This is a genomic window from Pimelobacter sp. 30-1 (assembly GCF_018831735.1).
Lineage (GTDB): Bacteria > Actinomycetota > Actinomycetes > Propionibacteriales > Nocardioidaceae > Nocardioides.
The window spans coordinates 55853-280585 of the sequence record NZ_NHTS01000001.1 but is presented as its reverse complement, the minus strand read 5'-3'; the positions used below and the strand labels follow the sequence as shown (position 1 = coordinate 280585).

General features: G+C 72.7%; 214 protein-coding genes and 1 pseudogene (2 of these 215 only partly in view). 63 read left to right on the top strand and 152 right to left on the bottom strand.

Translation table 11 applies throughout. The features are described 5' to 3' along the window. Positions 1 to 615: the 5' portion of an alpha/beta hydrolase gene (locus CCO04_RS01345; RefSeq protein ID WP_215812294.1), read on the bottom strand. The gene continues 78 nt to the left of window position 1, outside the view; only the first 615 of its 693 coding nucleotides appear in the window; the start codon lies at positions 613 to 615; its stop codon lies beyond the left edge, outside the window. Positions 616 to 677: 62 nt separating this feature from the next. Between CCO04_RS01345 and CCO04_RS01340 the strand changes: the two genes are divergently transcribed. Then, entirely contained in the window at positions 678 to 1610 is a 933-nt protein-coding gene (locus CCO04_RS01340) for an AraC family transcriptional regulator (RefSeq protein ID WP_215812293.1), read from the top strand. Next, entirely contained in the window at positions 1607 to 2179 is a 573-nt protein-coding gene (locus tag CCO04_RS01335) for a hypothetical protein (RefSeq protein WP_215812292.1), read from the top strand. The genes CCO04_RS01340 and CCO04_RS01335 overlap by 4 nt, the downstream gene beginning before the upstream one ends. A 7-nt stretch (positions 2180 to 2186) precedes the next feature. Here the strand turns inward: CCO04_RS01335 and CCO04_RS01330 are convergent, their stop codons facing one another. Continuing rightward, the gene (locus tag CCO04_RS01330) at positions 2187 to 2948 is read right to left on the bottom strand and encodes an enoyl-CoA hydratase-related protein (RefSeq protein WP_151583154.1); all 762 of its coding nucleotides are present in this window, start codon (positions 2946 to 2948) and stop codon (positions 2187 to 2189) included. Positions 2949 to 2972: 24 nt separating this feature from the next. After that, a complete protein-coding gene (gene kstD, locus CCO04_RS01325) occupies positions 2973 to 4643 on the bottom strand; it encodes a 3-oxosteroid 1-dehydrogenase (protein WP_215812290.1) in 1671 nt (556 codons plus the stop codon). An 85-nt stretch (positions 4644 to 4728) separates the two neighbouring features. Between kstD and CCO04_RS01320 the strand changes: the two genes are divergently transcribed. Beyond that, entirely contained in the window at positions 4729 to 5289 is a 561-nt protein-coding gene (locus CCO04_RS01320; protein ID WP_215812289.1) for a TetR/AcrR family transcriptional regulator, read from the top strand. A 209-nt stretch (positions 5290 to 5498) separates the two neighbouring features. Then, positions 5499 to 6428, top strand: a complete 930-nt coding sequence (locus tag CCO04_RS01315; protein WP_215812288.1) for a hypothetical protein — start codon at positions 5499 to 5501, stop codon at positions 6426 to 6428. On the opposite strand, the gene CCO04_RS30065 is transcribed toward CCO04_RS01315, so the two are convergent. Further along, a complete protein-coding gene (locus CCO04_RS30065; RefSeq protein WP_374196953.1) occupies positions 6425 to 6727 on the bottom strand; it encodes a cation:proton antiporter regulatory subunit in 303 nt (100 codons plus the stop codon). The genes CCO04_RS01315 and CCO04_RS30065 overlap by 4 nt on opposite strands. A gap of 27 nt (positions 6728 to 6754) precedes the next feature. Next, a pseudogene (gene rimK, locus CCO04_RS01310) lies at positions 6755 to 7615 on the bottom strand (30S ribosomal protein S6--L-glutamate ligase); the annotation flags it as partial. 23 nt (positions 7616 to 7638) lie between these two features. On the opposite strand from rimK, the gene CCO04_RS01305 reads away from it, so the two are divergent. The 10 genes from CCO04_RS01305 to CCO04_RS01255 all read left to right on the top strand — a co-directional run bounded on the left by CCO04_RS01305 (position 7639) and on the right by CCO04_RS01255 (position 19258). Next, entirely contained in the window at positions 7639 to 8133 is a 495-nt protein-coding gene (locus tag CCO04_RS01305) for a RimK/LysX family protein (RefSeq protein WP_308281097.1), read from the top strand. Continuing rightward, positions 8120 to 9085 (top strand): succinylglutamate desuccinylase/aspartoacylase family protein, encoded by a 966-nt coding sequence (locus CCO04_RS01300; protein ID WP_215812286.1) that lies wholly within the window; start codon positions 8120 to 8122, stop codon positions 9083 to 9085. The genes CCO04_RS01305 and CCO04_RS01300 overlap by 14 nt, the downstream gene beginning before the upstream one ends. A gap of 361 nt (positions 9086 to 9446) precedes the next feature. After that, on the top strand, positions 9447 to 10997 hold the full coding sequence (locus CCO04_RS01295) for a molybdopterin-dependent oxidoreductase (protein WP_215812285.1): 1551 nt from the start codon (positions 9447 to 9449) through the stop codon (positions 10995 to 10997). Between the two features lie 81 nt (positions 10998 to 11078). Next, complete coding sequence (locus CCO04_RS01290; RefSeq protein WP_215812284.1) at positions 11079 to 11753, top strand: fasciclin domain-containing protein; 675 nt, start codon at positions 11079 to 11081, stop codon at positions 11751 to 11753. A 39-nt stretch (positions 11754 to 11792) separates the two neighbouring features. After that, on the top strand, positions 11793 to 12401 hold the full coding sequence (sigK, locus tag CCO04_RS01285; protein ID WP_215812283.1) for an ECF RNA polymerase sigma factor SigK: 609 nt from the start codon (positions 11793 to 11795) through the stop codon (positions 12399 to 12401). Continuing rightward, positions 12398 to 13120, top strand: coding sequence for an anti-sigma factor domain-containing protein (locus tag CCO04_RS01280; RefSeq protein ID WP_215812282.1), 723 nt, complete (start codon positions 12398 to 12400; stop codon positions 13118 to 13120). Before sigK ends, CCO04_RS01280 begins: the two co-directional genes overlap by 4 nt. Beyond that, positions 13120 to 16404, top strand: a complete 3285-nt coding sequence (locus CCO04_RS28170) for an FAD-dependent oxidoreductase (protein WP_252372589.1) — start codon at positions 13120 to 13122, stop codon at positions 16402 to 16404. Before CCO04_RS01280 ends, CCO04_RS28170 begins: the two co-directional genes overlap by 1 nt. Further along, complete coding sequence (locus CCO04_RS01265) at positions 16401 to 17654, top strand: cyclopropane-fatty-acyl-phospholipid synthase family protein (RefSeq protein WP_215812281.1); 1254 nt, start codon at positions 16401 to 16403, stop codon at positions 17652 to 17654. The genes CCO04_RS28170 and CCO04_RS01265 overlap by 4 nt, the downstream gene beginning before the upstream one ends. Further along, positions 17654 to 18487 carry a DUF1295 domain-containing protein gene (locus CCO04_RS01260; RefSeq protein ID WP_215812280.1) on the top strand — a complete coding sequence of 278 codons (834 nt, stop codon included), beginning with the start codon at positions 17654 to 17656 and terminating at the stop codon, positions 18485 to 18487. Before CCO04_RS01265 ends, CCO04_RS01260 begins: the two co-directional genes overlap by 1 nt. Positions 18488 to 18496: 9 nt before the next feature. After that, on the top strand, positions 18497 to 19258 hold the full coding sequence (locus CCO04_RS01255) for a tyrosine-protein phosphatase (protein WP_215812279.1): 762 nt from the start codon (positions 18497 to 18499) through the stop codon (positions 19256 to 19258). On the opposite strand, the gene CCO04_RS01250 is transcribed toward CCO04_RS01255, so the two are convergent. From CCO04_RS01250 to hutH, 4 genes are read right to left on the bottom strand one after another with little or no spacing between them, the layout of a single operon-like run. Next, a complete protein-coding gene (locus tag CCO04_RS01250; protein ID WP_215812278.1) occupies positions 19248 to 19865 on the bottom strand; it encodes an MBL fold metallo-hydrolase in 618 nt (205 codons plus the stop codon). The genes CCO04_RS01255 and CCO04_RS01250 overlap by 11 nt on opposite strands. After that, on the bottom strand, positions 19865 to 20980 hold the full coding sequence (locus CCO04_RS01245) for an S-(hydroxymethyl)mycothiol dehydrogenase (RefSeq protein ID WP_215812277.1): 1116 nt from the start codon (positions 20978 to 20980) through the stop codon (positions 19865 to 19867). The genes CCO04_RS01250 and CCO04_RS01245 overlap by 1 nt, the downstream gene beginning before the upstream one ends. 18 nt (positions 20981 to 20998) lie before the next feature. Further along, positions 20999 to 21943 (bottom strand): PDR/VanB family oxidoreductase, encoded by a 945-nt coding sequence (locus tag CCO04_RS29585; protein WP_215812276.1) that lies wholly within the window; start codon positions 21941 to 21943, stop codon positions 20999 to 21001. Further along, on the bottom strand, positions 21940 to 23595 hold the full coding sequence (gene hutH / locus CCO04_RS01235) for a histidine ammonia-lyase (protein ID WP_215812275.1): 1656 nt from the start codon (positions 23593 to 23595) through the stop codon (positions 21940 to 21942). The genes CCO04_RS29585 and hutH overlap by 4 nt, the downstream gene beginning before the upstream one ends. 101 nt (positions 23596 to 23696) lie before the next feature. On the opposite strand from hutH, the gene CCO04_RS01230 reads away from it, so the two are divergent. Beyond that, positions 23697 to 24875 carry a cytochrome P450 gene (locus tag CCO04_RS01230; protein ID WP_215812274.1) on the top strand — a complete coding sequence of 393 codons (1179 nt, stop codon included), beginning with the start codon at positions 23697 to 23699 and terminating at the stop codon, positions 24873 to 24875. Then, a complete protein-coding gene (locus CCO04_RS01225; RefSeq protein WP_215812273.1) occupies positions 24872 to 26260 on the top strand; it encodes an FAD-binding oxidoreductase in 1389 nt (462 codons plus the stop codon). Before CCO04_RS01230 ends, CCO04_RS01225 begins: the two co-directional genes overlap by 4 nt. Positions 26261 to 26265: 5 nt before the next feature. On the opposite strand, the gene CCO04_RS01220 is transcribed toward CCO04_RS01225, so the two are convergent. From CCO04_RS01220 to CCO04_RS01105, 24 genes are all read right to left on the bottom strand, one after another. Beyond that, positions 26266 to 27336 carry a histidinol-phosphate transaminase gene (locus tag CCO04_RS01220; RefSeq protein WP_215812272.1) on the bottom strand — a complete coding sequence of 357 codons (1071 nt, stop codon included), beginning with the start codon at positions 27334 to 27336 and terminating at the stop codon, positions 26266 to 26268. Then, complete coding sequence (locus CCO04_RS01215; RefSeq protein ID WP_305799855.1) at positions 27333 to 28121, bottom strand: amino acid ABC transporter ATP-binding protein; 789 nt, start codon at positions 28119 to 28121, stop codon at positions 27333 to 27335. Before CCO04_RS01215 ends, CCO04_RS01220 begins: the two co-directional genes overlap by 4 nt. After that, the gene (locus CCO04_RS01210; RefSeq protein WP_257752913.1) at positions 28118 to 29014 is read right to left on the bottom strand and encodes an amino acid ABC transporter permease; all 897 of its coding nucleotides are present in this window, start codon (positions 29012 to 29014) and stop codon (positions 28118 to 28120) included. Before CCO04_RS01210 ends, CCO04_RS01215 begins: the two co-directional genes overlap by 4 nt. Before the next feature lie 11 nt (positions 29015 to 29025). Continuing rightward, positions 29026 to 29916, bottom strand: a complete 891-nt coding sequence (locus CCO04_RS01205) for an ABC transporter substrate-binding protein (RefSeq protein WP_215812271.1) — start codon at positions 29914 to 29916, stop codon at positions 29026 to 29028. A 119-nt stretch (positions 29917 to 30035) separates the two neighbouring features. After that, entirely contained in the window at positions 30036 to 30767 is a 732-nt protein-coding gene (locus CCO04_RS01200) for an IclR family transcriptional regulator (RefSeq protein ID WP_215812270.1), read from the bottom strand. A gap of 15 nt (positions 30768 to 30782) precedes the next feature. After that, positions 30783 to 31907, bottom strand: a complete 1125-nt coding sequence (locus tag CCO04_RS01195; RefSeq protein ID WP_215812269.1) for a YihY/virulence factor BrkB family protein — start codon at positions 31905 to 31907, stop codon at positions 30783 to 30785. 44 nt (positions 31908 to 31951) lie between these two features. After that, positions 31952 to 32872, bottom strand: coding sequence for an AEC family transporter (locus CCO04_RS29580; protein WP_215812268.1), 921 nt, complete (start codon positions 32870 to 32872; stop codon positions 31952 to 31954). Between the two features lie 56 nt (positions 32873 to 32928). Then, positions 32929 to 33597, bottom strand: coding sequence for a hypothetical protein (locus tag CCO04_RS01185; RefSeq protein ID WP_215812267.1), 669 nt, complete (start codon positions 33595 to 33597; stop codon positions 32929 to 32931). Between the two features lie 15 nt (positions 33598 to 33612). Then, positions 33613 to 34257, bottom strand: coding sequence for a hypothetical protein (locus tag CCO04_RS01180; RefSeq protein WP_215812266.1), 645 nt, complete (start codon positions 34255 to 34257; stop codon positions 33613 to 33615). Between the two features lie 95 nt (positions 34258 to 34352). Next, complete coding sequence (locus CCO04_RS01175; protein ID WP_215812265.1) at positions 34353 to 34730, bottom strand: PLD nuclease N-terminal domain-containing protein; 378 nt, start codon at positions 34728 to 34730, stop codon at positions 34353 to 34355. Positions 34731 to 34773: 43 nt separating this feature from the next. Beyond that, the gene (locus CCO04_RS01170; RefSeq protein WP_252372587.1) at positions 34774 to 36375 is read right to left on the bottom strand and encodes a long-chain-fatty-acid--CoA ligase; all 1602 of its coding nucleotides are present in this window, start codon (positions 36373 to 36375) and stop codon (positions 34774 to 34776) included. Then, on the bottom strand, positions 36372 to 37253 hold the full coding sequence (locus CCO04_RS01165) for an aldo/keto reductase (protein ID WP_215812264.1): 882 nt from the start codon (positions 37251 to 37253) through the stop codon (positions 36372 to 36374). The genes CCO04_RS01170 and CCO04_RS01165 overlap by 4 nt, the downstream gene beginning before the upstream one ends. Positions 37254 to 37266: 13 nt before the next feature. Further along, the gene (locus tag CCO04_RS01160) at positions 37267 to 38130 is read right to left on the bottom strand and encodes a fumarylacetoacetate hydrolase family protein (RefSeq protein WP_215812263.1); all 864 of its coding nucleotides are present in this window, start codon (positions 38128 to 38130) and stop codon (positions 37267 to 37269) included. Positions 38131 to 38172: 42 nt separating this feature from the next. Further along, positions 38173 to 38922, bottom strand: a complete 750-nt coding sequence (locus tag CCO04_RS01155) for an IclR family transcriptional regulator (RefSeq protein WP_215812262.1) — start codon at positions 38920 to 38922, stop codon at positions 38173 to 38175. Beyond that, positions 38919 to 39701: a hypothetical protein gene (locus CCO04_RS01150; protein WP_215812261.1), complete on the bottom strand. Its 783-nt coding sequence runs from the start codon at positions 39699 to 39701 to the stop codon at positions 38919 to 38921. Before CCO04_RS01150 ends, CCO04_RS01155 begins: the two co-directional genes overlap by 4 nt. A gap of 29 nt (positions 39702 to 39730) precedes the next feature. Beyond that, positions 39731 to 40663, bottom strand: coding sequence for a zinc-binding dehydrogenase (locus tag CCO04_RS01145; RefSeq protein WP_215812260.1), 933 nt, complete (start codon positions 40661 to 40663; stop codon positions 39731 to 39733). Further along, positions 40660 to 41589, bottom strand: coding sequence for an NAD(P)-dependent oxidoreductase (locus CCO04_RS01140; protein ID WP_215812259.1), 930 nt, complete (start codon positions 41587 to 41589; stop codon positions 40660 to 40662). Before CCO04_RS01140 ends, CCO04_RS01145 begins: the two co-directional genes overlap by 4 nt. Positions 41590 to 41624: 35 nt before the next feature. After that, on the bottom strand, positions 41625 to 42410 hold the full coding sequence (locus CCO04_RS01135; protein ID WP_215812258.1) for an SDR family NAD(P)-dependent oxidoreductase: 786 nt from the start codon (positions 42408 to 42410) through the stop codon (positions 41625 to 41627). 37 nt (positions 42411 to 42447) lie between these two features. Next, positions 42448 to 44034, bottom strand: coding sequence for an ABC transporter substrate-binding protein (locus CCO04_RS01130; protein ID WP_215812257.1), 1587 nt, complete (start codon positions 44032 to 44034; stop codon positions 42448 to 42450). 62 nt (positions 44035 to 44096) lie between these two features. Then, positions 44097 to 45053 carry an ABC transporter ATP-binding protein gene (locus CCO04_RS01125; protein WP_215812256.1) on the bottom strand — a complete coding sequence of 319 codons (957 nt, stop codon included), beginning with the start codon at positions 45051 to 45053 and terminating at the stop codon, positions 44097 to 44099. Next, complete coding sequence (locus CCO04_RS01120; protein WP_215812255.1) at positions 45050 to 46045, bottom strand: ABC transporter ATP-binding protein; 996 nt, start codon at positions 46043 to 46045, stop codon at positions 45050 to 45052. Before CCO04_RS01120 ends, CCO04_RS01125 begins: the two co-directional genes overlap by 4 nt. Continuing rightward, entirely contained in the window at positions 46042 to 46935 is an 894-nt protein-coding gene (locus CCO04_RS01115) for an ABC transporter permease (RefSeq protein ID WP_215812254.1), read from the bottom strand. The genes CCO04_RS01120 and CCO04_RS01115 overlap by 4 nt, the downstream gene beginning before the upstream one ends. Next, positions 46932 to 47906, bottom strand: a complete 975-nt coding sequence (locus CCO04_RS01110; RefSeq protein ID WP_215812253.1) for an ABC transporter permease — start codon at positions 47904 to 47906, stop codon at positions 46932 to 46934. Before CCO04_RS01110 ends, CCO04_RS01115 begins: the two co-directional genes overlap by 4 nt. Further along, positions 47903 to 50614 carry an alpha-L-rhamnosidase gene (locus tag CCO04_RS01105; protein ID WP_215812252.1) on the bottom strand — a complete coding sequence of 904 codons (2712 nt, stop codon included), beginning with the start codon at positions 50612 to 50614 and terminating at the stop codon, positions 47903 to 47905. The genes CCO04_RS01110 and CCO04_RS01105 overlap by 4 nt, the downstream gene beginning before the upstream one ends. A 223-nt stretch (positions 50615 to 50837) precedes the next feature. Between CCO04_RS01105 and CCO04_RS01100 the strand changes: the two genes are divergently transcribed. Then, positions 50838 to 52064 carry an alpha-hydroxy acid oxidase gene (locus tag CCO04_RS01100; protein ID WP_215812876.1) on the top strand — a complete coding sequence of 409 codons (1227 nt, stop codon included), beginning with the start codon at positions 50838 to 50840 and terminating at the stop codon, positions 52062 to 52064. Continuing rightward, positions 52061 to 53593, top strand: coding sequence for a class I adenylate-forming enzyme family protein (locus tag CCO04_RS01095; RefSeq protein ID WP_215812251.1), 1533 nt, complete (start codon positions 52061 to 52063; stop codon positions 53591 to 53593). Before CCO04_RS01100 ends, CCO04_RS01095 begins: the two co-directional genes overlap by 4 nt. A gap of 143 nt (positions 53594 to 53736) precedes the next feature. On the opposite strand, the gene CCO04_RS01090 is transcribed toward CCO04_RS01095, so the two are convergent. From CCO04_RS01090 to CCO04_RS01055, 8 genes are read right to left on the bottom strand one after another with little or no spacing between them, the layout of a single operon-like run. Next, on the bottom strand, positions 53737 to 54906 hold the full coding sequence (locus CCO04_RS01090; protein ID WP_215812250.1) for an acyl-CoA dehydrogenase family protein: 1170 nt from the start codon (positions 54904 to 54906) through the stop codon (positions 53737 to 53739). Continuing rightward, a complete protein-coding gene (locus CCO04_RS01085; protein WP_215812249.1) occupies positions 54903 to 56885 on the bottom strand; it encodes a biotin carboxylase N-terminal domain-containing protein in 1983 nt (660 codons plus the stop codon). The genes CCO04_RS01090 and CCO04_RS01085 overlap by 4 nt, the downstream gene beginning before the upstream one ends. 10 nt (positions 56886 to 56895) lie before the next feature. After that, positions 56896 to 58506 carry an acyl-CoA carboxylase subunit beta gene (locus tag CCO04_RS01080; RefSeq protein WP_252372585.1) on the bottom strand — a complete coding sequence of 537 codons (1611 nt, stop codon included), beginning with the start codon at positions 58504 to 58506 and terminating at the stop codon, positions 56896 to 56898. Then, complete coding sequence (locus CCO04_RS01075; RefSeq protein WP_215812248.1) at positions 58503 to 58973, bottom strand: SRPBCC family protein; 471 nt, start codon at positions 58971 to 58973, stop codon at positions 58503 to 58505. The genes CCO04_RS01080 and CCO04_RS01075 overlap by 4 nt, the downstream gene beginning before the upstream one ends. Continuing rightward, on the bottom strand, positions 58973 to 60124 hold the full coding sequence (locus tag CCO04_RS01070) for an acyl-CoA dehydrogenase family protein (protein ID WP_215812247.1): 1152 nt from the start codon (positions 60122 to 60124) through the stop codon (positions 58973 to 58975). Before CCO04_RS01070 ends, CCO04_RS01075 begins: the two co-directional genes overlap by 1 nt. Further along, complete coding sequence (locus CCO04_RS01065) at positions 60121 to 61836, bottom strand: acyclic terpene utilization AtuA family protein (RefSeq protein ID WP_215812246.1); 1716 nt, start codon at positions 61834 to 61836, stop codon at positions 60121 to 60123. Before CCO04_RS01065 ends, CCO04_RS01070 begins: the two co-directional genes overlap by 4 nt. Beyond that, a complete protein-coding gene (locus CCO04_RS01060; protein ID WP_215812245.1) occupies positions 61833 to 62633 on the bottom strand; it encodes a TIGR03084 family metal-binding protein in 801 nt (266 codons plus the stop codon). The genes CCO04_RS01065 and CCO04_RS01060 overlap by 4 nt, the downstream gene beginning before the upstream one ends. Further along, on the bottom strand, positions 62630 to 63250 hold the full coding sequence (locus CCO04_RS01055; RefSeq protein WP_308281096.1) for a TetR/AcrR family transcriptional regulator: 621 nt from the start codon (positions 63248 to 63250) through the stop codon (positions 62630 to 62632). The genes CCO04_RS01060 and CCO04_RS01055 overlap by 4 nt, the downstream gene beginning before the upstream one ends. 159 nt (positions 63251 to 63409) lie before the next feature. Between CCO04_RS01055 and CCO04_RS01050 the strand changes: the two genes are divergently transcribed. The 3 genes from CCO04_RS01050 to CCO04_RS01040 are packed head-to-tail and all read left to right on the top strand — an operon-like array spanning position 63410 to position 65222. Next, positions 63410 to 63715 (top strand): hypothetical protein, encoded by a 306-nt coding sequence (locus CCO04_RS01050; RefSeq protein WP_215812244.1) that lies wholly within the window; start codon positions 63410 to 63412, stop codon positions 63713 to 63715. Positions 63716 to 63772: 57 nt separating this feature from the next. After that, entirely contained in the window at positions 63773 to 64582 is an 810-nt protein-coding gene (yidC, locus tag CCO04_RS01045; protein WP_215812243.1) for a membrane protein insertase YidC, read from the top strand. Between the two features lie 4 nt (positions 64583 to 64586). Then, on the top strand, positions 64587 to 65222 hold the full coding sequence (locus CCO04_RS01040; protein WP_215812242.1) for a hypothetical protein: 636 nt from the start codon (positions 64587 to 64589) through the stop codon (positions 65220 to 65222). A 15-nt stretch (positions 65223 to 65237) separates the two neighbouring features. Here the strand turns inward: CCO04_RS01040 and CCO04_RS01035 are convergent, their stop codons facing one another. The 5 genes from CCO04_RS01035 to CCO04_RS01015 all read right to left on the bottom strand — a co-directional run bounded on the left by CCO04_RS01035 (position 65238) and on the right by CCO04_RS01015 (position 70193). After that, positions 65238 to 67883, bottom strand: a complete 2646-nt coding sequence (locus tag CCO04_RS01035) for an FtsX-like permease family protein (protein WP_215812241.1) — start codon at positions 67881 to 67883, stop codon at positions 65238 to 65240. Beyond that, entirely contained in the window at positions 67880 to 68599 is a 720-nt protein-coding gene (locus CCO04_RS01030) for an ABC transporter ATP-binding protein (RefSeq protein WP_215812240.1), read from the bottom strand. The genes CCO04_RS01035 and CCO04_RS01030 overlap by 4 nt, the downstream gene beginning before the upstream one ends. Next, positions 68596 to 68745: a hypothetical protein gene (locus tag CCO04_RS01025; protein WP_215812239.1), complete on the bottom strand. Its 150-nt coding sequence runs from the start codon at positions 68743 to 68745 to the stop codon at positions 68596 to 68598. The genes CCO04_RS01030 and CCO04_RS01025 overlap by 4 nt, the downstream gene beginning before the upstream one ends. Beyond that, complete coding sequence (locus CCO04_RS01020; RefSeq protein WP_215812238.1) at positions 68742 to 69326, bottom strand: PadR family transcriptional regulator; 585 nt, start codon at positions 69324 to 69326, stop codon at positions 68742 to 68744. Before CCO04_RS01020 ends, CCO04_RS01025 begins: the two co-directional genes overlap by 4 nt. 108 nt (positions 69327 to 69434) lie before the next feature. Then, positions 69435 to 70193 (bottom strand): hypothetical protein, encoded by a 759-nt coding sequence (locus CCO04_RS01015; protein WP_215812237.1) that lies wholly within the window; start codon positions 70191 to 70193, stop codon positions 69435 to 69437. Between the two features lie 118 nt (positions 70194 to 70311). On the opposite strand from CCO04_RS01015, the gene CCO04_RS01010 reads away from it, so the two are divergent. Next, on the top strand, positions 70312 to 71073 hold the full coding sequence (locus tag CCO04_RS01010) for an SDR family oxidoreductase (protein ID WP_215812236.1): 762 nt from the start codon (positions 70312 to 70314) through the stop codon (positions 71071 to 71073). A gap of 21 nt (positions 71074 to 71094) precedes the next feature. Here the strand turns inward: CCO04_RS01010 and CCO04_RS01005 are convergent, their stop codons facing one another. Beyond that, positions 71095 to 74076, bottom strand: coding sequence for a S8 family serine peptidase (locus CCO04_RS01005; RefSeq protein ID WP_215812235.1), 2982 nt, complete (start codon positions 74074 to 74076; stop codon positions 71095 to 71097). 123 nt (positions 74077 to 74199) lie between these two features. On the opposite strand from CCO04_RS01005, the gene CCO04_RS01000 reads away from it, so the two are divergent. After that, complete coding sequence (locus tag CCO04_RS01000) at positions 74200 to 75885, top strand: alpha/beta fold hydrolase (RefSeq protein ID WP_215812234.1); 1686 nt, start codon at positions 74200 to 74202, stop codon at positions 75883 to 75885. Here CCO04_RS01000 and CCO04_RS00995 read toward each other — a convergent pair. Genes CCO04_RS00995 through rocD form a run of 6 tightly spaced genes read right to left on the bottom strand, consistent with a single transcriptional unit; the run spans position 75858 to position 82010 of the window. After that, entirely contained in the window at positions 75858 to 76937 is a 1080-nt protein-coding gene (locus tag CCO04_RS00995; protein WP_215812233.1) for a VanZ family protein, read from the bottom strand. The two genes, CCO04_RS01000 and CCO04_RS00995, sit on opposite strands and share 28 nt — an antisense overlap. A gap of 4 nt (positions 76938 to 76941) precedes the next feature. Beyond that, the gene (locus CCO04_RS00990) at positions 76942 to 77619 is read right to left on the bottom strand and encodes a histidine phosphatase family protein (RefSeq protein WP_215812232.1); all 678 of its coding nucleotides are present in this window, start codon (positions 77617 to 77619) and stop codon (positions 76942 to 76944) included. Between the two features lie 8 nt (positions 77620 to 77627). After that, entirely contained in the window at positions 77628 to 78671 is a 1044-nt protein-coding gene (locus CCO04_RS00985) for a phosphotransferase family protein (RefSeq protein WP_215812231.1), read from the bottom strand. Then, positions 78664 to 79437, bottom strand: coding sequence for an SDR family NAD(P)-dependent oxidoreductase (locus CCO04_RS00980; RefSeq protein ID WP_215812230.1), 774 nt, complete (start codon positions 79435 to 79437; stop codon positions 78664 to 78666). Before CCO04_RS00980 ends, CCO04_RS00985 begins: the two co-directional genes overlap by 8 nt. A 30-nt stretch (positions 79438 to 79467) precedes the next feature. Then, entirely contained in the window at positions 79468 to 80742 is a 1275-nt protein-coding gene (locus CCO04_RS00975; protein ID WP_215812229.1) for a Glu/Leu/Phe/Val dehydrogenase, read from the bottom strand. Further along, the gene (gene rocD, locus CCO04_RS00970; RefSeq protein WP_215812228.1) at positions 80739 to 82010 is read right to left on the bottom strand and encodes an ornithine--oxo-acid transaminase; all 1272 of its coding nucleotides are present in this window, start codon (positions 82008 to 82010) and stop codon (positions 80739 to 80741) included. The genes CCO04_RS00975 and rocD overlap by 4 nt, the downstream gene beginning before the upstream one ends. A gap of 75 nt (positions 82011 to 82085) precedes the next feature. Here rocD and pruA point away from each other — a divergent pair, with 75 nt between their 5' ends. Further along, positions 82086 to 83759 carry an L-glutamate gamma-semialdehyde dehydrogenase gene (gene pruA, locus CCO04_RS00965; protein ID WP_215812227.1) on the top strand — a complete coding sequence of 558 codons (1674 nt, stop codon included), beginning with the start codon at positions 82086 to 82088 and terminating at the stop codon, positions 83757 to 83759. 51 nt (positions 83760 to 83810) lie between these two features. Then, a complete protein-coding gene (locus tag CCO04_RS00960) occupies positions 83811 to 84662 on the top strand; it encodes a MurR/RpiR family transcriptional regulator (protein WP_215812226.1) in 852 nt (283 codons plus the stop codon). 42 nt (positions 84663 to 84704) lie between these two features. Here CCO04_RS00960 and CCO04_RS00955 read toward each other — a convergent pair whose 3' ends face one another. The 9 genes from CCO04_RS00955 to mftD form a co-directional block, all read right to left on the bottom strand. Beyond that, complete coding sequence (locus CCO04_RS00955) at positions 84705 to 86768, bottom strand: serine/threonine-protein kinase (RefSeq protein ID WP_215812225.1); 2064 nt, start codon at positions 86766 to 86768, stop codon at positions 84705 to 84707. Between the two features lie 44 nt (positions 86769 to 86812). Then, the gene (locus CCO04_RS00950) at positions 86813 to 87907 is read right to left on the bottom strand and encodes a branched-chain amino acid ABC transporter permease (protein WP_215812224.1); all 1095 of its coding nucleotides are present in this window, start codon (positions 87905 to 87907) and stop codon (positions 86813 to 86815) included. Continuing rightward, positions 87904 to 88779 carry a branched-chain amino acid ABC transporter permease gene (locus CCO04_RS00945; RefSeq protein WP_215812223.1) on the bottom strand — a complete coding sequence of 292 codons (876 nt, stop codon included), beginning with the start codon at positions 88777 to 88779 and terminating at the stop codon, positions 87904 to 87906. The genes CCO04_RS00950 and CCO04_RS00945 overlap by 4 nt, the downstream gene beginning before the upstream one ends. Continuing rightward, positions 88776 to 89510: an ABC transporter ATP-binding protein gene (locus CCO04_RS00940; RefSeq protein ID WP_215812222.1), complete on the bottom strand. Its 735-nt coding sequence runs from the start codon at positions 89508 to 89510 to the stop codon at positions 88776 to 88778. The genes CCO04_RS00945 and CCO04_RS00940 overlap by 4 nt, the downstream gene beginning before the upstream one ends. Before the next feature lies 1 nt (position 89511). Further along, positions 89512 to 90261, bottom strand: a complete 750-nt coding sequence (locus tag CCO04_RS00935; protein WP_215812873.1) for an ABC transporter ATP-binding protein — start codon at positions 90259 to 90261, stop codon at positions 89512 to 89514. Next, entirely contained in the window at positions 90258 to 91466 is a 1209-nt protein-coding gene (locus CCO04_RS00930; RefSeq protein ID WP_215812221.1) for an ABC transporter substrate-binding protein, read from the bottom strand. The genes CCO04_RS00935 and CCO04_RS00930 overlap by 4 nt, the downstream gene beginning before the upstream one ends. 113 nt (positions 91467 to 91579) lie before the next feature. Beyond that, on the bottom strand, positions 91580 to 92905 hold the full coding sequence (locus CCO04_RS00925; protein ID WP_215812220.1) for an aspartate aminotransferase family protein: 1326 nt from the start codon (positions 92903 to 92905) through the stop codon (positions 91580 to 91582). Beyond that, positions 92889 to 94373 (bottom strand): GMC family oxidoreductase, encoded by a 1485-nt coding sequence (locus tag CCO04_RS00920; protein WP_215812219.1) that lies wholly within the window; start codon positions 94371 to 94373, stop codon positions 92889 to 92891. The genes CCO04_RS00925 and CCO04_RS00920 overlap by 17 nt, the downstream gene beginning before the upstream one ends. Before the next feature lie 33 nt (positions 94374 to 94406). Continuing rightward, on the bottom strand, positions 94407 to 95588 hold the full coding sequence (gene mftD / locus CCO04_RS00915; RefSeq protein ID WP_215812218.1) for a pre-mycofactocin synthase MftD: 1182 nt from the start codon (positions 95586 to 95588) through the stop codon (positions 94407 to 94409). A 249-nt stretch (positions 95589 to 95837) separates the two neighbouring features. Between mftD and CCO04_RS00910 the strand changes: the two genes are divergently transcribed. The 3 genes from CCO04_RS00910 to CCO04_RS00900 are packed head-to-tail and all read left to right on the top strand — an operon-like array spanning position 95838 to position 99433. Beyond that, positions 95838 to 97130 (top strand): glutamine synthetase family protein, encoded by a 1293-nt coding sequence (locus tag CCO04_RS00910; RefSeq protein ID WP_215812217.1) that lies wholly within the window; start codon positions 95838 to 95840, stop codon positions 97128 to 97130. Next, positions 97120 to 98277 carry an amidohydrolase family protein gene (locus CCO04_RS00905; RefSeq protein ID WP_215812216.1) on the top strand — a complete coding sequence of 386 codons (1158 nt, stop codon included), beginning with the start codon at positions 97120 to 97122 and terminating at the stop codon, positions 98275 to 98277. Before CCO04_RS00910 ends, CCO04_RS00905 begins: the two co-directional genes overlap by 11 nt. Further along, the gene (locus tag CCO04_RS00900) at positions 98270 to 99433 is read left to right on the top strand and encodes a M20 family metallopeptidase (protein ID WP_215812215.1); all 1164 of its coding nucleotides are present in this window, start codon (positions 98270 to 98272) and stop codon (positions 99431 to 99433) included. The genes CCO04_RS00905 and CCO04_RS00900 overlap by 8 nt, the downstream gene beginning before the upstream one ends. 2 nt (positions 99434 to 99435) lie before the next feature. Here the strand turns inward: CCO04_RS00900 and CCO04_RS00895 are convergent, their stop codons facing one another. The 5 genes from CCO04_RS00895 to CCO04_RS00875 form a co-directional block, all read right to left on the bottom strand. Then, the gene (locus tag CCO04_RS00895) at positions 99436 to 100872 is read right to left on the bottom strand and encodes a hypothetical protein (protein WP_215812214.1); all 1437 of its coding nucleotides are present in this window, start codon (positions 100870 to 100872) and stop codon (positions 99436 to 99438) included. Next, entirely contained in the window at positions 100847 to 101554 is a 708-nt protein-coding gene (locus CCO04_RS00890; RefSeq protein WP_215812213.1) for an ABC transporter ATP-binding protein, read from the bottom strand. The genes CCO04_RS00895 and CCO04_RS00890 overlap by 26 nt, the downstream gene beginning before the upstream one ends. Before the next feature lie 71 nt (positions 101555 to 101625). Next, positions 101626 to 102786 carry an LCP family protein gene (locus CCO04_RS00885; protein WP_215812212.1) on the bottom strand — a complete coding sequence of 387 codons (1161 nt, stop codon included), beginning with the start codon at positions 102784 to 102786 and terminating at the stop codon, positions 101626 to 101628. 81 nt (positions 102787 to 102867) lie between these two features. Continuing rightward, positions 102868 to 105054, bottom strand: coding sequence for a 3-hydroxyacyl-CoA dehydrogenase NAD-binding domain-containing protein (locus tag CCO04_RS00880; RefSeq protein WP_252372583.1), 2187 nt, complete (start codon positions 105052 to 105054; stop codon positions 102868 to 102870). Positions 105055 to 105094: 40 nt separating this feature from the next. Continuing rightward, entirely contained in the window at positions 105095 to 106306 is a 1212-nt protein-coding gene (locus CCO04_RS00875) for an acetyl-CoA C-acetyltransferase (RefSeq protein ID WP_215812211.1), read from the bottom strand. 65 nt (positions 106307 to 106371) lie between these two features. Here CCO04_RS00875 and CCO04_RS00870 point away from each other — a divergent pair, with 65 nt between their 5' ends. Then, the gene (locus tag CCO04_RS00870; RefSeq protein ID WP_215812210.1) at positions 106372 to 107109 is read left to right on the top strand and encodes a MerR family transcriptional regulator; all 738 of its coding nucleotides are present in this window, start codon (positions 106372 to 106374) and stop codon (positions 107107 to 107109) included. Positions 107110 to 107133: 24 nt separating this feature from the next. Here the strand turns inward: CCO04_RS00870 and CCO04_RS00865 are convergent, their stop codons facing one another. Beyond that, on the bottom strand, positions 107134 to 108567 hold the full coding sequence (locus CCO04_RS00865; protein WP_215812209.1) for a DEAD/DEAH box helicase: 1434 nt from the start codon (positions 108565 to 108567) through the stop codon (positions 107134 to 107136). Positions 108568 to 108778: 211 nt separating this feature from the next. Continuing rightward, a complete protein-coding gene (locus CCO04_RS00860) occupies positions 108779 to 109954 on the bottom strand; it encodes a CaiB/BaiF CoA-transferase family protein (protein WP_252372582.1) in 1176 nt (391 codons plus the stop codon). 82 nt (positions 109955 to 110036) lie between these two features. On the opposite strand from CCO04_RS00860, the gene CCO04_RS00855 reads away from it, so the two are divergent. After that, complete coding sequence (locus tag CCO04_RS00855; protein WP_215812208.1) at positions 110037 to 110396, top strand: thiol-disulfide oxidoreductase DCC family protein; 360 nt, start codon at positions 110037 to 110039, stop codon at positions 110394 to 110396. A 9-nt stretch (positions 110397 to 110405) separates the two neighbouring features. Here the strand turns inward: CCO04_RS00855 and CCO04_RS00850 are convergent, their stop codons facing one another. From CCO04_RS00850 to CCO04_RS00795, 12 genes are all read right to left on the bottom strand, one after another. Next, positions 110406 to 110939, bottom strand: coding sequence for a hypothetical protein (locus CCO04_RS00850; RefSeq protein ID WP_215812207.1), 534 nt, complete (start codon positions 110937 to 110939; stop codon positions 110406 to 110408). Further along, complete coding sequence (locus tag CCO04_RS00845; RefSeq protein ID WP_215812206.1) at positions 110939 to 111766, bottom strand: AAA family ATPase; 828 nt, start codon at positions 111764 to 111766, stop codon at positions 110939 to 110941. The genes CCO04_RS00850 and CCO04_RS00845 overlap by 1 nt, the downstream gene beginning before the upstream one ends. Then, positions 111757 to 112320 (bottom strand): hypothetical protein, encoded by a 564-nt coding sequence (locus tag CCO04_RS00840; RefSeq protein WP_215812205.1) that lies wholly within the window; start codon positions 112318 to 112320, stop codon positions 111757 to 111759. The genes CCO04_RS00845 and CCO04_RS00840 overlap by 10 nt, the downstream gene beginning before the upstream one ends. A gap of 74 nt (positions 112321 to 112394) precedes the next feature. Continuing rightward, positions 112395 to 113639 (bottom strand): M15 family metallopeptidase, encoded by a 1245-nt coding sequence (locus CCO04_RS00835; RefSeq protein WP_215812204.1) that lies wholly within the window; start codon positions 113637 to 113639, stop codon positions 112395 to 112397. A gap of 64 nt (positions 113640 to 113703) precedes the next feature. Continuing rightward, entirely contained in the window at positions 113704 to 114267 is a 564-nt protein-coding gene (locus CCO04_RS00830) for a TetR family transcriptional regulator (protein WP_257752973.1), read from the bottom strand. A 74-nt stretch (positions 114268 to 114341) separates the two neighbouring features. After that, positions 114342 to 114536, bottom strand: a complete 195-nt coding sequence (locus CCO04_RS00825) for a ferredoxin (protein WP_257752974.1) — start codon at positions 114534 to 114536, stop codon at positions 114342 to 114344. A gap of 4 nt (positions 114537 to 114540) precedes the next feature. Further along, a complete protein-coding gene (locus CCO04_RS30060) occupies positions 114541 to 116040 on the bottom strand; it encodes a fatty acid desaturase (RefSeq protein WP_215812202.1) in 1500 nt (499 codons plus the stop codon). A gap of 171 nt (positions 116041 to 116211) precedes the next feature. After that, positions 116212 to 117270: an ATP-grasp fold amidoligase family protein gene (locus CCO04_RS00815; protein WP_215812201.1), complete on the bottom strand. Its 1059-nt coding sequence runs from the start codon at positions 117268 to 117270 to the stop codon at positions 116212 to 116214. Positions 117271 to 117337: 67 nt separating this feature from the next. Further along, positions 117338 to 118708 (bottom strand): FAD-binding oxidoreductase, encoded by a 1371-nt coding sequence (locus tag CCO04_RS00810; RefSeq protein ID WP_215812200.1) that lies wholly within the window; start codon positions 118706 to 118708, stop codon positions 117338 to 117340. Continuing rightward, on the bottom strand, positions 118705 to 120294 hold the full coding sequence (locus tag CCO04_RS00805) for a thiamine pyrophosphate-binding protein (RefSeq protein ID WP_215812199.1): 1590 nt from the start codon (positions 120292 to 120294) through the stop codon (positions 118705 to 118707). Before CCO04_RS00805 ends, CCO04_RS00810 begins: the two co-directional genes overlap by 4 nt. Next, positions 120291 to 121982: an amidohydrolase gene (locus CCO04_RS00800; RefSeq protein WP_215812198.1), complete on the bottom strand. Its 1692-nt coding sequence runs from the start codon at positions 121980 to 121982 to the stop codon at positions 120291 to 120293. The genes CCO04_RS00805 and CCO04_RS00800 overlap by 4 nt, the downstream gene beginning before the upstream one ends. 27 nt (positions 121983 to 122009) lie before the next feature. Further along, on the bottom strand, positions 122010 to 123338 hold the full coding sequence (locus tag CCO04_RS00795) for an MFS transporter (RefSeq protein ID WP_215812197.1): 1329 nt from the start codon (positions 123336 to 123338) through the stop codon (positions 122010 to 122012). A 177-nt stretch (positions 123339 to 123515) separates the two neighbouring features. Between CCO04_RS00795 and CCO04_RS00790 the strand changes: the two genes are divergently transcribed. Beyond that, positions 123516 to 124418, top strand: a complete 903-nt coding sequence (locus CCO04_RS00790; RefSeq protein ID WP_215812196.1) for an Lrp/AsnC family transcriptional regulator — start codon at positions 123516 to 123518, stop codon at positions 124416 to 124418. Positions 124419 to 124435: 17 nt separating this feature from the next. On the opposite strand, the gene CCO04_RS00785 is transcribed toward CCO04_RS00790, so the two are convergent. Continuing rightward, a complete protein-coding gene (locus CCO04_RS00785) occupies positions 124436 to 125767 on the bottom strand; it encodes a cytochrome P450 (RefSeq protein ID WP_215812195.1) in 1332 nt (443 codons plus the stop codon). Then, on the bottom strand, positions 125754 to 126062 hold the full coding sequence (locus CCO04_RS00780; protein WP_215812194.1) for a hypothetical protein: 309 nt from the start codon (positions 126060 to 126062) through the stop codon (positions 125754 to 125756). The genes CCO04_RS00785 and CCO04_RS00780 overlap by 14 nt, the downstream gene beginning before the upstream one ends. Before the next feature lie 133 nt (positions 126063 to 126195). Here CCO04_RS00780 and CCO04_RS00775 point away from each other — a divergent pair, with 133 nt between their 5' ends. Then, positions 126196 to 127449: a sensor histidine kinase gene (locus tag CCO04_RS00775; protein WP_215812193.1), complete on the top strand. Its 1254-nt coding sequence runs from the start codon at positions 126196 to 126198 to the stop codon at positions 127447 to 127449. Then, complete coding sequence (locus CCO04_RS00770; RefSeq protein ID WP_215812192.1) at positions 127446 to 128132, top strand: response regulator transcription factor; 687 nt, start codon at positions 127446 to 127448, stop codon at positions 128130 to 128132. The genes CCO04_RS00775 and CCO04_RS00770 overlap by 4 nt, the downstream gene beginning before the upstream one ends. Before the next feature lie 20 nt (positions 128133 to 128152). Here the strand turns inward: CCO04_RS00770 and CCO04_RS00765 are convergent, their stop codons facing one another. From CCO04_RS00765 to CCO04_RS00750, 4 genes are all read right to left on the bottom strand, one after another. Further along, positions 128153 to 128680 (bottom strand): hypothetical protein, encoded by a 528-nt coding sequence (locus tag CCO04_RS00765; protein ID WP_215812191.1) that lies wholly within the window; start codon positions 128678 to 128680, stop codon positions 128153 to 128155. A 2-nt stretch (positions 128681 to 128682) separates the two neighbouring features. Then, positions 128683 to 130215 carry a flotillin family protein gene (locus tag CCO04_RS00760; RefSeq protein ID WP_215812190.1) on the bottom strand — a complete coding sequence of 511 codons (1533 nt, stop codon included), beginning with the start codon at positions 130213 to 130215 and terminating at the stop codon, positions 128683 to 128685. A 52-nt stretch (positions 130216 to 130267) separates the two neighbouring features. Further along, the gene (locus CCO04_RS00755) at positions 130268 to 130765 is read right to left on the bottom strand and encodes an NfeD family protein (RefSeq protein ID WP_215812189.1); all 498 of its coding nucleotides are present in this window, start codon (positions 130763 to 130765) and stop codon (positions 130268 to 130270) included. Positions 130766 to 130841: 76 nt separating this feature from the next. Then, on the bottom strand, positions 130842 to 131492 hold the full coding sequence (locus CCO04_RS00750; protein WP_257752981.1) for a TetR/AcrR family transcriptional regulator: 651 nt from the start codon (positions 131490 to 131492) through the stop codon (positions 130842 to 130844). Positions 131493 to 131536: 44 nt separating this feature from the next. Between CCO04_RS00750 and CCO04_RS00745 the strand changes: the two genes are divergently transcribed. From CCO04_RS00745 to CCO04_RS00735, 3 genes are all read left to right on the top strand, one after another. Beyond that, positions 131537 to 132229, top strand: a complete 693-nt coding sequence (locus CCO04_RS00745; RefSeq protein WP_215812188.1) for an NAD(P)-dependent oxidoreductase — start codon at positions 131537 to 131539, stop codon at positions 132227 to 132229. A gap of 50 nt (positions 132230 to 132279) precedes the next feature. After that, positions 132280 to 132870 (top strand): TetR/AcrR family transcriptional regulator, encoded by a 591-nt coding sequence (locus CCO04_RS00740; protein WP_215812187.1) that lies wholly within the window; start codon positions 132280 to 132282, stop codon positions 132868 to 132870. 114 nt (positions 132871 to 132984) lie between these two features. Next, positions 132985 to 135258 (top strand): MMPL family transporter, encoded by a 2274-nt coding sequence (locus CCO04_RS00735; protein ID WP_215812186.1) that lies wholly within the window; start codon positions 132985 to 132987, stop codon positions 135256 to 135258. An 82-nt stretch (positions 135259 to 135340) separates the two neighbouring features. Here CCO04_RS00735 and CCO04_RS00730 read toward each other — a convergent pair whose 3' ends face one another. The 6 genes from CCO04_RS00730 to CCO04_RS00705 are packed head-to-tail and all read right to left on the bottom strand — an operon-like array spanning position 135341 to position 140305. Then, a complete protein-coding gene (locus tag CCO04_RS00730; protein ID WP_215812185.1) occupies positions 135341 to 135820 on the bottom strand; it encodes a glutathione peroxidase in 480 nt (159 codons plus the stop codon). Further along, positions 135817 to 136296 carry a DUF3592 domain-containing protein gene (locus tag CCO04_RS00725; protein ID WP_215812184.1) on the bottom strand — a complete coding sequence of 160 codons (480 nt, stop codon included), beginning with the start codon at positions 136294 to 136296 and terminating at the stop codon, positions 135817 to 135819. The genes CCO04_RS00730 and CCO04_RS00725 overlap by 4 nt, the downstream gene beginning before the upstream one ends. 1 nt (position 136297) lies before the next feature. Then, positions 136298 to 136906: a nitroreductase family protein gene (locus tag CCO04_RS00720; protein WP_215812183.1), complete on the bottom strand. Its 609-nt coding sequence runs from the start codon at positions 136904 to 136906 to the stop codon at positions 136298 to 136300. An 11-nt stretch (positions 136907 to 136917) separates the two neighbouring features. Beyond that, positions 136918 to 137292: a cupin domain-containing protein gene (locus CCO04_RS00715; RefSeq protein WP_215812182.1), complete on the bottom strand. Its 375-nt coding sequence runs from the start codon at positions 137290 to 137292 to the stop codon at positions 136918 to 136920. Continuing rightward, complete coding sequence (locus CCO04_RS00710) at positions 137289 to 138908, bottom strand: N,N-dimethylformamidase beta subunit family domain-containing protein (protein ID WP_215812181.1); 1620 nt, start codon at positions 138906 to 138908, stop codon at positions 137289 to 137291. Before CCO04_RS00710 ends, CCO04_RS00715 begins: the two co-directional genes overlap by 4 nt. Further along, positions 138905 to 140305 carry an APC family permease gene (locus CCO04_RS00705; protein ID WP_215812180.1) on the bottom strand — a complete coding sequence of 467 codons (1401 nt, stop codon included), beginning with the start codon at positions 140303 to 140305 and terminating at the stop codon, positions 138905 to 138907. Before CCO04_RS00705 ends, CCO04_RS00710 begins: the two co-directional genes overlap by 4 nt. Before the next feature lie 111 nt (positions 140306 to 140416). Here CCO04_RS00705 and CCO04_RS29445 point away from each other — a divergent pair, with 111 nt between their 5' ends. Beyond that, complete coding sequence (locus CCO04_RS29445; protein ID WP_215812179.1) at positions 140417 to 141079, top strand: TetR/AcrR family transcriptional regulator; 663 nt, start codon at positions 140417 to 140419, stop codon at positions 141077 to 141079. Here CCO04_RS29445 and CCO04_RS00695 read toward each other — a convergent pair. Genes CCO04_RS00695 through CCO04_RS00685 form a run of 3 tightly spaced genes read right to left on the bottom strand, consistent with a single transcriptional unit; the run spans position 141064 to position 143793 of the window. Next, a complete protein-coding gene (locus tag CCO04_RS00695; RefSeq protein WP_215812178.1) occupies positions 141064 to 141825 on the bottom strand; it encodes a hypothetical protein in 762 nt (253 codons plus the stop codon). The genes CCO04_RS29445 and CCO04_RS00695 overlap by 16 nt on opposite strands. A 55-nt stretch (positions 141826 to 141880) precedes the next feature. Beyond that, complete coding sequence (locus CCO04_RS00690; RefSeq protein WP_215812177.1) at positions 141881 to 142093, bottom strand: hypothetical protein; 213 nt, start codon at positions 142091 to 142093, stop codon at positions 141881 to 141883. Next, on the bottom strand, positions 142090 to 143793 hold the full coding sequence (locus CCO04_RS00685) for a sigma-70 family RNA polymerase sigma factor (RefSeq protein WP_215812176.1): 1704 nt from the start codon (positions 143791 to 143793) through the stop codon (positions 142090 to 142092). Before CCO04_RS00685 ends, CCO04_RS00690 begins: the two co-directional genes overlap by 4 nt. A 306-nt stretch (positions 143794 to 144099) precedes the next feature. On the opposite strand from CCO04_RS00685, the gene CCO04_RS00680 reads away from it, so the two are divergent. After that, complete coding sequence (locus CCO04_RS00680) at positions 144100 to 144792, top strand: hypothetical protein (protein ID WP_215812175.1); 693 nt, start codon at positions 144100 to 144102, stop codon at positions 144790 to 144792. A 12-nt stretch (positions 144793 to 144804) separates the two neighbouring features. On the opposite strand, the gene CCO04_RS00675 is transcribed toward CCO04_RS00680, so the two are convergent. Beyond that, the gene (locus tag CCO04_RS00675; RefSeq protein WP_215812174.1) at positions 144805 to 145446 is read right to left on the bottom strand and encodes a response regulator transcription factor; all 642 of its coding nucleotides are present in this window, start codon (positions 145444 to 145446) and stop codon (positions 144805 to 144807) included. Next, positions 145410 to 146570: a sensor domain-containing protein gene (locus tag CCO04_RS00670; protein ID WP_308281095.1), complete on the bottom strand. Its 1161-nt coding sequence runs from the start codon at positions 146568 to 146570 to the stop codon at positions 145410 to 145412. Before CCO04_RS00670 ends, CCO04_RS00675 begins: the two co-directional genes overlap by 37 nt. Before the next feature lie 136 nt (positions 146571 to 146706). Here CCO04_RS00670 and CCO04_RS00665 point away from each other — a divergent pair, with 136 nt between their 5' ends. Then, positions 146707 to 148911 carry an MMPL family transporter gene (locus CCO04_RS00665; protein ID WP_215812172.1) on the top strand — a complete coding sequence of 735 codons (2205 nt, stop codon included), beginning with the start codon at positions 146707 to 146709 and terminating at the stop codon, positions 148909 to 148911. On the opposite strand, the gene CCO04_RS00660 is transcribed toward CCO04_RS00665, so the two are convergent. Beyond that, positions 148901 to 149818, bottom strand: coding sequence for a choice-of-anchor P family protein (locus CCO04_RS00660; RefSeq protein ID WP_215812171.1), 918 nt, complete (start codon positions 149816 to 149818; stop codon positions 148901 to 148903). The genes CCO04_RS00665 and CCO04_RS00660 overlap by 11 nt on opposite strands. A 114-nt stretch (positions 149819 to 149932) precedes the next feature. On the opposite strand from CCO04_RS00660, the gene CCO04_RS00655 reads away from it, so the two are divergent. Then, complete coding sequence (locus CCO04_RS00655; protein WP_252372581.1) at positions 149933 to 150454, top strand: hypothetical protein; 522 nt, start codon at positions 149933 to 149935, stop codon at positions 150452 to 150454. Beyond that, positions 150451 to 150618, top strand: coding sequence for a hypothetical protein (locus tag CCO04_RS28135; RefSeq protein ID WP_252372580.1), 168 nt, complete (start codon positions 150451 to 150453; stop codon positions 150616 to 150618). The genes CCO04_RS00655 and CCO04_RS28135 overlap by 4 nt, the downstream gene beginning before the upstream one ends. A 26-nt stretch (positions 150619 to 150644) precedes the next feature. Here the strand turns inward: CCO04_RS28135 and CCO04_RS00650 are convergent, their stop codons facing one another. Both CCO04_RS00650 and CCO04_RS00645 read right to left on the bottom strand, forming a co-directional pair. After that, positions 150645 to 150848 (bottom strand): hypothetical protein, encoded by a 204-nt coding sequence (locus tag CCO04_RS00650; RefSeq protein WP_215812170.1) that lies wholly within the window; start codon positions 150846 to 150848, stop codon positions 150645 to 150647. Between the two features lie 88 nt (positions 150849 to 150936). Beyond that, positions 150937 to 152232: an MFS transporter gene (locus CCO04_RS00645; RefSeq protein ID WP_308281094.1), complete on the bottom strand. Its 1296-nt coding sequence runs from the start codon at positions 152230 to 152232 to the stop codon at positions 150937 to 150939. Positions 152233 to 152251: 19 nt separating this feature from the next. On the opposite strand from CCO04_RS00645, the gene CCO04_RS00640 reads away from it, so the two are divergent. Then, a complete protein-coding gene (locus tag CCO04_RS00640) occupies positions 152252 to 152740 on the top strand; it encodes a helix-turn-helix domain-containing protein (RefSeq protein ID WP_215812168.1) in 489 nt (162 codons plus the stop codon). 3 nt (positions 152741 to 152743) lie between these two features. On the opposite strand, the gene CCO04_RS00635 is transcribed toward CCO04_RS00640, so the two are convergent. The 6 genes from CCO04_RS00635 to CCO04_RS00610 all read right to left on the bottom strand — a co-directional run bounded on the left by CCO04_RS00635 (position 152744) and on the right by CCO04_RS00610 (position 158081). Further along, the gene (locus CCO04_RS00635) at positions 152744 to 153682 is read right to left on the bottom strand and encodes a hypothetical protein (RefSeq protein WP_215812167.1); all 939 of its coding nucleotides are present in this window, start codon (positions 153680 to 153682) and stop codon (positions 152744 to 152746) included. 13 nt (positions 153683 to 153695) lie between these two features. Next, a complete protein-coding gene (locus tag CCO04_RS00630) occupies positions 153696 to 153986 on the bottom strand; it encodes a hypothetical protein (RefSeq protein ID WP_215812166.1) in 291 nt (96 codons plus the stop codon). Between the two features lie 132 nt (positions 153987 to 154118). Beyond that, positions 154119 to 154553, bottom strand: coding sequence for a hypothetical protein (locus CCO04_RS00625; RefSeq protein ID WP_215812165.1), 435 nt, complete (start codon positions 154551 to 154553; stop codon positions 154119 to 154121). Positions 154554 to 154598: 45 nt separating this feature from the next. Continuing rightward, positions 154599 to 155774: an acetyl-CoA C-acyltransferase gene (locus CCO04_RS00620; RefSeq protein ID WP_215812164.1), complete on the bottom strand. Its 1176-nt coding sequence runs from the start codon at positions 155772 to 155774 to the stop codon at positions 154599 to 154601. Further along, positions 155771 to 156526 carry a 3-oxoacyl-ACP reductase FabG gene (fabG, locus tag CCO04_RS00615; protein ID WP_215812163.1) on the bottom strand — a complete coding sequence of 252 codons (756 nt, stop codon included), beginning with the start codon at positions 156524 to 156526 and terminating at the stop codon, positions 155771 to 155773. Before fabG ends, CCO04_RS00620 begins: the two co-directional genes overlap by 4 nt. Then, entirely contained in the window at positions 156519 to 158081 is a 1563-nt protein-coding gene (locus tag CCO04_RS00610; protein WP_215812162.1) for an acyl-CoA synthetase, read from the bottom strand. The genes fabG and CCO04_RS00610 overlap by 8 nt, the downstream gene beginning before the upstream one ends. 123 nt (positions 158082 to 158204) lie before the next feature. Here CCO04_RS00610 and CCO04_RS00605 point away from each other — a divergent pair, with 123 nt between their 5' ends. Continuing rightward, positions 158205 to 159383 (top strand): acyl-CoA dehydrogenase family protein, encoded by a 1179-nt coding sequence (locus tag CCO04_RS00605; RefSeq protein WP_215812161.1) that lies wholly within the window; start codon positions 158205 to 158207, stop codon positions 159381 to 159383. Position 159384: 1 nt separating this feature from the next. Further along, on the top strand, positions 159385 to 160425 hold the full coding sequence (locus tag CCO04_RS00600) for an acyl-CoA dehydrogenase family protein (RefSeq protein WP_215812160.1): 1041 nt from the start codon (positions 159385 to 159387) through the stop codon (positions 160423 to 160425). A gap of 169 nt (positions 160426 to 160594) precedes the next feature. On the opposite strand, the gene CCO04_RS00595 is transcribed toward CCO04_RS00600, so the two are convergent. From CCO04_RS00595 to CCO04_RS00575, 5 genes are read right to left on the bottom strand one after another with little or no spacing between them, the layout of a single operon-like run. Continuing rightward, positions 160595 to 161866: an ABC transporter substrate-binding protein gene (locus CCO04_RS00595; RefSeq protein WP_215812159.1), complete on the bottom strand. Its 1272-nt coding sequence runs from the start codon at positions 161864 to 161866 to the stop codon at positions 160595 to 160597. 26 nt (positions 161867 to 161892) lie between these two features. Further along, a complete protein-coding gene (locus tag CCO04_RS00590; RefSeq protein ID WP_215812158.1) occupies positions 161893 to 162981 on the bottom strand; it encodes a branched-chain amino acid ABC transporter permease in 1089 nt (362 codons plus the stop codon). Further along, on the bottom strand, positions 162978 to 163877 hold the full coding sequence (locus tag CCO04_RS00585; protein ID WP_215812157.1) for a branched-chain amino acid ABC transporter permease: 900 nt from the start codon (positions 163875 to 163877) through the stop codon (positions 162978 to 162980). The genes CCO04_RS00590 and CCO04_RS00585 overlap by 4 nt, the downstream gene beginning before the upstream one ends. A gap of 11 nt (positions 163878 to 163888) precedes the next feature. Further along, on the bottom strand, positions 163889 to 164605 hold the full coding sequence (locus tag CCO04_RS00580; protein WP_215812156.1) for an ABC transporter ATP-binding protein: 717 nt from the start codon (positions 164603 to 164605) through the stop codon (positions 163889 to 163891). Next, a complete protein-coding gene (locus tag CCO04_RS00575; protein WP_215812155.1) occupies positions 164602 to 165360 on the bottom strand; it encodes an ABC transporter ATP-binding protein in 759 nt (252 codons plus the stop codon). Before CCO04_RS00575 ends, CCO04_RS00580 begins: the two co-directional genes overlap by 4 nt. Before the next feature lie 173 nt (positions 165361 to 165533). Here CCO04_RS00575 and CCO04_RS00570 point away from each other — a divergent pair, with 173 nt between their 5' ends. Beyond that, complete coding sequence (locus tag CCO04_RS00570; RefSeq protein WP_308281093.1) at positions 165534 to 166469, top strand: helix-turn-helix domain-containing protein; 936 nt, start codon at positions 165534 to 165536, stop codon at positions 166467 to 166469. Here CCO04_RS00570 and CCO04_RS00565 read toward each other — a convergent pair. The 3 genes from CCO04_RS00565 to CCO04_RS00555 are packed head-to-tail and all read right to left on the bottom strand — an operon-like array spanning position 166456 to position 169630. Beyond that, positions 166456 to 167238 carry an enoyl-CoA hydratase/isomerase family protein gene (locus tag CCO04_RS00565; protein WP_215812153.1) on the bottom strand — a complete coding sequence of 261 codons (783 nt, stop codon included), beginning with the start codon at positions 167236 to 167238 and terminating at the stop codon, positions 166456 to 166458. The genes CCO04_RS00570 and CCO04_RS00565 overlap by 14 nt on opposite strands. Next, positions 167235 to 167954, bottom strand: coding sequence for a VOC family protein (locus tag CCO04_RS00560; RefSeq protein WP_215812152.1), 720 nt, complete (start codon positions 167952 to 167954; stop codon positions 167235 to 167237). The genes CCO04_RS00565 and CCO04_RS00560 overlap by 4 nt, the downstream gene beginning before the upstream one ends. Further along, complete coding sequence (locus CCO04_RS00555) at positions 167954 to 169630, bottom strand: class I adenylate-forming enzyme family protein (protein WP_215812151.1); 1677 nt, start codon at positions 169628 to 169630, stop codon at positions 167954 to 167956. Before CCO04_RS00555 ends, CCO04_RS00560 begins: the two co-directional genes overlap by 1 nt. 129 nt (positions 169631 to 169759) lie before the next feature. Between CCO04_RS00555 and CCO04_RS00550 the strand changes: the two genes are divergently transcribed. Next, positions 169760 to 170554, top strand: coding sequence for an enoyl-CoA hydratase-related protein (locus CCO04_RS00550; protein ID WP_215812150.1), 795 nt, complete (start codon positions 169760 to 169762; stop codon positions 170552 to 170554). A 15-nt stretch (positions 170555 to 170569) separates the two neighbouring features. Further along, the gene (locus tag CCO04_RS00545; protein ID WP_215812149.1) at positions 170570 to 171502 is read left to right on the top strand and encodes a nitronate monooxygenase family protein; all 933 of its coding nucleotides are present in this window, start codon (positions 170570 to 170572) and stop codon (positions 171500 to 171502) included. Positions 171503 to 171756: 254 nt separating this feature from the next. Here the strand turns inward: CCO04_RS00545 and CCO04_RS00540 are convergent, their stop codons facing one another. Beyond that, the gene (locus CCO04_RS00540) at positions 171757 to 173271 is read right to left on the bottom strand and encodes a carotenoid oxygenase family protein (protein ID WP_215812148.1); all 1515 of its coding nucleotides are present in this window, start codon (positions 173269 to 173271) and stop codon (positions 171757 to 171759) included. A gap of 37 nt (positions 173272 to 173308) precedes the next feature. Next, positions 173309 to 174532 (bottom strand): acetyl-CoA acetyltransferase, encoded by a 1224-nt coding sequence (locus CCO04_RS00535; RefSeq protein WP_215812147.1) that lies wholly within the window; start codon positions 174530 to 174532, stop codon positions 173309 to 173311. Between the two features lie 127 nt (positions 174533 to 174659). On the opposite strand from CCO04_RS00535, the gene CCO04_RS00530 reads away from it, so the two are divergent. Genes CCO04_RS00530 through CCO04_RS00520 form a run of 3 tightly spaced genes read left to right on the top strand, consistent with a single transcriptional unit; the run spans position 174660 to position 177280 of the window. After that, positions 174660 to 175568: an SDR family NAD(P)-dependent oxidoreductase gene (locus tag CCO04_RS00530; protein ID WP_215812146.1), complete on the top strand. Its 909-nt coding sequence runs from the start codon at positions 174660 to 174662 to the stop codon at positions 175566 to 175568. A gap of 36 nt (positions 175569 to 175604) precedes the next feature. Then, positions 175605 to 176420, top strand: a complete 816-nt coding sequence (locus tag CCO04_RS00525) for a DUF1295 domain-containing protein (RefSeq protein WP_215812145.1) — start codon at positions 175605 to 175607, stop codon at positions 176418 to 176420. Further along, a complete protein-coding gene (locus CCO04_RS00520; RefSeq protein WP_215812144.1) occupies positions 176420 to 177280 on the top strand; it encodes an acyl-CoA thioesterase II in 861 nt (286 codons plus the stop codon). The genes CCO04_RS00525 and CCO04_RS00520 overlap by 1 nt, the downstream gene beginning before the upstream one ends. Before the next feature lie 3 nt (positions 177281 to 177283). On the opposite strand, the gene CCO04_RS00515 is transcribed toward CCO04_RS00520, so the two are convergent. Genes CCO04_RS00515 through CCO04_RS00505 form a run of 3 tightly spaced genes read right to left on the bottom strand, consistent with a single transcriptional unit; the run spans position 177284 to position 181244 of the window. Next, entirely contained in the window at positions 177284 to 178336 is a 1053-nt protein-coding gene (locus CCO04_RS00515; RefSeq protein WP_215812143.1) for a dihydrodipicolinate reductase, read from the bottom strand. Then, positions 178333 to 179520 carry an acetyl-CoA C-acyltransferase gene (locus tag CCO04_RS00510; RefSeq protein ID WP_215812142.1) on the bottom strand — a complete coding sequence of 396 codons (1188 nt, stop codon included), beginning with the start codon at positions 179518 to 179520 and terminating at the stop codon, positions 178333 to 178335. The genes CCO04_RS00515 and CCO04_RS00510 overlap by 4 nt, the downstream gene beginning before the upstream one ends. Then, the gene (locus CCO04_RS00505; RefSeq protein ID WP_308281092.1) at positions 179517 to 181244 is read right to left on the bottom strand and encodes a class I adenylate-forming enzyme family protein; all 1728 of its coding nucleotides are present in this window, start codon (positions 181242 to 181244) and stop codon (positions 179517 to 179519) included. Before CCO04_RS00505 ends, CCO04_RS00510 begins: the two co-directional genes overlap by 4 nt. A gap of 536 nt (positions 181245 to 181780) precedes the next feature. Between CCO04_RS00505 and CCO04_RS00500 the strand changes: the two genes are divergently transcribed. Beyond that, positions 181781 to 182743: a helix-turn-helix domain-containing protein gene (locus tag CCO04_RS00500; protein WP_215812141.1), complete on the top strand. Its 963-nt coding sequence runs from the start codon at positions 181781 to 181783 to the stop codon at positions 182741 to 182743. Here CCO04_RS00500 and CCO04_RS00495 read toward each other — a convergent pair. From CCO04_RS00495 to CCO04_RS00480, 4 genes are all read right to left on the bottom strand, one after another. Continuing rightward, the gene (locus CCO04_RS00495; RefSeq protein WP_215812140.1) at positions 182728 to 182952 is read right to left on the bottom strand and encodes a hypothetical protein; all 225 of its coding nucleotides are present in this window, start codon (positions 182950 to 182952) and stop codon (positions 182728 to 182730) included. The genes CCO04_RS00500 and CCO04_RS00495 overlap by 16 nt on opposite strands. Before the next feature lie 167 nt (positions 182953 to 183119). Further along, positions 183120 to 183824: a VOC family protein gene (locus tag CCO04_RS00490; protein WP_215812139.1), complete on the bottom strand. Its 705-nt coding sequence runs from the start codon at positions 183822 to 183824 to the stop codon at positions 183120 to 183122. Next, entirely contained in the window at positions 183821 to 185389 is a 1569-nt protein-coding gene (locus CCO04_RS00485) for a long-chain-fatty-acid--CoA ligase (protein ID WP_215812138.1), read from the bottom strand. The genes CCO04_RS00490 and CCO04_RS00485 overlap by 4 nt, the downstream gene beginning before the upstream one ends. A gap of 4 nt (positions 185390 to 185393) precedes the next feature. Next, on the bottom strand, positions 185394 to 186356 hold the full coding sequence (locus tag CCO04_RS00480; protein ID WP_215812137.1) for an SDR family NAD(P)-dependent oxidoreductase: 963 nt from the start codon (positions 186354 to 186356) through the stop codon (positions 185394 to 185396). A 98-nt stretch (positions 186357 to 186454) separates the two neighbouring features. Between CCO04_RS00480 and CCO04_RS00475 the strand changes: the two genes are divergently transcribed. Beyond that, complete coding sequence (locus CCO04_RS00475) at positions 186455 to 187021, top strand: nuclear transport factor 2 family protein (protein ID WP_215812136.1); 567 nt, start codon at positions 186455 to 186457, stop codon at positions 187019 to 187021. Continuing rightward, a complete protein-coding gene (locus CCO04_RS00470; protein WP_252372578.1) occupies positions 187018 to 187788 on the top strand; it encodes an SDR family oxidoreductase in 771 nt (256 codons plus the stop codon). The genes CCO04_RS00475 and CCO04_RS00470 overlap by 4 nt, the downstream gene beginning before the upstream one ends. 35 nt (positions 187789 to 187823) lie before the next feature. On the opposite strand, the gene CCO04_RS00465 is transcribed toward CCO04_RS00470, so the two are convergent. The 7 genes from CCO04_RS00465 to CCO04_RS00435 form a co-directional block, all read right to left on the bottom strand. Continuing rightward, positions 187824 to 189053 carry an alpha-hydroxy acid oxidase gene (locus CCO04_RS00465; RefSeq protein ID WP_215812135.1) on the bottom strand — a complete coding sequence of 410 codons (1230 nt, stop codon included), beginning with the start codon at positions 189051 to 189053 and terminating at the stop codon, positions 187824 to 187826. 133 nt (positions 189054 to 189186) lie between these two features. Then, on the bottom strand, positions 189187 to 190125 hold the full coding sequence (locus CCO04_RS00460; protein ID WP_252372577.1) for an ABC transporter substrate-binding protein: 939 nt from the start codon (positions 190123 to 190125) through the stop codon (positions 189187 to 189189). A 127-nt stretch (positions 190126 to 190252) separates the two neighbouring features. After that, positions 190253 to 191257: an ABC transporter permease gene (locus tag CCO04_RS00455; RefSeq protein ID WP_215812133.1), complete on the bottom strand. Its 1005-nt coding sequence runs from the start codon at positions 191255 to 191257 to the stop codon at positions 190253 to 190255. Positions 191258 to 191262: 5 nt separating this feature from the next. Then, positions 191263 to 192843, bottom strand: coding sequence for a sugar ABC transporter ATP-binding protein (locus CCO04_RS00450; protein WP_215812132.1), 1581 nt, complete (start codon positions 192841 to 192843; stop codon positions 191263 to 191265). Next, on the bottom strand, positions 192836 to 193672 hold the full coding sequence (locus CCO04_RS00445) for an amidohydrolase (RefSeq protein ID WP_215812131.1): 837 nt from the start codon (positions 193670 to 193672) through the stop codon (positions 192836 to 192838). The genes CCO04_RS00450 and CCO04_RS00445 overlap by 8 nt, the downstream gene beginning before the upstream one ends. After that, positions 193669 to 194601: an aldo/keto reductase gene (locus CCO04_RS00440; RefSeq protein WP_215812130.1), complete on the bottom strand. Its 933-nt coding sequence runs from the start codon at positions 194599 to 194601 to the stop codon at positions 193669 to 193671. The genes CCO04_RS00445 and CCO04_RS00440 overlap by 4 nt, the downstream gene beginning before the upstream one ends. Next, positions 194594 to 195877 carry an enolase C-terminal domain-like protein gene (locus CCO04_RS00435; protein WP_215812129.1) on the bottom strand — a complete coding sequence of 428 codons (1284 nt, stop codon included), beginning with the start codon at positions 195875 to 195877 and terminating at the stop codon, positions 194594 to 194596. Before CCO04_RS00435 ends, CCO04_RS00440 begins: the two co-directional genes overlap by 8 nt. A 158-nt stretch (positions 195878 to 196035) precedes the next feature. Between CCO04_RS00435 and CCO04_RS00430 the strand changes: the two genes are divergently transcribed. From CCO04_RS00430 to CCO04_RS00415, 4 genes are read left to right on the top strand one after another with little or no spacing between them, the layout of a single operon-like run. Continuing rightward, on the top strand, positions 196036 to 196908 hold the full coding sequence (locus CCO04_RS00430) for a fumarylacetoacetate hydrolase family protein (RefSeq protein WP_215812128.1): 873 nt from the start codon (positions 196036 to 196038) through the stop codon (positions 196906 to 196908). Further along, entirely contained in the window at positions 196905 to 197660 is a 756-nt protein-coding gene (locus CCO04_RS00425; RefSeq protein ID WP_215812127.1) for an SDR family NAD(P)-dependent oxidoreductase, read from the top strand. Before CCO04_RS00430 ends, CCO04_RS00425 begins: the two co-directional genes overlap by 4 nt. Positions 197661 to 197673: 13 nt before the next feature. Beyond that, the gene (locus CCO04_RS00420; protein ID WP_215812126.1) at positions 197674 to 198015 is read left to right on the top strand and encodes an L-rhamnose mutarotase; all 342 of its coding nucleotides are present in this window, start codon (positions 197674 to 197676) and stop codon (positions 198013 to 198015) included. Positions 198016 to 198030: 15 nt separating this feature from the next. Beyond that, positions 198031 to 198783 (top strand): FadR/GntR family transcriptional regulator, encoded by a 753-nt coding sequence (locus CCO04_RS00415; RefSeq protein ID WP_215812125.1) that lies wholly within the window; start codon positions 198031 to 198033, stop codon positions 198781 to 198783. Here the strand turns inward: CCO04_RS00415 and CCO04_RS00410 are convergent. Genes CCO04_RS00410 through CCO04_RS00400 form a run of 3 tightly spaced genes read right to left on the bottom strand, consistent with a single transcriptional unit; the run spans position 198750 to position 201540 of the window. Further along, the gene (locus tag CCO04_RS00410) at positions 198750 to 199520 is read right to left on the bottom strand and encodes an SDR family NAD(P)-dependent oxidoreductase (RefSeq protein WP_215812124.1); all 771 of its coding nucleotides are present in this window, start codon (positions 199518 to 199520) and stop codon (positions 198750 to 198752) included. The two genes, CCO04_RS00415 and CCO04_RS00410, sit on opposite strands and share 34 nt — an antisense overlap. A 29-nt stretch (positions 199521 to 199549) precedes the next feature. Next, entirely contained in the window at positions 199550 to 200317 is a 768-nt protein-coding gene (locus tag CCO04_RS00405) for an SDR family NAD(P)-dependent oxidoreductase (RefSeq protein WP_215812123.1), read from the bottom strand. Between the two features lie 8 nt (positions 200318 to 200325). Beyond that, complete coding sequence (locus CCO04_RS00400; RefSeq protein ID WP_215812122.1) at positions 200326 to 201540, bottom strand: acetyl-CoA C-acetyltransferase; 1215 nt, start codon at positions 201538 to 201540, stop codon at positions 200326 to 200328. Between the two features lie 102 nt (positions 201541 to 201642). Here CCO04_RS00400 and CCO04_RS00395 point away from each other — a divergent pair, with 102 nt between their 5' ends. Genes CCO04_RS00395 through CCO04_RS00385 form a run of 3 tightly spaced genes read left to right on the top strand, consistent with a single transcriptional unit; the run spans position 201643 to position 204146 of the window. Beyond that, entirely contained in the window at positions 201643 to 202293 is a 651-nt protein-coding gene (locus tag CCO04_RS00395; protein ID WP_308281124.1) for a TetR/AcrR family transcriptional regulator, read from the top strand. Beyond that, complete coding sequence (locus CCO04_RS00390; protein WP_215812121.1) at positions 202290 to 203435, top strand: acyl-CoA dehydrogenase family protein; 1146 nt, start codon at positions 202290 to 202292, stop codon at positions 203433 to 203435. Before CCO04_RS00395 ends, CCO04_RS00390 begins: the two co-directional genes overlap by 4 nt. 42 nt (positions 203436 to 203477) lie before the next feature. Continuing rightward, the gene (locus CCO04_RS00385) at positions 203478 to 204146 is read left to right on the top strand and encodes a 1-acyl-sn-glycerol-3-phosphate acyltransferase (protein ID WP_215812120.1); all 669 of its coding nucleotides are present in this window, start codon (positions 203478 to 203480) and stop codon (positions 204144 to 204146) included. A 12-nt stretch (positions 204147 to 204158) separates the two neighbouring features. Here the strand turns inward: CCO04_RS00385 and CCO04_RS00380 are convergent, their stop codons facing one another. After that, positions 204159 to 204851: a hypothetical protein gene (locus CCO04_RS00380; protein ID WP_215812119.1), complete on the bottom strand. Its 693-nt coding sequence runs from the start codon at positions 204849 to 204851 to the stop codon at positions 204159 to 204161. A gap of 126 nt (positions 204852 to 204977) precedes the next feature. On the opposite strand from CCO04_RS00380, the gene CCO04_RS00375 reads away from it, so the two are divergent. Next, complete coding sequence (locus tag CCO04_RS00375) at positions 204978 to 205409, top strand: DUF2510 domain-containing protein (RefSeq protein ID WP_215812118.1); 432 nt, start codon at positions 204978 to 204980, stop codon at positions 205407 to 205409. Between the two features lie 3 nt (positions 205410 to 205412). On the opposite strand, the gene CCO04_RS29565 is transcribed toward CCO04_RS00375, so the two are convergent. After that, positions 205413 to 205883 carry an Lrp/AsnC family transcriptional regulator gene (locus CCO04_RS29565; RefSeq protein ID WP_215812117.1) on the bottom strand — a complete coding sequence of 157 codons (471 nt, stop codon included), beginning with the start codon at positions 205881 to 205883 and terminating at the stop codon, positions 205413 to 205415. A gap of 110 nt (positions 205884 to 205993) precedes the next feature. Here CCO04_RS29565 and CCO04_RS00365 point away from each other — a divergent pair, with 110 nt between their 5' ends. Next, entirely contained in the window at positions 205994 to 206950 is a 957-nt protein-coding gene (locus CCO04_RS00365) for a DMT family transporter (protein ID WP_215812116.1), read from the top strand. Positions 206951 to 206963: 13 nt separating this feature from the next. Here CCO04_RS00365 and CCO04_RS00360 read toward each other — a convergent pair whose 3' ends face one another. The 8 genes from CCO04_RS00360 to CCO04_RS00325 are packed head-to-tail and all read right to left on the bottom strand — an operon-like array spanning position 206964 to position 215164. Then, positions 206964 to 208094: an FAD-dependent monooxygenase gene (locus tag CCO04_RS00360; protein WP_215812115.1), complete on the bottom strand. Its 1131-nt coding sequence runs from the start codon at positions 208092 to 208094 to the stop codon at positions 206964 to 206966. 30 nt (positions 208095 to 208124) lie between these two features. After that, positions 208125 to 209603 carry an aldehyde dehydrogenase family protein gene (locus CCO04_RS00355; RefSeq protein ID WP_215812114.1) on the bottom strand — a complete coding sequence of 493 codons (1479 nt, stop codon included), beginning with the start codon at positions 209601 to 209603 and terminating at the stop codon, positions 208125 to 208127. Further along, a complete protein-coding gene (locus CCO04_RS00350) occupies positions 209600 to 211261 on the bottom strand; it encodes a thiamine pyrophosphate-binding protein (protein WP_215812113.1) in 1662 nt (553 codons plus the stop codon). Before CCO04_RS00350 ends, CCO04_RS00355 begins: the two co-directional genes overlap by 4 nt. Positions 211262 to 211288: 27 nt before the next feature. Continuing rightward, positions 211289 to 212074, bottom strand: coding sequence for an SDR family oxidoreductase (locus CCO04_RS00345; RefSeq protein WP_215812112.1), 786 nt, complete (start codon positions 212072 to 212074; stop codon positions 211289 to 211291). Between the two features lie 5 nt (positions 212075 to 212079). Further along, on the bottom strand, positions 212080 to 212589 hold the full coding sequence (locus CCO04_RS00340; RefSeq protein WP_215812111.1) for a cupin domain-containing protein: 510 nt from the start codon (positions 212587 to 212589) through the stop codon (positions 212080 to 212082). After that, positions 212586 to 213419: an alpha/beta fold hydrolase gene (locus CCO04_RS00335; protein WP_215812110.1), complete on the bottom strand. Its 834-nt coding sequence runs from the start codon at positions 213417 to 213419 to the stop codon at positions 212586 to 212588. Before CCO04_RS00335 ends, CCO04_RS00340 begins: the two co-directional genes overlap by 4 nt. Beyond that, positions 213420 to 214235 carry an aspartate dehydrogenase domain-containing protein gene (locus tag CCO04_RS29560; protein WP_215812109.1) on the bottom strand — a complete coding sequence of 272 codons (816 nt, stop codon included), beginning with the start codon at positions 214233 to 214235 and terminating at the stop codon, positions 213420 to 213422. Continuing rightward, positions 214232 to 215164, bottom strand: a complete 933-nt coding sequence (locus CCO04_RS00325; RefSeq protein WP_215812108.1) for a VOC family protein — start codon at positions 215162 to 215164, stop codon at positions 214232 to 214234. The genes CCO04_RS29560 and CCO04_RS00325 overlap by 4 nt, the downstream gene beginning before the upstream one ends. A 101-nt stretch (positions 215165 to 215265) precedes the next feature. Here CCO04_RS00325 and CCO04_RS00320 point away from each other — a divergent pair, with 101 nt between their 5' ends. Next, positions 215266 to 215781 (top strand): MarR family winged helix-turn-helix transcriptional regulator, encoded by a 516-nt coding sequence (locus tag CCO04_RS00320; protein ID WP_215812107.1) that lies wholly within the window; start codon positions 215266 to 215268, stop codon positions 215779 to 215781. Positions 215782 to 215795: 14 nt separating this feature from the next. On the opposite strand, the gene CCO04_RS00315 is transcribed toward CCO04_RS00320, so the two are convergent. The 8 genes in view from CCO04_RS00315 to CCO04_RS00280 are tightly spaced (at most 7 nt apart) and all read right to left on the bottom strand, a layout consistent with a single transcriptional unit that may run on beyond the window. Beyond that, positions 215796 to 216857, bottom strand: coding sequence for a sugar phosphate isomerase/epimerase (locus CCO04_RS00315; protein WP_215812106.1), 1062 nt, complete (start codon positions 216855 to 216857; stop codon positions 215796 to 215798). Next, positions 216850 to 218334 (bottom strand): FAD-binding oxidoreductase, encoded by a 1485-nt coding sequence (locus CCO04_RS00310; protein ID WP_215812105.1) that lies wholly within the window; start codon positions 218332 to 218334, stop codon positions 216850 to 216852. Before CCO04_RS00310 ends, CCO04_RS00315 begins: the two co-directional genes overlap by 8 nt. Continuing rightward, positions 218331 to 219419: a sugar phosphate isomerase/epimerase gene (locus tag CCO04_RS00305; RefSeq protein WP_215812104.1), complete on the bottom strand. Its 1089-nt coding sequence runs from the start codon at positions 219417 to 219419 to the stop codon at positions 218331 to 218333. The genes CCO04_RS00310 and CCO04_RS00305 overlap by 4 nt, the downstream gene beginning before the upstream one ends. Further along, positions 219416 to 220258: an ATP-binding cassette domain-containing protein gene (locus CCO04_RS00300; protein ID WP_215812103.1), complete on the bottom strand. Its 843-nt coding sequence runs from the start codon at positions 220256 to 220258 to the stop codon at positions 219416 to 219418. The genes CCO04_RS00305 and CCO04_RS00300 overlap by 4 nt, the downstream gene beginning before the upstream one ends. Further along, on the bottom strand, positions 220255 to 221295 hold the full coding sequence (locus CCO04_RS00295) for an ABC transporter ATP-binding protein (RefSeq protein ID WP_215812102.1): 1041 nt from the start codon (positions 221293 to 221295) through the stop codon (positions 220255 to 220257). The genes CCO04_RS00300 and CCO04_RS00295 overlap by 4 nt, the downstream gene beginning before the upstream one ends. Next, positions 221292 to 222155, bottom strand: a complete 864-nt coding sequence (locus CCO04_RS00290) for an ABC transporter permease (RefSeq protein ID WP_215812101.1) — start codon at positions 222153 to 222155, stop codon at positions 221292 to 221294. Before CCO04_RS00290 ends, CCO04_RS00295 begins: the two co-directional genes overlap by 4 nt. Beyond that, the gene (locus tag CCO04_RS00285; RefSeq protein WP_215812100.1) at positions 222152 to 223192 is read right to left on the bottom strand and encodes an ABC transporter permease; all 1041 of its coding nucleotides are present in this window, start codon (positions 223190 to 223192) and stop codon (positions 222152 to 222154) included. The genes CCO04_RS00290 and CCO04_RS00285 overlap by 4 nt, the downstream gene beginning before the upstream one ends. Positions 223193 to 223199: 7 nt before the next feature. Then, positions 223200 to 224733 carry the 3' portion of an ABC transporter substrate-binding protein gene (locus tag CCO04_RS00280; protein ID WP_215812099.1) on the bottom strand. The gene runs 35 nt beyond the window's last position, so only the last 1534 of its 1569 coding nucleotides appear in the window; the start codon falls outside the window, past its right edge; the stop codon is at positions 223200 to 223202.

The window sequence follows — 224733 nt, the reverse complement described above, 5'->3', positions numbered from 1 at the left end:
GGCGGCGAGCTCGACGGTGCCGCGGGGCTCCATCCGCGCCGCCATCCGGCGCTGGTTGTCGGGGTGGATCATCCGGTCGTCGGCCGAGACCTGGTACCAGGACGGCTTGTGCCGCCAGGCCGGGTCGGTGACGGTGTCGCCGAACGTGCTGCCCAGCGGCGCCTTCTGGGTGACCCCCATGACCAGGGTCTCCTCGGCCGGCAGGTCCTGGGCGAAGCTCTCGCCGAAGAGGTCCGGCTTGATCCACAGCCGCCCGTCGGAGTCGGGCTCGATGTTGGCGAACGCCGCCGGCGGGTGCTCCTCGCTGATCTGGCCGGCGCTCTCGCCGGCGTCCGGCGCGAACGCCGCGACGTAGACCAGGCCGGCCACGTTGGGCAGGTTGCCGGCCTCGGAGATCACCGCGCCGCCGTAGGAGTGCCCGACCAGGACGACGGGTCCGTCGACCTGGCGGACCAGCTCCTGGGTGCGGGTCGCGTCGTCGGCCAGCGAGGTCAGCGGGAGCTCGACGGCGCGCAGGCCGCGGTGGCCCCGGCGGTCGAGCTCGACGATCACCTTGGCCCAGTGCGCGGCGCCGCCCCAGAAGCCGTGGACGAGGACGATGGTGGGAGTGGACATGGTGGCTCCTCGGTCGTGGTGCGCCGGTCGGCGCTGAAGTAGGGTGCTGCCACGCTAACGAGATGACCGAGCAAGGAACCATGCCCGTGGCGCCTGAAAACATTGCCGTTCCGCTTGACGGCGTCGACGCGTTGACCGACACGCCGGGCGACACGCCGGCCGACGCGCTGTCCGCGGTGCTCGAGATGATCCACCTGCGCGGCGCCGACGTGACCTCGGTCCGCGAGGAGGGCCGGCGCGTCGTACGCCACCCGCGCGGCGACCGGGTGCTGCACCTGGTCGTGACCGGCACCGTCGAGCTGCGCACCGGCGACGGCGCCACGAGCGTCGAGGTCGCCGCCGGCGACCTCGCACTGATGGCCCGCGGCGGCGCCCACCGGCTCCACCCGGGGCCAGGCGCGCAGTGGCTCAGCGGCCGGTTCCTGGTCGACGAGGGCCTGGCCGCGCCGGTGCTCGCGGTGCTGCCGCCCGCCGTTCTCATCCGCTCCGCCGAGGGCCCCGACTGGCTCCCGCTGTGCGCCCGCCTGCTCGCCGTCGAGGTCGGCGACCCGCGGCCGGGCTCGCACGTGATGGTGTCGCGGATCCTCGACCTGCTCTTCATCCAGGCCCTGCGCGCCTGGTCGGCCCAGCAGAGTGCGGGCGCCGGCGGCAGCGGTTGGCTGGTCGCCGCCCTGGACCGCCAGCTCGGGCCCGCCCTGACCGCGATCCACCTCCGGCCCGAGCACCCGTGGACCGTCGACCAGCTCGCCGACCTGGCGATGCTCTCCCGGGCGGCGTTCGCGGCCCGCTTCGGCCGGCTCGTGGGCGAGCCGCCGGGCCGCTACCTCCAGCGGATCCGCCTGGCCCGCGCCGCCGAGCTGCTCACCACGACCACCGACCCGGTCGGCGCGATCGGGCGCGCGGTCGGGTACGCCTCCGAGGCGGCGTTCTCCCGCGCGTTCTCCCGCGAGCACGGGACCGGGCCCCGCGCCTGGCGGAGCGGAGCCGGCCGATGAATCTCGACCTCACCCCCGCCCTCCCCGACATCGCGGACGGCGGCCGGCTCGGCGGCGCACCCCCGCGGGCCGTCGAGGACCACCCCTGGCTCAGCACGCACCGCTACGTGCTGACGCTGCCGGCCGGGTGCGCCCCGTGGGCGGCCGGCCGCGAGGTCTCGGTGCTCCTGCGCGCGGGCTTCGACATCGGCGACGACGACCTGACCTACCCGGCGATGGCGATGCGGGCGCTCGTCCACCCGCCCTCGCCCCGCGGCGACCGGACCGGGCTCGGCTGGCCGGGGCTGCGCTCGACGGCCCTCGTCCCGGCGTCCGGCCACGCGCCCGCCCTGGTCCGGATCGCCGACGCGCCCGTGCTCATCCAGGACGAGCCGTCGTACGCCGCGGCGGTCGAGGCCGACGGGCACCGCTTCCTGTTCCAGGTCGACGAGGACGGCTGGCCGGTCGACGGGCCGCTCGAGGACGTCGTCGAGGAGTACCTCTGGGGCTACGGCTCGGTCTACTTCTACGGGACGCCCGGCGACGACGGCCTGGTCGACGAGGTCGTCGCCGGGTTCCTCGACTTCTAGCCCCGGCCTAGCCCTTCTTGCGCGAGAGGAACGCGGTCATCGCCTCGCGCGCCTCGTCGGAGCCGAACAGCCGGGCGCTCAGCTCGACGAGCTCCTCGCCCTTGGCGTCGATACGCTCGAGCAGCTCGGCACCGAGCAGCTTCTTGGTCTCGCGCAGGCCCTGGGCGGCGCCGGTCGCGATCTGGCCGACGACCTCGTCGACCTGGGCCTGGAGCGTCGCGGCCGGGACGGCGTACGTCGCGAGGCCGTAGTCGCGCGCCTCGGCACCGGTGAACACCTCGCCGCCGAGCGCGGTGAGGGCCGCGCCGCGCGGGGTCATCCGCGGGAAGACGGTGAGCGAGATGACCGCCGGGGTCAGGCCGAGCTTGACCTCGGTGAGCGCGAAGGTGGCGTCGTCGGCGACGACCACGATGTCGGAGGCGGCCACGATGCCGATGCCGCCGGCGCGGGCCGCGCCCTCGACCACGGTGACGACGGGCTTCGAGAGCGCGACGATCTGGCGCTGCAGGCCGACGATCGCGCGGGCGCCCTCGTGCATCGGGACGGTCGCGGCCTCGGAGAGGTCCGCGCCCGAGCAGAACACCCGGCCCGAGGAGCGCAGCACGACGACGCGTACGTCGTCCGCCGCGTCGGCGGTACCGAGGTGGGCGATCAGCTCGGTGACGAGCTGGCGGGAGAGCGCGTTGCGGTTGTGGGGCGAGTCCAGGGTGATGGTCGCGACGCCGTCGGCGACCTCGAGGTGGACCAGCTCCGCGGGTGCGTCAGTCATGCGGCTCATCCTGCCCCACGCCGTTCAGGCCCGATCGGGCGTCTCGACGCAGTCGAGCGCGGCCAGGTAGCCGAACACGAGGGCCGGGCCGATGGTCGCGCCGGGGCCGGCGTACGTGTGGCCCATGACGGCGGCGCTGGTGTTGCCGGCGGCGTACAGCCCGGGGACCGGCGTCCCGTCGGCGCGCAGCGCGCGGGCCCGCGGATCGGTCCGGATGCCGCCCTTGGTGCCGAGGTCCGCGGGCACCATCCGGGCGGCGTAGAACGGCGCCTCCACGAGGGCGCCGAGGCTCGGGTTGGGCTTGTTCGTCAGGTCGCCGTAGTAGTGGTCGTACGCCGATTCCCCGCGGTGGTGGTCCGCGTCGACCCCGTCGCGCGCGAAGGCGTTGAACCGCGCGACGGTCGCGGCCAGCCCCGCGGCGGGGACCCCGATCTCGGCGGCGAGCTCGTCCAGGGACGCCGCCTTCGTGATGGCGCCGCCGGCCAGCCACGACTTCGGCAGCGGCCGCCCCGGCTGGACGCCGGCGAACAGGTAGCGGTCGCGGTAGGTCTGGTCGAAGACCAGCCAGCACGGCAGGTTCTCGGCGGCATCGGCCGGCCCGGCGCCGCGGCCGTAGGTCCCGCCGAACATGCGGTGGGTCGCCTCGACGTACGGCAGCGACTCGTTCATGAACCGCTCGCCGTGCCGGTTGACGATGATCCCGCCCGGCAGCGAGCGCTCGGACAGCGCGAACCACGGCCCCTTGGGCAGCGGGATCGACGGCGCCCACCAGGCGTCGTCCATCAGGTCGGTGGCGGCGCCCGCGACCTGGGCCGCCCGGATCCCGTCGCCGGTGTTGGTCGCGACGCCGAGCGAGAGCTCCGGCCCGGCCGGCTCCCGCTGATGGGTACGACGCAGCTCGGCGTCGTGGTCGAAGCCGCCGCACGCGAGGACCACTCCGCGCCGCGCCCGCACCACGGACCCGTCTCCGGTCCGGACGCCGACGACCCGGCCGTCCTCCTCGACGAGCCCGGTCATCGGCGTCCCGAGCCGGACCGGGATACCGCGCTCACGCACGCCCACCATGAGCGAGGCGACGAGCGCGCTGCCCAGGCCGACGAGCCGGCGCCGGCGCAGCCGGGCCCACGCGAAGCGCAGCCCGATCCGGGCCATGTGGAGCGGGCCGCGCCAGTGCCGGCGCCCGGTGCTGAGCCAGCGGTAGTCGGACTGGAGGACGACGACGTTGAGCGGCGTCTTCGTGTAGAACGGCTCCATCGTGGCCAGGTCGTCGCCGATCCGGCGCGCGTCGAAGGGCCGCGGCTCGGCCGAGCGTCCGGCGGCGCGACCGCCCGGCGCCTCGGGGAAGTAGTCGGCGTACCCGCGCACCCAGGCCAGGTCGAGCGCGGAGTGCTCGGCCAGGTAGCCCATCGCCTCGGCACCGCGGTCGACGAAGGTGTCGATGCGGTCCGGGTCGACCTCGTCGACGATCGCGTGCAGGTAGCGCCGGGCCTCGTCGAGGTCACCGGCCGGGACGTGCGCGCGGACCGCCGGGTTGCCCGGCACCCAGACCCCGCCGCCCGAGCGGGCCGTCGTCCCGCCCCAGCGCTCGGACTTCTCCAGCACGACCACACGCAGGCCGTGCCCGGCGGCGGTGATCGCGGCGGCCAGCCCGGCCGCACCGGAGCCCACCACCACGACGTCGAAGGTCTCGTCCACGGCACCTCTCCTTGTTGGGAGTTGATTGCAAGTTGGGAGTTTCTATCAACTTGCGAGCCGCTCCGCAACCTGCGAGCCTGCCCGCATGCCTTCGCTGCGCGCCCGCAACCGCGCCCGGGTGCGCCACGAGATCCAGGACGCGGCCTGGCGGCTGTTCGCCGAGCACGGCTTCGCCGCGGTGACCACGCAGCAGATCGCGACCGCCGCGGGCGTCTCGACGAGCACCTACTTCCGCCACGTCGCCAGCAAGGAGGACCTGCTCCTGCAGCCGCTGCTCGCCAGCAGCGCCGACATCCTCGCGGCGTACGCCGCCCGGCCGGCCGACGAGCCCGTCGCCCGGGGCCTCGCCGCGGCGATCCGCGGCCGGACCGCCGAGGCCGCCGACACCGACCTGCGCCGCTGGCGCGCGGCGATGCTCACCGCCCCCGAGCTCGGCTCCCGGGTGACCCTGATCGCCGACGCCGACCGCGGCGAGCTGGTCCGCCTGGCCGCCGACCGCCACGGCTCGGGCCTGGTCGTGCACCTGGTCCTCGCCGCCGCGGAGTACGCCTACAGCCGCTGGATCGACCCCTCCGCCGGGGAGCAGTCGCTCGTCGCCCTCATCGACGCCGCGCTCGACGAGACGCTCACCGGTGACTGGCGCTAGGGGGCGGCTCGCACGTCGGCGTCGTCGCGAGCGGGGTTTGCGGCCGATCGGGCAAGGCGGAGCAGCGAAGGCGGGCCGGAGGCCCGTCGAGTCTGCGACAACGCCGCCAGATCGAGTCGCAAAGCCCGCGCAGCAGACGCCGACGTGCGAGCCGCGCCCTAGAGATCCGTACTCATGCGCTCGCCGCTCCCGAGGAGCACGGTGAGACGGTGAAGCCGCCCCTCGTGCTGTCCCTGCTGACCTGCGCCCTGCTGCCCCTCGTCGCGGCGTGCGCCAACCCGAGCCACGCGAGCGAGGCCGACAGCCTCCGCGAGCGGCTGGCCGACCTGCCCAGCGTGGCGTCGGCCGACCTCGACTACACCGAGCCGATCACGCTCGACTCCGGCAAGCTCGCGCTCACCGTCGCGCTGGAGCCCGAGGCCGAGGCGTCGGCGGTCGTCGAGGTGGTCGCCACGACGTACGCCGCTTTCGCGGGCACCCACCACGCCGAGGAGGGCGACCTCGACATCACCTGGCGCGACGACGTGGTGCACCTGCGCAGCTTCGAGCCGGAGGCCGACCTGGACGACGTCCGAGCCGCGGCGCAGCGGGCGGTCCCCGTCCTGGAGCGCGAGTCCGCCCGGGTCGACCTCGAGACCCAGGACGTCGACGCCGCGCCCCACGTGCGCACCCTGATGACCGTGACGACCGCGCCCGGGGTCGACGCGCTGCTGGCCGCGCTGCCCGGCCTGGAGAAGCGCTACGGCGACCTGCCGCAGACCGACTGGACCGTCCAGGCCGATCCCGAGGGCTCCTGGACGCTGCACTCCTCCGGCGGCCTGCCCGGCGCCGACCAGCTGACCCTGTTCCACCGGCTGCGCGCGGGTCTCCCGCCGGGCGCCTCGATCTGGCTCGGCGACGACGACTGGGCCAGCGTCGCCCTCCCCGCCGGTACGTCGCCCGACGCCACCGCGGCCGTCGCCGAGCGGCACCTCGGCATCCTCGGCGGGCCGGGCACGGCGTCGTACGACGTGCAGGTGGGGGACGAGCTCGCGCTGTCGATCATCGACGGCGAGTGCTCGTTCGGCACCGGGCCGATCGGCGCCCTGCTCGACGGTGTCTACGCCGACGGGTGCCGTACGGTCGCGCCGTCGGCCTAGGCCTCGGGGATCGGCTGCTTCGGCAGCTTCTTGACCCGCGCCCGACGTCGCGGCCGGGCCGGGATCATCGAGCGCATCTCCTCGAGCTTGCCGAAGCAGAGCAGCCGGTCCTCGGCCTGGAGCACGTGCCGGTCGAACGGGTTCGGGATCACGGTGGTGCCGCGGTGCAGGGTCAGCACCGTCATGTCGCGCTCGCGGATCCCGGACTCACCGAGGGTCTTGCCGACGAGGTCCGCATCGCCGTGCACGACGATCTCGGCGACGCCGTACCCGGTCGAGACGCTGAGCCGCTCGCGCACGTCGATCTGAGGGAAGGCGACCTGGTTGTCGATGTAGTCGATGATCGCGCCCGCCACGTCGAGCTTGGTGGCCGTCTCGATGCCCTCGAGGCCCGGGGAGGAGTTGACCTCCATCACCAGCGGACCGTCGTTGGCCTCGAGCATGTCGACACCGGCGACCTTGAGACCCATGATCTGGGCGGCGCGGACGGCGATCTGCTCGTACTCCGGGTCGAGGTCGACCCGCTCGACGCTGCCGCCGCGGTGGACGTTGGAGCGGAACTCGTCGCCCTGGGCGACCCGCCGCATCGCCGCGACCACGCGGTCGCCCACGACGAGCGCCCGGACGTCGCGGCCCTTGGACTCCTTGACGAAGCGCTGGATGAGCACCTGCTGCTTGGTGCTCTGGAGGGTCTCGATGATCGCCTCGGCGACCTTGATGCTCGGCGCCAGGATGACGCCGATGCCCTGGGTGCCCTCGAGCAGCTTGATCACCACCGGTGCCCCGCCCACCCGCTCGATCGCCGGGATCACGTCGGCGCGGTCGCGCACGAACGTCGTCGCCGGCATGCCGATGCCGTGCCGGGACAGGATCTGCGTCGCGCGCAGCTTGTCGCGCGAGTTCGCGATGCCGTTGGCGGTGTTGGGCGTGTAGACGTCCATCTGCTCGAACTGCCGCACGACCGCCGTACCGAAGTAGGTGATCGAGTTGCCGATGCGCGGCAGCACCGCGTCGTAGTCCGAGAGCTGCTTGCCCCGGAACTGCAGGTCGGGCTCGTCACCGGACAGGTCGATGGAGAACCGGAGCGTGTTGAGCACCTTCACCTGGTGCCCCCGGTCGAGGGCGGCCGTGCGAAGGCGCTGGGTGCTGTAGGACCGCGGAGCGCGGGAGAGGATCGCGAGCTTCATTCCCGACCTGATTGGATTGCGGTGTGGTCAGGCCCCATCTAATCAGTTCCCCGGTCACGGCCGGGTGGCGCGAGTGGGTGCGCCTGCCCGGGCTCGGCGTGGGACCGGTCAAGGCCAAGCTCGACACCGGCGCCCGTACGTCGGCCCTGCACGCCTTCGACCTCGAGGAGCTGACCCGCGACGGCGCCGACTGGGTGCGGTTCTCCGTCCACCCCTGGCAGCGCTCGGCCGAGGACGCCGTCCTCGTCGAGTGCCCGGTCCACGACCGCCGGCTGGTGCGCAGCTCCACCGGGCACACCCAGGAGCGGATCGTCGTCCTGACCGACATCGAGCTGCTCGGCCACACCATCACCACGGAGATGACCCTCACCCGCCGCGACGCGATGGGCTTCCGGATGCTCGTCGGCCGCGAGGCCCTGCGCCAGGGCTTCCTCGTCGACGCCCGCCGCTCGTACCTCGGCGGCCGCCCGCCCCGCAAGGTACGCCGCAAGAACCGAGGCCGTGATGGCACTGCGTGAGTCGTTCGCGATCGGCAACGTCCGCGTCCGCGCCGGCTCGACCAAGGAGGTCGAGCTCCCCATCACCCGCCTGGTCACCGGCGGCGACGTCAGCCTCCCCGTCCGCGTCGTCCACGGCCGCGAGCCCGGCCCGACCGTCTGGGTCAACGCCGCCATCCACGGCGACGAGGTGCTCGGTGTCGAGGTGATCCGCCAGGCGCTCGCCACCCTCGCGGCGCGCACCTTCCGCGGCACGCTGGTCGCCGTACCGGTGGTGAACGTGCTCGGCTTCATGACCGGCGAGCGCAACCTCCCCGACCGCCGCGACCTCAACCGCTCCTTCCCCGGCTCGGCCCGCGGCTCCCTGGCCAGCCGCATCGCCCACCTGTTCATGACCGAGGTCGTCGCCAAGAGCGACGTCGGCATCGACCTCCACACCGCCGCCGACCGCCGCAGCAACCTCCCCCAGATCCGCGCCGACCTCGACGACCCCCGCACCCGCCAGCTCGCCGAGGCCTTCGGCGCCCCCGTCATGCTCCACGCCCGCCTCCGCGACGGCTCCCTGCGCCAGGCCGCTCGCGACCGCGGCGCCACCGTCCTGCTGTACGAGGCCGGCGAGGCCCTGCGCTTCGAGGAGGAGCCGATCGCGGTCGGCGTGGCCGGCGTACGCCGGGTGCTGGCGGCCCTCGACATGATCGACCTCTCCCCCGGCGAGGAGGACGGCCGTACCGCCCCCGTCGAGTCCCGCTCGAGCGCCTGGGTCCGCGCCCGCGGCACCGGCATCCTGCACCTCGAGGTCCACCTCGGCGAACGCGTCGAGGAGGGCCAGCGCCTCGGCGGCCTCTCCGACACCTTCGGCCGCCGGGTCCGGCTCGTGCACGCCGACCGCTCCGGCATCATCATCGGCCTGACCCGGGCACCGATCGTCAACGCGGGCGACGCCCTCGTCCACATCGCCTCCCCGGTCGAGTAGCCCGGCCCGCCCAAGCCCGCCGCGCTGCGGCGGCGAGGCGGCGAGGCGGAGGTGGCGGCCGCACAGCGGCGGCGCGGGCGGAGCCCGTGCCGTTGTCGCGCCCCAAGCCGGCCGTCAGGGCCCCGCAGTCAAGGACGGGCGAAGCCCGCCGCGAAGCGGACCGAGCGAAGCGAGGGTCCTTGACAGCGGGGGACGGCCGGCTAAGCGCGGCCGCCACCGCAACCACGCTCACCCGCCACCCTGCAACCTCGCACCAGGAAACCTGCAACCTCAGGGGGCCAACCCTGCTACTTCGCCCGCCGGAACGTGCGACTTCGGCGGCAGGACCATCCGAACGCACGGTCCGCACCGAACCCCTGCCATGCCCCTCCCCCGTCCCCGCCGCCCGAGGCTCCCGAAGCACCCCCAGTGGCCCGGGTACGGCGTCCTGGCGACCCTCGTCGGCATCGGCCTGGCTCACCTCGTCGCTGCACTCACCCACCCCGCGTCGTCGCCGGTCCTGGCGGTCGGCTCGGCGGTGATCGACCTGACGCCGACGCCGCTCAAGGAGTGGGCGATCCGGCAGTTCGGGACCGCCGACAAGGTGGTGCTGGTCGGGTCGGTGCTGGTGGGGGTGCTGGTGCTGGCGGCCATTGCGGGGGTGCTGGCCCGGCGCCGGCTCGCGGTCGGGGCGGGGGTGCTGGTCGCGCTGGTCGGCGTGGCGGTCGTGGCGGTGCTGTCGCGGCCGGAGGCGGGGGCGATCGACCTGCTGCCCTCCCTGGTGGCGGCGGTGACCGGGCCGGTGGCGCTCGCGCTGCTCGCCCGGGCCGACCGGGCCGCGCGGGAGGGGCGGCGGGCGGGACGGGGTGCGGAGGGACGGCGGGCGCTGCTGCTGACCGCCGGGGTGCTGGGCGTGCTCGCGCTGGCCGGGGGTGTGGCGGGGCGGTTCGTGTCCTCGCTGCGGCTGCGGCCCGAGGACGTGACGCTCCCCCGGCCGGCTGATCCGGCGCCGCCGCTGCCGCGCGGGCTGGACGACCAGGTCCCCGGCATCACCCCGTTCCGTACGCCGACCGGCGACTTCTACCGCGTCGACACCCGGCTGGACGTGCCCGTCGTGGGCACCGACGACTGGACGCTCACCATCGACGGTGATGTCGACCGGAAGGTGACGATGCGCTTCGACGAGCTGCTGGCGATGCCGATGATCGAGCGCGACATCACGCTGACCTGCGTCTCCAACAGCGTCGGCGGCCCGTACGTCGGCGCGGCGCGCTGGCTCGGCGTACCACTGCGCGACGTGCTCGACCGGGCCGGCATCGGCAGCACGAAGGCCGACCAGATCCTGTCCACCGACGTCGACGGGATGACGATCAGCACCCCGCTCGACCTCGCCCTCGACGGCCGGGACGCGATCTTGGCGGTCGGCATGAACGGCAAGGCGCTGCCCCGCGAGCACGGGTTCCCCGTGCGGATGGTGATCCCCGGCCTCTACGGCTTCATCAGCGCCACCAAGTGGATCACCCGGCTGACCCTGACGACGTACGCCGAGCGCGACGCCTACTGGACCGAGCGCGGCTGGGCGACCGACGCCCCCATCAAGATCTCCGCCCGGATCGACACCCCGCGCGCCCTCGCCGCGCTGGACCCCGGCGACGTCGTCATCGGCGGCGTCGCGTGGGCCCAGGAGCGCGGCGGCGTGGCCGGCGTCCAGGTCCGGATCGACGGCGGGGGCTGGGTCGACGCCCAGCTCGGGCCGAGCGGCGGGGACGACTACTGGCGCCAGTGGTTCTACCGCTGGAAGGCGGACTCCGGCTCGCACCGGATCGCCGCCCGCGCCCGCTCCGGCGACGGCGAGCCGCAGACCGCGGTCCGCGCCGAGCCCTTCCCCGACGGTGCGAGCGGGCTCCACGAGCTCATCGTCCAGGTCGGCTGAAAACCACCGAGAAAAACACCCATCCGGTCGCCCCGCGGCACCGAATCACCTGCACACCACGCTCCTACGGAAGGTCCCACCATGAAGCTCCACCGCCTCACCCGCACCGCCGGCGTCACCGCCGCCGCACTCGCTCTCTCCGTCTCGCTGGCTGCGTGCGGTGACGACGGCGGCGACACCAAGAGCACCGACGACAACAGCTCCACCCCGATGACCTCCGACAGCCCGACCGAGCAGGCCGACGCCGGCTCGCAGACGTTCGGCCCCGGCTGCGCGAAGATCCCGACCTCCGGCGCCGGCTCGTTCGACGGCATGGTCAAGGACCCGGTCGCGACCGCTGCCAGCAACAACCCGCTGCTCAGCACCCTGGTCACCGCGGTGACGAGCATCGACGGCCTCGCCGACACGCTCAACGGAGCGCCCGCGCTGACCGTGTTCGCGCCGTACAACGACGCGTTCGCCGCCATCCCGGCCAAGGACCTCAACGGCATGGTCGCCGAGGGCAAGGCCAAGGGCCAGGAGAGCGCGCTCTACAAGGTCCTCGCGCACCACGTGCTCGGCGCGAACGACGACCCGATGGCCGTCGTCGGCAAGCAGAAGACCCTGCTCGGCGACGAGCTGACCGTCTCCGGTGACGCCGAGAGCGGCATGACCGTCTCGGACGGCACGGTGACCGCGAAGGTCCTCTGCGGCAACATCCCGACCGCCAACGCGACCGTCTACGTCATCGACAAGGTGCTGACCGGGATCAAGTGACCCCTCGCCAGCAGACCTGAGAACCGGAAGGATCACGGCATGGACCCGGTCCCCGGCGACCCGGCCGGCGCCCCCCACGCGGGGGCGCCGGCCGGCGGTCGCAGCGCCGACCTCGGCGCCCTGCTCAAACGAGCGGCGCGCGGGGACAAGACGGCCTTCGCCGAGCTGTACGACGCCACCGCCCCCCGCGTGCACGGCCTCGCCGTCCGCGTGGTGCGCGACCCGGCGCAGGCCGAGGAGGTCACCCAGGAGGTGTTCCTCGAGATCTGGCGCCAGGCGAGCCGGTACGACGCCGCGCGCGGCTCGGCCCTCGCCTGGATGATGACGATCACCCACCGCAAGGCCGTGGACCGGGTCCGCAGTGCCGAGGCCGCGACCCGGCGCGACCTGACGTACCACCAGACGAACCAGAGCGTCGAGCACGACGTCACCGCCGACACCGCGCACGCCTCGCTCGAGGCGCACCGGGTGCGGGCGGCCCTGACCCAGCTCACCGACGTCCAGCGCGAGGCGATCGAGCTGGCGTACTTCGGCGGCTACACCCACACCGAGGTGGCCGCCCTTCTCGACCTCCCGGTCGGGACAGCGAAGACGAGGATCCGCGACGGCCTGATCCGGCTGCGCGACACGATCGGAGTAGGCCGATGACAACCGATCACGACCACACCCTGTCCGGCGCCTACGCCGTCGACGCGCTCGACGCGGACGAGCGGGCCCGGTTCGAGGCGCACCTGAGCCACTGCCCGGACTGCCGCGCCGAGGTGGACAGCCTCCGCGAGGCCGCTGCGCTGCTCGGCCTGGGCGACGAGGTCGCCCCGCCGCCGGCGCTGCGCGACGACGTCCTCGCGGGCATCGACCGGATCCGTCCGCTGCCGCCGCTGACCCGCGAGCCGGCCACGGTCACGCCGCTGTTCCGCCGGCTGCCGACGCTGCTCACGGCCGCCGCGGCCATCGTCCTGCTCCTCGGGGTGGGCCTGGCGGTGCTGCGGCCCTGGTCCGACGACCCGGGCACGCAGCCGCCGACCGCGGCCGACCGGATCCTCGCCGCCGCCGACGCGACCCACGTCGAGAAGAGCTTCCCCGACGGCTCGCAGGCCACGATCGTGCTCTCCCGCAGCCAGGGCAAGGCGCTCATCCGGACCAAGGACATGGCGCCCGCCCCGGACGGCAAGGTCTACGAGCTGTGGCTCCAGACGCCCGCCGGCAAGATGGTCCGGGCCGGGCTGATGCCGGACGAGCCGGACACGACGTACATCCTCGACGGCGACGCCGCGGAGGCCACCGGGGTCGGGATCACCGTCGAGCCCGACGGCGGCTCGGAGCAGCCGACCACGCAGCCGATCGCGGTCTTCCCCCTGGAGTCGTGATGTCCACCCCGACCCCGCGGCGCCTCGCCGTGGTGGGCTCCGGCGTCGCCGGACTCACCGCCGCCTACGTCGCCTCCCGTCCCGGCAATGACGTCCACGTCACCGTGCTCGAGGCCGACGACCGGCTCGGCGGGCACGCCGACACCCATGACGTCACCGACGCCGCCGGCCGCGCACTGCGGATCGACAGCGGCTTCATCGTGCACAACCGGCGCACCTACCCGGTGCTCGGCCGGCTGTTCGACGAGCTCGGCGTGCCGACGCAGGACTCCGAGATGTCGATGTCGATCAGCGACGAGCGCACCGGCCTGGAGTGGGCCGGCGCGCTCGGCCGGCGCGGGCTGTTCCCGTCGGGCGCCGGCAACCACCGCAACCCGGCGTACCTGCGGATGCTCGCCGAGGTGCCGCGCTTCCACCGCGCCGCACGCCGGCTGCTGGCGAACGGCCCCGGGGACCTGACGACGCTCGCCGCCTTCCTCGACCACGGCGGGTTCTCGCCGTACTTCCGGCGGCACTTCGCCGAGCCGCTCGTGGCGGCGGTGTGGTCGTGCGACCCGGACACGGCGCTGGACTACCCCGCGGCGTACCTGTTCGCGTTCCTCCAGCACCACGGCATGCTCGCCGTCTTCGGCTCGCCGACGTGGCGCACGGTGACCGGCGGCTCCGGGGCGTACGTCGCCCGGGTCGCCGACGCGATCCGGGCCTCCGGCGGGACGATCCGCACCGGGACCCCCGTGCTCTCGATCGAGGAGACCGGCGACGGCGTCGAGGTCAGCACGGCCGCCGGCCGCGAGACGTACGACGCCGTCGTGGTCGCCACCCATCCCGACCAGGCGCTCGGGATGCTCTCCGCGCCGACCCTCCTGCAGAAGGAGGTGCTCGACGCGATCCCCTACTCGACCAACACCGCGCTGCTCCACACCGACGCCCGGCTGATGCCGCGCGCCCGGGACGCCTGGGCGTCGTGGAACTTCCGGCGCCCGCGGATCACTCAGGAGCAGGTCCAGGTCACCTACGACCTGACCCGCCTGCAGCGGCTGCCCACCGACACCCCGTACCTGGTCACCCTCGGCGGCGAGGACGTGGTCGACCCGGCGACCGTGCTGGTCCGGCGCGACTACGCGCACCCGCGCTACACGCCGGCCTCCGTCGCCGCCCAGGCCCGGCTGCCCGAGATCGACACCGACCGCCTCGTGTTCGCCGGCGCGTACCACGGCTGGGGCTTCCACGAGGACGGCGCGCGCTCGGGCCTGCACGCCGCGGAGCGTCTCGGGCTCGCGTGGGAGGACGCCGGTGCACCGGCGGCGACGTCGTACGCGACGACCCTGGTGCACCGGCGGCGCGAGCCGGTCCGCAATGCGTTCACGCTGCGCTCGCACCTGAGCGTGGTCGACCTCGACCGGGTCGCTCCCGACGGCACCGTGGACGGCGTCCCCGGCCGCTTCGAGGGACGCGACCACTTCGCCGGCGACACCGCGAGCGTGCGCGAGGGCCTCGACCGCTTCCTCGCCGAGCACGGCCTGGACGCCGGCCTGCGGGGCGGCCGGGCGCTGATGGCCGCGCAGCCGCGGGCGCTCGGACACTGCTTCAACCCGATCTCGGTGCACTGGTGCTGGCCGCCCGGATGCCCGGACGGCGATCCCGCGGCGACCGTCGTCGAGGTGCACAACACCTACGGCGACCGGCACGCCTACCTGCTCGACGGTCCCGCCACCGCCGACGGGCGGGTCGTGGTCGACAAGGCGATGTACGTCTCGCCCTTCCACGGCACCGACGGTCACTACGAGGTGCTCGCCCCTCCGCCCGACCCCGAGGACCACCGGCTGCGGATCGCGGTCCGGCTCGTCACCGAGGACGGCGCCCGGTTCGACGCCGCCCTCGACGGGACGCCGGCCGCGCCGCCGCGGCTGCCGCTCGCGGGACTGCGCGGAGCGGCCCTCATCCGCGCCCACGGCATCGCGCTGTGGGCCCGGCGGGTACCCGTCCAGCCGCGCCGCGCGACGGTGCAGACCGCGCAGACGCCGCAGACCGCGCTCGCCCCGATCCGCACCGGCGGCTTCGCGGCGCGGGTCGCCGAACGGCTCTTCCGGGCCGCGATCGGGCGGCTCGACGTCACGGTCCGCCTGGAGCACGCCGACGGCCGTACCGAGGAGCTCGGCCGCGGCGGCCCGGCGATCGTCGTGCACCGCCCGGACGAGATGTTCGCCCGGATCGGACGCGACCAGCTGATCGGCTTCGGCGAGGCCTACCTGACCGGCGCCTGGGCCGAGGACGGCGTCCCCGGCGACGGCGTGCTCGGCGCATTCCTCACGGTCCTCGCCGCCGAGCTGACCACGCTCGTGCCGCGGCCGCTCCAGCGGCTGCGCGGGGTCGTCGTCACCCGCCTGCCGCAGAGCCAGCGCGGCACCCGGGACAACACCCAGGCCAACGTCGCCCACCACTACGACCTGTCGAACGACCTGTTCGCGGCCTTCCTCGACCCCACGCTGTCCTACTCCAGCGCGCTCTTCACCGACCCGGACCCCGCCGTGGCCGCCACGGAGGACCTGGTCGCGGCCCAGCACCGCAAGATCGACCGGCTGCTCGACCAGGCCGGCGTGGGTGCCGGCACCCGGCTCCTGGAGATCGGCACCGGCTGGGGCGAGCTCGCGATCCGGGCCGCGGCCCGCGGCGCCGACGTCCGCTCGATCACGCTGTCGGTCGAGCAGCAGGAGCTCGCCCGGGAGCGGATCGCCGCCGCCGGGCAGGCCGACCGGGTGCGCGTCGACCTGTGCGACTACCGCGCGCTGCTCGACGAGCCCGGCGCGGCGTACGACGCGGTGGTCTCGGTGGAGATGATCGAGGCGGTGGGCCAGGAGTTCTGGCCGGCGTACTTCCGCACGCTCGACCACGTCCTGGCGCCCGGGGGGCGCGTCGCGATCCAGGCGATCACGATGCCGCACGACCGGATGCTCGCGACCCGCTCCACGCACACCTTCATCACCAAGTACGTCTTCCCCGGCGGCGCGCTGCCGTCGGTGCGCGCGATCGACGAGGTGACCCGGGCGCACACCACGCTGCGGATCACCGACGACCTGGCGATCGGCCCGCACTACGCGACGACCCTGCGGCGCTGGGACACGGCCTTCGTGGCCTCCCGGGACCGGGTCCGCGCGCTCGGCTTCGACACGACCTTCGAGCGGATGTGGCACTTCTACCTGGAGTACTGCCGTGCGGGCTTCGCGGCCGGCTACATCGACGACCACCAGCTCACCTTCACCCGACCGGACGAGGAGTCCCGATGACCGCCGCCGTGCTCGCCGACGCGCTCCGCCCGTTCGTCGGCGGAGAGCTGCCCGTCCGCCTCGTCGCCTGGGACGGCACCACCGCCGGTCCCGACGACGCCCCCGTCGTCGAGCTGCGCTCCCCCGACGCGCTCCGCCGGCTGATCCGCCACCCCGGCGAGCTCGGCGCCGCCCAGGCCTACGTCACCGGCGAGCTCGACGTGCCGGGCGACCTCGACGCGGCGCTCACCCACGCGTTCGCGGTGGCCCGTTCGCGCGGGCTGTCGGGACGCCGTCCGTCCGTCCGGGCGATGGCCGGCGCCCTGCGCGCCGCGATCGGCCTCGACCTGATCGGCCGTGCGCCCGCGCCCCCGGCCACCCAGGCCCGCGTGCGCGGCCGGCTGCACAGCAAGGACCGCGACCGGCGCGCGATCAGCCACCACTACGACACGACCGCGGACTTCTACTCGCTGATCCTCGACGAGCGGACGATGGCGTACTCGTGCGGCTACCACGCGTCGCCCGACCAGCCGCTCGCCGACGCCCAGGAGGCCAAGCTCGACCTGGTCTGCCGCAAGCTCGGCCTGGAGCCGGGGATGCGGCTGCTCGACGTCGGCTGCGGCTGGGGCTCGCTGTCGCTGCACGCGGCCGAGCACTACGGCGTGCAGGTCGAGGGCGTGACGATCTCCGCGGAGCAGCAGCGGTTCGCGGTCGCCGCGGCCGAGCGCCGCGGCGTGGCGGACCGGGTCGACATCCGGCTCTGCGACTACCGCGACGCCGTGCCCCTCCGGGGCGCGGAGTACGACGCGGTCGCCTCGCTCGAGATGGGCGAGCACGTCGGCGAGCGCAACTACCCGTCGTACGCGCGGGTGCTGCACGACGCCGTCCGCCCCGGCGGCCGGGTGCTCGTCCAGCAGATGTCGCGGACCGGGCGCTGGCCCGGCGGCGGGCCGTTCATCGAGTCGTTCATCGCCCCGGACATGTACATGCGGCCGGTCGGCGAGACCGCCGCGCTGCTGGAGCGCGGCGGCCTGGAGGTCCGCGACGTGCACGCCCTGCGCGAGCACTACGTGCTCACCGTCGCCGGCTGGCTGCGCCGCTTCGAGGACAATATCGACGCCATCACCGCGCTCGTCGGCGACGAGCTGGTCCGCGTCTGGCGGCTCTACCTCGTCGGCGGCTCGATGGCCTTCCGCGACGGGCGGATGGGCGTCGACCAGATCCTCATGGTCCGCCCCGGCGCACCCCACTCCCTCCCGCCGGTGCGCTGATGTCGACCAGCGCCGCCGTCCTCACCTCGCTCGCGACCGCGGTCGCGACCGCCGCCCTGCTCATGACCGCGACCGCCCTGGTCGCCCGCCGCCAGGGCCGCGTCGTGGTCGTCGACATCGCCTGGGGACTGGGCTTCGTGCTCATCGCCCTCGCCTGTGCCGTCGTCGCCGTGGCCTCCGGGTCCGGCGACGCCCTCCGCTCGGGGATCCTCGTCGTTCTCGTGACCGTGTGGGGGCTGCGGCTGGCGGAGCACGTCCGTCGCCGGAGCACGGGCCACACCGACGAGGATCCCCGTTACGAGAAGGTCCTCGGCGGCCGCCTCCCCGACGTCGGCCTCGCGGTCGCCGTCCGCAAGGTGTTCGCCGTCCAGGGCCTCGCCCTCGCCGTGGTCGCGGCCCCGGTCGCCGTCGGCGTCGTCCTCGACGTCCGCTGGTGGCCGGTCGTGGTCGCCGGTGGCGTCGTGTGGGCGGTCGGCCTGGTCTTCGAGGCGGTCGGCGACGCCCAGCTCGCGGCGTACCGTGCGCAGCCGCGCGACCAGCGCCCCCAGGTGCTCGACACCGGGCTGTGGGCGTGGACCCGGCACCCGAACTACTTCGGGGACGCCTGCGTGTGGTGGGGCCTGTGGCTGGCCGGCGGGCTCGCCTCGGGATGGGTCGTGGGACTGGCGACGCTCCTCGCCCCGGTGGCCATGACCTACTTCCTCAGCGAGGCGACCGGGGCCCGGCTGCTGGAGCGGACGATGATGGAACGGCCCGGCTACCCGGCGTACGCGCGGCGCACGGCGCGGTTCTTCCCCCGGCCGCCGCGTGGGGGGCACCGGGCCAGGTCCTAGGGTTTGCTCGTGAACACGGACGAGGAGTACCTGCGCCTGGCATCGGCCGACAACTTCCGCGACGTCGCGGGCTCCGGCTACGCCACCACCGACGGGAGCCGGCTGCGCACCGGCGTGTTCTACCGCTCCAACGACCTGCGCCTGACCGACGACGACCACGGCCGGCTCGGCGCGATCGGGCTGCGCGCCGTGATCGACCTCCGCTCGCCCACCGAGGTCGACCTCCACCCCGACCCGGACGTCCCCGGCGCCGAGGCCCTGCACTTCGACGCCATCGGCATCCCGATGGAGCGCATGTCGGGCCTCCAGCGCCGCGAGGACGCGGTCGCGCTGATGGACGACGTCTACCGCACCTTCGTCACCGAGGACCGCTCCCGTACGGCGTTCGGCGGCGTCCTGCGCCAGCTCGCCGTCGGCGGCCCCCAGCTCTTCCACTGCTCGGCCGGCAAGGACCGCACCGGCTGGGTCTCGGCCCTGCTGCTCCACATCGCCGGCGTCGACGACCCGACGATCGAGTCCGACTACCTGCTCACCAATGCCCGCAGCGCCGCGAGCCGGGCCCGGGTGGAGGCGGAGATCGCCACCCACCTGGGCCCGGACTCGGTCGCCGTCTACGAGCCGACGCTCGTCGTCGCCACCGAGTACCTCGACGCCGCCTGGACGGCGGTCGACCGGCACTTCGGCGACCGGACGTCGTACCTGCGGGACGGGCTGGGGCTCGACAACGACGTGCTCGGTGAGCTGCGGGCGATGCTGCGGGTCACTCCGTAGCGTCGAGCAGGACCTGCTCCGCGGCGATGGTGGTGTCGTCGCCGTGCCCGGTGTGGACGACCGTCTCGCCGGGCAGCGAGAACAGCTTCACCCGGATCGACGACTCCAGCGTGGGCCGGTCGCTGTAGGAGCGACCGGTCGCGCCGGGGCCACCGTGGAACAGGGTGTCGCCGGTGAACACGCAGCCGAGGTCGGGGGCGTAGAGGCACACCGCGCCCGGAGCGTGGCCGGGCGTGTGGATCACCTGCAACGTCGTCCCGGCCACCTCCAGCGTCTGACCGTCGGACAGGTCGACGTCCCACAGGTGGTCGGTGTGGGTCAGCTCCCACAACGGCTTGTCGTCGGGGTGCAGCAGGATCGGCGCGACCGTGGCCTCCCGCAACGCCGGAGCCACCCGGACGTGGTCGTCGTGGGCGTGGGTGCAGATGATCGCCTTGACCTTGCGGCCGCCGACCACCTTCAAGATGTCCTCGACGTCGTGGGGGGCGTCGATGACCACGCACTCGGCGTCGTCCCCGATCACCCACACGTTGTTGTCGACCTCGAAGGTCTCGCCGTCCAGGCTGAACGTGCCGCTGGTGACAGCGTGGTCCACTCGGGCAGCCATCAGATGATCACGACCGAGCGCAGGACGTCACCGTGGTGCATCTTGGCGAACGCGGCCTCGATGTCGTCGATCCCGATCTCCTCGGTCACGAACGCGTCCAGGTCGAGCCGGCCCTGCTGGTACAGGTCGACCAGCATCGGGAAGTCCCGGCTCGGCAGGCAGTCGCCGTACCAAGAGGACTTGAGCGCGCCACCACGACCGAACACGTCGATCAGCGGGATCTCCGGGATCTTCATGTCGGGGGTCGGTACGCCGACCAGGACCACGGTGCCGGCCAGGTCACGGGCGTAGAACGCCTGCTTCCACGTCTCGGGACGACCGACCGCCTCGACCACCACGTCGGCACCGTCGGCACCCTCGTAGGTCTCCGCGCAGATCCGCTTGATCTCCTCGACCGGGTCGACCTTGCTGGAGTCGACCGTGTGGGTCGCCCCCATCTCCTTGGCCTTCTCCAGCTTCTTGGCGTCGATGTCGACCGCGATGATCGGCGAGGCACCCGCGAGCGCGGCACCGGCGATCGCGGCCACCCCGACACCACCGCACCCGATCACCGCGATGGACTTGCCGCGGGTGATCGCACCGGTGTTGATCGCGGCACCGATACCAGCCATGACGCCACAACCCAGGAGGCCGACGGCGGCGGGGCGGGCGGAGGCGTCGACCTTGGTGCACTGACCGGCCGCGACCAGGGTCTTCTCGGCGAACGCACCGATCCCCAGGGCCGGGGACAGCTCGGTGCCGGCATCGGGTCCATCGGCGAGCGTCATCTTCTGCTTGGCGTTGTGGGTCGCGAAGCAGTACTGCGCCTCACCCCGCTTGCACGCCCGGCACTGACCGCACACCGCACGCCAGTTCAGCACCACGAAGTCACCGACGGCCACGCCGGTGACGTCGGGGCCGACGGCCTCGACCACACCCGAGGCCTCGTGCCCGAGCAGGAACGGGAACTCGTCGTTGATCCCACCCTCGCGGTAGTGCAGGTCGGTGTGGCACACCCCGCAGGACAAGACCTTGACCACCGCCTCACCCGGACCCGGGTCCGGAACGTTGATCGTCACGACCTCGACCGGCGCGCCCTTCGCGCGAGCGATGACGGCCTTCACCTGCTGACTCATCTGTGGTTGCTCCCTCTCTCAGAGATCCAGAACGATCCGTGTCCCGCGGCAGCGCGACACGCACGGCATGACCATCTCACCACTCGCCCGTTCGTCGTCACTGAGGACGTGGTCGCGGTGGTCCGGCTCGCCCTCCAGGACGACGGTCTCACAGGTGCCGCACACGCCTTCCTGGCACGAGCTGAGCACCCGGATGCCGGCGTCGGTGAGCGCCTCCAGCATGGTCTGGTCGGCGGCCACGGGGATCTCGGTGCCGTCGGCGATCTCGACGACGAACGCGTGGTCCCCCTCCCGTACGGCGTCGCCCGCGCCGGTGAACCGCTCCAGGACCAGGCGGGCGCCGGGCCGCGCCTCGGCGTACTCCTCCAGGGCGGTGAGCAGGGGCGTCGGGCCGCAGGCGTAGATGTCCGCGGCCGCGGCGCCGAGGCCGTCGAGGGTGGCGGCGAGGTCGATCGGGCCGCCGTTGGTGTCGACGTGGCGGACCACGCGGTCGCCGTACGACGACAGCTCGTCGACGTACGCCGCCGCGGCCTCGCTGCGCGCGAGGTGCAGCAGCCGCCAGTCGGCGCCCGCTGCCGCGGCTGCCGCGGCCATCGGGAGGATCGGGGTGACGCCGATGCCGCCGGAGACGAGCACGATCGGGCGGGTGCCGACGACGAGCTCGAAGTTGTTGCGCGGCGCCGAGGTCACCAGCTCGTCCCCGACGGCGAGGGCGTGGTGCACGTGGCGCGAGCCGCCGCGGCCGGCCGCCTCCTCCAGCACGGCGATCCGCCAGGTGGCGTCGCCGGGGGCCGAGCACAGCGAGTAGGAGCGGACCAGGTCGGGCGCCAGGACGAGGTCGACGTGGGCGCCCGGCGTCCAGCCCGGCAGCGGCGTGCCGTTGACCGGGGCGAGGACGAGCTCGCGGACGCGCTCGGCGACCTGGCGGGCCGCGGTGACGCGCACCCGGACATCGCCGGTCACGAGAGTCCCCCGACGGTCGCGACGACGGTGCCGGAGCGGACGAGCTCGACCGCGCGGCGCAGCCACGGGTAGAGCACGCGGTCCTGGGTGAGGTGGGTGACCGGCTGGCCCTGCTCGTCGGACGACGACCGCACGAGCGCGCGCACCGCGCGGCTGGACGGCGCCAGGCCGTCCTCGGTGACCTCGTCCTGGAGGATCCGCAGGTCGAGCGCCTGGGCCGCCATGAGCAGCTCGATCGCGACGACGGCCTCGATGTTGGCGACGACCTGGCGGGCGTGCCGACCGGCGTTGTTGGCCATCGAGACGTGGTCCTCCTGGTTGGCACAGGTGGGGATCGAGTCGACGGAGTCGGGGTGCGCGAGCGTCTTGCAGTCGGAGACCAGCGCCGCGGCGAGGTACTGCGGGAGCATGTAGCCGCAGTCCATGCCGACCTGCTCGCTGTTGACGAGCATGTCCGGCAGGCCGCGGTTGAGCGTGCCGTCGTCCATCCGGAACAGCCGCCGCTCGGTGATGTTGCCGATCTCGGTGACGGCGATGCTGAGGAAGTCCGCGGCGAACGCCATGTACTCCGCGTGGAAGTTGCCGCCGGAGACCGCCTTGAGGGGGCGCGGCAGCGCGGGGAAGATCAGCGGGTTGTCGGTGGCGGCGTTCATCTCGTTCTCGACGAGGCCCGAGACGAAGCGCAGCGTGTCGATGATCGGGCCGAGCACCTGGGGGACGCAGCGCAGCGAGTAGGCGTCCTGCGGGGGCTGGCGGACCGGGTCGTGGTCGCGGTCGCCGTCGGTCAGCGTGGCGCCCTCCAGCAGGCCGCGGATCCGGGCGGCGACCTCGATCTGGCCGGCCTGGCCGCGGGCCTCGTGCAGCTCGGCGATGAACGCGTCGCCGAAGCCCTTGAGCGCCTCGATCGACATCGCTGCGGTGATGATGTTGGTGTCGAGCAGGGTCTGCGCGTCGTGCAGGGCGAGCGCCACCTGGGCGCACGAGAACGACGTCCCGTTGAGCAGCGCGAGGCCCTCCTTGGCGGCGAGCGCGATCCGGTCCAGGCCGGCGGCGGCCATCGCCTCCGCCCCTGGTACGACGCGCCCGTCGGCGAGCACCTCACCGGAGTTCCGCACGTCCTCCTCGGCGCTCTCGCGCCCCTCGACGCCGCGCGTCATGACGAGGGCGAGGTGGGCGAGCGGGATCAGGTCGCCGGAGGCGCCGAGCGAGCCGTACTCCGGGATCGCCGGGTGCACGCCCGCGTTGAGCATGTCGACGACGAGCCGCGCCACCTCGGGGCGGACGCCGGAGTGCCCGGAGAGCAGGCTGACCGCGCGGATGAGCATGGTCGCGCGGACGAGCTCGGTGTCGACGTACCGGCCGATGCCGGAGGCGTTGCTCAGCACCAGGCGGCGGGAGAGCTCGGCGGCGTCGGCCGGGTCCGCGAACGCCTGGCGTCCGGCCAGCGAGCCGAAGCCGGTGTTGATCGAGTAGATCGGGCGCTCCAGGCCCGCCGACTCGACCCACTCCTGGCTCGCCCGCAGCCGGTCGGCGACGGCGTCGTCCAGCTCGACGCGCGCGCCGTGGCGGGCGACCGCGACGAGGTCGGTCAGGGAGAGCCGGGCGCTGCCGAGGACGACGACGCGGTCGCCGGCGGTGGAGGTCTGCGTCATGGGCCCATCGTCGGGAAGCGCGCAAGGCCCCGGCAATATTCATTCTCATGGGGCGGGAACCTCCGTTGTTCCAGCCCTCCGGGCGCTCCTAGCGTCCCGCCATGCACCTTGCCGACGACCCGTACGACGACGCGAACCTCACCGACCCGTACCCGCTCTTCCAGCGGATGCGCGAGGCCGGCCCGGCCGTCTGGCTCGACAAGTACGACGTCGCCGCGTTCACCCGGTTCGCCGAGGTCCGCGAGATCCTCGTCGACCACGAGACGTTCATCTCCGGCGCGGGCGTGGGCCCGCGCAACTACCACCACCAGCCGCCGTGGCGGAAGCCCGGCATCCTCGACTCCGACCCGCCGATGCACACGCCGCTGCGGGCCGCCATGGCCGACGTGATCAGCCCCCGCAACATGCGGCCGCTGCGCGCGGGCTTCCAGGAGTTCGCGACGCCGCTGGTGGACCAGCTGCTCGACCTGCGCGAGTTCGACGCGATCACCGACCTCGCCGAGCTGTTCCCGATCCGGGTCTTCGGCGACGCGGTCGGCATCCCGCGCGAGGGCCGCGCCGAGAACCTGCTCGCCCACGGCGCGATGAACTTCGCCCAGTTCGGGCCCGAGGACGCGCGCTACGAGCAGTACATGAAGGCCGGGGAGCACACCATCGAGTGGACGATGCAGAACTGCGCCCGCGAGAACCTCTCCCCCGACGGCCTCGGCGCCAAGATCTGGGCGCACGCCGACGCCGGCGCGATCGAGCCCGAGGAGGCTGCCGTCCTGGTGCGGGCGCTGCTCTCCGCGGGGCTCGACACGACCGTGATCGCCATCGGCAACACCCTCGGCTGCCTGGTCGCGAACCCCGACCAGTGGGACCTCGTGCACGCCACCCCGCGGCTGACCAAGTTCGCCATCGACGAGGCGCTGCGCTTCGACTCGCCCTTCCAGTCGTTCTTCCGGACCACCGCGCGCGACGTCGAGATCGGCGGCGTCACGCTGCCCGAGGACAGCAAGCTCATCGTCTTCCCCGGCGCCGCCAACCGCGACGTCGACCGCTTCGGGCCGGACGCCGACCAGTACCGCATCGAGCGCGAGGCCGGCGGTCACCTGACCTTCGGCATGGGCATCCACCAGTGCGTCGGGCAGCCCGTCTCGCGGCTGGAGATGGAGGTCCTCTTCGGCGAGCTCGCGCGGCGGGTGCGCTCGATCGAGCCGGCCGGCGAGCCCGTCCCGTTCCTGCACAACACGCTGCGCGGGCTCAGCTCGCTGCCCGTGCGTATCGTGCCCGCATGACCACCCTGGTGAGCTCCTCAGCCTTCGTCACCGCCCTGACCGACGAGCTCGGGGGACGCTGCCGGGTCATCACGGACGGCGACCTGCTGACGTCGTACCGGCAGGACATGGCGACGGTCGTCCCGGGCGGGATGCCCGCGGCCGCCGTGCTGCCGCGGACGACCGCCGACGTGTCGGCGGCCCTGCGCCTGGCGTCGGAGCACCGGGTGCCCGTCGTACCGCGGGGCGCCGGGACCAGCCTGGCCGGCGGCGCCAGCGCCGTCGACGGCTGCCTCGTGCTGTCGACCGAGGCGATGACGACCATCCGCGCGCTCGACCCCCTCGACCGCACCGCCGTGGTCGAGGCCGGCGTCGTCAACGCGCACCTCGACCGCGCCGCCGCCGAGCACGGGCTGATGTACGCGCCCGACCCGTCGAGCTTCGAGATCTCCACGATCGGCGGCAATGTCGCCACCAACGCCGGTGGCCTGCGCTGCGTGAAGTACGGCGTCACCCGCCAGTCGGTGCTCGGCCTCGAGGTCGTCCTGCCCGACGGCCGCATCGTCGAGACCGGCGCGGCGACCACCAAGAACGTCGCCGGGTACGACCTCACCGGCCTGCTGGTCGGCTCCGAGGGGACGCTCGCCGTCATCACCGCCGCCACGGTGCGCCTGCACCGGCGGCCCGTCGTACCGCCGACGACGATCGTCGCCGCCTTCGACGCCCTCGACGCCGCTGGAGCGGCCGTCGCCCGGATCGTGGCGACGGGCCCCGAGGTGCTGCTCATGGAGCTCCTCGACGGGACGACGCTGCGCTCGATCGACACCTGGAAGCGGATGGGCCTGTCCGGGATCGAGGCGATGCTCGTCGTGCAGGTCGACGGCCGGATCCCCGCGGACGCCGAGCTCGTCGCCGAGCTCTGCACCGGCGCGGGCGCGGTCGACGAGCCCGCCGTCTCGACCGACCCGGCCGAGGCCGACGAGCTGCTCGCCATCCGCCGCCTCGCCTATCCCGCCGCCGAGCGCCTGGGCCAGTGCCTGGTCGAGGACGTCGGCGTCCCGGTCTCGCGGCTGCCCGAGATGATCCGCCGGGTCGAGGCCGCCGCGGCCCGCCACGGCGTCACGGTGCTCACCGTCGCCCACGCCGGCGACGGCAACCTGCACCCCACGTTCGTCTTCGACCACGGCGAGGCGGGGATCCCCGCGCCCGTGGCCGCGGCGGCCGACGAGGTGTTCGCGGCCGCCCTCGAGCTCGGCGGGACCATCACCGGCGAGCACGGTGTCGGTGTCCTCAAGCGGGACTGGCTGGAGCGCCAGGTCGGCCCCGACGCGATGGCGCTCCAGCGCGCGGTCAAGGCGGCGTTCGACCCGCTGGGGCTGATGAACCCGGGCAAGGTGCTCGCCTGAGGTCCTCAGGACCAGGCGGCGAGCACCTCGGCGAGCACGGCCCGCAGGTCCGGCTCGCCCACGGTGATCCGGACGCCCTCGCCCGCGAACGGCCGCACCAGCAGCCCGTGCTCGCGGCAGAGCTCGGCGAACGGCGCCGCCCGGTCACCCAGCGGCAGCCACACGAAGTTCGCGTACGACGCCGGGACGGTCGTCCCCCGCGCCGCCAGCAGCGCGCGCACCCGCTCCCGCTCGACCCGCGTGTCGAGGATCCGCTCCTCGAGGACCTCGGGGTGGGCGAGCGAGGCCAAGGCGGCCGCGACGGCGACCGTGGAGACCGGGAAGGGCGGCAGGACCGAGCGCACGGCGCTCGCGACGGCGGGCGCGGCGACGAGGTAGCCGGCGCGGAGGCCGGCCAGTCCGTGCGCCTTGGAGAAGGTGCGCAGCACGACGACATTGCCGCGGGCGACCAGCGCGGGCAGGACGGCGGTCTCGGGGCGCGGGCGCTCGTCGTACTCGGTGTAGGCCTCGTCGAGGACGACGAGGACGTCCGGCGGGAGGGCGTCGACGAAGGACACCAGCGCGTCCCACGGCACCACGGTCCCGGTCGGGTTGTTGGGGTTGCAGACGAGCACGATCCGGGTCGCGGGGCCGACGGCGGCCGCCATCGCGGGCAGGTCGTGCGCGCCGTCCGGGGTCAGCGGGACGCACACCGAGCGGCCGCCGGCGACCTGGACGCTGAGGGGGTAGGCCTCGTAGGAGCGCCAGGCCATGACGACCTCGTCGCCCGGCCGTAGGTAGGCCATCAGGAGCCGGTCGAGCAGCGGCAGCGCGCCGTCGCCGACGGCGACCTCCGCCGCCGCGACGCCGAGGGAGCCGGCCAGGGCGGTGGCGAGGTCGGAGCCGCCGATCAGCGGGTAGCGCGACGAGCCGCCGACGGCGGCCAGTGCGGCGGCCCGGACCGGTCCGGCCAGGCCACCGGGCGCCTCGTTGGAGGACGCCCGCACCCGGACCGGGACCGGTCCGGGTGCGACCGACGAGTACGCCGCCAGGCCGGCCAGCTCGGGCCGGGGCACCGGTCCGGTCGTGACCGTCACGCGAGCACCTTCGAGAGGAACGCCTGGGTGCGCGCCTCGCGCGGGCGCTCCAGGACCTCGGACGGCGGTCCGGACTCGACGACCACGCCGCCGTCCATGAAGTAGACGCGGTCGGCGACCTCGCGGGCGAAGCCGAGCTCGTGGGTCACCACGATCATCGTCATCCCGTCCTCGGCGAGCTGGCGCATCACCGCCAGCACGTCGCCGACGAGCTCGGGGTCGAGCGCCGAGGTCGGCTCGTCGAAGAGCATCAGGTCGGGCTGCATCGCCAGCGCGCGGGCGATCGCGACCCGCTGCTGCTGGCCGCCGGAGAGCTGCGAGGGGTAGTTGTCGACGCGGTCGGCCAGGCCGACCCGGCCAAGCAGGTCGCGGGCGCGCTGCTCGGCGACCGAGCGCTTCTCGCGACGGACGACCATCGGGCCCTCCATCACGTTCTCCAGCGCGGTCCGGTGGCCGAAGAGGTTGAACCCCTGGAACACCATGCCGATGCCGGAGCGGCGGGCGGCGACCTCGCGCTCGTTGAGCTCCTTGAGCTTGTCGCCGTGCGGCCGGTAGCCGACCCGCTGGCCGCCCACCCACATCTCGCCCCGGTCGAACTTCTCCAGGTGGTTGATGCACCGCAGGAAGGTGCTCTTGCCCGAGCCTGAGGGCCCGAGCAGGCAGACCACCTCGCCCCGCTCGACCGACATGTCGATGCCCTTGAGCACCTCGACGTGGCCGAACGACTTGTGCACGTCCCACGCCTGGAACATCGGCTCGTCCGCGACCTCTGCCTGGGCGCTCATGCGACCGCCTCCCCCTTGCGTGCCATGCGGCTCCCCTTGCGGCTCACCCGGTGGTGGGAGAAGCCGCGCCCGAAGTGCCGCTCGATGAAGAACTGCCCGACGGAGAGCACCGCCGAGATCGCGAGGTACCAGAGCGCGGCCACGATGAGCAGCGGGATCGTCTGGTAGGTCCGCGAGTAGATGAGCGAGGCCGACGTCATCAGCTCGCTGTAGCCGATGACGAGGACGAGCGCGGTGTGCTTGAGCATGCCGATGGTCTCGTTGCCGGTCGGCGGGATGATCACCCGCATCGCCTGCGGCAGCACGACCCGCCGCATCACCTGCGAGCGCCGCATGCCGACCGCGCTCGCCGCCTCGGCCTGGCCCGGCGGCACCGACAGGATGCCGCCGCGCACGATCTCGCTCATGTACGCCGCCTCGTTGAGCCCGAGGCCCAGGAGCGCCGCGGTGAGCGGCGAGATGAGGTCGTTGGCGCTCCACGAGAAGCTGCCGGCGCCGATGGTCGGGTAGAGGGCGCCGAGGAAGTACCAGAAGAGCAGCTGCACCAGCAGCGGAGTACCGCGGAAGAACCAGGAGTAGGCCCACGCCGCCGACGACAGGATCGGGTTGGGCGACAGGCGCAGCACCGCGACGACGACGCCGAGCACGACACCGATCGTCATCGCGGCCACGGTCAGCATCAGGGTGCGCCCGACACCCTGGAGGATCGGCTCGGCGAACAGGTAGTCGCCCACGACGTCCCACTGGAACCGCTCGTTGCCGACGACCTGGGTGATCGCACCGGCCAGCAGGACCAGGATCACCGCGGCCATCGCCCAGCGCCCCGGGTGCCGCGTGGGGACGACGACCCGCGCGTCCCGCGCGAACGCGGGACGAGCGGGCGTGTCGGTCACGGGGGACGCCGTCACTGGGTGCCGCCGTTGACCGGGAAGGCGTCGACGGCACCGCTCTCCAGGCCGTACTTCTCGAGCGCCTTGAGGTAGTCGCCGTCCTTCAGCAGCGCCTCGAGCGCCTTCTGCACGGCCTGCTGGAGCTCGGTGCTGCCCTTGGCGAACACGATGCCGAACGGCTGCGACTCGTACGGCTTGCTCATCACGAGACCCTCGGTCTGCGACGCGGCGTACGCGCCGGGGGCGCTGTCCATGAGGACGGCGTCGACGCGGTCGTTCTGCAGCGCGAGGATGACCTGGTTCTGGCCCGGGAAGACGATCGACTCGATCTTGTCGTCGCCCGCGGCCTCGCACTTCTTCGACTGCTCCTCGGCCTGGGCGACCTCGGTGGTGCCCTTGACGATGCCGACCGTGGTGCCGCACATGGCCTCGAGGGTCGCGTACTTCTCGGCGTCGTCCTCGTGGGCGAGCACGCCCGCACCGGCGGCGAAGTAGTCGACGAAGTCGACCTCCTTCTGGCGCTCCTTGTTGTCGGTCATCGCCGACATCGCCATCTCGTAGCGACCCGAGACGAGGCCGGGGATGATCGCGTCGAAGGCGATGTTCTCGAACTCGATGTCGATGCCGAGCTGCTTCTCCAGGCCGTCCGCGATCTCCCGGTCGATGCCGAGGACGGTCTTGTTGTCGGTGTCGTAGAACTCGAACGGCGGGTACTCGACGTTGCTCGCGATGGTGATCGACTTCTTGTCCTGCAGGTCCTTCGGGAGCGCGCTGTGGAGCGGGGCGGACTTGTCGAAGGACGGGTCGTCGTTCGCTTCGCTGCTGCCGCCGCAGGCGGAGAGCAGCGCCGGCAGGGCCAGGGCGAGGGCGGCGGCCGAGAGGGTGAGGTGGCGGGGTCGCGTCATGATGCGTGCGCTCCTTGAGGTGTCGTGGATCACAGGAGGATCCGGCCCCGGGGAGGTCGGCAACAATCGCCGTTCCCATGGCGTGGGAAACGGCGGTTTCGGCCCTGTTAAAGCTCGGACTACTTCTCGAGCTCGGCGGACATGTCCGCCGCGGCCGAGCGCAGGAGGCGGGTCGCCCGGCGTACCCAGTCGGGGTTGTCGCAGCGGTCCGAGGGCCCGGCGAGGGTCAGCGACGCGGCCACCTCGCCGTTGCTGAAGACGGGGACCGCGACCGCGATCGCGCCCTCCTTGAACTCGCCGCGGGAGACGGCGAACTGGTCGCGTCGTACCTGGGCGAGGACGGCGGGCAGGTCGGCCGCCCGGACGGTCGCCTCGGAGTAGGCGACGAGGTTGGCGAGCGCGACCTCGACGATCGGCCGGGGCGCGTAGGCGAGGAGCAGGCGCTGGCCGGCGCCGGCGTAGAGCGGGAGCAGCTCGTTGATCCGGAAGGCGTAGTGGTCGGGCGCGGTCGAGACCGACTGGCGCAGGCAGATCGCGTGGGAGCCCGCGCGTACGGCGAGCACGGCGGTCTCACCGGTCTGGTAGGTCAGCGTGCGCAGGTACTCACCGCAGATCTCCGCCAGCCGGGTGTGGGTCAGGTGCTCGCCGGAGATCTCCATCAGCCGCCACCCGGGCACGTAGACCCCCTGGGACTCCTCGATCAGTCCGTAGTCGCGTAACGAGCGGACGTACCGGTACGCCGTGCTCGTCGCCAGCCCCAGCTCCTCGGCGACCTCCGCGACGGTCACCTGACCGTTGCGGGCGATCGCGATGAGGACGTCGAGTCCGCGGGTGAAGGAGTTCTGCGCCATGACCGTGCTGCCGGCTCAGATCGAGGGCGGCGGGGGCAACCGGAACGGCTGGGTGGGCTCCTCGGCAGCCTCCGGGCGCGGGGGCCGGCCGGGGATGTGTTGCTTGTGCACCTTCTCGGTGCGCGGGTCGAGCACGATCTCGTGGGAGTCGCCGTCGCGCCCGTCGAAGCGCACCGCGACCGTCTCGAAGCCCTTGTGCCGCTGCATCTGGGCGTACATCGCGTACGCACGGCGGTCGGCCTCGGTGAGGTCGACGGAGTCGGTGAACGGCGTCAGCAGGGCGCGCGGCCACAGCTTGCGGGCGAGGACGACATTGACCTCGATACCGAGGACACCCATCACCGCGCCGATGTAGAGCAAGCCCATCAGGCCGAGGACGACGCCGAAGATCCCAGCCATGCTGTTGCGGTCGGCGCTGGCGACGACGTTGGTGACGTAGGCCGTACCGATCCACTGCAGGAACTGCCACATCACGGCGACCGTGAACCCGCCCGGTGCGGCTCGGATGCCGCGATCCCGGATGGCCCGGGCCGCCGCCATGCGGAGCAGCACGGTCATCACGGACCCGAGGATCGCCACGGTGAGGAGCCGTACCAGCCAGTGGAACCAGGTGTGCCGGGAGAGCGCACCGACCAGGTTGGTCTCGGTGAGCACCGCTGAGCCGACCGAGATCGCGAAGATGAAGGTGCCCGCGACGACCAGGAGGAAGAGGCTGTTGACCCGGGTCATCACCGGGTGCGGGCGGCTGTTGCGCGGCACCGCCCAGGCGGCCGACTGGACGTTCTGGAGCGCGAGGCCGAGCCCGAGCGCGCCGTACAGCGCGGTCAGGGAGCCGACGATGATGCCGCCGGTCGACCCCTTGATCCCGTTGGGCCGGCCGAGCGCGTCACCGATGATCGGGAACTGGCCGAGCGCCGAGTCGAGGACCTGCTCCTGGAGGCGTGGGTTGCCGTCGAGGAAGAAGCCGAGGATCGACGTAGCGAGCAGCAGCAGCGGGAAGATCGAGAGGAACGCGTAGAACGTCAGGATCGCGGCCAGGTAGTTGCCCTGGTCGTCGAAGAACTTGTAGATGACGGCAAGCGGAAAGCCGACAACGGAATTCTTCCGTTGCCCGCGATCGATGTTGCCGACGACACCCACGGCCAGAACCTACGGCATCGCACCGCTCACGCTCGGGAGGGTCCTCATGCCAGCAGCGCGGCGATCCCGATCGCGACCGGCGCCGAGGCCAGCGTCGAGACGAAGATGGCGTCCCGCGCGAGCAGGATCGCCCGGTCGTAGCGCATCGCCACGACGAACACGTTCTGCGCCGTCGGCAGCGCCGACAGCAGCGTCACCGCGAACAGGTCGTGCCCGTCCAGACCCACCACGAACCGCCCCACGACGTACGCCGCCACGGGCTGGACCACCATCTTGAGCGTCGTCACCGTCGCCAGTACCCGCGGCGTCACCCCGCGCCCCGGCAGGGGGCCGAGGCGGAGCGCGACGCCGTACGCGATGAGCATGGCGGGCACCGCCATCCCACCCACCAGCTCGAGCGGCGCCTGCACCGGGGGCGGCAGCGAGGTGTCCGTGGTCGCCAGCAGGAGCCCGGCGAACGACGCGATCGTCAGCGGGTTGGTGACCGGTCGAGACAGGATCTTGGCGATGCTCGGCCGCTCGGGACTGGTGACCACGTCGAGCACCGTGAGCGCCAGCGGCTGGAGCACCAGCAGCTGCATCAGCAGCGCCGGCACGACCAGCGCGGCGTCCCCCAGCGCGTAGGCCGCGATCGGCAGGCCGAGGTTGCCCGCGTTGACGTACGCCGAGCACAGGCTCGCCACGACCGTCGTACCGGAGTCGAGGCGGCGGGCCCGCGCGACGACCACCATCAACCCCGCGCTGACGATCACGCCCGCCGCCGTCGCGACCAGCGGACCGGACAGCACGCGGGAGGGATCGGAGTCGGCCAGGACGGTGACCAGCAGCGCCGGGCTGGCGAGGTAGAACGAGGCGAGCGACAGGCTGCGCTGGCCGTGGGCATCGACGATGCCGCGGTCGGCGAGGAGGGCGCCGAGGGCGATCACGATCGCGATCGTCGCGAAGCCTTCGAGGACACCTCCCACGGGGTGATCCCATCACCCCGCGAGCCGACGGCCTGCGGCGGGACGGATCCGGACGCTCAGGGCTCGGTGATCGTCAGCGCCACGGAGCCGCTCGGCGGGACGTTCGTCCAGTGGCCCTTGACCGCGATCCGGTCCCCCGCGACCAGGTCGAGCAGGACGCAGCCGAGGCCCGTCGGCGCACCCGCACCGCTCGAGATGACCAGGCCCGACCCCGACGTGCCCACCACCGGCGTGAGCCGCGCCGTCCCCGGCGTGAACGTCGCCTTCAGCGTTCCCTCGGCCGTGAAGGCGCACTGGGCGCAACTGACCGACACCTTCATGCCGCGGACCTTCACCGGCCAGGTCCCCCCGGCCGCATTGCCGTCGAACGCGAGGTACCACGTACCGACCTGGGAGACGACGCACGCGCCGAGGACCGGGTTGGCGCACCCGCTGGACGCCACCGCGCTCAGCGTGACGAAGTCCGCCAGGATGCTGCGCTGCACCCCGGGGTTGATCACCGGACCGGACAGGTCGAAGGTCGAGCAGTCGACGCTCTGGGCCACCTCGATGTCCTCGAAGCCGATGCCGGTACCGACGAACTTCGTGCTCGGACCGCCCCAGGGGGTGTACGTCGGGCCGGCGTGGGCGGACGTTGTGGTGGCGAGAAGGAGCAGGACGCTGACGATGAACGTGGTCAGGGCGGCCGCGGCGGACCGGGACAGGTGGGTCCAGGGGGTGTGCATCACAGGTCTCCGTCGTCAGGGGTTGGTGATCGTGAGCCCCGAGACCTGCCAGTACCCGCCGACCCCGATGTTGTCGTCCGCGACGATGTCCAAGGTCAGGCACATCGATCCTGTCGGAGCGTCCGGCCCGCCCGCGACCTTGAGCCCCGAGGGCCCGGTGTTGGGCGTGAACCCGCCGCTGCTCTGGTTGAACTGGCCGTTGACGACGCCGGTGATCCAGAAGACGCAGGTCGCGGCCTGCATCCGGAGCCGGACGTTCTTGAGCCGGGCCGGCCACGCCCCACCGGTCGCGTCCCCCGTGATCGCGAACGTCCAGGTGCCGCTCGGGTTCAGTGTGCTCGGACCGCTGAGCGGGTTGCTGCAGCCGCCGGACGTCAGTGTTCCGAGAGTGACCGCGTCGGCGCCGTAGGACCGGCTGGTCCCGGAGTTGATCACTGAACCGGACATGTTGAATGTGGGGCAGGTGAAGGTCTGGGCGGCATCGATGTCGGTGAAGCTGATGCTGGTACCGACGAACGTGACCGGCCCGCCCCTCGGAGTGTAGGTCGTGTACGCCTGCGCGGGCGCCGTCCCGGCGACCAGCAGGGCCGCGGCCGCCACGGCGGTGGCGAGGTAGGTACGGACCAGGGCGAGGGCAGCAGGTCGGGCGGATCGGTCCACCATCACAATGTCCGCCGGCTGGCGGGCCGGGTCAACGGCTCGAGGCAGATGGCGACGAGATCGCCGCGAAATCCGTACGCGCGTCCGGGCCGGGGCTAGCCGGCGCCGCCCGGCTCCCCCGACTCCTCCTGCCGCCGCTGCTGCTCGTGCCGCTTGCGCTGCTCCTCGGCCCGCTCGCGCACCTTGCGCAGGAACTCCTCGTCCTTGGCCGGGTCCTCCGACGCGAACCGCCCCCGCCGCTCGTACTCCGGGAACCCCGGCGCCGCGCCCTCCAGGCGGGTCATCGGGCGCTCGGCGACGGGGCGGCCGGCGACGAGCCAGGCGATGGAGCCGGCGAGGGGGAAGAAGAGCACGATGAGGAGCCACCAGGTCTTGGCGAGGTGGCGGATGCCGTCCTCGCGCGAGGTGATCACGTCCACGACGCAGAAGAGCCAGAGGATGAGGACCAGGACCGGGGGCAGCAACCGCAGCATGGCGGCATTGTGCCCGGATCTGCCCACCGGCGTCCCGCGAATCTCAGGGCGTCCGGACGGCGAGCTCGCCGGCGGCGTGGGCGCGGCGGAGGGCGACCTTGTCGAGCTTGCCCACGCTCGTGTGCGGCAGTACGTCGACCACGGCCCAGCGCTCGGGGACCCACCAGCGCGGCACCTGCTCGGCGACGGCGGCGCGCAGGGCCGGCAGGTCGAGGTCCAGGCCGGCGCCGGCGCCGGTGACGACGGCGAGGGGGCGCTCGTCCCAGCGCTCGTCCGGTACGCCGATCACGGCGGCCTCCGCGACGCCGGGGAGGCCGCTGATGAGGTTCTCGAGCTCGACCGACGAGATCCACTCGCCGCCGGACTTGATCACGTCCTTGGCCCGGTCGGTGAGGCGGAGGTAGCCGCGGGGGTCGACGGTGCCGACGTCGCCGGTGCGCAGCCAGCCGTCGTGGAAGCGGTCGGCGCCCGCGCCGTCCAGGTACGACGCGGTGACCCACGGGCCGCGGACCTCGATCTCGCCGACGGTGGTGCCGTCGCAGGGCAGCTCGGTGCCGGTGTCCGGGTCGACGAGGCGGAGGTCGACACCGGCGAGGAGGCGGCCCTGGCTGAGGCGGGCGGAGCGCTCCTCCGCGGGGGTCGTGCCGGGGAGGGGGCGGCCGACGGTGACGAGGGGCGAGGTCTCGGTCATGCCCCAGCCCTGGAGCACGGTGATCCCGTGCCGGTCGAAGGCGTCGAGCAGCGCGGCCGAGACAGCGGCGCCGCCGATGACGACCTGGCGCAGGTGCGGCAGCGGCTCGGGGTCGACGTCGAGTGCACGGGCCACCTCGGACCACACCGCGGGGACGCCGTTGGCGAAGGTCACCCGCTGGCGGCGCAGCAGCGCGACCATCTCCTCGGGCGGCGGCACCCGGCCGGGCAGGACGAGGTCGGCGCCGAACCACCAGGCGGCGTACGGGTAGCACCAGGCCGTCGCGTGGAACATCGGTACGACGACCAGCAGCCGGTCCTCGCTCCCCAGCCGCAGGGCGTTGGTCGAGGCAGCCGACAGGCACTGCAGCAGGATCGAGCGGTGGCTGTAGACGACTCCCTTGGGGTCGCCGGTCGTGCCCGTGGTGAAGCAGATGCTGGCCGCCGTGTCCTCCGCGACCTCGGGCCAGGGGTAGGTCGCGGGGCGGCCGGACACGAGGGCGTCGTACGCGTCGTCGGGACCGCCGACGACCACGACGTGCTCGACCTCCGGCAGGTCGGCCAGCAGCGGCCGGACCTGGTCGACGAGGTCCGCGGCGACCAGCAGCACCCGGTCGTGCGCGGCGGCCAGGGTGTGGCGCAGCTGGGCCGCGGAGAGCCGCGGGTTGGCGGTGTGCAGGACCGCACCCATGGCGGGGACGGCGAGGTACGCCTCCAGGTGGGCGCGGTCGTTCCAGAGCAGCGTGCCGACCGCGGTCCCGGGGGTGACGCCGAGCCCGGCGAGGGCGTGGGCGAGCCGGGCGGCACCGGCGGCGACCTCCGCGAAGGTGAGGGTGATGTCGGGTTCACCCGCGCCGCCGGCGACGACCACCTCGCGGTCGGCGTGCCAGCGGGCGCCGTGCTCCAGCAACCGGGCGATGGTGAGGTCGCCGTGGCCCATCGTGGTGCTGATCATGGGTGCTCCTGGAGGTCGTCGGTGATCGCGCGGTGCTCCGCGCGGGTGAGGGGGAGGTCGGCCGCGAGGACCGAGGCGGCGAGCGTGGCCGGACGCCGGGCGCCCGTGACGACGCCGACGTGGTCGCCGAGGCCGAGCAGCCAGGCGAGCAGCACCGTCGGCACCGGTACGCCGTGCGCCCGCGCCGCCCGCCCGGCCGCCGGGCTGAGCCGCTCCACCGCGCCCGGTGGCCGCACGCCGCCGAGCGGCGAGGCCGCGAGCAGCGCGATCCCGTGGGCCGCGGTGAGCGCGACCAGCTCGGGCGCGGGCGGAGCGGCGGCCGAGAAGGGGTTCTGCACCGCCGCCACGGGGACGACGTCCAGCGCCTCGCGCAGCTGGTCCGCCGTCACGTTGCACAGCCCGACCGCACCGACGAGACCCTCGCGGCGCAGGTCCGCGAGGGCGCCGGCGCTGTCGGTCAGCGGCACCCGCGGGTCGGGGAAGTGCAGGTAGTAGAGGTCGATCCGCTCCCGGCCCAGCAGGCCGAGGCTGCGCCGGCAGTCCGCCCGCAGCGCGGCCGGGGAGGCGTCGACCAGGTAGCGGTCGCCGTCGCGGAAGTGTCCGCCCTTGGTCGCGACGAGCACCTCGTCCCGAGCGCCGGCGCCGGCACCGAGCCGATCGAGCACCCGGCGCACCAGCCGCTCGTTGTGCCCCTCCACCCCGCGGGTGGTGTAGGCCCGGGCGGTGTCGACGTAGGTCACGCCAGCCTCGATCGCCTGGGCGAGCAGACGCTCGGCCGGGCCGTCGTCCGCCGGGTCGGTGATCGACCAGCGGGCGCCGCCGAGGCCGACCCGGAGGACCTCCCGGCCGGCCACGGCGAGCGTGCGCCGCGGCGTCACGACGCGCCCGGTCCTAGGAGGTGGCGGTGGCCTGGCGGACCCGCTGGCGCTGGTGGCCCAGGCCCTCGATCTCCAGGTCCATCACGTCGCCCTCGGCGAGGTAGGGGAAGCGGCCCGACAGCGCGACGCCCTCGGGGGTGCCGGTCAGCACGAGGTCGCCCGGCGCGAGGTACACGTGACGGCTCAGGTGCCGGATGATCTCGGCGACGGTGAAGACCATGTCGGCAGTCGAGGAGTCCTGGCGCGGCTCGTCGTTGACCCACGAGCGCAGGCGCAGCGCCTGGGGGTCGATCTCGTCGGCGGGACGCAGCACCGGGCCGACGGGGCAGAACGTCTCGGCCGACTTGCCCTTGGACCACTGGCCGCCGGAGTGCTCGAGCTGGCTGGCGCGCTCGGAGAGGTCGTTGGCGATGACGTACCCGGCGACGTACGCCAGCGGGTCGGCGTCGTCGGCGAGGTGCCGCGGGGTGTCCTTGATGACGACACCGAGCTCCACCTCCCAGTCGCTGCGGGTCGAGCCAACGGGCAGCAGCACGTCGTCCTCGGGGCCGATGACGGTGCCGGGGTGCTTGTAGAAGAGCACCGGGACGGCGGGCGGCTCGGCGCCGGACTCGGCAGCGTGGGCGGCGTAGTTCATGCCGATGCAGCTGACCGCCTGGGGGCGGGCGATCGGGGCGCCGATGCGCACGTCGTCGGCCAGTGCGAGCGCGGGGAGCTCACCGGCGGCGAGCGCCGCACGGGTCCGGGCGATGCCGTCGGCGGCGAGGAAGGCGCCGTCGATGTCGGCGGTCAGGCCGCGCAGGTCGTACGTCGTCCCGGCGTCGTCGCGGACCGCCGGCTGCTCGGTACCGGGCGCGCCGTACCTGAAGAACTCCATGGGGGAACTGCTCCTTGTCGTGCTGGTGGTGGGTGGGAGGGGTCAGGCGATCCGCGCGGCGATCGCCGCGGCGGCGTCCTGGAGCGAGCGGATCGCCTGGACGATCAGCTCGTCGGTCTTGCGGACGTCCGGGATCGAGACGCTGATCGCCGGCTGGTGCTCGGCGGTGCGCGCCAGGGGGACGGCGACGCAGAAGACACCGGGCGTGTACTCGGCGTGGTCCTCGGCATAGCCCTGCGCACGGATGTCCTGGATCTCGGCGAGGAGCGCCTCGGGCCCGGGCAGCGTGGTGCTCGTGTAGCGGATGAACGGCTCCTCGCCGACGCGGCTCAGCACCTCGTCGTCGTCGAGCGTGCTCAGCAGGGCCTTCCCTATCCCCGTCGCGTACGCCGGCAGCCGGGCGCCGACGTGCGAGGCCAGCCGCAGCTGGTGGTCGGGGTCGACCTTGGCGACGTAGACGTTGTCGGCACCGTCGAGCACCGCGAGCTGCACGGTCTCGTTGAGCTCGTCGCGGACCGCGGCCATGTAGGGCAGGGCGAGGTTCTCGATCGACGCGGCGCTGAGGTAGCTGCGCCCCGCCTGCCAGAGCCGGATACCGATCCGGAACCGCTTGGTCGTCTGGTCGAGGTCGAGGAAGCCGCGCATCACCATCGTGTGCAGCAGCCCGTGGGTGCTGCTCTTGGGCAGCCCCATCTTCTGCTGCACCTCGACGAGGGTGAGCCCGTCGGGGTGCTCGGTGAGCAGCTCGAAGATGAGCAGCACCCGGTCGGCGGACTTGACCGGGGCGCTCATCGCGGCACCGGGGCGACGACGTGGTCGGGGAAGCGGGCGAGCTGCCCGGCGTCGTAGAGGGTCAGCGCGACGTCGGCCGTACGGCGTACCCGGTCGTGGGCGGCGAGCGCCTCGTAGATGTTCTCGCAGATGCCGATGGGGTGGTCCTCGCGGAGGTTGCGCTCGGTGAAGTAGGCGTCGGTCATGGTGACCACGCCGGCGGCGGTGTCGACCTCGACCGCCATGGACGCCCGGTGGTGCGAGCCGGTCCACCAGGTGCGCAGGCCGGGGGCGATCTCGTCCTCGTCCTCGAGCAGCCGCACCCGGTCCCAGGCGGGGCCGGTGAGGTGCGCGACGACGTCGGGCGTGAGGGAGGTGTCCCGGTCGTCGTGCGGGTGCCGGTGGCTGGTGTGGAAGTGCGTCCAGCCGCGGCGGGTGATGCAGATCTGCGCGTTGTCGAACGCCAGCACGTTGGCGGTCGTGTAGAGCTGGAGCGGCGTGAGGAGCACGTGCGTGATGCTGTCGAGCGGTACGCCGAGCGCGTCGAGCTGGGCCGGCAGCCACTGCCCGGGCTCGCGGCGGAAGGCCGCGCGCTCGCCGAGGAAGGACGCCCAGCCCTCGTTCATGGCGGTCAGGTCCTGCGCCGGCCCGGTGCCCACGAGCGCCCGGACGCCGTCCCCCTCGATGAGGAAGGCCTGGAAGGCCAGCTCGTACCACTGGTCCCAGTCGGACATCCAGTAGACCTCCGGTCCGGGGACCTCACCGGTCCCGAGCGGAAGGATCCGCACTCCGAACGTCATCGCTCCTCCTTCTCCCCTGCCCTCGTCGATCACGGCATCAACAGTGCTTTGGTCGTCTCGGTGACGCCCGACATGAGGCTCGTGAACACATCGGCCCCCTCGCTGAGGGGGAACGTGGTGGCCCAGTCCAGCCGAACTCGGGTCGCCAGGTCGAGTGCTTCGTCGAAGTCGCGCGGCGTGTAGCAGTAGGAACCGACCACCCGCTTCTCGGCGCGGACGATCTCCTGGCCGTCGAATCCGGCCGACGCGCTGAGCAGCCCGATCCACACCGCGGTGCCCCCCGGGCGCAGGAAGTCGACCGACGCCTGGTGCGTCGCCTCGGCCCCGACAGCGTCGATGATCGCGTCGTAGCGGCCCTCCAGCGCGGTGCTCGTCCGGGCGGCGCCGAGGCTCGCGGCGAGCTCGAGGCGGCCCGGGGCGAGGTCGGTGACGGTGACGTCGGCGGTGTGCTGGAGCGCGACGAGGAGGCAGGTCAGGCCGATCGTGCCGGCGCCGAGCACGGCGACCCGGCTGTCGGGGACGAGCCCCGCGAGGCGTACGGCGTGCACGGCGTTGGCGAGCGGCTCCACCAGCGCCGCCTCGGCGAAGGACAGCCCCTCGGGCAGCTCGCGGACCGCGCGCTCGGGGACGACGACCCGCTCGGCGAAGGCGCCGGGGGCGTCGATGCCGATGATCGCGCGGGTCTCGCAGAGCTGCTCGTCGCCGCGGGCGCAGGCCGCGCAGGTGCCGCAGCTGAGCAGCGGGTTGACGGTGACCCGGCGGCCGTCGGCCGTCGTGCCGGAGAACTCGTGGCCCATGACCAGCGGCGGCTTGCGGAACTCGGTGTGGGTGATGCCGTGCAGCTCGCTGCCGCAGATGCCGGACGCGACGACCTGGATCTCCACCTCGCCCTCGCCCGCGACGGGCTCGGCGACGTCCTGGAGCTCGACGACGCCCGGACCGGTGAACACGAGGGCCTTCATCGCGCGGCGTCCTCGAGCAGGGCGGCGAGCTTGACCGCGGCGCGGATGCGCAGCTGGGGCAGGGACTCGGTCGACAGGTAGGCGATGTGCGGGTTGACCAGTACCCGCGGGTGCGCGGCGATCCGCTCGGCGATGCCGGTCGGCGGCTCGCTGGAGAGGACGTCGAGCGAGGCGAAGCCGAGCGTGCCGGCGTCGAGCGCCGCGAGGAGGGCGTCCTCGTCGACGAGGGCACCGCGGGCGGTGTTGACGAGGTGCCCGCCCTCGCCGAGCCCGGCGAGCACGGACGCGTCGACGGCGCCGGCGGTCTCGGCGGTGGACGGCATGTGCAGGGTCAGGTGGTTCACCGCGGCGGCGAGCTCACCGAGGGTCTCGTGCCGGGTGACGGACGCCGGGATGTCGGTCGCGAACGGGTCCCACACGTGGACGGGGAAGCCCAGCGCGGAGACGCGGTCGGCGACGGCGCGGCCGATCCGGCCGAAGCCGGCGATGCCGACGGGGTCCTGGGCGGGCGGCAGCGGCGCGGCGATGCCGGCGGTGCTCCAGCCGGCGTCGGCGACGCGGCGGGCGGCGGCGGTGAGGCGGCGGCTGTGGGCGTAGATCGACGCGGCGGCGTGGTCGGCCACCTCGGCGATGCAGTAGTCGTCGACATTGCTGACGGCGACACCGTGGCGGGCCGCGGCGTCGAGGTCGATGTTGTCGAGGCCGATGCCGTAGCGCACGACCGCGCGGACGCCCGGCAGTGCGGCGAAGACCCGCTCGGTCATCGGCGCCCACTGCACGAGGAGCCCCTCGGCGTCCTGGGCGGCCGCGATCACCTCGTCCTCGGTGAGCACGCCGGCGAGCGTCACGTCGTACCCGTCGCCGAGCTCGGCGCGCTCGTGGGACCCGTCGCCCAGATTGGTGTCGGTGATGACGATTCTTCGCATGGGAACTCTCTTGTCGTGTCGATAGACGCCGGGGCTCAGGCCGAGCCGGCGAAGCTGGAGGTGTCGCCGAGCCCCTCCGGGCCCATGGCGAGGTAGCCGCCGTCGACCGGGAGGTCGACGCCGGCGATGAAGCTGGCGTCGGGCGAGCACAGGAAGCCGATGGCGGCGGCGACCTCGGCGGCCTCGCCGAGCCGGCGGAGCAGGTGGAAGCGGCCCCAGACCGGCTCCCAGCGCTCACGCCCGCCGTCGGCGGCCGCGGCGGCGACCTCGGGGGTCCAGATCCAGCCGGGCGAGACCGAGTTGACCCGGATCCCGTCGGCGGCGAGGTCCATCGCCATGCAGCGGGTGAGGCCGACGATGGCGCTCTTGGTGGTGTTGTAGGTCCAGCGCTGCGGCTGCGCGATGTGCGCGGAGATGCTGGCGGTGTTGACGACCGCCGCGCCCTCGGCGCGGGCCAGGTGGGGGTGCGCGGCTTGGACGACATTGCTGATGCCGCCGACGTTGACCCGCAGGACGGCGTCCCACTCGGCCGGCGTGACGTCGAGCCCACGGGCCAGGAAGCTCGCGGCGCAGTTGACGACGACGTCGATGCCTCCGTGGGTGCCGGCCACCTCGTCGACAGCCGCGCCCACCCGGTCCCGGTCGGCAACATCGACCAGGAACGGGTGGATCCGTGCCGACCCGGAGGAAGGAGTCTCGGCGATGTCGAGCGCAGCCACGGTGTAGCCCCGCGCCGCGAACAGCTCGGCGGTGGCGCGGCCGATGCCGGAAGCGGCGCCGGTCACGAGGGCGACCTTCGGCCGCGATGCTGCGTTCTCCATGTGTTTTTCCTTCCTCCGGGTCGATTCCGTCAGGTGCTTACTTCGACAGCCACACGTTGTTGATGGTGGGCACCGAGTAGCGCAGCCGGCTCGGGTCGTCGAGGTCGGCGCTGTGGACCTTCTTCGACGAGACGAAGCCGATCGGCTGGCTCGTCGTCCACGCCCACGGCAGCTCCTCGGTGAGGATGCCGTCGGCCTGGCCCCACAGCTCCTTGCGCTTCGCGGTGTCGGCGGTCAGCCGCGCGTCGTCGACCAGCTGGTCGAACTCCTTGTTCGCGAAGCCGGTGCTGTTGAGGTCACCGGTCGAGTAGAAGAACCGGTACGGCAGCAGGTCGGGGGTCAGGAAGCCGGCCATCGTCCAGCAGGCGGCGTCGTACTTGCCCGCGATGAAGTTGGAGACGGCGGTGGTGCTCTCCTGCACGTCGACCTTGACGTCCATGCCGGCCTTGGCCAGCTGGCGCTCGATCACGTCGGTGGTGTTGACCGTGGGACGGCACATGTACGTGAACGAGACGTCCTTGCCGGTGTCGGCCTTGTACTCGGCGACGAGCTTCTTGGCCTCGTCCAGGTCGAAGCCGGGGACCTCGTGGTCGTCGTTGAACGGGTCGGCCTTGGGGAACAGGTTGACGGCCGGCTCGGCCATGCCCTCCTTGGTCAGGTCGACGATCTCGTCGCGGTCGAGCGCCATCGAGACGGCCTTGCGGACGCGGATGTCGTCGAACGGCGCCTTGGTGGTGTTGAAGACGATCGAGTCCTGGTCGCTGCCGACACCCTGGACGAAGTTGACCGAGGCGTCGTTCTTGGCCTGCAGCATGATCGTCGGGTTGATGGTCGGGGCGTAGTCGATGTCACCGGCCTGGAGGGCCTGGAAGCGGGCCTGCTCGTCCTCGATCAGGCGGATCTGCACCTTGTCGAGGTAGGGCTCGTCCTTGCCCCAGTACTCCGGGTTGCGCACGAGCACGGTGTCCTTGCCCGGGCCCCACGACTCGAGCTTGTACGGGCCGACGCCGGCGGCGTGGCTGGTGTAGTCGTCGCCGAACTCCTTGAGCGCCTTCGGCGAGGCGATGTAGCCGGCGGTGCCGCTGCCGTCGTACGACAGGGCGTAGGGCAGACCCGCGTAGGCCTTCTTGAGGTGGAAGACGACGGTGGTCTCGTCGGGGGCCTCGACGGACTCGACCGACGAGAGCAGCGAGGCCGCGGTCGACGCGGTGGCCGGGTCGAGGTGACGGTCGATGTTGAACTTCACGGCGGCCGCGTCGAACGGCGAGCCGTCACTGAACTTCAGGCCGGTGGGGAGCTTCATCGTCCACTCGGTGAAGTCGGCGTTGGGCTCCATCGACTGCGCGATGTTGGGCTTCGGCTCGTCGCCGAGCTTCTCCACCTTCATCAGGGTGTCGTAGATGGCGTAGCCGGTGAGGGCCATCGCGTTGGCCGAGCCCTTGGCGGGGTCGAGCGTGGTCACCTCCGAGCTCATGCCGACCTTGAGGGTGCCGCCGGACTGCGGGTCACCGGAGTCGGAGCTCGAGCCGCCGCCCGAGCAGCCGGCGAACAGCAGGACGCCCGCTACCGAGGCAGCCATCGCGGTCCGGAGGCGTCCGAGCCCGCCAGATCCGAATGTGGTCATCTCTTCTCCTTGTGATCGACGCACGTCGGCGTGCGTTGGGATGCAGGTGCTGATCGGGGGTGTCAGGCACCCAGCGGGTGCAGGCAGGCGGCGGTGTGGGCACCTGGCTGCAGTTCGGGACGGGCGGCACGGCAGTCGTCCTGCACCAGGGGGCACAGGCCGGCGAACCGGCAGCCGGGTTCGGCACGGCCGTCGACCGTGCCGGTCGCGGGCCGCATCCGCAGGCCCGTCGCCGTGGTGGCGGACGGGGCGAGCGTCGGGACCGAGTCGTGGAGGATCGCGGTGTACGGGTGCCGCGCGTGGTCGGTGACCGCGGAGGTGTCGCCCTGCTCGACCACCGTGCCGGCGTACATCACGGCGGTGCGGTCGCAGAGCGTCGCGACCACCGAGAGGTCGTGGGAGATGAAGAGCATGGCCAGTCCCTGCTCCTCGCGCAGCTCGGCGAGCAGCTCGAGGATCTGGGCCTGGATCGACACGTCCAGCGCCGAGACCGGCTCGTCGCAGATGAGCACCTCGGGCCGCAGCACCGTGGCGCGGGCGATCGCGGCGCGCTGGCACTGACCGCCGGAGACCTCGGAGGGACGCCGCTGCGCCATCTGCGGCGAGATGCCCACCCGGGCGAGCTCCTCGAGCGCGCGCTCGCGGCGCTCGGTGGCGTTGCCCTGCTTCCACACGCGCAGCGGCTCGGCGACGGAGTCGAGCAGCGAGCGGCGCGGGTTGAACGAGCCGGCGGGGTTCTGGAAGATCGCCTGCACCCGGGGCGCGAGCGAACGACGGCGGCCCGGCGTGACCGGCGCTCCGTCGAGCAGCACCTGGCCGGACGTCAGCCGCTGCAGGCCCATCAGGACCCGGGCGGTGGTGGACTTGCCGCAGCCGGACTCGCCCACCAGGCCGAGGATCTCGCCGCGGCGCAGCTGCAGGTCGACGCCGTCGATGGCGCGGAACTCGTTGCGGTCGGCGTCGCGGAAGGTGACGCCGCCACCGCGGACCTCCAGCACGGGAGAGGTGGTCGTGGTCATCGCGCGACCTCCGTCGTGGGGTTCCAGCAGGCGAACGCGTGGTCCGGTACGGCGCCGGACGCCTCCAGCGCGGGCACCTGGTCCGCGCACGCGGCGACCGCATGCACGCAGCGCGGCGCGAACCGGCAGCCGGCCGGCGGGTTCACCAGGTCCGGCGGCAGGCCGCCGATCGGCTTGGGCAGGGCGCGGTGACCGTGGTCGATCCGCGGGATCGCGGCGAGCAGCGCGCTGGTGTAGCGCATCCGCGGCGAGCGGAGGACGTCGTCGACCTTGCCCTGCTCGGAGATCCGGCCGGCGTACATGACCGAGACGGCGTCGGTGTGCCGGGCGACGACACCGAGGTCGTGGCTGACCATCACGAGGCCGATCGAGAGCTCGCGGCACAGGTCGTCGAACAGCTCGAGGATGCGCGCCTGCACCGTCACGTCGAGGGCGGTGGTCGGCTCGTCGGCGAAGAGCAGCGACGGGCTGTTGGCGACGGCGATCGCGATCATCACGCGCTGCCGCATGCCGCCGGAGAGCTCGTGCGCACGGGACTTGAAGCGCCGCTCGGCCTGCGGGATGCCGACCATGTCGAGCAGCTCGATCGCCCGGGCGCGCGCCTTGGCCTTGTCCATCGCCGGGTCGCGACGCAGGGTCTCGACGATCTGCTGGCCCACGGGGGTGATCGGGTGCAGCGAGCTCAGCGGGTCCTGGAAGACCATGGCGATCTCGCGGCCCCACAGCTCGCGGCGCTCCTTGTCGCTCATGGCGAGCAGGTCGCGGCCGCGGAAGGTGATCTCGCCGGAGATACGGGCGTCCTTGCGGCCGAGCAGGCCCATCGCCGTACGGGACAGGACGGACTTGCCCGAGCCGGACTCACCGACGATGCCGACCCGCTCGCCGCGGGCGACGTCCAGGCTGACGCCGTCGACGGCGCGCAGCGGGCCGTTGGCGGTGCGGAACTCGACGACCAGGTCGCGGACCTGGAGCAGCGGCTCGGCGGCGCTCATGCGCGGGCTCCCGTCGCGGGGTCTCCGTCGACCAGGAAGCGGTCGGAGATGAGGTTGAGGCTGAGGATCGTCAGCAGCAGGAAGGCGCCCGGGACGAGGATCAGCAGCGGGTCGGTGGTCATGTAGATCCGGCCCTCGTTGATCATCCCGCCCCAGGTGGGCTGGGTGCGGGGCACGCCGATGCCCAGGAAGCTCAGGCTGCCCTCGATGAGGATCGCGCGGCCGATGCTGACGAAGCCGAACGCGAGGATCGCCTCGGAGATGTTGGGCAGCACGTCGCGGCGCATGATCGACAGGACCGGCGTGCCGATCACGTCGCTCGCCTCGAGGTACTCCGTCTCCAGCAGGGCGAGCGTCTGGGCGCGGGCGAGCCGGACGAACACCGGGAACATCGGCACGGTGATCGCGATCATCACGTTGGTGACGCTCGCGCCGAGGAAGGACGCCAGGCCGAGGGCCAGCACCAGGCCGGGGAAGGCCAGGATGACGTCGACCACGAACGAGATCACCGCGGCGATCGCGCCGCCGTAGTAGGCCGACAGCATGCCCAGCGGTACGCCGATCAGCGCGGCGATGAGCACCGAGCCGACGCCGATGAGCACCGAGACCTGGGCGCCGTCGAGCGCCCGGGCCAGCAGGTCGCGGCCGAGGTTGTCCGCGCCGAGCCAGTGCTCGGGGCTGAACTTGGCGAACCGGCTCTCGGCCCCGATGTCGAGGGGGTCGATGCCGCGCAGGGCCGGCAGGACGAGCATCCCGCCGACGAGCAGGACCAGCCAGCCGGCGGAGAGCCGCTCGGCGATCGTCCAGCGGCCGCCGCGGCGACGACGGCGCTTCGCCGGTGCCGGCTCGGGCGTCGGGACGGGAGCGGGCACGGGTGCGGTGGCGGTCATCGGGCACCTCCTCGGCGCGACGAGGCCAGTCGCGGATCGATCACGGGGTAGAGGACGTCGACCAGCGCGTTGACGAGCACGAAGCAGGTCGCGATGACGAGCACCAGGCCCTGCACCTCGACGTAGTCACGGGCGGTCACGGCGCCGGCGAGCTCGTCGCCGATGCCGGGCAGGCCGAACAGCGACTCCACGACGACGGTCGAGCCGATGAGCATGCCCACCGTGACGCCGATCTGGGTGCTGAGGCCGAGCAGGCTGGGGCGCAGCGCGTGCCGGAAGGTGATCCGGGTCAGCGAGAGGCCCTTGGCGCGGGCGACCTCGATGTAGTCCTGGCGCAGCGTCTCGACGAGGTCGGCGCGCAGCACGCGCTGGTAGAGCGCGAACGACGTACCGGCGAGGGCGATCGCGGGCATGATCAGCGACGACAGGTGCGGCCCGACGCCGTCCGACCACGGCGCGTAGCCGTTGGCCGGGAACCAGCCCAGGTGCACCGAGAGGATCCAGATGAGCACCACGCCGACGACGAAGTCCGGCGTCGAGAGCGCGGTGAACACCCACAGGCTCAGCGCCCGGTCGGTGCCCGTACGGCGGCGGTGCGCGGCGACGATGGCGGCGGGAACCGCCAGGCCCAGCGCGATGATCTGGCTGAGGACGATGAGCTCGACGGTGACCGGGGCCCGCTCGCCGAGGATCTCGGTGACGGACTGGCCGGTCCGGTAGGACTCACCCAGGTCGCCCTGGAGCACGCCGCCGATCCAGTGCCCGAAGCGCTCCAGCGTGGGCAGGTCGAGGCCGAGCTGCGAGCGCAGCGTGGCGACCGCCTCGGGCGTCGCCGAGTCGCCGAGCATCAGCCGGGCGGGGTCACCCGGCAGCAGCGCGAGGCTGAAGAAGCAGAGCGTCGAGACGACCAGCAGCACCGCGAGGAGCCGCAGGACCTTGAGGCCGACGCGGAACAGGCGCGCGCGGTTCACGGACGCCCCCGGACGAGGGAGAGCCGGTGCGTGCCGGGCGCGAGGTCGGCGCTGGTCGCGGCACCGTCGAGCTGCCAGCCGTCGGGCGCGGCGAACGCGACCGTCGCGCCGGCGGGGACGACGATCTCCTGGGCGACGCTCTCGCCCTGGTGCACCCAGCGGCTGCCGACCCGGCCGAGCGCGCTGTCGTGCACGGCGCCGGCCCAGCCGAGGCGCTCGGAGTAGACCGGGCGGACGTCGATCCGGCCCGCGGCGAGGGCGCCGCCGACACCGATGCCGGCGATCTCCTCGAAGAGCGAGGCACCGACCGCGCCGAGCGCGCAGTGGTTGAACGAGTTCATCTGGGCGGTCGAGAGGGTGGCGTCGGGGCGCAGCCCGTCCCACTTCTCCCACACGGTGGTCGCGCCGCGGGCGGCCATGTAGAGCCAGCCGGGCATCTCCTCGCGCAGCAGGACGTCGTACGCCAGGTCGGCGTGGCCGTGCCGCATGAGGGCGGGCATGACGTGCTGGACGCCGTGGATACCGGTGGTGACGTAGCCGCGGCTGCGGACCATCGCGGCGAGCCGCTCGGCGGCCACGGTCGCGTCGTCGCCCTCGAACAGGCCGAAGCCGATCGCCTGGGCGTAGACGGTCTGGGTGGCGCCGGCGATCTCGAGGCCGTCGCCCACGAACGCCGTGCGGTACGCCGCCCGCACCTCCTCGGCCCGCTCGTCGAGGCGGCGGGCCTCGGCGTCGCGGCCGGTCCAGCGCGCGATGTCGGCGAGCTGGCGCAGCGAGCGGTAGGTGTGCGCGGTGCCGACGACGGGGCGCGGCGCGGTCGAGCGCGCGCCGGTCCAGGCGAAGCCGGGGTGCGTCGGCTCGCCGTCCTTCTCCGGCAGCGAGAGCCAGTCGGCGAAGTCCGCGCCGACCGCGTTGACCCGCAGCCCGTCGGGGTTCTCGCGGTCGACGTGGGCGCAGAAGCGCTCCAGCGCGGGGAAGATCCGGTCGACGGTGGTCAGGTCGCCGTACGTGTCGGCGAGGACGTGGGACATCCGCACGAAGCCGTCGGCCCAGCCCGGGGCGCCCGGCCGCTGGTTGCCCGGCGGCACCGGCGGGACGTACGACCAGACCTCGCCGTCGGGGCCCTGGGTGTCGGCGATGTCCTGGACGAACTTGCCCAGGAAGGCCGCCACGTCGAGGAAGTAGCGCGCGGTCGGGGAGATCACGCCCGCGTCGCCGAGCCAGCCGAGGCGCTCGTCGCGCTGCGGGCAGTCGGTCGGCACCTCGATGAAGTTGTCGCGCACCGTCCACTCGACGGCCGACGCGAAGGAGTTGAGCAGCGCGTTGCTGCTCGCGAACCGGCCGACCTCCTCGGGCAGCGCGGTCAGCGCGAGCGCCTCGACCTCGACGTCGGCGGGCAGCTCGTAGTTGCCGTAGGGGTTGTCGCTCGGCAGGCCCCAGATCTCGGCGTAGCGGAAGCCGTGCACGGTGAACCGGGTCTCCAGCACCTGGCGGCCCTCGCCGTCGCCGGCGATGCGGTCCTCCTGGAAGGCACCGCGCAGGTTGTCGCGGTAGACGAGGTCCTCGGGCGTGAGCATCTCGCCGTGCCGGACGACGACCTCGGTGCGCGGCAGCAGGGCGGAGGTGATCCGCGTCCAGCCGACCAGGTTCTGGCCGAAGTCGAAGACGACCGGGCCGCGGCCGTGCTCGCGCACCAGCTCGCCGGTGCGGACCTCGAGGACGCTGACCGTGTCGTGCGGCTGGGGGGTGATCTCGGGGAGCGGGTCGGGCGTGACCTCCTCGGCGGACGCCCAGGCGCTGTCGTCGTAGCCGGGCTCGGTCCAGCCGTGCGGCTCGCGGCGCAGGTCGAGGATCTCGCCGCGCAGCATGTCGGTGGCCCGGACGGCACCGGTGCCGGCCCGCCACTCCCCGGACGTGCCGAGCAGCGGGGTGCGCTCACCGGTGGCGGTGGTCGCCTCGAGCTGGAGGCGCAGCGCGGGGCGCTCGCCGTAGAGGCCGGGGTAGCGCAGCAGGCCGACCCGGCCGGCGTACCAGCCCTTGGCGAGGGCGGCCGCGATGACGTTGCGGCCCGGGCGCAGGAGCGACTCGACGGCGAAGGTCTGGTGGTGCACGCGGACGCCGTACTCGGTCCAGCCGGGGCGGAGCAGGTCGTCGGCGGTGATCTCGGTGCCGTTGACCCAGATCCGGTAGATGCCGAGCGCGGTGACGTAGAGGCGCGCGGCCTCCGGGACCTCGGCGAGATCGACCTCCCGGCGCAGGTACGGCGCGGGGTCGTCGGTCTCGCGCGCGAACGGGTTCGCCGGGGCGGCGATCCAGGGCGCCGGCCAGGCCGCGGCGTCGGCGAGCCCGAACTCGACGGTCGCGGTCTCGCTGGTCCACGCACCGTCGGCGCTGCGCACCTGCCACTCCAGGCGGCGGGCGGTCGCAGCGACCTCGGCCGGGAGGACCGCGACCGGACGGTCGGTCACGGTCCTCCAGACCTGCTCACCGGCGAGCGTCGCCTCGACCACGAAGCCGGTGCCGGGCGCGTGCTCGGCGCCGGGCTCCCAGGTCAGCGTGGTGGCGCGCACGGGCAGCCCGAGTGCGTGCCGGCGGAACCCGGCGCGCAGGCGGTGGTCGTCGCGTGCGGGGAGCCCGGCGGCCACGCTCTCGGCCGGGACGGCCAGCGGGACGAGGGCGGTCGGCTCCTCGACGGGGACCTGCTTCACGACACTCTCACTTCCTCTCGGGCTTGCTCCCGACGGGCACGCGCAGGACACGTGAGGGCAGGCCGCAGTGCCCGCCGGCAGGCGGTGGCACAGGGCCTCGGATCCCTCGCGATGTCCACCGTCGTCCGGCAACGGACGTGCTCGGCGGATGACATCACCCTCGTGTATCGTCCATCACATGTCAAGTATGCGAACCAAAGTTCAAGGATATGAACTCGTGGAGATGCCGCGTACGCCGCGCCGGTTCCCCCGCTGGGGCGACCTCGCGCCGCTCATCCGGTTCCGCCGTCCGGCCTTCGGGCGCCGCCACCGGCTCGCCCAGGCGCACACCATCGAGGAGCTGCGCGCGATGGCCCGGCGGCGTACGCCGCGCGCGGCGTTCGACTACGCCGACGGCGCGGCCGACGCCGAGATCTCGCTCGAGCGCGCCCGCGCGACGTTCCGCGAGCTGACCTTCCACCCCGAGATCCTGCGCGACGTCAGCACCGTCGACACCGCGGTCGACATCCTCGGGGCGAGCAGCCGGCTGCCCTTCGGCATCGCGCCCACCGGCTTCACCCGGCTCATGCACACCGAGGGCGAGATCGCCGGTGCGGTCGCCGCCCAGCGCGCCGGGATCCCCTACACGCTCTCGACGATGGCGACGACCTCGCTCGAGGACGTCGCCGCCGCGGCGCCCGGTGCGCGCCGCTGGTTCCAGCTCTACATGTGGACCGACCGGGAGCGCTCGCTCGGGCTGGTCGACCGGGCCGCGGCGGCCGGCTACGACACGCTCGTCGTCACGGTCGACGTACCGGTGGCGGGGGCGCGGCTGCGCGACGTCCGCAACGGCATGACGATCCCGCCCACCCTGACCCCGCGCACGGTGCTCGACGCGATCCCGCGGCCGCGCTGGTGGGTCGACCTGCTCACCACGCCGCCGCTGACGTTCGCCTCGCTCAACAGCTGGTCGGGCACCATCGCCGAGCTGCTGGACGCGATGTTCGACCCGTCGGTGTCCTTCGACGACCTCGCCTGGCTGCGGGAGCGCTGGCCCGGCAAGCTCGTGGTCAAGGGCATCCAGACCGCCGAGGACGCCCGGCGCGCCGTCGATGCCGGCGCCGACGCCGTCGTGCTGTCCAACCACGGCGGCCGCCAGCTCGACCGGGCGCCCGTCCCCCTGACCCTGCTGCCCGCGACCCGCGCCGCGCTGGGCACCGACGCCGAGATCATCCTCGACACCGGCGTCATGCACGGCCAGGACATCGCCGCCGCGCTCGCCCTCGGCGCCGACTTCGTGCTCATCGGACGGGCCTACCTCTACGGCCTGATGGCCGGCGGGCTGCCCGGCGTCGAGCGCAGCATCGAGATCCTGGAGACCCAGCTCGCCCGCACCATGCGCCTGCTCGGCGCGCGCTCGGTCGCCGAGCTCTCGCCGCGCCACGTGACCCTGCCCGGGACGGTGCGGTGACCACCTCGCCGACCACCTCGCTGACCGCCGCCTGGCGTGCGCGGGTGCTCGCGGAACCGGACCGCGTGGCGCTCAGCCACCGCGGCCGGCGCTGGAGCGCCGCCGAGCTGGACGCCGACGCCACCGCGCTCGCCGCTGACCTCGCCGCGCGCGGGGTCGGCGCCGGCGACCGGGTCGCGCTGCACCTGCAGAACGTCCCGGCCTTCCCCCTCGCGCTGCTCGCGCTGTGGCGACTCGGCGCGGTCGGCGTCCTGGCCAACCCGATGTACCGCGACCGCGAGCTGCACCACCTGCTCGACGACTCCGGCGCGGTCGGCGTGATCACCTCCGCGGCGGACGTCGAGGTGCTGCGTCCCGCCGCCGAGGGCACCGCCGTCGGCTGGTGGCTCGGCGTCGCGGACGACGACCCGACGCTCGCCGATGTCGTCGTGGCGCACGCCGGGGCGGGCGTCGTCGTACCGGAGGCGGAGGTGGGACCCGGCGACATCGCGATGCTGACCTACACCTCGGGCACGACCGGGCCGCCCAAGGGCGCGATGAACACGCACGCCAACGTGCTCGCCACCGTCGAGGCCTTCGGCGCCTGGATCGACCTCACCGAGGACGACGTCGTGTACGCCGCCGCCCCGCTCTTCCACATCACCGGCGCGGTCGCCTCGGGTGCCCTCGCCCTGGTCGGCGGCGCCACCCTCGCCCTGTCCGGCCGGTTCGACCCGGCCGACGCGGTGACCACCATCGAGGCCGAGGGCGCGACGTTCACCATCGCCTCGATCACCGCCTTCCACGCCATCGAGCAGGTGGAGTGGGCCCGCCGCAGCCACTTCGCGTCGCTGCGCGCCGTCTACACCGGAGGCGCGCCCGTCCCCCAGGCCTCGCTCGACCGGTTCCGGGACCGCTTCGGGATCGCCATCCACAACGTCTACGGCATGACCGAGACGACCTCGGCCGTCGTCGCCGTACCGCTCGGCGTCACCGCCCCGGTCGACCCGCTCTCCGGCGCCGTCGCCATCGGCCGCGCCCTGCCCGGCGTCGGCATCGAGGTGGTCACCGACGAGGACGACCCCGCCGCCCCCGGCGAACCCGGCGAGCTCGTCGTCACCGGCCCCCAGGTCGTCCCCGGCTACTGGCAGAACCCCGACGCCACCGCCCGCACCCTCCCCGCGGGCCGGCTGCACACCGGCGACGTCGTCGTGGTCGACATCCACGGCTGGATCTACCTCGTCGACCGGCTCAAGGACCAGATCAACGTCTCCGGCTACAAGGTCTGGCCCCGCGAGGTCGAGGACGTCCTCTACGAGCACCCCGCCGTCCACGAGGCCGCCGTCGTCGGCCGCCCCGACGACTACCGCGGCGAGGCCGTCGTCGCCCACGTGGTCCTCGCCGCCGGGCGCAGCGCCACCCCTCGCGAGCTGATCGCGCACACGCGCAGCCGGCTGGCGGCGTACAAGGCGCCGCGCGAGGTGCACGTGGTCGCCGAGCTCCCGAAGACCGCCACGGGGAAGATCCGCCGCGACGACCTCCGGGGTTGAGCCCCAAGCCCGCGAAGGGGCACGGTCCGGCGGGCGAAGGAGCAAGTTCCGGCGCCCGAAGGTGCACGGCGGCGATCCCTCGACCGCCGGAACGTGTCACTTCGCCCGCCGGAACGCGCCCCTTCGCGCGCCGGAACGCCGGCTCAGTAGGACTTGGGGAGGCCCAGGGAGTGCATGGCGACGAAGTTGAGGATCATCTCCCGGCTCACCGGCGCGATCCGGCCCAGGCGGGCGGCGACGAGCATGTTGCCGAGGCCGTACTCCTGGGTCAGGCCGTTGCCGCCGTGGGTGTGGACGGCGACGTCGGTGGCGTTGCAGGCGACCTCGCCGCCGGCGTACTTGGCCATGTTGGCGTACTCGCCGGCCGTGAAGTCGTCGCCGGCGTCGTAGAGCGCGGCGGCCTTCTGCCAGAGCAGGCGGGCCTGCTCGAGCTCGATCTTGACCTTGGCCAGGGGGTGCGCGATGCCCTGGTGGGCGCCGATGGGCTGGTCCTTCCAGACCGAGCGCTCCTTGGCGTAGGTGACGGCCTTCTCCAGCGCGTAGCGCGCGATGCCGCACGAGAAGGCGCCGCCCATGATGCGCTCGGGGTTGAGGCCGGCGAAGAGCTGCCAGAGGCCGCCGTCCCCGTCGCCGACGAGGGCGTCGGCGGGGACTCGGACGTTGTCGAGGAACAGCGTGAACTGCTTCTCCGGGGCCTGCCAGGACATGGGGATGGGCTGCTTGGTGAACCCCTCCGCGTCCGTCGGTACGACGAACAGCGCGGGCTTGAGCTTGCCCGTCTTGGCGTCCTCGGTGCGGGACACGATGAGCACCGACTGCGCCTCGTCGACGCCGGAGATGAACGTCTTCTGCCCGTTGAGCACCCACTGGTCGCCGTCGCGCGTGGCGGTCGTGGTGATCTGGTGGGAGTTGGAGCCGGCGTCGGCCTCGGTGATGCCGAAGGCCATCAGGTGCGTGCCGTCGGCGATCGCGGGGAGCCAGCGCTGCTTCTGCTCCTCGGTGCCGCAGCGGGTGATGATCGAGCCGCAGATGGCGGGCGAGACGACCATCATCAGCAGGGGGGCGCCGGCCGCGGCCGACTCCTCCAGGACGGCGGCCAGGTCGGCCATGCCGCCGCCACCGCCGCCGTACTCCTCGGGGATGTTGACGCCGAGGAAGCCGTTGCGGCCCATCTCGAGCCACATCTCGGTCATCTTGCCGCCCTCGCGGGCCTGCTTCTCGACGTACTCGCGGCCGTACTTGCTGGCGAGCTTCTTGACCGACTCGCGCAGCGCCACGCGCTCCTCGGGCTCGGTGAACATCGTCTGGGTCATGCGTCCTGTCCTTCGGAGTCGGTCTCGGTGGCTTCGACGACGGCGAGCACGGCGCCCGCCTCGACCTGCTGTCCGGCGGACGCCGACAGCTCGGTGACGGTGCCCGCGTAGGGCGCCGCGATGGTGTGCTGCATCTTCATGGCCTCCATCACGAGGATGGGCTGGCCCTCGGCGACGACGTCCCCGACCGCCGCCCGTACGGCGATCACGCTGCCCGGCATCGGCGCGAGCATCGATCCGGCCGCGACCTGGGTGGACGGGTCGACGAAGCGGGGCTTGCGGCGCAGCGCGACGTGGCCGAGCGAGGACTCGACGTCGACCCGGTCGCCGTTGGTGAACACCCGGAAGGTGCGGGCGACCCCGTCGACCTCGATCTCGACGACGTCCGGCCCCGCCGCCGTGACCGCCACGCACTCGAGGTCGGCGGAGCGGAACGAGCGGCCGCCGTACCAGTGGACGGGGAGCTCGTCCTCGCCGTGCAGGAACGTGGTGACCTGCGGACCGGCGAGGACATTGCGCCACCCGGACGGGATCCGGCTCTGGACGGGCCGGGCGAGGCGGGCGGCCTCGGCCAGCGCGACCGTCGCGGCGAACGCCGAGAGCTGCGCGGTCCCCTCACCGCCCGGGGATGCCGCGAGCGCGGCCAGGTCGGCGGTGTCGAGCCACGTCGTGTGCATCGCGCCGCTGGTGAAGACCGGGTCGCGGAGCAGGTTGACGAGCAGGTCGCGGTTGGTGACCAGGCCGTGCAGCTCCGCCTTGGCCAGGACGCCGGCGAGCTGGCGCAGGGCCTGCTCGCGGGTCGGCGCGTGCACGATCACCTTGGCGATCATCGCGTCGTAGAAGGTGCCGATCTCGTCGCCCGAGCCGACGCCCGAGTCGAGCCGCAGGCCGTGGGCGGCCGGCCCCGCGAAGGTGCTGACCACGCCGGGGATCTCGAACCGCAGGATCCGGCCGCTCTGGGGCTGGTAGTCGTGCGCCGGGTCCTCGGCGTACAGCCGGACCTCGACGGCGTGCCCGTGGGGCTCCCCCACGGTGACAGCGGGCGAGTGCCCCTCGGCGACCGCGATCTGGAGCGCGACCAGGTCGACGCCGTAGATCGCCTCGGTGACGGGGTGCTCCACCTGGAGGCGGGTGTTCATCTCCAGGAAGTAGAAGCGGTCCTTGGCCGGGTCGTAGAGGAACTCGACCGTCCCGGCGCCGCGGTAGTCGATCGCCTCGGCGGCCGCCTGGGCCGCCGCGTGCAGAGCGGTACGGGTCGCGGACGGCAGGCCGGGGGCGGGCGCCTCCTCGATGACCTTCTGGTGGCGGCGCTGCACCGAGCAGTCGCGCTCACCGAAGACGATCGTGCCGTCGGCGGTGCCGAGCACCTGGACCTCGATGTGGCGCCCGTTCTCGACGTACGGCTCGACGAAGACGGTGCCGTCGCCGAACGCCGACTCCGCCTCCGACTGGGCCGTCTCGATCTCGCCGGCGAGGGCGTCGAGCGCGCGGACGATCCGCATGCCACGGCCACCGCCGCCCGCGCTGGCCTTGACCAGGAGCGGCAGGTCGTCGGCCGTCGCGCTATCGGCGGTGAAGTTGCCGAGCACCGGGACGCCGGCCGCCTCCATGAGCTTCTTGGACTCGATCTTCGAGCCCATCCGCTCGATCGACGACGGGTCCGGGCCGACCCAGGTCAGTCCGGCCTCGGCGACCTGACGGGCGAAGGCGGCGTTCTCGGACAGGAAGCCGTAGCCGGGGTGGATCGCGTCGGCGCCGGCCTTGAGCGCGGCGGCGATGACGAGGTCCCCGCGCAGGTAGGTCTCGGCGGGCGTGTTCCCCGGCAGCCGTACGGCGGCGTCCGCGTCACGCACGAACGGCATCCCCGCGTCGGCGTCCGAGTGCACGGCCACGGTCTCGATGCCGAGGTCGCGACAGGTGCGGAAGACCCGGCGGGCGATCTCGCCGCGGTTGGCGACGAGCAGTCTGGTGATGGTCACGGGAAGGCCCTCACATCCGGAAGACGCCGAAGTTCATGGCGCCCTCGATCGGCTGGTTGTCGATGACGGACAGGCAGATGCCCAGCACCGTCCGGGTGTCGCGCGGGTCGATCACGCCGTCGTCGTAGACCATCCCGGAGAGCACGTACGGCAGCGACTGCTCCTCGATCTGCTCCTCGACCATCTGCTTGATGGCGACGAAGCCCTCGGCGTCGAAGGGCTGGCCCTTCTTCTCCGCCGACTCGCGCGCGACGATCTCGAGCACTCCGGCGAGCTGAGCGGGGCCCATCACCGACGACTTGGCCGAGGGCCAGGTGAAGAGGAAGCGCGGGTCGTAGGCGCGCCCGTTCATGCCGTAGTTGCCGGCACCGTAGGACGCACCCATGATCACCGTCAGGTGCGGGACCTTGGAGTTGGAGACCGCGTTGATCATCATCGCGCCGTGCTTGATGATGCCGCCCTGCTCGTACTCCGCGCCGACCATGTAGCCGGTGGTGTTGTGCAGGAAGAGCAGCGGCGTGTCCTTCTGGTTGGCGAGCTGGATGAACTGGGCGGCCTTCTGGGCCTCCTCGCTCATCAGGACGCCGCGCGCGTTGGCGAGGATGCCGATCGGGTGGCCGTGGAGCTTGGCCCAGCCGACGCAGAGCGCCGAGCCGTAGAGCGGCTTGAACTCGTCGAAGGCGACCTCGTTGGCCGGCCCCGTCCCGTCGACGATCCGGAGGATCGCCTCGCGCGGGTCGAACGGCTCCTTGAGATCGGTGGGGATCAGGTCGAGGAGGTCCTCGGGGTCGAGGTCGGGCTCGGCGAACACCTCGGTGGGTACGTCGCCCTGCTTGCGCCAGTTGAGCCGGGCCACGGCCCGCCGCGCGAGCCGGATCGCGTCGTGCTCGTCGACCGCCAGGGCGTCGGACAGGCCGGAGACCCGCGAGTGCATCTCGGCGCCGCCGAGGGTCTCGTCATCGGACTCCTCGCCGGTCGCCATCTTGACCAGCGGCGGGCCGGCCAGGAACACCTTGGCCTGCTCCTTGACCATGATCACGTAGTCGCTCATGCCGGGGACGTAGGCGCCGCCCGCGGTGGAATTGCCGAAGACCACCGAGATGGTGGGCTGCTTGCGGGCGCTGGACCGGGTGAGGTCGCGGAAGCCGCGGCCGCCGGGGATGAAGATCTCCTTCTGGGTGGGGAGATCCGCGCCGCCCGACTCGGTGAGGTTGATCGTGGGGAGGAAGTTCTTCTCGGCGATCTCGGCCGCCCGGAAGGACTTCTTCAGCGACCAGGGGTTGAGCGCGCCGCCCTTGACCGTCGGGTCGTTGGCGACGATCAGGCACTCGACACCCTCGACCACGCCGATGCCGGTCACCAGCGAGGCGCCGACGGCGAAGTCGCTGCCCCAACCGGCCAGGGGCATCAGCTCGAGGAAGGCCGAGCCCTCGTCGACGAGCAGGTCGATCCGCTCGCGGGCGGTGAGCTTGCCGCGGTCCTTGTGGCGGGCGATGTACTTGCCGCCGGCCTCGACCGCCTTGGCCTGCTCGGCGTGCAGGTCGGCGAGCTTGGCCTCCATGGCCGTACGCCGGTCCTGCTCGGGCGCCTGCTCCGGCGCCTCGGTCTCCGTCGTCGTCATGACTCCACCACCGCCTTCATCCTCTCCAAGGTCGTGCGCATCCCGCGCTCGTTGGTCTTGCCGCGCAGCCGCCCCAGGACGAGCCAGTAGCCGCGCATGAACCAGGCCGGCGTGAGCCGGAAGTACTCGGTGACGCTGGTGCCGCCGTTCTCGGCCTGCATCCGGTAGCCCCACGTGTTGAGGGCGTTGCCGTCGAGACCGACGGCGAACTCGAACACCTCGTTCTGGTCGGCCTTGGTGACCGTGCACGGCGTCCAGTACGTCGGCCCGACGCCGTTGCGCTTGACGTGCCCGCGGAAGCGCGCGCCCGCCACGGGCCCGGTGGCGCCGTGGGTCCACTCGGCCTCGAACGTCTCGGGCGAGAACTCGCCGATCCGGGTGACATCGCTGACCAGCGCCCAGACGTCCTCGACGGGCGCCTTCATGTGCACCGTCACCTCGCCGCCGAGCGGCTTGAGGAGGCTCATCAGGCGTAGCCCAGCAGCTTGGCCGCGAGGTCGGTGAGGACCTCGGTCGCACCGCCGCCGATCGGGAGCAGCCGGACGTCGCGGTAGTGCCGCTCGACCTCGGACTCGCGCATGTAGCCCATTCCTCCGTGCAGTTGGACCGCCTGGTCGGCCACCCACACCGCGGTGTCGACGGCGGTCTGCTTGGCCAGGCAGGCCTCGGCGATGACGTTCTCCCCGGCGACGTAGCGCTGGGCGACCTCGAGCGTGTAGCCCCGCGCGATCGCGACCTGGCGGTGCATCTCGACGAGCTTGGCCCGCACCACCTGGTTCTTGACCAGCGGCTTGCCGAAGGTCTCGCGGTCCTTGCAGTACTGGACGCTCAGGTTGAGGCAGCGCAGCGCGTGGCCGTAGCCCATCAGCGCGAGGAAGATCCGCTCGGTGACGAAGTTCTCGGCGATGTAGTAGAAGCCGTGGTTCTCCTGGCCGACCAGGTTGCCGACCGGGACGCGCACGTCGACGTACGACAGCTCGCCGGTGTCGGAGGCGAGCCAGCCCATCTTGTCGAGCTTGCGCGAGACGGTGAAGCCCGGCGTCCCCTTGGGCACGACGATCATCGAGATCCCGTGGGCGCCGGCCTCGCCCGTACGGACCGCCGTGGTGACGAAGTCGCCGCGGACGCTGGAGGTGATGAACGTCTTGGCGCCGTTGATCACCCAGTGGTCGCCGTCGCGGACGGCGCGGGTGGTGATGCCGGCGACGTCGGAGCCGGTGCCCGGCTCGGTGACCGCCATCGAGCCGATCAGGTCGCCGGCGAGCGTCGGGCGGACCCACGCGTCGACCAGCTCGGGGCTGCCGTTCTGGATGATGTGGGGGATCGCGATGCCGTGGGTGAACGCCGAGGCCATCGCACCGCCGGACCATCCGGCCTCCATGAAGCCTTCCTGGGCGGCGCAGATGTCCATCAGGTCGCCGCCGTCGCCGCCGACCTCCTCGCTCACCCCGACGCCGAGCAGGCCCGCGTGGGCGAGCTTCTTCTGCAGCTCGCGGGGCAGCTCGCCGTCCTTCTCCCACTGGTCGAGGTGGGGCGTCACCTCGCGCTGGGTGAACGCGATGGCGGACTGCTTGAGGGCGCGCTGCTCCTCGGTCCAGCCGTGGTCGAAGGTCGTCATACCAAGTCCTCCTGGATGTGGACGATCCGGCTGCGGACCCACTCGCCGAGGCCCTTGGCCTGGGGGTCGAACCGGGTGGACGCGGCGACGCCGTCGCCGAGCAGGCCGTGGATCACGACGTTGACCGCGCCCAGGTTGGGAAGCACGTAGACGTCGATGTCGAGGTCCTTGGCCTCGGGCACGAGCTCGCGAACCTTGCGGTCCTTGACGATCTTGGCGAGCCACTGCACGCGCGCCTCGTAGCGCTCCGAGCCGTCGTTCTTGACCCAGAGGCCGAGGTTGGCGTTGCCGCCCTTGTCGCCCGAGCGCGCGTGCACGAACGTGCCCAGCGGCATCCGGCGGGTGATCGTGTCCGCCGGCGCCGGGTACGGCGACGGGCGCTTGCCGAGCGCCGGGTCGAGCTCGGCCGGGTCGGCGAACGTGGTCGGGTCGGCGATGACCTCGCGGGTCCCGTCGTGGTGGACGACCGTGTGCTCGACGGCGCCGCGGTCGACGTACTCGGGGCGGTAGATGCCGAACGGGCTGGGCTTCTGGGGCGGCGTCGTCATCGTGAAGCCCGGGTAGCTGGCGAGCGCGAGCTCGACCGCGGGGCCGGTGAAGGGCTTGCCGAGCGGGCCCGCCTCGGGGTCCTTGCCGATGCAGCGCAGGATGACCGAGGCGCCCTCCTCGGTGTCGGCATCGCCCGTCCGGGCGGGGGTCTGGGTCCAGGTGACGTCGGCCGCGGTGAGCTGCGGGTCGAGCTGGCTGCGCAGCCACGCGGCCTTCGCGTCGATGTCGAGCCCGGTGAGCACGAACTCGACCTGGTTCCGGTAGCCGCCGAGCGTGTTGACCGCGACCTTGAGCTGCTCGGCCGGCGCGGCGCCGGTGACCCCGGTGACCTCGACCCGGTCGGGTCCCTGCTGGTGGAGCCGGATCGAGTCGAGGTGCGTGGTGACGTCCGGGTTGAGGTAGCGCGTCGTCTGGATCTCGTAGAGCAGCTGCGCGGTGACCGTGTCGACCGTGACCGCGCCGCCGGTGCCGTCGTGCTTGGTGATCACGCTGCTGCCGTCGGCCGCGACCTCGGCGATCGGGAAGCCGAGCGGCGTCGTCATCGGCGCACCCGCGCGGAACAGGTCGGTGAACCCGGAGAAGTTGCCGCCCGTGGCCTGCGTGCCGCACTCGATGACGTGGCCCGCGACGACCGCGCCGGCCAGCGCGTCGTAGTCGGTGGGGGTCCAGCCGTGGTGGGCGATCGCGGGGCCGACCACGACGCTGGCGTCGGTGACGCGGCCGGTGACGACGACGTCGGCGCCGTTGCTCAGCGCGGACGCGATGCCGAAGGCGCCCAGGTAGGCGTTGGCGGTGAGCGCGCCCTCGAAGAGGTTCGCGGAGCGCAGGTCGTCGCCCTCGACGTACGCCACCTTGGCGCCGGTGCCGAGCGCCTGGATCTTGGCGGCGAGCGCGGCGGGGTTGAGCCCGCCGGCGTTGCTGACGATCTTGACGCCCTTGTCGAGCGCGAGGCCGAGGGTGTCCTCGAGCTGCTTGAGGAACGTCCGCGCGTAGCCGAGGTCGGCGTCGCGCAGGGTGTCCATGCCGAGGATGAGCATGGTCAGCTCGGCGAGGTAGTCGCCGGTGATGACGTCGACGTCACCGCCCTCGAGCTGATCGCGCAGGGCGGAGAGCCGGTCGCCGTAGAAGCCGCTGCAGTTGGCGATCCTGATCGGCTGGGTCATCGGGGGTCCCTCCCGCCGCCGGCCGGGCCCGCGAAGGCCTGGGCGATGGTCAGCCACTTCTCGGCGTCGTCGCCGACCGCCTTGAGGCCGGTGTCGTCGCGGTGGATGCGCTGGGTGACGAGCTGGCAGAACTGGTAGGCGTCGCCGGTGACGCGCTGCGCGGCGTCCTCGGGCCCCCAGGTCCAGACCGCGCCGCTGGGGGCGGTGAGCTCGACCCGGAACTCCTCGGCGGGGGCGTCGAGCCCGTTGTTGGCGTAGGCGAAGTTGCGGGTGCGGACGCCGATGTGGGCGACGTGCTTGATCCGGTCGGTCACCTCGGGCCGTACGCCGAGCGCGTCGTACACGTCGAGCGCGTGGGCCCAGGTCTCCATGAACCGCGCGGTCGCCATCGAGGTCGGCGCCATCGGCGGCCCGAACCACGGCATCTTCGCGCCGTCCGGATAGTCGCGCAGGGCCTGGACGAGCGCCGGACGGGCGGCGTCCCAGCGGGCCAGGAGCTCGTCGGGAGCCGCCGCGCCGATGCGCAGCGCCTCGGTGTCGACGAAGCCGGTCGGGTCCTCGATCGCCAGCAGGACGACGGCGTCCCAGGCCTGCTTGCCGGCGTCGTCGGCGAGCGCACCGGCGGCGAGGACGGCGACCTCGTCGGTCCAGAGCAGGTGCGCGACCGTCGTCGCGACGTCCCACCCCTCGGCCGGCGTGGTCGTGCGCCAGGCGTCGGCGTCGAGGGCGGCGACCGTCGTACGGAGCTGGTCGCCCTCGGCACTCAGGTCGGCGATCACGTCGTCGAGGACACTCATGCGTCGTCTCCTTGCGGGTTGCGGAGCGCGGCATCGAGCGTGCGCGCCCACTCGGTGAGGATCCGGCGGCGACGGCGGGCGTCGTCACCGAGCGTGTTGGCCAGCCCCAGACCGCGGACCAGGTCGAGCGTCGCCTGCACCAGCTCCCGCGCCCCGGACCGCGTCTCGTCGATCCCGAGCAGCTCGACCGTGAGCCGGTGGGTCTCGCGCCCGAGGTGCTGCTCCAGCGGCGCGACCGCCTCGTGCAGCGTCACATCGGTCCGGGCCGCGACCCAGAGCTCGAGCGCCGCGGTGAACACGTTGGAGGCGAAGTGGTCGCCCAGCATCTGCACGACCGCCTCGGTCCGCCCCTCCCCCTGAGGCAGCCGGGCGACCGCGGCCTCCAGGTCGGAACCCCGGATCGCGGTCAGGTGGGCGACCGCCGCGACCACGAGGTCGTTCTTGGTCGGGAAGTGGTGCAGCTGGGCGCCGCGGCTCACGCCGGCGCGCTCGGAGACGAGGGTGGTCGTCGTACCGCCGAAGCCCTTCTCCACGAGCAGCTCGACCGTCGCGTCCATCAGCCGCTGCCGCATGACGCGGGTCCGCTCCTCCTGGGGGACGCGGGTGGTGGCGCTCACGGGGTCAGCATGTCTCGGGAGAAACAAACAGTCAAGCCTGACTTTAAGTGGGATCACCCAGGCCGCTGCACGGTCCCGAGCCCGAGATCATCGAGCTGTAGCCGGTCGACGAGCCTGCGCAGGACTGACCGGGATCGCTGGCCCGGCTACGCTCGCCGCATGCGCCGCGACGCCGACCCGCTGACCGCACGGACCTCCGTGCTGGTCGCCGGGCTGCTCGCCGGGCTCCTCGCGCTGCTCGCGACGCCCGTCCTGGTCGCCGACTCGCCGGCGTCCGTGGGTCTGACCGTGCTCGCCCTCGCGCTGGCGCTCGCCGCGCTGATCCACCTGGCCGTCGCCGGCGCGCTCGCCCCGAGCCCGGTCCCGGCCCACCTGCGTGCCCGACGTCCCGCGCCGGCACTGACCTCGCGCATCACCGACCCGGTGCACCACCCGGTCCGTCCGCGCGCTCCTGGGGCTGTCTGACGCTCGCGTCCGCGAGCCACGACCCCACCCTTCCCGCACGTCCCCAGGAGTCCTCGCATGCCCCTTCTCGCCCCGCTGTCCCCTGCCCTCGCGAGCATCGTCGCGGGCACCCACTCCCTCGCCGCCGCCCTCGGCCTCGACCCCGCGGGTGGCGCCGCCTGGCTGCTGAGCATCGCGGGGGTGGTGGTCGTCGTACGGCTGGCGCTGCTGCCGCTCGTGGTGCGTGGTGTCCGCCAGGCGCACGCCGGAGCGCGCGCCCGGCCGCACCTCAAGGAGCTCACCGACCGCTACCGCGGCAAGACCGATCCCGACAGCATGCGCGCCTTCCTCGCCGCCCGGCGCGAGGTCAACGCCGAGCACGGGATCTCCCGGCTGGGGTGCCTGCCCCTGCTCCTGCAGGTCCCGGTCTGGATGGCGCTCTACCACCTGCTCTCCCGGGTCGCGGACGGCGCCGCGGTGGGCGCGCTCACGCCGGCGCTCGTGGCCTCGTTCGGCGCGGCGACGCTGGCCGGCGTACCGCTGACGGCGCACGGGTACCTCGGCGGCGGGGCGGCGCACCTGGCGGTCGTCGCCGCCCTGGCCGGTACGGCGGCCGTGCTGAGCTTCGTGACCCAGCGCTACCTGGTCGCGCCCACCACCCTCGCCGCGGACCTGCCCGACGCGATGGCCCGGGCCCAGCAGCTCGCGCCGGTGCTGTCGGCCGGCGGGATGCTCGTCGCCGGCGGGGTGGTCCCGGTCGCGCTGCTCGCCTACTGGGTCTTCAACGCCATGTGGACGCTGGGTCAGAGCGCCGTCGTGCTGCGGTGGTTCCCGACGCCGGGCTCACCGGCCGCCCTGGCCCGGGCCCGGGCCGCGGCCCAGGGCTGAGGGTTTGGCGGCGGGCCGGACGGGCAAGCGGCGTCCCCTGCACCGCACCCGTCTCGGCGCCGTCGTCGGCGTGATCCTCACCGCCCTGCTCCTCCCCTCGACGCCCACCGCCCAGGCGGCTCCGGTGCGCGCGCCCGACGTCATCACCCGGGACGACGTCGTGCGGGCCTTCCCGGCCTTCAAGAAGGTCCCGATCTCGCGCTTCCCCGGGCGCACCTTCCCGGCCAGGACCGAGGAGTGCACGACGGGACCGGAGGTCACCGGCACCTCCGGCCGCGTGGTCACCGGGTACGGCGACCGGCGCTCGGTCACCGCCCTGCTCGTGAAGTTCGCGACGAAGGCGCAGGCCAAGTCGGTCTTCGCGGGCTTCCAGCGCTTCGTCCGCGGCTGCCGCCAGTACTGGGCCGGGGTCGACACCGCGCTGCGCCCGGTCAAGGTCCCGCGGTTCGGCGACCAGCGGCTCGGCTACCGGCTCACCGCGACCTTCCGGCCCGAGCTCCACGAGCCGACCATCTACAGCCGCGTGGTGCTGGTCCGCGACGGCAAGCGGCTGCTCCTCCTGGGCATCGACCAGCCCACGAAGGTGCGGGCGGCGCCGTTCGCCCGCCTGGCCCGGGTCGCCGTCCGCAAGATGGGCTGACCCGGGCCACCGTCATCAGTCGACGCGGGCGGCGAGCGGCAGCCGGCTCCGGGCCGCGGCCCCCACGATCAGCGCGGTCAGCAGCGGCAGCCCGAGGACCACGGCACCCAGGAGGGGCCACGGGATCTCGAGGAGGGTGCTGCTGGTGGCGTCGTCGTAGGTCAGTGGACGGCTGATCGCGACCCCCGGGATGAAGCCGATCGGGGCGCCCAGGAGCGCACCGACGAGCCCCACCACCAGCGCGTACGACGCCGCCACGCCGCGCCGCGTCCGGGGCCGGGCACCGACGGCCGCCATGGTGGCGAAGTCAGGCCGGGCGTCGGAGAGGGCGAGGAAGGTCGCCGTCAGGGTGCCGCCGAGCATGAGGATCCCGCCGAGCACCGCGAGGACCAGCTTGATGATCTGGGTCGCGGCGTCGGGCTGGTAGCCGCGCTCGACCTGCAGCTCGACGTTGGCGGGGCTGGCGGCCAGCTGCTCGTTGACGTTCTTGAGGGCGGCCCGCTCGATCGTCGGCCGTACGGCGAACGCGGTCGTCGCGGTCGGCAGCCGCAGCTTCTCGGCAGCCGCAGGCGAGAGCACCGCAGCCACGGGTGACGAGCGCTCGGGGACCCGCGCGGCGACGGCCGGGAGGTCGGCCTTGCGCAGGTTCGTGATCTCGCCGCCCCCGAACGGCACCTCGCCGACCTCGACCGTCAGCCGGTCGGCGGGCAGCGCGTTCTCGTTGCGGTTGCGCAGCACGACGATCCCACCGTCGGCGAGCACCCGGTCGGCCGCGGCGCGGTCGCCGCTGCGGGTGCCGAGGTAGTCGGGCAGCCCGTCCGCGACGACGTACGACGTCCCGAGCATCCCCAGGTAGCTGGTGTTCACCCGCTGGTCGCCGTGCGCGAGGCCGATGTCGAGCGAGTGATCCTCGCTGTCCATCACGACACCGGTGACCCGCTCGCGCGGGGCGTCGGGCAGGCCCTTGCGCAGGATCTCCTCGACCTCGTCCACGTTCGCGGGGGTGGCGTCGGTCGGCAGCGGCACGGCGCCGTAGCCGATCGGCAGCATCGGCGCATAGCCCTGCTCGTCGGAGGCCGCCTGGCTGGAGACCGCGATGCCGAGCGCGATCACGCCGGCGACGGTGGCGCCGACGGCGGCGATCGCCGGGACGGTACGCATCCGGTGCCGGGCCGCGTCGCGGGCGGCGAAGCGCAGGGGCAGCGGGAGCCGGGCGGCGAGCCGGGCGAGGCCCGCCACGACGACCGGGACCAGGAAGATCATGCCGACCACGGAGATGATCGCGGAGGCACCGACGAGCAGCGCGGAGCTGCCGCCGCCGGGCCGCGAGCCCACCACGGAGCCAGCCACACCGAGCCCGATCAGGACCAGGCCGACCACCGGCGAGCGGCGCGAGGGCCGGCCCTCGCCACGACGACCGGCGAGCACGGCGACGACGTCCTGGCGCGAGGCCGCGAACGCGGGGACGACGGCCGCGAGCACCGCGGACACGAACCCGAACCCGGCGACCAGCGCGAGCAGTGCCCACGGCACCTCGAAGGGACCGAACCAGGCGGCGTCGAGCCGCTGCGCGACCGGTATCGCGAGCGTCGAGCCGGCGATCCCGAGGACCACGCCGAGCACCCCGCCGATCAGGCCGACGACGACGCCGGAGGCGAGGACGGTACGCCGCGCCTGGGCCGGCGTACCGCCGCTGGCCGCGACGAGGGCGAGCGTGTGGGCCTGGGCGCGCGCCCGGACCGCGAACGCCGGTCCGGCCAGCAGCACGACCTCGAGCAGCACCATCGCGACGACCAGCCCGAGCACGGTGAGCGCGGTGTTGTCGCCCTCGTCGCCGCCGCGCATGTCGGGGACCAGCGCGGACTCCGGCGGCGGGTCGGTGAGGACCTGGCGCGAGGCGACGAGGACACCGAGCTCGTTGAGCCTGAGCACGTCGGACCAGGTCACCGGAGCACCGCCGACGAGCAGGTCGGGCGGACCGTCGTCGGCCGTCGGCTCGCCGACCGCTCCGGGCAGCACGCCCGCCCAGGCACGGGTCCGGCTGTCGGCGTAGTCGCCGACGCCGACGATGCGCAGCTCGCGCGGGACCTTGGTGCCGTCGGGGGCACGCTGCTCGAGAACGAGCTTCTCGCCCAGCCCCGGGCCGCGGTCGGCGAGGGCCGCGTTGACCACGACCTCGTCCTTGGCGCGGGGGAAGCGCCCCTCGGCGAGCCGGAACAGCCCGTCGGCGAGCGGGTGCCGCAGGTCCACCACGAGCAGGTTCGTGCCGGCGATGCCGTGGTCGGTGCGGTAGTCGGAGGACTCGTGGCGCACCGGCAGCAGCGGCCGCTCCCCGAGCACCGTGCGGATCTCGGACTCGGTCGCCGGGGCCTCGTTGTCAGCGCCCCAGGACGTGCCGTCGGCGGGGTCGAACTCCTGCGCCACGTCGCGGGTCTGCTGCGGGGTCAGCAACGCCTCCGCGCCGCCCATCACCCGGGTGACGCTCTCGGCGGAGCTGACGTCCGACGTACGCCACACGACCGTCGCGGCGGACACCGCCATGACCGGCCCGCAGATGAGGACCAGCATGAGCAGGGTCTGTCCCTTGCGCCGCCAGGCCTCGCGGCGGGCCAGGCGCAGCGCGACCCGCCAGCCGCCGAGGCTGCTTCCCGTGGCGCTCATCGGGCCGCGGGCTCGGTCAGGGTCTCGGCCCGGTCGGTACCGGTCTCGTCGACCACCACGCCGTCGCGCAGGAACACCACCCGGTCGGCCCACGCCGCGTGGCGCGCCTCGTGGGTGACCAGAACACCGGCCGCACCGGCGTCGCAGCGCGCCCGGAGCAGGCGCAGGATCTCCTCGCCGGTCTCGGTGTCGAGCGCCCCCGTGGGCTCGTCGGCGAGGATCAGCCGCCGCTCGGCGACGACCGCACGCGCGATCGCGACCCGCTGCTGCTGACCACCGGACATGTCGTCGGGGAAGCGGTCGGCGAGGTGGGGGATGCCGACCTCCTCGAGCGCCTGGAGCGCCTCGGCCCGCGCCTGGCGCGCGGGGACTCCGTCGAGCTCGCGCGGGAGCGCGACGTTCTCGGTGGCGGTCAGCGCGGGGATCAGGTTGAACCCCTGGAAGACGTAGCCGATCGACGTGCGGCGCATCCGCGCCCGGTCCGCCTGGCCGAGCCGGGCCAGGTCGGTGCCCTCGACGGTGACCGCGCCGCTCGTGGGCTGGTCGAGCCCGCCGGCGATGGTGAGCAGGGTGGACTTGCCCGAGCCCGAGGGGCCCATCACGGCGACCAGCTCGCCGGCGTACGCGGCGAAGGAGACGCCGCGCAGCGCCTGGACCTGGTGGGGCGCCTCGCCGTGCACGCGGACGACATCGGTGAGCTGCAGGACGGCGGTCATCGGTCGGCCTCCGGACGGTTCGGGGTGGTGGGTCGGGCGGGGTGGGCGGCGCGGGAGCTCAGCCGGGCGCGGGCATCGGCGAGCCAGCGGCGCTCGGCGCGCTCGAGGCGGCGAGCCGCGTGCTCGTCGTACGTCGCCGGGATCATCGGGTGCTCCGCTCGGCCTCGGGGGCGACCACCGCGGCCGGCGCCGGGTCGACCCGCTCGGCAGCCGCGCGCCGCAGCCGGGCCTCGCAGTGGTCGAGCCAGCGCACCTCGGCCTCGGCCCCGAACACCAGCGAGTCGAGCACCAGGCTCCACGCCAGCTCGGCCGGCGCCGTACCGGTGGCCTGGCGCTTGAGCCGGGTGTAGTCCTGCAGCGCGGTCATCGTGGCGCTGCGCTGCTGCTGGATCACCGTCGCGACGTCCACCCCCGGCACAGTGACGGCGAGCGCGAGCTTGATCGCCAGCTCGTCACGCGGCGGCTGGGTGCGCGCGACGGGCGTGGTGAACCAGCTGGCCACCTCGTCGCGCCCCGCCTCGGTGATCCGGTAGATCACGTGCCCCTCGGCGTCCTCCCCCGCCCCGAGCGCCAGCCCGTCCCGCTCCAGCCGGCTCAGGGTCGTGTAGACCTGCCCGACGTTGAGCGGCCAGGTGGTGCCGGTGCGCTGCTCGAACTCCACGCGCAGCTGGTAGCCGTACATCGGCTCCTGCTCCAGGAGGGCGAGGAGGGCGTGCTTCACGGACATGCGGGGGTCTCCGTCCAGGGGTACATACTGGGTATGGGGATATGTATACCCGGTATGTGGTCGCCGGTCGAACCGGCGCGCTCCCTCCTGTGGCGCAGACCCTCGCCGTCAGGGGTGACCGATCACCAGCGACGACGACCCGGCCGGCGGGATGTTCTTCCACAGCGCCGCCGAACCCGTGGTGGCACCGGTGACCTGGACCGGGTCGTCCTCGTAGAAGTAGTCGAGGGTGGTGCACATGGTCCCGGCGGGGAGCGTGGACACGACCAGACCGGTCGACGACGCCTTCGCCTTGAACACCTGCGTCAGGGGGTCGAACGTGCCACTGAGCCAGCCGGTGCCGGTCGTGGTGGTGGCGGTGTCGGTCGCACCCCCGATGTAGAACGTGCAGCCGGCCACGTCGACGTACGCCCGGATGTCGTAGATCTTGGCGGGATACTCGGCGACCGCCCGACGGCTGGAGGCGCCCGCCGCACTCGGGACGACGACGGGGTCACCGGTGATGGCGAACTTCCAGGTGCCCAGCGGAGTCACCGTGGAGGGCCAGACCGGGTGCGAGCAGCCACTGCTCATCGTTCCCATCGAGGCGGCCGCCGGGCCGGTGCTCCCGGTCGGAGCCGCGTAGGCGCGGCTGGTCCCCGGGCTGGTGACGGTTCCGCTCAGGGTCGCCGAGGTGCAGCTCAGCGAGAACGCTCCCAGCGGGAAGTCGATCTTGATGGTGCCCTGGTTGACGAAGCTGACCGCCGGTCCGCCGCTCGGCTTGTAGGTCGTCCAGGCCTGGGCCGAGGTCCCGGTCAGGGCCAGCAACGCGCTGGTCGCGGCGGTCACGGCCAGCACGGCCCGGGTGACGCGGTGAGTGATGGCCATGGGGTCTCCTCGGGTGCGGCGGATCCACCACTGTCAGAGTCCGGGGGCACCGCGTCAACGCCCACTCACCGATCCCGCACCAAGTCCGGACGCCCGTCCGGTGGGCCACACTGACCCCATGGCGAAGACGATCCTCATCACCGGCGCGTCCAGCGGCCTCGGCGCCGAGATGGCCCGCCAGCTCTCCGACCTCGGGTACGACGTCGCGCTGGCCGCGCGTCGTACCGAGCGGCTGGAGGAGCTGGCCGGCGAGATCACCGCGAAGCACCCGGAGCGCAAGGTCGCCTACCGGGCGCTCGACGTGACCGACCACGCCTCGGTGTTCCGCGTCTTCGGTGAGCTGCGCGACGAGCTGGGCCGGCTCGACCGGGTGGTCGTCAACGCGGGGCTCGGCAAGGGCGCCAGGCTGGGGACCGGGCGCTTCGACGCCAACCTGGAGACGGCGATGACCAACTTCGTCGGCGCGCTCGCGCAGACCGAGGCGGCGATGGAGATCTTCCGGGCCCAGGAGGCCGGGCACCTCGTGATGGTGTCGTCGATGTCGGCGATGCGCGGGATGCCCTCGTCCATGACGACGTACGCCGCCACCAAGGCGGGCGTCGCCCACCTGGCCGAGGGGCTGCGGACCGAGCTGCACGGCACCCGGCTGCAGAAGAAGATCAAGGTGACCGTGCTCTACCCGGGCTACATCCGCTCGGAGATGAACGACCAGGTCGAGCAGTCGACGCCGCTGATGTCGTCGACCGAGAAGGGCGTGCGCGCGATGGTCGCCGCGATCGAGAAGGAGGTCGCCGACGCGTGCGTGCCGCCGCTGCCGTGGGCGGCGATGGCGCCGGTGATGAAGCACGCGCCGCTCGGGGTGCTCAAGAAGCTGATCTGAGCACCCCGGGCGGCGACGTCCTCAGGGCGCGGTCGCCGTGTCCACGTACACGTACGTCGAGCTCGGCGCCCCGTCGTACCCGAGCAGCCCGAAGTAGTGCGCGTCCGCGTCGAGCCCCGTCCACGACAGGTCGAACGAGGTGTCCTTGCCCGTGCTCACCGGCACCGGGTCGGGGTCGACCTTGAGGTTGCCGACCGAGGGCGAGCCGCCGAGGTCGTAGACCCGGAGCGAGTACGGCACGGGGGTGCCCTGGTCGCCGGCGGCGAAGGCGTCGACCTCGACGAGGTAGGTGCCGGCGGGGGCGTTCTCGAGCGAGAAGGTCTCGCCGGAGGACGGCGTGGCGATCTCGCCGGCGACGGCGGTGACCGAGCCGGGGTCGCAGGTGCGCGACTTGTAGACGTACATGTCGAGGTCGCTCTTGGCGTCGGGGGCGACGAGGTCGAACTGGGCGAGGTCGTTGCCGGCGCCGATGGTGACGCACTCGAGGGCGTAGTCGCCGACCTCGATGGCGCCCTCGGCCACCTGACCCTTGACCAGACCGGCGCGGGCGACGGCGAGGTCGCCGGTGAAGCCACCGGTGACGGGGACCGTGACCGAGCCGTCGGTGCCGGTGCCGGCGACCGAGGTGGGTGCCTTGACCGAGACCGGGCGCAGGGCGACGGGGAGGCGCACGGTGGTCGGGCCGGTGAGGGTGATGTGGCCGAAGGCCCATTCGCTCAGGGGTGCGATCGTCCGGTCGAAGCGGAAGTCGATCGACGTCTCCTGGCCGGCCCGGCGGGCCGAGACGGTCGAGCGGCTGGCGCTGCTCCGGAAGCCCGGTACGTCGACCTTGACCCGCCAGGTGCCGCGGCGCGCGGCCGTGAAGGTGCGGTTCAGCGTCGCCGACGTCATCACGTGGCCCTCGGCGAGCGAGGGCAGGTTGACGGCGTTGGGGGCGAGGGCGGGGACGCCGGTGTCGAGGCCGAGGCCGGTGACGTAGCCGCGCCACTGCTCCCAGTCGGACAGGACGAACAGGCCCGGGTCGAGGAACTCCTTCGGGTCGACGTGGCCGGCGCCCTGGGCGAACAGGTCGCGGGAGCGCTTGCCGGAGGCGTCCTTCAGGTCGTAGGCGGTGGTCATCATCGCGGACTTGATCTGCATCGGCGTCCACGCCGGGTGCACGCCCTGGACCAGCGCGGCGAGGCCGGCGACGTGGGGCGCGGCCATCGACGTACCGGAGTAGAGGTCGTAGTCGCGCCCGTGGTTGGACGGCGGCGCGACCGCCGCGAGGACCGACACACCGGGCGCCGCGACGTCCGGCTTGAGCAGGTCGCTGTCGTCGGAGGCGGCGGGGCCGCGCGAGGAGAATCCGGCGATCTGCGGGACCGGGGTCACGGTGCCGGTCTGGTTGCCGAGCACGAAGCTCACCGTCGCGTCGGCTCCGGCGGCGGCGAGGTAGGCGCTGACCTTGGGGGCGTCGACGTGCGACACGTGCACCGTCGGTACGGCGTGGAAGTCGGCGTCGAGGCTGCCCTCGGTGACGTTGACCAGCAGCATGCCCACCCCACCGGCGCGCTCGACCTCCTCGCTCTTCACGACCCGGTCGACCCCACCGCGCTCGCAGACGACGACGGTGCCGGCCACCTTGGCCGGGTCGAGGCTGTCGGGCGCGCAGAGGGCTGTGCCGTCGCCGGCGTCGGCCGCGGAGACGAGGCGGGTCGAGGGCAGCGCGGTCGCGCTGATGGAGGCACCGACGAGCTTGTCGCCGTTGCCGAGGACCGCGGTGTTCTCGAAGCTGTGGTGGGTGCTGGCCGCGACCGTGGTCACCCACGGGCTGTTGTGGGCGACGGTCGAGGCGCCCGGGCCCTCGTTGCCGGCGGAGGCGGCGACGAAGACGCCGGCCTCGGCGGCGCCCTCGAAGGCGATCTCAGCCGCCTCGAGCGTGGTGTCGGTCGGCCCGGAGATCGAGTAGTTGAGCACGTCGACGCCGTCGGTGACCGCCTGCTCGATCGCGGCGACCAGGTCGGACGTCGTACCGGAGGCGCGACCGTCCTCGGTGGCCCAGAGTGCCTTGTAGACGGCGATCTTGGCGCCCGGCGCGACGCCGCTGATGTCGCCGAACCTGATCCCCTCGGTCGCGACACCGCGGACCGGGTTGCCGGCGGCGGTGGACGCCGTGTGCGAGCCGTGGCCGTTGCCGTCGCGCGCGGAGAGGTAGTCCTCCTCGAGCGTGCGGTTCTCGCCGTAGCCCTTGACGAAGGAGCGCGCCGAGATGAGCTTGCTGTTGCAGTCGGTGACGGCGAACTCCTCGCCGACCTCGCACTCGCCGCGGAAGAGGTTGCCGTCGGACTTCTTCATCGACGTGACCCGGCCGTTGACCTTAAGCCCCCAGCGGCCCTGCGGCTTGGTGGTGAGCGGCTTGCCGGAGAACGACTTCGACTCGGGCCAGATGCCGCTGTCGATGACACCCACGACGACGCCGTCGCCGGCGCGGTCCTGGCCGCCGACCTGCTTCCACACACCGCGCTTGCCGGTCAGGCCCAGGAAGTCCGGGGTGTTCCAGGTGTCGGCGTGGACGATCGTGTCCTTCTGGACCATCAGCACGCGGCGGTCGGTGGCCAGCTCGGTCGCCTGCTTGGCGGTGAGGTCGGCGACGAAGCCGTTGGCCGAGATCGTGTAGTGCTCCTCGACGTCGAAGCCGAGGTCGTCGGCGAGCCGGTCGTGGCTGCCCCGCAGCTTCTTCGTGTACGACGCGACGCCGGTCCCCTTGGCGTCGAACTGCTTGCCCGTCGCCGCCCGGGTCTTTCCGTACGTCGACGCCCCCGGCGCCGCGAGCATCACGACGTAGCGCCCCGCCTGGTAGCGGGTCAGGTCGTCGCGCTTCGCGGTGAGTCCGGCGCCGTCGTCCGCGCCGGGACCGGGATCACCCGGTCCGGACGGGTCCGCGAGGGCCGGTGAGCCGAGCGTGAGGGTGAGGCCGAGCACCGATGCCGCGGCCACCACGAGTCTTCCCGAGACGTGCATGAAGTTGTCCTCCGGTCCGAGATGGCGGCAGGCTGGAGGAGCCTGCCGTGGCGAAGATCGTCCGCCACGCGTCACACCCAATCGGCGGTCGGGGCCGCTCGTCAAGGGCCTACGCTGCGGTGCGTGGCGATCCCCCCAGCCGTGCTCACCGTCCTGCGGACCTCGGTCGCCCTCGTGCTCGTGGCGCTCGGCGCGGTGCTCGCGGTGCGGCCGTTCGCCTCGCTCGCGGTGCTGCTCCTCCTCGTCGTGGTGGGCCTCGTGGGGCTCGCGGCCGGTGAGCTGATCGACCTCCCCGACGACCCGGTGCACCGCCGGATCGGCCAGGCCCGTGCCGGACTGGCACTGCTGGCGGCCGTGGTCCTCGTGCTGTGGACCGGCGCCGGGATCGTCGCCGTCGTCCTGGTCGTCGGCATCGGCCTGCTGGCGCACGGCGTCCTGGACCTCTGGACCGCCCGGCGGCTGCGCGGCACCGAGCGCTGGAACACCGCGCTGGGCGGCGTCGCCTCGGCCGCGCTCGGCCTGCTCGCGCTGGCCTGGCCCGACGTGAGCGTCGTGCTGGTCGGGGTGCTGTTCGGCGTCCGGCTGGTGCTGCTGGGGGCGCGGGTGCTGACCGGCCGCCGGCGGAACGGCCGCAGCGTCGCCGGCAGTGCGCTGGTCGCGGCGCTCGCCCTGGTCCTCCTGGCCGCCGGGCTCACCCTCGACCGCGCCGCCCCGCGGCCGGACGCCTTCTACACCGCGCCCGCCACCGTGCCGTCCGAGCCGGGCCGGCTGGTGCGCAGCGCGCCGTTCACCCGCGACATCCCGGACGGCGCGCAGGCGTGGCGGATCCTCTACACCACCACGCGCGACGACGGCGTGCCCGCGGTGGCGAGCGCACTGGTCGTCGTCCCCCGGGAGCGGCGCGGTCCGCTGCCCGTGGTCGCCTGGGCGCACGGCACCACCGGCATCGCGCGCGGCTGCGCACCGACGCTGCTCGACCCGCTCGCGTCCGGCGCCTTCTTCGCCATCGACGAGGTGCTGGCGCAGGGGTGGGCCCTCGTCGCGACCGACTACGTGGGGCTGGGGACCGCAGGCCCGCACCCCTACCTGATCGGGCAGGGCGAGGGACGCTCGGTGCTCGACGCGACCCGGGCCGCGCGCGAGCTGGCCGAAGCCGGGCTCGGCGAGCAGACGGTGGTCTGGGGGCACAGCCAGGGCGGGCACGCGGCGCTGTGGGCGGGCGCCCTGGCGCCGTCGTACGCGCCGGACGTACGGCTCGACGGCGTCGCGGCACTCGCTCCGGCCGCCAACCTGCCGGCGCTGGTCGAGAGCCTCGACGAGGTGACCGGCGGCGAGATCTTCGGGTCGTACGTGATCGACGCCTACGCCCGTGCGTACGACGACGTACGGCTCGCCGACTACGTCCGCCCGATCGCACGCCCGATCGTGCGCGAGATCGCCGCGCGCTGCCTGAGCGAGCCGAGCACGCTGATCTCCGTCGCCACGGTGCTCTCGCTCGACAAGCCCGTCTGGTCGGGCGATCCGAACCGCGGCGCGCTCGCCGCCCGGTTGCGGGAGAACGTGCCCGCCGGCCCGATCACCGCGCCGGTGCTGCTCGCGCAGGGCGCCGACGACACGCTCGTCACGCCGGCCGCGCAGGACGCGTACGTCGCCGAGCGCTGCGCGGACGGGCAGGCGCTCGACCACCGCAGCTATCCGGGGCGCGACCACCTCAGCCTGGTCGCGGCCGACTCGCCGGCCATGGCCGACCTGCTGGCCTGGACCGAGGAGCGGTTCGCCGGTCAGCCCGGCCGCGACACCTGCTCGTAGGCCCGCGGCTGCACGATCTCGAGGTCCATCCCGGCCGCCGTGTGCGACAGCCCGCGGTGCTCGCGTCCGCCGGCGGCCGCCGCGACCGAGATGATCCCGAACAGCAGCAGCGCCAGGCCCGACCACGCCTGCGGCGTCGCCATCAGCGCGATGAGCGGGCCCACCCCGGTGAGCAGCTTGAGCACCCGCCCCAGGAGGGTGGGACCGCGCCGGGCCACCGCCCGGACCGAGACCGCCCACTCGCCGACCGTCCGGCCGCCGAGCAGCACCGCCGCCGCCTCGACCGCGGCCGGAACTCCCCACTGGAGCAGGCGTTGCGGCTGGGCGCGAAGGTCCTCGAACTCGACGCCGACGACATAGAGCTGGAGCGCGCGGTAGGCGACGACGAGCGCCGCGCCGGTGAGCACGACGAACAGGACGTCGCACACCATGCCGATCATCCGGCGGCCGAACGTGATCGACGTCGGCCACACCACCTCGGGCCGGGTCCGCCGGATGAAGATCGCGGCGACCAGTGATCCCGCCGTCGCACCGAGGGTGTTGAGGATCAGGTCGTCGACGTCGAAGAGCCGGTAGGCGCAGTCGTAGAGGTGCCACACGCCGGTGGTCTGGGTGGTCTCGATGAGCAGCGAGACCCCGAAGCCGAGCACCGTCGCGACGACGAAGCCGCGCCGGGCGATGCGGCGTACGAAGTAGCCGAGAGGGACGAACAGCAGCACGTTGAGCGCGACCTGCAGGAACGCCGGGTCGCGCACCAGCGCCGACAGCCCGGCCCGCGAGCCGCCGTCCCCCCAGGCGATCGCGCCGATGGTGTCGAACGGCGTCGTCTGCCGGCCCACGCACGTGAAGTCGCCGTCGACCGGCATCGGGAGCAGCGTGTAGGTCCACAGCGCCAGTCCGTAGACCGCCACCGCCAGCAGGGTGAGCAGGTCGCGCGGACCCAGCCGGCCGTCGCGGCGGTACTCCACCGCCGCGACCGGGAGCAGCAGCACGACGGCCGCCACGCTGCCGAGCGCGGTGGCGATGACGCCGTTCATCACCTGGTCGGACATGGGCTCACCGGTAGGTCAGGAGGTCCGTGCCCACGTGGGGGTGCTCGTTGAAGGTCAGCAGCCGCGCGCCCGTCTTGCCGACGATGACCCGGCTCACCGAGGTGTTGGCGATGACCGTGTTGAACCGCGCCCAGACCGGGCCGAGCAGCGTCTCGGCCCCCGCCTCCGGTACGACGAGCAGCGCGGCCAGCGCGGCGATCACGCCCCCGGACGTGACGACGAGCGTGGGCCCGGGGTGCGCGGCGGCCGCGTCGAGGGCGGCCCGGGCGCGCGCGACGAAGTCGCCGTAGGGCTCGGGGTAGCCGGCGTCGGGACCGGCCGCGGACCAGTGCGCGGTGGCGATCTCGAACTGCTCCTGGAAGGCGCGGCGGTCGATGCCGTGGTCGACGACGCCGCCGGTGAGCGCGGCATGGCGCGCCAGCACGGCGGTGTGGTCGAACTCCGCCCAGTCGGGGTCGACCTTCGCGGTGACCGCCAGCCCGGCGCCCTCGGCGAGGGCCTCCCAGGTCTCGCGGTGCCGGCGCATCCCGCCGTGCACGGCGGACCCGGGCAGCGGCCCCTGCTGGGCGGCGAGCCAGCGGCCGAGCGTGCGGCCCTGCTCCCACCCGGTCTCGGACAGGACGTCGTAGTCGTCGGCGCCGAAGGACGCCTGGCCGTGGCGGACCAGCAGGAGGACTCCCATGACTCCCCCTAGCCGAACAGGATCCGGCGGCAGCGCGCCTCGAGGTAGCCGACGGCCGGACCGAACGCGGCGTACGCCTCGTTGGTGGTCTGGCCGGTGGCGTAGCGGTACCAGATCTGCTGGGCGATCACGGCGAGCCGGAACAGGCCGTAGACCTCGTAGAACCGCAGCTCGTCGTCGGTGAGGGTCAGGCCGCGGCGGGCCAGGTAGGCGTCGACGAGCTGGCGGCGGGTCCACATGCCCGGCGTGGTCGTCGGCTGGCGGCGGAACGCGAGGAAGAAGTCGTCGTCATCGGCCTGGACCCAGTAGGCCAGCGTGCAGCCGAGGTCCATCAGCGGGTCGCCGACGGTGGCCAGCTCCCAGTCGAGGACGCCGACGACGCGCGTCGGGTCGTCCTCGGCGAGGACCAGGTTGTCGAAGCGGAAGTCGTTGTGGATCATCGCCGAGCCGGCGTCGGCCGGCTGGTGCTCGGCGAGCCACGTCGTGATGTCGGACCAGTCACCGGTGTCGTCGGTGCGGGCGTTGGCCAGCCGGGTGGTCCAGCCGCCGATCTGGCGGGCGACGTACCCGTCGCCCTTGCTGAGCGCGGCGAGCCCGGGGACCGTCGCGACGTCGATGTCGTGGAGCGCGACGAGCGTGTCGACCGCCGCGGCGCAGAGCGCGGACGCCTGCTCGGGGGAGACCTCGAACCCGAAGTCGCGCCGCGGGATGCGCCCGTCGAGGCGCTCCATCACGTAGAGCTCGCTGCCGATCGGGCTGTCGTCCTCGGTGGCGTAGGCGACCATCGCCGGCACCTGGGGGAACACGGGCGCGAGCGCGTCCTGGATCCGGAACTCCCGGCCCATGTCGTGCGCACCCTTGGCCTTGGTGCCCACCGGCGGACGGCGCAGGATCAGCGCCGGCCCCTCGGCCATCGTCAGCAGGTAGGTCAGGTTCGAGGCGCCGCCGGGGAACTGCCGCACCTCGGTGATCAGGCCGCGCCCGAGCCACGCCTCGACGGCGGCGACGTCGAAGGCGTCCTCGTCGCGGACCGGACGGGAGTCGTCACTCATCGGCGATCGCCTCCAGCTTGCGGGCCTGCGCGCGCATCACGGCGTCGTACGACGCCCGGTCGGTCACCTTGAGCGCGTAGGCGCCACGAGCCGCCTCGTCGGGAACGATCAGCTCGTCCCCCGCCTCGACGCCCGCCAGCACCGCCGCCGCGATGTCGTCGGCGCTGATCGGGCTGTCCTCGACGAGCCGGGTCATCACCGTCTGGAGCGCCGTGTCGCTGCCCTCGGCGTGGGCCATCAGGTTGGTGCGGAAGTACGACGGGCACACGACGTGCGCCGTCACGCCGTAGGACGCGAGCTCGTGGCCGGTCGTCTCGGTCAGCGCCACGACCGCGGCCTTGGTCGCGTTGTAGCCCGCCATCCCCGCCGGGTGCACGAGCCCCGCGAGCGAGGCGATGTTGACGATCCGGCCGCTCCCCTGGCGCTTGAACAGCGGCGTGAACGTCGCCGTACCGCGCACGGCGCCGAGCAGGTTGATCTCCACCAACCGCTGCCACTCCTCGATCGGCGCCACGTCGAGCCGCCCCCCGCCCGCGATGCCGGCGTTGTTGACGAGCACGTCCAACCCGCCCCACGTCGCCTCGACGTGCTCGCGCGCGGCCGCCCAGTCGGCGTCGCTGGTGATGTCGAGCGCGAGGATGCCCTCCCCCGCGGCCCGATCGGTGCGCAGCACCTGGGCACCGTCTGCCTCCCAGGCGGCCGCGAGGGCCGCGCCGAGCCCGGAGGCGGCGCCGGTGACGAGGACTCTCAGTGGTGCGTCGGTCACCCGGCCGACATTAGTGCGTCCGCCTGCCGGCTACGGGTAGAGCCCCCGCGCCAGGTGCGCGTTCGCGACCGTCTCGACCGCGAGCGTGGTCGCCGCCTGGCGCAGCGAGATGTCCCGCCGCTCGGCGTACGCGACGACGCCCTCCCAGGCGACCTGCATGCGCTCGGCGAGGCGGGCGTTGACGTCGTCCTCGCTCCACCAGTAGGCCTGGTTGGCCTGCACCCACTCGAAGTAGGACACGATCACGCCGCCGGCGTTCGCCAGGATGTCCGGTACGACGAGCGCCCCGGCGTCCGCGAGCACGGCGTCGGCCGCGGGGGTGGTCGGTCCGTTGGCGCCCTCGGCGATCACGCGGGCCCGGACCCGGTGGGCGTTGTCGGCGTTGATGACGGCCTCGACGGCGGCCGGGACGAGCAGGTCGACGTCGAGGTAGAGGAGGTCGTCGCCGGCGTCCATCGGCTCGGAGGCGGCGAAGCCGACGACGCTGCCGGTGCTGTCGACGTGCGCCATGAGGGCCGGTACGTCGAGCCCGGCGGGGTCGTGGACCGCGCCGTACTGGTCGCTCACGGCGAGCACCCGCACGCCGGCGTCGGCGAGCAGGCGGGCCGCGTCGCGGCCGACCTTGCCGAAGCCCTGCACCGCGGCCGTGGCGCCGCGGACGGCGATGCCGCGGTGGCCCAGTGCGGCGAGCGCCACGTGGACGACGCCGCGCGAGGTGGCGCTGGCGCGGCCGAGGGAGCCGCCGAGGGCGACGGGCTTGCCGGTGACGACGCCGAGCACGGTGTGGCCGCGGTTGACCGAGTAGGTGTCCATCATCCAGGACATGACCTGCTCGTCGGTGCCGATGTCGGGCGCGGGGATGTCGGTCGTCGGGCCCAGCAGCGGCATCAGCTCGGAGGTGTAGCGCCGGGTGACCCGCTGCAGCTCGCCGCGCGAGTACTGGCGCGGGTCGAGGGTGACGCCGCCCTTGGCGCCGCCGTAGGGGATGTTGACCAGCGCGCACTTCCAGGTCATCCACATGGCGAGCGCCCGGACCTCGTCCAGGGAGACGTGGGGGCTGAACCGGACGCCGCCCTTGGCGGGGCCGCGGGACAGGTTGTGCTGGACGCGGTGCCCGATGAGCACCTCGACGCTGCCGTCGTCGCGGCGCAGCGGGACCGACACGGTCACCTCGCGGCGCGGGGTGGCGAGCATGTCGAGCATGCCGGGGCCGAGGTCGAGCAGCGCGATCGCGTCGGCGAGCTGGCTGCGCGCGGCGACGAGCGGGTTCCGGTCCTGGACCGGAGCCGCGAGGGTGGCGGTCATCGGCGCGCTTCCTCCAGCACGGTGCGCAGCGTGGTGACGAGCAGGTCGATGTCGGACTCGGTGGCGACCAGCGGCGGCGCGAAGCGCACCGTCGAGCCGTGCGTGTCCTTGGCCAGGATCCCGTGCCTCATCAGACCCTCGCAGACCTGGCGGCCGGTGAGCAGGCTCGGGTCGACGTCCACGCCGGCCCACAGCCCCCGCACCCGTACGGCGACCAGGCCGCTGCCGATCAGCTCGCGCAGTCCGGCCTCGAGGCGGGCGCCGAGCACCTGGGCGCGCTCCTGGAACTCGCCGGTGGCGAGCAGCTGGACGACCTCGTGCCCGATCGCCGCGGCGAGCGGGTTGCCGCCGAAGGTCGAGCCGTGCGTTCCCGGCCGGACGACGTCCAGCACGGCACGGTCCGCGGCGATGGCGGAGACAGGGTAGAGCCCGCCGCCGAGCGCCTTGCCGAGCACGTAGATGTCCGGGACGACGTCGTCGTGGTCGCACGCGAAGGTGCGTCCCGTGCGGGCCAGGCCGGACTGGATCTCGTCGGCGACCATGAGCACGTTGCGCTCGGTGCACAGCGCGCGCAGCGCCGGCAGGAAGCCCTCCGCCGGGACGACGACGCCCCCCTCGCCCTGGATCGGCTCGAAGAGCACGGCGACGGTCGAGTCGTCGATCGCCGCGGCGACGGCGTCGATGTCGCCGTAGGGGACGCTGACGAAGCCGGGCGTGAACGGGCCGTAGTCCGCGGTCGCCTCGTCGTCGTCGGAGAAGCTGACGATCGTCGTGGTCCGGCCGTGGAAGTTGCCGTGCATCGTGATGATCTTCGCCGTGCCCGGCGTCACGCCCTTGACCTGGTAGCCCCACTTGCGGCTGACCTTGATCGCGGTCTCGACGGCCTCGGCGCCGGAGTTCATCGGCAGCACCATGTCCTTGCCGGTGAGCCCGGCGAGCGCCTGCGCGAACGGGCCGAGCTGGTCGTTGAAGAACGCCCGGCTGGTCAGGGTGAGGCGCTGGAGCTGGGCGGCGGCGCGCGCGACCAGACGCGGGTGGCCGTGGCCGAAGTTGAGCGCGGAGTAGCCCGCGAGGCAGTCGAGGTAGCGGTTGCCCTCGACGTCGGTCACCCAGGCGCCCTCGCCGGAGGCGAGCACCACCGGGAGCGGGTGGTAGTTGTGCGCGGCGTGCGCCTCGGTCAGCGCGAGGTGGGCCTCGGTCGAGCCCTGGCCGGCGCCCTCCGGCGGCGTCGTCCCGGGCGTGCTGGACACAGCGGTGGTCGTCGTCATGCAGATAGAATGATTCATTCCACTTTGGTTCGCAAGGGGCTATTCTGAAATCTCTGTTACGAAGGAAGGAATCCCGTGGACTCGATCACCCGTGTGCCGGCGCCCGTCAACGAGCCGGTGCTCGACTACGCCCCCGGCAGCCCCGAGCGCGCCGCGCTCAACGCCGCTCTCGCCGACCTGGCGAGCCGCTCCGAGGAGCTCCCCCACGTCATCGGCGGCCGGCCGGTCACCGGTACGGGCGCGCCGATCGAGGTCCGCTCGCCCCATGACCACAAGCTGCTCCTGGGCACCCTGCGCAACGCCACCACCGACGACGCGCACGCCGCCGTCGCCGCCGCCCGCGCCGCGGCACCCGCCTGGCGCGCCCTGCCGTACGACGAGCGCGCGGCCGTCTTCCTCCGCGCCGCCGACCTGCTGGCCGGTCCGTGGCGGGCCCGGCTCGTGGCCGCCACCATGCTCGGGCAGTCCAAGACGTCGTACCAGGCCGAGATCGACGCGGCCTGCGAGCTCATCGACTTCTGGCGTTTCAACGTCCACTTCGGCCGCGAGGTGCTCGCCGAGCAGCCCGTCGCCAACAGCACCGGCATCTGGAACCGCACCGACCACCGCCCGCTCGAGGGCTTCGTCTACGCGATCACGCCGTTCAACTTCACCGCCATCGCGGCCAACCTGCCCACCGCGCCCGCCCTCATGGGCAGCACCGTGGTCTGGAAGCCCAGCCCCACCCAGCAGCGCGCCGCCTCGCTGACCATGGACCTGCTGCGCGAGGCCGGCCTCCCGCCGGGCGTCATCAACATGGTCACCGGCGACGGCCTGGCCGTCAGCGAGGTCGTGCTCGACCAGCCCGACCTGGCCGGCATCCACTTCACCGGCTCCACCCCGACCTTCCGGCACCTGTGGCGCGAGACGGCGCAGCGGCTGGACACCTACGCGTCGTACCCGCGCCTGGTGGGCGAGACCGGCGGCAAGGACTTCGTGCTCGCCGCTCCCGACGCCGACCCGGTCGCGCTGCGCACCGCGCTGATCCGCGGCTCCTTCGAGTACCAGGGCCAGAAGTGCTCGGCCGCCTCGCGCGCGTACGTCCCCTCCAGCCTGTGGGAGCAGATCCGCGACGACCTCGCCGAGACCGTCGACGCGCTGCCCATGGGCGACGTGCGCGACCACCGCAACTTCATCGGCGCGGTCATCGACGAGCGCGCGTTCGCCAAGCACCGCGCCGTCCTCGACGAGGCCCAGGCCGACCCGAAGGTCGAGGTCGTCGCCGGCGGCACGTACGACGACAGCAAGGGCTGGTTCGTCCGGCCCACCGTGCTGCGCATCGACGACCCCGAGCACCCCGCGTTCAGCACCGAGTTCTTCGGGCCCATCCTGGCGGTCCACGTCTACGACGACAGCCTGCCCGGCGCCCTCGACGCGATCGCCGACCTCGTGGACGCGACGTCGCCGTACGCGCTGACGGGGGCGGTGTTCGCGACCGACCGCACCGTCGTCCACCGGCTCTCGGAGCGGCTGCGCTTCGCGGCCGGCAACTTCTACGTCAACGACAAGCCCACCGGCGCCGTCGTCGGCCAGCAGCCCTTCGGCGGCGGCCGGGCCTCGGGCACCAACGACAAGGCCGGCGCCGCCACCAACCTCCTGCGCTGGACCAGCCCCCGCTCGATCAAGGAGACCTTCGTCCCCGCCGTCGACCACGCCTACCCGCACATGCAGGACCCCCGCGAGGTCGACCTCACCGACCGGGTCTGGTGATCTGGTGCTGATCGGGCCGGGCCGGCACGCCCGCGTTGATAGGTTCGGACAGTGACGGACATCCCTGGTGGGCATGCGTCGGTGCGCAAGCTGCTCATGGCGACCCTCGACGAGCTCAGCAACAGCGAGCGCAAGGTCGGCCGAGCGCTCCTCGCGCAGTACCCGACCGCCGGCCTGACCACGGTCGTCGACCTCGCGACGGCGGCCTCGGTCAGCCCCCCGACGGTGGTGCGCTTCGTGACCCGCCTGGGCTTCCCCGGCTTCCCCGCCTTCCAGCGGGCCCTGGTGCACGAGCTCAACGGCGAGCTGGGCTCGCCGCTGAAGCAGTACCCCGAGAAGGTCGGTCCCTCCGAGGAGGGCGTCCTGACCGAGACCCACCAGGCGTTCGCGGCGATGCTCTCGGCGTCGTACGACGAGCTGCCGGAGTCGGAGTTCGCCAAGCTGGTCAAGCTCCTGTGCGACCCGGGCCGCGAGGTCCGGGTCGCCGGCGGCCGGTTCAGCAGCTCGGTCTCGGAGTACCTCGTCGCCCACCTGCGCCTCCTGCGCTCGGGCGTCCACCACGTCAGCAACGACGACCTCGATCGTCGTACGACGATGGCGGACGCGTCGGCCAGCACAGTGTTCGTGATCTACGACTACCGCCGCTACACCGAGCAGAACCTCGTCTTCGCCGAGCGCATGGCCGCCCGCGGCGCGACCGTCTGCCTGATGACCGACAACTGGCTCTCGCCGATCGCCAAGATCGCCCGCGTCGTCCTCCCGACCCGCGTCGACTCGGCCTCGCCGTTCGACTCGCTGGTCGCGTCGATGGCGCTCACCGAGAGCATCGTCGCGGCGGTCGCGGCCGAGCTCGGCGAGGCGGGCGTCAAGCGGCTGGAGCTGCTGGAGGAGTCCGCGGAGTAGTCCCCACCACGAAGTGCGGGGGCGACCCCCGCACTTCGTGGGTCACCGGACGATCGCGAACCCGTCGTCGCACTCGGGGGCGCAGCCCAGCTCGCCCCACTGCTCCGGCTCGCCGAAGGACCTCCCGTCGGAGAGCTGGACCCAGAGGACGAGGCCGTCGTCCTTGGCGCCGTTGTTCTCGCGGTAGCGGAGGGTGACGAAGTCGGCGTCGCCGTCGCCGTCGACGTCGCTGAGGCCCTCGCCGGCGATGCCGCTGTCGTAGAGCGCCTTGCGGGCGTCGTCGGTGGCGACCTGGGCGGAGAACCAGCGGGTGCGGGGGGCGACGGTGTCGTCGACGATGTCGTAGACGAAGATCGCCCGGCCGGTGGCGTTGGCGGCGACGAGCTCGTCGGCACCGTCGTCGTCGACGTCGCCGGGGAGCCAGGAGACGAGGAGCGGGTTGACGGCGGCGCCGCCGATGACCTTGCTGCTGGCCTCGACGAGCTTGCCGTCCTCGGGCCGGAGCACCCGCATGATGTTGGCCTCCTGGGCGTCGTCGCGGGCGAAGTAGACCACCTCGTCCTTGCCGTCGCCGTCGAAGTCGCCGGCCACCGGGAGGCTCTGGGACAGGGGCGCGGTGTACCACTGCTCCGGGGCCGCGAAGGCCTTGTCCCCGGCGAGCGCGACGTGCAGGCCGTCGGCGTCGTCGGAGGCGTCGCCGAACAGGATCAGGTCGTCCTTGCCGTCGCCGTCGAGATCGCCGGCCGCGGCGTTGAAGTCCTTGATGTCGAACGCCGGGTCGAGGTCGAGCTCGGCCGTCCACCGCTCGCCCTTGCCGGGCACGACCACGATGCTCATCCGGTCGTCGTCCTCGTCGAGCCACACGACATCGGTACGACGGTCGCCGTCGACGTCCGCGAGGAGCGGGCGGCCGACCTCGGCGCCGGCCCGGAGGGGCGAGCCGAACTGGACGCCGGTCGACGGCACCGTCCAGGTCGAGAGCGGGCTGAGCGCCTCGAACCGGGTCTGGTGGATCAGTACGTCGCCGTAGTCGTCGCCGGTCAGGTCGCCGGCGATGCCCGCGTCGGGCTCCGCGGCCGGCTCGTCGTCGTCGCGGGTGAGCAGCCAGCCGGTGATCCCACCGGCGACGAGGACGAGCGCGAGCGCGACGATCCCGGCCACGACCAGCGGCCCCCGGGAGCGCCGCGACGACGAGGACGGAGCCGACAGCGGCGGCGGAGGCGGGGGCGGCGGCCCTGCCGGAGCGCCCTCGAGGGTGTCCGGCGGGGCGAGGGCGGCGAGGCGCTCGAGGTCCTCGCGGAAGGCGGTGGCGTCGGGATAGCGCCGGGCCGGGTCCTTGGCCAGCGCCCGGCCGAGGACGGCGTTGACCTCGGTGGTGAACGCCGAGTCGCCGGCGAGCCGTGGGATCGGGGCCTGCTGGTGGGCGAGCGCCACCTGGACCTCGCTGCCCTGGTACGGCTCGCGCCCGGTCAGGCAGGCCCACAGCACGCAGCCGAGGGCGTAGACGTCGCTCGCGGGCGAGGCGGGCGCGCCGTCGGAGCGCTCCGGCGCGAGGTAGGACCAGGAGCCGGCGACGGTGCCGGCCGCGGTGGGGGCGGGGCTGTCGATGCCGTCGGCGCGGGCGATCCCGAAGTCGCACAGGTAGCCGTGCTGGTCGGGGGTCCCGGGGTCGCGGATCAGGATGTTGGACGGCTTCACGTCGCGGTGGACGACGCCGGCCCGGTGGGCGTCGGCCAGTCCGCGCGCCAGCTGGGCGCAGAGCTGGAGTGCCTGCCGGGCCGGCATCGGGCCGCGCTCGCGCAGCCAGCTCCACAGGTCGCGGCCGTCGACGTACTGCGTGACGATGTACGGCGTCCCGTCGACCTCGTCGTGGTCGTGGATCGTGATCACGTGCGGCGAGTCGAGCCGGGCGAGGACCGCGGCCTCGTCCTGGAAGCGCTGCCGGAACTCCGGCGACCGGGCGAGCGTCCCGGTGATCACCTTGACCGCGACCGTCCGCTGGAGCCGCGGATCGGTCGCGGCGAAGACGACGCCCATGCCGCCCTGGCCGAGGACCCGGTCCAGGTGGTACCGGCCGAGCTGGTCGCCGACGCTGGGCACGCGCATGAGATCTCCCCCGAGGTGAGTGGTCAGACGCGCCCCATTGTGACTCAGCCGCTGACGCTGCCCACCGGCTCCTCGGTCCGCGTGGCGACGGGCGCGGTGCCGTCACCCGCCGCCCGACGGGTACGACGACGCGGGATCCGCAGCTCGCGCACCCCCATCAGCCCGTACGGCCGCTTGATCAGCACGAGCAGCAGCACGGCCGCGACGATCAGGTCGGCGACGCCGGCCGGCAGCTCGTTGCCGCCGGTGAACTGCCCGTCCTGGAAGCGCCGCAGCACCTCCTGCAACGCGCTCACGGCCAGGGCGCCGACGACGGCGCCGCTGAGCGAGAGGTAGCCGCCGAGCACGATCATCACGACGAACGAGAAGGTCGCGGTCAGGAAGAACCCGTTGACGTTGAACGACGTGAGGTAGCCCGCGTAGAGCGCGCCGGCCAGGCCGCACACGAGCGCGCTGAGCACCCAGGCGGTCGCCCGGTGCCGGCCCACGGCGATGCCGGAGGCCTGCGCGGCCCAGAAGTCCTCGCGGGAGGCGCGCAGCTGGAGGCCGCCGCGCGAGCAGCGGTAGAGCCAGGCCACCACGACGGCGCCCGCGGCGACGCCGAAGGCCCACCAGGTCGTCGTCCCGCGGGGGATGCCGATCATGCTCGACGAGCCGCGGGTGACCTCGGTCCAGCTGTTGAGGACGTTGTAGGTGATGAGCAGCATGGCCAGCGTCGCGATGCCCGACTGCAGGCCGCTGAGCCGGGCCACGACGGGCGCTGTCACCAGGCCGACGACGGCGGCGACGAGACCGCCGGCGAGGAGCGCGACGGGGAAGCTGCTGTGCACCTCGGCCAGCCACGACAGCCAGCCGGGCAGGTCGGAGAAGAGCGTCTTCTTCAGCGGCACCGGGATGGTCAGGTACGCCGTCGTGTACGCCCCGGCCGCCATGAACATGACGTGCCCGAACGACATCACCCCGGAGTTGCCGGAGAAGACCGACAGGCCGACCACGAAGACGACCGAGACGAGCGCGAGCGTCGCCACCCGCGCGGTCGTGACGTCCCCGGTGACGCCGACGAGGGCGGCGAGCAGGACGAGTCCGACGAGGATGACGGGCGTCTGCACCGCGGCGAGGACCCGGTTCTGGTTCTTCACGAGACACGCACCTTCGCGCCGGAGAGGAGGCCCTGGGGCCGGACGACGAGGACCGCGATGAGCGCCGAGAACAGGAAGGCGTCACGGAACGCGATCAGGTCGGTCGGCAGCAGCGACTCCAGGAGCGCCGTGGCCGCACCGAGCAGGAAGCCGCCGAGCGCGGCGCCCCTGAGGCTGCTCATCCCACCGAGGACGGCGCCCACGACGCCGATGAGCATCGGCTGCAGGCCCATGTCGGCGCCGACCGAGCCCTGGCGGGCGACGAGCACCGCGCCGCCGATCGCCGACAGCACGCCGACGATGACGAAGGCGGCGGGGATGACGAGGTTGGCCTTGACGCCGAGGCTCGCGGCCATCCGGAAGTCCTCGGCCGCGGCACGCAGCTGGATGCCGAGGCTGGTCCGGCCCATCAGCCAGGCGACCACGAGCAGCATCACGCCGCACAGCACGAGGGTGACGAGGTCGAGCACGCTGACGTCGGCGCCGAGGATGTTGACGCGGTGCGACAGGAAGCGCTCCGGCGGTACGCCGCGGGTGCGGGGCAGCACGGTCATCCGGGCCAGGCTCTGGAGCGCGAGGCTGACCGCGAAGGACGCGATCATCAGCGTCACCGGGTCGGCGTTGCGCAGCGGGTGGAAGGCGAGCCGCTCGCTGATCAGCGCCACCACGACGGCGAAGACGATCGCCATCAGGAGCGCGAACGGCCAGGGCTGGTCGCGGAACAGGTACATCGCGAACGCGCCGGCGAGGATGAGCTCGCCGTACGCGAAGTTCATCAGGCCGAGCACGCCGAACAGCAGCGCGACGCCGATCGTCAGCAGGGCGTAGAGCGCGCCGAGCCCGACCGCGTTGATCAGGAACTCCAGGATCATCGGGAGACACCCACTTCAGCAGGAGAGAAGCCGAGGTAGTCGACGACGGCCGGCATCCGGCCGAGCTCGGCCGCGGTCCCGCTGCCCAGCACCTTGCCGGGTGCCTGGAGCACGTAGGAGCGGTCGGAGACCTCGAGCGAACGGACGGCGTTCTGCTCGACGAGGAGGATCGTCATGCCCTGCTCGCGCAGCGCGACGACGACGTCGAAGATCAGGTCGACGACGATGGGCGCCAGGCCCAGCGTCGGCTCGTCGAGCAGGAGGATGCGGGGGTTGAGCAGGAGCGCCCGCGCGATCGCGAGCTGCTGCTGCTCACCACCGGAGAGCAGGCTGGCACCGCGGTTCCAGTAGGTGCGCAGGATCGGGAACCGCTCGAGCTCGCGCTCGATGTCGGCCGCCACCTGCGCCTTGTCCTTGCGGGTGACCGCGCCCAGGCGCAGGTTCTCGCCCACGGTGAGGCTGGCGAAGATGCCACGGCTCTCGGGGACGTGCGAGACGCCGGCCCGGATGGTCGACCACGACTTGCTCGCGACCGAGGTGCCGTCGACGGTGATCGAGCCGGACGCCACGGGCACCTCGCCCATGATCGCCTTGACCAGGGTGCTCTTGCCGGCCCCGTTCTGGCCGATGAGCGAGACCAGCTCGCCCTCGCCGACCTCGAGCGAGCAGCCCTGGACGGCCCGGACGGAGGAGCCGTACTGGAGGTGGACGTCCTCGATGCGCAGGACCATGTCAGTGTCGCTTTCCGAAGTAGATCTCGATGACCTGGGGATCGGAGCGGACGGCCGCCGGCTCGCCCTCGATGACGGTCCGGCCGCTGTCGAGGACGTGCAGCCGGTCGCAGGTGCCCATCACCACGGACATGTCGTGCTCGACGAGCAGGACGCCGCACTCGCGCCGCTGCGCGAAGCCGCGGATCGCGGTGATGAGCTCGACCGCCTCGGTCTCGTTCTGGCCCGCGGCCGGCTCGTCGAGGAGCAGGAACCGGGGCCGGGCGGCGAGCGCGCGGGCGATCGCCGTCGTACGGACCCGGCCGGCCGTGAGCTGCTCGGCCCGGTCCTGGGCGACGCCGTCGAGCGCGAGCTCCTCGAGGATCTCCTCGGTGAGCGCCCGCGCCTCGCGGCGCCGCAGCCCGGCGCCGAGCGCCGCGGCCTCGACGTTCTCACGGACCGTGAGCCGGCCGAAGACGCGCCCGCTCTGGAAGGTCCGTACGACGCCGCGCCGGGCGCGCTGCCGCATCGAGTGCCGGGTGAGGTTGACGTCGTCGAGCCAGATCGTCCCGGACGTCGCGCGCAGCATCCCGCTCAGCAGGTTGAGGGTGCTGGTCTTGCCCGAGCCGTTGGGCCCGATCAGGCCGAGCACCTCACCGCTGCGCACCTCGATGGAGACGCCGTCGACGGCCTTGACGCCGTCGAAGTGGATCCCCCCGTCGGCCATCCGCAGCACGGATGACCGACGGGAGAGCTGGGTGACGGTGGTCATGACGCGCAGGAGTTGCCGTCGCCGACGTCCGGGATGGAGTCGACGCGCTGCTGTCCGGCGAAGGTCATCGCACCGTTGGCGACCTGGACGACGGTCATCGGCATGTCGATGATCTTGTGGCAGGTCTTGGAGAAGTAGGCGACGTCGCCGATCGGCGTCTTCACCGAGCCGTCGCCCTCGAGCGCGGCCTTGAGGTCGCTGCCCGAGAAGGACTTCGCCTTGCCGGCGGCGTCCGCGATGGCGGAGACCATGTTGTAGCCGAGCAGCGCGTAGCTCGACGCGGGCTCGGACTTGTACTCGGCCTGGTAGTCCTTGACGAAGGCGTCGAGGTCGGCCGAGTCGGCGCCGGTGCAGTACACGTAGCAGGCGAAGCCGGTGTAGTAGATGTCGCTGGCCTTCTCACCGACGACGTCGAGCAGCACCTGGCCGTCGAGCGCGGCGGGCCCGACGATCGGAACGGTCACGCCGGCCTCGCGGAGCTGGCGGATCGCCGTGGCGCCACCGGGGTTCCAGCTCGCGACGTAGACGAAGTCGGGCTTGGTCGACAGACCCTTGAGCCGGCTCGCCTGGCTGCTGATGTTGACGTTGTCGCCGCCCGGGAAGGCGTCGTCGCCGACGATCTTGCCGCCGAGGTCCTCGAACTTCGCGGTGAAGTAGCGGCCGGCCGACTTGGTGTACTCGATGCTCTCGTCCTGCAGCACGTACGCCGTGCGCCAGCCCTTCTCGTAGGCCCAGGCCGCGCCCGAGGAGCCCTCGACGTCGCTGCCCGCGTTGGCGGAGAAGACGTAGTCGCCGAGCGTCTTGGTGTCGGCCATCTTGGGGTCGCCCGCGCAGATCGAGACCGAGGGGATCTCGGAGGCCTGGGCGACCGAGGCGCCGGGGGCGCTGAGGTCGAAGTCGCAGGGGGTGACGAGCAGGTCGATGCCCTCGGCGATGAGCTCGGTGGCCGCGGTGCCGACGGTGTCGGGGTTGGAGCGGACGTCCTTGCTGATCACCTTGATCTTCTTGCCGTCGATGCCGCCGCCGTCGTTGAGCTCCTTGATCCGGAGCAGCGCGGCGTTGCCGGGCTCGACGTCGAACGGCGCCATGTTGCCGCTCTGGCTGAGGGCGAAGCCGATGACGAGCTGGTCGTCGTTCCCGCTCGCGGAGTCGGAGCCGCCGGAGCAGGCGGCGGTCAGGACGAGAGGGGCGACAGCAGCCGCCACCAGGGCCTTACGGCCTGAAAAAGGGCGCGCGAAACCAAGCATGGGTCCTACCTAGGGTGAGAAGAGGTGGGGTCGGAGTGGTGGTGGAAGGGGCGAAGCGCCGAGGGGACGAACTAGGAGACGGCGGCCCGCAGTGCGACCCGGACGCACTCGATGGTGGTGGCGACGTCGGCCTCGGTGGTGGCCGCGTTGAGGCGGCGGTCCCCGGTCGGGAACGCCGGCTCGAGGACGCCCTGGGCGAGCAGCGAGGCGTGGTAACGCCCGTACATCTCGCCGTCGGACTGCATCGCCTCGCGGAAGTTGGTGGGGAGCTCGGGACGGAAGTAGACGCACCACTCCGAGCCGAGACCGGTCACGGTCGCCGGGGCGCCCGTCTCGGCGATGGCGTCGGCGATGCCGGTGCGCATCTGCTCACCGCGCGCGTAGAGCGTGGTGAAGATGTCGTCGCTCTCCATGATCTGCATCGTCTTGTTGGCCGCGGCGAGCGCGTAGGGCGAGGCGTTGTACGTCCCGTCGATCGTCGCCTCGGTCTTGCTGTAGGCACCGAGGTGGCCCATCAGCCCGTCGATCCCGGCCAGGCCGGCGAGCGAGTAGCCGTTGGCGACGGCCTTGCCGAAGGCGGTCAGGTCGGGCGTCACGCCGCAGATCGACTGGTAGCCGCCGATCGCCGCGCGGAAGCCGGTCTTGACCTCGTCCATGACCATGACGACGCCGTGGGCGGTGCAGAGCTCGCGGAGCAGCTCGAGGAAGCCGGGCGCGGCCGGGACGCAGCCGAAGCTGTGCACGTAGCCCTCGGTGAACGCGGCGGCCAGCTGGTCGCCGTACTGGTCGAAGGCGGCGCGGAGGCCGGCCGGGTCGTTCCACTCGACGACGACGACGTCGGCGACCACGGCCGGGTGCAGCCCGCCGCCGTTGGGGGTGTTGAGCGCCGAGCCCTCGGTGAGGTCCTTGCGCGAGCTGCCGACGGCGACGTGGTCGTTCCAGCCGTGGTACGAGCCGTGGAACTTGAGGATCTTGAGCCGGCCGGTCGCGGCCCGGGCGACGTGCACGGCGTGCATGGTCGCGTCGGTGCCGGAGGTGCAGAAGGCGACCTTGTCGGCCGACGGCATGACCGCGCAGATCCGCTCGGCCAGCTCGGCCTCGCCGGCCTGGGGGCCGACGCCGGTCAGGTCGCAGGTGTTGGCGGCGGTCAGGACGGCCTCGTTGACGCGCCGGTCGCTGTGACCGAGCACGATCGGGCCCCAGGCGTTGAGGTAGTCGACGTACTGCCGGCCCTCCTGGTCCCAGATGTAGGCACCCTGGGTGCGGACGAAGACCTGCTTCCAGCCGACCCGGTGGCCCGACGAGACGCCCCGCGGTACGACGGCCTCGGAGCGCCGCCAGGTCGCGGCCTGGTCGGCCGCCTGGTCGGTGGTGGTGGGCTCAGACAGAGTGGACACGGTCGGGGGCTCCTTCGGAGGCGGAGGCGGAGGGGGTCGGGGCGAGGTCGGCGAGCAGGGCGGCGCTGAGCCGCTCGGCCACCATCACCACGGGCAGGTGGGTGTTGGCGGCGGGCACCTCGGGGATGACCGAGCAGTCGAGCACCCGGACGTTGTCGAGGCCGTGCACGCGGCCGCGCTGGTCGACGACCGCGCCGGGGTCGTCGGCGCGGCCCATCCGGGCGGTGCCGACGGCGTGGAAGTAGTCGCCGATCGACGACGTCAGCCAGGCGTCGTACGTCGCCGGGTCGTCGAGCGCCGACACGTGGGTGCCGGCGGCGTCGATGAAGGCCTCCTCGACGATCTCCTGGAAGGGCGCCGTCGCCAGCAGCCGGCGCGCGACGTCGACCGCCTCGCGCATGACCTGGCGGTCGCGGTCGGTGGTGAGCATCCGCTCGGCGATGACCGGCGGGCCGGTGGGGTCCTCGGGGTTCAACCGGACCTCGCCGGTGGAGGTCACCGTCATCACCGCGGCCATCACCACGGCGTGGTGGGCGGGCGAGGTCTCGGAGAGAGCGCCCTGCATGGGCAGCACGTGGATGTCGCCGTCCTCGATGCTGGAGGACGTCCGCACGACCGCGTTGATGCACGGCTGCCCGGCCCGCACCTCGCGGGCCTCGGGGCGCAACGCCAGCAGGATCGAGGCGGCCGGGTGGTCCTGGAGCCCCTTGCCGACGCCGGGCCGGTCGCAGCCGCTGCGGAGCAGGATCGCCGGGGTCTCGACGGCCCCGGCGGCCAGCACCACGTGGTCGGCGTGCAGCGGGGTGCCGTCGACCAGGACGACGCCGACGACGGCGTCCCCCTCGCGCAGCAGCCGGTCGACGCGGGCCTCGGTCCGCAGCTCGACGGTGCCGCGGTCGAGCGCGGGCCGCAGGTAGACCTCGGCGCTGGAGCGGCGGCCGAGCGCGTCGGCGTTGCGCCACAGCGTGCCGCCGCCGTCGTCGGGGGTCAGGGTGTCGACGCCCGTGGTCAGGCCGAGCGCGCCGGCGGCGTCGACGAGCGCCCGGTCCATCGGCGTGTAGTCCTCGGCCGGGGTGGCGACCAGGTCGCGGGCGAGCCGCTCGAAGGTCGGCGCGACGGCGTCCCAGGACCAGTCGTCGAGGCCGTAGTGCTCGGCCCAGCGGTCGTAGTCGCGCGGCAGCCCGGGCAGGGCCAGCATCGCGTTGACCGACGACGAGCCGCCGACACCGCGGCCCCGGTGGTACTGCCGCGGCGCGTCACCGGCGAGGCGGGTGGCCACCAGGCCCGGGTCGAAGGCCTCGGGCGAGACCATCGCGTCCATCCAGTTCGCCGAGGCGAGCCGGGTGCCGGTCGCGGTGCCTTGCCAGTCGGGGCCGGCCTCGAGCAGCACGACCTCGTGCTCCTCGCTCAGCCGGGCGGCGGCGACGCAACCGGCGCTGCCGGCTCCGACGATGATGATGCGTGCCATCTGCTCTCTCCGTTCCGTGGGTCGCCAGGCGGGTCAGCTCGCCGGCGGGACGAAGAAGTGCGGGTTGAGCACCATCAGGTCCTCGCGGCTCAGCTCCGAGATCGAGCTGCGCCCGATACCGAACATGGTCTCGCGGATGCCGCTGCGCAGGATCTGCAGGACCTCGTGGACGCCGTCCTCGCCGTTGACCGCGAGGCCGTAGAGGAAGGCGCGGCCCACGAAGACCGCCCGGGCACCGAGCGCGAGCGCCTTGACGACGTCCGAGCCACGGCGGATGCCGCCGTCGAGGGTGACCTCGACCTGGTCGCCGACCGCGTCGACGATGCTGGGCAGGTAGCGCAGCGGCGAGGGGCTGCCGTCGATGTTGTTGCCGCCGTGGTTGGAGATGCCGATGGCGTCGGCACCCAGGTCGACGCAGAGCTTGGCGTCCTTGACCGTGTTGATGCCCTTGACCATGAACGGGCCGCCCCACAGCTCACGGAGCCACTTGACGTCGTCCCAGGTGGGGGCGGGCGTCTCCTCGAAGCGCGACCACGCGGCGCCGAAGTACGGCGTCGAGCCGTCGAGCTCGAACAGGTTGGGCACCTTGAGGTCGGGGATCCGGCCGCGGCGCAGGTAGCTGCCGAACCAGAGCGGCCGGGAGAGCGCCTCGGGGGCGAGGTCGGCCATCGTGCGCAGCTTCATGTCGCTCGGCGGGGCCGGGGGCACGCCCCAGTCGCGGCGCGGGGTGTGCGACCAGTCGAGGGTGACGATGAGCGCCTTGGCGCCGGCGGCGCGGGCCGCCTCGACGCGGGCCTCGATCTCGGCCTTGGTGCCGACCCAGTAGAGCTGGAAGATCGTCTTGTCGTTGGCGCGGGCGACCTCGGTGACCGGGTCGGAGGCCCACGAGCTGAGGCCGACCGCCGTCCCGGCGCGGGCGGCGGCGCGGGCGACGCCGATCTCACCGTCGGGGTGGATCGCCTGGGCACCGACCGGGGAGATGACGACCGGGAAGTCGATGTCGAGACCCAGCAGGGAGGTCTTCAGGTCGATGCTCGTCGGCCGGTCGAAGACCGTGGGCGAGAAGCCGAGCTCGTTGAACGCCTGGATGTTCTCGTCCAGCGTCCAGCCCTGCTCGTTGCCGGCCTTGACGGCCAGCCAGACCGCACGCGGCAGCCGACGCTTGGCCAGTCGCTCGGCCTCCGCGAGGTTGCGGAACCGGATGCGCTTGCTCATCGGGGAACTCCTTCGACAGTGGTGAGACCCGGATCACCGTAGGCTGAAACGTTTCTTACGGCAATACCCTTCGGAGAACTTTCTGTAACGGCCGTGCCAGTCCCGCGCACCCGGGATGAGATGATCGAGAGCAGCACAGATTCGTAACGTCCATTGCAGAACTGATCTCTTGACCTGATCCTGTAATGCGTGTACCAATCGTGCTAGCCGGTGCGTGGACGTACCTGCTCCCGACCGAGAAGGTGGACGATGACCCCCGACCAGACGCTCTTCGTCGCGACCAGCGACCTCGCCGGCCAGCTGCGCGGACGCTCGGTGCCCGCGGCCGCCGCGGACTCCGTCCTCCAGCGCGGCGTCGGCTGGGTACCCGCGGACCTGGCCATCACCGCCTTCGGCACGATCGCGCCCAACGTCTTCGGCTCGACCGGCGACCTCAAGTTGATGCCCGACGCCTCGACCCGGGTCGAGATCCCCGCCCGCGGCGAGGACCCGGCGGTGTCGCTGGTGCTCGCCGACCAGACCGAGTCCGACGGCTCCCCCTGGGCGTGCTGCCCGCGGACGTTCGCGCGCCAGGCGCTCGACGACCTGCGCACCGCCACCGGGCTCGAGGTGACCGCCTCCTTCGAGCACGAGTTCATGGTCGACGGGCTGCCCGCGACCGCGCCCTTCTCGTTCGCCCGGCACCGCAGCATCGAGCCCTTCGGCTCCGAGCTGGTCGCGCTGCTGGCCGCGACCGGCCTCCAGCCCGAGAACTGGCTCCCCGAGTACGGCGCCGACCAGTTCGAGGTGACCCTCGAGCCGGCGCCCGGCCTGGTCGCCGCCGACCGCGCCGTGCTGGTCAAGGAGCTCGTCCGCGACCTGGCCCGCCGGCACGGCCGCACCGTCACCTTCGCCCCGCTCACCCACCCCGACGGCAGCGGCAACGGTGTCCACGTGCACCTCTCGCTCCAGACCGCCGACGGCGCCCCGGCGCTCTACGACCCGGCCGCCCCCGCGGCGCTGAGCGAGGTCGGCCGGCGCTTCGCCGCGGGCATCCTCGCCCACGCCCAGGCGCTGCTCGCCTTCACCGCACCCAGCCCGGTGTCGTACCTGCGGCTGACCCCGCACCGCTGGAGCGCCGGCGGCGTCTTCCTCGCCGAGCGCAACCGCGAGGCGCTCCTGCGCATCTGCCCGACCAGCACCGCCGGCGGCGGCAACCCCGCCCGCCAGTACAACCTGGAGTTCCGCGCCGCCGACGCGACCGCGAACCCCTGGCTCACCCTCGGCGTGCTCATCCGGGCCGGCCTGGCCGGGATCACCGGCGAGCTGCCCGACCCGACCATCTGGCCCGAGACGGTCACCGAGGACGAGCTGGCCGGCGTCCCGCTGCTGCCCAAGGACCTCCCCGCCGCCCTCGACGACCTGGCCGCCGACCCGGTCGTCACCGGCTGGTTCCACCCCGACCTGCTCGACACCCACGTCTCCGTCAAGCGCGCCGAGCTCGCCGCCGTGGCCGAGCTGTCCGACGTCGAGCGCTGCGCGAGGTTCGCCGATGTCTACTGAGCCCTCCCCCGCGCTCGCCGAGGCGATCGGCGCGCTGCGCCTGGTCGACCACCACGTGCACTCCGCGCTCGCGGCCCCCGTCGGGCTGGCCGAGCTCGGCGACCTGCTCACCGAGTCCGACCGCCCGGCCGCGGCCGGCACCTCGCCCTTCGACACCCAGGTCGCGTTCGCCGTACGACGGCACTGCGCACCGCTGCTCGGCCTCGACCCGCACGCCCCCATCGAGGACTACGTCGCCGCGCGCGCCGCGCTCCCCACCGACGAGGTCGACCGGCGCCTGCTCGGCGCGGCCGGCGTCGAGCGCTGGCTGATCGACACCGGCTTCCGCGGCGACGCCCTGGTCAGCCTCGACGACTTCGGCGCCCGGGTCCCCGGCGCGTCCGTCGAGGAGATCGTCCGCCTGGAGACCGTGCTCGAGTCGGTGGCCCGCGACGGCGACGCCGCCGGCCTCGAGGACCGCTTCCTCGCCGCTCTCGCGCGCGCCACCGCCGGCGCCGCGGGCCTGAAGTCGGTCATCGCCTACCGGCACGGCTTCGAGTTCGACCCTGCCCGGCCGTCGTCCGACGAGGTCCGCGAGGCCGCGTCGCACTGGCTCGCCGCGCTCGAGGACGAGACCGTCGTCCCCCGCGTCGACCACCCGGTCCTGCTGCGGATGCTGCTCTGGCACGGCATCGACACCGGCCTGCCGCTCCAGCTCCACGCCGGCTTCGGCGACCCCGACCTCGACCTGCGCCGCTGCGACCCGCTGCTGCTCGCCGACTGGCTGCGCCTCGTGGAGCCGTCGGGCAGCGACGTCCTGCTGCTGCACTGCTACCCCTTCCAGCGCCAGGCGGGCTTCCTGGCCCAGGCGTTCCCCCACGTCTACCTCGACGTCGGTCTCGCGGTGAACTACACCGGCGCCGCGTCGCCCGCGGTGCTGGCCGAGTCGCTCGAGCTCGCGCCGTTCGGCAAGGTCCTCTACTCCTCCGACGCCTGGGGCCCCTCCGAGCTGCACCTGCTCGGTGCCGTGCTCTGGCGGCGCGGGATGACCGAGGTCCTCTCCCGCTGGGTCGCCGCCGGCGAGTGGTCGGTCGCGGACGCGGTCCGGGTCGCCACCCTGGTCGGCCGCGACAACGCCGAACGCGTCTACGGAGGCCGTCGTGGCTGACATCTGGGCCGTCCTCGACAGCCACCTCGCCGAGGCCGCCGTGCTGCGCCAGGCCCTGCACCAGCAGCCGGACCTCTCCGGCGACGAGTCCCTCACCCGCGACCTCGTGCTCCAGGCGCTGCCCGGTACGTCGACGCCGGTCAAGGTCGCCGAGACCGGCGCCGTGCTCCGGATCGGCGGGCCCGGCCCCTGCGTCGGCGTCCGCGGCGAGATGGACGCGCTGCCCGTCACCGAGGCGACCGGCGTCCCCTGGACCTCCCAGAACCCCGGTGTCATGCACGCCTGCGGGCACGACGTCCACCTGGCCGCGCTCGTCGCGGTGGCCCGGACGATCCACGAGGTCGGCGCCCCGGTGCCGCTGCTCGTCGTGCTCCAGCCGCGCGAGGAGACCTATCCCTCCGGCGCCAAGGACATCGCCGAGCACGGCGTGCTCGACGCCGAGGAATGCGTCGTGATGATCGGCGCCCACATCCAGCCGGCGCTGCCGGCCGGCGTCGTCGCCTGCGTGCCGGGCGGGGTCAACGCCTCGTCCGACGAGTTCGAGATCGTCGTGCGCGGCGAGTCCGGGCACGCGGCGTACCCGCACCTGGCCGACGACCCGCTGCTCGCCCTGGCCGAGACCGTGGTCGCGCTCCAGAGCGTGGTCAGCCGGTCGGTCGACCCGATGCGCTCGGCCGTCGTCGGCGTCTCGTCGTTCCAGGCCGGCCAGGCCGCGAACGTCGTACCGGACGTCGCGCGGGCCACCGGCACCATCCGGGCCCTCGCCTCCGAGACCCGCGCCCTGCTCCACGAGCGGATCGTGTCGGTCTCCGAGAACATCGCCCGCGCGCACGACTGCGAGGCCGAGGTCCGGATCACCGTCGGCGAGCCGGTCCTCGAGAACGACCCGCGCCTGGTCGAGGTCGTCGCCGCCCAGCTCAGCTCCCAGGGCATGCCGGTCTCGACCGACCTGCGCTCGCTCGGCGCCGACGACTTCTCGTTCTTCTCCGAGCGGATGCCGGCGACGATGATGTTCGTCGGCAGCGAGACCGACACCTCGCTGCACACGGCGACCTTCCTGCCCAGCGAGGCGGACCTGCGGGCCGTCGCGCGGGCGCTGCTCGCGGGCTACCTCGGCGGCGCGGCGCGGGTGGCCGAGGGGATCGTCACGCCCTGAGGTCAGGCCGCCACCACGGCGACCACGGCCGCGCGTCGTACGGGATCGGCCCAGCGACGCGCGGCTCGCACGATCCGCAGCGCCGAGACGGCGAGCAGGACCGCCGCCGCGGCGAGGAGCAGGTCGATCCGGGCCGCACCGGCCAGCCCGCCGAGGAGCAGCCCGGTCAGGGTCGTCGCGACGGCGAGCCGGATCGAGTAGCCGACCATCGCCAGCGGCGGCGCGGGCGTGGCCCGTGCCGAGCGGAGGTCGACCGCGTGGGGCCGGGCCGCGGACCAGCGCAGCGCCGCGGAGACGGCCTGGCCGACCACCACCGCGAGCGCGAGGACGACGGCGAGCGCCTCCGCCGCGGACGGCCGCCCCGCGCGCACCGCCCCCAGCACCAGCGTGAGCAGGCCGCCCCCGACGAGCACCTCGGCCAGCACCCACACCCGGGCGGCCACGACCGTGCCCGGCGGCACCGGCAGCGACTCGCGCCAGAGCAGGCCACGGCCGTCGAGGCACCACAGGTTCACCCCGAAGAGCAGCACGCAGCCCGACGCCACCAGGCCCGGCATCAGCACGAGCACCGGCCACTCCAGCCCGCCCGCCAGGGCGACCGCACCCGGCGCGACGCCGAGGAACAGCGTGCCCCGGCGCAGCGGGACGCTGCGCCACACCGAGGCCCGGTCGATCCGGCGCACCATCGCCAGGTCCGAGGCGGGCGTCGGCCGGGCGGGATGGAGCCGGGTCTCGCGGCGTACCTCGTCGCGGGGCGCGAGCCGTGCGGCCGCCACCGCGAGGACCCCGCCGAGGGCGACCAGGGCACCGGCCGCGACGAGCAGCAGGACCACGGTGCTCGCCCGCGCCCCCGCTCCGCCGTCGACGACCACCGCGGCGACCGGCAGCGTCGGGGCGAGGCCGGGACCGGCCAGCGGCAGCGCGAGCCAGGCGAGGACCCGGCGCCGGCGCAGCCACTCCGCGGCCCAGCCGACGGCCTGGGCCAGCGCGGTCACGGCGAGCAGCCAGGCCAGCGTCACCGGCTGGGCCGCGACGCCGCCCGTCGCGGCCACCAGGCCGAGCAGCGCCCACGCCTGGATCAGCCAGCCCGCGCTCAGCGGGGCGAGCAGCAGCGCGCCGAGGTGGTCGGTGACCGGGCCGACCGGGTGCACCGCGGCCGGGTCCCGGGCCAGCAGCTCGCGACCTCCGCCCGCGGCCACCGCACCGCCGACCGCGACCAGGACGATCGCGGCGAGCGCCGGGCGGACCAGCCGGTCGAGGTCGCGGGGCACCGCGAACGCGGCCGGCAGCGTCGCCGCGGCCACGGTGACCACGACGAGCGCGGCCAGGGCGACCGCGACGGTGCGCGGGCGTCGTACGGTGGCGGCGCGGAACCACAGCAGGTGCCGCAGGTCCGCGCCCGAGCGGCGCAGCTCAGGCCAGGAGAGCGCGGTACGCACGGGCGCCCTCGTCGCCGCTCATGAAGCCGGCCGGCACGGTCGCCATCCGGACCCCGCCACGCAGCACCGCGACCTCCGCGCACACCTGGACCGCGAGATCGCGCAGATGGGTCGAGACCAGGACGCCCGCACCCCGCGAGCGCGCGTCCTCGATCACGCCGAAGGTCGCCTCGACCCCGATCGGGTCGACGCCGTCGAAGGGCTCGTCGAGCAGCAGCACCGCCGGCTCGTGCAGCGCCGCGAGGACCACGCTCAGCCGCCGGCACATGCCGTGGCTGAAGCCCGCGGTCACCCGGTGCGCCACGCCGCCGAGGTCGAAGGTCTCCAGGAGCCGGCGCCCGCGGTCCTCCCAGCCGGTGAGCCGGCGCAGCCGGGCGCTCAGCTGGAGGTGCTCCCACGGCGTCGCCCGCGGCACCAGGCCGCCCACGTCGGGGCAGTAGCCGACCGCACGCTTGGCCTCGAGCGGCACCGCCCGGATGTCGTACCCGGCGACGTGGGCGGTGCCCCCGCTCGGCGGTACGACGCCCGCGAGCACCCGCATCGTCGTCGACTTGCCCGCGCCGTTGCGGCCGAGCAGCGCCAGCGCCTGGCCTGGCTCGACCCGCAGGTCCACGCCCGCCACGGCCTCGACCGTCCCGAACCGCACGCGCAGCCCGGTCACCTCGACCGCGGGCGTCGTCACGACTCCCACGCCGGTGGGATCGGCACCGCCGGGCCGGACCTGAGCGGTCCGTGCGGCCCCGTGGGGCCCGGTCAGGAGCAGAGGCCCGCCTTGTCCCGCTCCTCGGCGGACAGCCCGCCGCCACCGGTGGCCTGCCCGCCGGGCTTGCCCGACGGCGACGCGGTGGCCGAGCCCGACGGCGTCTCCGAGGGCGTCCCCGACGACGAGGCCGCGCCACCGGACGGCGACCCGCCCGCGCTCAGCGATCCGGCCAGGAATTCCCGGGTGAGCGGCTTGTCGTCGATGACCAGCGGCCACAGCCGCTTGACCGACGGCAGCCACTCGACCCCGCCGCTGACCTTGTCGGTGTCGAGCGTCCACGGCGTGGTGATGAACTTGATGTCGTCGGGGTCGATGCTCTTGGCGCTCGTGGCCACCTTGGCCATCTGGGCGACGGACTTGAAGTCGGTCTGGAGCTGGGTGGTCGCGGCGTCGATGAAGCTGACGATCCGGTCGGGCCGGGCGAGCATGCCGCCGCTGAGCGCCTTGTCGATCATGGCGCCGATCAGGGCCTGCTGGCGGCGGGTCCGGTAAGGGTCGATGCCCTCGCTGACGCCGTAACGCACCCGGGCGTAGTCGAGCGCCTCCGCGCCATCGACCTCACGGGTGCCGGCGGCGAGGTGGATGTTGCCGGTGGTGTCGTTGATCTCGCGAGGGACGCAGATCTCGACGCCGTCGAGCGCGTTGACCATGTCCTTGAACTGGCTGAAGTCGACGACGACGAACTTGTCCACGTGGATGCCGGTGAGCTGCTCGAGCTGCTGGCGGGTGCAGCCGGGGCCACCGACCTGGTACGCCTGGTTCCACTTCTCGTACGTCGTCGCGGCCGGGATCTCGCTGCCGTCGGCCCGGTAGCAGGTCGGCCGCAGCACCGCGGTGTCGCGCGGGATCGAGATGCCGTAGGCGAACGTCCGGTCGGCCGAGAGGTGGAAGAGGATCGTGGTGTCGGACAGACCGCCCCCGGCCTCGCTGTCGATCTTGCAGCCCGCGCAGTCCCGGGTGTCGGTGCCCATCACCAGGATGTTGAGCGCCTTGGTCTTCTGGACCGGGCGGTTCTTGCCGATCACGTCCGGGTGCTCGAGGTTGCCGTTCCAGTCGTTGTAGACGAGGACGACGCCCACACCCGTGAGGAGCGCGAGCCCGAGCAGGCTCGCGGCGATCACGCTGAGCACCGTGCGGCGCGGCCGTTCCATGTCCGGAAAGGTACCGGGCCGGTCCGAACGAGTTGCCTCGTTCGGACCGGCCCGTGGTCCCGCAGGTGGCTCAGCCGTGGCTCAGGCGGGGAAGCCCTTGCCCGAGGCCGCCAGCTCGCGCAGCCACGGCGTCGCGGCGAAGCGGTCGCCGTAGGCCGCGGCCAGCTCGTCGGCCCGCTTGAGGAAGGCGTTGAGCCCGACCTCGCCGGTGGCCTTGTCCTCGTAGCCGGTCATGAACTGCGCCGCACCACCGGTCATCGGCGGGAAGCCGATGCCCATGATCGAGCCGATGTTGGCCGCAGCGGCCGAGGTGATGACGTTCTCCTCGAAGCACTTCGCGGTCTCGAGGGCCTCGGCGAAGAGCATCCGGTCGCGGACGTCCTGGATGTCGGGCTGCTCGGCGGCCACCGGGAACAGGTCGGCGAGACCGGCCCAGATGGAGCCGCGCTTGCCGTCCACGTAGTCGTAGAAGCCGGCTCCGCGCAGGCGACCCGCACGACCCGCCTCGAGCATCTTGCCGACCACGGCCTGGCCCGGGTGCACCGGCAGGTCGGGGTTGGCCTCGGTGGTGGCCTTGGCGATCTTGGCCATCAGCTCGAGGTTGAGCTCGTCGGAGAGCTGGAGCACCGGGGCCGGGTAGCCGGCCGAGGTGGTCGCCCGCTCGATCGTGTACGGCGCCACGCCCTCGGCGAGCATCGCCATGCCCTCGTTGACCATGTAGCCGATGACGCGCGAGGTGTAGAAGCCTCGGCTGTCGTTGACCACGATCGGCGTCTTGCGGATCTGCAGGACGACGTCGTACGCCTTGGCGAGCGCCTCGTCGGAGGTCTCCTTGCCGGCGATGATCTCGACCAGCGGCATCTTGTCGACCGGCGAGAAGAAGTGCAGGCCGATGAAGTTCGGCCGCTTCGCGGTGTCCTCGATGCCCTCGGCCAGGCCGCTGATCGGCAGGGTCGAGGTGTTGGAGCAGAGCAGCGCGTCGGGGTTGACGTGCGGCAGGATCTCGGCGAACACCTTGGCCTTGAGCGCCGGGTCCTCGAAGACGGCCTCGATGACGAGGTCGCAGCCGGCCAGGTCGGCCGGGTCGGCGGTCGGGGTGATCCGGTCGAGCAGCGCCTGGGACTTCTCCTCGGTCAGCTTGCCGCGCGAGATCGCCTTGGCGTTGATGCCCTCGCTGTAGGCCTTGCCCTTCTCGGCGTTCTCGATGGCGACGTCCTTGAGGACGACCTCCATGCCGGCCCGCGCGCAGACGTAGGCGATGCCTGCGCCCATCATGCCGGCGCCCAGGACGCCGACCTTGGCGGCCTTGTAGGGCTCGATGCCCTGCGGGCGCAGGGAGCCGGAGTTGATCGCCTGGAGGTCGAAGAAGAACGCCTGGATCATGTTCTTCGACGCCTGGTTGACGACCAGGTTGGTCAGGTAGCGCGACTCGATCCGCGAGGCGGTGTCGAAGTCGACCTGGGCACCCTCGACGGCCGCGGACAGGATCGCCCGGGCGGCGGGGTAGACGGCGCCCTTGGTCTGCTTGCGCAGCAGCGCCGGGAAGGCGGGCAGGAAGCCGGCCAGGGCCGGGGACTTCGGCGTACCGCCGGGCATCTTGTAGCCGGGGGCGTCCCACGGCGACAGGGCGGCCTCGGGGTTGGCCTTGATCCACGCCTTGGCGGCCGGGATCAGCTCGTCCTGGGTGGCGACGACCTCGTCGACGATGCCCTTGGCGAGCGCGGCGTCGATGCCGAACTGGGTGCCCTGGAGCAGGACGTCCATCAGCGCGGTCTGCAGGCCGAACTTGCGCACGGTGCGGGTCACGCCGCCACCGCCGGGCAGCAGGCCGAGGCTCGCCTCGGGCAGGCCGACCTTGTAGGAGCCGGCGACGGCGATCCGGCGCTGGGTCGCGAGGGTGATCTCGTAGCCACCGCCGAGCGCGGCGCCGTTGATGGCGGCGACGACCGGCTTGGAGAAGAGCTCGAGGCGGCGCAGGGCGGCCTTGATGCTCTCGCACTGGGCGAAGACCTCGCCCGCGTTGTCCTTGGTGGTCTGCACCATCAGCTTGAGGTCACCGCCGGCGAAGAAGGTCTTCTTGGCGGAGGCGACGACGACACCGGTGATGTCGTCCTGCTCGTCGTAGAGGCGCTCGACCGCGGCCGCCATGGAGGCGCGGTAGAGCTCGTTCATCGTGTTGGCGCTCTGGTTGGGGTCGTCGAGGGTCAGGGTGACGATGCCGTCGGCGTCCCGCTCGTAGCGCACTGCGGTCTGGGTGTCGGTGCTCAATGTCGTTCCTTGAGTTCGAGAGGTACGAGGGAGGGGGCGCTCAGACGCGCTCGACGATCGTGGCGATGCCCATACCGCCGCCCACGCAGAGCGTGGCGAGGCCGCGGCGCAGGTCGCGCCGCTCGAGCTCGTCGATCAGGGTGCCGAGGATCATCGCGCCGGTCGCGCCGAGCGGGTGACCCATGGCGATCGCGCCGCCGTTGACGTTGGTGATGTCGGGGCCGATGCCCATGTCGCGCATGAACCTCATGGCGACGGCGGCGAACGCCTCGTTGATCTCGAACAGGTCGATGTCGCCGACCTCGAGACCGGCCTTGGCCAGCGCCTTGCGGGCGGCCGGGGCGGGGCCGGTGAGCATGATGATCGGGTCCGCACCGGAGACCGCGGTCGCCAGGACGCGGGCGCGCGGGGTCAGGCCGAGGTCCTTGCCGACCTGCTCGTTGCCGATCAGGGTCAGCGCGGCGCCGTCGACGATGCCCGACGAGTTGCCGGCGTGGTGGACGTGGTTGATCTTCTCGAGCCAGTGGTACTTCTCGAGCGCGACGTCGTCGAAGCCGGCGTCGGCGCCGAGCTGGGCGAACGACGGCTTGAGGCCGGCCAGGCCCTCGACCGAGGTGCCGGGACGGACGGTCTCGTCACGGTCGAGCACGGTCAGCCCGCTGATGTCCTTGACCGGCACGAGCGCGCCGTCGAAGTAGCCGTTGGCCTGCGCCTTGGCGGCGCGGTGGTGGGACTCGGCGGCGAAGGCGTCGACGTCCTCGCGGCTCCAGCCCTCGATCGTGGCGATGAGGTCGGCACCGATGCCCTGCGGCACGAAGCCCGCCTTGAACGCCGTCGCCGGGTCGGAGGCCCAGGCGCCGCCGTCGGAGCCCATCGGCACCCGGCTCATGGACTCGACACCACCGGCGATGATGAGGTCCTCGAAGCCACCGCGGACCCGGCCGGCGGCCTGGTTGACGGCCTCGAGGCCGGACGCGCAGAAGCGGTTGAGCTGGACGCCCGCGACGGTGTCGGGGTAGCCGGCCGCGATCGCGGCGGACTTGGCGATGTCGCCGCCCTGGTCGCCGATCGGCGAGACGACGCCGAGGATCACGTCGTCGACCCGGTTCGGGTCGAGACCGGGGTTGCGCTCCTTGACGGCGTCGAGGAGACCGACCGCGAGGTCGATCGGCTTCACCTCGTGGAGGGAGCCGTTGGCCTTGCCTCGGCCGCGCGGCGTGCGGAGGTGGTCGTACACGAATGCTTCTGCCATGACCGTCCTTGTTCTCTGCGTTTCTCGGCGGTGTCTCTGAGGACGATTGTGACACTATTACTGTCATGGTCAAGAGCGAGGGCCCAGGCGACGGTGTGACCCAGGACGCACCGGCGGACACGCTGCTCACCCTGGAGGAGCTCACCGCCCGCGTCGGGCTGTCGGTGCGCACGGTGCGCTTCTACACCTCGCGGGGGCTGGTGCCGCCGCCGATCCGGCGCGGCCGGTCCGGCTACTACGCCGCGGTGCACGTGGCGCGCATCGAGCTGGTCCTCGAGCTGCAGAGCCACGGCTTCACGCTGTCGGCGATCGAGAGGTACGTCGCCGGCATCCCCGACGACGCCACCCCCGAGGACATCGCGCTGGCCCGCACGATGCTCGCGCCGTGGCAGTCCGACCTGCCGGTCGAGATGGACCCGGCCCAGCTGGAGCAGAAGGCCGGCCGGGCGCTCAGCGCCGACGACATCGCCACGCTCCAGGCGCTGGGCGTGATCCGGCTGCGCGGAACGGCGTACCTGGTGGCGAGCAACCAGCTCGCGATCGGCGTCCGGCTGCTCGAGCTGGGATTCCCGCGCGACGTCGCGGTCGCCGCGGCGCGGGTCTACCAGGAGCACGGCCAGCAGATGGCCGAGGAGCTCTACGCGGTCATCAACGACCAGCTCGCGCCGTTGTACGACAACGACAAGTCCGAGCACTTCCGCGAGATCATGGAGCGGCTCAAGCCGCTCTCGGTCGGCGGTCTGGTGACCGCCTACGAGGCCGCGGTCGCGCGGGCGGCACGGCAGCCGCGCCGGGTGCGCTGACCGCGACCTCGTCGAGCGGTTCGGTCAGCGTCGGCCGCTGAAGCTGGCGGCGCTGTGGCCGCCGCTCCCGGAGCCGCCACCGGCACCGGCGCCACGGCGCCGGCGGTTGCGGTTGCCGCCCTGGCCGCCGCCCGCCTTGGGGGCGCCGGAGGACTTGGCGCCGCCACCGGACTTGGCTGCGGGCTTGGCACCGGAGCGCCGGTTGCGGTTGCGACCGCCGCCGCCACCGTTGCCCCCGTTGCCGCCGCCCTGGGGCGTGGCCGGGGTCAGGTCGATGCCGCCGGGGCGCGAGCGCTCGCCGGGGGCGAGGTCCTGCAGCACCGGGTGGTCGGGACCCTGGACCCGCGTGGTGGTCGGCTTGATGCCGGCCGCGCGGGTGAGGTCGCTGACGTCGCGACGCTGCTCGCTGGTCATCAGGGTGATGACGGTGCCGGCGGCACCGGCGCGCGCCGTACGACCGGAGCGGTGCAGGTAGGCCTTGTGCTCGGCCGGCGGGTCGGCGTGGACGACGAGCGCCACGTCGTCGACGTGGATGCCGCGGGCGGCGATGTCGGTGGCGACCAGCGTGGTGGCGGCACCGGTGTGGAACGCCTCCATGTTGCGGGTGCGCGCGCCCTGGCTGAGGTTGCCGTGCAGGTCGACGGCGGGGACGCCGTTCTTGTTGAGCTGGCGGGCCAGCGCCTTGGCGCCGTGCTTGGTCCGGGTGAAGACGACCGTGCGGCCGGGCGCGCTGACCAGGTCGAGCAGCACGGGCAGGCGCTGCTCGCGCTCGACGTGGAGCACGTGGTGGTCCATCTTGGCGACCGGCGACTGCGCCGAGTCGGCCTCGTGGACGGCGGGCTTGTCGAGGAAGCGCTTGACGAGCACGTTGATCGCGCCGTCGAGCGTGGCGGAGAACAGCATCCGCTGGCCGCCCTTGGGCGTCTGGTCGAGCAGGCGCCGTACGGCGGGCAGGAAGCCGAGGTCGGCCATGTGGTCGGCCTCGTCCAGCACGGTCACCTGGACGTCGGCGAGGCTGCAGTGGCCCTGGCCGATGAGGTCCTCGAGCCGGCCGGGGCAGGCGATGAGGATGTCGACGCCGTTGCGCAGGGCGTTGACCTGCGGGCCCTGGCCGACGCCGCCGAAGACGGTGGTGGTGCTGAGGCCGACGGCCTTGGCCAGCGGGGTGATGGTCGCGGCGATCTGCGAGGCGAGCTCACGGGTCGGCGCGAGGACGAGCGCGCGGGGGCGCTTGGGGGCGGGGCGACGGCGGCCGTCCGCGGCGAGGCGGGCGACGAGCGGGAGCCCGAAGGCGTAGGTCTTGCCCGACCCCGTACGACCGCGGCCGAGGACGTCGCGTCCGGCCAGGGAGTCCGGCAGCGTCGCCGCCTGGATCGGGGTGGGAACGGTGATCTGGTCGGCCGACAGGACGGCGAGCAGGTCAGTGGGCACGCCGAGCTCGGCGAAGGTGGTGGTCACGTGTTTCTCTCCGGGGACCGCAGCACGCGTCGGCGCGTTCCCCTCATGGGCGTCTCGCCGTGCTGCCCCGTCCGGTGACGGGGCGGTGAAGCGGTGCCTCAGGTGAGGGGCGCATCCGCGAGCGGCGCGCCGGGATCCGGGGCAAGACTGGCCGGATCGGTGACCCCAGCCTAGGGGGCACCGGTCCAGCAGGCTCAATCCCGGGCCGTCGTCACGGCGTGATCTGCACCGCAGCCCCGCGCTCGATGAGCCCGTCGACGTCCTTGACGCCCCAGGCCTCGAGCGCCTCCCGGGTGTGCGCGCCCGCGCCCGCGGCCGGCGGGTGCGAGAGCGTGGCCCGGGTCCGGGAGAACCGCGGCGCCGGCTGCGGCTGCACGATCCCCTCGTGCTCGACGAAGATCTCGCGGCCCTTGATGTGCGGGTGGTCCTTGGCCTCGCTCATCCGCAGGATCGGCGCGACGCACGCGTCCGTACCGTCGAAGATCGCGCACCACTCGTCGCGGGTCTTCTGCCGGAAGGTGCTCGCGATGAGCTCGCGCAGCGCGTCGGTCTGGGCGAGGTCCCAGCGGTCGGGCGCGGTGTCCTTGATGCCGAGCAGCTCGATGAAGAGGTCGTAGAACTGCGGCTCCAGCGCCCCCACCGACATGTGCTCGCCGTCGGCGGTCTCGTAGATGTCGTAGTACGGCGCGCCGCCGTCGAGCAGGTTCGCGGCCCGCTCCTCCTTGAACCCGCCCCCGGCGAGGAAGGCGGACGTCATGGCGTTGAGGTTCGCCGTACCGTCGACGATCGCGGCATCCACGACCTGACCCTGACCGGACGCCTTGGCCTCGAAGACCGCCGCCAAGATCCCGATCACGAGGTACGTCGAGCCGCCCCCGAAGTCACCGACGAGGTTGGTCGGGAACTGCGGCTTGTCCTTGACCTGACCCAGCCCGTGGAGCGTCCCGGTGATCGCGACGTAGTTCATGTCGTGCCCGGCCGCCTGCGACCACGGCCCGTCCTGCCCCCACCCGGTCATCCGCCCGTAGACCAGCCGCGGGTTGCGCGCGTGGCACTCCTCGGGCCCGAACCCCAGCCGCTCGGCCACCCCGGGCCGCATGCCCTCGACCAGCACGTCCGCCTGCTCGACCAGGTCGAGCACCGTGGCGACCGCCTCGGGGTCCTTGAGGTTGAGCGCGACGCTCGGCCGCCCCCGGTTGAGCAGGTCGTGCGACCCCCCGGTGAGCATCTGCCCACCCGGCCGCTCGACCCGGATCACGTCCGCCCCGAGGTCGGCCAGGATCATGCAGGCGTGCGGGCTCGGCCCGATGCCCGCGATCTCGACCACCTTGAGCCCCTTGAGCGGACCGGTTCCCTGACCCAGCGCGAACGTCATGGGGCCGATCATGGCACGAGCGTGACAGCAATGGTGTCAAGGTTCACTACTGTCCAGTACCCGGCACGGACCCGTCCCGGCCTAGGCTGAGGACATGGCCGGCACCTGCATCTACGACGGCGACTGCGGCTTCTGCACCCAGTCCGCCCAGTGGCTGGAGCACCACGGCGACTGCGCCATCGTGCCCTGGCAGGCGCTCGACCTCGCCGCCCTCGGCCTGACCGAGGACCAGGTCACCTCCGCCGTCCAGTGGCAGGACGCCGACGGCACCGTCACCGCGTCGGGCGCCGACGCCGTCGCCCAGGCCCTGCTCACCTGCGGCCCGCCGTGGCGCTGGGCCGGGCGGGTGCTGACCTGGCGGGCGGTGCGGCCGTTCGCGGCGGTGGGCTACCGGCTGGTCGCGCGTTACCGGTACCGGCTGCCGGGGGCGACCAACGCCTGCCGGATCGGCTGAGCCCCGCCCTCAGTCGACGAGGCGCAGGCGCCCGCCCAGGTCCTCGAGCTCGCGGACCCGGAAGTTGATGCTGTGGCCGGTCCCGCCCCACGCGATGGGCGGCGCCGGCTGGAAGCCGAGCTCGCGATCGACCTGGACGCGCAGCCCGGACGTCACCAGAGCGGAGTACCCGACGCGCCACTCGCGCCGGAGCGACTTCGACCGGCAGAAGTCGACGAACTCGACGACGGCCTCGTCGATCTCCGGGGCCACCCGGTCGCGCCAGCTGCCGTCGATCTCGACCATCGAGTGCCCCCGGCGCATCGCCAGCTCGTAGCGGTCCCAGTCGATGTCGAGGGCGAGCTCCGCACGACACTCGCCGCCACGGTCGAACCCGTGCAGGAAGACGTGCGCGATCCACCGCTCGTCGAGACCGCGGCGGATGCTCGCGAGCGCACGGTCGTCGATGCCCGTGCCGCGCCGCAGGGCGGCCGCGACCTGGAACCGGAGCAGCGCCAGGCGCGGGACCGAGACGGTGAAGCTGTGGGTGTAGGTGGCCGCCATCAGTGCACCTCCAGGTGGGACTCGAGCGGTCGGCTCGCCAGCGTGGAAGCCACCTCGGCGAGCAGCGGGAAGGCGAGTCGCTCGTGGACCCGCGGGTGACTTCCGGCGCGCGCCGCATCGAGGGCAGCGGTCAGCCCGCGCTGCTGGATGGCCGGCCACACCAGCTCGTCGAGCGCGGCCGAGAGCACGTCGGCGAAGAACGCGACGGGACGATCGGGGAACAGCGCGACGAGGTCGCCGGCCGCTCCGGACAGCCCGGAGGGGTAGAACCCCGCCACGATCTCCCGCTTCTCCTCGAACGTCGGGCGCCAGGTCATCCGGCGGAAGCGGCCCGACCGGACCAGGGGTCCGTACAAGCGGGAGAAGTCGTTGCCGGTGACGATGATCGGGACGCGCGGACTGGGCCGGCCGGCGACGACCTCGGGGAAGTCGCACAGGTGCATCAGCTCACCGACGACGGTCTGCCGGTTCACCGTGTACTGGACCAGGTCGCCCCAGTCGCCGATCCCCGTGTCGACGTCGTCCACGACGACGACGGCCGCCACGGCCAGCCCCTGGAGCACCGCATCGCCCGCCTCGCGATAGGTGTCGCGCAGCAGCTCGGCAGGCCGGCCCGCGTGGGGACTCTCGAGCTGGCCGCCCGAGACGTGGAACGTGCGGATGCCGGCCTCGTGCTCCACCACCGCCTGGACGGAGAAGGTCTTGCCCTCTCCGGGCGGGCCGTCGATCCCGAGGATCAGCGGGGTCGGGCCGAGTCCGCCCACCGCGTAGTTGCGGTAGATGTGCAGCCGGACGGCGCGGGCGAGTCGTTCGGAGATCACCGCCACGACCGACCCTCCTCCCGGCGCTCGCGCATCCGCCGTTCGAGGTTCCCCAGGCGCCGCTCGGCGTCCGACACCGAGGGTTCTCCGGTGGGCTCGCTCCACTCGATCTCGCCCGGCCCGTCCACCGCGGTGGGCGCGGTGGGCGCGGTGGGCGCGGTCGGCGCGGTCGGCGCGGTCGGCGCGGTCGGCGCGGTGGTCTCGGTGGCGGCCATCAGCTCGTGGCGCCGCGCCTCGACCAGCACCGCCAGTCGCGCGACGGCCTCCGCGGCGCCGTCCGTCCCGCCTTCGCGCACGAGCACCGGCCCCTTGCGCCGCGACTCCTCGACGGCGACGCCCGGCAGGGCGCTCGTGAGCCTGCGGAGCTCCTCGACGACCGCGCTCAGATCGGGCGGGGGCACGACCGGCGTGGTCCGCTGGCGCGCTTGGTCCTCGAGCAGCCGCCGGATCTCCAGCTCGAGCTTCTGGACCCGCAGCCGCCGCTCCGGGCCGTCGAGGAAGTGCTTGAGCACCGTCCCCGCCACCCGGAGGGCTCCGAGCCCCATCGACACGTCGACCATCGGCGCTCCTCGGAACTCTCACGCACCAGTGCGTTCGAGTATTCCACCGATTGTCCAGGACTGCCAGGACTCGGTCAGCCAGGGTTGACGATCTTGTTGAGCTCGAAGTGCATCGGGTCGGTGTAGGCCCAGTCGCCGCCCCAGGCGAAGCCCCAGTACTTGAAGATCGCGACGACCTCGCGGTTCATCTGGCCCACCGTGCCGCGCTGGTTGCCCGGGACGTTGAGGTCGAGGGCCAGCCCGAACGAGTGGTTCGAGAGCTGGGTGGAGCCGGCGATGAACCGGGGGTAGTAGCAGCCGGCGTACTGGTCACGGCGGATCTCGCCCTGGAGGCCGCGGCGCACGACCTCCTGAAGGGCCGCCTTGAGCTGCGGCATCATGTACTTGTTGCAGGTGACCTGGCCGAGGATCGGCACGGTGTCGGTGACGATGTGCGAGCGGACCCAGGCCGGGTCGGGGGCGATCCGGCCGCCGCCGATGGCGGTGTAGCGGAAGACGCCGACCGCGTCGCGGAAGGCACCGACCGGGACGACGTTCTGGAACGTGTCGAGGTCGAGGCCGCGCTGGGCGACGATGTCGAGGTTGCTGATCGCGTAGGTCTTGACGCCGACCGCCTTCTCGATCTTGGCGCGGACCACCTGGGGCGAGGCGATGCCGGTGTTGATGAGGACGGCGTTGCGCGGCGGCAGGCCGAGGTCGGCGCCCCACTTGGCGTTGACGACCGCGTCGACGCCGTCGACGCCGGGGCGGGACCAGGTGCCGACGTGGATCCGCTGGTCGTCGACGGTCAGGTAGCCGTCCTTGTCGGGCGGCAGCTCCTTCTTCAGCGTCTCGAGGACGGCGACCTCGCCGCCGGCGATCCGGTCCCACTGCTCCTTGAAGCCCGCGTTGTCGCCGCCGGTGAACGGGCGGTAGCCCTCGAGGTCGACCGCGGCGATGTTGAAGAGCCGGTTCTGCATCGTGAACTGTCCGTAGGACAGCTGGGTGAACGCCGCGACGCCCTTGTCGCCGTTGACCTTGACGCCGGTGATCGCGGCGAGCTCGTCCTCGGTCAGCGTGTCCTGGGAGACGACGAGCAGGTCGTCGCCGAAGAGCGTGCCGTCGAACTCGCCCGGCGGTGCCACCGCGTGCTTCGGGTCGGCGGCGTCGGCGGCGGGCGGTTCGGTCGCCTCGGCGGAGGTCGAGGTCGAGGCGGCGGCGTCGGTGGGGTCGGTCCGGGGGGAGCCCTTCTCAGGCGTGCCGCAGGCGCTGAGCGCGAGCACGACGGACGCCGCCGACAGCCCAGCCGTCAGCGTCCTGTGGCGTCGCGCCCACCCCATGGTCCCTTCCCTGCTGCCGGTCCTCCCGGCAGTCCTCCCAGGCCCGAGGGTAGTACGCGGCGCCTCAGCGCAGGACGCGTTCTGCGATCCAGGCGATGTCGTCACCGGTCTGCGCAGGGTCGGCGGAGGGTTGCATGACGTGGCTCAGGACGAGGCGCACGACCATGTCGATGCTGGCGTCGAGGCGGTCGGCCGGCAGCGCCACGTCGTAGGCCGCGACGCGCTCGGTGATGACCTGCTTGGCCCCCTCGAGGAGGTACTCCGAGTGGGTGGTCAGCAGGGGCAGGAGCTCGGTGTCGGCGCCGTGGGTGGCCGAGACGACCGCGTGGAGCAGGGCGTTGTTCTGGGCATACTTGAGCACCCGGCGGGCCGAGTCGCGGATCGCACCGATGAGGTCGGTGGGGTTCTCGTCGAAGGACCGGGTGACGCCGGCGAGGAAGCGGTCGAGCTCGCGCATGACCATCGCCTCGGCGAGGTCGTTCTTGGTGCCGATCTCGTTGTAGACGGTCTGCCGGCTCACGCCCACGTCGTCGGCGAGCCGGGCCATGGTGACCTTGGCCCACCCGGAGTCGGTGGTGATCTGCCCGGCGGCCTCGATCAGCCGCTCGCGCAGGGGGGAGGTGACCACCTCACCGAGGGTAGCCACCTGCCCCTCTGCGACGTACGGCGCGGGTCGGCCCGCGAGGAGCGACATGGGCGCGGTCAGCCCTCGAGGGTGAGCGCGAGGACCGGGCAGGCCTGGACGGCGGCGTAGACGTGACCGCGCTCGCTCTCGGCGGGGCTGTCGTCGAGGATGACGACCTTGTCCTCGTCCTCGTCCACCTCGAAGTAGTCGTTGGCCATGGCCTCGCACATGCCGAGGCCCTCGCACTTGTCGATGTCGACGGAGATCTTCACGGCACTAGGCTCCGATCTTCTCGGGGTCGAAGGGGACGAAGTCGATCTTCTCGCGAACACCGCAGTCGGGGCAGCACCAGTCGTCCGGGATGTCGGCCCAGGCGGTGCCGGCGGCGAAGCCCTCGTGCTCGTCACCCGCGGCCACCTCGTAGACGTAGGAGCAGCCGGGGCACTTGGCCGCGAGCACCTCGCCGACGAACTTCTGGGCGAACAGGTCGTCTTTGTGGACCTCGTGGACGGCCGGCGGCGGGAACTTGGCGAGGTACTTCGCCTCCTTGCCCGGCTGGATGTTGGCCAGCGTCACGTCGCCGTCGAGGTGCGCGACGACGCGGTGGTCCATCACCCGGCGCCACAGCGGCGGGAAGAGCGCGATGGTCAGCATGCCGGCGTACCCGGTGGGCAGGGCGGGAGACTCCTTGAAGTCACGCAGGGTCTGGTAGCGCCGGGTCGGGTTGGCGTGGTGGTCGCTGTGGCGCTGCAGGTGGTAGAGGAAGATGTTGGTGACGATGTTGTTGCTGTTCCAGCTGTGCATCGGCAGCACCCGCTCGTAGCGCTGCTTCTCGCCGACCTTCTGCCGCTTCATGCCGTAGTGCTCGAGGTAGTTGATGATCTCGAGCAGCGAGAAGCCGAAGACGATGGTGATGAGCGCGTAGGGCGCGATCTGCCAGCCGTAGAGGGCGAACATGGCGCCGTACACGACGATCGACATGAGCCAGGCGTTGAGGACGTCGTTGCCGAGGTGGAACGGGTGGGTGTTCTTGCGGCGGTAGCGCTTGGCCTCGACCTCCCAGGCCGACTTGAGCGAACCACTGACGGTGCGCGGCCAGAAGGCCCAGAACGACTCACCGAGCCGGCTGGACGCCGGGTCCTCGGGCGTGGCGACGCGGACGTGGTGACCGCGGTTGTGCTCGATGTAGAAGTGGCCGTAGAACGTCGGCGCGAGGGCGATCTTGCTGAGCCAGCGCTCGACCGACTCCTTCTTGTGGCCGAGCTCGTGGGCCGTGTTGATGCCGATGCCCTGGACACCGGCGATCGAGACCGCGAGGAAGACCTTCTCGTACCAGGCCATGTCGATCGTGCGCAGCAGGTCGGCGCCGAGGTGGTCGCTCACCCAGCCGGTCGCGCCGACGAGGTCGGTGAACCAGAGCACCGGGTTGATGCCGGCGATGAGCGCGAAGCCCGCGAAGAGGATGAGGAACTGGGCCGGCATGTACATGAACACGACCCACCGGTAGTACCGGTCGTTCTCGAGCTCCTCCATCACGTCGTCCGGCGGGTTCGACGGGTCGAGGCCGAAGGCCAGGTCGAGCACCGGGATGATGACGTTGACCAGGAGCGGACCGGCGAGCAGCAGCCACACCCAGTCGGTGTAGAGCCACCCGACCACGGCCAGGATGCCCAGCCCGGGCACCATCAGGCCGAGCAGCCACAGGTAGCGCTTCTTGTCCTTCCACTCCTCGGTCGAGCCCTCGGGAACCGTTGCACCGATGGTCGGTCCGGTCATCGTCCTGCCTCCTCGCAGTCGGCCGTCGTCTGCCGTTTGACAAGACCGTAGGACTTGTAAAGGAGTTTGACAAGAGGAGCGGAGTTGTAAAGTGCTGGCCGTCACATCGCGGCGCACGTCTCCCGTCCCGCCGAGGACCTCAGCGACGCCGAGGCCGTCGACGACTGAGCCTCAGCGGTGCGCGAGCTCCCCCGGCAGCCACGGCGGGGCGTCGGTGAAGTGCAGAGCGCGCGGGCCCGGACCCCAGGCGACCCGCGGGTCGAGCCCGGCGGCGACGTCGGAGCGCATCCGGCCGCGGGCCCGCTCCCACTGCTCGCCGAGGTAGGCGTCGTGGGCGCGGACGTAGCGGTTGACATTGCCGGGCATCGGCGTGATCTCCCCGAGCAGCGCGCGGTCGCCGGTGTCGTAGAAGTCGAGCCGCACGAACGGCCGGCGCACGGCGTGGGACAGGCGCTCGGCCATCGCGACGATCTCGGCGAAGTGGTGGGGTACCGGCAGGGCCGGGTCGACCGGGGCGGTGGTGACGACCGGGCCGAGGTCGGTGCCGTCGGGGCCGAGGACGCGCATCCGGACCGCGCTGCGGTCGCGGAAGTCGGGGACGGCGAGCAGCAGCACCTGGGCGACCTCGCCGTAGAAGGCGAACACCTTGATGTCGAGCAGCAGGTCGCCCTCGGGCCGCAGCCGCTCCTCGGTGAAGTACGGCGGCGCGATCACCGGCGGGTCCAGGTGCAGCCCGGTGGGCTGGGCCAGGGTCTGCCAGCGGCCGACGGCGGCGGTGATCTCGGCCGGGTCGTCGGTGGTGACCACGCCGAGCGCAGCCGCGCCGTGGGCCGCCTTGAGGATCGCCGGCTCCGGGGCGGCGGCGAGGGCCGCGATGGTGGCCGGGTCGAGCTCGTCGAGGGTGTCCCAGCGCTGCCGCAGCTCCGGCACCGGTACGCCGTGCGACTGGGCGAAGGCGTAGGAGACCAGCTTGTTGTCGAACTGGCGGCCCTCCTCGACCCCGCCGGCGGTCCGGACGTGGCGCCACTCGCGCCAGGCGGCGGTGAGCTGGGCCTGGTGGGACGGGCCGTCGTACCGAGCCTGGAGGTCGGTGAGCTCGGCCTGGAGCCGCCGCGCGCGGGCCCGGGCGCGGCGCAGGCGCATGCGGAGCTCGTCGGGCGTCAGGTCGGGGCGCCCGTCCGGCGCCGGCGCGCGCCACACCAGGCCGGAGAGCCGGGAGGAGACTCTCATCGGGGGTGAATCTAGTGGCCGGGCGCGGCGCGCGCGGCGGGTTCGCGAGCTTGGTCGGAGGAGAGGACTAGAGGACCTTGCCCGGATTCAGCAGGCCGTCGGGGTCGAACGCATCCTTGATCCGCCGGTGCGCGGCGAGGCTCACCGGCCCGAGCTCGCGGGCGAGCCAGGACGCCTTGAGGGTGCCGATCCCGTGCTCACCGGTGATCGTCCCGCCGAGCTCGAGGCCCAGACCCATGATCTCCTCGAAGGCCTGCTGGGCCCGGGCCGCGGCGGCCGGGTCCGCCGGGTCGAAGACCACGCCGGGATGCATGTTGCCGTCGCCGGCGTGGCCGGCGCAGGTGACCAGCACGTCGTGGCGGGCGCCGATGGCGGCGACCCCCTGCACGAACCGGGCCAGGGCGCGGCGGGGCACGCACACGTCGTCGACGAGCGAGGCGCCGAGCGGCTCGTGGGCCGGGCCGACCAGCCGCCGGGCCTCGATGAGGAGGTCGGCCTCGGCGGCGTCCTCGGCGACGACGACCTCGGTCGCGTCGTACCGGGCGCACACCTCGGCGAAGGCGGCGAGGTCCGCGGCGGCGCGATCCGGGTCGTCCGAGGAGACCAGGAGCAGGGCTCCGGTACCGGCCGGGAACCCGAGGTCGCGGTAGGCCGAGACGACGGCGATGGTGGGACCGTCCATCAGCTCCAGCAGGGAGGGGCGCGCCCCGGCCGCCATGTAGGCGTCGACGACGTGGCACGCGTCGGCCACGTCGGAGAACGTCGCGGCCGCGGTCAGCGCGGGCGCCGGAGCGGGGTCGAGGGCGACGGTGATCTCGGTGATCACGCCGAGGGTCCCCTCCGAGCCGACGAAGAGGTGGGTGAGGTCGTAGCCCGCGACTCCCTTGGCGGTCCGGCGTCCGGTGCGCAGCACGGAGCCGTCCGCGAGCACCACCTCCAGCGCCCGGACCTTGTCGCCCGTGACGCCGTACTTCACGCAGCACAGGCCACCGGCGTTGGTCGCGACATTGCCGCCGATCGTCGAGGACTCCCACGACGCCGGGTCGGGTGCGTAGAACAGGCCCTGCTCGGCGACCACGCGGGACAGCTCGGCGTTGACCACCCCCGGCTGGACGACGGCGATCCGCTCCCCGGCGTCGACCTCGACGATCCGGGCCATCCGGGTCAGGCTGAGCAGGATGCAGCCGTCGACGGCGTTGGCGCCACCGGACAGGCCGGTCCGGGCGCCCTGCGGGACCACCGGTACGCCATACCGCCCGGCGATGCGCAGCGTGGCGACGACGTCGGCGGTGCTCCGGGCCCGGACCAGGGCGGCGGGGACCCCGGCCGGGCAGAAGTGCGCCTCGTCGCGGGCGTTCGTGGCGAGCACGTCGGCATCGGTCACGACGACGCCGGCGCCCAGCTCGGCCGTCAGCGCGGCGCGGAGCTCGGCGCTCACAGCGGCACGTGGATCAGGTGGACGCCGCCCGCCGCGATCGCCGCCGCCACGGCGGAGCCGAGCCCGGCGACCTCGGACCGGCTGCCGTGCGCGCCGAATGCGGTGGCGAGGGCCGGCCAGTCCGGCTGGGTCAGCTCCACCCCGATCGGCGCGATGCCGCGGTCGAGCTCGTTCTGCCGGATCTCGCCGTAGCCGCCGTTGTCGACGCACACCACGACCAGGTCGAGACGCTGCTCGACCGCGGTCACCAGCTCCTGCACCGAGAACATCAGCGCCCCGTCGCCGACGAGGCAGACCACGGGTCGGTCCGGGGCACCGACCCGGGCACCGATCGCGGCGGGCAGACCGTAGCCGAGCGTCGCGTAGGTCGCCATGTAGAGGAAGCCGCCGGGCCGGTCCACCTGGACCGCGCTGGTCGCCGCGAGGTAGGTGATCTGCGAGGAGTCGCCGGCGACGATCGCGTGCGCGGGCAGACCGGCGGCGACCGCGTCGGCCACCGCCATCAGCTCGGGCGAGAGCGCGGTCGCCTCGGCCCGGAGCAGGGGGAGCAGGTCGGCCACCACCTCGGCACCGGCCGGACGGGCCGCGCGCGGCCGGTCCTCCAGCGCCGCCAGCAGCTGAGGTACGACGGCGCGCGCGTCGCCGAGCAGGCCGATGTCGCAGCGCAGGTTGGCGCGCAGCTGGCGCTCCTCCAGGTCGACGCGGATCACCGTGCCGGCCGGCGTGAGCGGCTCGAACCAGGTCTCGGCCTCGCCCACCTTGGACCCGACGACGAGCAGCACGTCCGCCTCCGCGACGAGCTTGCGGGCGCCGGCCAGGCGCAGCTCGGCGCCGAGGGCGAGCGGGTGGGTCTCGGGCAGCACGCCCTTGCCGTTGAGCGAGGTGAGGACGGGCGCGTCCACCGCCTCGGCGAGCCGGACGACGTCGGCCGCCGTCGGCACGGCGCCACCGCCGACCACGATCACCGGTGCGGCGGCACCCGCGAGCGCCACCGCGGCCGCGGTCACCTGGTCCGGCTCGGCCGGGCGCGGCTCGCGGGCGGGCCGCGGGACGAGCAGCTCGGCCGGGCAGTCCGAGGGCCCCTCCAGCACGTCGAGCGGGATCTCGATGTGGACCGGGCGGGGTCGCTCGTTGCGGAACAGGTCGAAGGCGTCGTGCACCGCCTGCACCGCCTCCGTGCCCGAGCCCACCCGGCGCGACCAGGCCACGACGGCACCAGAGGCGCCGGTGGGGTCCTTGGTCTCGTGCAGCGCCCCTCGGTCCGCGCCCTCGCGGCCCCGGGGTGCGCCCGGCGAGAGGATCAGCAGCGGACGGGACTCGGCGTACGCGGTCCCGGCGGCGGACAGGGCATTGAGCAGACCCGGCCCCGAGGTGGTGATGACGACCCCCGGCTGCCCGGTCTGCTGGGCCCAGCCGTCCGCGGCGTACCCGGCACCCTGCTCGTGACGCGTGGTCACCGCGCGGAAGCCGAGCGGCGCCAGCGGCCGGTACAGCTCCAGGTTGTGGGTGCCGGGGATGCCGAAGACCGTGTCCACGCCGTAGGCGCGCACGAGGGCCATCACGTCGTGGCCGACGGCGGCGCTCACGCCGACACCGCTTCCCGGGCGGCGACGTGCTGGGCCGCGCCGTCGATCCAGGTCTCGCGGACCTCGATGGCCGCGATCGTCTCGGGCGCCACGCGCAGCGGGTCGTCGGAGAGAACGGCGAAGTCGGCGCGCTTGCCGACGGCGAGCGAGCCGAGCTCGTCCTCGCGGCCCAGCGCGCGGGCACCGTTGATCGTGTGCCCGGCGAGCGCCTGCGCGGCGGTGATCCGCAGGCTGTCGTCGCCGAGGCGGTGGCCGAGCCGGGTGACCCTGGTGACGGCGACCTGGATCGCCTCCAGCGGCCGGGGCTCGGCGACCGGAGCGTCGGACGACAGCGTGACCGGGACGCCGGCCGAGACGAACTCGCCGAGCGGGTTGAACCTCTCGCCCGGGGTGCCGATCGCGGCCGTCACGCCCTCCCCCCAGTTGTAGTAGTGCTGGGGTTGGTTGACCGGCATGATGCCGGCCGCGGCCATCCGCTCGACCTGGGCCGGGGTGGGCAGCCCGCAGTGCTCGATCCGGTGCCGGGCGTCGGCGTCCGGGCGCTCGGCCTGGGCCGCCTCGATCGCGCCGATCACCATCTCCAGCGCGGTCGGCGACTGGGCGTGGGTCGCGGTCTGCAGACCCACCGCGTGCGCCCGGCTGATCAGCGCCGCGTAGGCCGCCGGCTCGTGGTAGAGCTGGCCCGTCCGGCAGGGGTCGCCGACGTACCCGTCGGGGAAGTACGCCGTCCACCCGCCCAGCGTGCCGTCGGCGTAGAACTTGAAGCCGGCGAAGCTCAGGTGGGCATTGCCGAAGGCACCGTGCATGCCGATCTCGATGCCCTCCTCCAGCAGGTGGGACAGGAAGTACATCGAGACCCGCAGGGTCAGGTCGCCGTCCTCGGCCAGGCGCAGGTACATGTCGAACTCACGCCGCGAGACCTGGGCGTCGCCGATCGTGGTGACCCCGCCCTCGAGGAACCGGCGCTGCGCGGCGCGGAGCTGGCGCAGGTGCTCCTCGGGCGCGTCGCCGAGGTGGAAGTTGGGGCCGTGGTGGCCGACCTTGACGCCGTGCACGCCAGTGAGGATGTTGCACGCCGCGTCCGACAGCTCGCCGGTGAGCTCGCCGTCGGCGTCCCGGAAGAACTCGCCGCCGGCCGGGTTCGGGGTCTCCCGGGTGACGCCTGCCTCCTGGAGCGTGAAGGTGTTGACGACGCCGCCGTGGCCCGAGGCGTTCATCAGGTACACCTCGCGGTCCTCGGCGACCTGGTCGAGCTCGCGCCGGGTCGGGTGCCGGCCCTCGACCAGGTTGCGGTGCTCGTAGCCGTAGCCCCGCACCGGGAGACCGGCCGGCAGCGCCGCGGCCGCCGCCTGGAGCAGCGCGACGATCTCGGGGATGCTGCCGGCCCGGTCCGGTCCACAGTCGACCCACGACATCATCTGGCCGTACATCAGCGGGTGCGCGTGCGGGTCGACGAAGCCGGGGACGACGACCGCGTCGCCGAGGTCGCGGGTGGCGACGTCGGGGTGGCCGCGGCGCACGGCCTCGGCCCGGCACTCCGCCTCGTCGCCGACCGCAACGATGCGCCCGCTCAGGAGCAGCATCGCCTGCGCGGACGGCCGCGCCTCGTCGAGGGTGTGGATGGTCTCGGCGAGCACCAGCAGCGGAGCGTCGTCGATCGGGGCGTCGAAGGTCTGGAGCTTCCTCATGGTCCTTGGCTGTCCTTGGCTGTGGTTTCAGGCGGGGGTCGGGACGGGGGCGGCGGCCGGGGCTACGACGTCCTCGTCGTCCTCGTCGTGCTGGGGGGCGAGCGCCAGGCAGACCAGGCTGATCGCGGTGAGTGCCAGGTAGAGGGCGATCACGCTCCAGACCGACCCGGTCACGGCGTACAGCCCGGTGGCGGCGATCGGCGAGAGGCCCGCCCACAGCGCGGCGCCGGTGCCGTAGGCGATCGAGATGGAGGTGTAGCGCGCCTCGACCACGAAGAGCTGGGCGAGGATCGTCGCCAGCGGGGCGTAGGTCGCCGTCATCGTCAGCCGGATGAGCGTGAAGAGCACGAAGATCAGCAGCTCCTGCTGGGCCTGGAGCACCAGGAAGACCGGTGCGACGACCACGGCGGAACCGATCAGGCCGGCGTACATGACCCGCTTGCGGCCGACCCGGTCGCCGAGCCAGGCCGTGGGCAGGGTGGCGACCAGCTCGAAGAAGGAGGCCACCGAGAGCGCGCTGAGGATCAGCGTCTCGTCCACGCCCACGCTCTTGTCGGTGCCGTACGCCGTGACGAAGGTCGTCGCGATCGCATAGCCGCCGGTGGAGATGGGGAGCAGCCCGATCCCGATCAGCAGCGGACGCCAGTTGTTCTTGAGCGCGAACGCGATAGGCAGGCGCTGCTCGTCCTGGTGGCCCTCGATCTGCTGCTCGAAGACCGGCGACTCCTCGACCCGGTAGCGGATCCAGAAGCCGACCGTGATCAGCAGGATCGAGAGCAGGAACGGGATCCGCCAGCCACCGTTCATCATGAAGTCGTCGCCCTGCGCCGAGATCAGGCCGAACACGGCGGTCGCGCCGAGCGCGCCGGCCGGGTTGCCGAGCTGGGCGAAGCCGCCGTAGAAGGTCTTGTACTTCGCCGGCGCGTGCTCGACGGCCATCAGCACGGCGCCACCCCACTCGCCACCGACGGCGAGCCCCTGGAGCGCCCGGAGCAGCACCAGGAGGATCGGTGCGGCGACGCCGATCGCGGCGTACGTCGGCAGCAGACCGACCAGCATCGTCGACAGGCCCATCAGCACCAGCGTCAGGACCAGGGTCGGCCGGCGGCCGAACCGGTCGCCGATGTGGCCGAAGAGGATCCCGCCGAGCGGCCGGACGAAGAAGCCGACGGCGTAGGCACCGAAGGCGGCGGCCACGCCGACCAGGTGGTTGCCCTCGGGGAAGAACAGGTCCCCGAAGACGAGCGCCGCGGCGGTGGCGTAGATGTAGAAGTCGTACCACTCGATCGTCGTACCGACGAACGCGGCGAAGCCCGCACGGCGGGCTCGCTGGTGGCTGAACTGGGTGGTCTCCATAGCGATGTGATGCTAAGCACAGATCGGCCGGACAACAATCACACATCCTGTGCCCCAACGAACCATCACCGATGAATTGCCGCACGTTTCCGAAGACTCGTCCTCATTCGTGCGACAACGGCCGAGATCTACCTATGATCTGCACTGGACCACGGACAGAAAGTTTTGGAGACGAATTTGCCGCCGCAGCCCGATGACTTCGACGCGCGGCTGGTCCGCGCCCTCCAGCGGGAGGGCCGGGCCAGCCACCTCGACCTGGCCCGCGACCTCGGCGTCTCCCGAGCCCTGGTCGCGGCCCGGCTGCGCGAGCTGCTCGCCGGCGGCACCGTGCGCGTGGTCGCGGCGGTCGACCCCGGCCTGATCGGCCAGCACGTGATGGCGCACGTCTCGATCGAGGTCTCGACCGCCGCCGAACCCGTCGCCCACTGGCTCACCGGACTGCCCGAGGCGGTGCTCGTCTCGGTGGTGGGCGGGCGCCCGGCCATCGTGGTCGAGCTGCGCGTCGCGACGCACGACGAGCTGGCCGACGTGCTCGCCCGGGTGCGCGCCCGCGAGGGTGTCGCGGCGATCGCCAGCCGGATCTACACCCGGGTGCTCAAGGGCTTCTTCATGCCGGAGTACCGCGTCGACGTACCGGTGGACGGGGTGGACCAGCGCCTGATCACCGCGCTCCAGGCCGACGGCCGGACCAGCTATCGCGAGCTGGCCGACCTGGTCGGCCTCTCCGCCACGACCGTGCGCGCCCGGGTCACCCGGCTGCTCGACGCCCGGGTGATCAAGATCAGCGCGGTCGAGGTGCGCGGCGTCTACGGGCGCCAGCTCTCGATGGGCGTCGGGCTCGACCTGGCCGAGGTGGACGACGCCCTGCTCGACCACCTCGCCGGCGCCGACCACGTCGAGTTCGCCGCGCAGACCGCCGGGGCCTGCGACCTGATCGCCACCATCACCGCGCAGTCGCCGGTCGACCTGCTCGAGCGGATCGACACCCTGCGCCTGCTGCCGGGCGTACGGCGGCTGGAAGCCTGGACCCACCTGCGCCTGCTCAAGGAGGACTACACCCGCGGGATCCCCGCGCCCTGAGCAGCGGGGTCAGGCGCTCACGCGCTGACGGACGCCGTCGTGCTCACCGGGAGCCGCTCGTAGCCGCGCAGCACGCGGGTGCCGCGCCGCTCGGTCCGGCCCGCGACGTGCAGGTCCGGGTGCCGCTCGTACAGCGCGCGCAGGGCGACGGCGGTCTCGAGCCGGGCCAGGCTGGCGCCGAGGCAGAAGTGCACCCCGGCCGAGAAGCCGATGTGCTGGTCGGCGTTGGACCGGGTGACGTCGAACGACGCGGGGTCGGTGAACACGGACGGGTCGCGGTTGGCGCCGCCGAGGTAGAGCAGGATCCCGTGGCCGCGCTCGAACCGCTTGCCGGCCACCTCGGTCTCGCGCAGCGCGATCCGCAGGGTGAGCTGGACCGGCGACTGGTGGCGCAGCACCTCGTCGACGGCGTTGGTCCAGCCGTCGGGGTTGGCCTGGAGCCAGCGCAGCTGGTCGGGGTGCCCGTCGAGGAGGGCGACGGCGTTGCCGATCAGGTTGACGGTGGTCTCGAAGCCGGCGGCGAGCACGAGCAGGCCGACCTGGTGCAGCTCGACCGGCGTCAGCTTGTCCTCGCCCTCGAGCAGCGTGAGCTGGCTGATCAGGTCGTCGCCGGGGTCGGCGGCGATCCGCTCGACGTGCCCGCGGAACCAGGTGTGCATCTCGCGCAGCGCGTTCTCGGCCCGGCGGAACTGCCGCCACGACAGCCCGGGGTCGAGCGTCACGGCGGCCTCGTTGCCGAGCGCGAGCAGGCGCCCCCGGTCCTCCTCGCGTACGCCGAGCAGGTCGGCGATCACGGTGACCGGCAGCTGCGAGGCGTAGCGGTCGATGAGGTCGAAGTCCTCGACGCCGGCCAGGTCGTCGAGCAGGCCGGCGGCGACCTGGTCCACCCGGTCCCCCATCCGGCCGACCTTGCGCGCGGTGAACGCCCGGGCCACCTGCTTGCGGTAGCGGGTGTGCAGCGGCGGGTCGACCGCCAGCATCGACGGCGGATCGACGGGGCCGAGGGTGTCGGGGTCGATCACCTTGTGGTGCAGCCACTGCAGCGGCTTGGGCAGCTCGCCCTGGCCGCCCGCGGTGCCGAAGGCGTCGCTGCGCAGGACCTCGTTGCACACGGCGTGGTCGACGCTGGCCGAGATCAGGTCGTTGGCGCTGATCGGGCCGCGACCGCGCAGCTCCTCGTACGCCGGGAACGGGTCGACCCGCAGGCTCGGGTCCATCACCATCCGGCTGATCAGGTCGCCCTTGCGGGCGCCGCGCTGGATCAGCGAGCGCTGCAGGCCGTGCGCGAGCGCCCACGCGGTGAACGAGCGCGGCAGGTCGACGGCGCGAGCGAGATCAGGCGACCGCATGCGTCGTACCCAACTCTCCGTCGGCCGGGTTGTCCAGCACCTCGCGCAGCGCCCGGAAGCGCGCGGTGAGGTCCCGCCGGTTCTGCTCGAGCACGTGCTCGGGCAGGTGCGTGTCGAGCTGGGTGCTCATCGTGAGCTGCCAGCGGTAGCGCAGGGCCGCCCGCAGGCCGTCCCGGTCGCCGAAGATGAGGGCGAGGTCGTCGTTCCAGGGGAGCACGGGGTGCGGGTCGGTGCGGAGCTGCTCCTCGACGGCACGCAGCGCCAGCCAGCGGCGGTTGGTCTCGGTCCAGGTCATGGCTCGAACCTACGGGCGCGGCCGCCCCGGGACATCGGACGACGGCAGGCACTGCGCCTCCTACCAGGGGAGGAGAGGACCGCCCTTCCGGCGCGGGATGACCGCGGGCGCCGCGCTCCCTAGGCTGGTGGGCATGCTGCGCTGGTTGCGCGCCGGGATCGAGGCGAACCTCGAACGGCACCAGATCCTCTACCCGTGGTGGGTGCCGCTGGCCTCCCACCTCGGGCAGGTGGGGTCCCTGGTGGTCGCGCTCGCGCTGCGCGACGCCCTCTGGCCGCTCGACCCGCTGGTGCTCTGCCTGCCGCTGCTGATCGCCTCGCCGCTCCTGCAGTTCACCACCAACCGCTGGCTGCCGTGGTGGGCCGACGTCGCGGGCAGCGTCACCGTCGCCGCGCTGCTGCTGTCCCGGCCGGTCGACGGCGCCCTCGACCTGGCGCCCGTCCTGCTCGCCCTCGCCACGGCCGAGATCACCGCCCGCGACGGGCTGCGTGAGGGGCTCGCGGTGGCCGGCATCGGGCAGGTCGTGCTCATCGGCGCCGCGCTCGGGCCCGGCCTGACCGGCGCCCCGCTCTACACCGCCGAGCTGCTGCTGGGCTTCGTCATCGGCGCCATGCTGCTGTGGCAGATGCGGGCGCTCATCGCCGAGCGGCACGCCCGCGAGCAGGCCTGGGAGCGGGCCACGACGACCGAGCGGGAGCGGATCGCCCGCGAGATCCACGACCTCGTCGCGCACTCGCTGAGCGTCTCGCTGCTCCAGATCACCGGGGCCCGGCACGCGCTGCGCGACGTCCGCGAGGCGACGGGACCGGACGAGGCCGCCGAGGCGGTCGCCGAGGTCGACGCCGCGCTGGCCGACGCCGAGCAGGTCGGACGCCGCGCGATGGGCGACATCCGCAAGGCGGTCAGCGCGATGGCCGACGGCACCTCCGAGCGCCACGCCCTGCCCGGCGCGGGCGACATCGCCGCACTGGTGCGGCAGATGTCCGACGCCGGTCTCGCCGTCGAGTACGACGAGCAGGGCGACCCCGCCCGGCTGCCGGCCGCCGCGGGCCTCGGCCTCTACCGGATCGCGCAGGAGTCGCTGGCCAACGTGGTCAAGCACGGGGACCCCGGCGCCCAGGTGCAGGTACGGCTGGCGGTCGACGGCGTGCGCGCCCGGCTCCTGGTCAGCAACCCGCTCCCCGCGGGACGCCCGCGCCCCGACGGTCTCGGCTCCGGCCTGGCCGGGATGCAGGCGCGCGCGGCCCAGCTCGGCGCCCGCCTCGACGCCGGGCCGGCGAGCGGGGCCTGGGTGGTCGACGTACGACTGGGGCCGGCACCGGCCCGCGCCGGGTACGGCCTCGAGCTGCCCTGCGGACGCACCCTGCGGAAGGCGGAGCCTGCGTGACCCCCACCCTCGTCCGGGTCGTCCTCGTCGACGACCAGGAGCTCGTCCGCTCCGGCCTGCGCCGGATCCTGCGTCGCCGCGACGGCTTCGAGATCGCCGCGGAGTGCTCCGACGGCGGCGAGCTGCCGGCCGCACTCGCCGAGCTCGGCGGCGGTGACGGCGGGGTCGACGTGATCGTGATGGACCTGCGGATGCGCACCGTCGACGGCATCACCGCCACCCAGGCGGTCGTCGACGCCGGCGGGCCACCGGTGCTCGTGCTGACCACCTTCGACGACGACGAGATGCTCTCCGGCGCGCTGCGCGCCGGGGCGGCCGGGTTCCTGCTCAAGGACTCCTCGGCCGACGACCTGATCCGGGCCGTGCGGACCGTCGCCGAGGGCGGCAGCTGGCTCGACCCCGCGGTCACCGGCCGGGTGCTCGACCGGTTCCGGACGTTCGCGCCCGCTCCCGCCGCGGCGAGCACCCCCGCGACCGACCCGCTGACCGCCCGCGAGCTCGAGGTGCTGTGCGCGATCGCGCTCGGGCGGAGCAACGGCGAGATCGCCTCCGAGCTGGTGATCTCCGAGCTGACCGTGAAGAGCCACGTCGGGCGGATCTTCACCAAGCTCGGCCTGCGGGACCGACCGGCCGCGATCGTCTATGCGTACGACCACGGCCTGGTCGCTCCCGGTCGGCCCTAGCGGCGGCCCTGGCGTCGGCTCTAGCCGAGACCCTCGAAGCGCTCGACCGCCGCCCAGAAGGCGGTGTCGGGCTTCTCCATGATCCGGTAGTCGAAGAACGACCCGTCGGTGAAGGACACCCGGGCCACGGTGACCCCGCCCTGGGCCTTCTTGCCGGTGTCGGTGATCGACGCGACCGACGCCCGGGGCACGCTCGCGACGTGGTCGGGCGGGGTCGACGTACCGGTCATGCCGAAGTCCCACAGCGAGAGCCCGAGGTCGGAGAGCACCAGCACGTGCAGGTCGGCGGCCCGCGGCAGGTCGCGGGCGACGGTGCCCTCGTCCCCGCCGACGTGGCGGGCTCCGGACGCGGCGGTCGAGGCGGCCTCGACCGCCTTGCCGAGCAGCCGGTTCGGCCCCGACGCCACGCCGCCGCCGCGCTCGAAGGCGCTGGCGACGACGCGGGCGTGACCGACCACCTGGTGGCCCGGGTCGACCTTCGCGATCTCCTCCGCGATGTCGATCTCGGGACCGGTGAAGGCGGCCTTGACCTTGTCGAGGAAGCCCATGCTCAGGCGCTCGTGCCGGTCGCCGTGCCGTCGAGCGCCGGCGGCTCCTGCCCGACGACGCCGGCGGCCTTGCCGACGGACTTCTTGATCAGCGACTCCAGGTCGAGACCGGTCGAGGTCTTGAGCATCTGGAGCGTCTGGGTGACGTTGTCGGTGACCTGCTTGGGCAGCGCGCCGGCCCCGTCGGTGGACAGGACGGTGAGCTGGTCGATCGCGGCGATCGGCGAGGCGACCTCCTTGGCGATCTGGGGCAGCACCTCGATGAGCATCTGGAGCACCGCGGCGTCGTTGTAGTTGGCGAACGCCTCGGCGCGCTTGTCCATCGCCTCGGCCTCGGCCTGGCCGATGGCCAGCGTGGCGGCCGCCTGGGCCTCACCCTCGGCCCGGGTGGCGTCGGCCTCGGCCAGACGCCGGCCCTTCTCGGCCTCACCGCGCTTGAGACCCTCGATCGCCTCGGCCTCGGCGAGCGCGGCACGCCGCGCCTTCTCGGCCTCACCGCTGAGCTTGGTCTCCTCGGCCTTGGCCTGGGCGGCGGCGATGGTGGCGGCCTTGCGGGCGTCGGCCCCCGCGATCTCGGCCGTACGACGACCCTCGGCCTCCTGCTCGACGCGGTAGCGCTCGGCGTCGGCCGGCTTGCGGACCTGGGTCTCGAGCTGGCGCTCGGTCAGCGCGGCCTGCTGGACGGCGACCTTCTCCTGCTCGGCGAGGATCGCCTGGTCCCGCTCGGCCTGGGCCAGCGGTCCGGACGCGGCGGCCTGGGCCGCGGCGGCGTCGGTCTCGGACTTGATCTCGGCCTGCTTGAGGGCGAGGGTCCGCTGGGCCACGGCGATCTCCTGCTCGGCCGCGATCTGGGCCTGCTCGGCGGCCTGGCGGGCGTTGGCCTCGGCGATGGCGGCGGCCTGCTGGATCCGCGCGGCCTCGGGGCGACCGAGGTCGGCGAGGTAGGTGCCGTCGTCGGTGACGTCCTGGATCTGGAAGGCATCGAGGATCAGGCCCTGGCCGGTCAGCGAGGACTCCGACTCGTCGGCGACGCGCTGCGCGAAGGCCGCGCGGTCGCGGATGATCTGCTCGACGGTCAGGCCGCCGACGATCGAGCGGAGCGCACCGGCGAGCACCTCCTGGGTGAAGGTCTCGATGTCCCCCTGCTGGGAGAGGAAGCGCTGGGCGCCGAGCCGGATCTGGTCGGCATTGCCGCCGACCTTGACGATGGCGACGCCGTCGAGGTTGAGCTTGATGCCCTGGCCGGACACGGCGCCGCGGATCTGCACCGAGATCCGGCGGCTCGACAGGTCCATGGTGGCGAGCTTCTGGACGAACGGGATGACGAAGACACCGCCGCCGAGCACGACCTTCTGGCCGGACAGGTCGGTGGTGAGCTCACCGGTCTCGGGGTTGATCACCGCCTTGCCCTTGCGGCCGGTGACGATGAAGGCCTGGTTCGGCCCCGCCACCTTGTAGCGGCTGGTGACGAGCAGCACCAGGAGGATCAGCAGGACCACGATGCCGGCGATGGGCCCGAGGACTTCGGCGTTCATGACGTCGGTCTCTCCGTTTCAGTTGGGTGGGGGGTTCGGGGGCGGCGCGTGGTCAGGGCCGCCAGACCTCGGTGACGCTCACCGCGGTCGGGGACAGGACGCCGGTCACGTTGACCTCGGTGCCGGCGGGGATGGGCTGGTGGGCGCTCGCGTTGAAGCGCAGCGTGTGGCCGCCGACGACGACGCGGACGACGCCGTACCCGTCGCCGGGGATGTCGGTGATCACCCGGGCGACCTGGCCGACGCTGTCGGTGATCGACACGGTGCCGTCGCTCGGGGAGTCCTTGACCAGGCGGGTCAGCCAGAGGGCGAACCAGGCGACCACCACGCCGGCACCGCCGGCGATCACCAGCGAGACCGGGAGGGGCAGCCCGGCGCCGTCGGCCGCGGCGCCGCCGAAGCCGAAGGCCGAGACGAAGCCGCCGATCGCGGCGGTCGAGATCCAGTCGGCCTCGAGCGCGTCGAAGGCGCCGTCGAGCAGGTCGCCGGCGACCAGCGACAGGGCGAGGACGACGAGTCCGGCGATGCCGAGGGCGAGGAAGACGGTCAACGAGGGCTCCGTGGGGGCGGGGACGACGGGTCCGGGGATCGTATCCGGACAGCGCGTCGGCAAACCGTGCGGGCGCTCACGCCTCCACGAGCCGGGCGAGCCCGTCGAGGATCAGGTCGAGGCCGTAGCCGAACTCGCTCGTGTGGTCGTAGCCAGGCTGCAGGGCGTGGCTCACGATGAGCTCGGTCAGGTGCGGGTAGTCGCCCTCGGGCATGGTCTCCATCATCGCCGCGGCGATGTCCTCGACCTCGGCCGGGGAGTCGAACGGGAGGTTCACCTCGGTCACCACGAAGCCGTAGACGTAGGCGTCGATCACCGAGAACGCGTGGGCCGCGTCGGCCACCGAGAAGCCGCCGCCGCGCAGACTGCCGAGCACCGCGTCGTGGTGGCGCAGCAGCGCCGGGCCGGGGGCGCTGCGCGACTCGATGAGGCCGACCGCCCAGGAGTGCCCGGCCAGCCGGTCCCGGGCCGACGCGGCGCGCCGGTACATCGCCGTACGCCAGGGCTCGTCGGGCTCGGGCAGGTCGATGCCGGCGAAGACCCACTCGACGAGGGCGTCGAGCAGCGCCTCCTTGCCGGCCACGTGGTGGTAGAGCGACATCGCCTCGACGCCGAGCGCCTTGCCGACGTTGCGCATGCTCACCGCGCCCAGGCCGTTGCGGTCGGCGACCTCGACGGCGGCGACGACGATCCGTTCGAGCGAGAGCGGGGTCCGGGGGCGAGGCACCCGCGGCACTTTACACCTGTAAGGCCGGGTGCTACCTTCCTTACATGCGTAAGGTTTGTGTCATCGGCGGCTCCGGCAAGCTCGGCCGCTACCTCATCGGCCACTGCCTCGACCGCGGGTACGACGTCACCGCGGTCTGCCGCCCCGAGAGCGTCGGCAAGCTCGCCGACCTCGCCGACCGGATCACCGTGCTGCCCGGCCGCACCGACGACCGCGAGGTCATCGCGCGGGCGGTCGCCGGCTGCGACGGCGTCCTGACCGTGCTCGTGCCGTTCGGCGTGCACGACTACGCCAGCGGCACCGCGCAGGCGGTGCTCGACCACGCCGAGTCCGGCGCGCGCCTGGTCTTCTCGTGCGGCTGGCACATCACCCGCGGCGACGGCGGCGACCGGTACACGCGCCGGTTCCGGCTCCTGGTGCGGGCGATGACCGTGGTCGCCCGGGCGATCCGGTTCGCCGACATCGACGACCAGGTCCGCGCCTGCGACCGGATCTTCGCCAGCGACACGGCCTGGACCGTGGTCCGCGGCAGCGATCTCGCCGAGGGCGCCTCCGAGGGGCTGCCGGTGTGGGCGCGCCACGTGGGCGACCCGCTCCTGGCGAGCAACCTGACCCGTCGTACGGACTATGCGCTGTTCATGGTCGCGGCACTGACGGACGACACCCTGGTCCGCGAGGCGCCGGCGATCGTCGGCCGCGGTACGCCGTCCGCGCGGGCCCACCTCGGGGCGGCGTGACGGGCGTCACAAAGTTGCACTCGATCCAGAACGAGTGCAAAGATGCACTCATGCCCGAAGTGTGCACCAACCGTCGAGAGGCCAAGCGGCTCCAGACCGCGCTCCGCCTCCAGCAGTGCGGGCTGCAGCTGACCGTCGACAACGGCTTCGACGGCTGGACCATCGACGACCTCGCCGCGGCCGCCGACGTCTCGCGCCGCACCGTCTTCAACTACTTCGACGGCAAGGCCGACATCGTGCTCGGCCCCGGCATCGAGGTCGACGAGGCCCACGTCGACACCTTCGTCGCGGGCGGCCCGACCGGTCGCCTCTTCGACGACCTGATCCTGCTCGCCCACGAGGCGATCAAGGACCGCACCGGCGACGAGCAGCTCATCACCCTCCTGCGCGAGGCGGTGGTCAAGGACAGCCGGCTCCTCCTCCTCGTGCACAACCGCCTCGAGGAGGCCGCGACCGGCCTGGTCGAGTGCGTCCGCCAGCGCGAGGGCGACGACTTCCCGGCCCTCCAGGCCCGGCTCCTGCTCAAGCTGCTCCTCACCTTCTTCGACCACGCCCTCGACCGGACCTCGGCCGACGCCGGGCGCAGCTTCACCGAGCACTTCGACGCGACGGTCGCCGACGCCCGTACCGCTCTCGCCTGACCCCTGCCTGACCCCTGTCTGACGCAGCACCCGCACGACCGCACCACCTTCCCCTCCCCCATCCCCAGCCCTGCTCCGGAGACCCCGGCGCCGGAGACACCCAGGAGACCTCACATGGCCCGCCTGCTCTACCGGATCGGATCGACCGCCTATCGGCGGTGGCCGTTCTTCATCGCCGGATGGCTGCTGCTCGCCGTCATCGTCGGCAGCCTCGCCGCCGCCTTCTCCAAGCCCATGTCCGACGAGTTCACCATCCCGGGCATCCCGTCCGAGCAGGCCGCGGACATCCAGAAGGAGCTGTTCCCCGACACCGGGGACGCCTTCGCCGACACCACGGTCAACGTGGTCGTCGCGGCTCCCGAGGGGCACACCCTCGACGAGCCGAAGTACCAGGCCGCGCTCGACGACCTGATCAAGGCCGTCCCGTCGCTGCCCCAGGCCGGCGACGAGAACCCCAACCTCGTCGCCCCCGCGCCCCTGCCCGAGGGCACGCCCGCCGCCTACGCGACGCTCTCCGAGGACGGCCGGATCGGCGTCCTCTCCTTCGAGTGGGACGTCGACAAGCCCGCCGACCTCAAGACCTCCACCATCGAGGACCTCGAGAAGCTGCTCGACAAGACCACCGACGAGACCGGTCTCGTCGCCGAGGCCAACGGTCCCGGCATGGCGGTCATGGCCCCGCCCGGCGGCACCGCCGAGCTGTTCGGCCTGCTCATCGCGCTCGTCGTCCTGGTGCTGACCTTCGGCTCGCTGATCGCTGCGGGCATGCCGCTGATCAACGCGATCTTCGGCGTCGGACTGGGCATGACCGGCATCACCGCGATGACCGCGCTCATGAACATCGGCTCCAGCACGCCGATGCTGGCCACGATGATCGGCCTCGCGGTCGGTATCGACTACACGCTGTTCATCCTGGCTCGCTACCGAACCGAGCTGCACCACACCAAGGACCGCGCCCACGCCGCCGGCATCGCCGTCGGTACGGCGGGCTCCGCCGTGGTCTTCGCCGGCCTCACGGTCCTCATCGCGCTGTCCGCGCTGGCCGTCGTCCGGATCCCGTTCCTCACCGCGATGGGCCTCGCGGCCGCCGCCACGGTGTTCATCGCCGTCCTGGTCGCGCTGACCCTGCTGCCTGCGCTGCTCGGCCTCACCAAGTCGTGGGCCTTCCGCGGCCAGGTCCGCAAGTACAACCCGCAGCGCGACGAGCACGGCCGGATCCACAACAACGGCGTGCGCTGGGCCACGATGATCGCCAAGGCGCCCGTCGCCTGGGTGCTCGGCGTCGTCGTCCTGCTCGGAGCGCTGGCCGCGCCGATCAGCCAGATGTACCTCGCGTTCCCGACCGACAGCACTGCCTCGCCCGACACCACCCAGCGCAAGGCGTCCGACCTGATCACCGAGGCGTTCGGCCCCGGCCGCGAGGGCCCGCTGCTGGTCGTCGTCGACGGCCGCAAGATCGCCGACGACACCCAGCGCCAGCAGGCCTTCGAGGACGTCCGCGCCTGGGCCGCCGGCCAGGACGACGTGAAGAGCGCCGACCTGGCGCCGTCCGAGCCCGGCACGGTCGCCGACGGCGCGATGATCCAGATCACCCCGTCGTCCGGACCGGACGAGCCCGAGACGCTCGACCTGCTCGAGGCCCTGCGCGACGGCCAGAGCGGCATCGAGAAGCAGACCGACACCGTCGTCGGCGTGACCGGCCTGACCGCGATCACCACCGACGTCTCGGACCGGCTCAACGGTGCGCTGCCGATCTACCTCGCGGTGGTCATCGGTCTGGCATTCATCCTGCTGGTGCTCGTGTTCCGCTCGATCCTGGTGCCGCTGACCGCCACCCTGGGCTTCCTGCTCTCGGTGCTGGCCACGCTCGGCGCGACGGTCGCGATCTTCCAGGAGGGCGCACTCGGGCTCTTCGAGGGTCAGCCGATCGTCAGCTTCATGCCGATCTTCCTGATCGGCGTGGTGTTCGGCCTGGCGATGGACTACCAGGTGTTCCTGGTGACCCGGATGCGCGAGGCGCACGTCCACGGGCTGCCCATGCACGAGGCCGTCGTCGACGGCTTCCGCAACAGCGCCCGCGTGGTCACCGCCGCCGCCTCGATCATGATCGCGGTCTTCTCCGGCTTCATCCTCGAGGACGACGCCGTGGTCAAGTCGATGGGCTTCGCGCTCGCCGCCTCGATCATCTTCGACGCCTTCATCGTCCGGATGATCCTGATCCCGGCCGTGCTCTACCTGCTCGGCGACAAGGCCTGGTGGCTGCCGGCCTGGCTCGACCGGATCCTGCCGAACGTCGACGTCGAGGGTGAGTCGCTCGAGCGCGACTCCGCCCCGGTCCACGTGGGCGCGGACGAGGGCGATGGCGACCGCGAGCTCGCCAAGGTCTGAGACCCGGACCTGAGCAGCACGATGGAGGGGCCGTCCCGATCGGGGCGGCCCCTTCGCCGTCCCTGACGGGACGGCGACGTGGTCAGCCCAGCGCGGCGTCGATGTCGCCGGCGATCTTGCCCGGCTCGGTCGTGGGCGCGTAGCGATCGAGGACGGAGCCGTCGCGGCCGACCAGGAACTTCGTGAAGTTCCACTTGATCGCGCCGCCGAGGAGGCCGCCCTTCTGGTCCTTGAGCCACTGGTAGAGCGGGTGCGCGCCCTTGCCGTTGACGTCGACCTTGGCGAACATCGGGAAGCTCACGCCGTAGTTGCGCTCGCAGAAGGCGGCGATCTCGTCCTCGGTGCCGGGCTCCTGGTTCGCGAACTGGTCGCACGGGAAGCCGAGGACGGTGAAGCCGCGCTCGTGGTAGGTGTCGTGGAGCTCCTGGAGCCCCTGGTACTGGGGGGTGAGGCCGCACTTGGAGGCGGTGTTGACGACCAGGACCACCGACCCGTCGTACGACGACAGGTCGATCTCCTGGCCATCGATCCCGGTGGCGGCGAAGTCGTGGAGGTTCGTCACCCGGCCAGTGTGGCAGGTCCGCCGTCGGCGCTGTCCGGATCGCGGTCAGCGTCGCGGCGGCGCCGGTGCGCCCACAGGAGCAGGCCGAGGGCCAGCACGATGGCGTCGACGAGGCCGATCACGACGTACCCGAGCGAGCTCGAGGTGGCGCCGGCGACCTGCTGGTTGCCGGGCTTGCCGGGCTGCACGCGGACCTCGATCTGCTTGCTCAGCTCGGCGCGGTCGTAGGTGGCGCGGTCGACCTCGGCGGGCCAGGTCTGGCCGCTGGGGTCGACGTCCTCCGGCAGCCGGAACCGTACGACGTGCACCGGGTCGGCGCTGTCCGGCCGCAGCACCTGGGTGTCGGTGACCGTGGCGGCGACGTCGCGGCCGTCCCGGTCGAGCTGGCGGTGCTGCCAGGCCTGGTGGACCAGGGGCAGGTTGACCACCAGGGCGAGGAGCAGCAGGACCGCGACGGACCCGCGGCCGGCGCGCACGTCAGGCGACCGTGGGACCCGACGGCGTCAGGCTCGGCCAGGGCGTGCCCCAGCGCTCGTACGCCGTCTCGTCGAGGGGGCGCCGGTGCCGCTCGCGGAGCTCGCGCTCGGCGTCCCGCTCGGAGACCTCCGCGGGGTTGCCGCGGACACCGACGGCGATGCCGGCCAGGAGCCGGGCGGTGTCGGGGATGCCGAGGGCCGCCGCGGCGCCCTCGTGGTCGAATCCCCCGAACTGGTGGGCGTGCAGGCCCATCGCCTGGGCCTGGAGGGTGAGGTGGGCCGAGGCCTGGCCGACGTCGTGGGCCGGGATGAGGAGGTCGCTGAGCTCGACGCCGTCCTGGCCGACCTCGAAGGCCGACAGGAAGAGCACCGACGCCCGGGGCACCCAGCCGGAGTTGCCGCGGCTGAGGTGCGGCACGAACGCTTGGTGCTGGGCGCTGCCGCGCGGGGCGACGACATAGCGCCACGGCTGGCGGTTGCCCGAGCTCGGCGCCCACTGGGCGGCCTCGAGGAGGCGGGTGATCTCGGCATCGGTGAGCACGTGCTCGGCGTCGAAGACGCTGGGGCTCCAGCGCGACCGGAGGGGTTCGGCGATCTCGACCGGGTTCATGGGTCGAGTATCTACGGGAGCGCCACGAACACCTTCGTCGCGGGCTCGACCGTCTCCCACGTGCCGCTGAAGCCGCGCGGCACGAAGAACGCCTCGCCGGCCCGGAACTCCCGGCGGCCGCCGGCCGCGTCGACGAGCGCGACGACGCCGGTGAGCATCACGCAGACCTCGTCGTAGGGGTAGTCGTCGAGACGCAGGCTGCCGGGCTCGCCGGTCCAGGCGCCGCCGTACGGCCGGGACTCGTCGGCGCCGAAGGAGCGCCACTCGGTCTCCTGCCAGTCGGGCGAGGCGGTGCCCGGCTCCCAGTCCGGTACGACGGGGTGGCCGGTGCCGACGGCGATGGTGCGGAGGTCGGCGACGGTGGGGGTGGGCGTCGGGGTGCTCATGCGGACTCCTCCGGGACGGGGTGGTCGAGGTGGGCGGCGGCGCCGAAGCGGCGCAGCACGTTGTGGGTGATCTGCTCGGTGAACGGGTCGTGGTGGATCAGTCCGCTGACCCACTCGGTGGTGCCGGCGTTGAAGACCTCGCCGGCGCCGCGGGGGAAGGTGGCGACCATGCCGGCGCCGTACCCGCTGGCGAAGCGCTCGGGGACGTCGTCGCCCCACACGGCGCCGAGCAGGTCGTGCATCTCCGCCAGGGGGGCGCCGATGGGCACCTCGCCGTCCCACCGATCGGTCTCGCCGAGGACGGCGGGCGCGAGCGCGACGATGGTCAGGTCCTCGGGCGCGCCGTCGGCGCCGGTCGCGTAGGGCAGGCCGTGGCGGAAGGTGTAGTCGACGCCGTCGACCTCGAACGCCGCGACGCACACGGGCGCGGCCCCGAACACGTCGCCGTAGTAGAGGTCGGTGCCGGCGAGCGCCCAGTGCTCGGGGCGGTAGACGGTGTAGCCGCCGCTGCTGCGCGGGGTGGTCGCGCCGTAGCGGGCGTAGGCGCCGCCGAGCCCGGTCAGGCCCATCGTCGCGGTGCCGGGCCGGTCGATGAACGGCGCGTCCCAGGTCGTGGTGACGCGGGTCGGGTCGGTCGCCATCATCGGGTCCAGGCGCGGGTCCTTGTAGCAGGTCTGCCGCTGCTCGTCGTCGAGCCGGACCTGCCACACGTAGTTGCCGGCGAACCGGGCCAGACCCCCGCCGCCGTCGACGAAGCGGTCGACGACATCGCGCATCTCCCACGTCCAGTACTCGTCGTGCCCGACGAGGACCGCCCCGCGGTAGCCGTCGAGCGCCGTGGGGTCGTCGTGCAGGTCCTGCTGGGTCAGGTAGTCGAAGCGGTAGCCCTGGCGCTCGGCCCACCCCACGAACGGCCGCTCGTACGTCGCCCAGAAGGCGTCGCTGTGGTGCCGGGTGTAGCCGTGCGTGATCGCCCACTCGTACGTCGGGTGCCGCGGCCGGTAGCCCGGTCCGGGCGTCGCCGGGTTGGCGTTGCGGGGCGCGCCGTCGGGCAGCCGCAGCATGCCGCGGGCGACCGGCCGACGGTTCGACAGCACGGGTGCGGGGATGTCGGCGTAGGGGTCGTCGCCCAGCCCGCGGTAGTGGTTGGCGCCGCCCCAGTCGTTGTAGGCGGTCAGCGTGCCGGTGGTGAGCACGAGCGCCAGCTCGGCGCGCGGCTCCGGCGCCCGGACGACGAAGAAGCCCTCGCGCTCGTGGCGCCGGCCGTCGGCCTCGACCCCGACCACGACGAGGTAGAAGCCGCTGTCCCAGGTGGGATCGACCGGGATCCGCAGCGCGACCGGCCAGCCGCAGCCGACCGCGTAGGCGTCGTCGGGCGTGGGGTGCGCGACGCCGGGCTGGTCGCGGGCCGACCAGACCTCGACGGGGTCGGCTCCGTCGCGCACCACCCGCACGTCGTACGTCGGCGCGGTGGTGTGCACGCTGAGCCCGACCTCGTCGCCGGGCAGGTAGGAGAACCGGTCGGCGTAGCACCAGATCTCGGGCGCGGTCGGGTCGGCGCCGGGCTTCTCGACCGGGAAGCCGGGGATGGACCAGGCGTAGCGGGCGGTGCTCATCGCGCGGCCACCGCCCCGCGGACCAGGCCGACCACGAAGGCGACGGCGAGCGGCAGGTTGATGAGCAGGTTGTCGCGGGCGTCGAGCCCGGTGAGCAGGCCCATCTTGCTGCAGACGAGGAAGAGCACGCCCGCCAGGACGACGGCCGCCAGGGCCGGGGCGACCAGTCGCTGCCAGACCCCCTCGTCGGTGCGGTTGCGGGCGAAGAACGCGATCACCGCGATGGAGGTGAGGATCTGCAGGAACAGCACGCCCACCAAGGTGGGGGTGTTGGTCCAGATGACCACCTGCGTGTAGGGGTCGAGGCTGGACAGGCCGAACCCGGCGAGCGCGACGACGACCAGGACCGACTGGACGATCACCGCGTGCGAGGGGCTGCCGCTGGCACGGCCCGTCGTACCGAGGGTGCGGGGCAGGAGTCCCTCGCGACCGAGCGCGAACAGGTAGCGGGCACCGGCGTTGTGCAGCGCGAGCACGCCGGCGACGAAGCTGGTGACGATGAGGACCTGCATGACGTCGGTCATGAAGGTGCCGAGATAGCCCTGGTTGACCGCGAACACCAGCTGCGACGGGTCGCCCGCGAGCGCGGCGCCGAGCGCGCCCGGGCCGATCGCCATGAGCAGCACCCACGACACGAAGGTGTAGGTCACCGCGAGGATCCCGACCGCGAGGTACGTCGCGCGGGTCACGGTCCGGCGCGGGTCGCGGGCCTCCTCGGCATAGACCGCGGTCTGCTCGAAGCCGATGTAGACGACGAAGGTGATGACGAAGAGCGAGCCGAGCGCGCTGGCGTCCCAGGTGCCGGGGTCGAAACCGGAGAGGCTCAGGCCCTCGGGCGTCCCCTTGACGAGGATCGCGACGGCGAGCGCCACCAGCAGGCCGATCTCGCCGACGAGCAGGCACGCGAGCACCCGGGCTCCGACGTCGACGCGGCAGTAGGCGACGACCGAGACCACGATGCCGAGGACGACGGCGCACACGCCCCAGGGCAGGTCGATGCCGGCCAGGTCGTCGAGGGTGGTCGAGGCGAAGAGGCCCGCGGCGGCGCAGAAGCCGATCTCGCCGAGGGTGTAGGCGGCGTACGCGACGAGGGCCGAGCCGGAGCCGACGACCCGGCCGAGCCCGCGGGTGACGTAGGCGTAGAAGGCGCCCGCGTTGCTGACGTGGCGGGACATCGCGCAGAAGCCGACCGCGAAGAGCGCGTACACGAGGCCCGCGGCGAGGTAGCCGACCGGCGCGCTCTGCCCGCCGACCAGGAACGCGAGCGGCGCGAACCCGGCCATCACGGTCAGCGGCGCCGCCGCCGACACCACGAAGAACACCAGGTGCCGGGCACTCACGGCGTCGGTGCGCAGGGCGCCGCCGGTCTCGGCAGGCGGAGCGGTGGTGGGTTGCATGGCGTCTCCCTCAGGAACATTCTCGTACCGCATTTGTCTATCGATCGATAGACAGTGGCGTCACTGTAGGGTCCGCCGGGCGGTTTGTCTATCGTTCGATAGACTGCGGCCATGGCACGCGCGAAGGTCACCCCCGAGCAGATCCTGCGCGAGGCCGCGCGCCTGTTCGCGATCAAGGGCTTCCACGGGACGTCGACCCGCGAGATCGCCGAGGCGGTGGGGGTCCGGCAACCGTCGCTGTTCCACCACTTCGCGACCAAGCACGACATCGCGCAGGCGCTCTACGCCTACGACTACGCGCGCTCACCCGGCCTCCAGGGGGTGCGCGAGGTCCCCGACGGGACACCGGCCGCGGTCGAGCTCTACCAGACGGTGCGCCGCGAGATCCTGGTCGAGATGACGAGTGCCTACGACCTGCGCGGGCTCTACCTCAGCGCCCTCATCGACGAGCCGGAGTTCGCGCGCTGGCACGCGGCGTACCACGCCGCGATGGCCCACTCCCGCGCGGTGATCGAGCGGGGGATCGCGGACGGCGAGTTCGCCGACACCCGCGCGCACGTGGTCACCGAGATGCTCGACGCCACGATCAACCAGGCCGTGCGCTGGTCCGGGGCGCAGCGCGAGCGCTCGATGCCCGACGACGTCGCGGTCCTCGCGCTGCGGCTGGTCATCGCGCGGCCCAGCCGGATCCCTGCGGTACGCCGCGCGGCCGACCGGCTGCTCGAGGCGGCCGGCACCCCCTGGGAGACCGAGCTCGATCAGCTCGCCGGCTGAACCTCCCAGCGCACGCTCCCGCGCAGCCGGATCGCACAGACGGCGGACTGCATCGGCAGGTCGAGCGTGATGCCGCCGTCGCCGACCTCGACCCACGCCTCGCCCGGCGCCCCGGACAGGTCGGGGTACCAGGTGCAGTCGTCGGCCTCGGCGTCGCGCGCGAGATAGCTGTCGAGCACCTCCCACCAGCCGATCTCGCCCGCCTCACCGCGGCGCATGAGGTCGACCAGGTCGTAGCGACCGGGCCCGGCGTAGGCCGGCACCGCGAGCGAGAGCTCGTTGAGGGTCGTCGACCCGAAGCCGACGGGCTCGGTGGACTCGACCCGGACGACGAGCCAGTCCAGCGGCGGCGGGCCGTCGTCGTACGGCGCACCGCCGTCGCGCTCCTCGACGCTGACCGGCAGCGTCAGGTCGAGCTCGCCCTGCTCACCGCCGGAGATGCTCAGGCGCACCTGACCGGTCGCCTGGAGCGCGAGCCGCTCGCGCCGCTCCGCCTCCGCGGCGGCCGCGGCGGCCTCCTCGCGGGCGGCGACGTTCTCGGGACGGGCGGCGGTGACCCGGCGCGACCACTCCTCGGGCAGCGCGTTCTCGAGGAAGGACGTCACCGCCTCGGCCTGCGAGGCGCGCTCGACGTCCTCGAGGTCGCCGCGCGCCTGCTCCCGACGCTGGTTGTCGGTGGTCAGCAGCTCGGTCTTCTTCGCCTCGGCCCAGTCCCGGCCGAGCTTGGCGATGTCCTTCCAACCCATCGCGGCACCCTAGGCGCTCCCTCACCCGGGCGCGGCCGATTCACCCGGAATTTGCTCAGGTCGCGGGGAACAGCGGCGCCATCGTGCAGCACAGGTCCTGAGCGCGCTCGCACTCCTCCATGCCGGCGATCGCGAGGTAGGCGTTGGCGAACGGGCCGAGGTACGTCGTCGTCCCCGTCACACCGTCGGTGCAGACCAGGATGTGCGGCTCGTCGAGGAGCTCCACCTCGATCCGCGCCAGCTGGTCGAACAGCCAGCCCGGCGTCACGGGCCGGCGACGGGGGTCGGCTCCAGGACGATCGAGGCGGCGTTGTTGCCCGGCGCGGGGTCCGTCGTGCCCGGCGCCTGCGTGATCGTCGCGTCGACCTGCATCGGCGTCGGGACGAGCAGCCCGAGGACCAGCGCGGCCGCCGCGGTCTCGGTACCGGTCCAGCGACACGTCACGGTCGTCTCGCTCACGCCGGTGAACGCCGCGCTGCACTGCCAGTCGTTGCTCATCAGGACCGGGTAGAGCACGAGCTGATCGAGCACCACGGTCATCGTCGCCTCGGGACGCACGTTGACCACGGGGAGCGTGACCTCGACGTAGGAGACGCCGAGCGAGCCCGACGGCACGGCGCTCGGCGTACCGAGACCGATGTCGTCGGAGAACACCGGGACCGTCGGGGTCGGGGTCGGCGTCGGCGTGGGGGTCGGCGTGGGCGTGGGCGTCGGCGTGGGCGTCGGCTGCGGGCGGGTCGAGCTGGGCTCACGGCTGGGCTTCGAGGTCGGCGACTGCTCCGGCTCGACCGGGATCACCGTCGAGCCCGTCGAGGTCGACTCCACCGGCGGCGGGACCGGTCGCTGGGTCGGCGAGGGCCGCGCCGAGGGTGTCCGGGCCGGCGTGGTGGCACTCGCCTCGCTCGGCTCGGCGGACGCCGTCGCGCTGATCCGGCCGTCGGCAGCCGGGGCGTCGTCGGAGCTCCCCACCAGCATCGGTACGGCGATCGCGGCCCCCACGACGCCGGCGGCGACGGTCGCGGCGACCGTCGTCATCAGGCCGTTGCGGCCCACCCCGGCGAGCTTGCCCAGCCCCGCGGCGCCCGCGCCGGCACTCGCGCCGGAGGCCACCGAGGCGCCCGCCGCGGTCGCGGTCGCGCCGGTGAGCCCGGCCAGTCCCGCCCAGAGCCCGGAGATGCCGGGCAGCCCGAGCACACCGGTGCCGAGCACGATCGGCACCAGGAGCGCGCCGAGGCGGTTGTTGACGTCGCTGAGGTCGGCCAGCGCGGTGGTGCAGGCCAGGCAGCCGTCGAGGTGCGCCTCGAGGCCGGGCCGCTTGCGCTTGTCGACCGAGCCGCGCGCATAGGCGGGCAGCAGCGGCAGCCAGGTCGGGCAGTCCGGCGTGGCGGTCGCGGCGGCGCCGTTGAGGTGGGCCGACAGGTAGGCCTGGCGCAGTCCCTCGCGGGCGCGGAAGGCGAGCGCGGCGACGGCGTTGGGCTTGATGCCGAGGTAGAGCGCGACCTCGTTCTGGGGCAGCCCCTCGACGGCGGTGTACCAGAGCACCGCCTGCCAGCGCTCCGGGAGACCGCGGAAGGCCTCGCCGACCGCGTGGTTGTCGAAGCGGCCGTCGGGGTCGTCGGTGAGCGTCAGCGCCTCGCTCGGCGGGAGCGACTCGTAGTCCTCGACCAGGTCGTAGCGGCGCTCGGTGCGCACGGTGTTGCTCCAGATGCTCCGGATCGCGGTCAGCAGGTAGGAGCGGAACGAGACCGTCGGGCCGAGGTCGCGCTGGAGCGCGTCGTACACCTTGGCGAAGGCCTCGGCGACGAGGTCGTCGGCGTGGCTGGGTCCGGCGAGGCGGCCGGCGAAGGCCGTCGCGGACGCGCGGTGACGACGGAAGAGCTGGGCATAGGCGTCGGGATCACCGGCGCGGACACGACTCAGCAGGACGGGGTCGCCGTCCTGGACCGGGTCGACCAGATGAGCGGTCATGCCGGTCCAACGACTCGGAGGGGCGCCAGACATCCCGACTGGTCCCAAAGGACTATCAGGTCTGGGCGGACGGACCACGGGGGCACGGGACTTCCTTCTCATCAGGGGGCGCGGCACACAGTGCCGCCAACCTCTGGACACCTCAGCCCGCGCTTCCTTACGGCAGTGCACGTGACTTTCTGCACATCGGCCGGAGAACCAGTCTCCCCCAGTCGCATAAGCAGCGCGCCGCTGCGGTGTCCGAGAGGTGTCGGGCGCCTGGAGGGAGGGCGCCCGACCCATTTCCCCGACCGCCTCGGAGGGACCGTGAACCACGCCGCGCCGGCTGCCCGCGCGCTCACCGACGCGCTGATCCACGGGACCGGCCAGGCCGGTGCGGCGTCCGCCTTCGGCGCGGCGTACGCCGTGGCCGGCGCCGGGCTCGGCGTCTGCCTCGACGCGCTCGACGACACCTGCCTCGCCGCCGACAGCGCGGCGGCCGCGCCCGCCCTGGTGCGCCACGCGGCCCTGGGCTGGGGCGAGGCCGTCGAGCGGCACTACAACAGCCTCACCTGCGCCGACCCGGTCACCGGGCTCGGGAGCATCCAGCACCTCCAGTCCGAGGTGGCCGGCCTCTACCGCGCCGCGGGCGGCGGCTGGCTGGTCGACACCGACATCGCCCGCACCCACGCCCTCGTCGTGGTCGAGCTGCCCACCGTGCGCGGCGACGTCGACGACGCCTTCGGCGGGCTCGAGGCGGCGCTGCGCCGGGCCTCGGCCGCCGAGGTGCTGCGGGCCGGGATGCCCGAGTGCCCCCAGCCGTCCGAGGTCCACCCGCGCCGCCTGGTCGCGCTCGCGCGCCGCGACGAGGGGCTGCACCGGCGCCTGGCCGACGCCGCGGACGAGGTGGACCGCCGGCTGGCGCTCTCCCCCAGCGGCGGCAGCTGCCGGGCCTGGACCGAGGCGCTGCCGGTCGACCCCGAGACCGCCCGGCTCCTCGTCGACGAGCTCGCCCGCTAGCGGCTCAGCCCCTCAGAACCGCAGCCACTCCAGCACCGCACGCACCCGCCGGTGGTCGTCGGTGTCGGTAGGCAGGTCGAGCTTGGCGAAGATGCTGTTGATGTGCTTGGCCACGGCCTTCTCGGTGACCACGAGCGCCTGGGCGATGCCGGCGTTGGCCCGGCCCTCGGCCATCAGCGCGAGCACCTCGCGCTCACGCTCGGTGAGCCGGTCGACCGGGGTGTCCTTGCGCCGCTCCAGGACCGCGGCGACCACCGACGGGTCGAGCACCGTGCCGCCGTCGGCCACCCGGTGCAGCGCGTCGACGAACTCGCCGACATCCGCGACGCGGTCCTTGAGCAGGTAGCCGACCGCGCCCTCGCCCGAGGCCAGCAGCTCGCGGGCGTAGAGCTGCTCGACGTACTGCGAGAGCACCAGCACCGGGAAGCCCGGCCGCTGCCCACGCGCGGCGATCGCCGCGCGCAGACCCTCGTCGGTGAACGTCGGCGGCATCCGGACGTCGACCACGGCGGCGTCCGCGGCCGGGTCGGCCAGCGCCTGCTCCAGGTCGGCGAGGTTGTCGACCGCGGCCAGCACCTCGAAGCCCTTGGCCTCGAGCAGCTGGGTCAGGCCCGCCCTCAGGAGGGCGTGGTCTTCGGCGAGGACGATGCGCACGGAACCTCCCAGCTCACGACGGTCGGGCCACCCGGCGGGCTCGAGACCGTCAGGGTGCCGTCGAAGGCTGCCAGACGCGCGGCGATCCCCGGAAGCCCGGACCCCCGTCGCGGGTCCGCACCACCGCGTCCGTCGTCGCCCACCTCGCCGCGCAGCACGCCGTCGGCATGGCTCAGGCTCACCCACGACTGGTCGGCGCCGGCGTGCTTGGCGGTGTTGGCCAGGCACTCGGCGACGGTGAAGTAGACCGCCGACTCCACCGGCGCCGGCAACCGGTCCGGTACGTCGAGCGCGAGCTCGACCGGCAGCGCCATGTCGATCGCCAGCGCGGAGACGGCACCGGCCAGGCCGCGGTCGGCCAGCACCGGCGGGTGGATCCCGCGGACCACGTCGCGCAGCTCGCCCAGCGCCGTGGACGAGGTCCCGCGGGCGTCGTTGAGCAGCCGGCGCGCGGCCTCCGGATCGGTCTCGAAGAGGTCGTCGGCCAGGCCCAGGCTGAGCGACACCGCGGCCAGCCGCGCCTGCGGACCGTCGTGCAGGTCCCGCTCGATCCGGCGCAGCTCGGCGGCGGAGTGGTCGACCACGACCGCCCGGGAGCGGGTCAGCGCCTCGACCCGCTGCTCCAGGTGCTCGGTGCGCCCGACCGTGAGCAGGGCCCGGTCGACGCAGGCCCGGGCGCGCATGAGCGGGCCGACGCCGTACCACCAGATGGGGAGGGTGACCACGCACAGGAAGAGCAGCAGCGCGAGCAGCGAGACCGCGAACCCGAAGGTCATCGCCCACAGCATCCAGAACAGGTCGCGCCAGGTCATCGGGTCGGCCGCCTGGGTGCGCAGGTTGCCGAGCAGCCCACCCGGCAGCGGCAGGTACGGCGCCGTGGTCGGCGCCCCGAGGATCCGGCCCGCCATCCAGCGGTGCGCCTGCACCAGCGCCCGCATCAGCGGGAAGAACAGCATGAGCAGGGCCACGCCCACCCACACCGCGACGAGGGCGGCGCTCACCACCACCAGGACGAAGGTGGCCACGACGGGGGCGAACAGCAGGACGTGCAGCGCGGCGTACCCCGTCGTCTCCAGACGTCCGGCGCGGGCGTCGAGGTCGTGCTCGGGGAACCGGTTGCTCACCCCCCGATTCTCCCCGGTCGCGGCCCGCCCGCGCAGGGGTGCAGGCACCACTGCGGGTCGGGTCGCTCCACCCCTGACCGCGGGCGCTCGCGACGACAGCCTGGTGAGCACGTCCTTCACCCCCCGAGGAGCTTCCATGTCACGCATCCCCTTGAGCGGGCTGCCCACCCGGGCCGCCCGCTGGAGCGCCACCCATCCGTGGCGGGCGATCGGCGCCTGGCTGGCGTTCGTCGTCATCGCGGTCGGCCTGTCGGCCACCGTGTCCACCCACGAGGTCACCGACGCCGACTACCGGCTCGGCGAGTCCGGCCGCGCCGCGACCCTGATGGAGCAGGCCGACCTCGACGCCCCGCCCACCGAGAACGTCGTCATCAGTGCCCGCGCGGGCGACCTCGACAACGCCCAGGCGCGCGCCGCCGCGGCCGACGTGGCCGACCGGATGGCGGGCCTCGACGGCGTCGCCGGGGTCGGGGACGCCGTATCGAGCGCGGACGGGACGGCGCTGCTCGTCCCCGTCGCGCTGACCTCCGACGAGATCGACGCGGCGCCGCTGCTCGACGCGACCGCCGCCGTCCAGGAGGAGCACCCGGACCTGCGGGTCGAGCAGGCCGGCGACGTCACCATCGGCGACGCGATCGACGAGCGCGTGGGCGAGGACCTGCAGTCCGCGGAGATCGTCAGCCTCCCGATCACCCTGGTGCTGATGCTCCTGGCCTTCGGCGCCCTCATCGCCGCCGGACTGCCGGTGCTGCTCGCCGCGACCAGCGTGGCCGCGACCATCGGCATCACCGCGCCCATCTCGTACCTCGTGCCGGCCGAGCCGACGGTGTACTCGATGATCGTGCTCATCGGCATGGCCGTGGGCGTCGACTACTCGCTGTTCTACCTCAAGCGCGAGCGCCAGGAACGGGCCTCCGGGCGCTCCACGCTCGACGCGGTGACCATCGCCGCCGAGACCTCGGGGCACGCGATCCTCGTCTCCGGCGGCGCGGTGATCGCCTCGCTGGCGGCGCTGTTCGTGCTCACCGACGTCACCTTCAACTCCCTGGCCACCGGCGCGATCCTGGTCGTCGCGGTCGCCGTCCTCGGCTCGATCACCGTGCTCCCGGCGCTGCTGGTCAAGCTCGGCCGCTGGGTCGACCGGCCGCGCGTCCCGCTGCTGTGGCGGCTCACCCGCCGGGTGCGCACCGGCACCATCAGCGGCCGGCTGCTCGGGCCCGTCGTACGGCACCCGGTGGCGGCGCTCGTCGTGTCCGGGCTGGTGATCGGCGCGCTCGCCGTACCGGCGCTGAGCATGAAGACCCACCAGGCCAGCGCCGAGACGCTGCCGCACGACATCCCGGCCGTGCAGACGCTGCGCCACATCACGAAGGCCTTCCCGGCGGAGGGCACCTACGCCCAGGTCGTCGTCACCGGCGTCGACGAGGCCGCGGCGACCCGCGGGCTCGACGCCCTCGCGGCTGCGGCCGGCAAGGACGACCACTTCGCGGTGGACGGCGCCCAGGTGCGCACCTCGGCCGACGGCGAGACGTCGGTGATCGACCTGGCGCTGCCCTTCGACGAGTCCGACGACCGGGCCGCCGACGCGATCGAGCGGCTCCGCGACCGGCTCGCCCCGGCCGCCCTCGACGACCTCGGCCCGGACGTCTCGTGGGCGGTCGGCGGCGACGCGGCGTCCTCGCTCGACCACGCGAACCGGCAGGGCGACCGGATGCCGCTGCTGCTCGGGATCGTGCTCCTGCTGACCATGGTGATGATGGTGCTGGCGTTCCGCAGCGTGCTGCTGGGCCTGGTCTCGACGGTGCTCAACCTGGCGTCGGTCGGGGTGGCGTTCGGGCTGCTGTCGCTGGTGTTCCAGCACGGCGTGGGCGAGAGCCTGCTCGACTTCACCAGCCCCGGCTTCGTCATCGACTGGATCCCGATCTTCGTGCTCGTCGTCCTGGTCGGGCTGTCGATGGACTACCACGTCTTCGTGCTCAGCCGGATCCGTGAGCTCGTCGACCGGGGCATGCCCGCCCGCGAGGCCGTGCACCGCGGCATCGCCGACACCGCCGGCGTGATCACCAGCGCCGCGGCGGTCATGGTCTCGGTGTTCGCGATCTTCGCGACGCTGTCGATGATGGAGATGAAGATGATGGGCGTCGGCCTGGCGGCCGCCATCCTCATCGACGCCACCCTCATCCGGTTGGTCGTGCTGCCGGCGGTGCTCGTGCTGCTGGGCGAGCGGGCCTGGCCGCGCCGTCGTACTGGGCGGGGTGGACCGGGCGCCCCGGCCACGCCCGAGGTCCCGCCGACGACCTGGACGTCGACGTCGGGCGAGCTGGTCCCGGTCAACCGGTGACCGGCAGGCTCCCGTGGACCGGGACGGGCGCCGGCGCCCGGTCGCCCTCGCCGGGCACCCGGTCGGACGTCACCCGGCCGCAGGTGGCCGAGGCGACCACGACCTCCTGCTGACCGAAGAGGTCGATGACCAGCGCGTCGACGGAGAACGTTCCGTCGGCGCGCTGGGTCTGCCGGTTGACCGTCACCTTGATGACGCCGGGGACCTCGACCGCCGTACCGGCCCGGCTCGTGTCGATCTCGATCGGCAGGCCCAGCGCCCGCAGGTTGACGATCTCGACCCCACCGCCGGAGCCGGTGCAGGAGGCCTCGACCGCGTCGGCGGCGACCAGCGCACCGCCGTCGAGCGCCGCGCACAGCCCGCTCAGGTCACCGGGGACCAGCCGGGAGAAGTCGAGCGAGGTGATCGCGCTCAGGTCGATCGGGGAGTCGGCGGTCCCCTCGTTGAGCGCGTCCTGCAACGGGTCGACCACGAACTTGCCGAGGCTGTCGGTGACCTCGTCGAGGTCGACCTGACCGAGCTGGTCGCAGACCGGCGCGAGCTGCTCGCCGAGGTCGACCGGCAGCTGCTCCAGCACACCGCCGCCCACCGCGAGGTCGACCACCCCCGAGGTCGCCCGCCCGTTCTCGGCGCTGACCGCCAGCGCGGACGCCGTCAGCAGCGGGTTGCCGGGCACCTCGGCCAGCGCGTCGGAGACCCGCGCCCCGTCGCGCGAGACCACCTCGGGCAGCGGGTCGAGCGGGATCAGCCCGCTCGCTCCCAGCCCGTAGGCCGAGGACGGCGTACCCGCCGCCGTCGCGGTGGTCACCGTCGAGGTGGTCACCGTCGAGGTGGTCACCGTCGCGGTGGTCACCGTCGCGGCGACCAGGACCAGGGCGCCCACTGCGCCGGCACGACTCTTCTGCATGGCTCACTCCTCGATCCGGGTGTGACCTGCGCAACGACGCGGCCCCGTCGGCGGCGGTGGAACCGGCCGAGGTGTGCGCAAAACGTCGATCCAGACGCCTGGTTCAATGACCGGGTGCTGCACTCCTTCCACCTCGCCGAGCTGCCCCCGGCGGTGTCGGGACGGGCCCTGGTGCGCCCGCCGGCCGCCGTACCGGGGCTGCGGCACGCGGAGTGCCTCGCGATGATGCGCCTCGGCGCCCCCACCGTCTCGCTCGAGCGCTTCCAGGTACGCCGCCTCGCCGTCTTCGCCACCTGGGACGACCCCGACGCCCTCGACCGCTACCTCGACCGCGACCCGCTCGGCCGCCGCCTCGCCGACGGCTGGCACGTGCGCCTGCAGTACCTGCGCCGCTTCGGCCACGTCGCCGCCCTCGGCCCCCTCCCCCAGCGCGCCGGCGACTGGGACCCCGACGAGCCCGCCGTCGCCGTCACCCTGGCCCGCCTCCGGCTCCCCGAGCTCCCCGCTTCCTGCACTGGGGCAAGCCCGTCGAACGCCTCGTCGCCGGCCACCCCGGCACCACCTTCGCCACCGCCGCGATGCGCCCCCCGCGCACCTTCTCGACGTTCTCCATCTGGCGCACCGTCCGCGACATGACCTCGATGGTCCACGGCCGCGACCCGTCGGTCGCCGAGGCCCCAACCCACGCGGTGGCGATGGCCGAGCAGCGCCGGCGCGAGTTCCACCACGAGTCGGCTTTCATGAGATTCCGGCCGTTGTCGGAGCACGGGACGTGGCAGGGGCGCACGCTCCTGCCGTGAGGCTCCCGTCAGGCTGCCGTGAGGGGCTAGGCGGGTGGCCCGTTCCTCCGGACCCTCTGCTTCGCCTTCTCCAGCAGCTCGTCGCGGCGGGCGGCGATGACGAGCCCCGCGACGAGCAGCAGCACCACCGGCCGCGGCGCCTTGCCGTCCTCGACGAGCTCATTGACCCAGGCGAGGAGGCCTCCGGCCAAGGCCGCGACGAGGAACAGGGGCACCAGGTAGCCGGTCACTCCCCCAGCCCGGCGATCCGGCCCGGGCTCGCCGGCGCCGTCTCCTCGTTGACGTAGGCACCCTCGGGGTAGGCGGCGTCGCGGATCGTCACGTGGCGATCCTCTCGTCCCGCACGAGCGCCGCGTCCACCCCCCGCCCCCGAGGCCGTACGACGACCGACAGCACCGCCGCGACCGCGCACAGCGCCGCCCCCGCCCACCACGCGTAGGTGTAGCTGCCGAGGCTGTCCCGGATCACGCCCGCCCCCAGCGCCGCGACGGCCGCGCCGAGCTGGTGCGCGGCGAAGACCCAGCCGAAGACGATGGTCCCGCGCTCGCCGAAGATCTCCCGGCACAGCGTGGCCGTCGGCGGCACGGTCGCGACCCAGTCGAGGCCGTAGATCACGATGAACAGCACCATGCTCGGGTGCACGGTCGAGGCCAGCAGGGACGGCAGCAGGAGCAGGCCGAGGCCGCGGAAGGTGTAGTAGGCCAGCAGCAGGATCCGTGGGTCGAACTTGTCGGTGAGCCAGCCCGACGCGATCGTGCCGACGATGTCGAAGACCCCGACCGCGGCGAGCAGCGCGGCGGCCGTGGTGCTGGACATGCCGTGGTCGTGGGCGGACGGGATGAAGTGGATGCCGATGAGCCCGTTGGTGGTCGCGCCGCAGATGGCGAAGGCGATCGCGAGCGCCCAGAAGGCGCGGTGGCGCGCGGCGTACGTGAGGCCCTCGAGGGCGCGCCGGGTCGCGCCGCCGGCGACGCGCGACGGGGGCGTCCAACCGGGGGCGGCGCCGTAGGGGGTGGCGCCGCGGTCCTCGGGGTAGTCGCGGACCACCCACCACACCACCGGTACGACGGCCAGCGCCGCCGCCGCGATCACCAGCGACGCGGCGCGCCAGCCGGTGTGCTCGGCCAGGCTCGCGACCACCGGCAGGAAGACCAGCTGCCCGGTCGCCGAGCCTGCGGTCAGCACACCCATCACCAGGCCACGGCGGTGCTCGAACCAGCGGTTCGCGATCGTCGCCGCGAGCACCAGCGCCATCGATCCGGTGCCCAGGCCGATCAGGACTCCCCAGCACACCAGCAGCTGCCACGACGCGGTCATCAGCACGCTGCCGCCGGACCCGAGGGCGACGAGGGTGAGCGCGGCGGCGACCACCCGGCGTACGCCGAAGCGGTCCATGAGGGCGGCCGCGAACGGCGCGGTGAGCCCGAACAGCAGCAGGTTGATGCTGACCGCGAGCGACATGACGCTCGTCGACCACCCGAACTCGTCGTGCAGCGGCACCATCAGCGCCCCCGGCGCGGCCCGGAACCCGGCCGCCCCGATCAACGCGAGGAACACCACCGCCGCCACCGCCCACGCCGGGTGCAGGCGGCTGACTTTCTTGAGCGAAGTCACGGCGGGTACGCTAGCACGCATGGCGCTGCGCTCCGACTGGTCGACCGAGCTCTGCCCGGTCCGCCGTTCGCTCGACGTCCTCGGCGACCCGTGGATCCTGCTCATCGTGCGCGACGTCCTCCACGGCGCCGGCCGCTTCGAGCAGCTGCGCGACAACCTCGGCATCTCCGAGGCCGTCCTCAGCCGCCGGCTGCGCACCATGCGCGAGGCCGGCCTGCTCACGACCGTCGACTACGAGCGCGGCGGCCGCACCCGCCGCAAGTACGTCGCCACCGAGGCCGCCGCCGACCTCCTCCCCCTGCTCCAGCACCTGGCCATCTGGGGGGAGCGGCACACCGCCGAGCCCGACGGCGGCGCGCACATGACGCTGCGGCACGAGACCTGCGGGCACGAGACCACGCAGGCCGAGACCTGCTCGGCGTGCGGCGAGGTGCTGCGGCCCGAGGACATGACGTGGGTCAAGCCGTGGCTGGAGTCCGAGCACCGGTTGCGGGCCGCCGGGGGCTGAGCCTCAGGACGCTGCTTCCTCCGCCTCGCCACTCGCGGCGACGAGGTCCAGGTAGCCGCGCGCCTTGTGCAGCCGATCCTGCTGATCCGCTCGATAGGCGTCCCAGCGGCCTTGGTCGGCCGCGAGCGAGCGCTCCTGCAGCTCGGCGAGGATGGCGACGCGACGCTCGACGTACGAGGTCGAGGCGCGGCACGCCGCGTCGGCGATCGCCACCGCGCGCTCCTCCGGGGTGATCGCGGCAGCGCCACCGAGCTCGACGACGGGGTCGAGCGGGTTGGCGTAGTCGTGGCCGGTGTCCGTCATGCACGCCACCCAGTCCGAGATCGCGTCCTGGACCCGCGGGTCGGTGCGCTCGGCCTCCTCGATCTCGGTGACCGCTCGGGACACGAAGCCGGACTCGGCCACCGGGCCCCCGAGGAACGCCTCGGCGTCGCCGACGCAGCCGTCCTTGGGCAGGGTCTTGCCGCCGGGGTCCAGGGGGCGCTCCGAACCGATCGGGAGCCTGCCGTCGAGCAGGTGGGCCGCGGTCGGCGTACCGGGAGGCGTGCGCACCGGGTGGGCGCGGGCGAAGCTCTCGCTCAGCTCGTCGTCGGGGTCGTGGTAACCCCAGCGCGCGGCGCTCGTCGTACCCACCAACCCGAAGCGGTACGGCGAGAACGCCGGCGTCACGCCGACCGCGACCTCCACGTAGGACTCCTGTGTGAAGCGGAGGACGCACTCGTCGACGAGACCGGTGCGAGCTCTGGCGACGGCACGCAGCTCGGCACCGTTCAGCAGGTAGTCGTCGAGCGGGAGGACGATCTCGGAGACATCGGCGAACGGTGCCCCGGAGAGGAGGGCACCGTTCTCGGCCGCCGGATCGGACGCGGTCCGGTCGGCGCCACCGCAGCCGGCCGCAGCGAGACCCGCGGCCACGACGCCGGCGAGGAGAGCGGTCCGCATCGGCCGCCGCTCGCTAGGACACGATCGGCGAACGCGCCGTACAGCCATGAGACACCCCCGCATCGCGATCGTGGGAGCACAGCGAGATCGTCATGCGCCGACCCTCGGGGTACTCCATGTTCAGCTTGTTCCAGCCGTTGCCCGCGCCATCGCTGTCCCAAGCCCGGAGCTGTCTGCTCAACGCGTTGTCGGGATAGCTGAAGGCGGCGCTCCAGCCGTCGGCGTGGGTGTCCTGGAACTCCCAGTTGTCGGTCGACTCGCGAAAGCAGGCCTTGGCCCGGAAGGCCTCGCTCCCACCAGCCACGTGGACGACGACGGCGAGAAGCCCGGGTCGCAGGCCGGGTTCTCCGCATGGACGGCGGAGGCGACGCCGACCAGCGACCCGACCGCGAGCGGCGCGACCAGCCAGGGGATCCGACGCGGGTGCACGGCCGGATCACGTCGTGATCGTCGCTGTGGTGCAGCCATGGTTCACCCCCGTCCCGAAGTCCATCGTGCAGACCCCTGCGGTGATGCCGCCCCGGGCGTAGGCGGAGTTGTGGGCACGCCAGCCGTTGTTGGCGCCGTCGGCGTCCTCGAGCCACAGCCGGCGCGACAGGTCGTTCGACGGCGGCTGGAAGAGGGCGCCATGGCCGTCGCTGTAGGTGTCCTGGAACCGCCAGTTGTCGGTCGCCGCCCGGAAGCACACCTTGGCGCGCACATGATCGCCGAGGACGTGGACGATTGCCGGTGCGAAGCTGCTCGGGCACGCGGGGTTCTCCGCCCGCGCCGGCCCGGCCGGCACGCTCACCGCCGCGGTGGCGGCCAGGACCGCGACGAGCAAGGGGATCGGCGACCTCATCCCCCCCACGATCAGCGAGCCGTCAGCCACGGTCCAGCCTCTCGGGGGTCCCGTGCGCAAAACGTCGCCTCGAGCTCAGAGGCGCTGCACCAGCATCGCCATCCCCATCCCCCCACCGATGCACATCGTCTCGATTCCGAGCTCCTGGTCCCGCTCCCGCAACCCGTGCAGCAGCGTCGTCATGATCCGCGCCCCCGTCATCCCGAACGGGTGACCGAGCGCGATCGCCCCACCGAACGGGTTGAGCTGGCGGTCGATGTCGATGCCGAGGGCGTCGACGACGGCGAGGACCTGGGCGGCGAACGCCTCGTTGAGCTCGACGATGTCGATGTCGCCGATGGTGTGGCCGGTGGTGGCGAGGAGCTTCTCGACGGCGGCGACCGGCCCCACCCCCATGTACGACGGCTCGAGCCCGGTCACCGTCGACGCGACGATCCGGGCGAGAGGTGCCAGGCCGAGCGAGGCGGCGCGGCGGGCGGACATGACGGCGACGGCGGCGGCGCCGTCGTTGAGGGGGCAGGAGTTGCCGGCGGTGACGGTGGCGTCGGGGCCGAGGACGGGGGCGAGGGCGGCGAGCGACTCGACCGTGGTGCCGGGGCGGGGGCAGTCGTCCTCGGTGACGAGGGTCCCGTCCGCGCCCGGGTACGGCGTGATCTCGGCCGCGAAGAAGCCGTCGGCGCGCGCGGTGGCCGCCCGGGCCTGCGAGAGCGTCGCGAGCTCGTCCATCCGCCGGCGGGTGATGGCGTGGCGGGCCGCGACGTTCTCGGCCGTCTGGAGCATCGAGGCGAAGAGGTCGGTGACGAAGCCGTCGGCGGCGGGGTCGGCGAGGCGGGGGTTGAGCTCGTCGTACCCGAGGGGGACGGAGACCTTCGAGACGCTCTCGACGCCGCCGGCCACGACGACGTCCGCCTCGCCGGCGGCAATGGAGTGCGCGGCGGAGCGGATCGCCTGGAGGGACGACGCGCAGGCGCGGCTCACGGTCAGGCCGGGCACCGACTCCGGCAGGCCGGCGAGCAGACCCACCGCGCGGCCGATCCCGAAGCCCTGCTGGCCCTCGGGCACCGCGCAGCCGATGACGACGTCGTCGACCTCGGCCGGGTCGAGCCCGGGGAGCTGGTCGAGCAGCGCGCGGACCACGAAGCCGCCGAGGTCGTCGGGACGGGCGTCGCGCAGGGATCCCTTGTGGGCGCGGCCGATCGGCGTCCGTGCCGTCGCGACGACGACGACGTCGTCGGGCGAGAGGCGGGTCATCCCAGCGGACCCCCGGCCACGTAGAGGACCTGGCCGGAGACGTAGCCCGCCCCCTCGCTCACCAGGTACGACGTCGCGTGCGCCACGTCCTCGGGCTGCCCGACCCGGCGGACCGGGATCTGGTCGGCGTACTTGGCGACGAAGTCGTCGAACGCGAAGCCCATCCGCTCGGCGGTGGCGACGGTCATCTCGGTCTGGATGAAGCCGGGCGCGATCGCGTTGACCGTGACCCCCGAGGGGCCGAGCTCGATCGCGAGCGTCTTGGTCAGGCCCTGGAGACCGGCCTTGGCCGAGGAGTAGTTGGCCTGGCCGCGGTTGCCGAGGGCCGAGCCGCTCGACATGTTCACCACGCGGCCCGAGCCCGCCTCGCGCATGGCCGGCAGGCACGCCTGGGTCATCAGGAAGGCGCCCCGCAGGTGCACCCCCATGACGGCCTCCCAGTCGTCGAGCGACATCTTGTGGAGCAGGTTGTCGCGGATGATGCCGGCGTTGTTGACCAGCACCGTGGGGGCGCCGAGCTCGGCGGTGACCCGCGCGACGGCGGCGGTGACGGCGTCCGGGTCGGCCACGTCGGCGCCGACGGCGATCGCCCGGCCGCCCGCCGTACGGATGGCGGCGACGGCGACCCCGCAGGCCCCTTCGTCGAGGTCGACGAGCGCGACGGCGAGGCCGTCGGCGGCGAGGCGTTCGGCGATCGCGCGGCCGATGCCGCGGGCGGCTCCGGTGACGACGGCGGTGCGCTGGTCAGCCATGGGTGGCGGTCTCCTTCAGGTAGCGGTCGCGCAGCTGGCGCTTGTAGAGCTTTCCGGCGGGTGAGCGGGGCATCACGTCGATGACGTCGACGGTGCGGGGCACCTTGTGCCGGGCGAGCCGGTCGCGCACGAAGGCGCGGATCTCCTCGGCGATCGACGCCTCGTCCGGTCCGGCGGCGGCCGGGTCGAGCTCGACGACCGCCTTGACCTCCTCGCCGAACTCCTCGTTCGGTACGCCGAACACGGCGACGTCGAGCACCGCCGGGTGCGCGGAGATGACGTCCTCGATCTCCTGCGGCGAGATGTTCACGCCGCCGGAGATGATCATGTAGTCGGTGCGGTCGGTCAGGTAGAGGTAGCCGTCGGCGTCGAGATGACCGACGTCCCCGAGCGTGCTCCAGTCGCGGTGCACGGGATGCCGGGTGGAGTCGGTCTTGTCCGGCTCACCGTGGTACTCGAACGCCGGCAGCCCGCCCGGGGTCTCGAAGTAGACGACCCCGTCCTGACCGGTCGGCAGCTCCGTCCCGTCGGGACCGCAGATGTGGATGACGGCGTTGCCGAAGGCCCGACCGACCGAGCCGGGGTGGGCGAGCCACTCCTGCGAGGTGATCACGGTGGAGCCGTTGTCCTCGCTGCCGGCGTAGTACTCCATGATCACCGGGCCCCACCAGTCGATCATCGACCGCTTCACCGGCACCGGGCACGGGCTGGCGCCGTGCATCGCGAACCTCAGCGACGACAGGTCGGCCGCCGCGCGCTCGGCCTCGGGCAGGCGCAGCAACCGCACGAACATCGTCGGTACGACGAGCGCGTGCGTCGCCGCGTAGCGCTCGATCGCGGCGAGGAAGGCCGACGCGTCGAAGCGCTCCATCAGCACGAGCGTGCCGCCCAGGCCGAGCACCGCGCTCGCGAACGAGTTCGGCGCGGCGTGGTAGAGCGGGGCCGGGCTGAGGTTGATGGTGCCGGTCCCGACGTCGTACGCCGTGCGGGCGAACTCGAGCAGGGGGACGTTGCCCTCGGCGTAGGTGCGCGGCGCGAGTGGGCGCTTGATCCCCTTGGGCCGGCCGGTGCTGCCGGAGCTGTAGACCATCGAGGCGCCGAGGACGTCCTCGTCGACCGGCTCGGCGGGGTGGCGCGCGAGGACGGTGGCCAGCTCTTCGAAGCCGGGCAGGGCGACGTCGAGGCTGATCCGCAGCGGCAGGTCGAGGTCGGCCAGTCCGGCGGCGAGCACGTCGAGGCGACCGTCGACGACGACCGCCCGGGCGCCGCAGTTCTCGACGATGAAGCGGGCCTCGGCGTCGGTCAGGTAGGTGTTGATCGGCGTGTAGTAGAGCCCCGCGCGCATCGCGGCCCAGTAGGCGACCGGGTTGCGCAGGTGGTTGGCGACCGCCGAGGCGACGTGGTCGCCGGGCCGCAGCCCGGCCGCACGGAAGGCCTGCGCGAGCTGCATCGACTCCCGGTCGAGCTCGGCGTAGGTGAGCGTGGCGCCGGTCTCGGCCAGGATCACCGCGGGCTTGTCGGGATGGCGCGCCGCATGCGTGCTCGGGTTGCTCATAGCGGCATGCTAACTACAACAGCGACATCAAGGAAGAGGCGCCCGAAAACTCGCCGTTGTCACGCCATGCCGCCGCTTCACTATGTGGTAGACAGTGACTCGACGAGCCGCTTCAATGGCACCATGAGGCTTGCCCTGACCCCCGAGCTCGCCGCCTTCCGCGAGGAGATGCGCGAGTTCTTCGAGACCCAGGTGCCCTGGGAGCTCCGCGAGCCGGTGGCGCACGGCGCCCCGCTCGACCGTGACGTGATCGTCGAGACGCACCGGATCCTGCACCGGGCCGGCCTCGCCGTCCCGGACTGGCCGGTCGCCTGGGGCGGCCGCGACTGGACCCCGCTGCAGCACCACCTGTGGGCCGAGGAGATGCACCGCGCCGCGGTCTTCCCGCCGCTGAGCTCCAACACCGGGCTCGTCGGTCCGGTCATCGCGGCCTTCGGCACGGAGGAGCAGAAGCGGCGCTTCCTGCCGCCCACCGCGGCACTGGACATGTTCTGGTGCCAGGGCTTCTCCGAGCCCGACGCCGGCTCGGACCTCGCTGCGCTGCGCACGACCGCGATCCGCGACGGCGACGAGTACGTCGTCAACGGCCAGAAGACGTGGACCAGCCTCGCGCACTGGGCGGACTGGATCTTCTGCCTGGTCCGCACCGACCCGGACGCCCCCAAGCGCCAGCAGGGCATCTCGTTCCTGCTCGTCGACCTCGCGACGCCGGGCATCACCGTGCGGCCGATCCGGATGATCGACGGCGAGGCCGAGGTCAACGAGGTGTTCTTCGACGACGTACGGGTGCCGGCCGACCAGCTCGTCGGCACCCCCAACGAGGGCTGGTCCTACGCGAAGTTCCTGCTCGGCAACGAGCGGGTCAACGTGGCCCAGATCGGCGCGACCAAGCTCCGCCTGGCCCTGGCCAAGGAGCACGCGCTCGCCCGCCAGGACGACGGCAGCCGGCTCGTCGACGACCCGCTGCTCGCCGTACGGATCGCGGAGGCGGAGACCTCGCTCGCCGCGCTCGAGCTGACCGCGCTGCGCGTGGCCGCCGGGTCGAGCGACGGGCGCCCGCAGCCGGCGTCCTCGGTGCTCAAGCTGCACGGGACGCACCTGCAGCAGCAGGTGTCCGAGCTGGTCATGGACCTCGCCGGGCCCGGCTCCGTCGCCACCGGCGACCTCGCCGAACGCACCGGCGCGGCCGCCTGGGAGCGCCGCTCCGCGCTGCAGTACCTCAACCTGCGCAAGGTCTCGATCTACGGCGGAGCCAACGAGATCCAGCGCACGATCATCGCCTCGAACGTGCTGGGACTCTGACATGGACCTGACCCTCTCCCCCGAGCAGACCGACCTCGGCGACGCCGTCGCCCGCATGCTCGCCACCACCGCCGCCACCACCGACCCGTGGGCCGGCCTCGCCGAGATGGGCCTGCTCGGGCTCGACCTCCCCGAGGAGCACGGCGGCGCGGGCGGCACCTTCGCCGACGTCTCCGTCGTCGCCCGCGCGCTCGGTCGCGCCGGCGCCCGGACGCCGTACGTCGAGGGGGTGATCGGCGGCCACCTCGCCCCCCGGCTCGACGGACTCGTCGTCCTCGCGCACGACGAGCCCGGCCGCCGCTGGAAGCCCGGCGCCGGCGTCCACGCCGAGCCCGATACCGACGCCGACGGGACGACCTGGCGGCTCACCGGCACCAAGGAGCCAGTGCCGCACGGCGGCGCCGCCGACCACCTCGTCGTCTCCGCGACCGGCCCCGAGGGCCTGGCCCTGTTCGTCGTCGCCCCGAGCGACGCCGCGATCCACACCTACGCCTCGCACGACCGCTCCCCGACGGCGCGGATCGACCTCGACCGCACGCCCGCCGCGCTGCTGGCCGGGCCGGACCAGGCCGCCGCGCTGCTCGTCGAGGCGAGCGTCCGCGCCGTCACGGCGTACGGCGCCGAGGCGCTCGGCGCGATGGAGGAGGCGCTCGACCGGACGGTCGACTACCTGCGGACCCGGCGCCAGTTCGGCGTACCGCTCGCGTCGTTCCAGGCGCTGACCCACCGCGCCGCCGACGCGTACGTCGCGCTCGAGCTCGCCCGCAGCACCGTGCTCTACGGCACCGCCTGCCTCACCGAGGGCGTCGTCGACCCCGCCGTGGCCTCGCGGATCAAGGTCCAGACCGGGCGCGCCGGGCGGCTCATCGGCCAGGAGGCGATCCAGCTGCACGGCGGGATCGGCGTCACCGACGAGCACGGCATCGGCTACTTCACCGCGCGGCTCGAGGTCATCGAGCACCTGTGGGGGGACACCGGCTTCCACCTGCAGCGCCTCGCCGCCGGCCTGGGCGACCACCGCGCGGTCGACCTGCTCCCCTAGCTCCACGAAGCACGCCGGTTGCCGGCACGAAGTACGGGGGTTGCTGGACCGAGATCCGAGCACGACTCGTACTTCGCACCAGCAACCCCCGCACTTCGCGGAGTGGGAAGGGCCCCGCTGCCGATCGGCAGCGGGGCCCTTCTCGTGGGGGTGGGATGAGGTCAGGGCCTCACTTGGTGGGGACGACGTCCCCGGCGGAGACGAAGCGCTTCTCGGCCGTGCTCCACGAGATCGGCTCGAAGCCGTTCACGCCGGCGGGCCGGTCGGCGGCGCTGACCCAGTTGATGCCGTTGATCAGGATCGGCGCGGCGTAGTCCTGGTCGCGGGCGGCCTCGATGATGCCGAGCTGGCTCAGGCCGGCGTCGGAGTCGGCGGCCTGCTGCAGCGTGTTGACCAGCAGGTCGGCCTGGAGCCAGCCGGCGACGGTGATCGAGTTCGACGGGTCGTCGGCGTCGCCGAGGGCGGCGAGGTACTCCTTGACCGCGGCGTCGTCCTTGAGCGCCGGGTCGGCCGGGTCCTTGTAGTAGCGCAGGATCGTGACGCCGTCGGCAGCGTCACCGGAGGCGAGGTACTCCGCCGCGTTGGCGCAGTTGCTGGCCGCGACGACGAGCTCGGGCTCGTAGCCGATCCGGCCGCGGGCGGTGTCGAACGCACCGCAGGTGCCGACCACGCCGGCGTGGTAGACGACCGTGGCGCCGGCCTCCTTGAGCGCGGTCGCCGCCGCGTTGGGGTCGGTGTCGGAGGTGACGAGCTTGATGTCGAGACCGGCCTCCTTGGCGGCCTCCTGGAAGGCCTCGCTCTGGGCCTTGCCGCTGGCGGTCTCGTTCTCGGCGACACCGACGACGGCGTCCGGCACCTTCTCCTGGATCAGGTGCACGAGGACCGAGGTCTCCGCGGCGGCCGACGGGAGGAACTGCACCGTCCACGGGTAGTTCTTCATGTCGAGGTACTTCGGGTCGCTCGAGCTCGGGTAGAGCAGCGGCACGCAGGCGGCGTTCTGGTCGTCGGCCATCGCGCCGACCTGACCGGCACCGAAGGTGTTGAGGATGTCGACGTCCATCTTCTCGATGAACTGGGTGACGTTGGCCTTCGCCTTGTCCGGCGAGAACGCGTCGTCCAGGTACTCGATCTTGATCGGGACGCCGTCGATGCCACCCGCGGCGTTCGCGGCCTCGATGCGGGCCTTGAAGCCCCGCGAGGAGACCTCGACGACACCGGCGACCGGCCCGGAGAGGGGCGCGCTGTAGCCGAGGGTGATCTGGTCCTTGATCTCCTTCTTGACCGCAGCCGGGTCCGGGCAGTCGTCGAGGTTGACGCCTCCGGCCGAGCTGCTGCCGTCATCGTCGCTCGCGGCGCTGTTGCACGCGGTGAGCGCGAGGCAGAGGGCCAGGCCCGAGGCGGCCGCGAGGGAGCGGGCTCGGGATCGCTTGAGTGCGGTCATTGCACTGCCTTTCTGGTTTCCGGTGTTCATGGAGCGAGGACGGATCCGCGCTCGGGTTCTGCGGAGGAGGCGACCGGCCCGGAGGGGGCCGGCGGCGCGGTGCGCGGCCGAGCCGCGCGCACCACGACGAACTTGTTGACCAGCGACCCGAGCGCGCCGGCGATGCCCGAGGGGGCGAGGAAGATGACCAGCAGGAGGATCACGGCGAAGAGCACCGCGGAGCCCTGGCCCTGCCCGATCGACGAGGTGTAGTACGGGATGTAGACGACGCACGCGGCGCCGATGAGCGGCCCGAAGATGGTCCGCTCGCCACCGATGACGAGGCCGATGAGCAGCGTGATGCCGGCCATCAGGGTGAACGACCCCTCGGCGAACAGCGTGCCCATGTAGATCGCGAACAGCGCACCCGCGGCACCGGTGATGCCGCCGGAGAGGCCGAACATCAGCGTCTTGACGACCGCGATGTTGATGCCGGACGACGACGCGGCGATCTCGTTCTCGCGCACCGCCGCCATCGCCAGGCCGTAGCGGCTGCGGGTCAGGCAGTGCGTCGCGTAGAGCGTCAGGGCGAGCACGACGACGCCGAGCCAGTAGAGCCACTGGTCCTTCTCGCCGAGCGTGAAGCCCGACCACTCCGGCGGACGCATCGACAGCCGCGGGATGTTCATGCCGCTCGATCCGCCGGTGAGCCCGTCGAAGCGCGCCACCAGCTCGGGGAACGCGACGGCGAACGCCAGCGTGACCATCGCGAGGTAGAGCCCCTTGATGCGCAGCGCGGGCAGGCCGACCAGCAGGCCGGCGACCAGGCAGACACCGAACGCCGCGGGGATGGTCGCCCACGGCTCCCAGCCCTGGTGCACGACGAGGATGCCGGTCGTGAAGGCGCCCATGCCGAGGAAGGCCGAGTGACCCACCGAGAGCAGACCGACGTACCCCGTCGCGACGTTGAGCCCCGCGATGGCGACGGCGTAGATCATGAACCGGGTGACCTGACCCTGCTCGAACGGCTCGAGACCGCTGCCCCACAGGGCGGCGACGACACCGACGAACACGACGGCGAGGAGGATCGCGCGGTACGACGTGGTGCCGCGCTCGACGATGACAGGGAGTTTCATACCCGCTCCAGACGACGGGCGCCGAAGAGGCCGGTGGGCTTCACCAGCAGCACGGCGACGATGACGACGAGGGCCGAGGTCAGCGACATCGAGCCGCCGAGGAACGTGACGTAGCCGTTGACCATGGCGAGCCCGATGCCCAGCGCCAGGCCGCCGACGACGGCGCCCTTGATGCTGTCGAGCCCTCCCAGGAGGGCCGCGGCGGTCGCGAAGATCAGGACCGGGAACATCGACGAGAGGCCGAGCTGCCCCGGCGGGACGAGCGGGACGAGCAGCGGTCCCGCCAGTGCGCCGACCGCGGCCGACATGCCCCACGAGAGCGTGAGGACCCGTCCGACCCGGACGCCGCACAGGGCAGCGGAGTCGGGGTTGGTGGCCACCGCGCGCATCTGCAGGCCGATGCTCGTCTTGTTGAAGAACAGCGTCAGCCCGGCGACGACCGCGGCCATGATCGCGACGATGAGGATCGTGTCGTAGTGCAGGCGGGCGCCGGCGATCTCGAGGTAGGTGTCCTCACCCGACGGCAGCATCCGCGGGAACGGCTTCTCGTCCGATCCCCAGATCCAGCCGCTCAGCCCGTTGAGGCCGGTGAACAGGGCCAGTCCGACGATGAGCACCGCCGTCTCGTCCCGCTTGCGCACGGGGCGGACCAGCCAGCGCTCGGCCAGCGCTCCCATCAGGAAGCCGATCAGGATGGCCGGGACGACGGCCACCCAGATGTTGACGCCCTTGCCCGCCAGCCACCAGGTGACGTACGACGTGAAGAGCGCGAACTCGCCCTGGGCGAAGTTGATGGTCGACGAGCTGCGGAAGACCATCACCAGGCACAGTGCGATCAGGACGTACACCGCCCCGGACGTGGTGCCCGCGAACAGTCGCGACAAGAAGATGTCCATGGGTTCCTTCCTCAGTAGCCCAGGTACGCGGCACGGATGCTGTTGTCGTCACGGAAGGACTCCGCGGAGCCGCTCGCGCTGACCTCGCCGACCTCGAGCAGGTAGACCCGCGAGGCGATCTCCAGCGCCAGCTCGGCGTTCTGCTCGACGAGGAGCAGGGCGGTGCCGAGGTCGCGGTTGACCTCGGCGAGCGTCACGAAGAGCTCCTGCACGACGACGGGCGCGAGGCCCAGGCTGATCTCGTCGCACAGCAGCAGGCGGGGCCGGCTCATCATCGCCCGCGCCACGGCGAGCATCTGCTGCTCGCCGCCCGAGAGCGTGCCGGCGACCTGGTCGCGCCGCTCGGCCAGCCGCGGGAAGACGGTGAACCAGCGGTCGATGTCGGTCGCGACGTCGGCCTTGTCCTTGCGGGTGACCGCGCCGAGGCGCAGGTTGTCCATCACCGACAGGGCGGTGAGCGTGCCCCGGCCCTGGGGCACGAGGCTGATGCCCTTCGCGAGCATCACGTCGGGACGGGCGTTGCGCACGGGCGTCCCGTCGACGACGAGCTGGCCGCCGGTGATCGGGAGCTGGCCGGAGAGCGCGCTCAGCAGCGTCGACTTGCCGGCGCCGTTGGCGCCGAGGACGACGACCACCTCGCCGGGGTCGACGCTGACGGAGACCTCGCGCAGGACGGTCAGGCCGCCGTACCCGGCGACGAGGTCGCGGGACTCGAGGACGGCGCTCATGCCGCCCGCCCCAGGTACGCCGCGATGACGGCCGGGTCGCGCTGGACCTCCGCCGGAGCACCGTCGGCGATCGTGGCGCCGTGGTCCATCGCGACGACGTGGTCGGAAACGCCCATCACCAGGCCCATGTGGTGCTCGACCAGCAGCGCGCTGAAGCCGAGCTCGTCGCGCAGCTCACGGATCAGGCCGCCGAGCTCGGCGACCTCCGCGTGGGTCAGGCCGCCGGCCGGCTCGTCGAGCAGCAGCAGCCGCGGGCGGCTGAGCAGCGCCCGGGCCAGCTCGACGCGCTTGAGCGTGCCGAAGGGCAGGCCCCGCGCGGGGTGGTGGGCGACGTCGACGAGGTCGAAGCGCTCCAGCAGGCCCCAGGCCTCGCCCTCGATCGCCCGGGTACGACGCAGCGAGCCCGGCCAGCCGACGAGCGACGGCAGCAGGTGCGGCACGGCCCGCGCGTGGGCGCCGACGACGACATTCTCGAGGACGGTGCGCGAGGGCCACAACGCGAGGTTCTGGAAGGTCCGGGCCACCCCCGCCCGGACGACCTGGTGCCGGCGCAGGGCCAGGAGGTCGCGGTCGTCGTACGTGATGGTGCCGGCGCTGGGCTGGTACACCCGCGTCACGCAGTTGAACAGCGAGGTCTTGCCCGCGCCGTTGGGCCCGATCAGGCCGCAGATCTCGTTGTCCCCGACCGAGAAGGTGACCTCGTCGAGTGCGGTGAGTCCTCCGAACCGGAGCACCACGCCTTCCACCCTCAGCATCAGATGTACCTTTCCTAGCCGAATCTTTCGTGCTTCCATCAGGCCCGAGAAGGCTGTGACCCCGATCACCAATCATCGGGATGGAGACACTATGTCGGCGGGAGAGTCACTCCGTCAATAGAAGTGATGGCGCATCTTCTGTAACTTTCACTAACGATGTAGCGTCACTCCCCGTGACACCAACCGAGAGAGACCGCGACACCGAGGACGCCGCCGAGGTGTCGCCGCTCGGTACGGCGCTCGCGCTGCTCGGCGACATGTGGACGCTGCGCATCGTGATGCTCGTCTTCTCCGGGCGCCGCCGGTTCCAGGACATCCGGACGTCGCTGGCGATCTCCGACCCGGTGCTCTCGCGCCGGCTCACCGTGCTCATCGAGCACGAGATCCTCTACACCGAGGAGTACCAGCAGAACCCGCCCCGCAAGGAGTACCTGCTCACCGAGTCCGGCCGCGCGCTGTGGCCGATCCTGGTCGCGCTGTGGGTCTGGGACCGGCGCTGGGCGGGCCACGAGCACCGCGACGCCCACATGCACCTGCGGCACCTGCCCTGCGGGCACCTGACCCGTCCCGTGTTCGGCTGCGCGGTGTGCGGCGCCATCGGCGTCGGCATCCGCGACACCACGGGCCGCGTCGACGAGCGGCTGCACGTCGACACCCACCAGAAGCGCTCGCGCCGCTCGCCGTCGATGACGACGCCGATCGACGCCACCGGCGTGCTGGGCGACCGCTGGTCGACGTTCCTGCTCTCCGACGCGTTCACCGGGTCGCGCCGGTTCAACGACTTCCAGACCAAGCTGCAGATCTCGCCGGTCACGCTGACCCAGCGGCTCAACCTCTTCGTCGAGGGCGGGCTGATGTCGCAGGACGCGATCGAGGGCAGCAAGCGCACGGAGTACCGGCTGACGCCCAAGGCGCTGGACTTCTGGGAGGTCACCACCACCATCAACCACTGGGCGCAGCGCTGGGTGGCGACCGACGGTCACTCGGGCCTGTCGCTCACCCACACCACCTGCGAGGCGGAGCTGGTCCCGCAATACACGTGCAACGCCTGCAACGGCGTGATCGAGCGGGACCAGATCCGCTTCGAGGGCGCGATCAGCGACCTGTGAACCGCGCCGGGCGTCGCTCGAAGAACGCGGCGACGCCCTCGCGGTGGTCCTCGGACTGCTCGCACTCGGTGAGCGCGACGACGTGCGCCTGGAGGTGCTCGTCGCGGGTGCGCGAGGAGCCCTCGTTGATGAGCGCCTTGGCCCGGCGCAGCGCGAACGGCGACCCGGACGACACCGCCAGTGCGAGCTCGCGTGCCGCCTGCGGCAGCTGGTCGGGCTCGACGACGTCCAGCACGAAGCCGATGTCGCGGGCCTGGTCGGCGTCGATGAACTCACCCGAGAAGATCAGCCGCTTCGCCCACTGGGCACCGATCAGCTGCGGCAGCACCCACGTGCCGACGCCCTGGTCGGGGATCAGCCCGCGCTGCACGAAGATCCACGAGAAGCGGGCGCGCGTCGAGGCGATCCGGAAGTCGGCCTGGGTCGCGAACTCCACGGCGACGCCCGCGCACGGGCCGTCGACGGCGGCGATCACCGGCTTGGTGCACGACCAGAGGAACCAGTGCCGGCCGTCGGAGTGCTCGCCGCGGTCCTCGGGCCGGGTCTCGGTCTCGACCTTCTCAAGCTGGCTCAGGTCGGTGCCGGCCGAGAACTGGCCGGGGACGCCGGTCAGCACGATCGCGCGGACCTCGGGGTCCGCCTCGGCCCGGGCGACGCCGTCGCGGATGGCGTCGTACATGACGTAGGAGAGGGCGTTGCGCTTCTCCGGGCGGTCGATGGTGATGGTGGCGACGCCCTCGTCGACGTCGTAGTGGACGTGCTCGCTCATGCGTTCTCTCCCTGCCGGGGCACGAGGGTGAAGCGGACGCCGCACAGCTCGATGGTCTCGCCCGCGCGGGCGGGATCGAGGGCGACCAGGTCGACGGCGACCAGGCCGCGCGGGCCCTCACCGGAGGCGACGAACCGCAGCTCTTCGCCGGGCAGGCGCAGGACGGCGTCCTCGCCCACCTCGATGCCGAGCATGGTGGCCCAGTTTGCCGCTACCTGCTGGGGATCCGGGGTCGCGATGGTGCAGGCGACGATGTCGCCGCCCGGCCCCTGCGCCTTGTTCTCGAAGATCCCGGGCGCGAAGTGCCAGGTGTCGGCCGGCTCGACCTGGTCGAGCTCGGCGAGCGTGCCGAGGTGCTTGGGGTGCCACTGGCTGATCCGGTGTCCGTCGTAGTCCTGGTGGATCACCGGCGTCACGCCGATCCCGGCCGCCGTGTCGACGACACCCTGCAGGTCGTCCACCTGGACGACGGCCATGTAGCCGCCGTCGCCGTTGCGCCGCACCAGCTGGCCGAACGACGACTCGGGGTCGAGCGGCGCGACGATCTCGACGAAGGTGTCGGCCAGGGTGAGCACCTCGTGCTCGAAGCCGAGCTTGGCCATCTCGTCGACGTCGCGGACGCCGGGACCGAAGCCGAGGACGTCGCGCGCGCGGGTGAGCGCGGCGTCGAGGTCGGCGGTGATCAGGACGACCTGCCGCAGGCGGGGGTGGGACATCAGGAGGTGCTCCGTTCCGGCGTGGAGGGGGTGGGAGTCGGCTGCAGACGGGTGCGCAGCTCGCGCTTGAGGACCTTGCCGATCGCGTTGCGGGGCAGGGCGTCGACGATCTCGAGGCGCTCGGGCCACTTGAACTTCGCCACGTCCGCGGCGCGCACGACGGCGATGACGTCGTCGAGCGTGAGGGGCTCGTCCGCCGCGGGGCCGGCCGGGACGACGTACACGCAGAGGCGCTCGCCGAGGTCGGGGTCGGGCATGCCGACGGCGGCGACCTCCGCGATGCGCGGATCGGCGACGAGGAGGTTCTCGATCTCGGCGGCCGAGATCTTGAAGCCGCCGCGGATCACCAGGTCCTTGGCGCGATCGACGTGCACCAGCAGGTCGGCGCTCTCGGCGCTGATCTCGAAGACGTCGCCGGTGCAGAACCAGCCGTCCTCGTCGAAGCCCTCGCGCTCGCGGCCCAGGTAGCCGGAGAAGATCGCCGGGCCCTGGAGCCGCAGCTCGCCGGCCTGTCCCGGCGCGGTGACCTCCTCGCCGGTGGTCAGGTCGACCAGGCGGCTGCGCATCGCCGCGGCGACCGCCGTCCGGTAGGGCATGCCGGGCACGCCGTAGCGCGGGAAGAGCCGCCCGCGCTGGGCGGGATGGGGCACCGTCTCGGGCTCGGCGAAGAGCATGCCGCCCTCGTTGGAGCCGAACAGGTTGAGCACCTCGACCCCGCGACCACGCTCCCAGGCGTCGATCATCCAGCCCGACAGGGGAGCCGAGCCGGACGAGACCGCCCGCAGCGTCGACAGGTCACGGTCGGGCGCGCCGTCGGAGACCAGTGCGTTGAGCACCGGCGGCGGCGCGCACGTGTAGGTCACTCCGTGCCGCTCGACCTGCTCGCAGAAGGTCGCGATGTCGAAGGGGTGGTGCTGGACGAGGAAGGTCCCGTGCAGCAGCCACGGCAGGAACATGCCGGCCAGACCGCCGCCGTTGACCATGGGGAACGGGTTGAGCAGGACGTCGTCCCCGGTGAGGCGGGGGGACTGCGAGGTCGCGGTGCCGAGAACCTCCCAGTCGCCGTACCCGCGGGGGACGCCCTTGGGCAGGCCCTCCGTGCCGGAGGTCCACACGATGGTGACCAGGTCGGCGGAGGTGAGGTCGAGGCTCGCGGCATAGGCGTCGGCCTGGTCGCGCTGGGCCGCGGTGGGCGCGATGTCGTCGATGGTGACGACATCGGCGACGAGCTCACGGGCCTCGGCGGCGAGCGGACGGCCGACCGCCTGGTCGGCGGTCACGAAGACCTCGGCGCCGGCCAGGGCGCACATGCGCTCCAGCTCGTGGCGGCGGTACTGCACCGGGAAGGGCGAGACCACCGCGCCCAGGCGGGCGATCGCGACCATGGCGATCGGCAGCTCGACGCAGTTGGGGAGCTGGACGGCGACGACGCTGCCGCGTCGTACGCCGTGGGCGTGGAGGACCGCCGCCAGGTCACGGACCTCGTCGGCCACCTCCCCCCAGGTCAGCTCGCGCGGCGGGCCGGGCAGGAACGCCGTGCGGTTGACCGGGTCGGCCAAGGACGGGCGCTCGGGGCGCTCGCGCGCCCAGCGCTCGACCTGCCCGCTCCAGGTCACGCCGGTCCACCAGCCGTCGGCGACGAACGCGGCACGTCGGTCCTCGTCGTAGAGCTCCACGGTCGCAGTCTACGATCGGAGGCGCGGAACTACTAGATCGAAAGTGACAGAAATCTTGTCTGTACGAGGCTCTGGCGCTTCTCGGCGTGATGTAGGTACGTTTTCGACAGCACCAGATCGGAGAGCCAGATGACCGACGTACTCGTCGCGCCCACCCGGGCCGGCGTCGCCCAGGTGACCCTCAACCGGCCCGAGCGGCACAACGCGTGGACCGTCGGGATGCAGGCGGCGTACTTCGCCGCGCTCGAGCAGCTCGCGGCCGACCCCGACGTACGCGTCATCGTGGTGACCGGCGCGGGCGGTACGTTCTGCCCGGGCGCCGACACGGAGGCGCTCAGCCGCTACTCCGAGACCGGTACGACCAACCCCGCGATGGCGCTCATCGAGCAGCCCGAGTGGTACCCGGCGCTCGTCCCGAAGCCGATCATCGCCGCGATCAGCGGCATGTGCGCGGGCGTCGGCCTGGCCCAGGCCCTGCTCTGCGACCTGCGGATCGCCGCGCCCGACACCCGCTTCACCACCGCCTTCGCCAAGCGCGCCCTGCCCCCCATGCACGGCATGGTGCCGCTGCTGACCCGGGTCGCCGGCGACGCCGCGGCCGCCTCGCTGCTGCTCACCGCCCGTACCTTCCACGGCGACGAGGCGCTCCGGCTGGGCGTGGTGACCGAGGTCAGCGACGCGCCGCTGGAGCGCGCGACCGAGCTCGCCGAGCAGATCGCGGCGACGTGCGCGCCGACGTCCCTCATGACCATCAAGCAGGCCCTCGTCGCGCCCTGGCTCGCCCAGGTCGAGGACGCGGTCACCACCGTCGACGCGACGCTCGACGCCGTCCTCGGCTCCGCGGAGTTCCGCGAGGGCCTCGACAGCCTGCTCGAACGACGTCCCCCGGCCTTCCCCGGCCTGCGGATCGACCCCACCCACTGAGACGAGGCACCACCCATGACCCCCTTCGACCACCTCCGGCTCCCCGTCGTCGCGGCGCCGATGTTCCTGATCTCCGGCCCCGACCTCGTCGTCGCCGCCTGCCGCTCCGGCGTGATCGGCTCGTTCCCGAGCCCGAACTGCCGCACCGTCGAGGACCTCGACACCTGGATGGGCACGATCACCGACCAGCTCGACGGCACCGACAGCGCCCCGTGGGCGCTCAACCTGGTCACCCACCGCACCAACACCCGTCTGGCCGAGGACCTCCGCCTCGTCGCGGAGTACAAGCCCTCCCTGGTCATCACCGCCCTCGGCTCCCCGATCCCCGCGATCGAGACGGTCAAGGAGTACGGCGGCACCGTCATCGCCGACGTCGTCAACATCAACCTCGCCCGCAAGGCCGTCGCCGCCGGTGCCGACGGCCTCGCCTGCGTCTCCGCCGGCGCCGGCGGCCACACCGGGATGATGTCGCCCTTCGCGTTCATCTCCGCGGTCCGCGAGTTCTTCGACGGCCTCGTCACCGTCGGCGGCGGCATCACCGACGGCGCCGGCATCGCGGGCGCCGTCGCCGCCGGCGCGGACCTCGTCTACATGGGCACCCGCTTCCTCGCGACCGCCGAGAGCCTCGCCCCCGAGGAGTACAAGCAGATGGTCGTCGAGCACGGCCCCGACGACCTGATCGTCACCGACGGCATCACCGGTACGCCGGCGTCCTGGCTGCGCCCGAGCCTCCTCGCCAACGGCATCGACCCCGACACCCTGGTCAAGCCCACCGCCCGCGACTACGACTCGTCGTCCGGCAACGCGACCCGCTGGAAGGACCTCTGGGCCGCCGGCCAGGGCCTCCAGACCATCCGCTCCATCGACCCCGTCGCCGACGTCGTCGACCGCCTGGCCAAGGAGTACGACGCCGCCGCCGGCCGCCTCGCCCGCCTGACCGCCCCCTGAGCGGGGCGGGCACGGCCCCGAAAAGCACCAGGGGGTGGACCGGCGATCCCGGCCCACCCCCTGGCTCGTCTTCCCCCCGCCGAAGGCGCAGGTTTCCCGCCTCGAGGTTGCAGGTTTCGCGCGCCGAAGTCGCAGGATCAGCACGTCGAGGTCGCAGGGTGGAAAACCCTGCGACTTCGGGGCCGGAACCCTGCGACTTCGCGGCCTGAGCCCTGTGCCCTCGGGGCCGGAACCCTGCGCCTTCGGCGGTCGGGTCAGAGTCCGACAGCCTCGGCGGGGGTGTCGGTGGTGCGCCAGCGCCGCAGCTCGTCGCCCGAGGCCCAGGTGGAGTGGGTGCCGCTGGAGATCCGCTGGGGGAGCTTGAGCTTGCACACCGGGCCGTCGCCGACGCGGGCGGCGTCGAAGACCAGGCAGAACGAGGCGTCCTGGTTCATGTCGGTGGTGAGGGTGACGAGGTAGCCGTCGTCCTCGCCGGTCGAGCCGACCCGTGGGGCCATGGCGGTCTCGCTGCCGTAGACGCCGTCACCGAAGCCGTACCGCTCCTCGGTGCCGTCCTTCAGGTCGTGACGCACCAGACCGTCGAAGAGGAACCAGCCGGGCTTGCCGGTCGCGGCGTAGGCGTAGCGGTAGTCGGTGCCGGTGAAGGCGCCGTTCATCATGCCGAACTCGGTGATCGAGTCGCTGAGCTGCTCCTCCTTGACCAGGCCGGTGCGCAGGTTGAGGCGCCAGCGGTGCAGGCGGGCCTGGAGCCGGTCGAGGGCGAGGAAGCGGAAGGCCCGCTCCCAGCGGTCGCCGCCGATGTCCTTGGGCTCGGGGTCGCCCTGGAAGAAGCCGTCGAGCACGATCTCCTCGCCGTCCTCGTAGGCGTTGACGAAGTGCAGCACGTACGTCGACTCCGCCTCGAACCAGCGGATCTGCGAGGTGTCCCCCCGGCGCGGGATGACGCCGATCCGCGAGGGCATGTCGCGGTGGAAGCGCGGCGCATGCACGCCGTTCTTGAGCAGGTCCTCGTCCCAGAACAGCGGGAAGTCGTTGAGGATCGCGTAGTTCTCGGTGAACGCCATGTCGTGCGGGAGCCGCGGCCCCGGCAGCGGTACGTCGACGTAGTGCACGAGGTCGTTGTTCTCGTCGACGACGCCGTACTTCATGTACGGCGCCTCCTTGCTGTAGTTGAAGAACAGCATCTCGCCGGTGCGCTCGTCGACCTTCGGGTGCGCGGACACCCCCCAGTCGAAGGGGAAGTGCCCCTTCCAGCTCTCCTTGCCGAGCGTCTGCAGCGAGAACGGGTCCATCCGGTAGAGGTCGCCGCACTGGTAGAAGCTCGTGAGCGCGACGCCCCGGTGGACGACGACGTCGGTGCTGGACGCGTCCTTCATCCGCTGCCGAGCACCCCAGCCGTCCTCGCGCTCGGAGATCACCGGCGGCTCGGAGATGCCGGCCCACAGGGCGCGGCCGGAGTCGAGCTCGGCCTGCAGCCCGTCGGTGCGGATGAACCGGTTGCGGTAGAAGGCCTTGCCGTCGCGGAAGCCGACGACGTGGACCATCCCGTCGCCGTCGAACGGGTGGTAGAACTTCTTCGCCGGGTGCACCGGGTTCTCGGTGTTGCGCAGGTAGAGCCCGTCGAGGTCCGCAGGGATCTGACCCTCGACCACCTCGAGGTCGTCGGTGCTCCACTCGTCGGTCTGCGGCCGCCAGGGACCGGTCCGGTAGGGGTGGTCGTCGTCCTCGGGCAACGTCGACAGGACCCGGCCGATCAGCTCGACATTCACAGGGGTGCTTCCTCTCGTCGGGGGATGTCTAGGGGGGTCAGCTCGCGGTGACGACGAGGCTGACGGTGGTGGCGGTCGAGCCGCCGAAGTTGAGCGTGGCCACGGTGTCGGCGCCCTCGACCTGGTAGTCGCCGGCGGTGCCGCTGACCTGCTTGCCCGCGTCGAGCAGCATCCGTACGCCGGACGCGCCGACCGGGTGCCCGCCACCGATGAGCCCACCGCTGGGGTTGATCGGGAACCGGCCGCCGAGCTCGATGTCGCCGTTCTCGACCGCCTTCCAGGACTCGCCGGGCTCGGTCAGGCCGATGTGGTCGATGGCGATGTACTCGCTGGGCGTGAAGCAGTCGTGGGTCTCGAGCGCGTCGACGTCGTCGAGGCGGACCTCGGCGCGGTCGAACGCCGACAGCACGGCCTTGCGCAGGTGCGGCATGACGTAGGGCTGGCCGGCGGCACGGTCGAGCTTCTGCTGGATGTCGAGGCCGACGGTGGTGTGCCCCCAGCCGGCGATCCGGGCGATCGGGCGCAGTCCGGGGTTGCGCGCCAGGAACGCGTCGGAGACCAGAACGACGCCCGCCCCGCCGTCGGTGATCTGGCTGCAGTCGAAGCGGCGCACACGCCCCTCGACCGACGGGTTGTTCGCGGGGTCGCCGGCCGGACCGAGGTCGGGGACGTCCCAGCCGCGGGTCTGGGCGTTGGGGTTGCGGCGCGCGTTGGCGAAGTTGATCTCGGCGATGCGCGAGAGGTGGGCCTGGTCGATGCCGTAGCGGGCGTCGTACTCGTCGATGACCTTGTCGAACATGTAGGGCCACATGAACGAGGCGTCCTCGCCCTCGTGACCGGTCCAGGCGGCCGCACCGAGGTGGCGGGCGGCCTCGTCGCCGCCGACGGTCTTCTCCAGCTCGAGGCCGAGCACGAGCGCGACGTCGTAGTTGCCGGCGCGCAGGTCGGCCATGGCACCGAGGACGGCGATGCTGCCGGAGGCGCAGGCCGCCTCGTGCCGCGCGGCCGGTACGCCCCACAGGCCGGGGTTGACGGTCGCGGGCATCGCGCCGAGGTGGCCCTGGTGGGTGAAGAGCTGGCCGAAGGCGTTGCCGACGTGGATCACGCCGATCTGCTCGGCATCGACACCGGCAGCGGCGAGGGTCGCGTCGACGACCTCCGTGGCCAGGTCGGCGAAGTCCTTGCCCTCGCGGTGCAGGTTGCGCGCGAAGTCCGACTGGTAGCCGCCCAGCACCCACACGTCCGTCGTCCGCAGGCTCATCCGCTCATCTCCTCACGTCTTTGCGCAGGGCGCTTGCCACAGCGTCCCGTTCACACTACAACTAACAGAGGTTCTAGGGAAGAAGCCTCCTCGAACCGCCCGACATCGCCTTGAGAGGACACCGAACGTGAACGGATCGACGCAGCCCGAGGACCTCTGGGCCGACCAGGTCGCCATCGTGACCGGCGGCGGGAAGGGCCTCGGCCGCGCCTTCGCCCTCGACCTCGCCCGCCGTGGCGCACGCGTGATCGTCAACAACCGCAACCGCGAGGTCGACGCCGACGGCCGTGGTCCGGCCGACCACGTGGCCGCGGAGATCACCGCCGCCGGCGGTACGGCGATCGCCCACCACGGCGCCGTCGAGGACCCCGACTCGGCTCGCTCGATGGTCGCCCTCGCGCTCGACACCTGGGGCCGGCTCGACAGCGTGATCACCAGCGCCGGCATCAGCAACCCGCAGATGTTCCACAAGACCACGCCGGAGAACTTCCGCCAGGTGCTCGACGTCAACGTCCTCGGCACGGTGCTCGTCACCGCCGAGGCGGCGCGGGTCATGCGCGAGGCGGGCCGCGGCCGGATCCTCATGGTCGCCTCGACGGCCGGGCTGCACGGCGAGGCCACCGTGTCGGCGTACGCCGCGAGCAAGGGCGCCGTCATCGCGCTCGCCAAGACCGCGGCCGCCGAGGGCGCGGCCAAGGGGGTGCACACCAACGTGCTGCTCCCCTATGCCACGACGCAGATGACCGAGACCAACATGGACGGCCGGTACGCCGACCTGCTGACCTCCGAGAAGGTCGCTCCCGTCGCGACGGCCCTCGTCGACCCGCGCTGCACCCTCAACGGCACCACGATCGTCGCCGCTGCCGACGGCATCCGGATCGGTGAGACCTCCGAGGGTGCGACCGTCCGCTTCCCCGGCACCGAGATCGCTCCCGAGGAGCTCGTCGCCCTCGTCGACCGCAGCCGGGCCGGCGACCATCGTACGTTCCCCGAGGCGCAGGCCGCCTTCCAGGACTTCGCCGCCGACCTCGTCTGAGCGCGCAATCCCCCATCCCACCGAAGGAAACTCCACATGTCCTACCCCTGGGGCGATCTCGCCCTCAACCTCGCGGTCAGCGCCGGCGCGGTCGTCGCGGTCATGGCGATCGTCATGGCGATCGCCTGCCTCATCAAGAACCAGTCGATCATCGACATCGTCTGGGGACCAGGCTTCGTCGTGGTCGCGGCGGTCAGCTATCTCGTCTCCGCCGGCTCCGACGGCGACGACACCCGCCGGCTCGTCGTCCTGCTGCTGACCGCGGTCTGGGGCCTGCGCCTCGGGCTCTACATCGGCAAGCGCAACCTCGGCCACGGCGAGGATCCCCGCTACACCGCGCTGATGCGGCACCAGGAGGGCAACCTCGTGGTGTTCCTCGTCCGCAAGATCTACGGCCTGCAGGGCGTGCTCATGTGGCTGGTCTCGCTGCCCGTCCAGGTCGCGATGTACGAGGACACCGCGCTCGGCCTGCTCGGCCTGCTCGCGATCGCCGTGTGGGTGGTCGGATTCGGCTTCGAGTCGATCGGCGACTGGCAGCTCACCCGGTTCAAGGCGGACCCGACCAACCAGGGCAAGGTCATGGACCGCGGCCTGTGGGCCTGGACGCGACACCCCAACTACTTCGGGGACTCCTGCGTCTGGACGGCACTCTGGCTGCTCTCGCTCGGTCACCCGATCGGCCTGGTCACCGTGCTCTCGCCGGTGATCATGACCGTCCTGCTGCTGCGCTACAGCGGCAAGGCCCTGCTGGAGCGGCGGATGCTGCGCAGCAAGGGCGACGCGTACGCCGCCTACCTCGAGCGCACCAGCGGCTTCTTCCCGCGGCCGCCCCGCCGGGTCCGGGTCGGCTGATGCGGACGACCTCCAAGCTCGCCGCGCTCCTCGACCTCACCGAGGTCGGGGAGCTGCGGTGGACGACCACGTCCGACAACCTCGGCCTGCCGCAGCTCTTCGGCGGCCAGCTCGTCGGACAGACGCTCATGGCCGCCGGGCAGGCACTCGGCGAGGACAAGGCGATCCACTCGTCGTACACCTCGTTCTTGCGGGCGGGACGCCACGACGAGCCGTTGACCCTGGCGGCCGAGGTCGTGCGCGCCGGACGCCAGCAGGCGACGGTGCGGATCGAGGTGCTGCAGTCCGACCGGCTGCTGTGCGTCTCGACGGTGACCGGCGGGATCATCGACGACGGGATCTCCCACCAGCGCCCGGCTCCCCGCACCCGCGCCCCGCACGACTCACCGCCGTTCGCCGAGCTGGCCGAGGCCGACGGCGGGCTGAGCGCGATGTGGGACGGCATGGACAGCGTCGAGGTCCGGGTCGGGGACGTCGACCCGCACGCCGCGGTCGCGCACTCGGCCGCACCGCCGATCCACGTGTGGATGCGGACTTCCGAGGAGCTGCCGGACGACCGGCGCTTCCACGTCGGCGCGCTGGGCTATCAGAGCGACCTGATGCTGATGTCGACCGCGGTGACCCCCCAGGGGCTCGCGGTGGGCATGGAGAACACCTTCGCCCGCGAGTGGTGGGCGGTGTCGCTCGACCACGCGATGTGGTTCCAGGGCGACTTCCGCGCCGACGACTGGCTGATGTGGGAGCACGTGACGCCGATGGCGCACGCCTCCCGGGCGCTGGTGCAGGCGACGGCGTTCACCGCCGACGGCGCAGCGGTCTGCCACGTGACGCAGCAGGCGCTGCTCCGCCGTCAGGGGTAGTCGTCAGGCGTAGTCAGCCCGGAAGGGCGTGACGAGCGGCCGGGTCAGGACTCCTGGCTCGGCCGCCACCACGTGGGGCAGGCCGTTGATCACCTGACCGGCGAGGGCGTACTGCTCGGCACCCATCCGGCTCAGGTCCTCGGGGTGCTTCACCAGGTCGATCGCGATCCGCACGCCGGGGTGCCCGGTGACCTTGACCTGCCACAGCGGGGGTTCGGCGTCATCGAGGTGGCTGCGGTCGACGTACCAGTGGATCGACATGGTGAGCCGGCGCTCGCCGTCGACGATGGCGTGCCAGCGCCAGTTGGTGTGGCCGATCGTGCCCGCCGGGATGACGCCCGCGGGGACCTCGAGGTCGCGTGCCGTCGCGTGGACGACGTGATCGCTCTCGACCCGTTCGAGGGTCATGCCGAGGCGCAGGGCGACGGCCGCGAGCGCCTCCTCGTACATGCCGTTGAGGGACGAGACCGGGCCCCAGGAGAGGTCGTTCGGGTCGACGGTCGCCGGATCGGCGCCGAAGCCCAGCGCGTCGAACAGGTACGCCGGGTCGCGCACCTCGGAGGCGTCGGCGGCCTCGACGATCTCGATGTTGTCGATCGACAGGCACAGCCCGGAGGCGAGCGTCGCGACCTGCTCTGCGATGAAGCCCGGGTTGAGGCCGGCACCCATGAGGGAGGTGCCGCCCGTCGTGCAGGCCTCCTGCAGCCGGGCGAGCCGCTCGCCGCCCCAGTGCTCGGGATGGCTGTAGCCGTTGATGCTGATGACGTTGGCGCCCGACGCGAGGATCCGCACCAGGTCGTCGTCATGGCTGCCGTAGGGGCCGAGCCGGCCCGCGTGGACGACGACATCGGCGTCGAGCGCGAGGATCGCGTCGACGTCGTCGGTCGCCAGAACCCCGGTGGGAGGGCGGTTCGCGAGCTCACCGGCGTCCCGACCGACCTTGCTCGCGCCGTAGACGTAGACGCCGACGACCTCGACGCCCGGGTGGTCGATCATCGAGCGGAGCACGGCCTTGCCCATCGCGCCGGTCGCCCACTGCACCACGCGATAGGTCATCGGGCGGTCCGCTCCACGACCATCGCCATCGAGACGCCCAGCGCCGCGGGGATGACGAGCAGTCCGTAGCGCCCGTCGCGGCGCGCCAGCAGGTCGAGCGCGTTGGCGAGGATGATGCCGCCGCTCGCGCCGAGCGGGTGCCCGACCGCGACCGCGCCGCCCTCGATGTTGACCCGCTCGGGGTCGAGGCCGAGCTCGCGCACCAGCAGCAGCGGGGTCACCGAGAAGGACTCGTTGAGCTCGGCGACGTCGATGTCGTCCACCGCGATGCCGGCGCGCTTGAGCGCCAGGCGGGCCGCTTCGACGGTGCCGTCGAGACCCGGCGACCGTACGGCGGTGTGGGCCCAGCTGACGATCCGCCCGATCGGCGCGCGGTTGAGGAAGTCGGCCGCACGCTCGGACCCGATCACCGCGGCGGAGGCGCCGTCGCAGAGCTGGGGCGCGGTGGCGACGGTGTGCAGACCCTCGGCAGGACGGGTGAATCCGGGGAACCGGCGCTCCACGCGCGCCCACAGGGGGTCCTCGCCGAACAGGGGGGACATCTCGGCGAGGCCGGCGAGCGTCGTACCGGCGCGGGCGCCCTCGTCGCGGTCGAGGAGGACGACGCCGTCCTGCCGGACGGGAACGACGTGGCGGCCCGGCTCGGCCGCGGCCGCGCGCTCGTGGGAGCGCACCGCCCAGGCATCGAGCTCGGTGCGGGTGAAGCCGTGCTTGGCCGCGGTCAGGTCCGCCGAGACGCCGATGGTGACGAACCCGGTGAGCTCACCGAGGTCCTCCTCCAGCGCGAACGCCGGGCGGTCGCTGAACATCGGCACGCGCGACATCGACTCCGCGCCGCCGGCCACCACCAGGTCGGCCATCCCGGCCTTGACCTGCGCAGCACCGGTGGCGAGCGCGTCGAGGCCCGACGTGCACATCCGCGAGACCATGCCGGCCGGCGTGGTGTCGGGCCAGCCGGCCTTCATCACCGCCATCCGCGGGACGTCGGCGGCCTGCTCGCCGTGGATCGTGCTGACGCCGGCGACGATGTCGTCGACCGCCTCGGGCGGGACGCCACGATCGGCCAGCTCGGTGAGGAGTCCGGCGAACAGCTCGTACGCCGGGACGCCGGCGAGGGTGCCGCCGTCCTTGCGGACCCGTCCGCGCGGGGTGCGCACGGCGTCGTACACGAAGGCGTCGGTCATCGGGCGACCTCCTGCCGCAGCTCGCGCTTGACCAGCTTGCCGACCGGGTTGCGCGGCAGGGCGTCGCGCACCTCCAGCCGCTCGGGCAGCTTGTAGCTGGCGATCTTGTGGCCGCGCAGGAACTCGACGAGCTCGTCCAGCGTCAGCGCCGCATCGGGACGGAGCGCCACCACGGCGGCGACCCGCTCGCCGAGCATCTCGTCGGGGTCACCGATGATCGCGACCTCGGCGACCGCGGGGTGCTGGGCGATGAGGCCCTCCAGCTCGGCGGGAGCGATGTTCATGCCGCCGCGGATGACCATGTCCTTGGAGCGGTCGACGTACTTGAGGAACTGGTCGTTGTCGCCGGCGATCTCGAAGATGTCGCCGGTCGGGATGAACCCGTCGGCGTCGAGCAGGTCGCCCAGACGGGCCCCGCCGACGTACCCGGCGAAGAGCTGGGGACCGCCGATGCAGAGCTCACCGGGGCGTCCGGGCTCGGTGACCTCCTCGCCGGTCGACTGGTCGACGAGCTTGATCCGGGTCCACTCGGCGGCGTTGCCGGTCCACGACGTACCGGCGGCTCCGTAGCGGGGGAAGTACTGCGCGCGCTCGTCCGGGTCGGGGAAGTCCTCGACGCTCGACAGCAGGCAGATGCCCTCGTTGGACCCGAAGAAGTTGATGATCCCGATGCCGTGCCGCTCCTGCCACCCACGCACCATCGCCGGCTGCAGCGGCGCCGAGCCCGACCCGAGCCGGGTCACGCTCGACAGGTCGATCTTGGCGAGCAGCTCCTCGTTGTTGAGCAGCATCCACAGCAGCGCCGGGGGCGCCAGCGTGTAGGTGACCCGCTCCTGCGCGATCTGCGCGAAGAACGTCTTCATGTCGAACGGGTGGTGCTGCACCATCGTCGCGCCCGTGCGCAGCCACGGCAGGAGCATGCCGTTGATGCCGGCCATGTTGATGATCGGGAAGGTGTTGAGGATGACGTCGTCCTCGACGATCCGCGGCGCGTCGACGGTGCACCAGGAGAAGAGCATCCAGTCGTAGTGGGCGCGCATCACGCCCTTGGGCGCGCTCTCCGTGCCCGACGTCCAGCAGATCGTGGCGAGCCGGTTGGGGTCGCTGGGGTACTGCTCACGGTGCCGCGCGACGGCCTCGCGATCGGCGCCGCTCGCCTCCTGGGGGACGACGACCACCGCGCCCTCGACCTCACTGTCGGCGGTGAGCTCGGCGCCGTACGCGATGACGGCGGTGAGGCTCGCGATCCGCGGCTTGGCCGCCACCGCCTCCGCAGCCATCCCCCGATCCCCGAACCGCTCCGCGGTGATGAGCACCTTCATGCCCGCCGCGCTCGCCATCGTGACGACCTCGTGCTCGCGGTACTGCATCGCCAACGGCGACACCGCCGCCCCGAGCGTCCACGCCGCGAGGTACACCTCCGCCAGCTCAGCCGTGTTGGGCAGCTGGACGCCGACGACGTCCCCCGCCGTCACCCCGAGCTCGAGCAGCCGAGCCGCCAGGAACGCCACCTCGCCGTCCAGGTCCCGCCAGCTCAACCGCCGCGGCGCGGACCCCACGAGGTCCTGCCGGTTGGCCGGATCGACGATCGCGAGCCGGTCAGGATGAGCCGCGACACGAGTCCGGAACAGACCGTCCCCGGTCTCGTCGGTCCACCAGCCACGGGAGACGAACTCCTCGACCCGCTCCTGCGGGTGGAGGCCGTCGACGAGGGTCACGCTCACGTTGGTCGTTCTCCTAGGTCGGGCCGACGAGCGGCCGGGGCGCTGTGTGAGGCAGGTTACTGCAACAAACAGAGTTACTCAACGGGCCCCCGGCCAGGTGCGCGAAGCGGCAGGGACGAGCCGGCGAAGGCGGCGAAGGCGACGGACGAGGTGACAGCCGAGGCTGAGGCGGAGGTGGCGGCCGCAAAGCGGCGGCGCGGGCGGAGCCCGTGCCGTTGTCGCGCCCCAAGCCGGCCGTCAGGGCCCCGCAGTCAAGGACGGGCGAAGCCCGCCGCGAAGCGGACCGAGCGAAGCGAGGGTCCTTGACGGCGGGGGACGGCCGGCTAAGCGCGGCCGCCACCGCAACCACGCTCACCCGACAGCAACCTCGCCCAAGGAAACGTGCACCCTCAGAGGGCCAACCCTGCTACTTCGCCCGCCGGAACGTGCGACTTCGACCCAGAAACCCTGCGACTTCGGCGGCAGGAACAGCAACCCGAGGCGCCCGAGAGGCCGGAGCGCCAGACGTCCGACGCCTGTGGTCGTATCCTGCTCCGGTGCCCGCCGCCGACCAGACCGCGGACCACTCGGTCCCACCCCACCGGCCCGGCTCGAACTCGCTGTCCCGCGGTTTCGGCCTGCTCGGTGATGAGTGGTCCCTGTTCCTGATCCGCCTGGCACTGCTGGGGCGCAGCAAGTACTCCGAGTTCCGGGCCCAGCTGCCGATCTCGCACGCCGTGCTGACCAACCGGCTCGACACGTTGGTGCGGGAGGGGCTGATCGAGAAGCGGATGTACTCCGAGCGGCCGCCGCGGTCGGAGTACGTGCTGACCGAGCGGGGGCGGTCGACGTGGCCGATCCTCACCTCGATCTGGGGGTGGGAGCTGGCGTGGGTGTCGCACCACTCGTACGAGACGCCGCCGATGCACCACCGGGCGTGCGGCAAGGACTTCGCGCCGGTGCTCACCTGCGGGCACTGCCACCAGGCGGTGACGGCCCGCAACCTGCGCGCGGCGTGGGGGCCGACGGGTGGGTGGCGGGAGTCCGTTCCGGAGACGACGACGCGGCGCCGCTCCGGCTCACGCGGTACGGCGGTCGACCACAGCTTCTACCCCGACACCATGGCCGTCTTCGGCAACCGGTGGTCGTCGGCGCTCGTGGGGGCGGCGTTCCTGCGGGTGCACCGGTTCACCGACTTCCAGACGCTGCTCGGCGTCCCGCCGGGGCTGCTGGCCGACCGGTTGAGCGCGCTGTGCGAGCGCGGCATCCTCGAGCAGGTCCGTACGGCGACCCGCCCCGACTGGGCGGAGTACCGGCTGACCGAGAAGGGCCTGGCCGTCTTCCCCGTCATCGCGACCACGATCGAGTGGTCGGAGCGGTGGGTCGGGTCCCCCGAGGGACCGGCGATCGAGATCACGCACGCCGCGTGCGGCAACGCCTTCCACGGCGTCCTGGTGTGCGACCAGTGCGGTGAGACGCTCAGCGGCGCCGAGATCGAGCTCGGTCAGGGCACCAAGTAGGCGATCGTCTCGGCGATGCACACAGGGCGGTCGGCGTGCTCGCGCTCGATCGTGACGGTCGTCCGCACCTGGACGCCGGCGCCGAACGGGTCGACGGCGGTGACCTCCACGCCGGCCCGCACCCGGGCACCGGGCGAGAGCGGCGCGGGGAACCGGATCCGGTCGCAGCCGTAGTTGACGCCCATCGAGAAGCCCTGGAAGTCGTGCACCTGGCCGCCGAGGAGCGGGACGAGCGTGACGGCGAGGTAGTCCGTCGTCCCGGTGGACGCCGCGAACCCGTCGAGCCGCTCCTGGTCGACGATGACCCAGTCGGAGTAGCCGAGGTGCTCCCCGACCGCGGCCGTCAGCTCGTCGATCCCGGTGAGGACCCGCGCGCTCAGCGGACCCGCACCTCGACCCCGCTGAGCCGGACCGTGCGCGGCTCCACGCCGGGCGCCGCGGCCAGGTCGACGGCGGTGAACGTCTTGCGCTCCCCCGCCACGAACCGGACGACGCGCGTGCCGAGCCGCAGCTGCGTCGTCCCGTCCACCACCTCCAGCGGTACGTCGAACAGCGCGCTCCACCGCTCGGCCTGCGCCTGCGGGTCGGGCGAGGAGACGTCGACCGCGAGTACGTCGACCACCTGGGGCGCCTCGGGTGCGGGCACCTCGATGGCGTCCCAGAACCACACGCCGGGGTCGGCGATGCCGTCGAGCTCGACCAGCAGGCCCATGTCGGCCGGGTGCAGCTGGACGACGCGGTGGCCGTCGACGGGCAGGTCCGCGACGAGGCGGATGCCGAGCCGCTCGGCGGTGGCGACGCGCTCGTCGACGTCGGAGACCTGGATCGAGAAGCAGTAGCCGCCCGGTCCGCCGCCCTTGGCCAGCCAGTGCGCGATGGAGACGTCGGCGCGCAGCGGCGCGACGAGCTCGAGGTGGGCCTCGGGACCGACCCGGATCGTGTGGTCGGCCAGCCCGATGTCGGCGAGCATCGGGTCCTCGAAACCCTCGCCCAGACCGAGCTCCTCGCGCAGCTCCTTCGCGGCGACGTCGACATCCTCGACGCCGAGCACCACCTGGCGCAGGATCGCCCAGTGCGTCATCCGACACTCCTCTCGTGGCCGGCCCACCACGGGGCCCGCAGCTCTCTCTTGAGCACCTTCCCCGACGGGTTGCGGGGCAGTGCGTCGACGACCTCGACCGCGGTCGGGCACTTGTAGTGGGCGAGCCGCTCGCGGGTGAACGCGATCAGCTCGGCGCCGTCGATCGTCGTACCGGCGCGGGGGACGACGACCGCGAGCGGCGTCTCGCCCCACTTGTCGGAGGGGACGCCGATGACGGCGACCTCCTGGACCGCGGGGTGCGCCATGATCGCGTTCTCCACCTCGGCCGGGTAGATGTTCTCGCCGCCGGACATGAGCAGGTCCTTGATCCGGTCCATGATGAAGACGTAGCCGTCGGCGTCGACGTAGCCCGCGTCGCCGGTGCGGAACCAGCCGTCGGGCCAGAACGCCGCGGCCGTCTCGTCGGGACGGCGCCAGTAGCCCGCGGTGACCGACGGCCCCCGCGCGCAGATCTCGCCCACCGTGCCGGTCGGCACCTCCGCGCCCGTGTCGGGGTCGATGATCCGCAGCTCGATGCCGGGTACGGCGCGTCCGGCGGAGCGGAGCTTGCTGTCGGCGCCGACGACGTGGTCGGTGGGCGCGAGAACCGTGGTGACACCGATGGTCTCGGTCAGGCCGTAGCTCTGCGCGAGGTCCGCGCCGAAGACCTCCTGGGCGCCGACCATCACCGTCTCGGAGATCGGCGAGCCGCCGTAGACGACGCAGCGGACGCTGGAGTAGTCGGCCGCCGCGGCCTCCGGGCTGCTGATGAAGAGCTGGATCAGCGTCGGCACCATGATCACGTGGGTCGCGCGGAAGCCGACCAGCTGGCCGAGGATGTTCTGCGGCGTCACCTCGGTGAACTGCACGATCCGCCCGCCGGCGTTGAGCGCGAGGAGCGACCAGCCGCCCGCCGCCACGTGGTAGTACGGCGTCGGCACCAGGCTGACCGCCTCGCGCGAGGGGTGGAACTGCGCGCTGAACGCCTCGACCGCCCACAGCATGCTCGCCACCGTGGTCATCACGCCCTTGGGCCGGCCCGTGGTGCCGGAGGAGTAGATCAGCGTGAGCAGACCGTCGCCGGTCACCTCGCGACGGGGATCGGACGCCGGCTGCGCGGCGAGCCAGTCCTCGAACGCCTGCCAGCCGGGGCGCTCGGTCACGGCGGCGTCGCCCTGGGCGAAGACGAGCCGGTGCCCGCCGTACGCCGGGGGGACGAGGTCGGCGAGGTGCTCCTCGGCCACGACGACAGCCGGGTCGGCGTCCCCGAGGATCCACTCGATCTCGCCGGCGGAGAGCCGGAAGTTGAGCGGCACCAGCGCGACACCGGCCTTGGCGGCGCCGAAGAAGAGCTCCCAGTACTCGGTGGCGTTGCGGGCGAGGTAGGCGACCCGGTCGCCCTCGGCGAGGCCCAGCGCGACGAGTCCGGCCGCGACCTGGCTGGAGCGGGCATCGAGCTCGCCGAAGGTCACCGACCGGCCCTCGCCGACGATCGCGGGATCGTCGGGGTGGGCGGCGGCGGTCCGGCGGATCATGTCCGCGATCGACGCCCTCTGCTCGCTCACCGGCTCAGCCGTCCAGCCCGGTGACCCGGCGCAGGGTGGCGATGAGCGCGCTCCGCTCGTCCGCGGTCTCCCGGGTGGCCTCGGTGCGGTGCGTCTCGCGCGGGCGCCGGTCGTGCCAGAAGAGCCCCGAGCTGCGGGCCGGCTCGTCGGCGGAGGCCAGCCACACGGCGGTGTCCGCGCCCTGACCCGCGGTCCGGAGCACGTCGCCGAAGCGGCGGACGAAGCTGTCCATCGAGGAGCTCTCGAGCAGCCCCGGCGTGGACGCCCAGCCGGGATGGGTGACGTGGCAGACGACGTCGGCGTCGGCGAGCTGCGCGGCACGCTCCTCGGTGACGATGATCTGGGCGCGCTTGGTGCGCGAGTAGACCGCCTTGGGGTCGAAGACCTCGTTCTCACCGGTGAGGTCGCCGAGGTCGATGCGCTGGCTGTAGGCACCGCCCGACGTCATCTCGATGATCCGGGACGGCGCGGAGGCGACGATCCGGTCGAGCAGCAGCTCGGTCAGCAGGTAGGGACCGACCATGTTGGTCGCCCAGGTCATCTCGTGGCCGTCGACGGACGTCAGGCGCTCGTCCTGCATGCCGCCGGCGTTGTTGACGAGGACGTCGATGCGCGGCAGCCGCTCCAGCAGCTCGGCCGCGGTGGCACGGACCGAGGCGAGCGAGGAGAGATCGCAGGCGACGGCCTCGACGGCGCCGTTGCCGCTGGCCTCCCGGATCTCCGCCGCCACGCCCTCGGTCCGCGCCCGATCACGGCCCATGACGACGACGTGCGCGCCGAGCCGGGCCAGCTCCTCAGCCGCCGCGCGGCCCAGTCCGGCGGTGGATCCGGTGACGACGACCGTCCTGCCGGCCACGTGCGCCATGTCGGTGTCGTCCCAGGTGGGACGGCGCTTCTCGTAGCCCAGCCGGCTGAATCCGACGGTGTCGTCGGCCGCCACCTCGGCGTCGAGCTGCAGGTTGTCCATCGGTGCTCCATCCGTCTCGCGCGGCGATGTGATAGCCATTACTATCGCAAACAGAGTTAGTGGTCAACGACTCCGTCACCCCTCACGAGAGGTCACCGATGAGCCCCACCGACACCGCCCGACTGGCGGCCGTGCTCGACAAGCAGGAGATCCAGGAGGTCATCGTCCGCTACATGCGCGGCATCGACCGCGGCGACCTCGCGACCGTCGCCGGGTGCTACCTGCCCGGCGCGACCGAGGACCACGGCGGCCTGTTCGTCGGCCCCGCGACGGACTACCTCGCCTCGGTCGCGGACGCCCTCACCCATCCCCGCGCGGTCACCACGCACTACACGACCAACGTGCTCGTCGAGCTCGTCGAGGACGACCCCGACACCGCGCGCGTCGAGTCCTACGTCCTCGCCTTCGCCCGGGTACGCCGCCCCGACGGCGCCGTCGGCGACACCCTCACCGCGGCCCGCATCGTCGACGAATTCGCCCGTGAGGACGGCCGTTGGGGCATCCGGCACCGGGTGCTGCGCTGGGAGTGGAACCACGACATGGACCGCTCCGAGGGCTGGGCCTTCGGCCTGATCGCCGGCCCCGACAGCCCCCTGCGCCGCAGTGCCAAGCACCCCGACGACGTCCTGTACGCCGACTCCCTCGCCCCGGAGGCCCTCGCATGAGCACCCTGAAGGGGGCGCGCACCGACGGCGCCCGCATCCTCGTCACCGGCGCCAACCGCGGGATCGGGCTGGCCTTCGTCGAGGAGGCGCTGGCGCGGGGCGCCGCGACGGTCTATGCCGGCGTCCGCGACCCCGAGGACATCACGCCGGAGCTGGCGGCCGCCGGCGCGCGCGTCGTACGGCTGGAGGTGACGTCGGCGGAGGACGTCGCCGCGGCCGCCGCGGCCTGCGCCGACGTCAATGTGGTGATCAACAACGCCGGATACTTCGGCAACCAGCGCCTCGTCGAGACCGACGACCCCGAGGTCGCCCGCCGCGAGATGGAGGTCAACTACTTCGCGCCGCTCGCGATGACCCGTGCCTTCGCACCGGTCATCGCCGCGCAGGGCGGTGGCTCGATCGTCAACGTCCTCTCGGTCGCGGCGATCGCGCCCACCGCCTTCATGGGCGGCTACTCCCCCTCGAAGGCGGCCGCCCTCTACCTCGGCGGCATCGCGCGTGCCGAGCTCGAGCCGCGCGGCATCACGGTCACCTCGCTCGTCGTCGGCTCCGTGGACACCCGGATGGCCGCGCACGTCGACGGCGCCAAGGAGCAGCCCCGCGACATCGCCGCCGTCGGCCTGCGCGCCATGGAGCGCGGCGAGTGGACCTGCGACACCGACCGGATGGCCGTGGAGTCCCGGTCCCGGCTGGCGATGGACCCGGTCCGCTACGAGCGCGGCCTCGGCCGGCTGCTCCACGCGGGCTCGCTGTCGACCAAGGCCTGAGCGGCGCCGGGCCGCGCCGAGCCGCGCCGGCCGGCTCAGCCGACGGGCTGGAGCCGGCGCAGCGCGGTGACGTGGCCGGGCTCGAGCTCGTCGAGGGAGCACACGCCCAGCAGGCGCATCGTCCGCTCGACCTGGCCGCGGAGGATCTCGATGGTCCGGTCGACGCCCGGACGGCCGCCGGCCATGAGGCCGTAGAGGTACGCCCGGCCGATCAGGGTGAAGCGGGCACCGTGGGCCACCGCGGCGACGATGTCCTGGCCGGACATGATGCCGGTGTCGAGGTGCACCTCGACGTCCCGGCCGACCTCGCGCACGACGTCGGGCAGCAGGTGGAACGGGACCGGAGCGCGGTCGAGCTGGCGGCCGCCGTGGTTGGACAGCACGATCGCGTCGACGTCCAGCTCGGCCAGCCGGGCCGCGTCGGCGACGGTCTGGACGCCCTTGACCACGAGCTTGCCGGGCCACTGCTGCCGGATCCAGGCGAGGTCCTCGAAGGTGACCGTCGGGTCGAACATCGTGTCCAGCAGGTCGGCGACCGTCCCGGACCAGGAGTCGAGCGAGGCGAAGGCGAGCGGCTCGGTGGTGAGGAAGTTGATCCACCAGGCGGGGCGCGGGATCGCGTTGGCGACCACGCGCGGCGTCAGCGTGGGCGGGATCGTCATGCCGTTGCGGGTGTCGCGCAGCCGCGCCCCCGCCACCGGTACGTCGACCGTGACGAGCAGCGTGTCGAAGCCCGCCGCTGCAGCGCGGCCGACGAGGGCCATCGACCGCTCGCGGTCCTTCCACATGTAGAGCTGGAACCACTTGCGCGCGCCGGGCGCCGCGGCGGCGACGTCCTCGATCGAGGTCGTCCCCATCGTGGAGAGCGCGAAGGGGATGCCCGCGTCCTGGGCCGCGGTGACACCGGCGATCTCGCCCTCGGTCTGCATCATCCGGGTGAAGCCGGTGGGCGCGATGCCGAACGGCAGCGCCGCGACCTTGCCGAGGACCTCGCGCGAGGTGTCGACCTTCTCGACGTCGCGCAGGATCGCCGGGTGGAACTCGACGTCCGCGAACGCCTGCCGGGCCCGCGACAGCGAGATCTCGCCGTCGGCCGCGCCGTCGGTGTAGTCGAACGCAGCGCGCGGCGTCCGCCGCTTGGCCGCCCGGCGCAGGTCCTCGATCGTCAGCGCCGCGTCGAGGCGGCGCTTCCGCGGCGACAGGACCGGCTTCTTGAACTTCATCAGCGGAGCGAGGTCGTGTGCCTTCGGCATCTGGCGCTGCATCGCGGTTCTCCTCGGGGGACGCGGTGGTGGTGGTCGTGCGTGAGCGGCACCGGCCCGGCGCCCGCAAGATGTCGAGGGACGCCGGGCCGGTGTCGCGGTCGCCCGGGCTGGTCGGGAGCCCGGGACGTCGGTGCTACTTGTAGAGGACGGCCTGGATCTCCGGGTCGTCGATGTTCGTCGCGTCGTACCAGAAGTAGCCGGTGTCGATCGTCTTCTCCAGGTCCTCGCCCTTGACCGCGGCCACGGCCGCCTTGACGAGCTCCTTGCCCATGCCCACGGGGTTCTGGGTGATCGCGCCGGCCTCGACGCCCGAGGTGATCGCGTCGATCTGGGCCTGACCGGAGTCGAAGCCGACCACGGTGACGTCCTTGACGCCGGACTCCTCGACGCCCTTGACGGCGCCGATCGCCGAGCCCTCGTTGGAGCCGTAGATGCCCTTGACGTCGGGGTTCGCGGCGAGGATCGACTTGGCGATGTCGGCCGACTTGGCCTGGTCACCGTCGCCGTACTGGACGGGGAGCAGCTCGATGTCGGGCGCGTTCTCCTTCATCCAGTCGATGAAGCCGTCACGACGCTGCTTGCCGGTGAGGCTGGTCTGGTCGTGCACGATCATCGCGACCTTGCCCTCGTTGCCGACGAGCTCGGCCATGTGCTTGGCCGCCTCGGCCGCGGCGGCAGTGTTGTCGGTGGCCGCGGTGGTCACCGGGATGTCGCTGTCGACGCCGGAGTCGAAGGCCACGACGGGGATGCCCTTCTGCTTGGCCTGCTCGAGCACCGGCTCGGAGGCCTTGCTGTCGAGCGCGGCGAAGCCGATCGCGTCAGGCTGCTTGGCGAGCGCGTTGGTCAGCATCGTGACCTGCTCCTCGACCTGGGTCTCGTCGGCCGGCCCCTCGAAGGTGATCCGGACGCCCATCTCCTTGGCCTGCTCCTCGGCGCCCTTCTTCACCGCCTGCCAGAACTGGTGCTGGAAACCCTTCGACACGATGGCGACGTAGAGCTCGTCGTCACCGCCCTTCGAGCCGCTGTCCGAGCCGCACGCGGCCACGGAGAGGGAGAGAACACCGGCTGCCATGGCAGCAGCCAAGCGACGGAACTTCATGCTGGTACTCCTCATTGATTCTTCGGATCGGTGCCGGGGGCACCGGCGAGTTCTTGCGAGGTCGCCCGAGCCGACGACTGGTTGCGGGCGGAGGTGCGCGCTACACCTCCTTCTTGCGAGCCATGTCGGCGTAGACGGCGATCAGGATCACGACGCCGAGGATCACGCTCTGCCACTCCTGGGCGATCGACAGGAGCTGAAGCCCGTTGTTGAGCACCGAGATGATGAGGGCGCCGATGACGGTGCCGACGATCGTCCCCTTGCCGCCGGCCAGCGACGTACCGCCGATGACGACGGCCGCGATGGCCTGGAGCTCGTAGCCCATGCCGGTGGCCGGCTGGGCCGAGCCGAGGCGGGCCGAGATCATCACGCCGGCCAGACCGATGAAGAGTCCGGCCAGGGTGTAGATCAGGAGCTTCCAGCGGCGCACGTTGATCCCCGACAGCGCGGTGGCGTGCTCGTTGCTGCCGATCGAGTAGGTGTAGCGGCCCAGCACGGTCTTGCCGAGCAGGACGCCGGCGACCAGGCAGGCCGCGAACAGCACCAGGACGGCGTTGGGCAGGCCCGGGATCAGCTCTCCGGTGGAGATCTTGACGTAATCGGGCGAGTCGGTGAAGTAGATCGGCGAGCTGCCGGAGATGACGAGCGCCAGGCCCTCGGCGACCAGCATCATCGCCAGGGTGGCGATGAACGGTGGCAGCTTGAGGACCGCCACGTTGCAGCCGTTGACGAAGCCGACCAGGCCGCCGAAGAGCACGGCGAGCAGGACGCCCAGCACCATCGGCAGTCCCATGTTCACGATGAACACGCCGGACATCACCGCGCACAGCGCCATGCCGGTGCCGATGGAGAGGTCGATGCCGCCGGTGATGATGACGAACGTCGTACCGACCGCGAGGAGTCCGATCACCACCGTGCTGAACAGGACGTTGGTGATGTTGTCCCAGGTGAAGAAGATCGGGCTCGCGATGCTGAAGTAGGCGCAGATCACGATCAGGCTGGCGAAGGCGAGCAGCTGCTGGAGCCGGTCGCGCACGGCCGGCAGCCAGCCGGGGCCTGCGGTGGCCGCCGGCACGCTCGCGCCGACGTCGGGGGTGGTGTTCATCCGGTTCACTCCTTGTCCACGGACGTGAGATGGGGGACGTCGCGCTCGACGACGGGATCCGCAACGGCGGGATCGGCCGCGACCGGATCGGCCACGGCGGTGGGGCGCAGCGTGGCGAGGCGCATGACCGACTCCTGGGTCGCCTCGGCCGCCGAGAGGATGCCGCTGACCCGGCCCTCGGTCATCACGACCACGCGGTGCGACATCCGCAGCACCTCGGGCAGCTCGGAGCTGATCATCACGATCGACTTGCCGGTCGCGGCGAGGTCGTTGAGCAGGGCGTAGATCTCGGCCTTGGCGCCGACGTCGATGCCCCGGGTCGGCTCGTCGAAGATGAGGATGTCGCAGTCCTTGACGAGCCACTTGGCGATGACGACCTTCTGCTGGTTGCCACCCGAGAGGTACTTCGTGACCTGGTTCTCGCTGGGCGTCTTGATACGCAGCTTCTGGATCATGTCGCGCGCGGTCGCGCGGATGCCGGCACCGCGGACCCAGCCGGCCTTGCTGTAGCGCTCGCTGAGCGAGGGCAGCGCGATGTTGGCGCTGACGTCCTGGTCGAGCAGCAGGCCGAGGTGCTTGCGGTCCTCGGAGAGGTAGCCGATCCGGAGCCGGGCGGCGTCCGCGGGATTGCGGATCTTGATCCGCCGCCCGCGCAGCTCGACGATGCCGTGGCTCTTGTCCGCGCCGACGATCGCGCGGGCGACCTCGGTACGCCCCGCGCCCATGAGGCCCGCGAAGCCGAGGATCTCGCCCTCGCGCAGGTCGAAGGTGACCTGGTCGAGGAGTCCCTTGGTGGTGAGCCCGGTGACCGACAGGACCACCGGCCGGTCCTCCCGTACGCCGACCGGCCGGGCGTCCTCGACCAGGGCCCGGCCGACCATGAGCGAGACGACCTGGTCGACCGTGGTGTCGCGGGTCTCGACCGTGTCGATGAACTGGCCGTCGCGGATCACGGTGATCCGGTCGGTGATCGCCTTGAGCTCGTCCATCCGGTGCGAGATGTAGATGACGCCGGTCGTCGGCGTGGTGAACCGGCCGATGAGCGCGTGGAGCGCGGCGACCTCGGCGTCGTTGAGCGCCGCGGTCGGCTCGTCCATGATCAGGACCTGCGGGTCGTGCGAGAGCGCCTTGGCGATCTCGACCATCTGCTGGTTGGCGACGGTGAGCCCGCCGACCACGGCCTTGGGGCTCAGCCGGACGCCGAGCCGCTCGAGCAGCTCGCCAGCGCGGTGGTTGAGGGCACGGTCCGACAGCAGCGGTCCGACCTTCGGCTCGCGGCCGATGAAGATGTTCTCCGCGACCGTCAGGTGCGGCATCAGGTTGAACTCCTGGTGGATGATGCTGACGCCCTGGGCGAGCGCGGCGCCCGGCCCGCTCGGGCGGTAGGGCGCACCGTTGAGGAAGAACTGCCCCTCGTCGGGCGTGTAGATGCCGGAGAGCAGCTTCATCAGGGTGGACTTGCCGGCGCCGTTCTCGCCGACCAGGGCGAGCACCTCGCCGTGGCGCAGCTCGAGGTGCATGTCGCGCAGGGCCTGCACTCCGGGGAACCCCTTGGCCACGCCCTCGGCCTTCAGCAGCTCAGTCATGACGCACCCTCCCGTAGACGCGGAGAGCCGTCGCCCTCCGGATTTCGGCCTGCTCGTGGGGGGACAGCGCGGAGACCAGCTCCGCGATCGGCCCCAGCGCGCCGGCGTAGTCGTGGCGCGCCGTCGCCATCGGCCAGTCGCCGCCGTACATCAGCCGGTGGGCGCCGAAGGCATCCAGCGCGGTGTCAAGCACAGGTCGCAGCGTGGCGGCGGTGTAGGGCTCCGCTCCGGCGAGTCCCGACACCTTGGCGACCACGTTGGGCCGCTGCGCGACCGCGCGCAGCGACGCGGCCCAGCCGGACATCGCCGCGGTGCCCCACGGCGGCTTGGCCAGGTGGTCGACGACGATCGTCAGCCCGGGCAGGGCCTCGGCGAGGTCGCCCACGGCGTCGAGGTGCGTCGGCCAGGCGTCCGGTACGTCGAGCACCAGCCCGCGCTCGGCGACCAGCCGCAGGCTCTCCCGGACCTCGGCGAGGCCCAGGAAGGTGGCGGCCCGCGGGTCGTCGTGGATCAGGTGCCGCACGCCCCGGAGGGCCGGCTCGTCGAGGTCCGCGAGCGCCGTCGCGGCCTGGTCCGGCCGGTCGAGCGGGACCCAGCCGACCACGCCGAGCACCCAGTCGTGGGTGCGGGCGACGTCCAGGAGCCATCCGGTGTCGGCCAGCGAGTCCTCGGCCTGGACGAGCACCGCCGCCTCGATGCCGGAGGACCGGAGCTCGCGCGCCGCCTCGTCCGGTCCGAACGAGCGGTGCAGCGGGCCGTGCTGCGGCCCGAGCCAGGCGTAGTCGCTGACGTCGAGGTCCCACAGGTGCAGGTGGGCGTCGATGGTCATCCGGCTGCCACCTCGTCCCAGAGCTCGTCGGGGACCTCGGCGGCGAGCAGCCGGACGTTGGCGCTCACCTGGGCCGGGTCGACCGCGCCGACCACGACGCTGCGCACGACCGGCCGGCGCAGGGGGAACTGCAGCGCGGCGGCCGGCAGGGGGACGCCGGCCCGGCGGCAGATGTCGTCGAGACGCTGCGCCCGGGCGAGCACGTCGGCCGGCACCTGCGCGTAGTCATAGGTGGACGCCGGGCTCGGCGACCCGGCGAGCAGGCCGCCGTTGAAGACCGCCGCGGCGACGATCGCGACCCCCGCCTCGGCGCACAGCGGCAGCAGCCGCTCCTCGGCCCGCCGGTCGACGAGGGTGTAGCGCCCGGCGACCATGAGCTCGTCGACGAGACCGGTCCCGGCCGCCGCGACGAGGGCGTCGAGGTCCATCGAGCCGACGCCCACGCGGCGCACGAGCCCCTCGGCCTGGAGCCCGCGCAGCGCGGGCAGACCCTGGTCGAGCGCCTCCTGGAGGTTCCAGCGCTCCGGGTCGTGCAGGTAGACGGTGTCGACGTGGTCGAGGCCGAGCCGCTCCAGCGAGGCCTCCAGCGTCTGCCGGATCCCGGCGGCGCTGAAGTCCCACACCCGCCGCACGTCAGCCGGTACGACGAAGCCCTCGTCGTCCAGCGCTCCGTCGGGGTCGGCGACCGGGACCAGGCGCCGGCCGACCTTGGTCGAGACCTCGAACCCGGCGCGCGGCCGGCCCGCGAGGAACTCCCCCAGCCGGCGCTCGGACAGCCCGAGCCCGTAGTGCGGCGCGGTGTCGAAGAGCCGGATCCCCCGCAGCCAGGCCTCGTCGAGCACCGCCCGCGCGGTGGCGTCGTCGAGGGCGACCCGGTGGTTGCCGAGTCCGGCGCCACCGAGGCCGAGGCGGAGGTCGGGATCAGGCACCGACATACCGGTTCTCCACGATCGAGCTCGCGAGCATCTCGGCTCCGGAGCCGGGGGTCAGCGGCGCCCGGTAGTGACCGCGGTCGATGACGACGGGGGTCACGAAGTGCTCGTGCAGGTGGTCGACGAACTCGATCATCCGGCCCTCGGTGCTCGCCGAGACCGCGACGAAGTCGAACATCGACAGGTGCTGGACGACCTCGCACAGCCCGACGCCCCCGGCGTGGGGGCAGACCCGCACGCCGAACTTCGCGGCGAGCAGCAGCAGCGCGATGTTCTCGTTGACGCCGGCCACCCGGGTCGCGTCGAGCTGGAGCACCTCGAGCGCGCCGGCCGCGAGGAACTGCTTGGCCATCACCCGGTTGGCCATGTGCTCGCCGGTCGCCACCGGGATCGGCGCGACCCCGCGGGCGATGGCCGCGTGTCCCAGGATGTCGTCGGGGTTGGTCGGCTCCTCGATCCAGGCGACGTCGTACGGCGCGAGCGCGCTCATCCAGGTCACCGCCTCGTCGACCTCCCAGCGCTGGTTGGCGTCGACGGCGATCGCGATGCCCGGACCCACGGTCTCGCGGGCCAGCGCGAGACGTCGTACGTCATCGGCCAGGTTGGCGCCGACCTTGAGCTTGATCTGGGCGAAACCCTCGGCGACCGCCTCGCGGCAGAGCCGGACGAGCTTCGCGTCGTCGTACCCGAGCCAGCCGGGGGTGGTGGTGTAGCCGGGGTAGCCGCGCTCGCGCAGCTCGTCCATCCGCTCGGCCCGGCGCGGCTGGGCCTTCTCGAGGATCTCGAGCGCCTCGGTCGGGGTGAGCGCGTCGGAGAGGTAGCGGAAGTCGACCAGGCTGACGATCTCGGCCGGCGACATCTCGCCCAGGAGCTGCCACAGCGGGAGGCCCGCACGCTTGGCCTTGAGGTCCCACAGCGCGTTGACCACGGCGCCGATCGCCATGTGCATCACGCCCTTCTCGGGACCGAGCCAGCGCAGCTGGGAGTCGTGGACGAGCTCCTTCCAGAAGCCGCCGAGGTCGGCGAGCGTCGCCTCCAGGTCGCGGCCCACGACGTACGGCTCGAGGCTCGCGACGGCGCTGAGCTGGACGTCATTGCCCCGGCCGATGGTGAAGACGAACCCGTGCCCCTCCAGCCCGTCGCCGGCGTCGGTCGCCAGGCGTACGTAGGCCGCGGAGTAGTCGGGGTCGGGGTTCATGGCGTCGGATCCGTCGAGCGAGGTCGACGTCGGGAACCGAACGTCATCCGTCTGCATCTCGGTGATCTTGCTCAAGGGGCACGCTCCTGGTTGGTGACTTGACTCACAGGCTAGACATCGGATCTATCAGCGGTCAAGATGGAAGAGCAAACCAATCTTTCCGCTCAGATCGCGAGAGAGGGCCGATCAAAGGTCCTACCTGTCGCGTGAGCGGCCTCACAGAGGAGCAGACAATGAAGCTGGCACGCAGGGGTCCCCTCGGAGCCGAGATCCCCGTCGTCGAGACCCCCGCAGGGGTGCTGGACGCCCGGCCGGTCACCGCGGACTTCGACCGCGCGTTCTTCGCCGCGGACGGGATCGCCCGCCTGGCCCAGGCGGTCGCGGACGGCGCGCTCCCCGTGCTCGCGGACGCGGCGATCCTGCGCGTCGGCGCTCCGGTCGCCCGCCCCGGCGCCCTGATCTGCATCGGGCAGAACTACGCCGCCCACGCCGCCGAGTCCGGAGCCGAGCCGCCGACGGTGCCGATCATCTTCCTCAAGGTGCCCAACACCGTCGTCGGCCCGTACGACGACGTGCGGATCCCCCGCCACAGCACGAAGACCGACTGGGAGGTCGAGCTCGGCATCGTGATCGGCCGCGAGGCGTCGTACCTCGACGGGCCCGAGCAGGCCCTGGACCACGTCGCCGGCTTCGTCGTCGCCAACGACCTCTCCGAGCGCGAGTTCCAGATGGATCTGTCCGGCGGGCAGTGGAGCAAGGGCAAGTGCTGCCCCGGCTTCAGCCCGCTCGGCCCCTGGCTGGTCACCCCCGACGAGGTCGACCACCGCGCGCTCGGCCTGCGGAGCTGGGTCAACGGCGAGATCCGGCAGGACTCGAGCACCGCCGACCAGATCTTCGACGTCGCGACGATCGTGTGGCACCTGAGCCAGTTCCTCACCCTCGACCCGGGCGACGTGATCCTGACCGGGACGCCCGAGGGGGTGGCCTTCTCGGGGCGCTTCCCCTACCTGAGCGCCGGCGACGTCGTCGAGATCGAGATCGAGGGGCTCGGCCGCCAGCGCCAGCAGATGGCCCCGGCCGTCGAGACCGCCGGAGCGGCCCGATGAGCGGCGAGTTCGCCGGCCTGACGGCCGTCGTCACCGGCGGCGGCTCGGGCATCGGCGCGGCCATCGCCGCCGAGCTCACCGCGCGCGGGGCCCGGGTCGCCGCGTTCGACCTCGATCCGACGGGCGTCCCGGAGGGCGTCCTGGGCATCACCGCGAACGTCGGCGACGACGCCTCGGTGCGGGCCGGCATCGACCAGGCGGTCGCCGCCCTCGGTCAGCTCGACGTCCTCGTCAACAACGCCGGCATCGGGGCCCAGGGCACCGTCGCCGACAACGACGACGCCGAGTGGCTGCGGGTGCTCGACGTCAACGTGCTCGGGATCGTGCGGATGTCCCGGGCCGCGCTGCCCCACCTGCGTGCCTCGCGCGCGCCGGCGATCGTCAACGTGGGCTCGATCGCGGCCACGGCCGGACTGCCCCAGCGGGCGGCGTACAGCGCGAGCAAGGGGGCTGTCCACGCCCTGACCCGGGCGATGGCCGCCGACCACCTGCCCGAGGGGATCCGGGTCAACTGCGTCGCGCCCGGCACCGCCGACACCCCGTGGGTCCAGCGCCTGCTCGGCGCCGCGCCCGACCCCGCGGCCGAGCTGGCCGCGCTCAACGCCCGCCAGCCGCACGGCCGGCTGGTCCGCGCCGAGGAGATCGCGGTGAGCGTCGCCTACCTCGCCAGTCCGCGCTCGGGTTCCACGACCGGCGTCGCGCTGGCCGTCGACGGTGGTATGAACGACCTGCGTCTCCGGCCCCGCGGATAGGAGCACCCAGCCCATGGTCGCCATCGCCCTGCACACCGTGCTCGCGCCCGGGCGCGAGCAGGACTACGAGGACGTGCACCGGACGATCCCGGCCGCGCTGGCCACCGCGCTGGCCGAGCACGGCGTCCGGGACTGGCGGATCTGGCGCGACGGTCGCGATGTCTTCCACCTCGTCGACGTGGACGACATCGCGACCTTCCACGCGATGCGCCGGGCGCTGCTGGACCTGCCGGTCAACCAGGCCTGGCAGGACACCGTTGGTCCGATGTTCGAGCAACCCGACGACTACGAAGCCGCCGATCCCACGCTGAACCTGCTCTGGAGTCTCCAAGGGCAACAGCGGATCGCCGACTAAAGATAGGATCTCTCCATGGCAGTGACCGATGAGGCGATCCTCAAGATCAAGGACATGCTGCTGCGGGGCGAGCTGCGCCCCGGCGACCGGCTGGCTCCGGAGAAGGAGCTGAGCGAGCGGCTCGGGCTCTCCCGCAACTCGCTGCGCGAGGCGGTCAAGGCGCTCGAGCTGATCCGGGTGCTCGACGTACGCCGGGGCGACGGCACCTATGTCACCAGCCTCGAGCCGAGCCTGCTGCTCGAGGCGATGTCGTTCGTCGTCGACCTGCACCAGGACCACACGGTCCTCGACCTGTTCGAGGTACGCCGGATCCTCGAGCCGGTCGCCGCCGAGATGGCGACCACCCGGGCCACCGACCACCAGCTCGCCCAGCTCACCGCGATGCTCGACGAGGTCGGCCCGGAGACCTCCGTCGAGGACCTGGTCAAGCACGACGTGGCCTTCCACGGCGCGATCTACGAGCTCTCCGGCAACGCCTACCTGAGCACGCTGCTCGAGAGCCTGTCCGGGCGCACCCTCCGGGCCCGGATCTGGCGCGGCCTGACCGAGGAGCACAGCGTCGAGCGGACGCTGGCCGAGCACCGCGCCATCGTCGACGCGATGGTCCTCGGCAACCGCGACCTGGTCCGGTCCTGGATCACCGTGCACATCAGCGGTGTCGAGTCCTGGCTGCGACGGGCCGGCCAGACCCCCGAGGGCTGGCAGGACCCGACCGCAGGGGCTCCGGAGGTCGCTCAGGTGCCGAGCGAGATGCCGCCGTCGACATAGACGGTCTGGCCGGTGATGTAGGACGCCTCGTCACTGGACAAGAACGTCACCGCCGCCGCGATGTCCTCGGGATGACCCACCCGGCGCACCGGGTTCGCCTCCGCGTTGAGCCGCCGGAACTCCTCGACATCCATCTTCAGACGAGCCGCGGTGGCATCGGTCATCTCGGTCGCGATGAAACCCGGCGCGACCGCGTTCACGTTGATCCCGAACGGGCCCAGCTCGATACCCAGGGTCCGGGTGAACCCCTGGATCCCCATCTTCGCCGCCGAGTAGTTCGCCTGGCCCCGGTTGCCCAGCGCCGAGATCGAGGAGATGTTCACGACCTTGCCGTACTTCTGCTCCACGAAGTGCTTCTGCGCAGCCTTGGTCATCAAGAACGCACCCTTCAGGTGCACCCCCATCACCAGGTCCCAGTCGTCCTCGGTCATCTTGAACAACAGGTTGTCGCGGGTGATCCCCGCGTTGTTGACCAGCACGTGGATCCCACCCAGCTCGGCCACCACCCGCTCGACAGCAGCCTCGACCGACGCACCATCAGCGACGTTCGCACCGATCCCCACCGCCTTCGCGCCCCCGACCAGCGGCAGCCTCGCCGCCGCCTCGGCCGCAGCAGCCTCGTCGAGGTCCACGATCGCGACCGAGGCACCCTCCTCCGCATAACGCGTGGCGGTACCGAACCCGATCCCCCGCGCGGCACCGGTGATGACGGCGACCCGCCCGTCGAAACGACCCATGTCTTGTTCCTTCTCTCGTGTTCGTGTGGTCAAGCGATGGTGAGGCCGCCGTCGACGGCCAGCGTCTGCCCGGTGATGTAGCCGGCCGCGTCGGAGGCGAGGAACACCGCCGTCGCCGCGAGCTCGCGGGGGTCGCCCTTGCGCCCGACCGCGACGCGCGGCATCTGCGCGTCCAGGTAGCCCTCGGGGTACTGGTCGGTCATCTCGGAGGTGAAGAAGCCCGGCGCCAGGGCGTTGACCCGGATGCCCTTGCGGCCGGTCCACTGCTGGGCCAGGTCGCGGGTCAGCCCGATCAGACCGGCCTTGGACGCGGCGTACGCCGCCTGGGGCAGCCCGGCGGTGGTGATCCCGAGGATCGAGGAGATGTTGATGATGCTGGCGCCCGGCTGCATGACGCGGCCGCAGGCCTGCGCCATCCAGTAGCAGCCGTTGAGGTTGACGTCGATGACCTGGCGGAACTCGTCGGGCTTCTCGCGCAGCGCCGGGATCGCCGTACCGATGCCGGCGTTGTTGACCAGGACGTCGATCCGGCCGAAGGCGGCGTGGCCCTCCTCGACGAGGCGGGTGCACGACTCCGGGTCGCTGACGTCGGTGGCGACGGTGAGGGCGCGGCGTCCGGTGGCCTCGACCAGCGCCGCGGTCTCGGCGAGGCGGTCGACCCGGCGGGCGCCGAGGACGACGTCCGCGCCGGCCTCGGCGAAGGCCTGGGCGAAGGCGATCCCCAGACCGCTGGACGCACCGGTGACGACGGCGACCTTGCCGTCGAGGCGGAACAGGTCGGTGACGGGCTGGCTCATCGTCGTCCTCAGATCCGCTCGAGGATGAGGGCCATGCCCTGGCCGCCGCCGACGCACATGGTGATCAGCCCGGTGGACTTGTCGTGCCAGTCGAGCGAGTTGAGCATCGTCGCCTGGAGCCGGGCGCCGGTCATGCCGAACGGGTGGCCGACCGCGATCGCGCCACCGTTGATGTTGAGCCGGTCGATGTCGATCCCCAGGTCCTGGTACGACGGCACGACCTGCGCCGCGAACGCCTCGTTGATCTCGACGAGGTCGATGTCGCCGATGCTCATGCCCGCGTGCTTGAGGGCGTTGCGCGTGGCCTCGACCGGGCCCAGGCCCATGATCTCGGGCGAGAGACCCGAGACGCCGGTCGCGACGACCCGCGCCAGCGGTGTCACGCCGAGCTCGGCGGCCTTGGTGTCGGACATCATCACGACCGCGGCGGCGCCGTCGTTGAGCGCGCAGCAGTTGCCGGCGGTCACCACGCCGTCCTCGCGGAAGACCGGCTTCAGCCCGGCCAGGGCCTCGTACGTCACGCCGGCGCGCGGCCCGTCGTCGGCCGAGACGACGGTGCCGTCGGGCAGCGTGACCGGGGTGATCTCGCGGGCCCAGAAGCCGTCGTTGATCGCCTTCTCGGCCAGCAGCTGCGAGCGCACGGCGAACTCGTCGAGCTCGCGGCGCGAGAGCCCGCGCAGGCTGGCCACGTTCTCGGCCGTCTGGCCCATCGCGATGTAGACGTCGGGCAGCAGCCCGTCCTCACGCGGGTCGTGCCAGACGGTCTGCTCCTCGGCCGTGCGCGCGGTGCGCGACTGGGCGTCGTCGAAGAGCGGGTTGACCGTGTGGGGGATGTGGTCGGAGGTGCCCTTGGCGAAGCGCGAGACGGTCTCGACGCCGGCGGAGACGAAGATGTCGCCCTCGCCGGCCTTGATCGCGTGGAACGCCATCCGGGTGGTCTGCACCGACGAGGAGCAGTAGCGGGTCACCGTCGCGCCGGGCACGCTGTCCCAGCCGTTGAGGACGCTGACCACGCGGGCCATGTTGTTGCCGGACTCGCCGCCGGGCAGGCCGCAGCCGAGCAGCAGGTCGTCGATGGTGCTCGGGTCGAGACCCTCGACCTTCTCGACGGCCGCGCGCACCGCGAACGCGGCGAGGTCGTCGGGACGCAGGTCCTTGAGGGATCCCTTGTTGGCCCGGCCGATCGGCGTACGGGCGGCGGAGACGATGACGGCTTCAGGCATTGAACAACTCCCAGACATGAGCGAACGCTTAGGTAAGCAGACGCTTAGCCTGGCACAGGGTCAGGCGCGCCGTCTACGGGTGATGACACCATTCCTAAGCATCTGCTTAGATCCTCTCCAGCCAGCCCCTCACCCCTGGAGACGATCGTCATCACCGCCACCGCCGCCCAGCAGCGCATCCTCGATGCCGCCGTGGACGTCTTCGCCGAGCAGGGCTACGGCGGGACGAGCACCCGCGACATCGCCGTGCGCGCCGGCCGCAGCCCCGCCGCGGTCTACGTGCACTACCCCTCCAAGGAGGACCTGCTCTTCGCGATCAGCGTGCAGGGCCACACCGAGGCGCTCGCGGCGCTCCAAGCGGCGTACGACGACCACAGCGACCCGGTCGCCCGGCTGCACCGGATGATCGACGCGTTCTGTCAGTGGCACCTCGGCCACACCCGGATCGGCCGGGTCGTCCAGTACGAGCTCAACGCCCTCAGCCCCGAGCACCGCACGGTCATCGTCGCGCTGCGCCGCGACTTCCACCGGCTGATGACCTCCGCCCTCGACGCCGGCGTCCGGCACGGCGTCTTCGAGGTCGAGGACGTCGACCGCACCGCGCACGCCCTGCTCTCCCTCGGTGTCGACCTGGTCCGCTGGTTCGACCCGGACCTCGACTCCGAGCCCACCCGCATCGCCCACCTCAACGCCGACCTCGCCGTGCGCATGGTCCGGCGCATCCCCGCCTCGTCCCAGGAGGACTCCCCATGAACCGCGACATCTACGACGACGACCACGAGGCCTTCCGCGCCTCGGTGCGCGAGTTCCTCGAGCGCTCGGTGATCCCGCACGTCGAGGAGCACCAGGCCGAGAAGGGCCTGCCCCGGGAGTTCTGGCTCGACGCCGGCCGCAACGAGCTGCTCGGCCTGGAGATCCCCGAGGAGTACGGCGGCTCCGGCGCCGGCGACTACCGCTTCAATGCCGTGCTCACCGAGGAGCTGAGCAAGGTCACCGCCTCGCTCGCCTCGTGCTGGGGCATCCACGCCGACATCTGCGCGCCGTACCTGGTCGAGCTGGGCACCGAGGAGCAGAAGCAGCGCTGGCTCCCCTCGATCGCCTCCGGCGAGACCGTCCTTGCCATCGGCATGACCGAGCCCTCCGGCGGCTCCGACCTCGCCGGCCTCAAGACCACCGCCGTGCGCGACGGCGACCAGTGGGTGATCAACGGCTCCAAGACGTTCATCACCAACGGCTTCTCCGCCGACCTGATCATCACCGCCGTCCGCACCAGCCCGGAGAAGAAGGCCCGCGGGATCACGCTCTTCGCCATCCCCGCCGACGCCGACGGCTTCAGCCGCGGCCGCAAGCTCGACAAGGTCGGCCAGGACGAGTCCGACACCGCCGAGCTGTTCTTCGAGAACGTCCGCCTCGGCGACGACCACGTGATCGGCGAGGTCGACGGCGGCTTCATCCACATGATGCAGAAGCTCCCCCAGGAGCGCCTCGGCGCCGCGATCTCCAACATCGCCCACGCGAAGCAGATCCTCGTCGAGACCCTGCAGTACACCAAGGACCGCCAGGCGTTCGGCGCCCCGATCGGCACCTTCCAGCACAACAAGTTCCTCCTCGCCGAGCTGTTCACCCAGATCGAGGTCAGCGAGGCGTACGTCGACAAGTGCGTCCTCGCCCACAACGCCCGCGAGCTCACCCCGGTCGAGGCCGCCAAGGCCAAGTGGTGGACCAGCCAGGTCCAGAACGAGGTCCTCGACCACTGCGTGCAGCTGCACGGCGGCTACGGCTTCATGAACGAGTACCGCGTCGCCCGCGCCTGGCGCGACGCCCGGGTCACCAAGATCTGGGCCGGCTCGAACGAGATCATGAAGGAGCTCATCGGCCGCGACCTGGGGCTCTGAGCCGCAGGCTCCGCCCCCGCGGACACGCCCTAGGCTGAGCCCGTGCTCTACGAGGTCCTCCACACGGTCGTCCCGCCGCTCGCCCGAGCGGCGTGGCGACCGCGCATCGAGGGCATCGAGAACGTGCCCCTCACCGGCCCGGTCCTGCTCGCGAGCAACCACCTCAGCTTCGCCGACAGCGTGGTCATCCCGATCGTCGCGCCCCGCAAGGTCGTCTTCCTGGCCAAGGCCGAGTACTTCACCGGCTCCGGCCTGCGCGGACGGCTCAGCAAGGCCTGGTTCGAGGGCCTCGGCATGGTCCCCGTCGACCGCACCGACACCCGCGCCGCCCTCAACTCCCTCGACGTCGCCCTCGACGTCCTGGGCCGCGGCGACGCCTTCGGCATCTACCCCGAAGGCACCCGCTCCCGCGACGGCCGCCTCTACCGCGGGCGCACCGGCGTCGCCCAGCTCGCCCTCACGGCCGGCGTACCCGTCGTACCGGTGGGGTTGGTGGGCACCGCCGACCTCCAGCCCGTCGACGCCCGCTGGCCCCGCCTCGCCAAGGTCACCGTCCGCTTCGGCACCCCGCTCGACTTCACCGGGCGCTTCGAGGGCGTCGCGCCCGGGCGGGCGCGGCGCGAGGCGACCGACGAGATCATGACGGCGATCCAGGGGCTGACCGGGCAGGAGGCGGCGGGGGTCTACAACGACCTGCCGGTCGAGGCCTGAGGCGGTACGCCGCTACCGGCGCTCGGCGTAGCGCGCCCACTGGGCGTCGACGAACGCCGTGAGCAGGTCCCGCGCCTCGACCGCGCCGTCGTCGTCGAGGCCGACCGTCCGCCAGCTCAGCAGGTGCTGGCCGTCCCGGACGAGCACCCGGTACTCGTGCTCGTCGAGGGGCTCCTCCTCCTCGGACTCGTGGGTGAGCAGGTGGTAGGCGACCGCTTCGTCGCCCAGCGCCGGCGCCGCGTCCCGCACGACCTCGCGCGCCAGGTCGGTCTGACCCAGGAGCTCCAGGTTGAAGCCGTTCCCGCAGGCGTCGATCGTCTGGTCGACCGCGGCGAAGACCTTCTCGGCATCCTGGCCGGCGTACGTCAGCACCTGGATCTCGGCGTACGGCGAGATCCACGGCGGGCTGGCCCCGACGCGGTCCGCGTGGACCGGGTGCGGGTCGACCTTGATGAGCGATGCCAGCGGCTGGCACGACTCCGGGGCCGACAGGCGGTCGTCCACGATCCCGGTCCCCGGCTTGCGGTGCACCGTGGCGTCCCCGAGCTTCGCGCCCACCGGGAGCAGGATGTCCTCGATCTGGTCGACCGACAGCACCCCCGCGGGCTCGGCGGACCGAGCGTCGTCCTCTCCGTCGCCGCAGCCGCCCAAGGCGAGCGCGGCGACCAGGACCAGGCCGAGCAGCGGAACGGGACGACGACGCATCGACTACCTCTTTCGGGCCACCCTCCGGCGCGGACCTGACTGGCCTCGCCGCGGACGCACGCTATCGCCTGCCTGCCTCCGCCAATCTCCTGCGCGCCGCCGACACACGGCCCTAGCCTCACCCTCATGGAAGAGCAGGCACCGCGGGTCGTCCCGCCCGGGTGGTATCCGGACCCGAAGATGGCGGGCACCCAGCGCTACTGGGACGGCGAGGTGTGGACCGACAACGTCGCGCCCTTCGCGCCACTGCCGGCGCAGGCGCTCAACGCGGCGTCGACGAACCAGCTGGTCACCGGACTGGTGGTGGCGGCCTCCGTCGGCGGCGGCATCCTGAGCCAGCAGTCGGTGTCCGTCATGTCGGGCAGCGGCATCGTCTGGACCGGGGTCGCGATCTGCGTCGCGGCGTCGTTTGTGACCTGGGTGGTCAAGACGATCCCGGGATGGGCGCGGGTGATCTGCGTGCTCGTCGCGATCGGCGCGATCATCACAGGCTTCTCGGTCGAGCAGCAGCTCGACGAGCGACGCCAGGAGATCGGCAACATCCTCAACCAGCCCTAGCGCTCAGCCGCCGTCCACCGGCAGCGGCGAGACCGGCTTCGTCGTACCGAACGCGAAGGTGGTCTCGATCGAGGCGAGCGACGGGATGCCGCGCAGCCGGTCCCGCACGAACGCCTCGTACGCCGAGAACGACGGGACGACGACCTTCACCAGGTAGTCCTGGTCCCCCGCGAGGAGGTAGGCCTCGACGATCTGGGGCACCCCGCGCAGCTCCTCCTCGACCGCGTCGACGACGTCGGTCCCGTGCGAGGAGAGGGTGAGCCGGACGAAGGCGGTGATGCTCAGCCCGACCGCCTCGGGCGAGACGACGGCGCGGTAGCCGGTGATGACGCCGGCCTTCTCGAGGGCGCGGACGCGGCGCAGGCAGGGGGACGGCGAGAGGCCGACCCGGTCGGCGAGCTCCTGGTTGGTGAGGCGGCCGTCGAGCTGGAGCTCCAGCAGGATGTGGCGGTCGGTGTCGTCGAGGGTCGTCACGTGGCAGATTCTGCTACAGATCCACTGATTTGGGGCACGATTGGCAATCGCGTGCTCCGCCGATTTCCCTATCGTTGCTCCGCAGGTCGGATCAGCGAGAGGGCGACGACGTGGTGGGCGAGAGCAGTGCGCGGACGACGGGGTACGCCGCGCTGGCCATGACCGTGGTGCTGTGGTCGTCGTTCGCGTTGACCTCGCGCGGCATCGGTACGTCGAGCCTCACCGATGCCGACGCGGCGCTGATCCGGTTCGTCGTACCGCTGGTCCTGCTGGCGCCGCTGGTGCCGCGGACCGTGCGCGCCCTCGCCCGCGAACGTACGACGACCGTGCTGCTCCTGCTGGCCGGCGGACTGCCGCACTACCTGGTCATGGCGTTCGGCGCCGGCCTGACCAACGCGGGCCTGACCGGGCTGCTCGTGCCGGGCACGGTGCCGCTCTTCGTGACGCTGCTGCTCCTGCGCCGCCAGCGCGTCCCGGCCCGTGCGGTCGCCGCGCTCGCGACGATCGTGGCGGGCGTCGTCGCCAGCGCGACGCTGGTCGGCACGGACGGCGGCACCACCGGCATCGTGCTCCTGGTGGGCGCCGGCGCCATCTGGGCCTGCTACACGCTCGGCCTGCAGCGGACCGGCCTGGCGCCGCTCGAGATCGTCGTCGCGGTCTGCGCGCTGTCGGCGCTCGGAGGCCTGGTCCTCACCCTGTCCGGGCTGCTGCCCTCGCACCTGCTGAGCTCGCCGGGCACGGTCCGGGTCGGCGACGTGGTGACCTTCGCCGTGCTCCAGGGCATCGGGACCGGGCTGCTCTCCACGCTCTGCTACGCCCACGCCGTCCGGGCGCTCGGCAGCAGCGTCGCCGCCGTCGGGGGCGCGCTCAGCCCGGTCCTCACCGCTCTCGCGGCCGTCCCGCTCTTCGGCGAGACCATCGGCTGGGGGCTGGGCCTCTCGCTCGCCCTGGTCGTGACCGGCGTCCACGTCTTCAACCGGACGCCGCCGCTCCCACGGGTGCCGCGGGCACCGGCGCTCCCGGCATGGTCCCCGAATCTGCTGCGCCCCGTCGACGCGCGCCCCTAGCCTCCGGCGGGCGTCAGCCCAGCTCGGCGCTCCACGCGTCGTAGGCGTAGACCCAGTCGGCGTCGCCGGCCGTCTTGAGCCAGGTGTTGCCGCGCGAGCCGATCTGGATGCGGCTGGTGCGCGGCAGCCGGGCGGTCTCGTACGCCTTCAGGGCCTGCTCGACGCCGCCGAGCCCGCCGGCCACCGCGCGGGTGAGCACCACGGCGTCCTCGATGGACATCGCGGCGCCCTGCGCCATGAACGGCATCATCGGGTGCGCCGCGTCGCCCAGCAGGGTGGCGCGCCCGACCGACCAGCGGGGCAGAGGGTCGCGCACGTACAGGGCCGACTTGAGCACGCTGTCGCAGGCGTCGAGGAGCGCGCGGGCGTCCGGGTGGAAGTGCTCGTACATCGCGCGGAGCTCGACGACGTCGCCGGGCGTCGTCCACGACTCCTCGGTCCACGACTCCTGCGGGGTGGTCGCGAAGACGAAGGTGTCGCGGCCCCGGTTGAGCGGGAAGGTGACGATCTGGGTCTCCGGGTCGGGCCCCCACCACTTGGTGAAGGCGCCGAGGTCCGGCACGTCCAACCGCTCGGTCGGGACGACGGCGCGGAACGCGACGACGCCGGTGAAGTCCGGGCTCTCCTTGCCGAACAGGGCCGAGCGGACGCTGGAGTGGATGCCGTCGGCGCCCACGACGAGGTCGACCTCCGCGGCGGCACCGCCGTCGAACTCCAGGCGGACCGGGCCCGCGTCCTCCTGCGCGAGGCCGGTGAGGCGGTGGCCGAGCCGGATCACCTCGGCCGGCAGCGCGGTCTCGAGCGCCGAGAGCAGGTCGGCGCGGTGGATGGTCAGCTGCGGGGCGGCGTACTTGCGCTCGGCGGCGTCGCCCATCTCCAGGCGCGAGGTCTCCTCGCCGCTGTCCCACGTCCGGCTGATCCGGTACGACGGCCGCGCGGCCGTGTCCCGGATCGCGGCGCCGACGCTGCCCCCGAGCCCGTCGAGGGCCCGGACCGCGTTCGGCGTCAGGTTGATGTCCGCGCCGACCCGGCCGAACTCGGGTGCCTGCTCGAACACCGTGACCTCGATGCCCTGGGCGCGGAGCCCGATCGCGGCGGCCAGACCACCGATGCCGCCTCCGACGATGCCGACGTGCACGCTCATTTCTCGTCCTGCCCTTTCGATCGCAATCGGTCAGTCGGCCCAGGCGATCGGCCCGGACGTCCCCAGATAGATGCTCTTCTGACGTTGGTACGCGCGGATCACGCCGAGACCCTTCTCGCGCGTCGAGCCGCTGTCCTTGACCCCGCCGAAGGGCGAGGCGATCGACAGCTGCTTGTAGGTGTTGACCCACACCGTGCCGGCGTCGATGGCCCGGCCCAGGCGCCAGGCGCGGGCGAAGTCGCGGGTCCAGATGCCGCAGGCGAGGCCGTAGGCCGTGTCGTTGGCGGCCGCGACGAGCTCGGCCTCGTCGCGCCAGCGCAGCGCGACCAGGACCGGGCCGAAGACCTCCTCGCGGACGATCTCGGCATCGGCCGGGAGCCCGTCGATCACGGTCGGGCGCAGGTAGCTGCCGGCCGCCAGCGCGGGGTCGTCCGGCCGCACGCCGCCGGCCCGCAGCGTCCCGCCCGCGGCGAGCCCGCCGGCGATGAAGCGCTCGACGGAGTCGCGGTGCGAGGCGGTGATGAGGGGGCCGAGCTGGGTGCCCTCGGCCCGGGGGTGCCCGACCCGCAGGGCGTCGGCCCGCTCCGCGATGCGGGCGACGACCTCGTCGTACACGCTGTCGTGGACGAACAGCCGCGAGCCGGCGATGCAGGACTGACCCTGCGAGCTGAAGATGCCGAAGAGGATGCCGTTGACCGCGAGGTCGAGGTCGGCGTCCGGCAGCACGATCGTGGGTGACTTGCCGCCGAGCTCGAGCGACGTCGTCTTGAGCAGGCCGGCGGCGGTGGCCGCGAGGGCCCGGCCGGTGTCGGTGCCGCCCGTGAACGACAGGTGCCCGACGCCGGGGTGCTCGACCAGCGCCTGGCCGACCGTCCGGCCCGGCCCGGGGAGGACGCTGACCAGCCCCTCGGGCAGCCCCGCCTCCAGCAGCAGCGCACCCAGCTCGAGCGCGAGGAGCGGCGTCCACGCGGCGGGCTTGAGGACCACGGCGTTGCCGGCGGCCAGCGCGGGCGCGACCTTCTGGGCGTCGGAGGCGATCGGGCTGTTCCACGGGGTGATCGCGCCGACCACGCCGATCGGCTCGTGCACGGAGAACGCGAGGTAGTCGCCGCGGGAGGGCGGGATCGCCCCCTCCTCGGTCTCGAGCACGGCGGCGACGTAGCGGAACGTGCCGGCGGCGCTGGCGACGAGCGCCCGGGTCTCGGCCAGCGGCTTGCCGTTGTCGCGGCTCTGGAGGACGGCGAGCTGCTCGCTGCGCGCCTCGATCAGGTCCGCGGTGCGCGCCAGGTAGCGGGCCCGCTGGTGCGGGAGCATCGCGCGCCAGGCGGCGGCCGACCGCGCCGCCGTACCGCGGCGGACGGCGGTGTCGACGTCGTCCGGCGTCGCGCCGGCCAGGGTGGCGACGGTGGTGCCGTCGGCGGGGTCGGTGGCGACCAGGTCGGCGCCCGAGCCGACCACCCACTCGCCGCCGACGAGGATCCGCCCCTGCGGGGCCAGACGATCGGTCATGATGCTGCTCCTGGGACGTGGACGGGCGGGGTGAACGGCCGCGGCATCGGCGGGTACGACGCGAGGTCGACCTCGACGACGACCGGGCCGCCGTGCGCGACGGCCTGCTCGAAGGTCGCGGCGACGGCGCCGGGCTCGGTGATGCGCAGATGGGTGAGGCCCATCGAGCCGCAGAGCGCGGCGTAGTCGGGGGTCAGCAGGTCGACGCCGGAGCGCGGCCGGCCGAGCGACTCCTGCATGTTGCGCAGCACGCCGTAGCCGCCGTCGTTGAACACGACGAGCACCAGCCACGGCGCCTCCTGCGCCAGCGTGGTCAGCTCGCCCAGGTGGACGGCGAGCCCGCCGTCGCCGACGATGCCGACGGTCGGGACGTCCGGGCGCGCGAGCGCCGCGCCGATGGCCATGCCGAGCCCCTGGCCGATGCCGCCGCCGCGGGGGAAGACGTTGCTGCGCACGTCGTGCATCTCGAGCAGGCGGTTGCCCCACGCACTGGACGCGATGGTGACGTCGCGCGCGACGACGGCGTCCCGAGGCAGCACCTTGCGCAGCGCGTCGGCGAACAGGGCGTGCTCGCCGAGCCCGGCCCGCTGCGTCTCGCGCACCGTGGCCCGGGTGACCCGCACCCGCTCGGCCCACGCCGACCGGGGCTGCGCGGCGGCGGCGACCAGGCCGTCGAGGACCGCGTCCAGGAAGGTCGCGGCATCGCCGACGACACCCAGCGTCGCCGGGAACACCCGTCCGATCGCAGCCGGGTCGAGGTCGACCTGCACGTGCTCGGCCGGGACGACGAGCCCGTAGTCGCCGGTCTCGTTGGACCGGAAGTGCGTGCCGATGCTGAGCAGCAGGTCGGCGTCGGCCAGCAGCGCGCGCCCGGCCGGGGCGGTGGCGTAGTTGCCCACGCACAGCTCATGGTCCTCGGGGACGCCGCCGCGGCCGGAGTTGCTGGTGAACAGGGCCGCGCCGGTCAGCTCGACCAGGCGGCGCAGCGGGGCGCCGGCCCGGGCGACGCCGCCGCCGGCCCAGATCGCCGGGCGCTCGCTGGCCCGCAGCAGGCTGATCACCTCCGCGACGCGGACCGGGTCGACGGGCTCCGGCTCCGTCGCGGCCGGTTCCGGCGCGGCGGGCAGCGCGCCGGGGACGGCGTACTGCAGGTCGATCGGCCACTCGACGCTGACCGGGCCGCCGGGCGCGGCCAGCGCGTGCCCGACCGCCTCCGCCAGGACGGCGCCGGCGGTCGCGGTGTCGCGGATCGTCGCGGCGTGCTTCGAGACGGCGGCCAGCATGCCGAGCTGGTCCTTGGTCTCGTGGATGAAGCCGCGACCCGAGCCGAGGTAGGGGGTGTCGACCTGCCCGGTGACGTGCAGGACCGAGGTCCCCGCGCTGAGCGACTCGACGAGCGAGCCGGCGGCGTTGCCGGCTCCGGTGCCGGTGCTGGTGAGCGCGCAGCCCAGCCCGCCGCGGGCCCGGGCGTACCCGTCGGCCGCGTTGACTGCGGTCGCCTCGTGCCGCACGGGCACGAACCGCAGGTCGCGGGCGACAGCCTCGACCAGCGGCAGGTTGTGGACGCTGACGATGCCGAACACCGTGTCGACGTCGTGTCGGCGCAGCAGGTCGACGAGCAGGTCGCCGCCGGTGCGGGCCGGTGCCGGGCTGGTCATGGTGCTCCTTCGGGAGAGAGGGGTGGGTCAGAACAAGCCGCGGGACACGCCGCCGCAGACGTCGAGCGCGGCGCCGGTCACGTACGACGACCGGGGCGACAGCAGGAACGCGATCGCCGCGGCGACCTCGTCGGCCCGGCCGAAACGGCCGAGCGCGATCCCGCGGTCGGTGGCGATGTCGTGCTCCCAGGCGGCGTAGTCGCGCTCGTCGCCCGAGCTCTCGTAGCGCCGGCGCCACTGGCCGGTGTCGACGAGGCCGAGGCACACCGAGTTCACCCGGACGCCGCGCGCGGCGTACTCGAGCGACATCGACTTGGTGAGGTTGAGCAGCCCGGCCCGCGCCGCCGACGTCGTCACCAGCCGCGGCTCGGGCTGCTTGGCGAGGACGGCGTTGACGTTGACCACCGACGCGGCGGCGGACTTCTCCAGCCACGGCAGCGCCTCGCCGAGCACGTTGAGGACGCTGCTGAACTTGAGGTCGAGCTCGTCGAGGAAGTCGGCGGCGACGACATCCGCGAGGCCCGCCATCCGGGACTGCCCGGCGTTGTTGACGACGCCGTCGAGGCCACCGAAGGCCTCCCCCGCCGCGGCGACGAGCGCCGCCACGGCGGTGGCGTCCCGGACATCGCAGACCTGGGTCAGCAGGCGCTCGGGCGCCCCGAGCGATGCCGCCGCGGAGTCGAGCGCGTCGGCGCGACGCCCGCACGTGACCACGCGCGCGCCCTCGGCCAGGAGCAGCTCGACGGTGGCGAGTCCCACCCCCGAGCTGCCCCCGGTGACGAGGTAGGTGCGGCCGTGCAGCCCCAGGTCCACCGGGATCAGTCCCGGGTGACGCCGTGCATGGCCGACGTCTCGGGGTAGGTCGGGACCTGCGGCTTCTGGGCGCCGATGACGACGCAGAAGAGGGCGTCGCGCTCGCCGTTGTTCTTCAGGCTGCGCGGGACGCCGGCCGGGACGACGATCATGTCGCGGTAGCCGAGGGTGCGCTTGACCACCTGGCCGTCGCGGTGGATGCCGACCTCGACCTCGCCCTCGAGGACGAAGAAGGCCTCCTCGGCGTCGTGGTGGGTGTGCTCGGGGCCCTCGGCGCCCGGCGGCAGCAGCATGTTCGAGAACGTGAACCCGCGGGAGGTGATCGTGCGGTGGTCGCTCTCGTGGTTGCCGGTGGCGCCGGAGCCCACGTAGCGGATCTGGGCACGGCGGAACTGGTCGCCGGCCTTGGCCTGGAAGCCCAGGGTGTCCCAGTCCTCGTGGCGGGTCGCCTTGGTGAGGATGAGGGAGTCGGTGAACTCCGCCAGGTCGGCGGCGGTGTCGTACTGCAGGGTCATCGGATGTTCCTCTCGTGGATTCGTGCATCGGGGTCGAGGTCGCCGGGCAGCGCGGCGGCCACGAGGTCGGCCGCGCGGGTGAACCCGCGGAGCCAGGCGTTGACCAGGGCAGGGCGCTCCTGGTTGGCGAGGTGTCCGGCGCCCGGGACGAGCGCGAGCGCGGCCCCCGGGATCCGGTCCGCGATCTCCCGGGCCCGTGCGGGTCCGGTGACCTCGTCGGCGGCACCGGCCAGGACGAGCGTGGGGGCGACGATCCGGGCGACGTCCTCGGTCAGGTCGGTCGTCGCCATCACCGCGGCCGCCGAGGAGTAGCCCGCCGGGCGCAGCGCGGCGGCCATCGTGCCGACGACCTGCTCGACGAGCTGCGGGTCGGCCCCCGGCGAGAGCAGTCGCGGCCCGCGCCGGCGCGCCAGGCGGGCGCTGCCCACGCGCTCGAGCTCGGCGACGCGCTCGTGCATCTGCTGGGCCCGCTCGGGGTCGACCCCCGAGCCGAGGCTGGCGCCGATCACGACCAGGCTGCGCACCAGCGCCGGCCGGGTCGCGGCCGTGCGCAGCGCGAGGACGCCTCCCCACGAGACGCCCACGAGGTGCACCGGCTGGTCGCCGAACCGGTCGCGGGCCAGCGCCTCGACCCGGGCGACGTACCCGTCGATGTCGAGCGGGTCCTCGGGGTCCGAGGACGCCGCATAGCCCGGGGCGTCCCAGGCGACCATCCGCAGCTCGTCGGCGAGGGCCGCGAGCTGCGGCCGGAAGGCGACAGACGAGGAGCCGATGCCGTGCAGCAGGACGGTCGGAGCCCCGGTTCCGGCCTGCCGGAAGGCGAGGACCACCTAGACCACCCCGCTGGGCCGGCCCACCAGGGCGGCGAGCGAGCGGATCACGGCGTGCGGGACGACGCCGCTGGTGCGGGGGTTCTGCGGTGACGGGAGGTTCTCGATCGTGAACGTGTAGCGGCCGGCGGCGCCCTCGGCGACCACCCGGTGACAGGTCAGCTCGGCGGCAGGGTCGGCGACCAGGCGGACGTCGACGAGATCGAAGTCGCCGGCCACCCAGCCGAGGGTCGCCGCGACGTTGAGGGAGCGCGGGAACAGCCGGGTCGCCTCGCGAGCGCTGCCGCGGAACACCTCGACGGGCTCGGTGGTGACCCGCAGCAGGTCGACGTCGTGGTCGTCCATCCAGGGCTGCACGAGGGTGGCCGGCAGCTTGCTGGTGGTCACCTCGACCCGGGTCAGCGGGCCGTGCGCCGCGGCGGAGGAGAGGATGTCCAGCCCGCCGATGGCACCGGCGGTGAGCAGGAAGCGGCCCGGGCCCGCGGCGCGGACCGCGGCAGCCAGGTCGGGGTCGGTCAGGGCGCCCACCGAGGTGATCAGCAGGTCGATCCCGCGCTCGAGGATCTCGACCGCGCGCTGGGCGACGACCGCCTGACCGGCGCACTCCACCACGACGTCGGCCTCGTCGAGCGCCGCGTCCATCCGCAGCTGGGGCACCCCGAGGTCGCCGACCGGCTGGCCGTCGACGACGCCCACCGGGACGACGCCCGGCACGTCACCGCGCAGGAGCGCCGCGATGACGCTCGCGCCGATCGCCCCGCCGCCGATCACGGCGACGCGGATCGGTTCGGCGGTCCGCGCGGTCCGCGCGGTCACGGCGTCACCAGGCCGGCGGCGTCCACCGCGAGCGCGCCGCGGTCCTCGATGCCGGCCATGTGGGTGCGGACGTCCGTCGACGGCGGGCCCGCCGTCCCCCACAGGTCGGACAGCTCGGGCACCCGGCGCCACACGCGGCACAGCCACTGGTCCTCGACGACCTGGGCGACGTCGGAGGTGTACTCGCAGACGAGACCGGCCGGGTCGGCGAAGTAGGAGAAGGTGTTGTTGCCCGGGCCGTGCCGGCCCGGTCCCCACAGCGGGGTGATCCCGTGGTGCTTCAGGGAGCCGATGCCCCGCATGAAGTGGTCCATCGAGCCCATCTCGTAGGCGACGTGGTTGACCGAGGTCCAGGCCGCCTGGTTGAAGGCGATGCTGTGGTGGTCGGTGTTGCACCGCAGGAAGGCCATCTGGTGCTCGGACCAGTCGGAGACCCGCATGCCGAGGACCTGCGTGTAGAAGGCGACGGCGCGGTCGATGTCGACGGTGTTGAGCACGACGTGGGTGACGCCGACCGGGACCGGGAGGTCCCGGCTGCGCGGCGTGACGGAGTGGGTGTCGGCGCTGAGCTCGACCCGGCGTCCCTCGGGGTCGACCAGGACCAGGCCGTAGCCGGCCGCGGGGTCGTCGAGAGGGCCGGGCTCGCGCAGCAGCGGCACGCCCTGGGCCACGAGCCGGCGCGCCGCGGCGTCGACCTCGGCGGGCGTACGGACCGCGAAGCTGATCCGGCCGAGCGCGTTGCGCTCGGAGCGGCTGAGCTGGAGCACGTGGTGCTGGGCGCCCGTGCCGCGCAGCCAGGTGTCGTCGCTGTCGCGCTCGACGACCGAGAGACCCCAGACCTCGGAGTAGAAGTCACTGCACGCGGCGACGTCCGGGACGCCGAGCTGGACCGACCGCAGCGAGTGCAGTCGTACGACGGGCTGATCCATGTCCGCTCCTTTGCTTAGGTCTTAATCTTTAAGGACTTAATGATTAACTGTCAAGCATGTTGGCTGGAAGAAGTTGCCGAAACGTCGTTAACATCCGCTCCATGGCCGCCCAGGACGCTGAGCTCTCCGACGTCGACCGGTTCGTGCAGCAGTGGCGCGAGCAGCGCCCGGACCTCGACCCCTCGCCGATCGCGCTCTTCGGCCGCGTGCACCGCGTCTACCTGCGCTACCAGGCCGTCATCACCCGGTCCTTCGAGGACTTCGGCCTCAACCCCGCCTCGTTCGACGTGCTCGCGGCACTGCGCCGGGCGGGCGCGCCGTACCGGATGTCGGGCACCGAGCTGGCCGCGGAGTCGCTGCTGTCGTCGGCGGGCATCACGTTCCGGCTCGACAAGCTCGAGCAGGCCGGACTGATCACCCGGATCCGCGACACCCACGACCGCCGGGTGGTCCACTCCCAGCTCACGCCCGAGGGCCTGGCGCTCATCGACGAGGCCATCGGGACCCACCTGGCCAACGAGCACCACCTGCTGGCCGGCATCGACGCCGCCGATGCCGACCAGCTCGCCGCTCTGCTGCAGCGGCTCGAGGACTCGATCCTCGCCGCCCAGCCGTAGCAGCGGCCGCGTCGTCACACCGCGTCCGCACCGATCTGCGCGGCGACGGCGCGCAGGTGCGCGACGCTGTCGAGCACGAACCGCTCGCGTTCCTCGTCGTCGGCCGGCTCGGCCAGCGACGCGAGCGAGCGACGCTCCCCCCGGGCGACGGCGGCCTCGTGCTCGCGCGCGAGGCGGACCAGCTCGGCCAGCTCGACCGTCGTCATGTCGGGCTGGCCGGCGTGCCAGAGCGGGTCGTGGATCGGGATCGGCAGCTGGAAGCGCCGGCCCATGATGCCCTCGATCGACAGCGCCCGCCGGGGCGCGGCCACCAGCGCCGACAGCAGCGCCGGCCAGTCGATGACGCCCTGACCGCACGGTGCGAGCACCCGGCACAGGCCCTGCTCGGTGAAGAACAGCGCGCCGTCGCGCACGTGCGTCTGCCGCGTGTACGGCGCGACCCGGCGCGCCGCGGCGACCGGGTCCTCCCCGCGGATCAGCACGTTGGCCGTGTCGAAGGTGATCCCGAACGCGTCGGGACCCGCCTCCTCGACCAGACGGACGAGCTCGAAGGTGGTGATCTCCTCGTGCGTCTCGATGTTGAGGTGCGAGCCGTGCTCGCGCAGCACCGGGCCGATCTCGGCCATCACCTTGCCGGTCGCGCGCAGCTGGTCGTTCCAGGTGACGTCGGTGCGGTAGCGGTCGCACGCGAGCCGGCCGGCGAGGTCGAACTTGTAGTTCGCCGTCGCCGCCCAGATCTCGTGGATGCCGGCGGCCGCGCAGGCCGCCACGATCCGCTCGACGCCGGTCAGGTAGTCGCCGTCGCCGAGCACCCGGATCTCCGGGGTCTCCGGCGCCGCGAAGGGGTTGATCTTCGCGGCACCGACCTCGAGGTAGAGGCCCAGCTCGTCGGCCTGCTGCCGCAGCGCGGTGAGCTCGCCGACGTCCAGCGTCGGGCTCAGCTCGAGGGCCGACCTGAAGAAGACTCCCTCCAGGCCGGCCTTCGCCGCACGCTCCAGCAGCCAGGCGGCGTCGGTGCCCGGCGGCGCCGGGAACTTCGAGCTGTCCGTCCCGATCCGGAAGACCGGTTCAGGCACCGGCATCGTCAGTGCCCTTCTCGTCCCCCTCGCCGTCGGCGTGGTCCGAGAGGTCCACGAGACCGCGGCGGAAGACGTTGTGCGGGTCGTACTCCCGCTTCACCGCCACCAGCCGGTCGTACTTGTCGCCGTAGGCGTAGCGCGCGGCCGACTCGTCGCCGGCGACGCTCGTGAAGTTGATGTACGTGCCGTTCTTGTACGGGTCCATCTCGGCGTCGAAGGCCGAGACCCAGTCCATCAGCTCCGGCGCCTCCGACGGGAACTCCCACTCGGCACCCGCGCTCGCCATGAACTTCGCCGAGGTGCGGTCGCTGGTCGAGGTGGCCATCGGGTCGACCCGCGCCGCCTGCCCACCGCGGGGGTAGAGCTGGTACGGGCAGGCGAAGTGCGGTGCGATCGTCGAGCGCGCCTGGAGCGGCCGGCCCGGGTAGGCGTCGGACCACTTGAGCACCGTGTCGATGGCCTCGTCGGGGAACTCGTTGAGCATGCTGTTCTTCCAGTACCGGCGCACGCCGTACCGGAAGTCGTCGTCGCACGCACCCTGGAGCTCGACGTGCGGCGCCTGGTACTCGGTGCTCCACACCGGCGAACCGGCGCCGATCATGGCGTCGGTGAGCCGGCGGCTCTCGTCGGCGTCACCCCAGTGGATGGTGGCGACCGAGACGACCTGGCTGCCCCGGTACTTCGCGGGCACGACGGTCCAGAAGTCCGGCACCTCGACCGTGCGGGCGTAGGTGACGACGTTGTCCGGCGCGTCGTAGCTCCAGTCGCGGAAGTGCTGCAGGACGCGCTTGCGGTCCTCGCCCACGTAGAACGCCTGGCGCACGTTGGCCTTCATCGTGAAGGGCGTGTAGCGGAAGGTGAACTTGGTCGCGATGCCGTAGTTGTGGCCCGCGCCGCGCACCGCCCAGAACAGCTCGGGGTGCTCGTTCTCGTTGACGGTCAGGATCCGGCCGTCGGCGACGACGAACTCGACCTCGACCACGTGGTCGGTGGTCAGGCCGTACATCCGCGACAGGTAGCCGGTTCCGCCGCCGAGCGTGAGGCCGGCGACGCCGGTGTGCGAGACCGTCCCTGCCGGGACGACGACGCCGTGCTCGGCGCACGCGCGGTCGAGGTCGCCCAGCCGGCAGCCGGCCCCGGCGGTGACCGTGCCCGCGGCGTGGTCGAAGGTGACGTCCTTCATCGGGCCGGTGTCGAGCAGCACGGCGCCGTCGATGACGGCCGTGCCGGCGAGGTTGTGGCCGCCGCCGCGGACGGTGACCTCGAAGCCGTTCTGCAGGCACCAGGTCAGGGCGCGCGAGACGTCCTGCGCCGTCCGGCACGACACGATCGCCGCCGGGGAGCGGTCGATGTCGGCGTTCCAGACGTGGCGCTCCAGGTCGTAGTGGCGCTCTCCGGGCAGGATCACAGGGCAGTCGACGGCGCTCTTCAGTCCGGCGATGTCGGCCTGCGTCGCACTCGCGGTCGTGCTCATGGGATGTACTCCTTCGTCGGTTGGGTGTGGTCTCCGGCAGCGGTGACGCTGCGGAGGTGCCCGGCACTTCGGCGGAGGAATTCCTCCCGCGTGAACAGCCCGCCCGCCCGCAGCGACGCTGCGTCGGGACGATCGAATGAGCGGACGTGGTGCTCGTAGGCACCGACGCGGTCGAGGACCGCGTCAAGCTCCAGGGGATCCAGGTCGGGGTGCGCGGCCCGCCAGCGCGGGTCGTCGTGCCAGACCTGCATCGCCGGCTGGTGGGGACCTGCCGGCTCGATGGTCAGGTGGAGGTCGGGGTTGGCGCCGAGCAGCACGCCGAGCACCTCGGCCCAGTCGATGACGCCCTCGCCGCACGGCACCAGGTAGCGGTCGAGCGCCTCCGGTCCCGGGACGAGCGCGACGTCGCGCAGATGGCACATCCGGGTGTACGGCGCCACCCGGCGCGCAGCCGCCTCGGCCGTCTCGCCGTGCACGTAGACGTTGGCGCTGTCGAAGGTGATGCCGATGACGTCGGGCCCGACCGCCTCGACGAGGCGCACCACCTCGGGGGTGGCGATCTCCTCGTGCGTCTCGAGGTTGAGGTGCGACCCGCAGTCGCGCAGCACCGGCGCCAGCTGCAGCAGCAGCCGCTCGGTCGCCGCCATCTGGTCGGCCCACGGGGCGTCGCGCCGGTAACGGTCGTTCTTGTGCAGCCCGGGCAGCCCGGCCTGGAAGTTCCCGGTCGCCGTCCAGAGCTCGTGGCAGCCGATGGCGGCCGCGGCCTCGATCATGCGCTCCATGCCGGTGAGGTAGCTGCCGCCGCCGAGCCGGCGGATCTCGGGCAGCTCGGCGGTCATGTAGGGGTTGACCTTGCCGACGCCCAGCTGGAGGTACAGCCCCTGCCCGGCGGCCGCGTCGGCGACCTCGCGGAGCAGGCCGGCGTCCAGCGTCGGCGAGAGCTCGTAGAGCGTCCGGAGCAGGACGCCGTCGAGGCCCTGCGCCGCGGTGTCGGCGAGCACCTCGGCCCACGACGCCTCGACGGTGCCCTTGAGGGCGCGGTGCGGCGACGGCAGCTTGACGTCGGCCCCGACGCGGGCGCTCATGCGGACCTCCGCTCGGCCGCCGCGGCGGCCCGCCGGGCACGGTCGCGCTCCGGGTCGGGGATCGGGATCGCGGCCAGCAGGCTCTTGGTGTAGTCGTGCTGCGGCCGGTCGAAGACGTCGGCGCACGCGCCGTTCTCGACCACCACGCCGTGCTGCATCACCATCACCTCGTGGCACAGGTGGCGCACCAGGGCCAGGTCGTGGGCGACGAAGACCACCGCGAGACCGAGCTTCTGCTGCATGTCGAGCAGCAGGTTGACCACCTGCGCCTGCACCGACACGTCGAGCGCGGACACCGGCTCGTCGCAGACCAGGACGCGCGGCCCGACGGCGAGCGCGCGGGCGATCGCGATCCGCTGGCGCTGGCCGCCGGAGAACGACCGCGGGAAGCGGTCGAGGATCGCGGCATCGAGGCCGACGAGCTCGAGCACCTCGACCACGCGGTCGCGGCGGGCCTGCTTGGTCCGCGCCACCCGGTGGATGTCGAGACCCTCGCCGACGATCGACTCGACGGTCATCCGCGGGTTCAGGCTGGAGTACGGGTCCTGGAAGACCATCTGGACGTCGCGCCGGAACCGGCGCCGGGTCTCCCGGTCGGCGCCGGCGAGCGGCACCCCGTCGAACAGCACCTCGCCCGCCTCGGCCCGCTCCAGGCCGACGACGCAGCGCAGGGTGGTGGACTTGCCGCTGCCGGACTCGCCCACGATGCCGAGGATCGCGCCGGGCGCGACCGCGAAGCTCACGTCGTCGACGGCACGCTGCGTCTCGCGGCGCGAGCCGAACGTCTTGGTCAGGCCCTGCGCGGCCAGGATCGGCGGCACGCTGGTCGGTTCACTCATCGGGTTCCCTCTCCCGCCAGGGCGAGCGGGTGGTGGCAGGCGACGTCGGCGGGGCCGAGGCGTCGTACCTCGGGCAGGGTCACGGCGCAGTCGGCCTCGGCACGGGCGCAGCGGGGATGGAACGCGCACCCGCCGGGGCGCGAGGTCGGCTGCGCGGGGCTGCCGGCGATCGGGGCGAGCGCCCCGTCGCGGTCGACCCGCGGCACCGAGGCCAGGAGCCCGGACGTGTAGGGGTGGCGCGGGCTGCGGTAGAGGTCGTGCACCGGGCCGCTCTCGACGCCGCGGCCGGCGTACATCACGGCCACCCGGTCGGCGAACCCGGCGACCAGGCCGAGGTCGTGGGTGATCAGGACGACGCCCATGCCGAGCTCGACGACGAGCGAGTCGATGAGCGAGAGCACCTGCTCCTGGACGCGGACGTCGAGCGCCGTCGTGGGCTCGTCGGCGATCAGCAGGTCCGGGTGGGCGACGATCGCCATCGCCAGGCAGACCCGCTGCCGCATGCCGCCGGAGAACTCGTGCGGGTAGGCCCGCATCCGGCGCGCGGCGTCCGGGATGCCGAGCCGGTCGAGCGTCTCGACCGCGCGGCGGCGCGCCTCGGCCCGGCCCACGCCGTGCACCCGCAGCGACTCCATCACCTGGCTGCCGATCGTGCGCACCGGGTTGAGGGTGGTCATCGGGTCCTGGAGCATCAGGCCGATCCGGTCGCCGCGACGGGCCCGCATCGCGCGGGCGTCGAGGGTCAGCAGGTCGGTCCCGTCGAGCACGACCTCGCCGCGCACGGTGGCACGGTGGTCGAGCCGGAGCAGGGCCCGGGCCGTGACGGACTTGCCGGACCCGGACTCGCCGACCAGCGCGACCCGCTCGCCGCGGGCGACGGTCAGGTCGAAGCCGGAGACGATCTCCACGGGTCCGGTAGGACCCGGGTAGCTCACGGTCAGGTCCCGGACCTCCAGGAGCGGCCGGGGCGCGAGGTCCTCGCCCGGCGCCGGGACGGGTACCTCCATGTTGAGGCTCACGGTGTCGAGACCTTTCATGACAGCGTCGCGTCGGGGTGGTTGCGGTTGCGCAGCGAGTCGCCCGTCAGCGCGAAGGCGAGCGCGGTGAGGGTGATGAGCAGGCCGGGGACGACGGAGATCCACCAGGCGCTGGTGAGGTAGCGCGAGCCGGTCTCGACCATCGCTCCCCACTCGGCGCTGGGCGGCTGCGCGCCGGCGCCGACGAAGGAGAGGCCGGCCATGATGAGCGTCGCTCCGCCGATCTCCAGCGTGGCCTGGACGTAGACGCCGTCGAGCGAGTTGGGCAGGACGTGGCGCAGCATGACCCGCCACCGGCCGGCGCCGAGGACGCGCGCGGCCTCGACGTACGGCGAGGTGATGACGGTCCGCATCTCGGCCCGGGCGATGCGGGCGAAGCCCGGCCACCAGGCCACGACCATCGCGATCACCGCCGAGCGCAGGCTGGGCCCGAGCGCGACGGCCACGCCGAGCGCCATCACCATCACGGGCAGCGACAGCGTGATGTCGCAGAACCTCATCAGGATGTCGTCGACCCAGCGGCCGCCGATCGTGGCCACCGAGGCGACGAGGATCCCGATCAGCGCGGCACCGGCGACGGCCATCAGGGCGCCGAGGATCGACGCGCGCGCACCGGCGAGGGCCCGGCTCAGCACGTCGCGCCCGAGCCCGTCGGTACCCAGCGGGTGGGCGGCCGAGGGCGGCTTGAGGGCCTGGCCGAGGTCGACGAAGTAGGGATCGTGCGGTGCGAGCAGCGGGCCGAGGATCGCGAGCAGGAGCAGCAGGACGACGGTGCCGTAGGCGATCCGGTCGATCCAGGGGATCCGGCGGCGCACCCGGCGTGCCCGGGGCACGGCGTGGCTGGCGGCAACGGCGGTCATGCGGAGGCCCTCCGGGTCTCGAGCAGGCGGACGCGTGGGTCCGCGGCGAGCTGGACGAGGTCGACCACGAGGCCGACGATGGTGACGATCACGCCGACGACGAGCACCATCCCGAGCACGGCGAACGTGTCCTTCTGGGCGACGGCCTGGGTCAGGTAGCTGCCGAAGCCGGGGCGGCTGAACACCGTCTCGACCATCACGGCGCCGCCCATCATCCAGCCGACCTGCAGCCCGATCAGGGTGCTGACCGGGGCGACCGAGTTGCGCAGTCCGTGCTGCAGCAGCACCGTGCGCTCCCGGGCGCCCTTGGCCCGCGCCGCCGTCACGTGGTCGGCCTCCAGAGCAGTGATCATCGAGCCGCGCACGACCCGGATGACGAAGGACATGAACGGGATCGCGAGCACGGCCGCGGGGAGGATCAGGTGCGCCAGGGCGTCGGAGAAGGCCGTCACGTTGCCCGCGAGCAGGCTGTCGACGGTGAGGAAGCCGGTGCGCCGGGGCACGTCCACGCCGAGGGTCGAGACCCCGGAGATGGGCACCACGCCGAGCTTGCGGCCGATCACCGTCTGGGCGATCATCGCGAGCCAGAACGTCGGCAGGGCGCCGCAGAAGATCGCCGCGAGCCGTACCGAGTTGTCGGTCCGGGTGCGGTGCCGGGCGGCGGCCCACACCCCGAGCGGGACGCCGCAGGTCAGGTTGATGACCATGGCGAGCCCGACGAGCTCGAGGGTGTAGGGGATCAGCTGCTGCAGGTCGCCCAGCACCGGCTGGAACGTGAAGATCGACGTGCCGAGGTCGCCGTGCAGCAGCCGCCCGAGGTACGCGAGGTACTGCCGGATCAGGGACTCGTCGAGACCCAGCCGCTGGCGCACGACCTCCACCTGCTCGGGGGTAGCCGTGACGCCGGCGGCGGCCTGCGCCTCGTCGCCGGGGATCGCCTTGATCAGGACGAAGACGATCGTGACGACCCCCCACAACGTGGTGACCAGCAGCGCGAGGCGCCGCGTGAGGTAGCGGGCGAGGAGCGAAGGAGCCATCAGACGATCAGCCCTCGACCTGGTAGGTCTGGGGCATGTAGCCGGTGTGCGCGGGGTAGAGCTCGACGCCCTTGACCGTCGTCGGTACGACGACCGTGGTCACCTCGTCGGCGACGGGCATCGACGCGGAGTCGTCGATCAGCTTCTGCTCGACCTCCTTGTAGAGCTCGCAGCGCGTGTCGGCGTCGCCGGTGGCGTTGGCCTCGTCGAGGAGGGCGTCGATCGCCGGGTTGCCGTACTGACCGAAGTTGGTCGAGGTCTCACGGAACTTCGAGTGGTAGCGGGTGGTGAGCAGGCTGCCGACGTCCGGCGTGGGCGGGTTGTCCCAGATGACCGCCATGTCGGGCGTGGTCGCGACCGAGCCGAGGGACTCGATGTAGGTCGGGTAGTCGACGGTCTTGAGCTTCACCTTCACCCCGAGGTCGCGCAGCGTCGACTGCAGCGCGGTCGCGGCATCGGCCTGCTCGGCGAAGATCGACTGGTAGGCCAGGCTGAGCTCCTGGCCGCTCGCGGCGAGGCCCTTGAGCAGCTCGCGGGCCTGGTCGAGGTCCTGCTCGAACGGGGCGCTTTCCGGGCGGCAGTCCATCACCGCCGGGGCGACGCCCGTGGCGACGGCGCCGTGACCGCCGAGGATCGTCTTCACGTGCGCCTGGTAGTCGTAGGCGAGCCGGATGCCCTCGCGCACCTTCGGGTCGTTGAAGGGCGCGCGCTGGGTGTTGAAGTAGACGTAGAGGCCCTGGGCCTTGGCGAGCTCGACCGACGTCAGCCCGTCGTGCTCCAGCACCGCCTCCAGGTCCTGCGGCTCGATGCCGTCGGCGACGTCGATATTGCCGGCGAGCATCTCCTCGCGCTGGGTCGAGCTCTCCGGGATCAGCCGGTAGACGATCTTCTCGGGGGCCGCGGTGTTGGCCTCGCCGGTGAAGTCGTCGTACTTCTCGAAGATGATCTGCCGGTTCGGCTTGAAGTCGTCGAGCGTGTACGGGCCGCTGCCGGCCTCGTTCGACGCGAGCCAGGTCTGCCCGTCGTCGGTGCCCGCGTTCTTCGCGACCAGCTTCGCGTTGACGATGTAGACCTTCGCGAGGCCGCCGATGAACAGCGAGGACGGGCTGGCGAGGTTGATCTTCACCTCGCTCGGGCTGACCACCTCGGCCGAGGCGTAGTCGGAGAGGAACTGGGCCACGCCGACGCCGAGCTTCTTCGCGCGGTCGAAGGTGTACTTCACGTCCTCGGCGGTGACCGGCGCGCCGTCGTGGAAGGCGGCGCCGTCGCGCAGGGTGAAGGTGACCGAGCGGGCGTCGTCGGCGACCTTCCAGGACGTGGCGAGGCGGCCCTGGAGGCTGCCGTCGGGGTCGTAGTCGACGAGCGACTCGTACATCGGCACCACCGACTGGTCGACGGTGCTGTTGTCGGCGAGCACGGGGTCGATGCTCGGCACCGTCCCGTCGACGCCGAAGGTGAGGGTCGTGTCGCCGGCAGCCCCCGAGCTGCTGGGATCGGCAGCACAAGCGGTGACGGTTCCCAGGGCGAGGGCGGCGAGGCTG

What these genes read in the sequence shown, in the direction of transcription:
- CCO04_RS01340 (WP_215812293.1), top strand. Translation starts at nt 678, where the DNA reads ATGACCGAGCAAGGAACCATGCCCGTGGCGCCTGAAAACATTGCCGTT.
- CCO04_RS01335 (WP_215812292.1), top strand. Translation starts at nt 1,607, where the DNA reads ATGAATCTCGACCTCACCCCCGCCCTCCCCGACATCGCGGACGGCGGC.
- CCO04_RS01330 (WP_151583154.1), bottom strand. Translation starts at nt 2,948, where the DNA reads ATGACTGACGCACCCGCGGAGCTGGTCCACCTCGAGGTCGCCGACGGC.
- CCO04_RS01320 (WP_215812289.1), top strand. Translation starts at nt 4,729, where the DNA reads ATGCCTTCGCTGCGCGCCCGCAACCGCGCCCGGGTGCGCCACGAGATC.
- CCO04_RS01300 (WP_215812286.1), top strand. Translation starts at nt 8,120, where the DNA reads ATGGCACTGCGTGAGTCGTTCGCGATCGGCAACGTCCGCGTCCGCGCC.
- CCO04_RS01295 (WP_215812285.1), top strand. Translation starts at nt 9,447, where the DNA reads ATGCCCCTCCCCCGTCCCCGCCGCCCGAGGCTCCCGAAGCACCCCCAG.
- CCO04_RS01290 (WP_215812284.1), top strand. Translation starts at nt 11,079, where the DNA reads ATGAAGCTCCACCGCCTCACCCGCACCGCCGGCGTCACCGCCGCCGCA.
- sigK (WP_215812283.1), top strand. Translation starts at nt 11,793, where the DNA reads ATGGACCCGGTCCCCGGCGACCCGGCCGGCGCCCCCCACGCGGGGGCG.
- CCO04_RS01280 (WP_215812282.1), top strand. Translation starts at nt 12,398, where the DNA reads ATGACAACCGATCACGACCACACCCTGTCCGGCGCCTACGCCGTCGAC.
- CCO04_RS28170 (WP_252372589.1), top strand. Translation starts at nt 13,120, where the DNA reads ATGTCCACCCCGACCCCGCGGCGCCTCGCCGTGGTGGGCTCCGGCGTC.
- CCO04_RS01265 (WP_215812281.1), top strand. Translation starts at nt 16,401, where the DNA reads ATGACCGCCGCCGTGCTCGCCGACGCGCTCCGCCCGTTCGTCGGCGGA.
- CCO04_RS01260 (WP_215812280.1), top strand. Translation starts at nt 17,654, where the DNA reads ATGTCGACCAGCGCCGCCGTCCTCACCTCGCTCGCGACCGCGGTCGCG.
- CCO04_RS01250 (WP_215812278.1), bottom strand. Translation starts at nt 19,865, where the DNA reads ATGGCTGCCCGAGTGGACCACGCTGTCACCAGCGGCACGTTCAGCCTG.
- CCO04_RS01245 (WP_215812277.1), bottom strand. Translation starts at nt 20,980, where the DNA reads ATGAGTCAGCAGGTGAAGGCCGTCATCGCTCGCGCGAAGGGCGCGCCG.
- hutH (WP_215812275.1), bottom strand. Translation starts at nt 23,595, where the DNA reads ATGACGCAGACCTCCACCGCCGGCGACCGCGTCGTCGTCCTCGGCAGC.
- CCO04_RS01230 (WP_215812274.1), top strand. Translation starts at nt 23,697, where the DNA reads ATGCACCTTGCCGACGACCCGTACGACGACGCGAACCTCACCGACCCG.
- CCO04_RS01225 (WP_215812273.1), top strand. Translation starts at nt 24,872, where the DNA reads ATGACCACCCTGGTGAGCTCCTCAGCCTTCGTCACCGCCCTGACCGAC.
- CCO04_RS01215 (WP_305799855.1), bottom strand. Translation starts at nt 28,121, where the DNA reads ATGAGCGCCCAGGCAGAGGTCGCGGACGAGCCGATGTTCCAGGCGTGG.
- CCO04_RS01205 (WP_215812271.1), bottom strand. Translation starts at nt 29,916, where the DNA reads ATGACGCGACCCCGCCACCTCACCCTCTCGGCCGCCGCCCTCGCCCTG.
- CCO04_RS01200 (WP_215812270.1), bottom strand. Translation starts at nt 30,767, where the DNA reads ATGGCGCAGAACTCCTTCACCCGCGGACTCGACGTCCTCATCGCGATC.
- CCO04_RS01185 (WP_215812267.1), bottom strand. Translation starts at nt 33,597, where the DNA reads ATGCACACCCCCTGGACCCACCTGTCCCGGTCCGCCGCGGCCGCCCTG.
- CCO04_RS01175 (WP_215812265.1), bottom strand. Translation starts at nt 34,730, where the DNA reads ATGCTGCGGTTGCTGCCCCCGGTCCTGGTCCTCATCCTCTGGCTCTTC.
- CCO04_RS01170 (WP_252372587.1), bottom strand. Translation starts at nt 36,375, where the DNA reads ATGATCAGCACCACGATGGGCCACGGCGACCTCACCATCGCCCGGTTG.
- CCO04_RS01160 (WP_215812263.1), bottom strand. Translation starts at nt 38,130, where the DNA reads ATGGAGTTCTTCAGGTACGGCGCGCCCGGTACCGAGCAGCCGGCGGTC.
- CCO04_RS01155 (WP_215812262.1), bottom strand. Translation starts at nt 38,922, where the DNA reads ATGAGCGCCCCGGTCAAGTCCGCCGACCGGGTGCTGCTCATCTTCGAG.
- CCO04_RS01150 (WP_215812261.1), bottom strand. Translation starts at nt 39,701, where the DNA reads ATGACGTTCGGAGTGCGGATCCTTCCGCTCGGGACCGGTGAGGTCCCC.
- CCO04_RS01145 (WP_215812260.1), bottom strand. Translation starts at nt 40,663, where the DNA reads ATGAAGGCCCTCGTGTTCACCGGTCCGGGCGTCGTCGAGCTCCAGGAC.
- CCO04_RS01140 (WP_215812259.1), bottom strand. Translation starts at nt 41,589, where the DNA reads ATGCGAAGAATCGTCATCACCGACACCAATCTGGGCGACGGGTCCCAC.
- CCO04_RS01135 (WP_215812258.1), bottom strand. Translation starts at nt 42,410, where the DNA reads ATGGAGAACGCAGCATCGCGGCCGAAGGTCGCCCTCGTGACCGGCGCC.
- CCO04_RS01130 (WP_215812257.1), bottom strand. Translation starts at nt 44,034, where the DNA reads ATGACCACATTCGGATCTGGCGGGCTCGGACGCCTCCGGACCGCGATG.
- CCO04_RS01125 (WP_215812256.1), bottom strand. Translation starts at nt 45,053, where the DNA reads ATGACCACGACCACCTCTCCCGTGCTGGAGGTCCGCGGTGGCGGCGTC.
- CCO04_RS01120 (WP_215812255.1), bottom strand. Translation starts at nt 46,045, where the DNA reads ATGAGCGCCGCCGAGCCGCTGCTCCAGGTCCGCGACCTGGTCGTCGAG.
- CCO04_RS01115 (WP_215812254.1), bottom strand. Translation starts at nt 46,935, where the DNA reads ATGACCGCCACCGCACCCGTGCCCGCTCCCGTCCCGACGCCCGAGCCG.
- CCO04_RS01100 (WP_215812876.1), top strand. Translation starts at nt 50,838, where the DNA reads ATGCCGCGTACGCCGCGCCGGTTCCCCCGCTGGGGCGACCTCGCGCCG.
- CCO04_RS01090 (WP_215812250.1), bottom strand. Translation starts at nt 54,906, where the DNA reads ATGACCCAGACGATGTTCACCGAGCCCGAGGAGCGCGTGGCGCTGCGC.
- CCO04_RS01080 (WP_252372585.1), bottom strand. Translation starts at nt 58,506, where the DNA reads ATGACGACGACGGAGACCGAGGCGCCGGAGCAGGCGCCCGAGCAGGAC.
- CCO04_RS01075 (WP_215812248.1), bottom strand. Translation starts at nt 58,973, where the DNA reads ATGAGCCTCCTCAAGCCGCTCGGCGGCGAGGTGACGGTGCACATGAAG.
- CCO04_RS01070 (WP_215812247.1), bottom strand. Translation starts at nt 60,124, where the DNA reads ATGACGACCTTCGACCACGGCTGGACCGAGGAGCAGCGCGCCCTCAAG.
- CCO04_RS01065 (WP_215812246.1), bottom strand. Translation starts at nt 61,836, where the DNA reads ATGACCCAGCCGATCAGGATCGCCAACTGCAGCGGCTTCTACGGCGAC.
- CCO04_RS01060 (WP_215812245.1), bottom strand. Translation starts at nt 62,633, where the DNA reads ATGAGTGTCCTCGACGACGTGATCGCCGACCTGAGTGCCGAGGGCGAC.
- CCO04_RS01050 (WP_215812244.1), top strand. Translation starts at nt 63,410, where the DNA reads ATGCGCCGCGACGCCGACCCGCTGACCGCACGGACCTCCGTGCTGGTC.
- yidC (WP_215812243.1), top strand. Translation starts at nt 63,773, where the DNA reads ATGCCCCTTCTCGCCCCGCTGTCCCCTGCCCTCGCGAGCATCGTCGCG.
- CCO04_RS01035 (WP_215812241.1), bottom strand. Translation starts at nt 67,883, where the DNA reads ATGAGCGCCACGGGAAGCAGCCTCGGCGGCTGGCGGGTCGCGCTGCGC.
- CCO04_RS01030 (WP_215812240.1), bottom strand. Translation starts at nt 68,599, where the DNA reads ATGACCGCCGTCCTGCAGCTCACCGATGTCGTCCGCGTGCACGGCGAG.
- CCO04_RS01025 (WP_215812239.1), bottom strand. Translation starts at nt 68,745, where the DNA reads ATGATCCCGGCGACGTACGACGAGCACGCGGCTCGCCGCCTCGAGCGC.
- CCO04_RS01020 (WP_215812238.1), bottom strand. Translation starts at nt 69,326, where the DNA reads ATGTCCGTGAAGCACGCCCTCCTCGCCCTCCTGGAGCAGGAGCCGATG.
- CCO04_RS01015 (WP_215812237.1), bottom strand. Translation starts at nt 70,193, where the DNA reads ATGGCCATCACTCACCGCGTCACCCGGGCCGTGCTGGCCGTGACCGCC.
- CCO04_RS01010 (WP_215812236.1), top strand. Translation starts at nt 70,312, where the DNA reads ATGGCGAAGACGATCCTCATCACCGGCGCGTCCAGCGGCCTCGGCGCC.
- CCO04_RS01005 (WP_215812235.1), bottom strand. Translation starts at nt 74,076, where the DNA reads ATGCACGTCTCGGGAAGACTCGTGGTGGCCGCGGCATCGGTGCTCGGC.
- CCO04_RS00995 (WP_215812233.1), bottom strand. Translation starts at nt 76,937, where the DNA reads ATGTCCGACCAGGTGATGAACGGCGTCATCGCCACCGCGCTCGGCAGC.
- CCO04_RS00990 (WP_215812232.1), bottom strand. Translation starts at nt 77,619, where the DNA reads ATGGGAGTCCTCCTGCTGGTCCGCCACGGCCAGGCGTCCTTCGGCGCC.
- CCO04_RS00985 (WP_215812231.1), bottom strand. Translation starts at nt 78,671, where the DNA reads ATGAGTGACGACTCCCGTCCGGTCCGCGACGAGGACGCCTTCGACGTC.
- CCO04_RS00975 (WP_215812229.1), bottom strand. Translation starts at nt 80,742, where the DNA reads ATGACCGCCACCCTCGCGGCTCCGGTCCAGGACCGGAACCCGCTCGTC.
- rocD (WP_215812228.1), bottom strand. Translation starts at nt 82,010, where the DNA reads ATGACGACGACCACCGCTGTGTCCAGCACGCCCGGGACGACGCCGCCG.
- CCO04_RS00955 (WP_215812225.1), bottom strand. Translation starts at nt 86,768, where the DNA reads ATGCGCGTGCCCAGCGTCGGCGACCAGCTCGGCCGGTACCACCTGGAC.
- CCO04_RS00945 (WP_215812223.1), bottom strand. Translation starts at nt 88,779, where the DNA reads ATGATCCTGGAGTTCCTGATCAACGCGGTCGGGCTCGGCGCGCTCTAC.
- CCO04_RS00940 (WP_215812222.1), bottom strand. Translation starts at nt 89,510, where the DNA reads ATGGTCCTGCGCATCGAGGACGTCCACCTCCAGTACGGCTCCTCCGTC.
- CCO04_RS00935 (WP_215812873.1), bottom strand. Translation starts at nt 90,261, where the DNA reads ATGACCACCGTCACCCAGCTCTCCCGTCGGTCATCCGTGCTGCGGATG.
- CCO04_RS00920 (WP_215812219.1), bottom strand. Translation starts at nt 94,373, where the DNA reads ATGGCACGCATCATCATCGTCGGAGCCGGCAGCGCCGGTTGCGTCGCC.
- mftD (WP_215812218.1), bottom strand. Translation starts at nt 95,588, where the DNA reads ATGAGCAAGCGCATCCGGTTCCGCAACCTCGCGGAGGCCGAGCGACTG.
- CCO04_RS00910 (WP_215812217.1), top strand. Translation starts at nt 95,838, where the DNA reads ATGACCCCCGACCAGACGCTCTTCGTCGCGACCAGCGACCTCGCCGGC.
- CCO04_RS00905 (WP_215812216.1), top strand. Translation starts at nt 97,120, where the DNA reads ATGTCTACTGAGCCCTCCCCCGCGCTCGCCGAGGCGATCGGCGCGCTG.
- CCO04_RS00885 (WP_215812212.1), bottom strand. Translation starts at nt 102,786, where the DNA reads ATGGAACGGCCGCGCCGCACGGTGCTCAGCGTGATCGCCGCGAGCCTG.
- CCO04_RS00875 (WP_215812211.1), bottom strand. Translation starts at nt 106,306, where the DNA reads ATGGCAGAAGCATTCGTGTACGACCACCTCCGCACGCCGCGCGGCCGA.
- CCO04_RS00870 (WP_215812210.1), top strand. Translation starts at nt 106,372, where the DNA reads ATGGTCAAGAGCGAGGGCCCAGGCGACGGTGTGACCCAGGACGCACCG.
- CCO04_RS00860 (WP_252372582.1), bottom strand. Translation starts at nt 109,954, where the DNA reads ATGATCGGCCCCATGACGTTCGCGCTGGGTCAGGGAACCGGTCCGCTC.
- CCO04_RS00855 (WP_215812208.1), top strand. Translation starts at nt 110,037, where the DNA reads ATGGCCGGCACCTGCATCTACGACGGCGACTGCGGCTTCTGCACCCAG.
- CCO04_RS00850 (WP_215812207.1), bottom strand. Translation starts at nt 110,939, where the DNA reads ATGGCGGCCACCTACACCCACAGCTTCACCGTCTCGGTCCCGCGCCTG.
- CCO04_RS00840 (WP_215812205.1), bottom strand. Translation starts at nt 112,320, where the DNA reads ATGGTCGACGTGTCGATGGGGCTCGGAGCCCTCCGGGTGGCGGGGACG.
- CCO04_RS00835 (WP_215812204.1), bottom strand. Translation starts at nt 113,639, where the DNA reads ATGGGGTGGGCGCGACGCCACAGGACGCTGACGGCTGGGCTGTCGGCG.
- CCO04_RS30060 (WP_215812202.1), bottom strand. Translation starts at nt 116,040, where the DNA reads ATGACCGGACCGACCATCGGTGCAACGGTTCCCGAGGGCTCGACCGAG.
- CCO04_RS00815 (WP_215812201.1), bottom strand. Translation starts at nt 117,270, where the DNA reads ATGAGAGTCTCCTCCCGGCTCTCCGGCCTGGTGTGGCGCGCGCCGGCG.
- CCO04_RS00800 (WP_215812198.1), bottom strand. Translation starts at nt 121,982, where the DNA reads ATGAGGAAGCTCCAGACCTTCGACGCCCCGATCGACGACGCTCCGCTG.
- CCO04_RS00795 (WP_215812197.1), bottom strand. Translation starts at nt 123,338, where the DNA reads ATGGAGACCACCCAGTTCAGCCACCAGCGAGCCCGCCGTGCGGGCTTC.
- CCO04_RS00785 (WP_215812195.1), bottom strand. Translation starts at nt 125,767, where the DNA reads ATGCGGTCGCCTGATCTCGCTCGCGCCGTCGACCTGCCGCGCTCGTTC.
- CCO04_RS00780 (WP_215812194.1), bottom strand. Translation starts at nt 126,062, where the DNA reads ATGACCTGGACCGAGACCAACCGCCGCTGGCTGGCGCTGCGTGCCGTC.
- CCO04_RS00775 (WP_215812193.1), top strand. Translation starts at nt 126,196, where the DNA reads ATGCTGCGCTGGTTGCGCGCCGGGATCGAGGCGAACCTCGAACGGCAC.
- CCO04_RS00765 (WP_215812191.1), bottom strand. Translation starts at nt 128,680, where the DNA reads ATGGGCTTCCTCGACAAGGTCAAGGCCGCCTTCACCGGTCCCGAGATC.
- CCO04_RS00760 (WP_215812190.1), bottom strand. Translation starts at nt 130,215, where the DNA reads ATGAACGCCGAAGTCCTCGGGCCCATCGCCGGCATCGTGGTCCTGCTG.
- CCO04_RS00745 (WP_215812188.1), top strand. Translation starts at nt 131,537, where the DNA reads ATGCGTAAGGTTTGTGTCATCGGCGGCTCCGGCAAGCTCGGCCGCTAC.
- CCO04_RS00740 (WP_215812187.1), top strand. Translation starts at nt 132,280, where the DNA reads ATGCCCGAAGTGTGCACCAACCGTCGAGAGGCCAAGCGGCTCCAGACC.
- CCO04_RS00735 (WP_215812186.1), top strand. Translation starts at nt 132,985, where the DNA reads ATGGCCCGCCTGCTCTACCGGATCGGATCGACCGCCTATCGGCGGTGG.
- CCO04_RS00720 (WP_215812183.1), bottom strand. Translation starts at nt 136,906, where the DNA reads ATGAACCCGGTCGAGATCGCCGAACCCCTCCGGTCGCGCTGGAGCCCC.
- CCO04_RS00715 (WP_215812182.1), bottom strand. Translation starts at nt 137,292, where the DNA reads ATGAGCACCCCGACGCCCACCCCCACCGTCGCCGACCTCCGCACCATC.
- CCO04_RS00710 (WP_215812181.1), bottom strand. Translation starts at nt 138,908, where the DNA reads ATGAGCACCGCCCGCTACGCCTGGTCCATCCCCGGCTTCCCGGTCGAG.
- CCO04_RS00705 (WP_215812180.1), bottom strand. Translation starts at nt 140,305, where the DNA reads ATGCAACCCACCACCGCTCCGCCTGCCGAGACCGGCGGCGCCCTGCGC.
- CCO04_RS29445 (WP_215812179.1), top strand. Translation starts at nt 140,417, where the DNA reads ATGGCACGCGCGAAGGTCACCCCCGAGCAGATCCTGCGCGAGGCCGCG.
- CCO04_RS00695 (WP_215812178.1), bottom strand. Translation starts at nt 141,825, where the DNA reads ATGGGTTGGAAGGACATCGCCAAGCTCGGCCGGGACTGGGCCGAGGCG.
- CCO04_RS00685 (WP_215812176.1), bottom strand. Translation starts at nt 143,793, where the DNA reads ATGACCGCTCATCTGGTCGACCCGGTCCAGGACGGCGACCCCGTCCTG.
- CCO04_RS00665 (WP_215812172.1), top strand. Translation starts at nt 146,707, where the DNA reads ATGTCACGCATCCCCTTGAGCGGGCTGCCCACCCGGGCCGCCCGCTGG.
- CCO04_RS00660 (WP_215812171.1), bottom strand. Translation starts at nt 149,818, where the DNA reads ATGCAGAAGAGTCGTGCCGGCGCAGTGGGCGCCCTGGTCCTGGTCGCC.
- CCO04_RS28135 (WP_252372580.1), top strand. Translation starts at nt 150,451, where the DNA reads ATGACCTCGATGGTCCACGGCCGCGACCCGTCGGTCGCCGAGGCCCCA.
- CCO04_RS00640 (WP_215812168.1), top strand. Translation starts at nt 152,252, where the DNA reads ATGGCGCTGCGCTCCGACTGGTCGACCGAGCTCTGCCCGGTCCGCCGT.
- CCO04_RS00635 (WP_215812167.1), bottom strand. Translation starts at nt 153,682, where the DNA reads ATGCGGACCGCTCTCCTCGCCGGCGTCGTGGCCGCGGGTCTCGCTGCG.
- CCO04_RS00620 (WP_215812164.1), bottom strand. Translation starts at nt 155,774, where the DNA reads ATGACCCGCCTCTCGCCCGACGACGTCGTCGTCGTCGCGACGGCACGG.
- fabG (WP_215812163.1), bottom strand. Translation starts at nt 156,526, where the DNA reads ATGGCTGACCAGCGCACCGCCGTCGTCACCGGAGCCGCCCGCGGCATC.
- CCO04_RS00610 (WP_215812162.1), bottom strand. Translation starts at nt 158,081, where the DNA reads ATGAGCAACCCGAGCACGCATGCGGCGCGCCATCCCGACAAGCCCGCG.
- CCO04_RS00605 (WP_215812161.1), top strand. Translation starts at nt 158,205, where the DNA reads ATGAGGCTTGCCCTGACCCCCGAGCTCGCCGCCTTCCGCGAGGAGATG.
- CCO04_RS00600 (WP_215812160.1), top strand. Translation starts at nt 159,385, where the DNA reads ATGGACCTGACCCTCTCCCCCGAGCAGACCGACCTCGGCGACGCCGTC.
- CCO04_RS00595 (WP_215812159.1), bottom strand. Translation starts at nt 161,866, where the DNA reads ATGACCGCACTCAAGCGATCCCGAGCCCGCTCCCTCGCGGCCGCCTCG.
- CCO04_RS00590 (WP_215812158.1), bottom strand. Translation starts at nt 162,981, where the DNA reads ATGAAACTCCCTGTCATCGTCGAGCGCGGCACCACGTCGTACCGCGCG.
- CCO04_RS00585 (WP_215812157.1), bottom strand. Translation starts at nt 163,877, where the DNA reads ATGGACATCTTCTTGTCGCGACTGTTCGCGGGCACCACGTCCGGGGCG.
- CCO04_RS00580 (WP_215812156.1), bottom strand. Translation starts at nt 164,605, where the DNA reads ATGAGCGCCGTCCTCGAGTCCCGCGACCTCGTCGCCGGGTACGGCGGC.
- CCO04_RS00575 (WP_215812155.1), bottom strand. Translation starts at nt 165,360, where the DNA reads ATGCTGAGGGTGGAAGGCGTGGTGCTCCGGTTCGGAGGACTCACCGCA.
- CCO04_RS00565 (WP_215812153.1), bottom strand. Translation starts at nt 167,238, where the DNA reads ATGAGCGAGCACGTCCACTACGACGTCGACGAGGGCGTCGCCACCATC.
- CCO04_RS00560 (WP_215812152.1), bottom strand. Translation starts at nt 167,954, where the DNA reads ATGTCCCACCCCCGCCTGCGGCAGGTCGTCCTGATCACCGCCGACCTC.
- CCO04_RS00550 (WP_215812150.1), top strand. Translation starts at nt 169,760, where the DNA reads ATGACCGACGTACTCGTCGCGCCCACCCGGGCCGGCGTCGCCCAGGTG.
- CCO04_RS00545 (WP_215812149.1), top strand. Translation starts at nt 170,570, where the DNA reads ATGACCCCCTTCGACCACCTCCGGCTCCCCGTCGTCGCGGCGCCGATG.
- CCO04_RS00535 (WP_215812147.1), bottom strand. Translation starts at nt 174,532, where the DNA reads ATGAGCCTGCGGACGACGGACGTGTGGGTGCTGGGCGGCTACCAGTCG.
- CCO04_RS00525 (WP_215812145.1), top strand. Translation starts at nt 175,605, where the DNA reads ATGTCCTACCCCTGGGGCGATCTCGCCCTCAACCTCGCGGTCAGCGCC.
- CCO04_RS00520 (WP_215812144.1), top strand. Translation starts at nt 176,420, where the DNA reads ATGCGGACGACCTCCAAGCTCGCCGCGCTCCTCGACCTCACCGAGGTC.
- CCO04_RS00515 (WP_215812143.1), bottom strand. Translation starts at nt 178,336, where the DNA reads ATGACCTATCGCGTGGTGCAGTGGGCGACCGGCGCGATGGGCAAGGCC.
- CCO04_RS00510 (WP_215812142.1), bottom strand. Translation starts at nt 179,520, where the DNA reads ATGACCGACGCCTTCGTGTACGACGCCGTGCGCACCCCGCGCGGACGG.
- CCO04_RS00490 (WP_215812139.1), bottom strand. Translation starts at nt 183,824, where the DNA reads ATGACGCACTGGGCGATCCTGCGCCAGGTGGTGCTCGGCGTCGAGGAT.
- CCO04_RS00480 (WP_215812137.1), bottom strand. Translation starts at nt 186,356, where the DNA reads ATGGACAACCTGCAGCTCGACGCCGAGGTGGCGGCCGACGACACCGTC.
- CCO04_RS00475 (WP_215812136.1), top strand. Translation starts at nt 186,455, where the DNA reads ATGAGCCCCACCGACACCGCCCGACTGGCGGCCGTGCTCGACAAGCAG.
- CCO04_RS00470 (WP_252372578.1), top strand. Translation starts at nt 187,018, where the DNA reads ATGAGCACCCTGAAGGGGGCGCGCACCGACGGCGCCCGCATCCTCGTC.
- CCO04_RS00465 (WP_215812135.1), bottom strand. Translation starts at nt 189,053, where the DNA reads ATGCAGCGCCAGATGCCGAAGGCACACGACCTCGCTCCGCTGATGAAG.
- CCO04_RS00460 (WP_252372577.1), bottom strand. Translation starts at nt 190,125, where the DNA reads ATGGCAGCCGGTGTTCTCTCCCTCTCCGTGGCCGCGTGCGGCTCGGAC.
- CCO04_RS00455 (WP_215812133.1), bottom strand. Translation starts at nt 191,257, where the DNA reads ATGAACACCACCCCCGACGTCGGCGCGAGCGTGCCGGCGGCCACCGCA.
- CCO04_RS00450 (WP_215812132.1), bottom strand. Translation starts at nt 192,843, where the DNA reads ATGACTGAGCTGCTGAAGGCCGAGGGCGTGGCCAAGGGGTTCCCCGGA.
- CCO04_RS00445 (WP_215812131.1), bottom strand. Translation starts at nt 193,672, where the DNA reads ATGACCATCGACGCCCACCTGCACCTGTGGGACCTCGACGTCAGCGAC.
- CCO04_RS00430 (WP_215812128.1), top strand. Translation starts at nt 196,036, where the DNA reads ATGAAGCTGGCACGCAGGGGTCCCCTCGGAGCCGAGATCCCCGTCGTC.
- CCO04_RS00425 (WP_215812127.1), top strand. Translation starts at nt 196,905, where the DNA reads ATGAGCGGCGAGTTCGCCGGCCTGACGGCCGTCGTCACCGGCGGCGGC.
- CCO04_RS00420 (WP_215812126.1), top strand. Translation starts at nt 197,674, where the DNA reads ATGGTCGCCATCGCCCTGCACACCGTGCTCGCGCCCGGGCGCGAGCAG.
- CCO04_RS00415 (WP_215812125.1), top strand. Translation starts at nt 198,031, where the DNA reads ATGGCAGTGACCGATGAGGCGATCCTCAAGATCAAGGACATGCTGCTG.
- CCO04_RS00410 (WP_215812124.1), bottom strand. Translation starts at nt 199,520, where the DNA reads ATGGGTCGTTTCGACGGGCGGGTCGCCGTCATCACCGGTGCCGCGCGG.
- CCO04_RS00405 (WP_215812123.1), bottom strand. Translation starts at nt 200,317, where the DNA reads ATGAGCCAGCCCGTCACCGACCTGTTCCGCCTCGACGGCAAGGTCGCC.
- CCO04_RS00400 (WP_215812122.1), bottom strand. Translation starts at nt 201,540, where the DNA reads ATGCCTGAAGCCGTCATCGTCTCCGCCGCCCGTACGCCGATCGGCCGG.
- CCO04_RS00390 (WP_215812121.1), top strand. Translation starts at nt 202,290, where the DNA reads ATGAACCGCGACATCTACGACGACGACCACGAGGCCTTCCGCGCCTCG.
- CCO04_RS00380 (WP_215812119.1), bottom strand. Translation starts at nt 204,851, where the DNA reads ATGCGTCGTCGTCCCGTTCCGCTGCTCGGCCTGGTCCTGGTCGCCGCG.
- CCO04_RS00375 (WP_215812118.1), top strand. Translation starts at nt 204,978, where the DNA reads ATGGAAGAGCAGGCACCGCGGGTCGTCCCGCCCGGGTGGTATCCGGAC.
- CCO04_RS00360 (WP_215812115.1), bottom strand. Translation starts at nt 208,094, where the DNA reads ATGAGCGTGCACGTCGGCATCGTCGGAGGCGGCATCGGTGGTCTGGCC.
- CCO04_RS00355 (WP_215812114.1), bottom strand. Translation starts at nt 209,603, where the DNA reads ATGACCGATCGTCTGGCCCCGCAGGGGCGGATCCTCGTCGGCGGCGAG.
- CCO04_RS00350 (WP_215812113.1), bottom strand. Translation starts at nt 211,261, where the DNA reads ATGACCAGCCCGGCACCGGCCCGCACCGGCGGCGACCTGCTCGTCGAC.
- CCO04_RS00340 (WP_215812111.1), bottom strand. Translation starts at nt 212,589, where the DNA reads ATGACCCTGCAGTACGACACCGCCGCCGACCTGGCGGAGTTCACCGAC.
- CCO04_RS00325 (WP_215812108.1), bottom strand. Translation starts at nt 215,164, where the DNA reads ATGGATCAGCCCGTCGTACGACTGCACTCGCTGCGGTCGGTCCAGCTC.
- CCO04_RS00320 (WP_215812107.1), top strand. Translation starts at nt 215,266, where the DNA reads ATGGCCGCCCAGGACGCTGAGCTCTCCGACGTCGACCGGTTCGTGCAG.
- CCO04_RS00310 (WP_215812105.1), bottom strand. Translation starts at nt 218,334, where the DNA reads ATGAGCACGACCGCGAGTGCGACGCAGGCCGACATCGCCGGACTGAAG.
- CCO04_RS00305 (WP_215812104.1), bottom strand. Translation starts at nt 219,419, where the DNA reads ATGAGCGCCCGCGTCGGGGCCGACGTCAAGCTGCCGTCGCCGCACCGC.
- CCO04_RS00300 (WP_215812103.1), bottom strand. Translation starts at nt 220,258, where the DNA reads ATGAGTGAACCGACCAGCGTGCCGCCGATCCTGGCCGCGCAGGGCCTG.
- CCO04_RS00295 (WP_215812102.1), bottom strand. Translation starts at nt 221,295, where the DNA reads ATGAAAGGTCTCGACACCGTGAGCCTCAACATGGAGGTACCCGTCCCG.
- CCO04_RS00290 (WP_215812101.1), bottom strand. Translation starts at nt 222,155, where the DNA reads ATGACCGCCGTTGCCGCCAGCCACGCCGTGCCCCGGGCACGCCGGGTG.
- CCO04_RS00285 (WP_215812100.1), bottom strand. Translation starts at nt 223,192, where the DNA reads ATGGCTCCTTCGCTCCTCGCCCGCTACCTCACGCGGCGCCTCGCGCTG.